Origin of the sequence: Streptomyces kronopolitis, from assembly GCF_050953795.1 — a bacterium.
Taxonomy (GTDB): Bacteria; Actinomycetota; Actinomycetes; order Streptomycetales; family Streptomycetaceae; genus Streptomyces; species Streptomyces kronopolitis_A.
In genome coordinates, this window is sequence record NZ_CP191850.1 from 5,299,153 (window position 1) to 5,525,312 (window position 226,160).

204 protein-coding genes, 3 tRNA genes, 1 pseudogene and 1 riboswitch (2 of these 209 only partly in view) are annotated in these 226,160 nt (G+C 72.1%); of the genes and pseudogenes, 104 read left to right on the plus strand and 104 right to left on the minus strand.

The genetic code is table 11. The features are described from left to right. From ACQP17_RS23555 to ACQP17_RS23570, 4 genes are all read right to left on the minus strand, one after another. Positions 1–448, minus strand: the 5' portion of a protein-coding gene (locus ACQP17_RS23555; RefSeq protein ID WP_364875079.1) for a succinate dehydrogenase/fumarate reductase iron-sulfur subunit. The gene continues 350 nt to the left of window position 1, outside the view; only the first 448 of its 798 coding nucleotides appear in the window; it begins with the start codon at positions 446–448; its stop codon lies off the left edge, out of view. Further along, positions 445–2,427 carry a fumarate reductase/succinate dehydrogenase flavoprotein subunit gene (locus ACQP17_RS23560; protein WP_433858069.1) on the minus strand — a complete coding sequence of 661 codons (1,983 nt, stop codon included), beginning with the start codon at positions 2,425–2,427 and terminating at the stop codon, positions 445–447. The genes ACQP17_RS23555 and ACQP17_RS23560 overlap by 4 nt, the downstream gene beginning before the upstream one ends. A 73-nt stretch (positions 2,428–2,500) precedes the next feature. Continuing rightward, positions 2,501–3,328, minus strand: coding sequence for a hypothetical protein (locus tag ACQP17_RS23565; RefSeq protein WP_433858070.1), 828 nt, complete (start codon positions 3,326–3,328; stop codon positions 2,501–2,503). Between the two features lie 104 nt (positions 3,329–3,432). Continuing rightward, positions 3,433–3,732, minus strand: coding sequence for a hypothetical protein (locus tag ACQP17_RS23570; RefSeq protein ID WP_364875084.1), 300 nt, complete (start codon positions 3,730–3,732; stop codon positions 3,433–3,435). 407 nt (positions 3,733–4,139) lie between these two features. Between ACQP17_RS23570 and ACQP17_RS23575 the strand changes: the two genes are divergently transcribed. The 8 genes from ACQP17_RS23575 to ACQP17_RS23610 all read left to right on the plus strand — a co-directional run bounded on the left by ACQP17_RS23575 (position 4,140) and on the right by ACQP17_RS23610 (position 15,073). Further along, positions 4,140–6,503: an ABC transporter family substrate-binding protein gene (locus ACQP17_RS23575; RefSeq protein WP_433859990.1), complete on the plus strand. Its 2,364-nt coding sequence runs from the start codon at positions 4,140–4,142 to the stop codon at positions 6,501–6,503. 207 nt (positions 6,504–6,710) lie between these two features. Next, the gene (gene typA / locus ACQP17_RS23580; protein ID WP_433858071.1) at positions 6,711–8,615 is read left to right on the plus strand and encodes a translational GTPase TypA; all 1,905 of its coding nucleotides are present in this window, start codon (positions 6,711–6,713) and stop codon (positions 8,613–8,615) included. 215 nt (positions 8,616–8,830) lie between these two features. Then, a complete protein-coding gene (locus ACQP17_RS23585) occupies positions 8,831–9,178 on the plus strand; it encodes a putative quinol monooxygenase (RefSeq protein WP_433858072.1) in 348 nt (115 codons plus the stop codon). Positions 9,179–9,354: 176 nt separating this feature from the next. Beyond that, on the plus strand, positions 9,355–10,971 hold the full coding sequence (locus tag ACQP17_RS23590; RefSeq protein WP_433858073.1) for a peptide ABC transporter substrate-binding protein: 1,617 nt from the start codon (positions 9,355–9,357) through the stop codon (positions 10,969–10,971). A gap of 27 nt (positions 10,972–10,998) precedes the next feature. Next, entirely contained in the window at positions 10,999–11,922 is a 924-nt protein-coding gene (locus tag ACQP17_RS23595) for an ABC transporter permease (RefSeq protein WP_433858074.1), read from the plus strand. Continuing rightward, positions 11,915–12,907 (plus strand): ABC transporter permease, encoded by a 993-nt coding sequence (locus tag ACQP17_RS23600; protein ID WP_364875094.1) that lies wholly within the window; start codon positions 11,915–11,917, stop codon positions 12,905–12,907. Before ACQP17_RS23595 ends, ACQP17_RS23600 begins: the two co-directional genes overlap by 8 nt. Before the next feature lie 11 nt (positions 12,908–12,918). Beyond that, positions 12,919–13,959, plus strand: a complete 1,041-nt coding sequence (locus tag ACQP17_RS23605) for an ABC transporter ATP-binding protein (RefSeq protein WP_433858075.1) — start codon at positions 12,919–12,921, stop codon at positions 13,957–13,959. Continuing rightward, the gene (locus ACQP17_RS23610) at positions 13,946–15,073 is read left to right on the plus strand and encodes an ABC transporter ATP-binding protein (protein ID WP_433858076.1); all 1,128 of its coding nucleotides are present in this window, start codon (positions 13,946–13,948) and stop codon (positions 15,071–15,073) included. Before ACQP17_RS23605 ends, ACQP17_RS23610 begins: the two co-directional genes overlap by 14 nt. Positions 15,074–15,168: 95 nt before the next feature. Here the strand turns inward: ACQP17_RS23610 and ACQP17_RS23615 are convergent, their stop codons facing one another. The 5 genes from ACQP17_RS23615 to ACQP17_RS23635 all read right to left on the minus strand — a co-directional run bounded on the left by ACQP17_RS23615 (position 15,169) and on the right by ACQP17_RS23635 (position 21,444). Beyond that, complete coding sequence (locus tag ACQP17_RS23615; protein ID WP_433858077.1) at positions 15,169–16,317, minus strand: ABC transporter ATP-binding protein; 1,149 nt, start codon at positions 16,315–16,317, stop codon at positions 15,169–15,171. Between the two features lie 12 nt (positions 16,318–16,329). Beyond that, complete coding sequence (locus ACQP17_RS23620) at positions 16,330–17,391, minus strand: ABC transporter ATP-binding protein (protein ID WP_189097340.1); 1,062 nt, start codon at positions 17,389–17,391, stop codon at positions 16,330–16,332. An 11-nt stretch (positions 17,392–17,402) separates the two neighbouring features. Further along, entirely contained in the window at positions 17,403–18,374 is a 972-nt protein-coding gene (locus tag ACQP17_RS23625; RefSeq protein ID WP_433858078.1) for an ABC transporter permease, read from the minus strand. A 131-nt stretch (positions 18,375–18,505) separates the two neighbouring features. Then, positions 18,506–20,305: an ABC transporter substrate-binding protein gene (locus ACQP17_RS23630; protein WP_433858079.1), complete on the minus strand. Its 1,800-nt coding sequence runs from the start codon at positions 20,303–20,305 to the stop codon at positions 18,506–18,508. A gap of 104 nt (positions 20,306–20,409) precedes the next feature. Further along, positions 20,410–21,444 carry an ABC transporter permease gene (locus tag ACQP17_RS23635; RefSeq protein ID WP_433858080.1) on the minus strand — a complete coding sequence of 345 codons (1,035 nt, stop codon included), beginning with the start codon at positions 21,442–21,444 and terminating at the stop codon, positions 20,410–20,412. Positions 21,445–21,929: 485 nt separating this feature from the next. On the opposite strand from ACQP17_RS23635, the gene ACQP17_RS23640 reads away from it, so the two are divergent. Then, complete coding sequence (locus ACQP17_RS23640; protein WP_433858081.1) at positions 21,930–23,057, plus strand: hypothetical protein; 1,128 nt, start codon at positions 21,930–21,932, stop codon at positions 23,055–23,057. Between the two features lie 44 nt (positions 23,058–23,101). Here ACQP17_RS23640 and ACQP17_RS23645 read toward each other — a convergent pair whose 3' ends face one another. Beyond that, positions 23,102–25,294, minus strand: coding sequence for a prolyl oligopeptidase family serine peptidase (locus ACQP17_RS23645; protein ID WP_433858082.1), 2,193 nt, complete (start codon positions 25,292–25,294; stop codon positions 23,102–23,104). A 224-nt stretch (positions 25,295–25,518) separates the two neighbouring features. On the opposite strand from ACQP17_RS23645, the gene ACQP17_RS23650 reads away from it, so the two are divergent. The 9 genes from ACQP17_RS23650 (at position 25,519) to ACQP17_RS23690 (ending at position 34,689) form a co-directional block, all read left to right on the plus strand. Further along, complete coding sequence (locus ACQP17_RS23650) at positions 25,519–25,713, plus strand: hypothetical protein (RefSeq protein ID WP_129248201.1); 195 nt, start codon at positions 25,519–25,521, stop codon at positions 25,711–25,713. A gap of 110 nt (positions 25,714–25,823) precedes the next feature. Further along, on the plus strand, positions 25,824–26,813 hold the full coding sequence (mshB, locus tag ACQP17_RS23655) for an N-acetyl-1-D-myo-inositol-2-amino-2-deoxy-alpha-D-glucopyranoside deacetylase (RefSeq protein WP_433858083.1): 990 nt from the start codon (positions 25,824–25,826) through the stop codon (positions 26,811–26,813). Next, positions 26,810–27,316 carry a DUF6113 family protein gene (locus ACQP17_RS23660; RefSeq protein WP_433858084.1) on the plus strand — a complete coding sequence of 169 codons (507 nt, stop codon included), beginning with the start codon at positions 26,810–26,812 and terminating at the stop codon, positions 27,314–27,316. The genes mshB and ACQP17_RS23660 overlap by 4 nt, the downstream gene beginning before the upstream one ends. Before the next feature lie 215 nt (positions 27,317–27,531). Continuing rightward, positions 27,532–29,655, plus strand: a complete 2,124-nt coding sequence (locus ACQP17_RS23665) for a hypothetical protein (RefSeq protein WP_433858085.1) — start codon at positions 27,532–27,534, stop codon at positions 29,653–29,655. 156 nt (positions 29,656–29,811) lie between these two features. Beyond that, the gene (locus tag ACQP17_RS23670; RefSeq protein ID WP_433858086.1) at positions 29,812–30,795 is read left to right on the plus strand and encodes an ABC transporter ATP-binding protein; all 984 of its coding nucleotides are present in this window, start codon (positions 29,812–29,814) and stop codon (positions 30,793–30,795) included. Continuing rightward, complete coding sequence (locus ACQP17_RS23675) at positions 30,792–31,529, plus strand: ABC transporter permease (protein WP_364875123.1); 738 nt, start codon at positions 30,792–30,794, stop codon at positions 31,527–31,529. Before ACQP17_RS23670 ends, ACQP17_RS23675 begins: the two co-directional genes overlap by 4 nt. A gap of 10 nt (positions 31,530–31,539) precedes the next feature. Further along, complete coding sequence (locus ACQP17_RS23680) at positions 31,540–32,829, plus strand: sensor histidine kinase (RefSeq protein ID WP_433858087.1); 1,290 nt, start codon at positions 31,540–31,542, stop codon at positions 32,827–32,829. A gap of 43 nt (positions 32,830–32,872) precedes the next feature. Further along, entirely contained in the window at positions 32,873–33,478 is a 606-nt protein-coding gene (locus ACQP17_RS23685; RefSeq protein WP_433858088.1) for a response regulator, read from the plus strand. 83 nt (positions 33,479–33,561) lie between these two features. Next, the gene (locus ACQP17_RS23690) at positions 33,562–34,689 is read left to right on the plus strand and encodes a PP2C family protein-serine/threonine phosphatase (RefSeq protein ID WP_433858089.1); all 1,128 of its coding nucleotides are present in this window, start codon (positions 33,562–33,564) and stop codon (positions 34,687–34,689) included. Here ACQP17_RS23690 and ACQP17_RS23695 read toward each other — a convergent pair. Beyond that, positions 34,656–35,516, minus strand: coding sequence for a transglutaminase-like domain-containing protein (locus ACQP17_RS23695; RefSeq protein ID WP_433858090.1), 861 nt, complete (start codon positions 35,514–35,516; stop codon positions 34,656–34,658). The two genes, ACQP17_RS23690 and ACQP17_RS23695, sit on opposite strands and share 34 nt — an antisense overlap. A 14-nt stretch (positions 35,517–35,530) precedes the next feature. Continuing rightward, a complete protein-coding gene (locus ACQP17_RS23700; RefSeq protein WP_433858091.1) occupies positions 35,531–36,574 on the minus strand; it encodes a GNAT family N-acetyltransferase in 1,044 nt (347 codons plus the stop codon). Between the two features lie 140 nt (positions 36,575–36,714). Between ACQP17_RS23700 and fdxA the strand changes: the two genes are divergently transcribed. Next, positions 36,715–37,035: a ferredoxin gene (gene fdxA / locus ACQP17_RS23705; RefSeq protein ID WP_018089397.1), complete on the plus strand. Its 321-nt coding sequence runs from the start codon at positions 36,715–36,717 to the stop codon at positions 37,033–37,035. A 148-nt stretch (positions 37,036–37,183) separates the two neighbouring features. Beyond that, complete coding sequence (dapC, locus tag ACQP17_RS23710) at positions 37,184–38,326, plus strand: succinyldiaminopimelate transaminase (protein ID WP_433858092.1); 1,143 nt, start codon at positions 37,184–37,186, stop codon at positions 38,324–38,326. An 83-nt stretch (positions 38,327–38,409) separates the two neighbouring features. Here the strand turns inward: dapC and ACQP17_RS23715 are convergent, their stop codons facing one another. Together ACQP17_RS23715 and ACQP17_RS23720 are read right to left on the minus strand one after the other, a co-directional pair. Beyond that, positions 38,410–38,874, minus strand: a complete 465-nt coding sequence (locus tag ACQP17_RS23715; RefSeq protein ID WP_433858093.1) for an ATP-binding protein — start codon at positions 38,872–38,874, stop codon at positions 38,410–38,412. 302 nt (positions 38,875–39,176) lie between these two features. After that, positions 39,177–40,103 carry a heavy metal transporter gene (locus tag ACQP17_RS23720; RefSeq protein ID WP_433858094.1) on the minus strand — a complete coding sequence of 309 codons (927 nt, stop codon included), beginning with the start codon at positions 40,101–40,103 and terminating at the stop codon, positions 39,177–39,179. 40 nt (positions 40,104–40,143) lie between these two features. Between ACQP17_RS23720 and dapE the strand changes: the two genes are divergently transcribed. Further along, complete coding sequence (dapE, locus tag ACQP17_RS23725) at positions 40,144–41,235, plus strand: succinyl-diaminopimelate desuccinylase (protein WP_433858095.1); 1,092 nt, start codon at positions 40,144–40,146, stop codon at positions 41,233–41,235. Positions 41,236–41,347: 112 nt separating this feature from the next. Further along, positions 41,348–42,097, plus strand: coding sequence for a TIGR00730 family Rossman fold protein (locus ACQP17_RS23730; RefSeq protein WP_364875142.1), 750 nt, complete (start codon positions 41,348–41,350; stop codon positions 42,095–42,097). A gap of 15 nt (positions 42,098–42,112) precedes the next feature. Here the strand turns inward: ACQP17_RS23730 and folP are convergent, their stop codons facing one another. Beyond that, a complete protein-coding gene (gene folP / locus ACQP17_RS23735; protein WP_364875144.1) occupies positions 42,113–42,973 on the minus strand; it encodes a dihydropteroate synthase in 861 nt (286 codons plus the stop codon). Between the two features lie 92 nt (positions 42,974–43,065). Here folP and ACQP17_RS23740 point away from each other — a divergent pair, with 92 nt between their 5' ends. After that, on the plus strand, positions 43,066–43,506 hold the full coding sequence (locus ACQP17_RS23740) for a DivIVA domain-containing protein (RefSeq protein WP_433858096.1): 441 nt from the start codon (positions 43,066–43,068) through the stop codon (positions 43,504–43,506). Next, on the plus strand, positions 43,503–44,108 hold the full coding sequence (locus tag ACQP17_RS23745; protein ID WP_364875148.1) for a DNA-3-methyladenine glycosylase I: 606 nt from the start codon (positions 43,503–43,505) through the stop codon (positions 44,106–44,108). The genes ACQP17_RS23740 and ACQP17_RS23745 overlap by 4 nt, the downstream gene beginning before the upstream one ends. Positions 44,109–44,202: 94 nt before the next feature. Here ACQP17_RS23745 and ACQP17_RS23750 read toward each other — a convergent pair whose 3' ends face one another. Next, positions 44,203–45,003, minus strand: a complete 801-nt coding sequence (locus tag ACQP17_RS23750) for an enoyl-CoA hydratase/isomerase family protein (RefSeq protein ID WP_433858097.1) — start codon at positions 45,001–45,003, stop codon at positions 44,203–44,205. Between the two features lie 322 nt (positions 45,004–45,325). Here ACQP17_RS23750 and ACQP17_RS23755 point away from each other — a divergent pair, with 322 nt between their 5' ends. Continuing rightward, positions 45,326–45,493 (plus strand): DUF3117 domain-containing protein, encoded by a 168-nt coding sequence (locus tag ACQP17_RS23755; RefSeq protein ID WP_006603288.1) that lies wholly within the window; start codon positions 45,326–45,328, stop codon positions 45,491–45,493. Between the two features lie 186 nt (positions 45,494–45,679). Here the strand turns inward: ACQP17_RS23755 and ACQP17_RS23760 are convergent, their stop codons facing one another. After that, positions 45,680–46,363, minus strand: a complete 684-nt coding sequence (locus ACQP17_RS23760) for an O-methyltransferase (RefSeq protein ID WP_433859991.1) — start codon at positions 46,361–46,363, stop codon at positions 45,680–45,682. Positions 46,364–46,649: 286 nt separating this feature from the next. Between ACQP17_RS23760 and sigE the strand changes: the two genes are divergently transcribed. From sigE to ACQP17_RS23785, 5 genes are all read left to right on the plus strand, one after another. Further along, complete coding sequence (gene sigE, locus ACQP17_RS23765) at positions 46,650–47,345, plus strand: RNA polymerase sigma factor SigE (RefSeq protein WP_364875152.1); 696 nt, start codon at positions 46,650–46,652, stop codon at positions 47,343–47,345. After that, on the plus strand, positions 47,342–48,298 hold the full coding sequence (locus ACQP17_RS23770; protein ID WP_433858098.1) for a zf-HC2 domain-containing protein: 957 nt from the start codon (positions 47,342–47,344) through the stop codon (positions 48,296–48,298). Before sigE ends, ACQP17_RS23770 begins: the two co-directional genes overlap by 4 nt. Before the next feature lie 123 nt (positions 48,299–48,421). Continuing rightward, positions 48,422–50,548, plus strand: coding sequence for a trypsin-like peptidase domain-containing protein (locus tag ACQP17_RS23775; RefSeq protein ID WP_433858099.1), 2,127 nt, complete (start codon positions 48,422–48,424; stop codon positions 50,546–50,548). Positions 50,549–50,664: 116 nt separating this feature from the next. Continuing rightward, positions 50,665–51,150, plus strand: a complete 486-nt coding sequence (locus ACQP17_RS23780) for a sec-independent translocase (RefSeq protein ID WP_433858100.1) — start codon at positions 50,665–50,667, stop codon at positions 51,148–51,150. A 120-nt stretch (positions 51,151–51,270) separates the two neighbouring features. After that, positions 51,271–51,915: a hypothetical protein gene (locus tag ACQP17_RS23785; RefSeq protein WP_433858101.1), complete on the plus strand. Its 645-nt coding sequence runs from the start codon at positions 51,271–51,273 to the stop codon at positions 51,913–51,915. 111 nt (positions 51,916–52,026) lie between these two features. Here ACQP17_RS23785 and ACQP17_RS23790 read toward each other — a convergent pair whose 3' ends face one another. Genes ACQP17_RS23790 through ACQP17_RS23800 form a run of 3 tightly spaced genes read right to left on the minus strand, consistent with a single transcriptional unit; the run spans position 52,027 to position 55,177 of the window. Then, the gene (locus ACQP17_RS23790; protein ID WP_433858102.1) at positions 52,027–53,214 is read right to left on the minus strand and encodes an Mrp/NBP35 family ATP-binding protein; all 1,188 of its coding nucleotides are present in this window, start codon (positions 53,212–53,214) and stop codon (positions 52,027–52,029) included. Between the two features lie 42 nt (positions 53,215–53,256). After that, positions 53,257–53,838, minus strand: a complete 582-nt coding sequence (locus ACQP17_RS23795; RefSeq protein ID WP_433858103.1) for a DUF1003 domain-containing protein — start codon at positions 53,836–53,838, stop codon at positions 53,257–53,259. After that, positions 53,828–55,177 (minus strand): magnesium transporter MgtE N-terminal domain-containing protein, encoded by a 1,350-nt coding sequence (locus tag ACQP17_RS23800; protein ID WP_433858104.1) that lies wholly within the window; start codon positions 55,175–55,177, stop codon positions 53,828–53,830. Before ACQP17_RS23800 ends, ACQP17_RS23795 begins: the two co-directional genes overlap by 11 nt. Before the next feature lie 197 nt (positions 55,178–55,374). On the opposite strand from ACQP17_RS23800, the gene ACQP17_RS23805 reads away from it, so the two are divergent. Next, the gene (locus ACQP17_RS23805; RefSeq protein WP_433858105.1) at positions 55,375–56,142 is read left to right on the plus strand and encodes a hypothetical protein; all 768 of its coding nucleotides are present in this window, start codon (positions 55,375–55,377) and stop codon (positions 56,140–56,142) included. 19 nt (positions 56,143–56,161) lie between these two features. Here the strand turns inward: ACQP17_RS23805 and ACQP17_RS23810 are convergent, their stop codons facing one another. Further along, positions 56,162–56,701, minus strand: a complete 540-nt coding sequence (locus ACQP17_RS23810) for a hypothetical protein (protein ID WP_433858106.1) — start codon at positions 56,699–56,701, stop codon at positions 56,162–56,164. Between the two features lie 81 nt (positions 56,702–56,782). Beyond that, positions 56,783–57,910: a magnesium and cobalt transport protein CorA gene (locus tag ACQP17_RS23815; RefSeq protein ID WP_433858107.1), complete on the minus strand. Its 1,128-nt coding sequence runs from the start codon at positions 57,908–57,910 to the stop codon at positions 56,783–56,785. A 502-nt stretch (positions 57,911–58,412) separates the two neighbouring features. Between ACQP17_RS23815 and ACQP17_RS23820 the strand changes: the two genes are divergently transcribed. The 4 genes from ACQP17_RS23820 to ACQP17_RS23835 all read left to right on the plus strand — a co-directional run bounded on the left by ACQP17_RS23820 (position 58,413) and on the right by ACQP17_RS23835 (position 62,014). After that, positions 58,413–58,997: a suppressor of fused domain protein gene (locus ACQP17_RS23820; RefSeq protein ID WP_189104592.1), complete on the plus strand. Its 585-nt coding sequence runs from the start codon at positions 58,413–58,415 to the stop codon at positions 58,995–58,997. Between the two features lie 583 nt (positions 58,998–59,580). After that, positions 59,581–60,219: a DUF6758 family protein gene (locus ACQP17_RS23825; protein ID WP_364875173.1), complete on the plus strand. Its 639-nt coding sequence runs from the start codon at positions 59,581–59,583 to the stop codon at positions 60,217–60,219. A 148-nt stretch (positions 60,220–60,367) separates the two neighbouring features. Then, the gene (locus tag ACQP17_RS23830; protein WP_433859992.1) at positions 60,368–61,222 is read left to right on the plus strand and encodes a PHP domain-containing protein; all 855 of its coding nucleotides are present in this window, start codon (positions 60,368–60,370) and stop codon (positions 61,220–61,222) included. A 186-nt stretch (positions 61,223–61,408) separates the two neighbouring features. Then, the gene (locus tag ACQP17_RS23835; protein WP_364875251.1) at positions 61,409–62,014 is read left to right on the plus strand and encodes a MarC family protein; all 606 of its coding nucleotides are present in this window, start codon (positions 61,409–61,411) and stop codon (positions 62,012–62,014) included. Positions 62,015–62,158: 144 nt separating this feature from the next. Here the strand turns inward: ACQP17_RS23835 and ACQP17_RS23840 are convergent, their stop codons facing one another. Then, the gene (locus ACQP17_RS23840; protein WP_329146695.1) at positions 62,159–62,311 is read right to left on the minus strand and encodes a hypothetical protein; all 153 of its coding nucleotides are present in this window, start codon (positions 62,309–62,311) and stop codon (positions 62,159–62,161) included. Positions 62,312–62,517: 206 nt separating this feature from the next. Here ACQP17_RS23840 and ACQP17_RS23845 point away from each other — a divergent pair, with 206 nt between their 5' ends. Next, a complete protein-coding gene (locus tag ACQP17_RS23845) occupies positions 62,518–63,444 on the plus strand; it encodes an NYN domain-containing protein (protein WP_433858108.1) in 927 nt (308 codons plus the stop codon). 56 nt (positions 63,445–63,500) lie between these two features. Here ACQP17_RS23845 and ACQP17_RS23850 read toward each other — a convergent pair whose 3' ends face one another. The 3 genes from ACQP17_RS23850 to ACQP17_RS23860 all read right to left on the minus strand — a co-directional run bounded on the left by ACQP17_RS23850 (position 63,501) and on the right by ACQP17_RS23860 (position 67,325). Beyond that, positions 63,501–63,980, minus strand: coding sequence for an SRPBCC family protein (locus ACQP17_RS23850; RefSeq protein ID WP_364875177.1), 480 nt, complete (start codon positions 63,978–63,980; stop codon positions 63,501–63,503). Positions 63,981–64,104: 124 nt separating this feature from the next. After that, positions 64,105–64,971, minus strand: a complete 867-nt coding sequence (locus tag ACQP17_RS23855) for an alpha/beta fold hydrolase (RefSeq protein WP_433858109.1) — start codon at positions 64,969–64,971, stop codon at positions 64,105–64,107. 116 nt (positions 64,972–65,087) lie between these two features. Then, positions 65,088–67,325, minus strand: a complete 2,238-nt coding sequence (locus tag ACQP17_RS23860) for a DEAD/DEAH box helicase (RefSeq protein ID WP_433859993.1) — start codon at positions 67,323–67,325, stop codon at positions 65,088–65,090. A gap of 326 nt (positions 67,326–67,651) precedes the next feature. Here ACQP17_RS23860 and ACQP17_RS23865 point away from each other — a divergent pair, with 326 nt between their 5' ends. Next, positions 67,652–68,389 carry a ferritin-like fold-containing protein gene (locus tag ACQP17_RS23865; RefSeq protein WP_329146686.1) on the plus strand — a complete coding sequence of 246 codons (738 nt, stop codon included), beginning with the start codon at positions 67,652–67,654 and terminating at the stop codon, positions 68,387–68,389. Positions 68,390–68,412: 23 nt separating this feature from the next. On the opposite strand, the gene ACQP17_RS23870 is transcribed toward ACQP17_RS23865, so the two are convergent. From ACQP17_RS23870 to ACQP17_RS23885, 4 genes are all read right to left on the minus strand, one after another. Next, the gene (locus ACQP17_RS23870) at positions 68,413–68,703 is read right to left on the minus strand and encodes a hypothetical protein (RefSeq protein ID WP_364875181.1); all 291 of its coding nucleotides are present in this window, start codon (positions 68,701–68,703) and stop codon (positions 68,413–68,415) included. A 258-nt stretch (positions 68,704–68,961) separates the two neighbouring features. Further along, positions 68,962–69,189 carry a DUF3107 domain-containing protein gene (locus tag ACQP17_RS23875; protein ID WP_189104738.1) on the minus strand — a complete coding sequence of 76 codons (228 nt, stop codon included), beginning with the start codon at positions 69,187–69,189 and terminating at the stop codon, positions 68,962–68,964. Between the two features lie 117 nt (positions 69,190–69,306). Further along, positions 69,307–69,948, minus strand: coding sequence for a TetR/AcrR family transcriptional regulator (locus tag ACQP17_RS23880; RefSeq protein WP_433858110.1), 642 nt, complete (start codon positions 69,946–69,948; stop codon positions 69,307–69,309). A gap of 148 nt (positions 69,949–70,096) precedes the next feature. Next, entirely contained in the window at positions 70,097–70,315 is a 219-nt protein-coding gene (locus ACQP17_RS23885) for a hypothetical protein (RefSeq protein WP_433858111.1), read from the minus strand. 187 nt (positions 70,316–70,502) lie between these two features. Between ACQP17_RS23885 and ACQP17_RS23890 the strand changes: the two genes are divergently transcribed. The 7 genes from ACQP17_RS23890 to moeZ all read left to right on the plus strand — a co-directional run bounded on the left by ACQP17_RS23890 (position 70,503) and on the right by moeZ (position 79,763). After that, complete coding sequence (locus ACQP17_RS23890) at positions 70,503–71,528, plus strand: alpha/beta fold hydrolase (RefSeq protein ID WP_433858112.1); 1,026 nt, start codon at positions 70,503–70,505, stop codon at positions 71,526–71,528. Between the two features lie 8 nt (positions 71,529–71,536). Continuing rightward, positions 71,537–72,976: a DUF3152 domain-containing protein gene (locus ACQP17_RS23895; protein ID WP_433858113.1), complete on the plus strand. Its 1,440-nt coding sequence runs from the start codon at positions 71,537–71,539 to the stop codon at positions 72,974–72,976. A 195-nt stretch (positions 72,977–73,171) separates the two neighbouring features. Next, on the plus strand, positions 73,172–75,073 hold the full coding sequence (locus ACQP17_RS23900) for a DUF3492 domain-containing protein (RefSeq protein WP_433858114.1): 1,902 nt from the start codon (positions 73,172–73,174) through the stop codon (positions 75,071–75,073). 211 nt (positions 75,074–75,284) lie between these two features. Continuing rightward, a complete protein-coding gene (locus ACQP17_RS23905) occupies positions 75,285–76,478 on the plus strand; it encodes a hypothetical protein (RefSeq protein ID WP_433858115.1) in 1,194 nt (397 codons plus the stop codon). Positions 76,479–76,731: 253 nt separating this feature from the next. Beyond that, positions 76,732–77,688: an NAD-dependent epimerase/dehydratase family protein gene (locus ACQP17_RS23910; RefSeq protein WP_189104227.1), complete on the plus strand. Its 957-nt coding sequence runs from the start codon at positions 76,732–76,734 to the stop codon at positions 77,686–77,688. Continuing rightward, positions 77,676–78,488: a spherulation-specific family 4 protein gene (locus tag ACQP17_RS23915; RefSeq protein WP_433858116.1), complete on the plus strand. Its 813-nt coding sequence runs from the start codon at positions 77,676–77,678 to the stop codon at positions 78,486–78,488. Before ACQP17_RS23910 ends, ACQP17_RS23915 begins: the two co-directional genes overlap by 13 nt. 96 nt (positions 78,489–78,584) lie before the next feature. Continuing rightward, a complete protein-coding gene (gene moeZ / locus ACQP17_RS23920; RefSeq protein ID WP_433858117.1) occupies positions 78,585–79,763 on the plus strand; it encodes an adenylyltransferase/sulfurtransferase MoeZ in 1,179 nt (392 codons plus the stop codon). 166 nt (positions 79,764–79,929) lie between these two features. On the opposite strand, the gene ACQP17_RS23925 is transcribed toward moeZ, so the two are convergent. Further along, positions 79,930–82,959, minus strand: coding sequence for a lysylphosphatidylglycerol synthase domain-containing protein (locus tag ACQP17_RS23925; RefSeq protein WP_433858118.1), 3,030 nt, complete (start codon positions 82,957–82,959; stop codon positions 79,930–79,932). Between the two features lie 188 nt (positions 82,960–83,147). Here ACQP17_RS23925 and ACQP17_RS23930 point away from each other — a divergent pair, with 188 nt between their 5' ends. The 5 genes from ACQP17_RS23930 to nudC all read left to right on the plus strand — a co-directional run bounded on the left by ACQP17_RS23930 (position 83,148) and on the right by nudC (position 93,807). Beyond that, positions 83,148–83,552, plus strand: a complete 405-nt coding sequence (locus ACQP17_RS23930; protein WP_433858119.1) for an MGMT family protein — start codon at positions 83,148–83,150, stop codon at positions 83,550–83,552. Between the two features lie 208 nt (positions 83,553–83,760). Then, positions 83,761–87,198, plus strand: a complete 3,438-nt coding sequence (locus tag ACQP17_RS23935) for an ATP-dependent helicase (protein ID WP_433858120.1) — start codon at positions 83,761–83,763, stop codon at positions 87,196–87,198. 589 nt (positions 87,199–87,787) lie between these two features. Next, positions 87,788–91,384, plus strand: a complete 3,597-nt coding sequence (locus tag ACQP17_RS23940; protein ID WP_433858121.1) for a UvrD-helicase domain-containing protein — start codon at positions 87,788–87,790, stop codon at positions 91,382–91,384. Between the two features lie 10 nt (positions 91,385–91,394). Continuing rightward, complete coding sequence (locus ACQP17_RS23945) at positions 91,395–92,795, plus strand: dipeptidase (protein WP_433858122.1); 1,401 nt, start codon at positions 91,395–91,397, stop codon at positions 92,793–92,795. Positions 92,796–92,871: 76 nt separating this feature from the next. Further along, positions 92,872–93,807, plus strand: coding sequence for an NAD(+) diphosphatase (gene nudC, locus ACQP17_RS23950; RefSeq protein WP_433858123.1), 936 nt, complete (start codon positions 92,872–92,874; stop codon positions 93,805–93,807). A gap of 208 nt (positions 93,808–94,015) precedes the next feature. Here nudC and ACQP17_RS23955 read toward each other — a convergent pair whose 3' ends face one another. Continuing rightward, the gene (locus ACQP17_RS23955) at positions 94,016–94,258 is read right to left on the minus strand and encodes a mycoredoxin (protein WP_189104245.1); all 243 of its coding nucleotides are present in this window, start codon (positions 94,256–94,258) and stop codon (positions 94,016–94,018) included. A 520-nt stretch (positions 94,259–94,778) separates the two neighbouring features. Here ACQP17_RS23955 and ACQP17_RS23960 point away from each other — a divergent pair. From ACQP17_RS23960 to ACQP17_RS23980, 5 genes are all read left to right on the plus strand, one after another. Beyond that, positions 94,779–97,079: an ATP-dependent DNA helicase UvrD2 gene (locus tag ACQP17_RS23960; protein ID WP_433858124.1), complete on the plus strand. Its 2,301-nt coding sequence runs from the start codon at positions 94,779–94,781 to the stop codon at positions 97,077–97,079. A 145-nt stretch (positions 97,080–97,224) separates the two neighbouring features. Continuing rightward, positions 97,225–97,548, plus strand: coding sequence for a hypothetical protein (locus ACQP17_RS23965; RefSeq protein ID WP_433858125.1), 324 nt, complete (start codon positions 97,225–97,227; stop codon positions 97,546–97,548). 119 nt (positions 97,549–97,667) lie between these two features. Beyond that, positions 97,668–98,021 (plus strand): WhiB family transcriptional regulator, encoded by a 354-nt coding sequence (locus tag ACQP17_RS23970; RefSeq protein ID WP_189104249.1) that lies wholly within the window; start codon positions 97,668–97,670, stop codon positions 98,019–98,021. Continuing rightward, the gene (locus ACQP17_RS23975; RefSeq protein ID WP_433858126.1) at positions 98,018–98,335 is read left to right on the plus strand and encodes a hypothetical protein; all 318 of its coding nucleotides are present in this window, start codon (positions 98,018–98,020) and stop codon (positions 98,333–98,335) included. Before ACQP17_RS23970 ends, ACQP17_RS23975 begins: the two co-directional genes overlap by 4 nt. 103 nt (positions 98,336–98,438) lie before the next feature. After that, positions 98,439–98,636, plus strand: coding sequence for a hypothetical protein (locus ACQP17_RS23980; RefSeq protein WP_433858127.1), 198 nt, complete (start codon positions 98,439–98,441; stop codon positions 98,634–98,636). 179 nt (positions 98,637–98,815) lie between these two features. On the opposite strand, the gene ACQP17_RS23985 is transcribed toward ACQP17_RS23980, so the two are convergent. Next, complete coding sequence (locus tag ACQP17_RS23985; protein ID WP_433858128.1) at positions 98,816–100,306, minus strand: ABC1 kinase family protein; 1,491 nt, start codon at positions 100,304–100,306, stop codon at positions 98,816–98,818. Between the two features lie 56 nt (positions 100,307–100,362). Further along, positions 100,363–101,490 carry a ThiF family adenylyltransferase gene (locus ACQP17_RS23990; protein ID WP_433858129.1) on the minus strand — a complete coding sequence of 376 codons (1,128 nt, stop codon included), beginning with the start codon at positions 101,488–101,490 and terminating at the stop codon, positions 100,363–100,365. Positions 101,491–101,668: 178 nt separating this feature from the next. On the opposite strand from ACQP17_RS23990, the gene ACQP17_RS23995 reads away from it, so the two are divergent. The 4 genes from ACQP17_RS23995 to ACQP17_RS24010 all read left to right on the plus strand — a co-directional run bounded on the left by ACQP17_RS23995 (position 101,669) and on the right by ACQP17_RS24010 (position 105,566). After that, positions 101,669–102,295, plus strand: coding sequence for a M48 metallopeptidase family protein (locus ACQP17_RS23995; RefSeq protein WP_433858130.1), 627 nt, complete (start codon positions 101,669–101,671; stop codon positions 102,293–102,295). 112 nt (positions 102,296–102,407) lie between these two features. Beyond that, the gene (locus ACQP17_RS24000; RefSeq protein ID WP_433858131.1) at positions 102,408–104,093 is read left to right on the plus strand and encodes a TerD family protein; all 1,686 of its coding nucleotides are present in this window, start codon (positions 102,408–102,410) and stop codon (positions 104,091–104,093) included. A gap of 11 nt (positions 104,094–104,104) precedes the next feature. Further along, a complete protein-coding gene (locus tag ACQP17_RS24005) occupies positions 104,105–104,788 on the plus strand; it encodes an AIM24 family protein (protein ID WP_364883631.1) in 684 nt (227 codons plus the stop codon). Between the two features lie 19 nt (positions 104,789–104,807). Next, the gene (locus ACQP17_RS24010; protein ID WP_433858132.1) at positions 104,808–105,566 is read left to right on the plus strand and encodes an AIM24 family protein; all 759 of its coding nucleotides are present in this window, start codon (positions 104,808–104,810) and stop codon (positions 105,564–105,566) included. A gap of 81 nt (positions 105,567–105,647) precedes the next feature. On the opposite strand, the gene ACQP17_RS24015 is transcribed toward ACQP17_RS24010, so the two are convergent. Next, complete coding sequence (locus ACQP17_RS24015; RefSeq protein ID WP_433858133.1) at positions 105,648–106,178, minus strand: NUDIX hydrolase; 531 nt, start codon at positions 106,176–106,178, stop codon at positions 105,648–105,650. After that, positions 106,175–107,656: a zinc-dependent metalloprotease gene (locus ACQP17_RS24020; RefSeq protein WP_433858134.1), complete on the minus strand. Its 1,482-nt coding sequence runs from the start codon at positions 107,654–107,656 to the stop codon at positions 106,175–106,177. The genes ACQP17_RS24015 and ACQP17_RS24020 overlap by 4 nt, the downstream gene beginning before the upstream one ends. Before the next feature lie 192 nt (positions 107,657–107,848). On the opposite strand from ACQP17_RS24020, the gene ACQP17_RS24025 reads away from it, so the two are divergent. The 4 genes from ACQP17_RS24025 (at position 107,849) to ACQP17_RS24040 (ending at position 111,259) form a co-directional block, all read left to right on the plus strand. Further along, the gene (locus tag ACQP17_RS24025; protein ID WP_433858135.1) at positions 107,849–109,000 is read left to right on the plus strand and encodes an SDR family oxidoreductase; all 1,152 of its coding nucleotides are present in this window, start codon (positions 107,849–107,851) and stop codon (positions 108,998–109,000) included. Positions 109,001–109,104: 104 nt separating this feature from the next. Next, the gene (locus ACQP17_RS24030; RefSeq protein WP_433858136.1) at positions 109,105–109,584 is read left to right on the plus strand and encodes a molybdenum cofactor biosynthesis protein MoaE; all 480 of its coding nucleotides are present in this window, start codon (positions 109,105–109,107) and stop codon (positions 109,582–109,584) included. A gap of 271 nt (positions 109,585–109,855) precedes the next feature. Further along, a complete protein-coding gene (locus tag ACQP17_RS24035) occupies positions 109,856–110,038 on the plus strand; it encodes a hypothetical protein (RefSeq protein ID WP_006603228.1) in 183 nt (60 codons plus the stop codon). A 120-nt stretch (positions 110,039–110,158) separates the two neighbouring features. Beyond that, positions 110,159–111,259: a YlbL family protein gene (locus ACQP17_RS24040; protein ID WP_433858137.1), complete on the plus strand. Its 1,101-nt coding sequence runs from the start codon at positions 110,159–110,161 to the stop codon at positions 111,257–111,259. Between the two features lie 42 nt (positions 111,260–111,301). On the opposite strand, the gene ACQP17_RS24045 is transcribed toward ACQP17_RS24040, so the two are convergent. After that, positions 111,302–111,856: a PPA1309 family protein gene (locus tag ACQP17_RS24045; RefSeq protein ID WP_433858138.1), complete on the minus strand. Its 555-nt coding sequence runs from the start codon at positions 111,854–111,856 to the stop codon at positions 111,302–111,304. A gap of 214 nt (positions 111,857–112,070) precedes the next feature. On the opposite strand from ACQP17_RS24045, the gene ACQP17_RS24050 reads away from it, so the two are divergent. The 4 genes from ACQP17_RS24050 (at position 112,071) to ACQP17_RS24065 (ending at position 117,312) form a co-directional block, all read left to right on the plus strand. Further along, complete coding sequence (locus ACQP17_RS24050) at positions 112,071–114,878, plus strand: UPF0182 family membrane protein (RefSeq protein ID WP_433858139.1); 2,808 nt, start codon at positions 112,071–112,073, stop codon at positions 114,876–114,878. A 109-nt stretch (positions 114,879–114,987) separates the two neighbouring features. After that, positions 114,988–115,061, plus strand: a tRNA-Met gene (locus ACQP17_RS24055). 209 nt (positions 115,062–115,270) lie between these two features. Next, the gene (locus ACQP17_RS24060; RefSeq protein ID WP_433858140.1) at positions 115,271–117,121 is read left to right on the plus strand and encodes a sel1 repeat family protein; all 1,851 of its coding nucleotides are present in this window, start codon (positions 115,271–115,273) and stop codon (positions 117,119–117,121) included. Between the two features lie 117 nt (positions 117,122–117,238). Further along, a tRNA-Met gene (locus ACQP17_RS24065) sits at positions 117,239–117,312 on the plus strand. Between the two features lie 358 nt (positions 117,313–117,670). On the opposite strand, the gene ACQP17_RS24070 is transcribed toward ACQP17_RS24065, so the two are convergent. Then, positions 117,671–118,090: a Fur family transcriptional regulator gene (locus ACQP17_RS24070; protein ID WP_364883609.1), complete on the minus strand. Its 420-nt coding sequence runs from the start codon at positions 118,088–118,090 to the stop codon at positions 117,671–117,673. 160 nt (positions 118,091–118,250) lie between these two features. Here ACQP17_RS24070 and ACQP17_RS24075 point away from each other — a divergent pair, with 160 nt between their 5' ends. Continuing rightward, positions 118,251–119,714 carry a catalase gene (locus tag ACQP17_RS24075; protein WP_433858141.1) on the plus strand — a complete coding sequence of 488 codons (1,464 nt, stop codon included), beginning with the start codon at positions 118,251–118,253 and terminating at the stop codon, positions 119,712–119,714. Positions 119,715–119,902: 188 nt separating this feature from the next. Here ACQP17_RS24075 and ACQP17_RS24080 read toward each other — a convergent pair whose 3' ends face one another. Together ACQP17_RS24080 and hisN are read right to left on the minus strand one after the other, a co-directional pair. Further along, positions 119,903–120,304, minus strand: coding sequence for a CBS domain-containing protein (locus ACQP17_RS24080; protein ID WP_189104572.1), 402 nt, complete (start codon positions 120,302–120,304; stop codon positions 119,903–119,905). 152 nt (positions 120,305–120,456) lie between these two features. Then, positions 120,457–121,260, minus strand: coding sequence for a histidinol-phosphatase (gene hisN, locus ACQP17_RS24085; protein WP_433858142.1), 804 nt, complete (start codon positions 121,258–121,260; stop codon positions 120,457–120,459). 177 nt (positions 121,261–121,437) lie between these two features. Between hisN and ACQP17_RS24090 the strand changes: the two genes are divergently transcribed. Then, on the plus strand, positions 121,438–122,169 hold the full coding sequence (locus ACQP17_RS24090; protein WP_433858143.1) for a TetR/AcrR family transcriptional regulator: 732 nt from the start codon (positions 121,438–121,440) through the stop codon (positions 122,167–122,169). A 37-nt stretch (positions 122,170–122,206) separates the two neighbouring features. On the opposite strand, the gene ACQP17_RS24095 is transcribed toward ACQP17_RS24090, so the two are convergent. The 4 genes from ACQP17_RS24095 to ACQP17_RS24110 form a co-directional block, all read right to left on the minus strand. Further along, the gene (locus ACQP17_RS24095; RefSeq protein WP_189104712.1) at positions 122,207–122,530 is read right to left on the minus strand and encodes a DMT family transporter; all 324 of its coding nucleotides are present in this window, start codon (positions 122,528–122,530) and stop codon (positions 122,207–122,209) included. A 151-nt stretch (positions 122,531–122,681) separates the two neighbouring features. After that, positions 122,682–123,689, minus strand: coding sequence for a ribosome small subunit-dependent GTPase A (rsgA, locus tag ACQP17_RS24100; RefSeq protein WP_433858144.1), 1,008 nt, complete (start codon positions 123,687–123,689; stop codon positions 122,682–122,684). Positions 123,690–123,701: 12 nt separating this feature from the next. Then, positions 123,702–125,066: a 3-phosphoshikimate 1-carboxyvinyltransferase gene (gene aroA / locus ACQP17_RS24105; protein ID WP_433858145.1), complete on the minus strand. Its 1,365-nt coding sequence runs from the start codon at positions 125,064–125,066 to the stop codon at positions 123,702–123,704. Positions 125,067–125,231: 165 nt separating this feature from the next. Continuing rightward, positions 125,232–125,945, minus strand: coding sequence for a M50 family metallopeptidase (locus tag ACQP17_RS24110; protein WP_433858146.1), 714 nt, complete (start codon positions 125,943–125,945; stop codon positions 125,232–125,234). 35 nt (positions 125,946–125,980) lie between these two features. Here ACQP17_RS24110 and ACQP17_RS24115 point away from each other — a divergent pair, with 35 nt between their 5' ends. Together ACQP17_RS24115 and ACQP17_RS24120 are read left to right on the plus strand one after the other, a co-directional pair. Then, the gene (locus tag ACQP17_RS24115) at positions 125,981–126,823 is read left to right on the plus strand and encodes an SOS response-associated peptidase (RefSeq protein WP_433858147.1); all 843 of its coding nucleotides are present in this window, start codon (positions 125,981–125,983) and stop codon (positions 126,821–126,823) included. Between the two features lie 136 nt (positions 126,824–126,959). Next, positions 126,960–127,607 carry an alpha/beta hydrolase family protein gene (locus tag ACQP17_RS24120; RefSeq protein ID WP_433858148.1) on the plus strand — a complete coding sequence of 216 codons (648 nt, stop codon included), beginning with the start codon at positions 126,960–126,962 and terminating at the stop codon, positions 127,605–127,607. A 23-nt stretch (positions 127,608–127,630) separates the two neighbouring features. Here the strand turns inward: ACQP17_RS24120 and ACQP17_RS24125 are convergent, their stop codons facing one another. Further along, complete coding sequence (locus ACQP17_RS24125) at positions 127,631–128,221, minus strand: helix-turn-helix domain-containing protein (protein ID WP_433858149.1); 591 nt, start codon at positions 128,219–128,221, stop codon at positions 127,631–127,633. Positions 128,222–128,611: 390 nt separating this feature from the next. Here ACQP17_RS24125 and ACQP17_RS24130 point away from each other — a divergent pair, with 390 nt between their 5' ends. The 6 genes from ACQP17_RS24130 to def all read left to right on the plus strand — a co-directional run bounded on the left by ACQP17_RS24130 (position 128,612) and on the right by def (position 134,819). Then, positions 128,612–129,307, plus strand: coding sequence for a sigma-70 family RNA polymerase sigma factor (locus tag ACQP17_RS24130; RefSeq protein ID WP_433859994.1), 696 nt, complete (start codon positions 128,612–128,614; stop codon positions 129,305–129,307). Beyond that, on the plus strand, positions 129,304–129,702 hold the full coding sequence (gene rsrA, locus ACQP17_RS24135; protein ID WP_433858150.1) for a mycothiol system anti-sigma-R factor: 399 nt from the start codon (positions 129,304–129,306) through the stop codon (positions 129,700–129,702). The genes ACQP17_RS24130 and rsrA overlap by 4 nt, the downstream gene beginning before the upstream one ends. Positions 129,703–129,891: 189 nt before the next feature. Next, positions 129,892–131,325, plus strand: coding sequence for an HD-GYP domain-containing protein (locus ACQP17_RS24140; protein ID WP_433858151.1), 1,434 nt, complete (start codon positions 129,892–129,894; stop codon positions 131,323–131,325). Further along, on the plus strand, positions 131,322–132,677 hold the full coding sequence (locus tag ACQP17_RS24145) for an HD-GYP domain-containing protein (RefSeq protein ID WP_433858152.1): 1,356 nt from the start codon (positions 131,322–131,324) through the stop codon (positions 132,675–132,677). The genes ACQP17_RS24140 and ACQP17_RS24145 overlap by 4 nt, the downstream gene beginning before the upstream one ends. Before the next feature lie 430 nt (positions 132,678–133,107). Continuing rightward, on the plus strand, positions 133,108–134,106 hold the full coding sequence (locus tag ACQP17_RS24150) for a tetratricopeptide repeat protein (RefSeq protein WP_433858153.1): 999 nt from the start codon (positions 133,108–133,110) through the stop codon (positions 134,104–134,106). A 68-nt stretch (positions 134,107–134,174) separates the two neighbouring features. Further along, positions 134,175–134,819, plus strand: a complete 645-nt coding sequence (gene def, locus ACQP17_RS24155) for a peptide deformylase (RefSeq protein WP_433858154.1) — start codon at positions 134,175–134,177, stop codon at positions 134,817–134,819. Positions 134,820–134,903: 84 nt separating this feature from the next. Here the strand turns inward: def and ACQP17_RS24160 are convergent, their stop codons facing one another. From ACQP17_RS24160 to ACQP17_RS24185, 6 genes are all read right to left on the minus strand, one after another. Next, on the minus strand, positions 134,904–136,892 hold the full coding sequence (locus ACQP17_RS24160) for a transglycosylase domain-containing protein (RefSeq protein WP_433858155.1): 1,989 nt from the start codon (positions 136,890–136,892) through the stop codon (positions 134,904–134,906). Between the two features lie 165 nt (positions 136,893–137,057). Then, the gene (locus ACQP17_RS24165; RefSeq protein WP_433858156.1) at positions 137,058–138,113 is read right to left on the minus strand and encodes a ribonucleotide-diphosphate reductase subunit beta; all 1,056 of its coding nucleotides are present in this window, start codon (positions 138,111–138,113) and stop codon (positions 137,058–137,060) included. After that, a complete protein-coding gene (locus tag ACQP17_RS24170; protein ID WP_433858157.1) occupies positions 138,113–140,557 on the minus strand; it encodes a ribonucleoside-diphosphate reductase subunit alpha in 2,445 nt (814 codons plus the stop codon). The genes ACQP17_RS24165 and ACQP17_RS24170 overlap by 1 nt, the downstream gene beginning before the upstream one ends. 190 nt (positions 140,558–140,747) lie before the next feature. Beyond that, positions 140,748–140,838, minus strand: a riboswitch (cobalamin riboswitch). 351 nt (positions 140,839–141,189) lie between these two features. Next, positions 141,190–142,869 carry a monocarboxylate uptake permease MctP gene (gene mctP, locus ACQP17_RS24175; protein WP_433859995.1) on the minus strand — a complete coding sequence of 560 codons (1,680 nt, stop codon included), beginning with the start codon at positions 142,867–142,869 and terminating at the stop codon, positions 141,190–141,192. Positions 142,870–142,874: 5 nt separating this feature from the next. Beyond that, positions 142,875–143,135 (minus strand): DUF3311 domain-containing protein, encoded by a 261-nt coding sequence (locus tag ACQP17_RS24180; protein WP_433858158.1) that lies wholly within the window; start codon positions 143,133–143,135, stop codon positions 142,875–142,877. A gap of 153 nt (positions 143,136–143,288) precedes the next feature. Beyond that, positions 143,289–144,044, minus strand: coding sequence for a GntR family transcriptional regulator (locus tag ACQP17_RS24185; RefSeq protein ID WP_433859996.1), 756 nt, complete (start codon positions 144,042–144,044; stop codon positions 143,289–143,291). A 382-nt stretch (positions 144,045–144,426) separates the two neighbouring features. On the opposite strand from ACQP17_RS24185, the gene ACQP17_RS24190 reads away from it, so the two are divergent. Continuing rightward, positions 144,427–145,980: a glycoside hydrolase family 3 protein gene (locus tag ACQP17_RS24190; RefSeq protein WP_433858159.1), complete on the plus strand. Its 1,554-nt coding sequence runs from the start codon at positions 144,427–144,429 to the stop codon at positions 145,978–145,980. Positions 145,981–146,007: 27 nt separating this feature from the next. On the opposite strand, the gene ACQP17_RS24195 is transcribed toward ACQP17_RS24190, so the two are convergent. Beyond that, positions 146,008–146,790, minus strand: a complete 783-nt coding sequence (locus ACQP17_RS24195; RefSeq protein ID WP_433858160.1) for a glucosamine-6-phosphate deaminase — start codon at positions 146,788–146,790, stop codon at positions 146,008–146,010. Positions 146,791–147,404: 614 nt separating this feature from the next. Here ACQP17_RS24195 and ACQP17_RS24200 point away from each other — a divergent pair. After that, entirely contained in the window at positions 147,405–148,877 is a 1,473-nt protein-coding gene (locus ACQP17_RS24200) for a sensor histidine kinase (RefSeq protein WP_433858161.1), read from the plus strand. A gap of 175 nt (positions 148,878–149,052) precedes the next feature. Here ACQP17_RS24200 and ACQP17_RS24205 read toward each other — a convergent pair whose 3' ends face one another. After that, complete coding sequence (locus ACQP17_RS24205; RefSeq protein ID WP_003983230.1) at positions 149,053–149,310, minus strand: WhiB family transcriptional regulator; 258 nt, start codon at positions 149,308–149,310, stop codon at positions 149,053–149,055. Positions 149,311–149,631: 321 nt separating this feature from the next. After that, positions 149,632–150,615 (minus strand): diacylglycerol/lipid kinase family protein, encoded by a 984-nt coding sequence (locus ACQP17_RS24210; RefSeq protein ID WP_433858162.1) that lies wholly within the window; start codon positions 150,613–150,615, stop codon positions 149,632–149,634. A gap of 96 nt (positions 150,616–150,711) precedes the next feature. Between ACQP17_RS24210 and ACQP17_RS24215 the strand changes: the two genes are divergently transcribed. Then, the gene (locus tag ACQP17_RS24215; RefSeq protein ID WP_433858163.1) at positions 150,712–151,173 is read left to right on the plus strand and encodes a hypothetical protein; all 462 of its coding nucleotides are present in this window, start codon (positions 150,712–150,714) and stop codon (positions 151,171–151,173) included. 102 nt (positions 151,174–151,275) lie between these two features. Here ACQP17_RS24215 and ACQP17_RS24220 read toward each other — a convergent pair whose 3' ends face one another. From ACQP17_RS24220 to ACQP17_RS24235, 4 genes are all read right to left on the minus strand, one after another. After that, a complete protein-coding gene (locus ACQP17_RS24220; protein ID WP_364883656.1) occupies positions 151,276–152,235 on the minus strand; it encodes an RNA polymerase sigma factor SigF in 960 nt (319 codons plus the stop codon). A gap of 43 nt (positions 152,236–152,278) precedes the next feature. Continuing rightward, positions 152,279–152,692 carry an anti-sigma regulatory factor gene (locus ACQP17_RS24225; RefSeq protein WP_006603191.1) on the minus strand — a complete coding sequence of 138 codons (414 nt, stop codon included), beginning with the start codon at positions 152,690–152,692 and terminating at the stop codon, positions 152,279–152,281. 292 nt (positions 152,693–152,984) lie between these two features. After that, positions 152,985–153,473: an N-acetyltransferase family protein gene (locus tag ACQP17_RS24230; RefSeq protein WP_433858164.1), complete on the minus strand. Its 489-nt coding sequence runs from the start codon at positions 153,471–153,473 to the stop codon at positions 152,985–152,987. A 31-nt stretch (positions 153,474–153,504) separates the two neighbouring features. Next, positions 153,505–153,765, minus strand: coding sequence for a UBP-type zinc finger domain-containing protein (locus ACQP17_RS24235; RefSeq protein WP_129244515.1), 261 nt, complete (start codon positions 153,763–153,765; stop codon positions 153,505–153,507). A gap of 59 nt (positions 153,766–153,824) precedes the next feature. Here ACQP17_RS24235 and ACQP17_RS24240 point away from each other — a divergent pair, with 59 nt between their 5' ends. Then, entirely contained in the window at positions 153,825–155,423 is a 1,599-nt protein-coding gene (locus tag ACQP17_RS24240; RefSeq protein ID WP_433858165.1) for a Na+/H+ antiporter, read from the plus strand. Here the strand turns inward: ACQP17_RS24240 and ACQP17_RS24245 are convergent. From ACQP17_RS24245 to ACQP17_RS24255, 3 genes are all read right to left on the minus strand, one after another. Then, on the minus strand, positions 155,420–156,373 hold the full coding sequence (locus tag ACQP17_RS24245) for a 1-aminocyclopropane-1-carboxylate deaminase/D-cysteine desulfhydrase (protein WP_433858166.1): 954 nt from the start codon (positions 156,371–156,373) through the stop codon (positions 155,420–155,422). The two genes, ACQP17_RS24240 and ACQP17_RS24245, sit on opposite strands and share 4 nt — an antisense overlap. A gap of 46 nt (positions 156,374–156,419) precedes the next feature. Continuing rightward, positions 156,420–157,010, minus strand: a complete 591-nt coding sequence (locus tag ACQP17_RS24250) for an N-acetylmuramoyl-L-alanine amidase (protein ID WP_433858167.1) — start codon at positions 157,008–157,010, stop codon at positions 156,420–156,422. Positions 157,011–157,185: 175 nt separating this feature from the next. Continuing rightward, complete coding sequence (locus tag ACQP17_RS24255) at positions 157,186–157,419, minus strand: hypothetical protein (protein ID WP_364877300.1); 234 nt, start codon at positions 157,417–157,419, stop codon at positions 157,186–157,188. A gap of 220 nt (positions 157,420–157,639) precedes the next feature. On the opposite strand from ACQP17_RS24255, the gene ACQP17_RS24260 reads away from it, so the two are divergent. Together ACQP17_RS24260 and ACQP17_RS24265 are read left to right on the plus strand one after the other, a co-directional pair. Beyond that, a complete protein-coding gene (locus tag ACQP17_RS24260; RefSeq protein ID WP_364877302.1) occupies positions 157,640–158,566 on the plus strand; it encodes a glutaminase in 927 nt (308 codons plus the stop codon). A gap of 81 nt (positions 158,567–158,647) precedes the next feature. After that, positions 158,648–158,881 (plus strand): hypothetical protein, encoded by a 234-nt coding sequence (locus ACQP17_RS24265; RefSeq protein WP_433858168.1) that lies wholly within the window; start codon positions 158,648–158,650, stop codon positions 158,879–158,881. A gap of 19 nt (positions 158,882–158,900) precedes the next feature. Here ACQP17_RS24265 and ACQP17_RS24270 read toward each other — a convergent pair whose 3' ends face one another. Both ACQP17_RS24270 and ACQP17_RS24275 read right to left on the minus strand, forming a co-directional pair. Continuing rightward, on the minus strand, positions 158,901–159,839 hold the full coding sequence (locus tag ACQP17_RS24270) for a beta-ketoacyl-ACP synthase III (RefSeq protein WP_433858169.1): 939 nt from the start codon (positions 159,837–159,839) through the stop codon (positions 158,901–158,903). Between the two features lie 342 nt (positions 159,840–160,181). Next, positions 160,182–162,476 (minus strand): heavy metal translocating P-type ATPase, encoded by a 2,295-nt coding sequence (locus ACQP17_RS24275; RefSeq protein ID WP_433858170.1) that lies wholly within the window; start codon positions 162,474–162,476, stop codon positions 160,182–160,184. A gap of 308 nt (positions 162,477–162,784) precedes the next feature. Between ACQP17_RS24275 and ACQP17_RS24280 the strand changes: the two genes are divergently transcribed. Together ACQP17_RS24280 and ACQP17_RS24285 are read left to right on the plus strand one after the other, a co-directional pair. Continuing rightward, positions 162,785–163,870, plus strand: coding sequence for a magnesium and cobalt transport protein CorA (locus ACQP17_RS24280; protein ID WP_433859997.1), 1,086 nt, complete (start codon positions 162,785–162,787; stop codon positions 163,868–163,870). 209 nt (positions 163,871–164,079) lie between these two features. Then, positions 164,080–165,012 (plus strand): isocitrate lyase/PEP mutase family protein, encoded by a 933-nt coding sequence (locus ACQP17_RS24285; RefSeq protein WP_433858171.1) that lies wholly within the window; start codon positions 164,080–164,082, stop codon positions 165,010–165,012. A gap of 252 nt (positions 165,013–165,264) precedes the next feature. On the opposite strand, the gene snpA is transcribed toward ACQP17_RS24285, so the two are convergent. Further along, a complete protein-coding gene (gene snpA / locus ACQP17_RS24290; protein WP_433858172.1) occupies positions 165,265–165,933 on the minus strand; it encodes a snapalysin in 669 nt (222 codons plus the stop codon). A 218-nt stretch (positions 165,934–166,151) separates the two neighbouring features. On the opposite strand from snpA, the gene ACQP17_RS24295 reads away from it, so the two are divergent. From ACQP17_RS24295 to ACQP17_RS24305, 3 genes are all read left to right on the plus strand, one after another. Then, positions 166,152–167,111 carry a LysR family transcriptional regulator gene (locus tag ACQP17_RS24295; RefSeq protein WP_433858173.1) on the plus strand — a complete coding sequence of 320 codons (960 nt, stop codon included), beginning with the start codon at positions 166,152–166,154 and terminating at the stop codon, positions 167,109–167,111. A 175-nt stretch (positions 167,112–167,286) separates the two neighbouring features. Continuing rightward, entirely contained in the window at positions 167,287–168,579 is a 1,293-nt protein-coding gene (locus ACQP17_RS24300; protein WP_433858174.1) for a cation:proton antiporter, read from the plus strand. Between the two features lie 296 nt (positions 168,580–168,875). Further along, positions 168,876–169,457: an HAD family acid phosphatase gene (locus ACQP17_RS24305; protein ID WP_433858175.1), complete on the plus strand. Its 582-nt coding sequence runs from the start codon at positions 168,876–168,878 to the stop codon at positions 169,455–169,457. 181 nt (positions 169,458–169,638) lie between these two features. On the opposite strand, the gene sodN is transcribed toward ACQP17_RS24305, so the two are convergent. Beyond that, positions 169,639–170,034 (minus strand): superoxide dismutase, Ni, encoded by a 396-nt coding sequence (gene sodN / locus ACQP17_RS24310; protein WP_129244482.1) that lies wholly within the window; start codon positions 170,032–170,034, stop codon positions 169,639–169,641. A gap of 157 nt (positions 170,035–170,191) precedes the next feature. Here sodN and sodX point away from each other — a divergent pair, with 157 nt between their 5' ends. Then, a complete protein-coding gene (sodX, locus tag ACQP17_RS24315; protein ID WP_433858176.1) occupies positions 170,192–170,662 on the plus strand; it encodes a nickel-type superoxide dismutase maturation protease in 471 nt (156 codons plus the stop codon). Here sodX and ACQP17_RS24320 read toward each other — a convergent pair. Beyond that, complete coding sequence (locus ACQP17_RS24320; protein ID WP_433858177.1) at positions 170,566–171,198, minus strand: CGNR zinc finger domain-containing protein; 633 nt, start codon at positions 171,196–171,198, stop codon at positions 170,566–170,568. The two genes, sodX and ACQP17_RS24320, sit on opposite strands and share 97 nt — an antisense overlap. A gap of 94 nt (positions 171,199–171,292) precedes the next feature. On the opposite strand from ACQP17_RS24320, the gene ACQP17_RS24325 reads away from it, so the two are divergent. Next, a complete protein-coding gene (locus tag ACQP17_RS24325) occupies positions 171,293–172,054 on the plus strand; it encodes a class I SAM-dependent methyltransferase (protein WP_433858178.1) in 762 nt (253 codons plus the stop codon). A gap of 114 nt (positions 172,055–172,168) precedes the next feature. Here the strand turns inward: ACQP17_RS24325 and ACQP17_RS24330 are convergent, their stop codons facing one another. The 3 genes from ACQP17_RS24330 to ACQP17_RS24340 form a co-directional block, all read right to left on the minus strand. Then, complete coding sequence (locus tag ACQP17_RS24330; protein ID WP_433859998.1) at positions 172,169–172,921, minus strand: amino acid ABC transporter ATP-binding protein; 753 nt, start codon at positions 172,919–172,921, stop codon at positions 172,169–172,171. Positions 172,922–172,968: 47 nt separating this feature from the next. Further along, on the minus strand, positions 172,969–173,913 hold the full coding sequence (locus ACQP17_RS24335) for an amino acid ABC transporter permease (RefSeq protein WP_189099045.1): 945 nt from the start codon (positions 173,911–173,913) through the stop codon (positions 172,969–172,971). A gap of 62 nt (positions 173,914–173,975) precedes the next feature. Continuing rightward, entirely contained in the window at positions 173,976–174,950 is a 975-nt protein-coding gene (locus ACQP17_RS24340; RefSeq protein WP_433858179.1) for an ABC transporter substrate-binding protein, read from the minus strand. Positions 174,951–175,497: 547 nt separating this feature from the next. Between ACQP17_RS24340 and ACQP17_RS24345 the strand changes: the two genes are divergently transcribed. The 5 genes from ACQP17_RS24345 (at position 175,498) to ACQP17_RS24365 (ending at position 179,442) form a co-directional block, all read left to right on the plus strand. Next, positions 175,498–176,721 (plus strand): NAD(P)-dependent malic enzyme, encoded by a 1,224-nt coding sequence (locus tag ACQP17_RS24345; RefSeq protein ID WP_433858180.1) that lies wholly within the window; start codon positions 175,498–175,500, stop codon positions 176,719–176,721. A 136-nt stretch (positions 176,722–176,857) separates the two neighbouring features. Further along, positions 176,858–177,820 (plus strand): zinc-binding dehydrogenase, encoded by a 963-nt coding sequence (locus tag ACQP17_RS24350; protein WP_433858181.1) that lies wholly within the window; start codon positions 176,858–176,860, stop codon positions 177,818–177,820. A 65-nt stretch (positions 177,821–177,885) separates the two neighbouring features. Beyond that, positions 177,886–178,539, plus strand: coding sequence for a HutD/Ves family protein (locus tag ACQP17_RS24355; protein ID WP_433858182.1), 654 nt, complete (start codon positions 177,886–177,888; stop codon positions 178,537–178,539). A gap of 133 nt (positions 178,540–178,672) precedes the next feature. Then, a complete protein-coding gene (locus ACQP17_RS24360; protein WP_189099035.1) occupies positions 178,673–178,882 on the plus strand; it encodes a helix-turn-helix domain-containing protein in 210 nt (69 codons plus the stop codon). Then, entirely contained in the window at positions 178,882–179,442 is a 561-nt protein-coding gene (locus ACQP17_RS24365; RefSeq protein WP_433858183.1) for a Clp protease N-terminal domain-containing protein, read from the plus strand. The genes ACQP17_RS24360 and ACQP17_RS24365 overlap by 1 nt, the downstream gene beginning before the upstream one ends. A 77-nt stretch (positions 179,443–179,519) precedes the next feature. Here the strand turns inward: ACQP17_RS24365 and ACQP17_RS24370 are convergent, their stop codons facing one another. From ACQP17_RS24370 to ACQP17_RS24385, 4 genes are all read right to left on the minus strand, one after another. Further along, positions 179,520–180,401, minus strand: coding sequence for an SCO6745 family protein (locus ACQP17_RS24370; RefSeq protein WP_433858184.1), 882 nt, complete (start codon positions 180,399–180,401; stop codon positions 179,520–179,522). A 651-nt stretch (positions 180,402–181,052) separates the two neighbouring features. Beyond that, on the minus strand, positions 181,053–182,207 hold the full coding sequence (locus ACQP17_RS24375; protein ID WP_433858185.1) for a helix-turn-helix transcriptional regulator: 1,155 nt from the start codon (positions 182,205–182,207) through the stop codon (positions 181,053–181,055). A 2-nt stretch (positions 182,208–182,209) separates the two neighbouring features. Next, entirely contained in the window at positions 182,210–183,142 is a 933-nt protein-coding gene (locus ACQP17_RS24380) for a DUF4097 family beta strand repeat-containing protein (protein WP_433858186.1), read from the minus strand. 346 nt (positions 183,143–183,488) lie between these two features. Continuing rightward, on the minus strand, positions 183,489–183,671 hold the full coding sequence (locus tag ACQP17_RS24385) for a DUF6104 family protein (protein ID WP_433858187.1): 183 nt from the start codon (positions 183,669–183,671) through the stop codon (positions 183,489–183,491). 153 nt (positions 183,672–183,824) lie between these two features. Between ACQP17_RS24385 and ACQP17_RS24390 the strand changes: the two genes are divergently transcribed. From ACQP17_RS24390 to fxsT, 7 genes are all read left to right on the plus strand, one after another. After that, entirely contained in the window at positions 183,825–184,235 is a 411-nt protein-coding gene (locus tag ACQP17_RS24390; RefSeq protein ID WP_433858188.1) for a CU044_2847 family protein, read from the plus strand. After that, complete coding sequence (locus tag ACQP17_RS24395) at positions 184,235–186,382, plus strand: trypsin-like peptidase domain-containing protein (protein WP_433858189.1); 2,148 nt, start codon at positions 184,235–184,237, stop codon at positions 186,380–186,382. Before ACQP17_RS24390 ends, ACQP17_RS24395 begins: the two co-directional genes overlap by 1 nt. 346 nt (positions 186,383–186,728) lie before the next feature. Beyond that, complete coding sequence (locus ACQP17_RS24400; protein WP_433858190.1) at positions 186,729–187,784, plus strand: AAA family ATPase; 1,056 nt, start codon at positions 186,729–186,731, stop codon at positions 187,782–187,784. Between the two features lie 5 nt (positions 187,785–187,789). Further along, complete coding sequence (locus tag ACQP17_RS24405; protein WP_433858191.1) at positions 187,790–191,176, plus strand: SAV_2336 N-terminal domain-related protein; 3,387 nt, start codon at positions 187,790–187,792, stop codon at positions 191,174–191,176. A gap of 108 nt (positions 191,177–191,284) precedes the next feature. Further along, positions 191,285–191,503: a YxD-tail cyclophane-containing RiPP peptide gene (locus tag ACQP17_RS24410; RefSeq protein WP_433858192.1), complete on the plus strand. Its 219-nt coding sequence runs from the start codon at positions 191,285–191,287 to the stop codon at positions 191,501–191,503. Positions 191,504–191,680: 177 nt separating this feature from the next. Beyond that, positions 191,681–192,847: an FxsB family cyclophane-forming radical SAM/SPASM peptide maturase gene (locus tag ACQP17_RS24415; protein ID WP_433858193.1), complete on the plus strand. Its 1,167-nt coding sequence runs from the start codon at positions 191,681–191,683 to the stop codon at positions 192,845–192,847. A 112-nt stretch (positions 192,848–192,959) separates the two neighbouring features. Next, the gene (gene fxsT / locus ACQP17_RS24420; RefSeq protein ID WP_433858194.1) at positions 192,960–196,043 is read left to right on the plus strand and encodes an FxSxx-COOH system tetratricopeptide repeat protein; all 3,084 of its coding nucleotides are present in this window, start codon (positions 192,960–192,962) and stop codon (positions 196,041–196,043) included. Between the two features lie 102 nt (positions 196,044–196,145). Here fxsT and ACQP17_RS24425 read toward each other — a convergent pair whose 3' ends face one another. The 4 genes from ACQP17_RS24425 to ACQP17_RS24440 form a co-directional block, all read right to left on the minus strand. After that, a complete protein-coding gene (locus tag ACQP17_RS24425; RefSeq protein ID WP_433858195.1) occupies positions 196,146–199,946 on the minus strand; it encodes a multifunctional oxoglutarate decarboxylase/oxoglutarate dehydrogenase thiamine pyrophosphate-binding subunit/dihydrolipoyllysine-residue succinyltransferase subunit in 3,801 nt (1,266 codons plus the stop codon). Between the two features lie 237 nt (positions 199,947–200,183). Beyond that, the gene (locus ACQP17_RS24430; protein WP_433858196.1) at positions 200,184–201,308 is read right to left on the minus strand and encodes an ATP-binding protein; all 1,125 of its coding nucleotides are present in this window, start codon (positions 201,306–201,308) and stop codon (positions 200,184–200,186) included. After that, complete coding sequence (locus ACQP17_RS24435; protein ID WP_364877366.1) at positions 201,305–202,045, minus strand: response regulator transcription factor; 741 nt, start codon at positions 202,043–202,045, stop codon at positions 201,305–201,307. Before ACQP17_RS24435 ends, ACQP17_RS24430 begins: the two co-directional genes overlap by 4 nt. A 74-nt stretch (positions 202,046–202,119) precedes the next feature. After that, positions 202,120–202,884: a spermidine synthase gene (locus ACQP17_RS24440; protein ID WP_433858197.1), complete on the minus strand. Its 765-nt coding sequence runs from the start codon at positions 202,882–202,884 to the stop codon at positions 202,120–202,122. 242 nt (positions 202,885–203,126) lie between these two features. On the opposite strand from ACQP17_RS24440, the gene ACQP17_RS24445 reads away from it, so the two are divergent. Beyond that, positions 203,127–204,029, plus strand: coding sequence for a rhomboid-like protein (locus ACQP17_RS24445; RefSeq protein WP_433858198.1), 903 nt, complete (start codon positions 203,127–203,129; stop codon positions 204,027–204,029). A gap of 76 nt (positions 204,030–204,105) precedes the next feature. Here the strand turns inward: ACQP17_RS24445 and ACQP17_RS24450 are convergent, their stop codons facing one another. Further along, complete coding sequence (locus tag ACQP17_RS24450; protein ID WP_433858199.1) at positions 204,106–204,660, minus strand: hypothetical protein; 555 nt, start codon at positions 204,658–204,660, stop codon at positions 204,106–204,108. A gap of 84 nt (positions 204,661–204,744) precedes the next feature. Continuing rightward, complete coding sequence (locus tag ACQP17_RS24455; RefSeq protein WP_433858200.1) at positions 204,745–205,248, minus strand: YfbM family protein; 504 nt, start codon at positions 205,246–205,248, stop codon at positions 204,745–204,747. A 193-nt stretch (positions 205,249–205,441) separates the two neighbouring features. Here ACQP17_RS24455 and ACQP17_RS24460 point away from each other — a divergent pair, with 193 nt between their 5' ends. Together ACQP17_RS24460 and ACQP17_RS24465 are read left to right on the plus strand one after the other, a co-directional pair. After that, on the plus strand, positions 205,442–206,275 hold the full coding sequence (locus ACQP17_RS24460; protein WP_433858201.1) for a pentapeptide repeat-containing protein: 834 nt from the start codon (positions 205,442–205,444) through the stop codon (positions 206,273–206,275). A 135-nt stretch (positions 206,276–206,410) separates the two neighbouring features. Beyond that, positions 206,411–207,568, plus strand: a pseudogene (locus ACQP17_RS24465) (LON peptidase substrate-binding domain-containing protein); the annotation flags it as partial. Between the two features lie 60 nt (positions 207,569–207,628). On the opposite strand, the gene ACQP17_RS24470 reads toward ACQP17_RS24465, so the two are convergent. From ACQP17_RS24470 to ACQP17_RS24590, 25 genes are all read right to left on the minus strand, one after another. Further along, a complete protein-coding gene (locus ACQP17_RS24470; protein WP_433858202.1) occupies positions 207,629–207,886 on the minus strand; it encodes a hypothetical protein in 258 nt (85 codons plus the stop codon). 615 nt (positions 207,887–208,501) lie between these two features. Beyond that, on the minus strand, positions 208,502–208,708 hold the full coding sequence (locus ACQP17_RS24475; protein WP_433858203.1) for a hypothetical protein: 207 nt from the start codon (positions 208,706–208,708) through the stop codon (positions 208,502–208,504). A 201-nt stretch (positions 208,709–208,909) separates the two neighbouring features. Next, positions 208,910–209,179, minus strand: coding sequence for a hypothetical protein (locus ACQP17_RS24480; protein WP_433858204.1), 270 nt, complete (start codon positions 209,177–209,179; stop codon positions 208,910–208,912). An 83-nt stretch (positions 209,180–209,262) separates the two neighbouring features. Next, positions 209,263–210,006, minus strand: a complete 744-nt coding sequence (locus ACQP17_RS24485) for a hypothetical protein (RefSeq protein ID WP_433858205.1) — start codon at positions 210,004–210,006, stop codon at positions 209,263–209,265. Positions 210,007–210,076: 70 nt separating this feature from the next. Further along, entirely contained in the window at positions 210,077–210,904 is an 828-nt protein-coding gene (locus ACQP17_RS24490) for a hypothetical protein (RefSeq protein ID WP_433858206.1), read from the minus strand. A 912-nt stretch (positions 210,905–211,816) separates the two neighbouring features. Next, positions 211,817–212,302 carry a deoxycytidylate deaminase gene (locus ACQP17_RS24495; RefSeq protein ID WP_433858207.1) on the minus strand — a complete coding sequence of 162 codons (486 nt, stop codon included), beginning with the start codon at positions 212,300–212,302 and terminating at the stop codon, positions 211,817–211,819. Positions 212,303–212,349: 47 nt separating this feature from the next. Continuing rightward, positions 212,350–212,508 carry a hypothetical protein gene (locus ACQP17_RS24500; protein WP_433858208.1) on the minus strand — a complete coding sequence of 53 codons (159 nt, stop codon included), beginning with the start codon at positions 212,506–212,508 and terminating at the stop codon, positions 212,350–212,352. 65 nt (positions 212,509–212,573) lie between these two features. Beyond that, entirely contained in the window at positions 212,574–212,849 is a 276-nt protein-coding gene (locus tag ACQP17_RS24505) for a hypothetical protein (protein WP_433858209.1), read from the minus strand. 193 nt (positions 212,850–213,042) lie between these two features. After that, the gene (locus ACQP17_RS24510) at positions 213,043–213,261 is read right to left on the minus strand and encodes a hypothetical protein (RefSeq protein WP_433858210.1); all 219 of its coding nucleotides are present in this window, start codon (positions 213,259–213,261) and stop codon (positions 213,043–213,045) included. A 375-nt stretch (positions 213,262–213,636) separates the two neighbouring features. Beyond that, the gene (locus ACQP17_RS24515; RefSeq protein WP_433858211.1) at positions 213,637–213,945 is read right to left on the minus strand and encodes a hypothetical protein; all 309 of its coding nucleotides are present in this window, start codon (positions 213,943–213,945) and stop codon (positions 213,637–213,639) included. A gap of 80 nt (positions 213,946–214,025) precedes the next feature. Continuing rightward, positions 214,026–214,421 carry a hypothetical protein gene (locus tag ACQP17_RS24520; protein ID WP_433858212.1) on the minus strand — a complete coding sequence of 132 codons (396 nt, stop codon included), beginning with the start codon at positions 214,419–214,421 and terminating at the stop codon, positions 214,026–214,028. 35 nt (positions 214,422–214,456) lie between these two features. Further along, positions 214,457–214,544: transfer RNA gene (locus ACQP17_RS24525), tRNA-OTHER, on the minus strand. Positions 214,545–214,659: 115 nt separating this feature from the next. After that, positions 214,660–214,824, minus strand: coding sequence for a hypothetical protein (locus ACQP17_RS24530; RefSeq protein WP_433858213.1), 165 nt, complete (start codon positions 214,822–214,824; stop codon positions 214,660–214,662). A 90-nt stretch (positions 214,825–214,914) separates the two neighbouring features. Next, positions 214,915–216,090 (minus strand): sigma-70 family RNA polymerase sigma factor, encoded by a 1,176-nt coding sequence (locus tag ACQP17_RS24535; protein ID WP_433858214.1) that lies wholly within the window; start codon positions 216,088–216,090, stop codon positions 214,915–214,917. A 471-nt stretch (positions 216,091–216,561) separates the two neighbouring features. Beyond that, positions 216,562–218,436: a DNA polymerase gene (locus tag ACQP17_RS24540; protein ID WP_433858215.1), complete on the minus strand. Its 1,875-nt coding sequence runs from the start codon at positions 218,434–218,436 to the stop codon at positions 216,562–216,564. 51 nt (positions 218,437–218,487) lie between these two features. Continuing rightward, positions 218,488–218,964 (minus strand): DNA (cytosine-5-)-methyltransferase, encoded by a 477-nt coding sequence (locus ACQP17_RS24545; protein ID WP_433858216.1) that lies wholly within the window; start codon positions 218,962–218,964, stop codon positions 218,488–218,490. A 70-nt stretch (positions 218,965–219,034) separates the two neighbouring features. Next, the gene (locus ACQP17_RS24550) at positions 219,035–219,535 is read right to left on the minus strand and encodes a DNA cytosine methyltransferase (RefSeq protein ID WP_433858217.1); all 501 of its coding nucleotides are present in this window, start codon (positions 219,533–219,535) and stop codon (positions 219,035–219,037) included. Between the two features lie 95 nt (positions 219,536–219,630). Next, positions 219,631–222,060, minus strand: a complete 2,430-nt coding sequence (locus ACQP17_RS24555) for a phage/plasmid primase, P4 family (protein ID WP_433858218.1) — start codon at positions 222,058–222,060, stop codon at positions 219,631–219,633. Between the two features lie 49 nt (positions 222,061–222,109). Next, the gene (locus tag ACQP17_RS24560) at positions 222,110–222,529 is read right to left on the minus strand and encodes an HNH endonuclease (RefSeq protein WP_433858219.1); all 420 of its coding nucleotides are present in this window, start codon (positions 222,527–222,529) and stop codon (positions 222,110–222,112) included. Between the two features lie 200 nt (positions 222,530–222,729). Continuing rightward, positions 222,730–223,020 (minus strand): hypothetical protein, encoded by a 291-nt coding sequence (locus ACQP17_RS24565; protein ID WP_433858220.1) that lies wholly within the window; start codon positions 223,018–223,020, stop codon positions 222,730–222,732. Then, positions 223,021–223,203 (minus strand): hypothetical protein, encoded by a 183-nt coding sequence (locus ACQP17_RS24570; RefSeq protein WP_433858221.1) that lies wholly within the window; start codon positions 223,201–223,203, stop codon positions 223,021–223,023. It abuts the gene before it with no gap. Beyond that, positions 223,200–223,934, minus strand: coding sequence for a hypothetical protein (locus ACQP17_RS24575; RefSeq protein ID WP_433858222.1), 735 nt, complete (start codon positions 223,932–223,934; stop codon positions 223,200–223,202). Before ACQP17_RS24575 ends, ACQP17_RS24570 begins: the two co-directional genes overlap by 4 nt. A 181-nt stretch (positions 223,935–224,115) precedes the next feature. Beyond that, the gene (locus tag ACQP17_RS24580; protein ID WP_433858223.1) at positions 224,116–224,334 is read right to left on the minus strand and encodes a hypothetical protein; all 219 of its coding nucleotides are present in this window, start codon (positions 224,332–224,334) and stop codon (positions 224,116–224,118) included. A gap of 56 nt (positions 224,335–224,390) precedes the next feature. Continuing rightward, entirely contained in the window at positions 224,391–225,236 is an 846-nt protein-coding gene (locus tag ACQP17_RS24585; protein ID WP_433858224.1) for a hypothetical protein, read from the minus strand. A gap of 443 nt (positions 225,237–225,679) precedes the next feature. Further along, positions 225,680–226,160, minus strand: partial view of a hypothetical protein gene (locus ACQP17_RS24590; RefSeq protein ID WP_433858225.1) — the 3' portion only. The gene runs 1,253 nt beyond the window's last position; the window shows 481 of its 1,734 coding nt (coding positions 1,254–1,734); the start codon falls outside the window, past its right edge — the gene reads right to left on this strand; it ends in the stop codon at positions 225,680–225,682.

Sequence of the window (226,160 nt, forward strand, 5' to 3'; positions counted from 1 at the left end):
CCTGGGAGCGTCCCACGTCCTCCTGCTGCATGCGGTACTCGCCGGGGGCCAGCTCCGCGGGCGGGACGAACGCCGGGATCTCCCGGGCCTTGGTGTAGTTGAAGGACACGTCCGTGACCAGGTCGCGGACGACCGGGAAGGCCCGCATCGGCGTGATGGTGACCGTCTCCGTGCGGTCGAAGACCGACATCCGCGTCATGCACATCAGCCGCGGCCGGCCGTTGATCTCCGCGCTGCACGAACCGCACTTGCCCGCCTTGCAGTTCCAGCGCACCGCGAGGTCGGGGGCCTGGGTCGCCTGGAGGCGGTGGACGATGTCGAGCACCACCTCGCCGTCGTGCACCTCGACCGTGAAGTCCGCCAGGTCGCCGGCGTGCTCATCGCCCCGCCACACCCTGAAGTGCGCCTGGTAGACGCCCGACTTCTGCTCTTCCTGCGACACGCTCACCGGCTCAGCTCCTCGTCCGTCAGATACTTCGCCAGCTCGTCCTTCTCGAACAACTCCAGCAGATCGCGGCGGATCGGCGGGGTCTCGCGCCGGGAGAGCCGGATCTGGCCCAGCGCCGGGTCCGCGGCGCGCGCCTCACCTTGCGGGTGGGCGACCTCGCAGACCAGATTGATGTTGCGCCAGCCCCGGTCCATCGCCGGGTGGTCGTCGCGGGTGTGCCCGCCGCGGCTCTCCTCGCGCTCCAGCGCCGCCCGGGCCACGCACTCGCTGACCAGCAGCATGTTCCGCAGGTCGAGGGAGAGGTGCCAGCCCGGGTTGTACTGCCGGTGGCCCTCCACGCCGGCCCGGCGGGCCCGCACCCGCAGATCGGCCAGCCGCTTGAGCGCCTCGAACATCTCGCTCTCCTTGCGGATGATGCCGACCAGGTCGTTCATCGCCTGCTGGAGTTCCTGGTGCAGGGTGTACGGGTTCTCCGCCGGGCCCGTCTCACGGCCGTCCTCCCCGCGCCCCCCGTCGGCGTCCTGCCCGCCCTCGGCGCTGAAGGGGCGCAGCGCCTCCGCCTCCGCCGCGTCGATCTGGAGCGGGTCGATCTCCGGCCGCCGGCCGAGGGAGGCCGCGTACTCGGCCGCGTGCAGCCCCGCGCGGCGGCCGAAGACCAGCAGGTCGGACAGCGAGTTGCCGCCCAGGCGGTTGGAGCCGTGCATGCCGCCGGCCACCTCACCGGCCGCGAACAGCCCCGGGACGCCGGTCGCCGCCGCGGTGTCCGGGTCGACCTCCACCCCGCCCATCACGTAGTGGCAGGTCGGGCCGACCTCCATCGGTTCGGCCGTGATGTCCACATCCGCCAGCTCCTTGAACTGGTGGTGCATCGAGGGCAGCCGGCGCTCGATGACCTCGGCCGGCATCCGGGTGGAGACGTCCAGGTAGACGCCGCCGTGCGGGGAGCCGCGGCCCGCCTTGACCTCGGCGTTGATGGCGCGGGCGACCTCGTCGCGGGGGAGGAGTTCGGGTGGGCGGCGGTGGCGTTCGGGATCCTCGTACCAGCCGTCGCCCTCCTCCTCGGTCTCCGCGTACTTCTCCTTGAAGACGTCCGGGACGTAGTCGAACATGAAGCGCTTGCCGTCGCTGTTGCGCAGCACCCCGCCGTCGCCGCGGACCGACTCGGTGACGAGGATGCCCTTGACCGACGGCGGCCAGACCATGCCGGTGGGGTGGAACTGCACGAACTCCATGTTGATCAGCGGCGCCCCGGCCAGCAGCGCCAGCGCGTGGCCGTCACCGGTGTACTCCCAGGAGTTCGAGGTCACCTTGAACGACTTGCCGATGCCGCCGGTGGCCAGCACCACCGCCGGGGCCTCCAGTACGAAGAAGCGGCCGGACTCCCGCTCGTAGCAGAACGCGCCGGCGACCTGGCCGGAGCCCGCGCCCGGACCGGCCGGCTCCTTGAGGATCCGGGTGACCGTGCATTCCTGAAAGACCTTCAGCCGGGCGTCGTACGCGCCCAGTTCCCGCTCGTCCTCCTGCTGGAGCGCCACGATCTTCTGCTGGAGGGTACGGATCAGCTCCAGCCCCGTACGGTCGCCGACGTGCGCCAGCCGCGGGTACTCGTGGCCGCCGAAGTTCCGCTGGGAGATGCGGCCGTCCGCGGTGCGGTCGAAGAGCGCGCCCCAGGTCTCCAGCTCCCAGACCCGGTCCGGGGCCTCCCGGGCGTGGAGTTCGGCCATCCGCCAGTGGTTGAGGAACTTGCCGCCGCGCATGGTGTCCCGGAAGTGAACCTGCCAGTTGTCGTGCGCGTTGGCGTTTCCCATGCTGGCCGCGATGCCGCCCTCGGCCATCACCGTATGGGCCTTGCCGAAAAGGGACTTGCAGATCACGGCCGTGCGCATGCCGGCCTCGCGGGCCTCGATGGCGGCGCGCAGTCCGGCGCCGCCCGCGCCCACCACGACCACGTCCCATGCCTGCCGGTCCACATGCGCCATCGCGGGGCACACCTTTCCGTAGAAGAAGTGTCAAAGGAGTTGCTGTTGCGGGAGGGGAAGAAGGGGCCTGCCGTCAGAAGAAGCGCGGATCGGTGATCGCGCCGCTGGCCAGCAGGAAGACGTAGAAGTCCGCGACGGCCACGCTGATCAGCGAGGACCACGCCAGCAGCATGTGCCGCGCGTTGAGCTTGCCGATCCAGCCCCACAGCCGGTAGCGCACCGGGTGCTTGGAGAAGTGCCGCAGCCGGCCGCCGACGATGTGCCGACAGGAGTGGCAGGAGAGGGTGTACGCCCAGATCAGCACGATGTTGGCGAGGAAGATCAGGGTGCCCAGGCCCATGTGGCCCCAGGCGTAGTTCTCGTCGCGGAAGGTCAGTGCCGTGTCGTAGGTCAGCACGCAGGCGACCAGCACCGCGAAGTAGAAGAAGTAGCGGTGGATGTTCTGCAGGATCAGCGGGAAGCGGGTCTCACCGGTGTACTTCGTGTGCGGCTCGGCGACCGCGCAGGCCGGCGGCGACGCCCAGAAGCCGCGGTAGTAGGCCTTGCGGTAGTAGTAGCAGGTCAGCCGGAAGCCCAGCGGGAAGATCAGGATGAGCAGCGCGGGGGACAGGCCCCACCAGCTGCCGAACAGCTCCCAGTTGGGGCCGCCGCGCATGGTGTGGCAGTTCTCCGCCAGGCACGGCGAGTAGAACGGCGAGACATAGGGCGCGTGGTAGTAGTCGGCGTTCGCGAACGCCCGCCAGGTCGAGTAGACGATGAACGCGAGCAGCCCGGCGGCGGTGCAGGCCGGGGCCAGCCACCAGCGGTCGGTGCGCAGATGGCGGGCGGGGATGGCGGCGCGCGAGGCGGAGTGCACGCCGGTCGCGTCGGTGTGCGAGGAGGGTTCGGTGCCAGTGGCCAACGTCGGTCTCCGTGAAGGGCGCTCCGTCCGGGCGGCGGATCGAGGCGCGCGGCCGGGCGGGGCGGGACGGGATGAGGGGCGGACGGTGGGGCTCGTGCCACGGCTCAGGGCGCGTGGCCGTTCCTGGAGCCCAGGCCCTCGTCCTCCGCGTCGGTCCACAGTGCGGAGTTGTAGGGGGCGTCGGAGATCGTCACCATCTCGACGGTGGCCGCGCCCTGGCGCCGGGGCCCGCCGGCCGCCGCGCTCAGCTTGAGCAGGCCGAGACTCTCGCGCAGATGGTCCGTGTCGCTGCGGACCCGGCGGATGTCCAGGCCGGCGCCGAGTTGCGCCTCCAGTTTCCCCACCGACCGGGCGAGATGGTCCAGGCTGCGTTCAACCGCCGTCAGATCATCCTTAAGGGACATATGACGTGCCCTCACTTCTGAAGGTGTGGTGGGCGATCTCATGCGCCCGAGAGTGTCGCGCGTCACAGTAGGGGTTGGGAAGGGGGTGCGCGTGATTACGACTCGAACCGGTGCGTTTCGGCAACGGCGCGCCCCGGCACCCCTCGAACGCCGATACGAGCCCGGGCGCGCCGCGCGCTGCTGAGGTCCGCCGCGCGGTGCCCCCGTGACCCCGCCGGGGCCCGGGATGTTGGGCCGGGCGGGTGGCCTTGGGGCGGTGGCCGTCGTGTCGGGCGGCCGGTCCGGGCGCGGTCGCCTTCAGTGGGGGTGCCATAGATGTGATGAGCCGCAAACTCGGCCGAACGTGGTGCGCCGGTCAGGCCCAGGCGGTGCTCGGCGCGGCGCGGGTGAGCCCGGAGGTAACCGTCATGACCGACCACGACCACCCCCTCTCAGGCCGCCGCGCGGCGGACCGCAGACGCCGTTGCGCCGCGCTCATCGCGGCGGGGGCGCTGCTCCCGCTGCCGGCCCTGACCGGATGCAGCAGCGATGAACGGGAGGCGTCGGTCTCGGCGTCCCAGGACATCGCCCCGGCGCCGCGCGGCGAGCTGAAGGACGGCGGCACCCTGCGCTGGGCCATCGACGCGATGCCCGGCACCCTCAACGCCTTCCAGTCCGACGCCGACGCGACCACCGCCCGGATCGCCGGCGCGGTGCTGCCCAGCATGTTCACCCTCGACGCGAACGGCCGGCCGCAGCGCAACGCCGACTATCTCGACGCCGCGGACGTCAGCGCCCGCGACCCCAAGCAGGTCGTCACGTACAAGATCAACCCCAAGGCGCGGTGGAGCGACGGATCGGCGATCACCGCCGCCGACTTCGTCGCCCAGTGGAACGCGCTGCGCGGCAAGAACAACGCGTTCTGGACCGCCCGCAACGCCGGCTACGACCGGATCGGCAAGGTCGAACAGGGCGCGGACTCCCGCGAGGTGAAGGTCACCTTCGCCCGGCCCTACGCCGACTGGCGGTCGCTGTTCACCCCGCTCTACCCCAAGAGCGTGATGGGCAACGCCGACGCCTTCAACGAGGGCGCACGCGAGCAACTCAAGGTCGGCGCGGGCCCGTTCCGCGTCCAGCAGCGGGACACCGCGGAGGGGCGCGTCGTCCTCGTCCGCAACCCGAAGTGGTGGGGCGACCGGGCCCGGCTCAAGAAGATCGTGCTGGAGTCGCTGCCCGGGGACAAGCGGGCAGCGGCGCTGGCCGACGGGAGCGTCGACGTCGCCGCGGTCGACCAGATCGCCGCGAAGCGGGTCGCCTCCGCCCGGCGCGCACCGTCCCACAAGCCCGGCGACGGCAACGCGGGACCGCAGGGCGACGGGGCCAGGGCCGACGCCAAGGCCGTCGCCGCGCAGAACACGGTGCTGCGCGGCTACACCGTCCGCAAGGCGCTGGAGCCCGCCTACACCCAGCTCGCCCTCAACGGCAGCAGCGGCCCGCTGGCCGATGACCGGGTGCGCCGGGCGGTGGCCCGCGCCCTCGACCGGCAGGTGCTCGCCGACACCGTCCTCAAGCCGCTCGACCTGCCCTCCCGGCCGCTCGGCAGCCATCTGCTGATGGCCGGGCAGAGCGGCTACGAGGACCACAGCGACGCCCTCGGCGGCCAGGACACCGGAGCCGCCAAGGCGCTGCTCGCGGACGCCGGCTGGAAGAGCGACGGCAGCGACCGGCAGCAGGCCGGCCAGAACGCGGGCGCACCCGCGCCCGGCTCCGAGGACCGCTACGACGGCGACCCCTACGGGGACGAGTCCGTGGGGGACGGGGCCGACGACCGGAGCGGATACGACGACGGTGCCGACGACCGCAACCCGGCACGCTCCCACCGCGGCCACACGGCCGTCCTGGGCGAGCACGGCGCGGACGCCCGGCCCGCCGCCGCCGAGGCCCCGCTCTCCTTCACCGGCGCGGTCGGCTCGGAGGTCCAGCAGTCCGCCCTGCTGCGGCAGAGCGCCTCGTTCTACAAGCAGGCGGCCGCCGGGGAGAAGGCGGCGGCGGGCGGCGACACCGAGTCGTCGGCGTACGCCAAGTACCGGCGCTACAAGAAGCGCGCGGCGCGGGCACTGGGCGCCGCCGAGATGATCGAGACCGGTCAGGCCCCGCACCTGCCGGGCTCCGGCGGGCACCCCGGTGCCCGGCACGCCGCGGCCGAGCGGTCCGCCGCCGCGCCGCAGCCGGCCGGTGAGCGGGCGGGCCACGTCGCCGCCGTCAAGAAGAACGGCAGGCCGCTGACCCTGCGCTTCGTGGTGCCCGACGGCGCCGCCTCCGCGCAGCTGCGGACCGTCGGCCGGCGGATCTCCGAGATGCTCGCCAAGATCGGCGTGCTGACCTCCGTCCAGCGGGTCTCCGACGCCAGCTACTTCCAGGACCACATCGCCTCCGGCGACTACGACCTGGCGCTGTACTCCTGGCCCGGCACCGCCTACCCGGCGACCGACGCCCGCCCGATCTACGCCAAGCCGCAGCCCGCGCCCGACGGCTCGCTGACCGTCGAGCAGAACTACACCCGGGTCGGCACCGACCACATCGACCAGCTCTTCGACCAGGCCTCCTCCGAGCTGGACGAGAGCTCGGCGCGCACCCTGGTCGCGCAGGCCGACGCCCGGATCTGGGCGGCCGCCGGGTCGATTCCGCTCTACCAGCGGCCCGAGCTGGTGGCTACGAAGAAGACGCTCGCCAACGTCGGCGCCTTCGGCTTCGCCACCCCCCGTTTCCAGGACATCGGCTACACGAGGTAAGGGCCCCAGGAGACCTCGCCGGAACCTCTCCGGAGCCCCAAAAGGGAAGGAAAACGCAGGCCAGGGATGGTATGGACGGGCTGCGGCGGCCGGTGCCGCCGCAGCCACGTACCATGGGGTGAGGCCGTGGCGTGCTGAGATGCCCGGCGGGCGCGCGTACCGGATGGACGCGTCGCCATCCACGATTCCGGGAGAAGCGCCGCCAGTATGCCCACCCGTCACGACATTCGTAACGTAGCCATCGTCGCCCACGTCGACCACGGAAAGACCACCCTCGTCGACGGCATGCTCAAGCAGGCCGGTTCGTTCGCCGAGCACGCCGCCGAGAAGCTCGACGACCGGATGATGGACTCCAACGACCTGGAGCGTGAGAAGGGCATCACGATCCTCGCCAAGAACACGGCGGTGAAGTATCACCCCAAGGACGGCGGGGACCCGATCACGATCAACATCATCGACACCCCCGGCCACGCCGACTTCGGTGGCGAGGTCGAGCGCGGTCTGTCGATGGTCGACGCGGTCGTCCTGCTGGTCGACGCCTCCGAGGGCCCGCTGCCGCAGACCCGCTTCGTGCTCCGCAAGGCCCTCGCGGCCCGGATGCCGGTCATCCTGTGCATCAACAAGACCGACCGTCCCGACTCCCGGATCGACGAGGTCGTCAACGAGACCTACGACCTGTTCCTGGACCTGGACGCGGACGAGGACCAGATCGAGTTCCCGATCGTCTACGCCTGCGCCCGTGACGGCGTCGCCTCGCTGACCAAGCCGGAGGACGGCACGGTCCCGAGCGACAGCACCAACCTGGAGCCGTTCTTCAGCACGCTGCTGGAGCACGTCCCGGCGCCCGAGTACGACGAGGCCGCCCCGCTGCAGGCGCACGTCACCAACCTCGACGCGGACAACTTCCTCGGCCGTATCGCGCTGCTCCGGGTCGAGCAGGGCGAGCTCCAGAAGGGGCAGACCGTCGCCTGGATCAAGCGCGACGGCACCACCTCCAGCGTCCGCATCACCGAACTGATGATGACCGAGGCGCTCACCCGCAAGCCCGCCGAGAAGGCCGGCCCGGGCGACATCTGCGCGGTCGCGGGTATCCCCGACATCATGATCGGCGAGACTCTGGCCGACCCGGAGAACCCGATCGCGCTGCCGCTGATCACGGTCGACGAGCCCGCGATCTCGATGACCATCGGCACCAACACCTCCCCGCTGGTCGGCCGCGGCGGCACCGGCAAGGGCGCGGACGCCAAGTCCGCGGTCAAGGACCGCAAGGTCACCGCCCGCCAGGTCAAGGACCGCCTGGAGCGCGAGCTGATCGGTAACGTCTCGCTGCGCGTGCTGGAGACCGAGCGCCCCGACGCCTGGGAGGTGCAGGGCCGCGGTGAGCTGGCGCTGGCCATCCTGGTCGAGCAGATGCGCCGCGAGGGCTTCGAGATGACCATCGGCAAGCCGCAGGTGGTCACCAAGCAGGTCGACGGCAAGACCTACGAGCCGATCGAGCGCATCACCATCGATGTGCCCGAGGAGCACATGGGCGCCGTCACCCAGCTCATGGGCACCCGCAAGGGCCGGATGGACAACATGTCCAACCACGGCTCCGGCTGGGTCCGCATGGAGTTCATCGTCCCCTCCCGCGGTCTGATCGGGTTCCGTACCGAGTTCCTGACCAACACCCGCGGCACCGGTATCGCGCACTCCATCCACGAGGGCCACGAGCCGTGGTTCGGCGAGCTGAAGACCCGTAACAACGGTTCGCTGGTCGCCGACCGCACCGGCGCGGTCACCGCCTTCGCGATGACCAACCTCCAGGAGCGCGGTGTCCTCTTCACCGACCCGGGCACCGAGGTGTACGAGGGCATGATCGTCGGCGAGAACTCCCGCGCCGACGACATGGACGTCAACATCACCAAGGAGAAGAAGCTCACCAACATGCGCTCCTCCTCGGCCGACTCCTTCGAGGCGATCGTCCCGCCGCGCAAGCTCTCCCTGGAGCAGTCCCTGGAGTTCTGCCGCGACGACGAGTGCGTCGAGGTCACCCCGGAGGCCGTGCGCATCCGCAAGGTCGTCCTGGACCAGAAGGAGCGCGGCCGCACGGCTTCCCGCGCGAAGCGCTAAGGACCGCGCCGAGCGGCAAGGACCGCGCCGAGCGGTCACGACGCCGCCGCCGGGTTTCCGGAACGCGCCGAAGGGGCGCCCCTCCACGTGAGGGGCGCCCCTTCGCCGTTGCTGTGGCGTCGTTTCGCGTCCTGGTGCGGAGGCCCGGTGCCGCTCGCCGGCGGCCCGTCCCGCCGGCCGGCGGCGTTGTCAGTGGTCGGCGGCAGACTGGGGGCATGACGCAGACGACGAGGATCGAAGCCGGTCGCGGGATCGCGACGCTGATCAATGTGTTCACCGTGCGGCCCGAGCGGCAGGCGGAACTGGTGGCGCTGCTGAGCCGCGCCACCGAGGAGACCATGCGGGATCGTCCCGGGTTCCTCTCGGCGAACCTCCACGCCAGTACGGACGGCGAACGGGTCGTCAACTATGCCCAGTGGGAGAGCGAGGCGCACTTCCGGGCGATGCTGGCCGATCCGGCGGCCCAGGAGCACATGACGCAGGCCGCCGCGCTGGCGGAGTCCTTCGACCCGCGGATATGCACGGTGGAAGCCGTCCACCACCCCTCGGGCGCCGCTTCCTGATCCACCCCCGCCGCCCCACCACCGCCGCGGGGGCGGCGGCGCGCGGCCGGGCCGATCGGGCATACGGGGGTTTTCTCGGGTCCGCGGAGCAGTGGCGGTCGCCGCCGAAGTGCGATACCTCCCGCTTTGCGATCTTATGTGGGCTGGGCACAGGCGTCCGGACCTGAGGAGGCATCATGCGGGGAGCCACCCTGGCGAAGTGGGCCCTGTGCGCCGTCGCCACCGGTCTGACGGCCACCGCGTGCGGGGGCGGCGGCGGGTCGAGCGCCGGAGTGGTCAGCGCCTCCTGGGGCGATCCGCAGAATCCACTGGAGCCCGCCAACACCAATGAGGTCCAGGGCGGCAAGGTCCTGGAAATGCTCTTCCGCGGCCTGAAGCGGTACAACCCGAAAACCGGCGCCGCGGAGAATGTGATCGCGGACCGCATCGAGACGACGGACTCCCGGCACTTCACCGTCACCCTGAAGGACGGCTGGACCTTCAGCAACGGCGAGAAGGTCACTGCCCGCTCCTTCGTGGACGCCTGGAATTACGGGGCGCTGCTGACCCACGAGCAGAAGAACGCGCCGTTCTTCCAGTACATCGACGGCTTCGCGAAGGTCCACCCCAACAGCGGGAGTCCCACGGCCAAGACGCTGTCGGGGCTGGTGGTGAAGGACGACAAGACCTTCACCGTGACGCTCAACCAGAAATTCTCCAGCTGGCCGGACACCCTGGGCTATTCGGCCTTCATGCCGCTGCCCCGGGCGTTCTACAAGGACCATTCCGGGTGGCTGCGCAAGCCCGTCGGCAACGGGCCGTACCGCGTGGACTCCTACGAGAAGGGGTCCGTGCTGCGGATGCGCAAATGGGGGAAGTACCCGGGGTCCGATCCGGCGCGGAACTCCGGCATCGATCTGCGGGTCTACACCGACAACAACACCGCCTACACCGATCTCCAGGCCGGCAACCTCGATCTCGTCGACGATGTGCCGGCCTCGCAGCTCAAGAGCGTGAAATCGGACCTCGGCAGCCGGTACATCAACCAGCCGGCCGGGATCATCCAGACGCTCACCTTCCCCATGTACGACAAGGCGTGGGGCGCGCCGGGCAAGGAGAAGGTCCGGCGCGGGCTGTCGATGGCGATCGACCGGGCCCAGATCACCCGGGAGATCTTCCAGCGGACGCGGACACCCGCCACGGACTGGACCTCACCGGTGCTGGGCGCGGACGGCGGCTACAAGGCGGGGCTCTGCGGCGAGGCCTGTGTGTTCAACCCCGGACGGGCCCGCCAGCTGATCAAGCAGGGCGGCGGACTGCCCGGCGGCCACATGACCGTCACGTACAACGCCGACACCGGCTCCCACAAGGACTGGATCGATGCCCTCTGCAACAGCATCAACACCTCGCTGGGCAGCGACAACGCCTGCACCGGGGCGCCGGTCGGGACCTTCGGCGACTTCCGGAACAAGATCGCGGCGAAGCGGATGAGCGGCCCCTTCCGGGCCGGCTGGCAGATGGACTACCCCCTGATCCAGAACTTCCTCCAGCCGCTCTACTACACCAACGGCTCCGCGAACGACGGGAAGTTCAGCAACCACGGCTTCGACACCCTGGTGGACAAGGCCAACGCGCAGACCGACACCGGTCAGGCCGTGGCGACCTTCCAGGACGCCGAGAAGGTCCTCGCCGCCCAGATGCCGTCCATCCCGCTCTGGTACCAGAACGGCAGCGGCGGCTACTCGGAACGGATCAGCAATGTCTCGCTGAACCCGTTCAGCGTGCCGGTCTACAACGAGATCAAGGTCAACTGACCGTGGTGTGAGGGAGGTGGACGCTTCATGGGACGGTATGTGATCCGGCGGCTGCTCCAGATGATCCCGGTGTTCATCGGCAGCACCTTCCTGATCTTCTTCATGGTCTACGCACTGGGCGACCCGGTGGCAGCCATGTTCGGCGAGCGCGCCCCCGACCCCGCCACCGCCGCGCAGATCCGCCGCGAGCTCTACCTCGACGCCCCGCTGTGGAAGCAGTACCTGCACTACATGGGGCAGATCTTCCAGGGGAACTTCGGCACCGCGTTCAACGGACAGTCGGTCACCGAGCTGATGGCCTCCGCCTTTCCCGTCACCCTGCGGCTGACGGTGGTCGCCATCGTGATCGAGATGGTGGTGGGCATCGTGCTGGGGGTCTTCAGCGGGCTGCGGCGCGGCCGCGGCATCGACACCTCGGTCCTGCTCCTCACCCTCGTCGTGGTCTCCATCCCGACCTTCGTCAGCGGCTATCTGCTGCAGTTCCTGTTCGGGGTGCAGTGGGGCTGGGCCGCGCCGTCGGTCTCCCCGGAGGTGCCGCTGAACGAACTCCTGCTGCCCGGGCTGGTGCTGGCGCTGGTCTCGCTCGCCTATGTGACCCGGCTGACCCGCACCTCGATCGCGGAGAACGTCCGCGCCGACTACGTCCGTACGGCCCTCGCCAAGGGCCTGCCGCGCCGCCGGGTCATCAGCCGCCATCTGCTGCGCAATTCGCTGATCCCGGTCGTCACCTTCATCGGCACCGACATCGGCGCCCTGATGGGCGGCGCGATCGTCACCGAGCGCATCTTCAACATCCACGGCGTGGGATACCAGCTCTACCAGGGCATCCTGCGGCAGAACTCGCCGACGGTCGTGGGCTTCGTGACGATCCTGGTGCTGGTCTTCCTCCTCGCGAACCTCCTCGTCGACCTGCTGTACGCCGTCCTCGACCCGAGGATCCGCTATGCCTGAGCCCTCAGTTCCCAAGGAAGCCATCGGCCACGGCGACGGCGGCTCCGCCGCGCTGGCCCTCGGCGAGGCGGAGTCGCTGGAGCGCCGTCCCGGCGCGGCCCCGCCCGGCGCCGGTCCGCCCGGCGGGGTGCCCGCCGGCAAACCCCGCAGCCTGTGGAGCGACGCCTGGCACGATCTGCGCCGCAACCCCGTCTTCGTGGTGTCCGCGCTGGTCATCGTCTTCCTGGTGCTCATCGCGATCTGGCCGCAGCTGATCGCCACCGGCAACCCCTACCGCGCCGACCTCGCCAAGGCGCAGCAGGGCTCCCAGCCCGGCCACCCCTTCGGCTTCGATACCCAGGGCCGGGACGTCTACACCCGGGTGGTCTACGGGGCCCGCGCCTCCATCACCGTCGGGGTCTGCGCCACGACCGGCGCGGCGCTCCTGGGCAGCCTGCTGGGCGGGCTGGCCGGCTTCTTCGGCGGCTGGTCTGACACCCTGCTGTCCCGGATCGCCGACATCTTCTTCGGCATCCCGGTGATCCTCGGCGGGCTGGTCTTCCTCTCGATGGTCGCGAGCACCACGGTCTGGCCGGTGGTCGGCTTCATCGTGCTGCTCGGCTGGCCGCAGGTCTCCCGGATCGCCCGCGGTTCGGTGGTCACCGCCAAGCAGAACGACTACGTCCAGGCCGCGCGGGCGCTGGGCGCCGGCAACGGGCGGATGCTGCTGCGGCACATCGCCCCGAACGCCGTCGCGCCGGTCATCGTCGTCGCCACCATCGCGCTCGGCACGTTCATCGCGCTGGAGGCGACGCTCTCCTACCTGGGCGCGGGGCTGAAGCCGCCCACCATCTCCTGGGGCATCGACATCTCCACCGCCTCCCCGTACATCCGCAGCGCGCCGCACATGCTGCTGTGGCCGGCGGGCGCGCTGAGCCTCACGGTGCTGGCGTTCATCATGCTCGGCGACGCGGTACGCGACGCCCTCGACCCCAAGTTGCGCTGAGGAGCGGGAAGATGACGCACCAGGAAGCCGCCCCGGAGCCCGCGGGCAGCGCGGCGGCCGTGGCCGAGCCGCCGCTGCTGGACGTCCGCGATCTGCGGGTGGAGTTCCGTACCCGCGACGGGGTGGCCAAGGCCGTCAACGGCGTCAGCTACCGCGTGGCACGGGGGCAGACGCTGGCGGTGCTGGGGGAGTCCGGCTCCGGCAAGTCCGTGACCGCACAGGCCGTGATGGGCATCCTCGACTCCCCGCCGGGGTTCGTCACCGGCGGCGAGGTGCTCTTCCAGGGGCGCGATCTGCTGACCCTGCGCCGGGAGGAGCGGCGCAGGATCCGCGGCGCGAAGATGGCGATGATCTTCCAGGACGCGCTGTCCTCGCTGAACCCGGTCCTCAGCGTCGGGGCCCAGCTCGGGGAGATGTTCCAGGTCCACGAGGGGATGTCCCGCAAGGAGGCGCGCGCTCGGGCCGTGGAGCTGATGGAGCGGGTCAAGATCCCCGCGGCCCGGGAGCGGGTCGGCGACTATCCGCACCAGTTCTCCGGGGGGATGCGCCAGCGGATCATGATCGCGATGGCGCTGGCCCTGGGCCCTGACCTGATCATCGCGGACGAGCCGACCACGGCGCTGGACGTCACCGTCCAGGCGCAGGTGATGGACCTGTTGGCGGAGCTGCAGCGCGAGCTGACCATGGGACTGATCCTGATCACCCACGACCTGGGGGTGGTCGCGGACGTCGCCGACACCATCGCGGTGATGTACGCGGGCCGGATCGTCGAGACCGCCCCCGTCCACCAGCTCTACAAGGCGCCCGCGCACCCCTACACCCGCGGGCTGCTGGACTCCATCCCGCGGCTGGACCAGAAGGGCCGCCGGCTGTACGCGATCAAGGGCATGCCGCCGAATCTGACGGCCATTCCGCCCGGCTGCCCCTTCCACCCCCGCTGCCCGCTGGTCCGGGACGTGTGCCGCACCGACCCGCCGCCGCTGTACGAGGCCGGACCCGGCCGGGCCAGCGCCTGCCACTTCTGGAAGGAGACTCTCGATGGCGCACGGTGACAGCGGGGAACCGGCCCCCGGGGACACCCCCGCTTCCGGCACTCCGGACCCCGGTACCCCGGCCCCCGCCACCCCGGCGGCAGACGTCCCCGAGCCGGTTCTGGAGGTCCGCGACCTCGCCAAGCACTTCCCGCTCACCCGGGGCATTCTGGTGCAGAAGCGGATCGGTGCGGTCCAGGCCGTCGACGGGGTCTCGTTCGACCTGCACCGGGGTGAAACCCTCGGCATCGTGGGCGAATCGGGGTGCGGCAAGTCCACCGTCGCCAAGCTGCTGGTCGGCCTCGAACGCCCCACGGCCGGCCGGATCCGCTACCGCGGCGAGGACATCAGCACCCTGTCCGGCCGGGCGCTGAAGGCGGTACGGCGCAACATCCAGATGGTCTTCCAGGACCCCTACACCTCCCTGAACCCCCGGATGACCGTCGGCGACATCATCGGCGAGCCCTACGAGATCCACCCCGAGGCGGCCCCCAAGGGCGAGCGCCGGCGGAAGGTCCAGGAACTCCTGGAAGTGGTCGGGCTCGACCCCGATTACGTCAACCGCTATCCGCACCAGTTCTCCGGCGGCCAGCGCCAGCGCATCGGGATCGCCCGCGGTCTGGCGCTGCGCCCGGAGATCATCGTCGCCGACGAGCCGGTCTCCGCGCTGGACGTCTCCGTGCAGTCCCAAGTGGTCAATCTGCTGGAGCAGTTGCAGGACGAGTTCGGGCTGTCGTACGTCTTCATCGCCCACGATCTGTCCGTCGTGCGGCACATCTGCGACCGCGTCGCGGTGATGTACCTGGGCCGGCTCGCCGAACTCGGCACCGACGAGCAGATCTACGAGCACCCGACCCACCCGTACACCCAGGCCCTGCTGTCCGCCGTGCCCGTGCCCGACCCGGAGGCCCGCGCCCACCGCGACCGCATCCTGCTCGCCGGCGACGTCCCCTCACCCGCGAAACCGCCCTCCGGCTGCCGCTTCCGCACCCGCTGCTGGAAGGCCCGGGACCGGTGCGCCGAGATCTCCCCGCCGCTGGAGGTCCCCCCGGAGTTCCGGCGCATGCCGGGGCCCGTACGGCACCCGTCGGCGTGCCACTTCGCGGAGGAGCGCACGGTGGTGCCGAGCGGGTAGCCCGGCGGCCGCCCCACGCGGCGCGGACCGGGCAACACACGGCGGAGCCCGCCTCCCCGTCGGGGGAAGCGGGCTCCGGCGGCGTACGGGCCCGGTCAGCCGGCGGTGCCGGTCTCCTCGGCGGGGCCGGCCGGTGCGATGTCCTCGATCGCGGCCAGCGCCGGGTCGAGGATGATGTCCTCGTCCCGCGCCGCGGTCGTGGGCTCCTCGGGGAAGTGGCATGCCGTCAGGTGGCCGCCGGCGTTGCCGCCGATCTGCACCAGCGGCGGCTCCTGGCTCGCGCACTTGTCCTGCGCCTTCCAGCAGCGCGTACGGAACCGGCAGCCGGAGGGCGGGTTGACGGGGGAGGGCACGTCACCGGCGAGCCGGATGCGCTCGCGGTCCTCCTCCTCGCTCTCCACCAGCTTGGCCTCGGGCACCGCGGAGAGCAGCGCGTGCGTGTACGGGTGCCGCGGCCGGTTGTAGATCTCGTCGCGGGAGCCGACCTCGACGATCTTGCCGAGGTACATCACCGCGACACGCTCGCTGAAGTGCCGCACGATCGCCAGGTCGTGGGCGATGAACAGGAACGCGATGCCCAGCTCGCGCTGGAGCTTTTGGAGCAGGTTGACGACCTGCGCCTGGATCGAGACGTCGAGCGCGGAGACCGGCTCGTCCGCGATGATCAGCTTCGGCTCCAGGGCGAGCGCGCGGGCCACCCCGATGCGCTGGCGCTGACCGCCGGAGAACTCGTGCGGGAAGCGGTTGTAGTGCTCCGGGTTGAGGCCCACGGTCTCCAGGAGCTCGCGGATCCGCTTCTCCCGGCCGCCGGGCGGGTTGATCCCGTTGATCTCCATCGGGCCGCCGATGATGGTGCCCACCGTCTGCCGCGGGTTCAGCGAGGCGTACGGGTCCTGGAAGATCATCTGGATCTCGGAGCGGACCGGCGCCAGCTCCTTGCGGCCCGCGTGCGTGATGTCCTGGCCCGCGTACGTGATCTTGCCGGAGGTCGGCTCCATCAGGCGGGTCAGCAGCCGGCCGGTGGTGGACTTGCCGCAGCCCGACTCACCGACCAGGCCGAAGCTCTCGCCGGCGTGCACGGTCAGGTCGACGCCGTCGACCGCCTGCACCGCGCCGACCTTCCGCTTGAACGGAAAGCCGCCGTAGATCGGGAAGTGCTTGGTCAGGCCCTCGGCGGTGAGCAGCGGCTCGCCCGGCGTGGGCGCGGCGCCGCGCGGCGCCGGGAGGGTGACGTTGTCTGTCATGGTGGTCGCTCCCTAGCCCAGCCGGGGCTTGATCTGCTCGGTGAAGAGGGTCTGCTTCTGCTCGGCGCTCAGGTGGCACGCGGCGGCGCGCCCGGCCTCCAGCAGCGGCCGCTCGTCGGTGCAACGCGCCCCGCCGACCTCGGCGGTGAAGCCGCAGCGCGGGTGGAAGGCGCAGCCCGAGGGCGGGGTGAGCAGGCTCGGCGGGGAACCCGGGATCGGGTGCAGCGCCTCGCTGACGTCCGAGGACAGCCGCGGCATCGAGCTGAGCAGGCCCCAGGTGTAGGGGTGGCGGGGCTGGGTGAGGATCTCCTTGACCGAGCCCCGCTCCACGGCCCGGCCCGCGTACATCACCAGCAGCTTGTCCGCCGTGTTGGCGACCACGCCGAGGTCGTGGGTGATCAGGATGATCGCGGAGCCGAACTCCTGCTGCAGGTCCTTGAGCAGGTCGAGGATCTGCGCCTGGACGGTGACGTCCAGCGCGGTGGTCGGCTCGTCGGCGATCAGCAGCTGGGGGTTGCAGACCAGCGCCATGGCGATCATCGCGCGCTGGCGCATGCCGCCGGAGAACTGGTGCGGGTAGTCGTCCACCCGCAGGCTCGGCTGCGGGATGCCGACCTTGGTCAGCATCTCGATGGCGCGCTGGCGGCCCTCGCGCTTGCTCGCGCCGGTGTGCTTCATGAACGGCTCGGCGATCTGCCGGCCGACCGTGTAGTACGGCGACAGGGCGGTCAGCGCGTCCTGGAAGATCATCGCCATCTTGTTGCCGCGGAGCTTTTCCAGGGTCTTCTCGCGGGCCCCGGTCAGCTCGTCCCCGTCCAGGACGATCTCGCCGCCGATCTCGGTGGCCTTCGGGTTGTGCAGCCCCAGGATCGCGAGGTTGGTCACCGACTTGCCGGAGCCCGATTCACCGACGATGCCGAGCGTCTCGCCGCGTTCCAGGTCGAAGGAGAGACCGTCGACCGCCTTGACGATGCCGTCCTCGGTGGAGAACCGCACCTGCAGGTCGCGGACGGACAGGAAGGGGTCGGACCCGGCCGGCACCGCGGTGCCTTCGGTCTTGGTGAGTGTGGTCACTTCAGGCTCTCCTAGGACAGGCGCACGCGCGGGTCGATGAAGGCGTACGTCGCATCCACGATGATGTTGAACACCAGGATCAGGGCGGCGCTGAAGATCAGCACGCCCATGACCATGGGCAGATCGAGGGTGGTGACGGAGTCGATCGCCAGGCGGCCGATGCCGGCCAGCTGGAAGGTGAACTCGGTGATCATCGCGCCGCCGAACAGCGAGCTGAGGTCCATGCCGAGGATGGTCACGATCGGGATCAGCGACCCGCGCCAGGCGTAGCGCAGGAAGACGTACGAGCTGGACATGCCCTTGGCCTTGGCCGTCCGGACGTGTTCCTCCTGCAGCTGCTCGATCATCGTCGAGCGGGACATACGGGTGTACTGCGCGGTGAAGATCGTCGACATCACGAGCCAGGGGAGCAGCAAGCCCATGAACCAGCCCGCGGGGTCCGAGGTGAAGTCCACGTACTTGGGGGACTCCATGATGCCGCTGTAGACGAACAGGCCGAGCGCGATCGGACCGAGGATGTAGATCTGCGCCGAACTCAGCACCATCGAGACCGAGGTGAGGACCTTGTCCAGGGCCGAGCCGCGCTTGTAGGCGGCCAGCAGGCCGGTGCCCAGGCCCACGGTCAGGAACACCGCGGCGCCGCCGATGGCCAGCGAGGCGGTGGTGGGCAGGCGGTCCATCATCGTCGACCAGACGTCCTGCTTGGTCGCGAAGGAGTAGCCGAAGCACGGGGCGCTGCAGTGGCCGATGGAGTAGTCGCGGCCGGAGAAGATGCCGACGAGGAAGTCCCAGAACTGGGTCGTCAGGGGCTTGTCGAGGCCGAGGTTCTGGTGGATCAGCGCGATGTTGTCCGCGGTGCAGTTCTTGCCGCAGGACATCGCGGCCGGGTCACCGGCACCGAAGAACACGAAGAAGGTGAAGGCACTGAGCAGAACAAGGATGACAACAGCGCCGAACGTCCGGCGAAGTAGGAATTGAAGCATGGCAGTTCGCTGCTCTCAGGACGGCGGCGGCAGTGGGTGTGAGGGGTGGCTGGGAAGGCCCCGGAGGGCGCGCGTTCCGCCGTGTGCGCGCTCTCCGGAGTACCTTCGTCAGACGAGGTGGTGCGCTCTCGTCACTTCTTGAGGAACAGCGTGTTCGGGTCGATGTAGCTGACGTCCTCGTTGTAGCGGGCGCCGCCGATGTTCGAGCCGTACAGCTGGAGCATCTTGGTGTAGAAGACCGGCGCGGCCGGGTTGACCTTCTCCACGATGTACTGGTGCAGCTTCTGCCACTCGGCGGTGGCCTTGGCCACGTCCGTGATCTTGGTGATGCGGGCGATCTCGGCGTTCACGTGCTTGTCGTTGATGTGCGAGTAGTTCGACGAGCCGTCCTGGATGGTGGTGCCGTCGTAGGACGGCGGGATGACGGTCGAGGCGTCCGCCCAGTCCTGGCCCCAGCCGGTCATGTAGATGTCGAAGCCGTTCTTGACCTTGCCCATCTGCTCGTACCAGGAGGCGGCGTCGACCTCCTTCTTCTGCACGTTGAAGCCGGCCTTGGTCAGCGCGTCCTCGATGACGACGGCTTCCTTCTGGCGCACCTCGGTGTTGGAGTAGGCGTAGACCAGCTTCATGCCGGTCTTGCCGGCCTCCTTGAGGAGCTTCTTGGCCTTCTCCGGCTCACCGTTGGGGTGCGAGATCTTGCCGTAGGGGTCGTAGCCCTTCTTGTAGCCCGCGACGGTCGGGGCGAGCAGACCGCCCGCGATCTCGCCGCCGTAGCTGCCGCCGTTGACCCGGACGATCTGCTGGTTCGGCAGGGCGTAGGTGATCGCGTCGCGGATCTTCTTGTCCTTGATGCGGTCCATGTTGAAGTTCATCTGCCAGACGTAGGGCTGGTAGCCCTGGATCAGGCGCTTGCTGGCGTCGGCGTTGTCCAGCACGTTCTTGGTCAGCGTCGGGTCGACCGCGTTGGTGAAGCTGATCGCGTTCTTGGCCTCACCCTGGTCGGCCATCAGGCGCTTGGTGGAGTCCGAGGCCTGGTGGTTGAAGGTGATGTTGTACCCGTCGGGGTACTGGTGGCGCATCGGGTCCGTCTTCGGGTCCCAGTTCTTGTTCCGGACCAGCTGCATGGCCTTGCCGGACTTGAACGAGGCGATCTTGTACGGACCGGAGGACACCGGGGCGACGTCGTAGGCGTCCTTGGTGTCCTTCGCGCTGTCCGGGACGGCGCTGTAGCCCGGCATTGTCAGCGCGTAGGGCAGCTGCGAGTTCGGCTGCTTGAAGTGGAAGATGATGGTCTTCGCGTCCGGGGTGTCCAGCACGTTCTTGGGCAGGTGGTCGCCCTTGTACGGACCGTCCGGCAGCGCCTTGCGGTAGGTGGTGCCGCCGCCCGACAGCCACTGCTGCACGTAGGTCGGACCGTCGGTGATGAACTTGGCGTACAGCCGCTCGATGCTGTGGCGGATGTCCTTCGAGGTGATCGGCGTGCCGTCCTCGAACTTGATGCCGTCCTTGAGCGTGTACTTCCAGGTCTTGCCGCCGTCGGACATCTGGCCGGCGTCGGTGGCGAGGTCGCCCACGACCTTGGCGTTGCCCTTGTCGTCCTGCTTGAAGCTGGTCAGGCCGCGGAAGATCAGCTGCGACAGCGCCTTCATGTCGCTGACGTACATCTGGCCCGGGTCCAGGTGGTTGTAGCTGTCACGCTGGTAGACCCGGATGGTGCCACCGGAGTGGGCGCCCTTGACGGCGACGGCCGGGCCGACGGAGTCGGAGGCGGTGCCCATCGGGATCGCCTTGGCCTGGGACGCGGCGTCCGCGTCGGTCTGCGACTTGTCCTTGTTGGAGCCGCTGCCGCCGCTGCAACCGGTGAGCGCGAGCGATCCGGCCGCGAGGGCCACTATCGCCGCGCGTGCTCTGCGCGTAGAAAGTGCGTTCATGGGATTCCAAGCACCTGCCTGTCAGTTGGTGACGAGATGTGCTGTCTGACGCATCCCGGGCAGGCCCGGCAGGGGTGACAGCAAGCCCCCCTTCAAGTGGACGATCAGCGCCCGGACTTGGGATCGAAGGCGTCGCGTACCGAGTCTCCGAGGAGGTTGAAGCACAGCACGAAGATCAGCATGGCTACGGCGGGGAAGAGCAAGAAGGTGGGGTCGTTCTCGTAGTAGTGCGCGCCCGCCTGGAAGAGGCGGCCCCAGTCGGGGGTCGGCTCCACGATGCCGACGCCCAGGAAGGACAGTCCCGCCTCGGAGGTCACGAACAGGGGCAGCATGTAGGTGCTCTGCACCAGCACCGGGGTGACGACGTTCGGCAGCAGCTCCTTGCGGATGATCCGCCAGGGCGAGGCGCCGGTGATCTTGGCCGCCTCGACGAACTCTCGCTCGCGCAGAGAGAGCACCTGACCACGCAGCAGGCGCGCCAGACCCATCCAGCCCAGGAACCACTGGACGATGATCAGGGCGCAGACCCGCACATAGGTGGGCGTCTCGTCGCTGGGCGGCACGAAGAGCGCCACCACGACCGGCATGAACGCCACGAACGTCAGCTGGCTGGGGAACGCCAGCAGGAAGTCGATCAACCGGCTGAGGAAGTAGTCGGTGCGGCCGCCGACGTAGCCGGCCGTGACGCCGATCAGGATGCCGGTGATCACGGTCAGCAGGGTCACCGCGACGGAGATGCCCAGCGACATCCGCATGCCGTAGACGAGCTGCATGAACACATCGCGGCCCAGGGACGGCTCGACACCGAACCAGTGGGCGGGGGAGATGCCGCCGTTGGCGCCGGAGGGGTAGCCGAACTCGTCGAGGAGGTTGGGGTCGTTGTTCCCGTAGAGCGTGTACGGGTCCTTGCCGTACACCGCGCTGATCACGGGGGCCAGCGCCGCGATGAGGAAGAAGGCCACCACGACGATCGCGCAGATCACTCCCGTGCGGTCGCGCTTGAAGCGCATCCACATCAATTGGCCGGGGGAACGGCCGACGAGCTCACCGCCCTTGCCCTTCTTTTCCTTCTTCAGACCTTCGGGCCCAAGTCCTGGGGTATCGGACTCTGCAGCCGCGGTCTGGGATGGACTAGTCATCGCGAAGTGCCCCCGCGCCGAGTTCTCTTGGAACGTGAAGCGGCACCGATTCGCACCGCTGGATGAGCGGACTTTCGCAAGTTATTTACGGCGGAGTCAAGGGGATCGGGTGTGCTCATGCGCAGGTCGTCTGCTTCTTGAGCGAAGATTGCGCATATCGACGCCCGGGCGTGCTTGACAGCTGGGCGCCATGTGCGGCATGAGTGGACATATCGGATCAAACCGCTTTAACATGCTGGCAACTTCCCTGTCGCAACTCCGATATACGGACGCGCCATGATGAACAACGTACGGCCGTGCGGGTGCCGTAGACCGGCCGGGACGCCAGGTGGCGTCCCGGCCGGTCGTCGTTTGTGCGGGTTTTGTCCGTTGCTCCATTCGGGTCGGTTGTCCCCGCGCCGGGACTGCAGTAGACCTGCGGTGGACACCCCCGCCGCGGGGGTGCCGTGACGAACCGAGAACACGACGTGGACAGGGGGCAGGCCGTGTCCACAGTGCGGGACGGCGTTCTCACCCGTGGTGCACGCGGCGCCGGCGCCCTGGTCTGCCTGCTGCTCGCGCTGCTCGCCGCGGGATGGATCATCCGGGATCTGGCCGTCGCCGAGCACCCCGTGGATGTGGGGTGGGCCTGGCTGGGCGAGACCCGCAGGCCACGGGAGTTCACCGCTTGGGCCACCTCCGCGCTCGACCCGCTGCTGCTGCTCGGCGCGCTCGTCGCCGCGGTGGCCCAGGTGCGCCGGGCGGTCCCCTCGTCCGTGGCCGCGGGGGCGCTGCTCTCCCTGGCGGCCGCCGTCGCGCTGCTGCGGATCCCGCTGGTGTGGGTGCTGGACGCGGGCTGGCTCCAGGGACTGGACAGCCGGCTCACCCTGTGGGCACGGCTGACCGTCTACGCCCAACTCGCCCTGGCGGCCGTGCTGATCATGATCGTGGCGGCCGGTCGGCGGCGGCCGGACGCCAGGGCGGGGCGGCACACGGCGGGCGGCGCACCCGGGCCGGCCGGGGCGGCGGCAGGGGTCTACGGCGTGGTCCGGGCGGTGCCCTCGGGCATCGCCGCCGGCCGCCCCGGCAGCCCGTACCGGGGGTCGGCCGCCACCACCGGCGTCCTCCTGGCCGCCGCCGGACTCGTCCTCGCCGGCTGGGAGATCCACTGGTGCCGGCAGCTCGGCTGGTCCCTCTACCGCAAGGGACTGCTGGGGGACGCCTCCGTCTTCCGCGCCCTGCTCCAGCCCCCGGTGCACTGGCAGGGGGCGGCGCTCGCCGTGCTGGCCCTGGCGGCCGCGGGCGCGGCGCTGTGCCGCGCCCCCTGGAGCCGGCCCGCCGCGCTGACGGCCGCGGCGCTGCTGCTGGCGTACGGCGCCGTGGCGCTCGTCCATGCCGTCCGCACCGGGGAGTTCGGCCGCCTGGCCGGGCTGTCCGTGCACGCGCAACTGGGGGTGGGTACCGTCGTGCTCGTCTCGGCCGGGGGCCTCGCCGCGCTGTGCGCCGCGGCCCGGCCCGGCCTGCCGGACACCGCCCGGGACGCCGGGGCCGTAAGGGCCTACGGCTCCGCCCCGGGCGAGCTGCGGCCGCCGCACGCCCCGCCCCCGCCGTCGACGCTCCCGCCCGGCTGGTGACCCGCCTCCCGGCTCCCGCCGCACGGCGGGAGCCGGGAGCCGGCTCAGACCGACATCCCCAACGACCGCTTGAGGAAGTCGACTTGGAGCAGGAGCAGATTTTCGGCCACCTGCTCCTGCGAGGCCATGTGGGTCACCCCGGTCAGCGGCAGCATCTCGTGCGGCCGGCCCGCGGCCAGCAGCGCCGCGGACAGCCGCAGCGCGTGGGCCACGACCACGTTGTCGTCCGCGAGGCCGTGCACGATCAGCATCGGGCGGTGCGGCTCCACGGCGCCGACCAGGCCCTCGTCCGTGACCAGCGAGTTCGCCGCGTAGACCGCCGGCTCCTCGTCCGGGTGGCCCAGATACCGCTCCTGGTAGTGGGTGTCGTACAGCCGCAGATCGGTCACCGGCGCGCCCACCACCGCCGCGTGGAAGACATCGGGCCGGCGCAGCGCCGCCAGCCCCGCGAGATAGCCGCCGAAGGACCAGCCGCGGATCGCCACCCGCGCCAGATCGAGGGGGAAGGATCCGGCCAGCGCGTGCAGGGCGTGGACCTGGTCGGCCAGGGCGACGTCCGCGAGATCGCGGAACATCGCCTTCTCCCACGCGGGGGAGCGGCCCGGGGTGCCCCGGCCGTCCGCGACGATCACCGCGAACCCCTGGTCGGCGAACCACTGCGAGGTCAGATACGCGTGGTGCGCGGCGACCACCCGCTGGCCGTGCGGACCGCCGTAGGGGTCCATCAGCACCGGAAGCGGTCCCTGCTCCTCCGTATATCCGGTGGGCAGCAGCACCGCGCACGGAATCTCCCGCTCCCCGGCCGTGACCAGCCGGGGCCGGGCGGTCAGCACCGGCTCCTCGGCGCAGGAGCCGATCGTGGCGAGACTCTTCTCCCCGCCGTCCGGATCCAGCCGCACCACCTCCACCCGGGTGCCGGGCCACTCCAGCGACGTCTGGGACAGCACGGTCAGCGCCCCGCCGCGCACCGCGGAGGACACCGTCGGATGCGGCCGGGCGCCCACCCGCTCCCAGCCGCCCTGGTCGCCGCTGCCGCGGAACCAGGCGCGGTAGACCCCGATGTCGTGCATGTCGGCGCCGCTCGCGGAGAACAGGACGTCGTCCTCGCCGATGTCCAGGACGGCCCGGACGTGCAGCGGCGCCCCGGTCAGCGGGCGGGCGCCGACGAACAGCTTGCGCGCGCCGCCCTCGTCGGCGATCCGCACCAGCCGGCCGTCCGGCGTCCAGGCCGGCACCCCGGGGAACGGCTCGACCCAGGACTCGTCCTCGTCGTCGTGCACCGTCCGGGTCTCGCCGGTCGTGGTGTCGACGGTCAGATAGCGCTGGTCGCGCTGGTCGCGGGCCTGGACGAGCAGCAGCGGCGGCCCGGCGGCGGACCAGTGGACGCGCGCGAGATAGGGGTAGCGCCCGGTGTCCCAGAGGACGTCGGTGCGCGTGCCGTCCAGCCCCAGGAGCGTCAGGGTGACCCCGGCGTTGTCGGTCCCGGCCGCCGGGTACGCGATCCGGGTGGGTTCCTGGTCCGGGTGGGCGGGGTCGGAGATCCACCAGCGCCGCACGGGCGCCTCGTCGACCCGCGCGGCCAGCACCGCGTCGCTGTCCGGCGACCACCAGAAGCCGCGGTAGCGGCCCATCTCCTCGGCCGCGATGAACTCCGCGAGCCCCCAGGTCACCTCGGGCCCGTCGGGCTCCGCCAGCACCCGGTCCGCCGCCCCGGGGGCTGCCGCGCCGCCGGTGTCGCCGGCGTCCGAGGTCGTGGCTCCGTCCACGGCTACCACCCGCAGCCGGCCGTCCGCGACGAAGGCCACCCAGCGGCCGTCCGGCGACGGGCGGGGGTCCACCACCGGCCCCTCGACCGGGAGTTCGCGGGTGGTGCCGGCCCGCAGCTCGGAGACGAACAGCCGGCCGGACAGGGTGAACGCGGCCAACTCGACGGCGGCGTCCGTGGCGTAGCCGACGATGCCCGCCGAACTCTCCCGGCTGCGCTCGCGACGGGCCCGCTCCTGGGGCGGCAACCGCTCCTCGCCGCCGGCCAGCAGGGCGTCGGGGTCGGCGGCCGTGAACTCCCTTCCCTGCTCCAGGTCGAGCACCCACAACCGCTGCCGGCGGTCGGTGCCCGAGGGGGAGCGCAGGAAGACGGCGCGTGCACCGTCGGGGGAGAGCGTGAAGCCGCGCGGGGCGCCCAGAGTGAAGCGCTGCGTACGGGCGTATTGCCGCGGGAACGAAGGCTGTCCGGTCATGGTGGTGAGCCTACGGGCTCACCGCGGTCGCGCTCGTGAAGATCATGTGCGCCCCCGCTCTGCTTCCGTGCTCCGATTTATGCGCTAGCGCGGAAAGTTATGATCCCTTGCGCGTAGTGGGTTCGGGGTAAAGAGCCCTTGGCATACCCCGGTGCGCGGACCGTGCGGACGGTCCGGGCGCCGGTAACCCGGTCCGGATCACGACTACTTGGAGGTGAGCCGCCGTGGCACTCTCGATTTCGGCGGTGGTGCTGCTGGCGATCATCGTCTTCTTGCTCGTCAAGAAGTCCGGACTGAAGGCCGCGCATGCGTTCGTCTGCATGCTGCTGGGCTTCTATCTCGCCGGCTCGTCCATCGCCCCGACGATCAAGCAGCTGACGACGAACGTCGCCGGCATGCTCGGCAACATCAAGTTCTGACCCCCTCGGGACCCGGCCCGTCCGTCCCGTGCGCGCCCCCGGCGGGGCCGTACGGGCGGCGGCCGGGCTCGCCTGCGAACGGCGGACCGGGCGGCTCGTAGGCTGTCGGCATGACCGACCGGCCAGCCCCCTCCACGCCACCGTCCGCCACGGGCGCCGCCCCGCGCCCCGTCCCGTCGCGCCGGCTGCTGCTGGTGCACGCGCACCCCGACGACGAGTCGATCAACAACGGTGTCACCATGGCCCGGTACGCGGCCGAGGGCGCCCACGTCACGCTGGTGACCTGCACGCGCGGCGAGGAGGGCGAGGTCATCCCGCCCGGGCTCGCCCACCTCGCGCCGGACCGTGACGACGCCCTGGGGCCGTACCGCGTCGGCGAGCTGGCCGACGCGATGGCCGCCCTGGGCGTCGGCGACCACCGCTTCCTCGGCGGACCGGGCCGCTACCGCGACTCCGGGATGATGGGCGCCCCGCAGAACGAGCGGCCCGACTGCTTCTGGCAGGCCCCGCTGGACGAGGCGGCCGGTGAGCTGGTCGCCGTGATCCGGGAGGTCCGGCCGCAGGTGCTGGTCACCTATGACCCGAACGGCGGGTACGGCCACCCCGACCACATCCAGGCGCACCGGGTGGCGATGCGCGGCGCGGAGCTGGCCGCGGACGCCGGCTTCCGGCCCGAGCTGGGCGGCGCGCACGAGATCGCCAAGATTTACTGGAACTGCAACCCCCGTTCCGTGGTGGAGGAGGGATTCGAGCGGCTGCGCGCGGCCGCTCACCCCTTCCCCGGCATCGCCTCCGCCGACGACGTGCCCGGAGTGGTGCCGGACGCCGAGGTCACGGCGTCCGTCACCGGCGGCCGCGCCGCCGCGGAGGCCAAGACCGCGGCGATGCGCGCGCACCACACCCAGATCGCGGTCGACGGACCGTTCTTCGCGCTCTCCAACGACCTGGGCCAGCCGCTGTTCGCCGTCGAGCACTACCGGCTGGTGCACGGCGTGGCGGGCGCGGCGGACGGTGCGCGCGAGGACGATCTCTTCGCCGGCACCGGCGAAACGGCGGGCGGCGGACAGCACGGCAACCGGATCGAGGAGGCGGCGCGATGAGCGGCGAGAGCGACGGCAAGGCCGCCGGCAGGGGGAACGGCGCGGCGGGCGCCGGCAAGGGAGCGCGCTCCCGGGCGGGCTCGGGCGCGTCCGCGGTGGCGGCCCCGGTGCCGGACGCCGGCGTCCCCCCGCTCACCGGCGGCCGGGCGGGCACCTACGCGCTGCTGCTGGTCACCGGAGTCCTGGTCGCGCTCGCCGGCACGCTGGTGCAAGCGGCCTGGTTCCCCGGCGGGTTGCTGCTGGCGCTCGGCGGGGTCGGCGCGCTGTTCTACGGGGGCGGCCGGGCGACCGGTACCCCGGCGGGCGTGCTGGTGCCCGGCGCGGCCTGGCTGGTGACGGTGTTCCTGCTGCTCAGCGATGTCCGGCCGGAAGGCGACTTCCTCTTCGGCGCCGGGCTCGGTTCGTACCTCTTCCTGCTGGGCGGGATCCTGGCCGCTGTGATCTGCGCCACCGCCGCCCAGATGCGGGTGGCGGGCGTCCGGCACGGCCGAGTTGGCGGATGACGTGGTGGATACCGGGACGGATGCCACGCCCGGCGGGGTGAACACACCGGGTACCGGGGGTCCGCCCGTGGTGGCGGTGTTCGTACGCTCCCCGGGTGGCCGCCCGCGGCGGACAGTATGGTGGTGCGCGCCGTCGCGCCGCCCTGGGGGCACCTCCCGGCCTGTGGCCGGGGATCATCTCTGACGAGCGGCGGAGCCAACCGGGAGAACCTGCTTTGAGTCGTGAATCTGACAGTTCGTCCTCCGGCCCCCAGGGCCGTGGCGGAGCCGCGTACCCGTCAGGGACGCCGCCGTACGGCTCGCCCAGGGGAGACGCCGACGAGGCGCCGGCGCCCGGTGCCCCGGACCGGCCGGAGGAGCCCAAGACCGAGACCACGCTGACGACGCGGATCAAGATCAATATTCCGGGGTCACGCCCCATCCCGCCGGTCGTCGTGCGCAAGCCCGTCGGTGAGGAGTCCGGCATGAACGGATCGGCTGGATCCGGCGGTTCCGCCGGCTCCCGGGGAACGCCCCGCCCCGCGCGCGGCGCCGAGCGCGACGCGGAGCGGACGGCGAACACCCCGCGTCCCGAGGCTCCGGCTGAGGAGGCCCCCGCGGCCGGCCGGCCCGAGAAGACCAGCGACTGGTTCGCGCCGCGCAAGCCGCAGGCCGGCTCCGGCGGCCAGTCCTCGACGACCGGCTCCCACCCGGCGCCGCCCGCCCCGGGCGGTGCGACCCCGCCGCACGGCACGCCGGGCGCCACCCCGCAGCAGCGCCCCGACCTGCCGTACTTCTCCGACGGTCCGGCCCCGCAGGACGGCCCGGCGCCGGAGGGCGCCCCGCCGTTCGACGGCGGCGCCCGCACCGGCGGCGGCGCCCCGTTCGAGGGCGGCCGGCCGGGCGGCGCCTCGCCGTTCGACGGCGCGTCCGGCGGCGGCTCGCCCTTCGACACCCCCGCGGGCCCCGCCCGTGACCACACCCCGTTCGACGCCCCGGGCGGCCCCAGCGGGCCGACGACCGGTCCGGCGCGCGGCAGTTCCTCGCTGAACCTGCCGCCCGGCTTCAGCGACCCGGGCACCGGCGGCACGCCCCGGATCGACGACACCGCCGAACTCACCCCGCAGCCGCCGGCACCGCTCGCCGGTCCGGGCAGCGGCCTCGGCGGCGGCATCACCGGCGGACTGCCCGGCGGCCCCACGGACCGGCGCGGCGGGAGCGGCCCGCAGGCCGGCACGTCCGGCGGCCACGACCGGGTCTCCGGTGACACGCTGGTCAGCGGCATCCCGAAGACCCCCGGCGCGGACGGCCCGTCGTCCCCGTCGCCGTTCCCGGCCGGTCCGGCCGGTGAGGGCGACAGTGCGGCGCCCAAGCCGCGGCCCAAGATCCCCGAGCCGATCAACCCGCCCAAGAAGGGCCGCAGCAAGCTCGTTCTGCTGGGTGTCGCCGTCGTGGTCCTGGCCGGTGTCGCCTACGGCGCGGGCCTGCTGCTCGACCACGCCGACGTGCCCAACGGCACCACCGCGCTCGGCGTGGACATCGGCGGCACCAGCAAGGAAGACGCGGTGAAGAAGCTGGAGGCGGAGCTGAAGGGCCGCCGCAGCCAGCCGATCGAACTCACCGTCGACGGCAAGTCCGAGACCCTCCAGCCCGCCCGGGCCGGTCTGGACATCGACCCGCAGGCCACGGTCCGCAGGGCGGCCGGCCGGGACTACAACCCGGTCTCCGTCATCGGCTCGCTGTTCGGCGTGCACCGCACCGCCGAGCCGGCCGTGCTCGTCGACGACGAGAAGCTGCAGATCGCGCTGGAGAACGCCGCCGGTCCCGGGGGAGCCGCCGCGGACGGCGGGATCACCTTCGAGAACGGCAAGGCGGTGCCGCACTACGGTGTGGCGCACAAGGCCATCGATGTGAAGGCGTCCAAGAAGAAGGTCGCCGACGCCTACCGCCGGCGCGCCACGACCGGCACCGACGCCCCGGTGGTGCTGGCCGCCGGCACCCAGCGGCCGCAGGTCACCAAGGCGGCGGTGGACCGGGCGCTGAAGCAGTTCGCCGAGCCCGCGATGTCCGGTCTGGTGACGGTCCGTACGGACGCCGCGCACACGGTCTCCTTCAGCCCGCAGAAGTCGATCCCGAAGTTCCTGTCCTTCAAGATCGTCAACGGTGCTCTGGTCCCGTACTACGACCGTCCGGCGCTCAAGGCCCTCTACGGCGACACCTTCAACGGCGTCGAGGTGACCAAGGGCGACGGCTCCCAGCACCCGGTCAGCGTCGAGGAGGTGGCGAGCGCGGTCGGCAGGGCGCTGCTCGGCACCACCCCGTCCGAGCGGATCCAGACCATCGCCACCGACGGCAGCTGACCGCGCGGCGACGGACCGCAGGCACGAGGCCCCCCAGGGCGCGCTCCCGGCTCACCGGGAACGTCCCCCAGGGGGCCTCCCCCATGACAGATGTCACGCCACAGTGCGGACACCCGGCACTGCCGGGCGCGGCGCGCGTCCCGGAAGCTGGGGGGTATGACGACCACAGCGACCACCACAGCCGCCACCGCGCAGGGCGCGGAGCGGTCCCCCGTGGTCAGCTTCCGGCAGGTCACCAAGAGCTATGGCGCGGTGCGCGCGGTGGCCGACCTCGATCTGGAGCTGTACCCGGGCGAGACCGTCGCCCTCCTCGGGCCCAACGGCGCGGGCAAGTCCTCCACGCTCGACCTGCTCCTGGGGCTGCGCACCCCCGACGCCGGCGGCGTCACCCTCTTCGGCACGAGCCCGCAGCGCGCCATCGAGCAGGGCAGGGTCGGCGCGATGCTCCAGAGCGGCGGCCTGATGGAGGGCGTCAAGGTCAGGGAACTGGTCAAGCTCGCCCGCGACCTGCACCCGCGCGGCTACCCGCTCGACGAGATCCTGACCGCGGCCGGCATCACCGACATCGCCGACCGCATGGTCGACAAGCTCTCCGGCGGCCAGGAGCAGCGGGTGCGCTTCGCGCTGGCCACCGCCGGCGCGGGCGACCTGATCGTGCTGGACGAGCCGACCACCGGCATGGACGTCTCCGCCCGGCAGGCCTTCTGGGGCGCCATGCGCGGCCAGGCCCGGCAGGGCCGCACGGTCCTCTTCGCGACCCACTACCTCGAAGAGGCCGACGAGGTCGCCGACCGGGTGATCGTGCTGCACCGCGGCCGGGTGCTGGCCGACGGCACCGCCGCCGAGATCAAGGCCCGGGCCGGCGCCCGCCGGATCGCCTTCGACCTCGATGAGTCGGTCGACCGCGAGGCGCTCGGGGCCCTGCCGTCCCTGACCTCGCTGGAGATCTCGGGCCGCACGGTCCGCATCCAGTCCCGGGACGCCGACGCCACCGTCCACGCCCTCTACGGCCTCGGCTGCTACCCCCACAACCTCGAAGTCTCCGGCCTCGGCCTGGAGCAGGCATTCATCGCCCTCACCACGGCGTCCGACGCGGGCACCACCGGCCCGGCCGGACAGGAAGGCAGGGCCGGCCGATGACCACCCTGATCAAGCTGGAGATCATCCGCGCCCTGCGCAACAAGAAGTTCATGTTCTTCTCGGTGATCTACCCGCCGGTGCTCTACCTGATCATCGCGGGCGGCGCGGACAGCAAGCCGATCCCCGGCATGCAGCTGAACATGGGGCTCTACTTCATGGTGTCCATGGCAGCATTCGGTGCCATGACCGCCGTCCTGCTGGGCAACAGCGAGCGCATCGCCAAGGAGCGCGAGAACGGCTGGGTGCGCCAGCTGCGGCTGACGGCGCTGCCCGGACGCGGCTACGTGGCCGCCAAGATGGCTGCCGCCGCGACCGTCAGCCTGCCGTCGATCCTGCTGGTCCTGCTGGTCGCCGCGGTGGTCAAGGGCGTGCGGCTGGAGGCCTGGCAGTGGTTCGCCATCGCGGCCGGCACCTGGCTCGGCAGCTTCGTCTTCGCCGCCCTGGGCGTGGCCATCGGCTACCTGGCCACCGGCGACGCGGTGCGCCCGATCGCGATGCTGTGCTACTTCGGCCTGGCGTTCCTGGGTGGCCTGTGGATGCCGCTGACGTTCCTGCCGCAGTGGGCGCAGAATGTCGCGGAGTGGCTGCCGACGCACGCGTACGCGGCGCTGGGCACCGCCGTCGAGGCCGGCGGCGCCCCGCACCTGAAGGACATGGCCATCCTGGCGGGCTATCTGCTGGTCTTCGCCGGCGGCGCGGCCTGGCTGTACCGCAAGGACACCCGGAAGGCATGAGACGCGGACGATGAAGAGTGAGCCCTGGGCCCAGAACCCCATGATGATGGGGCAGGCCGCCCGCACCCGCCGCCAGGCGATCGGCAAGACGGCCTGGGTCGGCATCTGGCTGCTGTATCTCGCCGGGCCGGTCGGCGAGACGCTGCGGCCCGGCGCCCCGCTGTCCGAGCAGGTCTGGGGCGGCCTGGGGCTCACGCTCTTCGTGCTCAGCTACCTCCTGCTGATCTTCCGGCACATGTGGCGCAGGACCACCCGCCCACTGGTCTACGGCCTGCTGGGCGTCATGCTGGGGCTGTCGGCCGGACTGTCCTGGGCGCTGGACGGCTCGTGGCTGGTGCTGTTCATCTTCACCAGCGTCAGCTCGGCGGTGGTGCTGCCCTGGAAGCAGTCCCGGTGGACGATCCCGCTGCTGACCGTGCTGCTGCTGCTCATCGGCGCGCGCTATCCGGAGCTGCACGGCTACTACCTCTTCGCCTACGGCCTGCCCGCGCTGGGCAGCGGCTTCATGATGGTCGGGGTGCAGCACCTGATCCACACCACCGCGGAGCTGCGCCTGGCCCGCCAGGAGGTGGCCCGCCTGGCCGCCAACGACGAGCGGCTGCGGCTCGCCCGCGATCTGCACGACCTGCTGGGCCACTCCCTCTCGCTGATCACGCTCAAGAGCGAACTGGCCGGCCGGATGCTGCCCGCCCGGCCCGAGGACGCCGCCCGGCAGGTCGCCGACATCGAGCAGGTCAGCCGGCAGGCGCTGGTCGATGTGCGCGAGGCGGTCACCGGCTACCGCAAGCCCCGGCTCGCCGTCGAGCTGGCCGCCGCCCGGGCCGCGCTGCGCACCGCGGGGATCGAGCTGAGCGCCGACCCGGCGCTGGAGGGCGAGTACCGCGGGCTCGCCGCCGACGAGGAGGGCGCGCTGGCCTGGGCGCTGCGCGAGGCCACCACCAACGTCCTGCGGCACAGCGGGGCACGCCGCTGCGAGCTGCTGCTCTCCGAGGAGTGGGAGGCCGACGAGCGCCGCTACCTGCGCCTGACGGTGCTCGACGACGGCGCGGGCCCGCCCCGCGCCCAGCACGACGGCAACGGGCTCAGCGGCCTGCGCGAGCGCATCGCGCTGGCCGGCGGCCGGCTGGAGACCGGCCCCGCCCCGCGCGGAGGCGGCTTCGCGCTGCGCGCCTGCGTCCCGCTGGGCACCCCCGCCGCCCGCCCCGGCGTCCCGGCCCCCGCCGCCGCATCGAAGCCCGTGACCGGCCCCGCCGCCGACGGCCCGGTGCCCGGCCCGGTCGCGCCGTCTCCCCGCGCGTAACCGGCGCCGCGGTCCCCCACCCGTACGGCTTAAGGTGGCCCGCATGATCCGACTGCTGCTGGCGGAGGACCAGTCGATGGTCCGCGAGGCGCTGGCCGCGCTGCTGTCCCTGGAGGACGATCTCGACGTCGTCGCCCAGGCGGCCCGCGGGGACGAGGTGGTCCCGGCAGCGCGGGAGCACTCCGTGGACGTCGCCCTCCTGGACATCGAGATGCCCGGCCTCAGCGGACTGGACGCCGCGGCCGCGCTGCGCAGCGCCTGCCCCGGCGTCAAGATCGTCATCCTGACCACCTTCGGCCGCCCCGGCTATCTGCGCCGCGCCATGGAGGCAGGCGCCGACGCCTTCCTCGTCAAGGACGCCCCCGCGGCCCGGCTCGCCGAGGCGGTACGGCGCGTGCTGCGCGGCGAGCGGGTCATCGACCCGGTGCTGGCGGCGGCCGCGCTCGCCGACGGGGCCAGCCCGCTGACCGAACGGGAGCGGGAGGTCCTGGGGGCCGCCGCCGACGGCGTCACCAACGCCGAGATCGCCGACGCGCTCCACCTCTCCCAGGGCACGGTCCGCAACTACCTGTCCCTGGCCATCCAGAAGACCGGTGCCCGCAACCGCGCCGAGGCCGTCCGCACCGCCCGCGACAAGGGCTGGCTGTAGGAGGGTTCCGCCCCGGGGCCGGCGGACGCCCGCCCCGCCGTCCCGGTGCGCGGGCGGGCGGCGTATCGCAGGCTGGAAGTGTTATGCCAGCCGACCGAGGCACGGACAGCAGCCGCTGGACCGTCGTGTTCATGATCCTTGTGATCGTCGTCGTCACCACCCTGGATGCGACGACCGGCCCGGAGCTGCACATCTCAGCCTTCGTGGGCATCGTCCCGCTGTACGCCGCGCTGCGCTGCTCGTTTCGCCGGACGCTGCTGGTGGCCACCGTCTTCGTGGTGTGCCTGACGTTCGTCGACATCTTCACCGTGCCCGACTGGATACCGGCCACCCGCGTGGTGGGCGTCTTCGGCTCCTTCCTGGTCGCCCTGTTCTCCCTGGTGCTGTGCCGCACCCGGCTCCAGCGGGAGGCGCTGCACGCCCGGACGTCCCTGGTGGCCGACACCGTGCAGCGGGCGATGCTGCGCGAGCTGCCGCTCAGCGCGGGCCCGGTCGAGGCGTACGGCTTCTACGTCTCCGCCCAGGAGGGGGCCCGGGTCGGCGGCGACATCTACGAGGCCATCGACACCCCGCACGGGCTGCGGCTGATGATCGGCGACGTCCAGGGCAAGGGCATGCCGGCGATCGGCGCGGGCATCGAGGTGCTGGCGTCCTTCCGCGAGGCCGCGCAGTACCTGGACTCGCTGGAGTCGGTCGCCGGACGGATGGAGCAGGCGCTGGCCCGCTACAACGCCCGCTCGGCCGAGCAGGGCGCCGACGAGCGCTTCGTCACCGCGCTGCTGATGGAGGTGCGCAGCGTGCCCGGCCGGATCCAGGGCCGGGTGCTCTCCTGCGGCCACATCCCGTACTACCTGGTGCGCCACGGCGAGGTCCACGAGCGCCGCGACGGCGAGGGCGGCCTGCCGCTGGGCCTGGGCACGCTCGGCCACGAGCCGCGCCACGGCGTGCGGATCCACCCCGACCCCGACGACTGGATCGTGCTGTGCACCGACGGGGTGACCGAGGCGCGCGGCGAGGACGGCGAGTTCTACCCGCTGGAGGAGCGGCTGGCCGGGTGGACGCATCTGGAGCCGGCCGAACTGGCCCGCACGCTCCGCGCCGACCTGGAGTCCTTCACCCACGGCGACCTCAAGGACGACGCCACGGTCCTGGTCGTCCGCCGTACCCCCACAGCCGCTCAGTTGAGCATGGCGCGCGCCGCCGCGGCCTGACGCCGGATCGCCTTCGCCCCGGCGGGCTCGACGGCCTCCACGACCCGCGCGTACTCCTCCAGCTCGGCCGCGCCCGCGAGGAACTCCCCGCGCTCGACGAGCAGTTGGGCCCGCTCGTGGCGCAGCCGCGCCGGATGGCTCGGCAGCAGCAGCGACAGCTCCAGCGCCCACAGCTGCACCGCGCCGTGCTCCGGCCGGGCCCGGGCCCAGGCCCGGATGTTGTTGAGCACCCGCAGCACGATCTCCAGGGGCCCGGCGGGCGCCGTCATCCGCCGGCTCAGCCGCTCCCCGGTCGCGCCCGCGACCAGCAGCGCGGTGTCCTCCTCGGTCAGCGGCCGGCCGCCCCCGAACGGATCGGCCAGCACATGCGCGCCCAGGGGGTCGCCGAAGCCGACGACGAAGTGGCCGGGCAGCGCCACCCCGTACACGGGCGCGCCGGCCCGCCGGGCGACCTCCATCCACACCACCGACAGCAGGATCGGCAGCCCGCGGCGGCGCCGCAGCACCTCGTGCAGCAGCGAGGACTCCAGCCGTCGGTAGTCGGCGGGCGAGCCGCCGAAGCCGTGCCGGGTGCCCAGCAGCTGCGCGAGGTTGCGGGCCCAGGCCTCCGGCCCGCCGACGGGCGCGTACGGGAGCAGCCCGGCCAGCCGGTCCAGTTCGATCTGGGCCTCGTCGATGCCCGCCTCGTCCAGCGCGGGGTCGGCCTCGGCGGCGATCAGCAGGCACAGCAGGGCCAGATCGGGCCGCTCGGCGCGCGCGGCCTGGGCGAACTGCCGCCGCCGCGCCGCGCGGGCGCCGTCCGCGTCGGGCCGGGGTTCCTGGGGCACGGGAGGGCCGCCCTTCAGCGCGCGGCGCCCGGCAGCGCCCGCCGGTAGTGGTAGCCGTGGTGGTCGGTGAAGCCGAGCCGGTCGTAGAACCCGAGGGCGCCGGTGTTGTCCGCCTCGACCTGGAGGTACGCGGCCGAGGCGCCCTCGGCGAGGGCCCGTTCGGCGAGCGCCGCCATCACCAGGGTGGCCAGCCCCTGCCGCCGGGCGTCCGGCGCCACCTCGACCGCGGAGAAGCCCGCCCAGCGCCCGTCGACGGCCAGCCGCCCGATCGCCGCCGGCCGGCCGTCCGGGCCGTGCGCCGTCGCGCACCACACCGAGGGGCCGCCGGTCAGCACCCGCAGCACGTCCCCGGCCACCCGGCCGCCGGGGCCGTCCTCGCCGGTCCGGTTGTACAGGGCCAGCCAGTCCGCGTCCGGCTCCCGGGACAGGGTGACGGCGGCGGGCGCGTTCCCGGCGGGGGCCGGGGGAGCGTCGGCGAGCGGGGCCAGCGGCGCGATCCGCATCCTGGTGTGCCGCTCCTGGGCCCAGCCGCGCTCCACGAGCCGCGCGGTCAGCTCCGCGTCGGCCTCCGCACGCCCGGTGGCGACCGTGATCGCCGGCGACAGTCCGCGGGCGCCGTACCAATCGGCGATCCGCTCCAGCGCCGTCTCCAGCGGGACGCCGGGGGCGCCGAGCGGCAGCACGGAATTGGCGCGGCGGGTGAAGCCCCCCGAGGCGCGCAGCGTCCACTCCCCGAGACGTTCGGTCTCGACGGCGGGCCAGCCGCGGGCCGCGACCTCCTGGAGTTCCCGGGCGGTGGCCGCGGGCGTCCGGCGGCGGGCCGGGGCGGCGGGCACCACCTTGGCCGCGACCAGGGAGGACTCCGCGATCCGGGCGCACTCGCCGCTGCGCCGTGTGATGCTCAGCACACCTTCGTTCCAGGATGTGAGCACCCCGACCGCGTCGGTGTACCTCTGCGCCCCCTCCCCGTCCCCGGTCAGACGCCGGACGGATACCCTTTTGCCCACGTCAGCACGGGTGATGCGCACCTCCCCGCGGCCACCGGCCAGGAATTCCATCGCTCAAACCGCCCCTCTTGTTCGTCTCGCGCCCGGGAACGGAGATACTAGATGGCGGGCATCGACGACGCCGCGCTCCCGCGCGCCCAGCGGCGGTACTGCCAATCGGTCCGCCGGCCCTACCGAGGAGGAACGACAGCGTGACCTACGTCATCGCGCAGCCTTGTGTCGACGTCAAGGACAAGGCGTGCATCGAGGAGTGCCCGGTCGACTGCATCTACGAGGGCTCCCGGTCCTTGTACATCCACCCGGACGAATGCGTCGACTGTGGCGCCTGTGAGCCGGTGTGCCCGGTCGAGGCGATCTTCTACGAGGACGACACTCCCGAGGAGTGGAAGGACTACTACAAGGCGAATGTGGAGTTCTTCGACGAGCTCGGCTCGCCCGGTGGCGCCAGCAAGCTCGGCCTGATCGAGCGCGACCACCCCTTCATCGCGGCCCTGCCGCCGCAGAACCAGTAACGAATCCAGGGCCAAGGGGGAGCCGCCCGCTCCCTCTTGCTTCCCGGTTCGTCAGCGGTCGCACGGCGCCGCCCGGTCCCGTACGGCCCGTTCCGTACGGGACCGTGGCATGTCCGCCGGGTCCGAGCACCACCAGAAAGAGAGCACCGTGGGCGCACCCTCCACTCCCCGGCCCGTCTCCCACCACCCTTCCGGGGAGTCGCTCCGCGAACGGCTCCCGGCCTTCCCCTGGGACCGGCTGGAGCCGTACAAGGCCACCGCCGCCGCGCACGCCGACGGCATCGTCGACCTCTCCGTCGGCACCCCGGTCGACCCGGTCCCCGCGCTGGTGCAGCAGGCGCTGACCGCGGCGGCCGACAGCCCGGGCTACCCCACCGTGTGGGGCACCGCCGCGCTGCGCGACGCGCTCACCGGCTGGGCCGCGGACCGCCTCGGCGCCACGGGGCTGGACCACACCCATGTGCTGCCCGTCGTCGGCTCCAAGGAGCTGGTGGCCTGGCTGCCCACCCATCTGGGCCTGGGCCCCGGCGACAAGGTCGGCTACCCCCGCCTGGCCTATCCGACGTACGAGGTCGGGGCCCGCCTGGCCGGCGCCGAACCGGTCGTCTACGACGACCCCTGCGCCCTCGACCCCGACGGCCTGAAGCTGCTCTGGCTGAACTCGCCGTCCAACCCCACCGGCCGGGTGCTCGGCGCCGACGAGCTGCGCCGCACCGTCGCCTGGGCACGCGAGCACGGCGTCCTGGTCGTCAGCGACGAGTGCTACCTCGAACTGGGCTGGGAGGCCGACCCGGTCTCCGTGCTGCACCCGGACGTCTGCGGCGGCTCCACCGACGGCCTGGTCGCGGTGCACTCGCTGTCCAAGCGCTCCAACCTCGCCGGCTACCGCTCCGCCTTCCTCGTCGGCGATCCCGCGGTCCTCGGCGATCTGCTCCAGATCCGCAAGCACGGCGGCATGATGATCGCCGCGCCGGTCCAGGCCGCCACCGTCGCCGCGCTGGGCGACACCGCCCACGTCGACGAGCAGCGCGCCCGCTACGCCCGCCGCCGGGCCGCGCTGCGCGGCGCGTTCGAGGCCGCGGGCTTCCGCATCGAGCACAGCGAGGCCTCGCTCTACCTGTGGGCCACCCGTGACGAGCCCTGCTGGGACACCGTCGCCGCGCTCGCCGACCGCGGCATCCTCGTCGCCCCCGGCGAGTTCTACGGCACCGCGGGGGAGCGCTTCGTACGGATCGCCTTCACCGCCACCGATGAGCGGGTGGACGCCGCGGTGCGCCGCCTGGCGCCGTGAGCCGCCGGCGCGCATGACCACGCGCAGGGGCCCGGGGAGCGTCAACTCCCCGGGCCCCTGCGCGTGCCGCGGGCCGATCGCGGTCAGCGGCCGCCGAGCGGCAGACCGCCGAGCAGGCCCTGGGCGGGGCCGAGCAGGCCGCGGGACGAGCCGATCAGGCCCTTGGCCGCGTCGAGCGGCAGCGAGTTGGTGGAGACGCCGTGCGCGGCGATCGGGCGGACCAGGGCCTCGGCCTTGTCCGCGGCGCCCTGGGTGAGCGGCATGGCCTTCTTCACGGCCGGTGCGGCGGTCTCGACGAGCGCCGGGGCGAGCTTGGTGGCCGCCTTGCTGCCGGCCTCGTTGACCAGGCCGACACCGTGGTGCGCGGTGCGGTCGAGGGTGGCGCTGGTGTTCTTGGACTCCAGGGGCGCCGTCAGCCCGCCCAGGTCGGGCGTCTTGGCGGGCAGTTCCACGGCGCTCGCGGAACCGGCCGCAGCGACCACGGGAGCGGCACCCGCTGCAACGAGCAGGGCGGCTCGGGCGATCCGACGCGTAACGGGGAGGGACATGGTGCTCCTTTTACGGAGAAGGACTCGGACTTCTGACAGATGTGCCATGTCCGCCGGGCGGACGCACTGACTACCGCTTCAGAACCCCGAAGGTTGCGGTGAACTCCGGTAAAGAGTTGGTAACGCGTCACATAATCGGCCCTGGATAAAGGCGGGCAATATGTGCACGGACAAAGGCTCCGCGGAAACGTCACGGCCCTTTGGGTGCAAGGCAATTGACGGCACTCGGGAAAGGGTTCTCGCCAACTTCCGTGCACACAAAGGGAATTGACGTCGGTACCCCTTTCGGGGGACCGGGCAAACTATTGCGCGGTGATGATACGAACGTCGTGTGCCGCCGCCGGGGAGACCGCCGGCTTCACCTGCCAGCCCTTCCCGGAATCGGCCGCACGCCACGTCCGGCCGGCGTAAGAGATCTGTTCGATGCGCAGCTCGGCGGAGTGCGCCATGGCCCACGTCGCCAGCTCCCAGCCGCGCCGCGGGGCCTCGCCCGCTCCCGGCCCGGACTGCCGCACCGGTATCGTCACCCCGCGCCCCTGACCGGCCGCCCCGCCGGCGGTCGCGGCCGCCCCCGGGAGTACCTCCCGGCCGAACTCCCGCACCAGCTTCTCGCGTACCTGTGCGGCGCCGCCCGCCTGCGCGTTCACCGGCCCGCTCTCGGTGCAGGTCATGGCGTCCCGATAACGCCCCGTGAGTGCCCCGGTCAGCCGCGCGGCATTCGCCTCGTGCTTGGCGTAGGCCTGCGGAAAGCCGCTGTGCTGCACCTTCTGGGCGGCGACGGTCAGCGGCAGCCGGGAATACCCGGGCACCTTCTCCAGATGCCGGTAGAACTCCCCGGCCGCGTACACCGGATCCATGATCTGCTGCACGGTGCCCCAGTCCTGCGAGGGCCGCTGCTGGAAGAGTCCGACCGAGTCCCGGTCGCCGAATTCGATGTTGCGCAGCCCCGACTCCTGCATCGCGGTCGCCAGCGCGATGGTCACCGCCCGCTCCGGCAGCCCGCGCGAGGACGCCACCGCCGAGATCGTCGCGGCGTTCGCTGCCTGCTCGGGCGACAGCTCGTAGTCGTCGGAGCCGTCCTCGGCGCGCACCGTGCAGTGCGGCGCCCCCGGGCCGCCGGTGACGTACTGCACCACGAGATAGCCGACCAGCCCCAGCAGCACGGCCACGGCTGCGGCGATGCGCCACCTGCGGGCACGGAACGGCGAGGACGAGGGCGAGGCGGACACGGGCCCACCGTACTGGAGTGCTCCGGATAGGGTCGGATCCATGGAGCACACCGGACAGCATCCCGCCCTCGACCTGTCGCTCGACGCCGCCGAGCTCACCGCGCGGCTGGTCGACTTCCCCTCCGAGAGCGGCAACGAGAAGGACCTGGCCGACGCCGTCGAGCACGCCCTGCGCGCCCTGCCGCACCTGACCGTCGACCGGTTCGGCAACAACATCGTGGCCCGCACCCGGCTCGGCCGCGACGAGCGGGTGGTGCTCGCCGGACACCTCGACACCGTGCCCATCGCCGGCAACGTGCCCTCCCGGCTCGACGAGGACGGCTTCCTGTGGGGCTGCGGGACCAGCGACATGAAGTCCGGCGTCGCCGTCCAGCTGCGGGTGGCCGCCACGGTCCCCGCGCCCAACCGCGACCTGACCTTCGTCTTCTACGACAACGAGGAGGTCGCCGCCCACCTCAACGGCCTCGGCCACGTCGCGAAGGCCCACCCCGACTGGCTCGCCGGTGACTTCGCCGTCCTCCTGGAGTCCTCCGACGGCGAGGTGGAGGGCGGCTGCCAGGGCACCCTGCGCGTCCTGCTGCGCACCACCGGTGAGCGCGCCCACTCCGCCCGCGGCTGGATGGGCGCCAACGCAATCCACGCCGCCGCCCCGATCCTGGCGAAGCTCGCCGCGTACGAGCCGCGCCACCCGGTCATCGACGGCCTGGAGTACCGCGAGGGCCTCAACGCCGTGCGCGTCGAGGGCGGCGTCGCCAACAACGTCATCCCGGACGCCTGCACGGTCACCGTGAACTTCCGCTACGCCCCGGACCGCACCCCCGAGGAGGCGGTGGCCCATGTGCGGGAGGTCTTCGCGGACTGTCCCGTGGACGAGTTCGTCATCGACGACCACTCCCCGGGCGCGCTGCCCGGACTGTCCCACCCGGCGGCCAAGGCGTTCATGGAGGCCGTCGGCGGCAGCGCCCGCCCCAAGTTCGGCTGGACCGACGTCTCCCGCTTCAGCGCGCTGGGAGTCCCGGCCGTCAACTACGGCCCCGGCAACCCGCTGCTCGCGCACAAGAGGGACGAGCGGGTCGCCACCGAGCGCATCCTGCACTGCGAGGAGCGGCTGCGCGCCTGGCTGACCGCCTGACCTCGGCGGGCCGGGCCGCCGACCGTTCCCCTCCGCCCCGAATTCCCCTGCACTTCACCTCGGCGGATCTAGGCTGAAACGGCACACGTACTGCCAGCGGAGGGAGCACGACATGGCCAGTCCCGAGGGAGCACCGGTCCCCGAGGAGCAGCGGCTGGGCCCCGTACTGCGCCGCCAGGAGCAGGTGCAGGCCGGCACCACCGACCAGCGGCTGCTGGACTCCGAAGGCCCGTCCGAGTGGGTGCACACCGACCCCTGGCGCGTGATGCGCATCCAGTCGGAGTTCGTCGAGGGCTTCGGCGCGCTGGCCGAGCTGGGCCCGGCCGTCAGCGTCTTCGGCTCGGCCCGCACCCCGCGGGACGCCAAGGAGTACGACGCCGGGGTCCGGCTCGGGCGGGCCCTGGTGGAGGCCGGGTTCGCGGTGATCACCGGCGGTGGCCCGGGCGCCATGGAGGCCGCCAACAAGGGCGCCAACGAGGCCGGTGGCACCTCCGTCGGGCTGGGCATCGAGCTGCCCTTCGAGCAGGGCATGAACGACTATGTGAACCTCGGCGTCGACTTCCGGTACTTCTTCGTCCGCAAGACGTGTTTTGTGAAGTACGCCCGCGGGTTCGTGGTGCTGCCCGGCGGGCTGGGCACCCTCGACGAACTCTTCGAGGCGCTCACCCTCGTCCAGACCCGCAAGGTCACCCGCTTCCCGATCGTGCTGTTCGGCACGGCCTACTGGGGCGGGCTGGTCGACTGGCTGCGCGACACCCTCATCGCCCAGGGCAAGGCGTCGATGCACGATCTGGAGCTCTTCCACCTCAGCGACGACGTGGACGAGACGGTCTCGCTGGTGACCAAGGAGGTCGGCATCTAGGGGGTGTCGTCCGGATCAGGCCAGGCCCCGGCGGGCGACCGCCGGGGGCCGGTGGCCGGCGATCGAGGCCACCATGTCCAGCACCTGACGGGTCTCGGCGACCTCGTGGACGCGGTAGACCCGCGCGCCCAGCCAGGCCGAGACGGCGGTCGTCGCCAGGGTGCCGAGCACCCGCTCCTTGACCGGCCGGTCGAGGGTCTCGCCGACGAAGTCCTTGTTGGACAACGACACCAGCACCGGCCAGCCGGTCTCCGTCATCTCGCCCAGCCGCCGGGTCGCCTCCAGGCTGTGCCGGGTGTTCTTGCCGAAGTCGTGCCCCGGGTCGATCATGACCGCGTCCCGCCGGACACCCAACGCGACGGCCCGTTCGGCCAGTTCACACGTCACCCGCAGGATGTCCGCCATCACGTCGTCATAGGTGACGCGGTGCGGGCGGGTACGCGGCTCGGCGCCGCCCGCGTGCGTGCACACCAGGCCCGCACCGTGGCGCGCCGCCACCTCCGCGAGCTTCGGATCGACGCCGCCCCAGGCGTCGTTGAGCAGATCCGCGCCGGCCTCGCAGACCGCCTCGCCGACCTCGTGGCGCCAGGTGTCGACGCTGATCACCACGTCCGGGAAGCGCTTGCGCACCTCGGCCACGAACCCGACCGTGCGGCGGGCCTCCTCCTCGGCGGTGACCTCCTCGCCGGGACCGGCCTTGACCCCGCCGATGTCGATGATCGCGGCGCCGTCGGCCACGGCCTGCTCCACGCGGGCCAGCGCGGGCTCGTCACGGAACGTGGCGCCCTGGTCGTAGAACGAGTCCGGCGTCCGGTTGACGATGGCCATGATCACCGGCTCGTGCGCCCCGAACTCGCGATTCCCCAGCCGCAGCATTCCCTGACTCCCTCTCCGTGGTCCGGGGGCGACCCTAACTGTCACACCCGCATGGCACGATCAGTGCAGGCACATAGTCCGGGGAGTTGGTCGTGTTCTGGTTCTTGCTGATCGCGATGGTCGTGGTGGTGGGCGCGGTCACGCTCGTGGTCGTCGGCGGGGGTGACGGCGGCGGGCTGCGGGATGCCGAGCCGGACCGGCTGCACGACCCGCTGCCGCAGGACCGCCCGCTGGGCCGCGCCGATGTGGAGGCCGTCCGCTTCCCGGTGACCGTGCGTGGCTATGTGATGAACGACGTCGACGACGCCCTGGACCGCCTGGGCGCCGAGCTGGCCGAGCGCGACGCCCGGATCGCCGAGCTGGAGGCGGCGCTCGCCGGGGCGCACGCCTCCGCGATGGGCGGCCCGGGGCTGATACAGGACGGCCCGCCCGTCCTGGGACCGGAGCAGGCGCCGCGGGAGGACACCGGCGGCGGGAAGGCCGTGGACGGGCCCGGCGCCCCCGCGGCCCCGGAAGGCGAGGAGCGGACATGAGCGGAGTGGTGCGCGAACCGGACGGCGTGCCGCGCTGCCCGTGGGGCATGGAGTCGCCGCAGATGGCCGACTACCGTGACTATCACGACACCGAATGGGGCCGCCCGGTCCACGGCGACGACGCCCTCTTCGAGCGGATGACCCTGGAGGCGTTCCAGTCCGGGCTCTCGTGGCTGACGATCCTGCGCCGCCGCACCGGCTTCCGCGCCGCGTTCGCCGGCTTCCGCATCCCGGAGGTCGCGCGGTTCACGGACGCCGACGCCGAGCGGCTGCTCGCCGACCCCGGCATCATCCGCAATCGCGCCAAGATCGCCGCGACGCTCGCCAACGCCAAGGTCGCCGCCGCACTGGCCCCCGGCGAACTCGACGGCCTGATCTGGTCCTACGCCCCCGACCGGGCCGCCCGGCCGGTGCCGCGCACCGTCGCCGAGGTGCCGCCGGTGACCCCGGAGTCGACGGCGCTCGCCAAGGACCTCAAGAAGCGCGGCTTCCGCTTCGTCGGCCCCACCACCGCGTACGCGATGATGCAGGCGTGCGGCCTGGTCAACGACCATCTGGCGGACTGCCATGTCCGCCGGGCCGTGGAGACCGCGGCCCGCTGACCGGGGCCCGGCGGGCGGCGCCGGGCCGGGCACCGCGGAGCCGGGACCGGCCGGCGGGGGGAGCGGCCGGGAGCCGCCCCGGCGGCGGCCGGGGTCAGCGCCCCAGGAAGACCGGCTTCTCCTTGTTCACGAAGGCCTCGACCGCGATCCGGTGGTCCTCCGACGCCCCGGCGCGGCCCTGCAGCTCGTCCTCCTTGGCGAGCGTCTCGGTGAGCGAGTGCCCCGCCCCGTAGGCCAGCGACTCCTTCAGCGCCGCATAGGCCGCGGTCGGGCCCTGCGCCAGCCGCCGGGCGACGGCCGCGGCCTGCTCGGCCAGCTCCGCGGCCGGCACGACCCGGTTGGCGATGCCCAGGTCCAAGGCCTCCTGGGCGCTGATGTTGCGGGGGAAGAGCAGCAGGTCGACAGCCCGGCCCTGGCCGATCAGCCGGGGCAGCGTCCAGGACATCCCGGAGTCGGCGGTCAGCGCGACGCCCGCGAAGGAGGTGTTGAACGACGCCGAGTCGGCGACGACGCGGTAGTCCGCGGCCATCGCGAAGCCCGCACCGGCACCCGCCGCGACCCCGTTCACGCCCGCGACCACGGGCTTGGGCATCCCGGCCAGCGCCGTCACGATGGGGTTGTAGTGCTCACGCACGGTGTTCATGGTGGCGCCGGAGCCGGTGGCCCGGTCCTCGGCCAGCAGGCCGATGTGCTCCTTGAGGTCCTGCCCGACACAGAAGGCGCGCCCGGTGGCGGTCAGCAGAACGGCCCGGACGGCCGGATCGGCGGCGGCCTCCTCCAGGGTGTCCCGCAGCAGGACCTTCGCCTCGATGTTCAGCGCGTTCATCGCGTCGGGGCGGTTGAGCGTGATCGTCGCCAGCCCGTCGGTCACGTCATAGAGCACGGTGTCGGCCATAGTGGGAGTCCCCTCCGTCGCGGCTCGGACTGCGCGGCAGCGGCAGTCAGCGCTCAGGATGCCGGAGATCATCGGGCCCCGGCATGTGACGTACATCAAAGAATGCGGGCGCGCCGGGGGACGGCGGTCGGCGAAGTATCGCAGCCCGCTCACCGAATTGAGGGGGTTTGAGGAGTGCGTTGCCGAAGGGATGCTGTCCGATGTTGGTCATCGGGTCGTTCGATGCGGGATAATGGCCTGGAAGCAATGTGTTCGATGCCGGTGACACGCGCCTATCCGGGCCGTCGGCTGAGATGAGCTGGTTTCAGGAAGGGGAACGAGCATGGCGGCCATGAAGCCGCGGACGGGCGACGGCCCGCTCGAGGTGACCAAGGAGGGGCGGGGCATCGTCATGCGCGTTCCGCTCGAAGGCGGCGGGCGGCTCGTCGTCGAGCTGACCCCCGACGAAGCCAAGGCCCTGGGTGAGGCCCTGGACAAGGTCACCGTCTGACAAGGGCGGCGCAACCGGCGGTTTCCCGGGGCTGACCCCGGTATCCCCAGCCGACAAACCCCGGCCCCGGCATGCGGCGCGCACATTCTGCGCGCCGCATGCCGGGGCCGTTTGCGTCTCCCGTGCTCCTCGGATTCCGTGCCCGCCCCGCGTCCCGGGACTTTTCACCCCACGGGGGTGACGGCGTCAGCCGCGTTTGACCGCGCAGAGCAGTCCGTCGCCCACCGGCAGCAGCGCCGGCACCAGCGCCGCGCTCTCCCGGACGGCCCGCAGCAGCTCCCGCAGCCGCAGCACCTCCGCGGGCTGCACCGCCGAGTCGACCGTACGGCCGTCCGCGAAGACGCCCTCGAAGCAGACCAGGCCCCCGGGGCGCAGCAGACGCAACGATTCAGCGAGGTACTCCAGGTACTCCAGCAGGTCGCCGTCGCAGAAGACGAGGTCGTAGCCGCCGTCCGCGAGGCGGGGCAGGACGTCCAGGGCGCGGCCGGGGATGAAGCGGGCGCGGTTGCCGGCGAAGCCCGCGGCGCGGAACGCCTGCTTGGCGCACGCCTGCCGCTCGGGTTCGAGGTCCACGGTGGTCAGCACCCCGTCGGGGCGCATGCCGTGCAGCAGATGGATGCCCGACACGCCCGTGCCGGTGCCGATCTCGGCGACGGCCTTGGCGTCCGCGGCGGCGGCGAGCAGGCGCAGGGCCGCGCCGGTGCCGCTGGTCACCGTACGGATGCCGGCCTCCTGCGCACGGTCACGTGCCCAGGTCAGGGCGGCCTCGGCGGCCTCGTCGATGGTCCCGGCGCCGTACGCCTCGGCGAATGCCAAGATCGTCTGCCGGTTGCCGGTAATGGCCCTCTCCTGTCCCCGTAGTTGACGCAACCGTGACTGTATCCGCTGCATGCGGGAACTCGCAGATGGGACCGGGCGTTGAAGAGGGGTGGACGGAGGACGGGGGGACGCACCGGTGAAGACCGCGCGAGACACGGGGCAAGGCCAGAAGCAGGACCAAATGCAGGTCAAAACTGCTTATCCGGAGCTAACGGGCGAGGTGGATATGGTAGGGGCTCTACTGGACACCACCAGAGCCACCAGGGGAGGTGCGGCTGCGACGGGGGACCGTCGAGTGCTGAGGCGCTTGAAAAGGTCGTTCGCCGAGCCGAAATCCGTGACCAACACCGCTGACCGTTTCCTCCCCCACTCTCGACTCCGCTCGAGTGGGGGGACCCCCATCGCCGACTCCGCAACGACCGCGACCTTCGCCGCAGACGCGGATGCGCAGGCGTGGACTCCGCCCAGCTGGGAGGAGATCGTCAGCACCCACAGTGCACGGGTCTACCGCCTCGCCTACCGCCTCACCGGCAATCAGCACGACGCCGAGGACCTCACCCAGGAGGTGTTCGTCCGCGTCTTCCGCTCGCTGTCGACGTACACCCCCGGCACGTTCGAGGGCTGGCTGCACCGCATCACGACCAACCTCTTCCTGGACATGGTCCGCCGCCGCCAGCGCATCCGCTTCGACGCGCTCGGTGACGACGCCGCCGAGCGGCTCCCCAGCCGCGAGCCCTCCCCGCAGCAGCACTTCAACGACACCCACTTCGACGCCGATGTGCAGCAGGCGCTGGACACCCTCGCGCCCGAGTTCCGCGCCGCCGTGGTGCTGTGCGACATCGAGGGCCTGTCGTACGAGGAGATCGCCGCGACGCTCGGCGTCAAGCTCGGCACGGTCCGCAGCCGGATCCACCGCGGCCGCTCCCATCTGCGCAAGTCCCTCAAGCACCGGGCCCCGGCCACCCGCGCCGAAGAGCGTGAGCAGCGGCGGTCGCTGGCCGTGGTGCCCACGGGGGAGGTCGGAATCGCGTGAGCGGCAGCGGCGGTCCGTCCCCCGCCGAGCAGCATCTCGGCGACCGCCTCGCGGCCCTGGTCGACGGCGAGTTGAAGCACGACGCGCGCGAGCGGGTGCTCGCGCACCTGGCGACCTGCGGCAAATGCAAGGCGGAGGCCGACGCCCAGCGTCGGCTCAAGAGTGTCTTCGCGCAGACCGCGCCCCCCGACCCCTCCGAGGGGCTGCTGGCGCGGCTGCAGCAACTGCCCGGCGGTGACCCGGGCGGCCCCGGCAGCCGGCTCGACGGCGGCAGCTTCGGCCGCGGCGAATTCGCCCGCGACAGCGGCGCGTTCTCCTACGTCGCCTCCCGGAACCACTCCGGCCACGCCCTGGCCGGCATCGCCCCCCAGCCCCGCTCCCGTGGCTTCCGCGTCCACGAGGCCGAACGACCCGGTCAGCGGCGCCGGTTCGCCTTCGCGGCGGCCGGTGCGGTCTCCCTCGCGGCGATCGCGCTGGGCGGCGCCTTCCCGCTGGAGGCGACCGGCGATCTTCCCGGCGCACGCACCGACGGCAACGGCACGACCGTCACCCCGCTCACCGTCAGTCCCGCGGCCGACAGCGAGGTGCTGCTGCGCGGTGACCCGTTCCCCACCGGCCGTTCCGGGACGGGCGTCCGGCAGCCGTCCGGCGGCCCGACCCTGGCCCCGGCCGCCGGCGCCATGACCCTCTACGGCCCCGGTGCGGCCTCCCCCTCCCCGTCGTACACCCCGCCCGCGGTCGCGCCGGCCGGGCGCTTCGGACTGTCGCCGCAGACCTCCCCGAACGGTCCGGCCGTCGCCTACGGCCTCCCGTCCCTGACGGCGGCGACCGGCGGCCCTCCCGCGCGCAAGAATCCGCCGCCGCTGCCCCCGCTGGAGCCCATGCGCCCGCTGACCGGTCCCGCCGCCCCGGCCGGCCCGTCCGCACATGGCTCAACCCCCGCCCAGCGCTGACCGTCCCCTGCGCGGCCCCGCGCGGAACTGGTTGAATCCCCCTGGGCGGCGCACCCCTGAGCGGGCGCATGCCGCGAGGTGGTGGTGGCCCGCGCAGGACCGCGGGCGAAGTCTGGGGAGAGCATGGACGACGGTAAGGCCGCCGGGCCGAAGCTGAAGTGGTGGAGCCGCCCGGGGGGCACCGCGCGTACGGAGCCCTCCACCGGGGCCGAGGCGTCCGGGCCGCAGTCGGCCGAGGACTGGCTCATGCGTCCCCCGGAGCCGCGCGACGGCGCGGGGGAGCGAGGGCTGCCCGGCCCGTCCGAGGGTGCGATTCCGGCCGAAATGGCCGAGCAGACCGCCGAGTTGGCGAGGACCCCGGAGGGCACGGCGAGCCCTGCCACGGCACCGGCCACGCCCCCCGTCACCACGGCATCGGACGCCACCGCCCCGTACGCCCCCGGGACCCCGGAGGACGGCGCCGGCGACGCGCGCCCGGAGCCGTCGACCGTGACGCTCGGCAAGGTGCCCGGCGGCGTGCCGGGGACGGCGGCGGACGGCCCGCGGACCGCGGAGGCCGCCGCGACCGCTCCGTTGTCCGCCGACCCCTCGCCCCTCGCCGGGGTGACGGCCGGCGGCCCGGCCGCGGCGCCGGCACGCCAGCGTCCGCTGCACCCCGAGGACCCCTACGGCACCCCTCCCTACGGCGGCCCCGGCCCGTGGGCGCCCGCGCCGCCCGTACAGCGGCCGGTGGCCACGCCCGCCCACGGCACCGTGCTCCCGCCGGCCCCTGCGGCGCCGCCTCCGTACGGCGCGGGCCACCCCGGCCCGCCCCCGCCCCCGTCCCCGCCGTCCGCGGGGCACCCGGCCGCCCCGGGGACGGCCGTCGACGACCGACCGCCCGCCCCCGGCACCGCACCGCGCCCCCCGGCCGCCGAAGCCCTCACGGCCCCGCAGCCCGCCCCCGGCAGCGTCCCCGGGCCCCACGACCCCGCCGCCGCGCACCCCGCCCCCCTGGACCCCGCCCCGCAGCCGTACGCCGCCGCGCCCGGCGACCCCGCGCCGGTCGCCGGCCACCCCGGCGGACCGCACGGCGCCTGGCAGCAGTACGACCCCTGGAGCGCGCCGCTGCAGGGCGGGCCCGTCGTGCCGGCTCCTCCGCGCCGCCGGGGGCCGCTGGTCGCCGGAGGCGTGGCGCTCGCGCTGCTGGCGGGCGGTGTCGGCGGCGGCGTGGGCGCCTACGTCGAGCGCTACGGCGGCATCAACGACATCCAGCTGTCGCAGGCCGGCGGGGACGAGGGCGGCCGCAAGCCCGACTCCGTCGCCGGGATCGCGCAGGCCGCGCTGCCCGGCGTGGTCACGATCCACGTCCGCGGCAGCGCCGAACAGGGCACCGGCACCGGCTTCGTCCTCGACCACCAGGGACACATCCTCACCAACAACCACGTCGTCGAGCCGGCCGCCGACGGCGGGGAGATCTCGGTGACCTTCAGCGGCGGCCAGACGGCCAAGGCCCGCGTGGTCGGCCGGGACGGCGGCTACGACCTCGCGGTCGTCCAGGTGGAGGGCGTCACGGGGCTGCGGCCGCTGCCCCTGGGCAACTCCGACGCGGTGCGCGTCGGCGACCCCGTCGTGGCGATCGGCGCACCGTTCGACCTCGCCAACACCGTCACCTCCGGGATCATCAGCGCCAAGCAGCGCCCGATCACCGCGGGCGGCGCGAAGGGCGACGGCAGCGATGTGTCGTACGTGGACGCGCTGCAGACCGACGCCCCCATCAACCCCGGCAACTCCGGCGGCCCGCTGGTCGACACCCGGGCCCGGGTGATCGGCATCAACAGCGCCATCCGCGCGGCGGACAGCGGCAGCGGCCTGGCGGGCGGCGCCCAGGGCGGCAGCATAGGGCTGGGCTTCGCCATCCCGGTCAACCAGGCCAAGCGGGTGGCCGAGGAGCTGATCAACACCGGCCGGGCGACCCACCCGGTGATCGGCGTGACGCTGGAGATGGAGTACGCCGGTGACGGGGCGCGGGTCAGCGCGCACAGCAAGGACGGCAAGCAGCCGGTGGCCCACGACGGCCCCGCCGACAAGGCCGGGATCAAGGCCGGCGACGTGATCACCGGGGTGGACGGCGCCCCCGTGCACAGCGGCCAGGAGCTGATCGTCAAGATCCGCAGCCACCGGCCCGGGGACACGCTGGCGCTGACCGTCCAAAGGGGCGGAAAGGAGCGGTCCGTTCGGCTCAGTCTGGGGTCTTCCAGCACCGGCTGATCGTTTGCACGGTGTTGGCACGGGTGACTCCCGTCCGACGTGCGGGGCCAGGTACCGTGAGAGGCGGCCTGGCCCAAAGGCCTATGAAGGCCGCGGATAACCCAAGGAGCTGCACGGTGTTCTTCGACATAGGACCCCTCGAGCTGGTCGCGCTCGTGATCCTTGCCGTGCTCATCTTCGGCCCGGACAAGCTCCCCAAGGTCATCCAGGACGTCATGACCTTCATCCGCAAGGTGCGGGCGTTCTCCGACAGCGCCAAGGAGGACATCCGCAGCGAGCTCGGCCCGGACTTCAAGGACTTCGAGTTCGAAGACCTCAAGCCCAAGAACTTCGTGCGCAAGCACGTCCTGGAGAAGGACGAGTACGGCCTCAAGGACCTTCAGGAGATCCGTAACGGTTTCGACCTGAAGAAGGAGATGGCCGAGGTCACCGACGCCGTCAACGGCCATGACGGCGCGTCGTCCGCCACGCCCTCGAACGGCGCAGGTCCCAGCCTGTCCAAGGGGTCCCCGGCAGCCTCCGCCGGCGGCCCTGACCTGGGAAAGAAGCCTCTGGGCACGGAGAGCGGCGAGCGTCCGCCGTTCGACGCGGACGCCACCTGACCACATGATATGACCGGCTGTGTTGACGCCTATGGCTATGCTCCGGGTGTCCGGGGTTCGGTCGCCTGATGAGGGGGGCGGGCCGCCCACGACGCAGGGCAACAAGGAGGCTCCGCGCAGATGGAGACGACGAGTCCGTCAGCGACAGACGAGGCGGCCGCCGAAGCCGGCCGGAAGGTCGACGGATATCTGCTGGCCGCATTCCCGTGGTACGGCCTCGACGAGGCGTTCACCGGTCCGCGGTGGCTGATGAGGGTCGGGGCGGCCGCCGACGGCACCGTCGAGCACGGTGCCACGGGGCACGGCGAGGAGCCCACGATCAAGGCGGAGCCGCCGCAGGACGAGCGGTTCGCGGTGGTGGTGACGGTCGCCAGCCGCCCGGTACGGCGCAGCGGTGACGGCACCGGCGTCCTGGAGGCCACCTCGGTCTCCACGGCCGCCTGGCTCGCCGGGTCGGGTCTGCTGGCCCAGACCTGGCCGACCCAGATGGACCGGACGCTGCGCCAGGACTGGCTCGACCAGCAGACGATGCTCGCCTGGGAGCTGGCCGACGATCTCGGCGGCGGGAGCTGGAGCGAGCTGATGCTGCCGGTGGACGGCGTGCCCACCTCGTTCGCCTACCGCGAGTCCGAGTACGGCTGGGTGCTGGCGGGTTCGGCGAGCGAGGGTCCCGAGGGGGTCCACATCGGCGCCTACGGGCGCGGGATGAGCGCCTACGGGCTGGGCTTCTCGGTGATCAAGGACCTCACCACGTACGAGGGCTGAGCGGCAGGCCGCACGGACACGAAGGGGCGGGCCCGTACGGGCCCGCCCCTTCGCCGTCCCCGGGAGCCGCCGCCGGGCCCGGTCACCCGTCCCGCGGCGGCTCGCGGCGCGTCAGAACTTGTTGCGCGGGGTGATCCCCAGCGACATGCCGGACAGGCCCCGCTGCCGGTCACCCAGCTTCCCGGCGATCGCGCGGATCGCCGCGCCCGCGGGGGAGTCGGGATCGCTCAGCACGACCGGCTTGCCCTCGTCGCCGCCCTCGCGCAGCCGGACGTCGATCGGGATGGCGCCGAGCACCGGCACCTGCGCGCCGGTCGTCCTCGTCAGCCCCTCGGCGACCCGCTCGCCGCCGCCGGTGCCGAAGACGTCGACCATCTCGTCACAGTGCGGGCAGGGCAGCCCGGACATGTTCTCCACCACGCCGACGATCTTCTGGTGGGTCTGCACGGCGATCGAGCCGGCCCGCTCGGCGACCTCGGCGGCGGCCTGCTGCGGGGTGGTGACCACCAGGATCTCGGCGTTCGGCACCAGCTGCGCCACCGAGATGGCGATGTCGCCGGTGCCCGGGGGCAGGTCCAGCAGGAGGACGTCCAGGTCGCCCCAGTAGACGTCGGCGAGGAACTGCTGGAGGGCGCGGTGCAGCATCGGGCCGCGCCAGACGACGGGGGCGTTGCCCGGGGTGAACATGCCGATGGAGATGACCTTCACGCCGTGCGCCGACGGCGGCATGATCATGTTCTCGACCTGGGTGGGCTTGCCGTCGGCGCCCAGCATCCGGGGCACCGAGTGGCCGTAGATGTCGGCGTCCACGACACCGACCTTCAGCCCGTCGGCCGCCATCGCCGCGGCGAGGTTGACCGTCACCGACGACTTGCCGACGCCGCCCTTGCCGGAGGCGACCGCGTAGACCCGGGTCAGCGAACCGGGCTGGGCGAACGGCACCTCGCGCTCGGCGGTGCCGCCGCGCAGCGACGCCGCCAGCTCCTTGCGCTGCTCGTCGCTCATCACGTCCAGCTCGACGGCGACGGAGGTGACGCCCTCGACCCGCTCGACGGCCTCCCGCACATTGCTGGTGATCGTCTCGCGCATCGGGCAGCCGGAGACGGTGAGGTAGACCACGACCGCCACCGCGCCGTCCGCCGCGATGTCCACCGATTTGACCATCCCCAATTCGGTGATGGGGCGGTGGATCTCGGGGTCGTTCACCGTCGCGAGCGCGTCGCGGATCGCGTCCTCGCTCGGCGCGGCGTCTGCGGGGGGTACCACCCGGGCGGAGTCCGGTGGGGTGTCGGTAGCCATGACCCGATGGTACGGCGCGTGAGGGTGCCTCCGGAAAGCCCGTCAGCGGTCGCGTTCGTCACTCTGCGCGTCGGCCGGCTGCCGCAGCTCCAGATCCCGCTGCAGGTCCTCCAGCTCGGAGCGGATCCAGTCGCGGGTGGCGACCTCGCCCAGGCCCAGCCGCAGCGCCGCGATCTCCCGGGTCAGGTACTCGGTGTCGGCGATGGAGCGCTCGTTCTGCTTGCGGTCCTGCTCGTGGGTGACCCGGTCGCGGTCGTCCTGGCGGTTCTGGGCCAGCAGGATCAGCGGCGCCGCGTACGACGCCTGCAGCGACAGCGCCAGCGTCAGGAAGATGAACGGGTAGCGGTCGAACCGCAGCGCGCTGGGCACGGTGGTGTTCCAGAGGACCCACAGGATGATCGTGACCGTCATCCAGACGATGAAGCGGCCGGTCCCCAGGAAGCGGGCGATCTTCTCCGAGAGCCGCCCGAACGCCTCCGGGTCGTACTCCGGCAGGAACGTGCGGCGCGGCGCGCGCGGCTGGTCGAGCCGCACCCGCGGCCGGTCCGGGGCGCCCCGGCGCAGCGCCGAGGCGCCGTTCGCCCGCGACCGTTCCCTGCCCGCGTCCCGCTCCTCAGCGCCCATCCGCGCCCCTCCCCGGCCGCACGCCGCCGCTCAGGCCGGCCGCCGCGGAGCCGTGCAGCCCGTCCTCGCGCCAGTCGTCCGGCAGCAGATGGTCCAGCACGTCGTCGACGGTGACCGCGCCCAGCAGCGCCCCGCTCTCGTCGACGACGGGCGCGGCGACCATGTTGTACGCGGCCAGATAGCTGGTCACCTCCGGCAGCGGGGTGTCCGGCGGCAGCGCCGGCAGATCGGTGTCGGCGATCGAGCTGACGAGGGTGAACGGCGGGTCGCGCAGCAGCCGTTGGAAGTGCACCAGACCCAGGTACTTGCCGGTTGGGGTCTCGTCCGGCGGCCGGCAGACGTAGACCTGGGCGGCCAGCGCGGGGGACAGGTCCGGGTCACGCACCCGGGCCAGCGCGTCGGCGACGGTCGCGTCCGGGCGCAGCACGATCGGCTCGGTGGTCATCAGGCCGCCCGCGGTCCGCTCCTCGTACGCCATCAGCCGCCGCACGTCCGCGGCCTCCTCCGGCCGCATCAGCGCCAGCAGCCGCTCCTTCTCCTCCTCCGGCAGCTCGGAGAGCAGGTCGGCGGCGTCGTCGGGGTCCATCGCCTCCAGGACGTCGGCGGCCCGCTCGTCCTTCAGCTTGCCGAGGATCTCGACCTGGTCGTCCTCCGGCAGCTCCTCCAGGACGTCGGCGAGCCGGTCGTCGTCGAGCGCCGCGGCGACCTCGGCCCGCCGCTTGGGGGAGAGGTGGTGCAGCACGCCCGCCAGATCGGCCGGGCGCAGCTGCTCGAACGTGGCCAGCAGGCTCTCCGCCCCCTGCCCGTGCTCCTCCAGCGAGAAGCCGGTCACCGCCGACCACTCCACGGTCAGCGCCTCGCCCCGTCCGCCGCCCTTCCCGGGCGCCGCTCCGCGCCCCAGGATCTTCTGGCGCAGCCCCGCGCCCCTGCCCTTGCGCACGAAGACCTTCTCGACCTCCCAGTCGCGGCGGGCGGGCAGCTGGGTGATGCCGATGTCCAGGACGGTGACCTCCTCGCCGGTCTCCACCAGCTGCACCCGCCGGTCCAGCAGTTCGCCCAGCACCAGCGTCTCGGACGTCCGCTGCTCGAAGCGCCGCATGTTGACCACGCCGGTGATGACGAGCTGGCCGGTGTCCACCCCGCTCACCCGGGTCATGGGAACGAAGATCCGGCGCCGGCTGATCACCTCGACGACCACCCCGAGCAGCCGCGGCGGGCGCTCGCCGACCCGGAGCAGCGCGACGAGATCCCGCAGCCGCCCGACCTGGTCGCCGTTGGGGTCGAAGACGGGGGTGCCGGCGAGATGGGAGACGAAGACCCGGGGAGTCACCACTGCCATGCGCAGCGCCGCCCTTTCTCCCGTTCGGTCCGGAAACACGGCATGAATGCGGGTTCAGGCTAACGCGCCCGGGTCGCGGCCGCCCCGGTGGAAGAGGCCGTAGGGTGACCGCCACGCACCCCGCCGACGCGCCGGCGCATGCCAGGTACGCTGCCGTACTGCTGTCGAGGTCACCCGCATCAGGAGGCACAGCCCACGTGAGCGCAATCCCCCCGGGCGCCGGCCCCCGATCCTCCTGCGGATCCCGTCGTACGGGCCGGTCGGCGCTGGTCGCGGCCCTCTGCGCGGCACTGGCCGCGGCGCTGGCGGGCTGCGGCGGCGAGGACCCGGACGCGGGCACCAACGGGGTGGGGAAGCTGCCCGCCGCGAAGATCCAGTCCAAGGCGCGGGCCGCGGCCCAGCGCGCCGGGACGGTGCACCTGTCCGGCAACGTCGTCAGCCAGGGCCGCACCTACAAGCTCGACATGAGCCTGGCGAAGGACGGCGCCAAGGGCGAGCTGACCACGAAGGCGGCCGCCTTCCAGCTGCTGCGGGTCGGCGACGCGCTCTACCTGAAGGCGGACGCGGCCTTCTGGGCCGGCGAGAAGGGCGGCGCCTCGGGCTCCTCGGGCGGGGCGGCGACCAAGCTCGACGGCAAATACGTCAAGGTGCCCGCCGCGGACCCGGTCTACAAGCGTTTCAGCGGTTTCACCGACAAGGACACCCTGCTCGCCGGCCTGCTCGCGCTGCACGGCAGCCTGACGGCCGGTGACCGCAGCGACATCGGCGGGGTGCGCACCGTGCGGCTGACCGCCGGCTCCGGCGCCGGCGGCACCCTGGACGTCTCGCTGGAGGGCACGCCCTACCCGCTGCGGCTGCAGCGCGCCGGCGGTGCGGGCGTGCTCCGGCTCGACGACTGGGGCAAGCGCGTGGATCTACGGGCACCGGCCAAGGGGCAGGTCGTGGACTACGGCAGCAAGATCTGACCGGACGGCGAGGGGTGCCTCAGCCCTTCCGCCCCCGGCGCAGCAGCTTCGGCAGCGCGGCCGGGACGGGCCGCCGGGTGATCGCGGACGTGGCCAGCGGCGGCGCCGCGTGCGACTCCTCGGGCATCGCGCCGGGGCGCTGCCCGGCCTGACCGGTCGGCTCCAGGCGCAGCACCCGGCACTCCCGCGCCCAGCGCTCGGTGAGGGTGTCCGCGTCCGGCGCGTTGAGCCGCTTGCCCTTGAGCTCGTCGACCGCGGCCTGCCAGGCCTCGCTCTGCGGCACCGTCTCGACGACCCGGGCCTGCCAGGCGATCAGCCGGCCGCCCTTCTCCTTGCTGCGGACGGTCACCGTCGCCGGGCCGCCGTCGGTGAGCCCGAGGTCGGCCAGCGGCTGTTCGCCGGGGCCGTCCCCGACGAGACAGGCGGCGCCGTCGAGCCACAGGTGCCACAGCGCCCGGGACGGGCCCGCGCTCCCCCGCACCCAGATGAGGCCGGACTTCTTCGTGGCCTCTTCGATGAGCGCCCGATCCTGCAGGGCCTGCGACACGGTCTCCGTCATACGGGCCAGCCTAATGGCCCCGCCCCGCGCCGGGCGGAGCCGCCCGGACGGCGAGATGCCGGTGCGCGGCCGCCCTACGGGTCACAGCCAGCCGTTGCGCTTGAACCCGCGGCGGATGCCGAAACAGATCGCCACCGTCGCCAGCAGCACGGCCGGGTAGCCGAACTTCCAGTGCAGCTCGGGCATGTAGTCGAAGTTCATGCCGTAGACCCCGGCGATCATCGTCGGGACGGCGAAGATCGCCGCCCATGCGGTGATCTTGCGCATGTCCTCGTTCTGCGCGACGGCCGCCTGCGCGAGGTTGGCCTGGAGGATGGAGTTGAGCAGGTCGTCGAAGGACAGCACCTGCTCGTTGACCCGTGCCAGGTGGTCGGCGACGTCCCGGAAGTACTTCTGGATGTCGGTGTCCACCAGCCGCATCGGACGCTCGCTCAGCAGCTGCATCGGCCGCAGCAGCGGCGACACCGCGCGCTTGAACTCCAGTACCTCGCGCTTGAGTTGGTAGATCCGCCCGGCGTCGCCGCCCTTGGGGGAGCCCTTGACGCCGGCGCCCTTGCCGTTGGTGCCCGAGCTGAAGACGTCGATCTCCACCTCGTCGATGTCGTCCTGCACCGCGCCGGCCACCGCCATGTAGCCGTCCACGACCTGGTCGGCGATGGCGTGCAGCACCGCGGACGGGCCCTTGGCCAGCAGCTCCGGGTCGTCCTGGAGCCGGTGGCGCAGCGCGCGCAGCGAGCCCTGGCCGCCGTGCCGCACGGTCACGATGAAGTCCCGCCCGGTGAAGCACATCACCTCGCCGGTCTCCACGACCTCGCTGGTGGCGGTCAGCTCGGTGTGCTCGACGTAGTGGACCGTCTTGAAGACCGTGAACAGGGTCTCGTCGTACCGCTCCAGCTTGGGCCGCTGGTGGGCGTGCACGGCGTCCTCGACGGCGAGCGGGTGCAGCCCGAACTCCTGGGCGATACCGGCGAATTCGCCTTCGGTGGGCTCGTGCAGCCCGATCCAGGCGAAGCCGCCCTCGGACCGCACCGAGGCCATCGCCTCGGCGGGGGAGACGTGGTCACTGACCCGGCGGCCCTCGCGGTACACGCCGCAGTCCACGATGGCGCTGTTGGCACAGCCCTTCGCGGACCCGTCGTAGGGGTACGGGGAGTCGTCGCGGCGCCGGGCGGGACGGACGGCGGCACGCAGGTCACGGATCATCGACATGGCAGGCTCCTTCACGGGCCGGCCGTCAGCTGCGGGCGCGGGGCGCAACGCTGCCCGGAACGTGGACGTACGAGGCGTCATCGGCCGTACGTCCGCAAAGCGGGCGGCGCTCCGTGCGGGGGTACTGACGGCAGTTCGCAGAAAACACGGAACAAAGAGTCGAAGGCGCTCTTCCGTCATCTACTTCCGGCGCAAAGGTGCTTCCCTGGTTTCGCCGCTGGACGGCGGGGTACGGAAGCTCTCGGATCAGGAGATTCGCTGCGCGAGGGGGATGACAGGAGAACTATCGGTACTGCACGGTCGACTCGGATCCACCGCAGCCCCACCTCCTCCGGCCGGTCCCCGTTGGGGGACGACGTCATTCCCTGACCAGACGGCAAGGCTATCAGCCGCCTGCTGCGCTGCCGCGCCGCTTTGCCTGTTCCATACGAAGAACGGGAGCGCCGCGGAGCACCTCGTGGACGGGCGCCGACAGTCCGGGCGAGCGGCCTATGCTCACGGCATGTCTGACGTTCTTGAGCTGGTCGAAGCCCGTTTGCGCACGACTCTGGGCGAGCCGGACGCACGCGCCGCCGTCACGTTTCTCGGGACCGACCGTATCGAGGTCCTCCGCTTCGCGGACAGCGGGGTCGTGCGTTACGCCACGCTGGGGATGTCCGCACAGCCGATGGCCGATCCGACGGCCGTCCTGGCCGACCCGCTGCGCGGACCGCGCGCCGAACTCCTGCTGTCCGTGCGCGCCGGCCGCGCGGAGACCGACAAGGTGCTCCGGCCGCTCGCCGTGCTCGCCGCGTCCCCCCAGGTGGAAGGGGTCGTCGTGGCGCCCGGTGCCTCGCTCGACGTGGGCGAGCCGCTGTGGCCGGGGGCGGCCTTCACCTCCGTCCTGGTCGCCTCGTCCGGCGGGCTCGTCGAGGACCTCGCGCTCGACGAGCCGAGGGAGCCGGTCCGCTTCCTGCCGCTGCTGCCGATGACGCCCAACGAGGCCGCCTGGAAGCGGGTCCACGGCGCGGAGGCCCTGGAGAAGCGCTGGCTGGAGCACGGCACGGACCTGCGGGACCCGCAGCGGGCGGGCGTGGCCCTCGACTGACCCGTGTGCCGGTGACCGTGCGCCGGTGCGCCCGTCCGTCCCCGGCGAGGGCGGATGGAGCGTCAGTTTCCTTACCGGACGCGGTGCGCGGGGTCCGGCCCGGTGCAGCCGGCGAGCGCCGTGACGCCGTCCTCCGTGGCGTGCTGCGGTGCCGGCTTCCGCGCCCCGGTGGCGGTCGGCGATCGTCGGTGAAGGCCACGACCGAGGCGCCCGCCGTGGCCCAGACGGCCTTCGGCCGGCGCAGGAGCGAGGCGCCGCCCCGCCCGGACGGCCCGTCCGGACCGCGATGGCCGCCGCTCTTCGTGCCGCACATGACGCGGTCCCGTCGCCGGTCGCCGGGTGCCGGGGCGTTGCCGGTCGCGTGCTCCGGGGCCGGGGCCGCGTGCGGCTGCCCGCCCGAGAGCGGTGACGTTTATGCGCAATAAGTTAGGCGCACTAAAGGGTGTAAGGGTCAGCTACTCCTCGGGTGGGCCGGGGTGCGCCGGAGCGAACGGTCAAATGCACGGCGCGGCAGGTGATTCGGGCACACCGGTGGGGTGATCGTCCTTGACGCGGCGGCGGGGCTGGAGGACCGTGGATCCCTATGAGGGGCGAACCCAGTTGCCCGAAGTGCGGAGGCCGGGTGAGGACGCCCGGTCTCTTCTCCGACACCTGGCAGTGCGAGAAGCACGGGGCCGTGCATCCGCTCCAGCCGGTCGTCCCGCCGAGCGTCGAGGCGCTCGGCGTCGTCGTGCACCGCGCGCAGGTGCCCGTCTGGATGCCCTGGCCGCTGCCGGTCGGCTGGCTGTTCACCGGCGTGGCCTGCGCCGGCGACGAGCGCAGCGGCGGCCGCGCCACGGCGGTGGCCTGCTCGGGCCCCGGCCCGCTCGGCGGCCCCGGTGAACTGCTCCTGATCGCCGAGGAACTGGGCGTCGGACTCGGCGCGCGCTACGCCGGGATCGACGGCCCCGACCCGGGCCCCCAGATGTGTGTGGACACCGCCCCGCACGGCAAGGTGCTCGCCGCCGGCCGGCCGACCCCGCTGTGGCACGTCGACCACGCGCCGCCGGACCGCGCGGTCTTCGCGGGCGAGGCGCGCGGACTGTGGCTCTGGGCGATCGCCTGGCCCGAGCAGTCGGGGCTGCTGATGTACGACGAACTGGTGCTGACGGATCTGCGCGAGGCCGGCGCCGAGGTGGATCTGCTGCCGTGCGGGGCGCTCTCCCCGCGGATCCTGGGCTGATCGAAGGCCACCGCGCACGGCGCCGGCGCACCGTCCGGGCGCCGTCCGGCCGCCCGGTATCCTTCAGGGGTCCCCTACGGTGTACCCGTGCCCGATGTCCCCCGGGCCCCGTCCCGTGCCCGTCCCGCAGCAGTCTGGAGTCCGCGTCGTGCGCATCGATCTGCACACCCACTCCACGGCGTCCGACGGCACGGACACCCCCGCCGAGCTGGTGCGCAATGCCGCCGCCGCGGGGCTGGACGTCGTCGCGCTGACCGACCACGACACCGTCGGCGGGCATGCCGAGGCACGTGCCGCGCTGCCCGAGGGGCTGACGCTGGTCACCGGCGCCGAACTCTCCTGCCGGATCGACGGCGTGAGCCTGCACCTCCTCGCCTACCTCTTCGACCCCCAGGAGCCGGAACTCGCCCGCGAGCGGGAGCTGGTGCGCGACGACCGGGTGCCGCGGGCCCAGGGCATGGTCGCCAAGCTGCGCGACCTCGGGGTGCCGGTCACCTGGGAGCAGGTCGCCCGGATCGCCGGCGACGGCGCCGTGGGCCGACCGCACCTCGCCACCGCCCTCGTCGACCTGGGCGTGGTCCCCACCGTCTCCGACGCCTTCACCTCCGAATGGCTCGCCAACGACGGCCGGGCCTACGTGGACAAGCACGAACTCGACCCGTTCGAGGCGATCCGGCTGGTCAAGGCCGCCGGCGGGGTCACCGTCTTCGCGCACCCGCTGGCCGTCAAGCGCGGCAGCTGCGTCCCGGAGAGCGTGCTGGCCGAACTCGCCGCGTCCGGACTCGACGGCATCGAGGCCGACCACATGGACCACGACGCGCCCACCCGCGCCCGGCTGCACGCCATGGCCGCCGACCTCGGCCTGCTGGCCACCGGCTCCAGCGACTACCACGGCAGCCGTAAGACCTGCCGCCTCGGCGAGTACACCACCGACCCGGAGATCTACGGCGAGATCGTGCGCCGTGCCACCGGAGCGTTCCCCGTCCCCGGCACCGGCGGCTGAGCCCACCGCGGACCACTCGGCGGCGCGCCCCGCGCGCCCGTCCTCACCGGCCCGGCAGCGCGCCGTGCGCCCCGCCTCCCTCTCCTTCCCCCTCCACTTCTTCCGTTTCAGTGCTTCTCACGGATGCGCGCGCCGCGCCCTGCCCGTGAGCGCTCGTCCCGTACCACCTCTCGCAAGGCCTTCACCGTGTTCGACGTCGCCGTCTTCAGTACCCTGTTCGTCACCCTCTTCGTGATCATGGACCCGCCCGGGATCACGCCGATCTTCCTGGCCCTGACCTCCGGCCGCCCGGCCAAGGTGCAGCGCCGGATGGCCTGGCAGGCGGCCGCCGTCGCCTTCTGCGTCATCGCCGTCTTCGGTCTCTTCGGCCGCCAGATCCTGGGCCGGCTGCACATCTCGACGCCCGCGCTGATGATCGCGGGCGGGCTGCTGCTCCTGCTGGTCGCGCTGGATCTGCTGACCGGGAAGTCGGAGGAGCCGACCCAGACCAAGGACGTCAATGTCGCGCTGGTCCCGCTGGGCATGCCGCTGCTGGCCGGGCCCGGTGCGATCGTGTCGGTGATCCTGGCCGTGCAGCACGCGCACGGCGCCGCCGCCCAGCTCTCCGTGTGGACGGCGATCGCGGCCATCCACGTGGTGCTCTACCTGGTGATGCGGTTCTCACTGGTGATCATCCGGGTGATCAAGGACGGCGGTGTGGTCCTGGTGACGAGGCTGGCGGGCATGATGCTCTCCGCGCTCGCCGTGCAGCAGATCATCAACGGCGTGCTCCAGGTGATCCAGTCGGCCTGACGCCCCGCCGTGCGGGCTCCGCCGCACGGGCCGGACAGCACGACGCCCCCGTACACACCGTTGCGTACGGGGGCGCTGGGCTGTCCGCGCGCGGCCGATCGGGCACGGCCGGCGGATCCGCCGCGTCGGGCGGCGGGGCAGGTATCAGCGGGCGGCGGTGTCGGCCGGGCGGATGTAGATGCGCTGGCCGGTGGCGGCGGCCTGCTGCACTATCCGGTTGACGGAGGCGGCGTCCACGACGGTGCTGTCCACGGCGGAGCCGTTGGCATCGTCCAGGCGCATGATCTCGAAGCGCACAGTGCTTCTCCCTTCGTCTGATCCTCCTGTGGAGAACTCCTGAGTACGGGAGCCGCGCGGCGTCGCTGCCGTGCGCTCCCGATACGTATAACGACCTGCCCAGTGCAATCATTCCCTACGCTAAGGAAAAATTTCGACCGTCTAAATACGGCCACCGGGGGACGCGGTTGTGCCCGCAGAGTGACCGCCCGGACAATGGGTCCCGTATGAACGACGTCCGGCCCACGGGCCCCCTCGACCTCTCCACGCTCGCCGCCGGGATCGAGCGCACCAACGAGCTGCTCACCCGGGTGCTCGCCGAGGTCGCCACCACCCCCTCCACCCACGCGGCCTTCGTGGACGCCGGCTACGTCTATGCCGCGGCGGGACGGCTGGTCGCCGGCACGGAGGACCGCAAGGCCTTCGAGCTGGACGCCGAGGGCATGATCGAGGCGTTCATCGACCGGGCCCGGATGATCTTCCCGGACAGTCGGCTGCTGCGCGTCTACTGGTACGACGGTGCCCGCCGTCGCATCCACACCCAGGAGCAGCAGCGGATCGCCGAGCTGCCCGACGTCAAGGTCCGGCTCGGCAACCTCAACGCCAACAATCAGCAGAAGGGCGTCGACTCCCTGATCCGCTCGGACCTGGAGTCGCTGGCCCGGCACCGCGCGATCACCGACGCCGTGCTCATCGGCGGCGACGAGGACCTGGTCTCCGCGGTGGAGGCGGCGCAGGGCTACGGCGCGCGGGTGCACCTGTGGGGCATCGAGGCCTCCGGCGGCCGCAATCAGGCCGAACCGCTGCTGTGGGAGGTCGACAGCGCCCGCACCTTCGACCTGGAGTTCTGCAAGCCGTACGTCAGTCGCCGGGTCGGAGCCGAGTACGGCGAGACGGCGGTGGGCGAGGGGCCCGCGCCGCAGCGCGAGGACGTCCGCTTCGTCGGCGCGCAGATCGCCGCGCAGTGGCTGGCCGAGCGCGGCCGGGGCTGGCTCGCCGAGCTGCTGCCCGGACACCCCTATCTCCCCGGCGCGGTCGACCAGGAGCTGCTGACCACCGCGGAGGCCCTGCTGCGGCACTCCCTGCGCGGCCACGCCGATCTGCGGCGGGTGCTGCGCGACGGCTTCTGGGAGCACGTCCAGGCGCAGTGCTGACCGCGCGGGCCGTCCGGGCCTGACCCGACGCCCGTTCCGGCCGGCCCGCCGCCGGGTCAGGCCCGGGCGAGAAGCTCCCGCAGGCGGTCGAAGAAGCCCGCCCAGCCCGCCTCCGCCTGCCGGTACTGCTCGGCCGTGAGATGCCCGCCGAGCTGCCGGAACGCCATTTCGGTACGCCCCTGGAGATCGGTCAGGGTGACCCGGACGATCTCGCCCTCGGCACCGTCCGGCGCGGCCGAGTCCCGGACCGTGAACTCCAGCCGCTCCGGGGCGGCGACCTCGCGGTAGACACCGGAGAACGGCAGCTCACCGCCGTCCGGGGTGCGCATCACCAGGCTCCAGACGCCACCCGGCCGGGCGTCCATCGTCACCCGGTCGGCGGGGACCTCCAGCTCCCCGCCGAACCAGTACGCGAAGTGCTCGGGCCTCGTCCAGGCCTCGAAGACCAGCTCGCGGCGGGCGTCGAAGGTCCGGTTGAGGGCGATGCCGTGCGGGCCGCCGTCGTCGGCCGGGGGAGTCGCCGGGTTCTCGGTCATGGTCGGGCCCTTCCTGTGCAGCCGGTGGCGGCCGGGCGCCGGTGCCCTTCCGTCTCCTTCGATGCTCGCCGAACCGCCCGGAGCTGTCCTGGTGACGCGACCCGCCCGGCCCCGCGGCCCGCGCTCAGCCCACCCCGCTCCAGAACCCGGCGAGCGCCTCGGCCGTCTTCTCCGGCCGCTCGGCGTTGGGGGAGTGCTCGGCGCCCTCGATGACGGTGCGCCGGGCGTGCAGCCGCTCGGCCATCTCGTCCATCGACGGCACCGGCCAGGCGTAGTCGACGGTGCCGGAGACGACATGGGTGGCCAGCCCCGTACCCGCCAGCTCCGCCACCCGGTCGGGCTCCGCCAGCATCTGACGGCCGGTCGCGATCAGCTGCTCGGGGACGGTGTTCAGCCAGCGGCGGTGCAGGAACGCGCCGAGCTCCGGGGGCGTCGCCGCGTCCGCCGCCTCCGGGGGGTCCAGCGCGCGCATCGCCCGCCACACGCTCTCCATGTCCAGCCTGCCGAGCGCGTCGATCAGCATCCGCACCCGGGCCTGCTGCGACTCCGCGATGGCGGCGGGCCCGGAGCTGAGGACGGTGAGCGACCGGAACGGGGCCGCGTCCCGCAGCACCGCGGCCCGGGTCACCAGCCCGCCCAGGGAGTGCCCCAGCAGATGCACCGGCCCGCTGTCCGGCTCCCGCAGGGCCCGCGTCTGGGCCAGCACATCGAGCGCCAACTCCCCTTGTGCGTAAGCCTGTTCCTCGCGCGGGCCGGGGGACTCGTGCTGGCCGCGGCCGTCCACCGCCACCGCCCGGAACCCGGCCGCGGCCAGCGGCGCCAGCAGCGCGAGGAAGTCCTCCTTGCTGCCGGTGAACCCGGGCACCAGCAGGGCCGTCCCGATCGGCGCGGCGTCGGGCCGGGCGTCGTGCACGGCGAACGGGCCGCGCGCGGTGTCGAGTCGGTACGCGCGGGCGCACGGGGGCAGCGTGAGGAAGGGCGGCCTGCTCATGAGCCGAGATTATCCGGGTGGGACGGGGAACCGGGCCAGGACGCCGAACGACCCGGCCCCGCGGAAGGCGGGACCGGGTCGTTCGGCGTGCGTGCCGGCGGTCGGCCGGCCGGGCGTCAGCTCTCGGCCGGCGCCTCGGCGACGGCGGCCTTGGCCCGGGTGCGGCGGCGCACCGGCTTGGCCTCGGCGGCCTCCGCGGCCTCGGGCGCCTCCGCGGCCGGCTTGGCGGCGGCCTTACGGGTGCGCTTGGGCTTGGCGGGTGCCTCGACGACGGCCTCGGCGGTGTCCACCGCGGCCTCGGCGGCCTTGGCGGCGGCGGTCTTGCGCGTCCGCTTGGGCTTGGCGGGTGCCTCGACGACGGCCTCGGCGGTGTCCACCGCGGCCTCGGCGGCCTTGGCGGCGGCCGTCTTGCGGGTGCGCTTCGGCTTGGCCGGAGCGGCCTCCGCCTCGGCGGCGGCCCCGGTCACGGGCTCCGTCACCGCTGCGGGCGCGGTCGCGGCGGCGGCCTTGGTGGCGCTCCGGGTGCGGCGGCGCGGCGCTGCCGGCGCCTCGGCCGGCTCGCTCACGGCGGTGGCGACCGCGACGGCCTCGGCGGTGTCGACCGCGGTCGCGGCGGCCTCGCCGGCCTCCGGGCGGGCGGCGCGGGTACGGCGGCGGCGCGGCTTGGCGGGCGCCTCGGCGGCCGGTGCGGGCGCGGCGGCCTCGGCCACCGCCTCCGCGGCGGCCGGAGCGGGCACTGCGGCGGACTGACCGCCACGGGTGCGGCGGCGCCGGCGCGGCTGCCGCGGCTCGGCGGCCTCCGTGCTCACGTCGTCCGCGCCGGCCGGCTGCGTCCCGGCGGCGGGGGAGTCGGCCTGCGCCGTGCCGCCACGGGTGCGGCGGCGCTGCCGCGGGGTGCGGGTGCGCGCGGGGCGCTCCTCCTCGGCGACGCTGCCCCGGCGGGGCCCGCGGCCGCGGCCGCCGGTCTCGCCCAGGTCCTCGACCTCTTCGGCGGCCAGCCCCGCACGGGTCCGCTCGGCGCGCGGCAGCACGCCCTTGGTACCCGCGGGGATGCTCAGCTGCTCGTAGAGGTGTGCCGAGGTGGAGTAGGTCTCCTCCGGCTCGTCGAACGCCAGGTCCAGCGCCTTGTTGATCAGCTTCCAGCGCGGGATGTCGTCCCAGTCGACGAGGGTGACCGCGGTGCCCTTGGCGCCCGCGCGGCCCGTACGGCCGATGCGGTGCAGGTAGGTCTTCTCGTCCTCGGGGGACTGGTAGTTGATGACATGCGTCACACCCTCGACGTCGATGCCGCGGGCGGCGACGTCGGTGCAGACCAGGACGTCGACCTTGCCGTTGCGGAAGGCGCGCAGCGCCTGCTCACGGGCGCCCTGGCCGAGGTCGCCGTGGACCGCGCCGGAGGCGAAGCCGCGGCGCGCGAGCTGGTCGGCGATGTCGGCGGCGGTCCGCTTGGTACGGCAGAACACCATCGCCAGGCCCCGGCCCTCGGCCTGGAGGATGCGGGCGACCATCTCCGGCTTGTCCATGGAGTGGGCCCGGAAGACGTGCTGGGCGGTGTTGGCGACGGTCTGGCCCTCGTCGTCCGGCGCGGTGGCGCGGATGTGCGTGGGCTGCGACATGTAGCGGCGGGCCAGGGAGATGACCTGGCCGGGCATGGTCGCGGAGAACAGCATGGTCTGGCGCTTGGCCGGCAGCAGCTGGATGATCTTCTCGACGTCGGGCAGGAAGCCCAGGTCGAGCATCTCGTCGGCCTCGTCCAGGACCAGGCTCTTGACCTGGGAGAGGTCAAGCTTGCGCTGGCCCGCGAGGTCGAGCAGCCGGCCGGGCGTGCCGACGACGACGTCGACGCCCTTCTTCAGCGCCTCGACCTGCGGCTCGTAGGCCCGGCCGCCGTAGATGGCCAGCACCCGGACGTTGCGCACCTTGCCGGCGGTCAGCAGATCGTTGGTGACCTGCTGGCACAGCTCGCGGGTGGGCACGACCACCAGGGCCTGCGGCGCCTCGGTCAGCTGATCGGGCTGCGCCCGGCCGACCTCGACGTCCACGGGGACCGTGACGCGCTCCAGCAGCGGCAGGCCGAAGCCCAGCGTCTTGCCCGTGCCGGTCTTGGCCTGGCCGATGACGTCGTTGCCGGAGAGGGCGACGGGGAGCGTCAGCTCCTGGATGGGAAAGGGGGAGATGATGCCGACGGCTTCAAGGGCCTCGGCCGTCTCGGGGAAAATCCCGAGGTCTCGGAACGTAGACAGAATCTTGCCTCTTCTGTGAGACGCGGCGTGAGGCGGCGAAGGGGGTCGTACCGCACCGTCGTACGGGTTCGTACGGGGCCGGCCTTGAATCGGCCGGTGGGGCGGGACCACTGCCAACGCTCAGGCACTCCTGCCGCGAGCGGTGTCCCTCCTGCGCTGCGCACCATTCGTACGCGTCACAGCAGAGGGCGGTCGGGTTGGAGCCGATCGGGCCACCGACCGGGCATCCGCTTCGTGGAACGACCCACCGATACTCGGCAGGTCTGCATACCACTGTACCCCGGATATGGCGCGTCCATCCGAAGGCTTGTATGAGTGAGGAAAACATCACGGCCCGGCGGGGCCGGGGAACCGGTGGCGGCCGTCGTTCGTACGGGGGAACGGCCGTGGCCGACCGGCCCCTTCCCCCGGCCGCCGAGCGGGCTATTGTGCCGGTCATGGGAACGCCTGACAACGCCGCGGCTGACGCGCAAGAACACACCGGGATCGCCGCCCAGGACTGGGCGAAGGCCTCCGTCGACCCGCAGTACCGGGCCGCCGTGATCGATCTGCTCGGCGCGCTCGCCTACGGCGAGCTGTCCGCCTTCGAGCGTCTGGCGGAGGACGCGAAGCTCGCGCCGACGATGGACGACAAGGCCGAACTCGCCAAGATGGCCTCGGCGGAGTTCCACCACTTCGAGCGGCTGCGCGAGCGGCTCGCGCAGATCGAGGCGGAGCCGAACGAGGCGATGGAGCCGTTCGCCGCCGCCCTCGACGAGTTCCACCGCCAGACCGCCCCCTCCGACTGGCTGGAGGGCCTGGTCAAGGCCTATGTCGGCGACTCGATCGCCAGTGACTTCTACCGCGAGGTCGCGGCCCGGCTGGACTCCGACACCCGCGACCTGGTGCTGGCCGTGCTGGACGACACCGGACACGCGTCGTTCGCCGTGGAGAAGGTGCGCGCCGCCATCGAGGCCGAGCCGCGGGTCGGCGGACGGCTGGCGCTGTGGGCCCGCCGGCTGATGGGCGAGGCGCTCTCGCAGGCGCAGCGGGTCGTCGCGGACCGTGACGCGCTCTCCACGATGCTGGTGGGCGGCGTGGCCGACGGCTTCGACCTGGCCGAGGTCGGCCGGATGTTCTCGCGGATCACCGAGGCGCACACCAAGCGGATGGCGGCCCTGGGCCTCGCGGCCTGACGCCGGGGGCGGCGCCGGGCGGCTCAGGCCGTCCGGTGCCCCTTCAGGGGGGCGGCGGGCCGCCGGAGACGGCGGTGCGGCGGGCGGGCCAGGACCGACAGCAGGGCCGCGCCGACGGCGCACGCGGCGATCATCACCTGAACGGGATGGCCGGGGCCGAGGATCGAGCGGGTCAGCACCGCACCGAGCAGCGCCGCGACCGGGCCCGTGGCGAGCGTGAGGGTGCGCGCGGGGAAGCGGTCCGACAGCCAGTGCGTCGCGGACAGGGCGATGGCGAAGCCGATGAGCACGGCGCCGAGCGCTTCGAAGATCATGCTGTTCCCTCCCGCGAGACGAGACCGACCGTTGAACAAATCGGTCGTTGCGGTCGTACCCAAGGGGCGCCGGCAGCAACCCTCTCCGCGCCGGTCCCCTGCCCGATCAGCTCAGCGGTACCGACTCGAACGGCCTGATCTGCGCAAAGTCGGCGCGGCGGGCCCCGGAGCGGACCGGAAAAAGGGGCGGCGGCCCGGAGTCAATCCCCGGGCCGCCGCCCCTGCTGCCTCCGGCTGACGCCTTCGGCACGTGCTGCTTCAGAGCGTGCCGAAACCGACCTTGCGGGCGGTCGGCTCGCCGAGCTCCACATAGGCCAGCCGGTCCGCCGGGACCAGCACCTTGCGACCGTGGTCGTCCACCAGGGTCAGCAACTGAGACGTGCCGCTCAGCGCCTCGGACACCGCGCTCTCCACCTCTTCGGCAGACTGCCCGCTCTCCAGAATGATCTCGCGGGGCGCGTGCTGCACGCCGATCTTGACCTCCACGGCTTTTGTCCCTCCGACGGTCACTTGGGTGCGCGGCCATCCGCGCCGTACGCAGCACACATTAGCCCGGTACGGGGAACCGCAGGGCGCCATGGAGCACGCCCGCAGCGAACAGGGTCAGTGCGCGTCGCTGCCGTGGAGCGGGAAGCCGGCGATGCCCTTCCAGGCGAGCGAGGTCAGCAGCCCCACCGCGGTGTCGCGCGGAACCTTGCTCTGCGACGACAGCCAGTAGCGCGCCACCACCTGCGAGACGCCGCCCAGACCCACCGCGAGCAGCATCGACTCGTCCCGCGACAGCCCGGTGTCCTCGGCGATCACCGCGCTTATGGCCTCGGCGCACTCCAGGGAGACCTTGTCGACCCGCTCGCGGACCGCCGGCTCGTTGGTGAGGTCCGACTCGAACACCAGCCGGAAGGCGCCGCCCGGGTCCTCCACGTACGCGAAGTAGGCGTCCATCGTCGCCGCGACCCGCTGCTTGTTGTCGGTCGTCGACGCCAGCGCCGAACGCACGGAGTGCAGCAGCGCCTCGCAGTGCTGGTCCAGCAGGGCGAGGTAGAGGTCGAGCTTGCCCGGGAAGTGCTGGTAGAGGACGGGCTTGCTGACGCCCGCCCGCTCGGCGATGTCATCCATCGCGGCCGCGTGGTAGCCCTGCGCGACGAAGACTTCCTGGGCGGCGCCCAGAAGCTGGTTGCGCCGGGCTCGACGTGGCAGGCGTGTGCCCCGCGGGCGCGTCGCCTCGGTCTGCTCGATGGCGCTCACGCTGCCTCCCAGAGATTGGTTCGTACGCGGTCCGTACAAGGTGGTGCACCGCGCCCGCCATCGTACTTTTGGGTAACCCGGCTGTGCGCGGTCCCGGTCGGTTTTTTCTGCCCGACCCCCGCACCGGAAGCCGACATAACGTCCCAGGTCATCGGTATTCGTCTTCGTTGAGCTCCACGACCCGGGCCTGTTCGGCACGGTCCGCCTCGTTCGCCTCGTCCGGGCCGGGGCCGGTCAGCGGTTCGTCGCGCCCCGGTGTGAGGTCGGCGTACTGCTCGGCCGCGTCCGCCTCCGGTGCTTCGTCGTCGAGGCCGGTGGCGTCGCTCTCGTCCACGAAGGTCTCCGGATCTGTCGGGTCGACGCGCATGGTGGCTCCCTTTCCGCGAGCGCGCTGCTGCCGCGTGCTCGTTTCCGTCGGCTGACGTCTGGCATGAAAGCAGGGGCCGGGGCGGCTGCCCTCGCCTACGAGCGTAGGAGAGTGGCCGCGGCAGCGCGATGCGGTGTGTGACTGCGGACACACGATCGGGGGCGTGATCGTCTCGTAACATCGACGCATGTCTTCGACCGAGTCGCCGGACACCGCGACCGCCGCCCTCCCGGTACCCCCGGCCGGCGCCGGCCGGCGCGGGGCGGAGACGGTGCGCACCGTGACCCTGCCCGGTCTGACGCTGGCCCTGCGCGCCCCGGACGGACACCCCGCGGAGCGCGCCGCCCCGGGCGCGGCGGACGACGGCGCCACCCGCCCGCGCGAGCCCGCCCTCTACGTCCACGGCCTCGGCGGGTCCTCGCAGAACTGGTCGGACCTGATGCCGCTGCTCGCCGACCGGCTCGACGGCGAGGCGATCGACCTGCCCGGCTTCGGACTGTCGCCGCCGCCGGACGACGGCAACTACTCCGTCTCCGCGCAGGCCCGCGCCCTCATCCGCCACCTCGACGCGGCCGGGCGCGGCCCCGCCCACCTCCTCGGCAACTCCATGGGCGGCGCGGCCGCGACCCGGGTGGCGGCGGTGCGCCCCGATCTCGTGCGCACCCTGACGCTGGTCTCCCCGGCACTGCCCGAACTGCGGCCGCAGCGCACGGCGGTGCCCACCGCGCTGCTCGCGGTCCCCGGCATCGCCCGTCTGTTCAGCCGGCTCACCCATGACTGGACGCCCGAGCGCCGCACCCGCGAGGTGCTGGCGCTGTGTTACGGCGACCCCGGCCGGGTCAGCCCCGAAGGGTTCAACTCCGCGGCCGACGAATACGCCCGGCGCCTGGAACTCCCCTATTTCTGGGAGGTGATGGAGCGCTCGGCCCGCGGGCTGGTGAACGCCTACACGCTGGGCGGGCAGCATAATTTGTGGCGTCAGGCGGAGCGCGTACTCGCCCCCACGCTTCTCGTCTACGGTGGTCGCGACCGTCTGGTGTCCTTCCGGATGGCGCGGCGGGCGGCCGCGGCGTTCCGCGGATCGCGGATGCTGACGCTTCCGGAGGCGGGGCATGTGGCGATGATGGAGTACCCGGAGGCGGTGGCGCGCGCCGTGCGCGACCTGCTGGACAGTGAAGAAACCGAAGCGACCGCAGTTGCGGGCAGGAGCTGACACGCCGCGTGGGACGTCATAGCCGCCGAGCCCGGCCCGAGACCGCTGCGGACAGCGCACCGACGGCCGGTCCGCCCGGCAAGAGCCCCACGGGGGGCGACTCCTCCGTACCCGGCCCCGGACGCCGCCGGCGCGAGTCGCTCCAGGGCGACCCGGTGCGCGGCGGCCACCCCGAACAGCACGAGCCGGGCGGCGGCTGGGGCGCGCTCCCCGGTCCGGCGCCGTCCGCGCCGGGGACCGCACAGGGCACCCCGAGGATTCCCCGGCCGCGCACGGAGCGGCCCGGGCCGTCGACGACCGCGCCGGGGGACGGCCCGGGACCGCGGCGCGACTACGTGGAGGCCTTCGACGCCCGCTCCTTCCCGGACGCCCCCGGCGCGGTCGCCGACCCCGACGACGACGTGTTCCGGGCCGGCGCGCCGCGCCCGACGGGCCCGACGGCCGGCGGCCAGGGCTCCGGCCCGGGCGGGATGCCCGGCGGCGGCCGGTTCACCGGACGGTCGGTGGTCTTCGAGCGGGAGGCGGCCGAGCGGGCACCGGAGCGGGACGAGGACGGCACGGACGGCTCCGGTCCGCACGGCCCCCACGACGGGGAGCCGGGCGGCGAGGGCGAGCCGGAGGAGTCCCGGCACGGTGTCCGTAAGGGCGGCAAGGGCCGGACGTTCACAGGCGCCGCGGCCGCGGCCGTGACCACCGTGCTCGCCGTGGTCATCGCCGGACAGGTCGCCCAGCAGCACAAGGCCGGCGCCGGTCCGCAGCCGCGCAGCGGGCCCGACCGCGGCGACGACACCGGCGACGAGGCCTCCCGCTCCCGTGCCCGCGTCACCCAGGACGCCAAGCACGTCGGCTACGACGCACAGATGGCGAAGGCCTTCCCGCTGGCCGCGGATCTGACCGCCGGCGGGAAGTTCACCCCGGTCCCCGGCGCCGCCAAGGCCCCCGGGCACGGCAAGCTGCTGCGCTACCGCGTGGACATCGAGCAGGGGCTGCCGCTGGACGGCGCGCTCTTCGCCGAGGCGGTGCACAAGACCCTGAACGACGACCGGAGCTGGGCGCACGGCGGGAAGATGACCTTCGAGCGGGTCTCCTCCGGCCACGCGGACTTCGTGATCACGCTGGCGAGCCCGGGGACCACCTCGGCCTGGTGCGCCAAGTCCGGTCTGGACACCCGCGAGGAGAACGTCTCCTGCGACTCGGCGGCGACCGACCGTGTCATGATCAACGCCTATCGGTGGGCGCAGGGTTCCCGGACCTACGGCCACGACAAGATGCTGACCTACCGTCAGATGCTCATCAACCACGAGGTCGGCCACCGCCTCGGGCACAACCACGAGGCCTGCCCCCGGCAGGGCGCCCCGGCCCCCGTGATGATGCAGCAGACCAAGTTCCTGACGACGGACGGCGTGACCTGCCGCCCCAACCCCTGGCCGTTCCCCGCCCAGCACTGACCCGGCGGAGCCGGGGACCGCATAGCGCGTCGAAACGCCCTCGCGGGCGGAAAGTTACGTGGTTTCACCCCTTCCGGTGGCGCGATGGACAACCGTCCATCGCGCCACCCGCCGTTCTGCATAGCTTCTTCCTGCAGGTGGCGGCCGTGCCGCTGGGACACCAGGGCGCCGATATGGGAGGACGGGGGTGCGCTCGTGCGAATTGGATTGCTCACCGAGGGTGGTTATCCGTATGCGCAGGGCGAGTCGCACACATGGTGCGACCGGCTCGTGCGCGGACTCACCGGTCACGACTTCGAGGTCTACGCCCTGCACACCGACGCCCGCCAGGAGGCGCGGCACCCGGAGGGGCTCCCCGGACACGTACGGCTGGTGCGCAGCGCGCCGCTGTGGGGCGATTTCCCCGCCGGACACCGCCGGGCCGCCGAACGGCGCCGGGGCCGCGGCCCGGGCCGCCGCGAACGGCGCCGCTTCGCCGGGCACTTCGGTGACCTGGTGGCCGCCTTCGCCACCACGCCCCCCGGCACAGAGCCGGCCGCGGCCGCGCCGGCCGGGGGCGGCGAGGCTCCCGATCCGTCGGTGACCAGCAAGGCGGACCGTTTCGCCACCAGCCTCTACGGGCTCGCCGAACTCGCCGCGGACCACGGCGGACTGCCCGCCCTGCTGCGCTCCGAGGAGGCCGTACGCCTCCTGGAGGCCGCCTGCCACGACCCCCGCGCCCTGCCCGCCGCCCACGGCGCCCAGGTCAAGGACCTGCTCGCGGTCACCACCCGGCTCGAACGCGCCCTGCGGCCGCTGTCCCTCGACTGGTACGGCGACCGGCGCTCACCCGGGCTCGGCGCGGTGGACCTGTGCCACGCCACCTCCGCCGGCGCGGCCGCCCTCCCCGGACTGCTGGCCGGCCACTTCTTCGGCACCCCGCTGCTGGTCACCGAGTACGGCGTCCGGCTGCGCGAGCACTACCTCGCGGGCGCCGCGTCGCCGCTGAGCGCCCCGGTGCGCGCGCTGCTGGCCGCCTTCCAGGGCGCCCTGGCCGCCGAGGTCTACGCCCGCGCCGCGCTGATCACCCCCGGCAACACCCACGCCCGGCGCTGGCAGGAGCGCTGCGGCGCCGACCGGGCCCGGCTGCGCACGGTCTACCCGGGCATGGACGCAGGCCCCTTCGGCGCCGTCGCGGACGCCCCGGCCGACGACTCCAAGACGCTGGTGTGGGTCGGCGCCGTCGAGCCCGCCAAGGACCTCGTCGCGCTGCTGCACGCCTTCGCCGGGATCCGCCGGAGCGAACCGCGGGCCACCCTGCGCATCATCGGCGGGCCCGGCCGCGACCCGCAGGCACCCAACTACCTCGCGCACTGCCGGGCGCTGGCCGCCCAGCTCTTCCCCGACGAGGCCGCCGACGCCCGCACCGTCGGCGAGAACCCGGTCACCTTCGAGGAGATCGGCAGCCCCGAGGTGCCGACCCTCCAGGACGCCTACGCCTGCGGCGCGGTCGTGGTGCTCTCCAGCGTCGTCGAGGGCTTTCCGCGCTCCCTGGTGGAGGCGATGTTCTGCGGCCGCGCCACGGTGTCGACGGAGGTCGGCGCGGTCTGCGAAGTCATCGGCGGCACCGGGCTGGTGGTCCCGCCGCGCAACCCCCGGGCCCTCGCCGAGGCCTGCGGGGCGCTGCTCGTCGACCCGGACCGCAGGGCCAGGCTGGGCGCGGCCGCGCGGGCCAGGGCGCTGGAGCTGTTCACCGTCGAGCAGAACGTCGCGGCATTTCGTGGCATCTACCTGGAGCTGATCTCGCACGCCCCGGCCCGTCCCGCCGCCGGGCGCGCCCGCGACGCCCGCGGCCTCCCGCAGCCCTTCGCCCGCCCCGCCGAGTCCCATGTCCCGGGCCGCTGGGCGGTGACCGGCGCCGCCGCCCGCGCGGCCGCGCCGGCCGGCCGCACGCCGAGCTGGGCGGTGCCCGACGGGGAGCGCCCCGCCGCGGCGCCGGTGGCGGCCGCCGGCTGCGGCGGGGGAGGGGCCACCGCCCGAGGAATGAGACAGCCGGTGAGACGGGACGACCCCGTCACCGGACAGCCCCGGCCGACGCGAGGGAGCGGGCAATGGTGACGGGTGTGCTCGATGTGCTGTGCGCGCTGTGCGCGATGGGTGCGGCGCTGGTGACCGCCAGGGCGCAGCGGGAGCGCGGCGCCCGCCCGGGCAGCCCGGTACCCGTCCGGCACCCCTCCCCGGACGGCCGCGGACGTCCGCCCCGGCGGCACCCCGGCCCCGGCCCCGGTCATGGCTGCCCCGCGCGGAGCCGGGATCGGGGGCCCCGGACATGAGCACCCCCGAGGGCGCCGTCCCCCACGCCGTCGCACCGCCCGGGGACCGGCCCGCCGAGCGGCCCGCGCCGCCGCGCCGCGGCCCCGCCGACCCCGTCCGGTCCCTGATGCACCGCCACCAGGAGCTGTGCGCCCGCGCCGTCGACGCGCTGGAGATCGCCGCCGGACTGGAGGCGCACGGCGTCACCGACCGCACGGCCGCACGCTTCCGGCACCGTGACGTCTTCTCCCTGGCCGAGGAGCTCTACGCCCGGGTGCCGCGCGCCGACCGGGACACCACCGCAGCGGACGGCCGCCCGCCCGCCCCCGCCCGGCGCTCCCGCGGCGTGCGCGCGGCGCTCCAGCTGCTGCCCGGCGCCGTCTGCGTCGCGACCGTCGCCGCCCTGGCCGCGGCGGATCCGGCACCTCCCGCCGTCCGCGGGGCCGTCGGCGCCGCGGGCACGGTCCTGCTCGCGCTCGCCGTCCGGCTCGCCCTGCGCTCCGGGCCACTGCGGCGGCGCCAGGGCGGCGGACCGCGCACCACCGTCCTGTGGGTCTGCTGGACGGCCGGATACGCGGTCTGGGGCGACTGGCTGCTGGCCCAGCTGCTGACCGGCGGCCCCGACCTGCCGCACACCGCACCCCGGGCCGCCGTCGCCCCCGCCGTCGCACTGAGCTGCGCCCTGGCCCCCGCGGCCGGCTGCGCCCACTGGTACGCCCGGCGCGCCCGGCACCGCCTGGCCACCAGCCGCGGCCTGGAGGAACTCGCCGCCCGGGTCCGGCCGTTGCTGCCGGCCGCCACCCTGCTCTTCCTGGCCGCCCTGGCGGGCCTGCTCCTCGGCGCGGACGCGGCGTTCGGCGCGGCGGGCCCGGCGGTGCCGGTCGCGGCGGCGGCCCTGGGCGTGCTGCTCTTCCTGGCCCGGCTGCTGACCGTGCACGGCTTCCCGGAGGCGGCCTCGGCCGGCCTGGCCTCGGCCGCCGCAGTGGAGTACCTCGCCCTGACCCTGGTACTGATCGCCCGGCTCCCCGGCGTGCCGCCGCTCGACGCCCCCGTCGAGGCGCTCACCACGGCCGCCGGCACCGCCGCGGTGCCCGCCCTGGCATGCACCGCCGCCGCCCTCGGCCTGCTCGGCTACGGCCTGCGGGCGCTCACCGGGGCCTGCGCGCACTCGCCCGCCCCCGCCGGACCGGCGGAGGGACACCGGCCGTGACCCACCGGACGACCACCGGCCCCCGCCGCCCCGCACCCCCGCCCGGACCTCCCCACCACACACCCCTCCCGGCACGGCACCCCGAAACGGCCGCGCCGGCCCCCGCGCCGCGGACCCCACCCCCCACGGGGAACCCGTCACCCCGGCGGGCCCCGGCCCCGCGGCCGACGACGCACTTGACTCGACCCGTCTTAGGAGCACGACACATGAACGTCCAGCCGACCACACGCCGCGCGGACCGGGGGGTTGCACGATGAGGGTCCTGCTCATCGGCGCCAACGGCTACCTGGGCCGCTATGTCGCCGACCGGCTGCTCGCCGACCCGGCCGTCCAGCTCACCGCCCTGGGCCGCGGTGACGACGCCGACGTCCGCTTCGACCTGGCCTCCGGCAGCCCCGGGGCGCTCACCCGCTTCCTCGACGCGGTCCACCCCGGAGTCGTCGTCAACTGCGCCGGTGCCACCCGCGGCGGCGCCCGCGAACTGACCCGCCACAACACCGTCGCGGTCGCCACCGTCTGCGAGTCGCTGCGCCGCAGCAGCTGCGGCGCCCGGCTGGTCCACCTCGGCTGTGCCTCCGAGTACGGGCCCTCCCAGCCCGGCTCGTCCACCGCCGAGGACGCGGTGCCCCGCCCCGGCGGCCCGTACGGCGTCAGCAAACTCGCCGCCACCGAACTCGTCCTGGGCTCCGACCTCGACGCGGTCGTGCTGCGGATCTTCTCGCCGGTCGGCCCGGGCACCCCGGCGGGATCGCCGCTGGGCCGGCTCGCCGAGGCGATGCGCCGCGCCATGCAGTCCGGCGACAGCGAACTCAAGCTCGGCGGACTCGGCGTGCAGCGGGACTTCGTCGACGTGCGCGACGTGGCCCGCGCGGTGCACGCCGCCTCGCTGTCCGCCGCGCAGGGCGTCGTCAACATCGGGACCGGCCGCGCCGTGCGGCTGCGCGAGGCCGCGTCCGTGCTCGCCCGGGTCGCCGGCTTCGGCGGCGCGCTCCACGAGATCGACTCCCCGCCCGCCCGGCTCGTGATCCCCGGCCCGTCCCCCGAGCACCCGGTCGGCTCGCCGCCCGCCACCTACCCGTATCCGGACGGCTGCGGCACCTGGCAGCAGGCCGATGTGCGCACCGCCCGCGACCGGCTCGGCTGGCGCCCCCGGATCGGGCTGGAGGAGTCCCTCGCGGACATCTGGATGGAGGCGGCATGTCGCATCTGACCACCTCCGCAGGCGGCAGCCGCGCCCCGACCGGGGCCCTGGGGGCCGGCATCGGCGTACCGGGCTTCGCCCATCCGCTGCTGGCCCCCACCGAGTGGGCCGAACTCCCGCGCTGCGCGGCCGGCTTCCTGCCGCCCGCGCAGCAGGGCGACGGCCCGGTGCCGGGGGCGGGCGCGGTGCACTGGGCGGTGCTCAACGTGTCCAACGGGCCCGGGGCCCGCCCCGACCCGCACTGCCTGCCGGCCGCGGCCCGGGTCCGTGAGACGGGCGTGCGGATACTGGGCCACCTCGACCTGGGGCGCGGTACGCGCCCCTTCGGGGAGCTGCTCACCGACGCCCGCCGCTATCTGGAGTGGTACCGGGCCGACGGCTTCTGGCTGGACCGCTGTCCCACCGACCGGACCCAGCTGCCCGCGACCCGGCGCCTGGCCACCACCCTGCGGGCGCTGAGCGGCGGCCACCTCGTCTTCGGGCACGGCGCCCACCCCTACCCCGGCTACGCCGAGTCCGCCGACCAGCTCGTCACCTTCGCCGGCTCCTGGGACGACTACCGCTGGTCCCAGGTGGCCGAGTGGACCGCCGACTACCCTCCGGAGCGGTTCTGCCACCTCGTCCACGGCGTCCCGCGCAGCCATCTCGACGAGGCGCTGCGGATCGCCCGCTGGCAGGGTGCGGGCACCGTCTACCTCACCGACCGCCGGGCCGCGGGGACCGCGGGCGGCGCGGGCGACGCCTGGGCGTCACTGCCCGGCTACTGGGACGATTTCGTCTCGCGCATCGGAACGGGTGTCTCGGAATGAAGAAGGGCGTGGCAGTGTTACCGGGAGAGCAAGCTCCCCCGCTCTCGGCTGGGCCCGTGCGGGGGAACCCCATCTGAACCGACCAACGGAGTTCCCGTGTCGCTGCCACCCCTGGTCGAGCCCGCTTCCGAGCTCACCGTCGATGAGGTCCGCAGGTACTCCCGCCACCTGATCATCCCCGATGTCGGGATGGACGGGCAGAAGCGGCTGAAGAACGCCAAGGTGCTGTGCGTGGGCGCCGGCGGCCTGGGCTCGCCCGCGCTGATGTATCTGGCCGCGGCCGGCGTCGGCACGCTCGGCATCGTGGAGTTCGACGAGGTCGACGAGTCGAACCTGCAGCGCCAGATCATCCACAGCCAGGCGGACATCGGCCGCTCCAAGGCGGCTTCCGCCAAGGACACGGTGCTGGGCATCAACCCGTACGTCACCGTCAACCTCCACGAAGAGCGCCTGGACTCCACGAACGTCATGGAGCTGTTCGCGCAGTACGACCTGATCGTGGACGGCACCGACAACTTCGCCACCCGCTATCTGGTCAACGACGCCTGCGTGCTGCTGAACAAGCCGTACGTCTGGGGTTCGATCTACCGTTTCGACGGCCAGGCGTCGGTGTTCTGGAGCGAGCACGGCCCCTGCTACCGCTGCCTGTACCCGGAGCCCCCGCCGCCCGGCATGGTGCCCTCCTGCGCCGAGGGCGGTGTCCTGGGCGTGCTGTGCGCCTCCATCGGCTCCATCCAGGTCAACGAGGCCATCAAGCTGCTCGCCGGCATCGGTGAACCGCTCCTCGGCCGGCTGATGATCTACGACGCGCTGGAGATGACCTACCGCCAGGTCAAGGTCCGCAAGGACCCCGACTGCGCGATCTGCGGGGACAACCCCACCGTCACCGAGCTGATCGACTACGAGGCGTTCTGCGGTGTGGTCTCCGAGGAGGCCCAGGAGGCGGCCGCCGGCTCGACGATCACTCCCCGCCAGCTCAAGGAGTGGATCGACGGCGACGAGAAGATCGAGATCATCGACGTCCGCGAGCCGAACGAGTTCGAGATCGTCTCGATCCCCGGCGCCCGGCTGATCCCGAAGAACGAGTTCCTCATGGGCACCGCCCTCCAGGACCTCCCGCAGGACCGGAAGATCGTCCTGCACTGCAAGACGGGCGTCCGCTCGGCGGAGGTGCTGGCCGTGCTGAAGTCCGCGGGCTTCGCCGACGCCGTGCACGTCGGCGGCGGCGTCATCGGCTGGGTCAACACGGTCGAGCCGGAGAAGCCGATCTACTGAGCCTGCCTCCGGCGGCCGCGGCACGCGTGTCGCCGCCCGCCGGAGACCGCCGGATACGGGAGATGCCCGCCATGATCATGGCGGGCATCTCCCGTATCGGGGCTCCCCGGCGCCGGTCCCCGACGAGGGCCCACGGCGCGGCCCGGTGTGCACCGGCCGGGTCCGCTCAGATCTCGCCCTTGCGGGTCAGATAGTTGAACGCCAGCCAGCCCGGCAGCACCGGCAGCCAGAAGACCAGCAGCCGGAACAGCAGCACCGCCGGCAGCGCCGTGCCGGCCGGGAGCCCGGCCAGGGTCAGCCCGGTGATCAGCGCACCTTCGACGGCGCCCACACCGCCGGGCGTCGGCGCGGCCGAGCCCAGCGCGTTACCGGCGAGGAAGGCGACCGCGATCCCCGCGTAGGTGATCTTGTCGCCGCCGCCGAAGGCCCGGATCGAGGCGTCCAGGCACATCACGTTCGCCGCCGTCAGCAGCAGCATCCCGCCGATGCCGGTGACCAGCTTCCCGGGCCGCTGGAGGATGTCCAGCATCCGCGGGACGACGCCCGCGAACAGCGAGCGCACCCGCCGCGAGACGAACTTGCGCAGCGCCGGCACCGCCGTGACGACCAGGACCAGGACGGCCACGGTCAGCAGCCCGGCGATGACCGTACGGGACGGCGTGATCGAGGGGGCCTGCTCCTGGGTGCCGGTGACATAGCCGAAGACCAGCAGCAGCAGGATGTGGCTGCCCAGCCCGAACAGCTGGGACGCGCCGACACTCGCCACCGCCAGACCGGGCCGGACCCCGGCGCGCTGCAGGAAGCGGGTGTTGAGCGCCACCCCGCCGATCGCCGCGGGCGCCACCAGCTTCACGAAGTTGCCCGCGATCTGCGCGATGACCGTCCGGACGAACGACACCCGCTCGGTGACGAACCCCAGCAGGCTCATCGCCGCCGCGATGTACGTCAGCGCCGAGAAGAACATCGCGACCAGGACCCACACCCACCCGGCCTTGCTGACCACGTCGCCGAGGTTGACGTGGGTGAGCTGGGTCAGCAGCAGATACACCGCGAAGGCGCCGGCGATCCAGCTGATCAGGATGCGCGGGCTGAGCCGCTCCAGCTTCGCGGGCTGGACCACCGCCGTCGGGCGGATCAGCAGCACCTGCCGGCGGATCTGCGCGAGCAGGTCCTCCTCGCGGGCCTCCTCCGAGGCCTCGTCCAGGGCGCGCTTCTCGGCGTTCTTCTCCGCGTGCCGCTCGGCCCGCAGCGTCTTGCGGTCCTTGGCGCTCTCCGCCTCGCGCGCCTCCCGCGCCTCCTTGGCGGCCTGCGACGCCGCCAGCACCGCGTCGCGCTCCCGCTGGGAGCGCTCGCGGGCCAGATGACGCAGTGTGGCGCGGGTGGTGCGGCTGAGCGCGATCGGCTGCAGCAGCGGCAGGCTGTCGGCGACCGCGTCCGGGCCGAGCACCTCGACGGCCGCGGCCACCGCCCGCTCGGCCCCGACCCGCAGTCCGCAGGTGGCCAGCAGCTGGGCGATGTCCATCCGCAGCACGAGGTCACCGGCCGCGATCTCACCGCCGCGCAGCTCGGTCAGGACGATGTTGCCGGAACGATCCACCAGCAGCGCGTCACCGACCAGCCGCCGGTGCGCGATCCGCCGCGACTGCAGCGCCTCGACCTGCCGCCAGGCGCTGTGCATCAGCGTGTCGGTGATCTCCTCGTCGGCCAGCGTGTCGAAGCTGCGGCCGTCGATGTGCTCGTAGACCAGCATCACCGCGTCCGGGCCGAGCTCCGAGGTCGCGATCAGCTTCGGGGCGTTCGCGCCGGCCGCGATGGCGGCGTACGCCAGCAGCGCCTCCTGCTCCAGCGCCTGGCGCAGCGACTGCAGGCTGCGGCGCTGATTGATGCCGCGCAGCGACAGTCGGCGCCACACCCGGTAGAAGAAGCCCTGCGCCTGCTGCTCGCGGTCGACGACGGTGACATCGATCGGCGGGCCGTCCTCCCGCGTCACCAGATAGCGGCGGCCGCGGTCGGTGTGCTCGGGGTGGTCCGGGCCGATGTCCTCCGCCCGCAGCGCGGAGACCGGACGGAAGCCGACCCGGCGCAGCCCCGCGAGGAGGTTCTGGCCGGTGGGGCGGACATTGGGGGAGCCGACGGCGTAGAGGGTGCCGTAGGCGACGGTCCAGCCGATCAGCACCGTCGTGATGATCGCGAACGGGGTGGTGTACCGCCCGACCAGCACCGCGAACGCGTCCAGCAGCAGCACGCACCACATCACGACCCGCCAGCGGGGCCGCCGGTACATGCCCACCGCCGTCATATAGGCGATCACGGGCGCCAGATAGCTGTGCACCGGGGCGGTCAGCGACCCGTTGTCCAGGGTCTGGGTCAGCGCGTCCCGGATGGAGGCGGGGGCGGCGTCGGCCACCCACAGGTCGGTGGCCAGCGACACCCCGTGGGCCAGGACGGCGGCGAGCACGCCGTCCGCGATCCGCAGCCCGTCCCGCTTGATCAGCCGCTCGACGGCGAACGCCACCGGCACGATCAGCACTGCGACGCTGGACGTCAGCCCCGCCAGGGTGATCAGCAGCTGGGGCGCCGCCTTGGCGCCGCTGCCGATGTCGTTCTCCAGGCCCTGGGTGGTGCCCTGCGCGAACGTGGTGAGCCCGAGGACGAGCGCGATCCCGGCCATGCCGAGCAGCAGCCGCAGCAGGTCGGAGGGCCGGTGCACCCGGGCGGGCAGCAGCGGCTCGTCGCCGGAGACCCGGTCGACGTGGAATTCGCCGTGTTCGTCCGCGGTCAGGTCGGAGCGGTGCGCGCCCGTGCGGGCCCTGCTCCGGGCCGCACCCGGCGCCGCCTTCTCACCGCTGCCGGGCCCGGCCCCGTCGTCCGTGCCCCGGTCCGGCCGGTCCTCGTCCTGCTCCTCCTGCTGCTGCCGCTCGGGTTCCTCGGGCTCCTCGGGCCCCTGTGGCCTCTCGGACGCCCCTGGTCTCTCGGCCTTCTCGATCGTGCTCGCCTTTTCGGTAGCGGAGACCGTGGCCGGCCTCCGTTGGTGCTTCCCCTGTGGTGCCGCCCGCTGCCGCTCCGGCAGCCCGGCCGCCGGGGCCGGTCCGGGCGCGGTGCCGGCGGTGGTGACGGACAGCGCCGCAGGGGCGCCCACCTCCCGTGGAGGCGCTGCGCCCTGCTGCCCGGCCGTCTCTTCTTGATCTCGTATCACCAGTCACCGTCCGGAAGATGGTGGCACGGCCGACCGGTGGTGGAGGGCATCAGGGTGCATTTCGGGGGCGCGGGAAGCGGAACCGCCGCCGCCGACCGGGGCCGGCGACGCCGTCCCGGAGAGCCGCCCGGCGGTGCGCAACCGTGTGTCCGCTCCCATTGTCGGTGCCGTGCGGCAGGATGGACCGAATGAGTGGGACCGGAGATTCGACGGCGGGGGAACTCCCCGCGTACGCGGAGCGGGTCCTCGCCGTCGCCGAGCTGATCCCGGCGGGCCGGGTGATGACCTACGGCGACATCGCCGAATGGCTCGACGAGGGAGGACCGCGGCAGGTCGGCAGGGTGATGGCGCTCTACGGCGGCGCGGTGCCCTGGTGGCGCGTGGTGCGCGCGGACGGCCTGCTGCTGCCCGGCAGCGAACTGCGCGCGCTCGCGCACTACCGCGACGAGGGCACGCCCCTGCGCACCACCCCCACGGGGGACACCCCCGACGGGGGCGGGCGAGGCGCCGCGATGACGCGCGGACACATACCGCGCCTCGACATGCGACGCGCCCGCTGGGACGGGCGGCAGGACGGCGACGGGGAGCCGTAGCGCCGGCGCCCCGCCTCCCGGCCGACCGGGAGGCTGCCGCCGGACCCGCCGCGGGCCTGGCGTAGCGTCGGGCACCGTCGTTGCGCCCACGGTCCCGCCGCGGGCCGCGCGCCCCGGCCGGCCACCCGACCCGCTCCGCGCACCGCCGGGCGGCCCGCACCCCCTCTGCACCACGACCACGCACTCTCCTTCAGGACCGGCGATCCACGTGAGTTCCTCCTTCTCGGCCGTCCCGCCGACGCAGCCCCACCGGGCCGCGCGGCGGAACACCGCCGGCGCGTACCGCCTGGTGCGCACCGCGCCGGGTCGGGTGGATCCTCCTGCCTTGGACGCAGCCCAGCGCGCCGTGGTTGACCACCGGCACGGGCCGCTGCTGGTGCTCGCCGGGCCGGGCACCGGCAAGACCACGACGCTGGTGGAGTCGGTGGTCCGCCGGGTGCGCGCCGGGGCCGATCCCGAACGGATCCTCGTCCTCACCTTCAGCCGCAAGGCCGCCGTCGAACTCCGCGACCGGCTCGCGGCCCGGCTGGCCGGCCCGGACGCACCGCCCGGCGGGCCCGCCGGCACCGGCGCCACCCCGCGCCGGCCCGGCATCCCGCAGGCGACCACCTTCCACTCCTTCTGCTACGCCCAGGTCCGCGCCCACCAGGACGCCGAACTCTTCGCCGAACCCCTGCGGCTGCTGTCCGGGCCCGAACAGGACCTCGTGGTCCGCGAACTCCTCGAAGGCCAGGCCGAACTGGCCGGCGCGGGCCGCGCCCGGGTGCGCTGGCCGGACGAGCTGCGCGCCTGCCTGACCACCCGCGGCTTCGCCGACGAGGTCCGCGCGGTGCTCGCCCGCAGCCGCGAACTGGGCCTGGGCCCGGACGCGCTGGGCGCCTTCGCCGCCCGCACCGGACGCCCCGACTGGAGCGCCGCGGCCGGCTTCCTCGCCGAATACCTCGACGTCCTCGAAGCCCAGGGCATGCTCGACTACGCCGAACTCGTGCACCGCGCGGTCCTGCACGCCGAACACCCCGACACCGCCGCCCGGTGGGCCGCCTCCTACGACGCGGTCTACGTCGACGAGTACCAGGACACCGACGCCGCCCAGGTACGGCTGCTGCGCGCCCTCGCCGGCAACCACACCACGTCCGCCGCGGCGGGCTCCCCGGGACGCACCCTGATCGCCTTCGGCGACCCCGACCAGTCGATCTACGCCTTCCGCGGCGCCGACGTCAACGGCATCCTCGACTTCCCCGAGACCTTCCGGCGCGCCGACGGCACCCCCGCCCCGGTCGCCGTCCTCGGCACCTCCCGCCGCTCCGGCGCCGACCTGCTCGCCGCCACCCGGCAGCTGACCCGCCGGATGCCGCTCACCCGCCTGCCCGCCGCGAAGGTACGCGCCCACCGCGAGCCCCGGCCGGTACGGGACGGCGGCCGCGTCGAGGCGTACACGTACCCGACGCCCGGCGCCGAACTCGACAACGTCGCCGACATCCTGCGCCGCGCCCACCTGGAGGACGGGGTGCCCTGGCGCGAGATGGCCGTCCTCGTCCGCGCCGGGGGGCGCTCGCTGCCCGCCGTGCGCCGCGCCCTGACCTCGGCCGGCGTCCCCCTCGACATCGACGGCGACGATCTGCCGCTGCGGCACGAACCCGCGGTCGCCCCCCTGCTCACGGCGCTGCGGGTGGCGGCCCGCGCCGCCCTCGGCCCCGACCCCGACACCCCGTCCCAGGACACCGCAACCGGACCGACCACCCCGCAGGAGGACGACGGCGCCCCCCGCTGGCTCGACGCCGAAACCGCCACCGACCTGCTGGCCTCCCCCCTCGGCGGCATGGACTCCGCCGACCTGCGCCGGCTGGGCCGCGCCCTGCGCGAGGAGGAACGCCACGCCGGCCGGCCGCTGCCCCGCCCCTCCGACGAACTGATCGCCCGCGCCCTCGCCGACCCCCGCCGCCTGGTCACCCACGACCCCGGCTACGCCCGCGGCGCCCAGCGGCTCGGCCTGCTGCTGCGCACGGCCCGCACCCTCCTCGCCGACGGCGGCACCGCCGAACAGGGGCTGTGGGAACTGTGGGACGGCACCCCCTGGCCGCAGCGCCTGGAGCGGGCCGCCCACCGCGGCGGCGCCGCCGGCCGCAACGCCGACCGCGACCTGGACGCCGTCGTCGCCCTCTTCGAGACCGCCGCCCGCGCCGAGGAACGCACCGGCGGCCGCGGCGCCCTCAACTTCCTGGAGGAACTCGACGCCCAGGACATCGCCGCCGACACCCTCACCCGCCGCGCGGTGCGCCCCGACGCCGTACGCCTGATGACCGCCCACCGCGCCAAGGGCCTGGAGTGGCGGCTCGTCGTCGTCGCCGGCGTCCAGGAGGGCCTGTGGCCCGACCTGCGCCGGCGCGGCTCACTCCTGGAAGCCGACCGGATCGGCCGCGACGGCCTGGCCGAGCCGCTGCCCGCCGGCGCCCTGCTCGCCGAGGAACGCCGGCTGTTCTACGTGGCCGCCACCCGCGCCCGCGAACGGCTCGTCGTCACCGCCGTGAGGGCCGCGGCCGACGACGGCGACCAGCCGTCCCGCTTCCTGACCGAGCTGGGCATCACCCCCCAGGACGTCACCGGCCGCCCCCGCCGCCCCCTGGCGGTGGCCGCCCTCGTCGCCGAACTGCGCGCCACCACCGTCGACCCGGCCGCCACCCCCGCCCTGCGCGAGGCCGCCGCCCAGCGGCTCGCCCGGCTCGCCGCGCTCCGCGACGACGACCACCACCCCCTGGTGCCGGCCGCCCACCCCGACACCTGGTGGGGCCTGCACGAACCCACCCGCAGCAGCGTCCCGCTCCGCGACCGCGACCGGCCCGTGGTGCTCTCCGGCAGCGCCCTCGACCAGCTCGCCCACACCTGCTCCCTCCAGTGGTTCCTGGGCCGCGAGGTCAAGGCGGACACCCCCGCCACCGCCGCCCAGGGCTTCGGCAACGTGGTCCACGTCCTCGCCGACGAGGTCGCCTCCGGCCGCACCCCCGCCGACCTCGCCGTCCTCATGGAACGCCTGGACTCCGTATGGGACGCGCTCGCCTTCGACGCCCCCTGGAAGTCCCGCCAGGAGAAGGACACCGCGCGCGCCGCCCTGGAACGCTTCCTGCGCTGGCACGTCATGGAACGCGAAACCCGCGGCCGGGACACCGTCGCCACCGAACACGGCTTCGACCTCACCCTCCGGGCCGGCCCCCACGAGGTCCGCATCCGCGGCAGCATGGACCACGTCTCCCGCGACGCCCAGGGACGCGCCTACGTCGTCGACTTCAAAACGGGCAAGCAAAAACCCACCGGCCCCGAGGTCGCCCGCCACCCCCAGCTCGCCGTCTACCAGCTCGCGGTGCGCGAGGGCGCCCTCGACGACGCCTTCGACGGCCACACCCCCCACCCGGGCGGCGCCGAACTGGTACACCTGCGCCTGGGCGCGGCCCAGAAGGAAGGCGGCGACGCCCTGCCCGCCGTCCAGGCCCAGCAGCCACTGGACGGCGAGTGGGTAGGCGACCTGCTCGCCACCGCCGCGGGCCGCGTCCTGGAAGAGCGGTTCACCCCCACCACCGGCACCCACTGCACCCACTGCACCTTCCGCACTTCGTGCAGCGCCCAGCCGGAGGGGAGACACGTCGTGGAGTGAGTTTCGCTGCGGTTGGCTTTGCTTCCCACGTTTTTGTCTTTCCCGCCGTGGTGGTTTCTCGCCGTTGCGCCTGCGGCGGGCGGGTCCGCTGCGCGGGGCTGTCGGGTGCGGTGGCGGTCCTCCGGGGCCTGGTGTGTGGACTGCTTCGCTTTACGTCCACACACCAGGCCCCTCCGGCCCGCCCCCTCCCGTTGAGGGAGGGAAGGGGGCCGGTGGGGGTGGTCGCAGGTGGTGCGGTGCGCCTTGTCGGTCACGCGGAAAGGGCCTAGATGGCCCGCCCCCACTCACCGAAACTTTTCCCTCCACGGGAGGGGACGGGCCGGAGGGGTCGGTGTGTGGGACGTAAAGCGAAGCAGTCCCACACACCGACCCCGGAGGTCCGTCACCGCACCCGACACCCACCGCCCGCCGCAGGCGCAACGGCGAACAACCCCCACGGCGGGACAGCCGACAACGTGGGGGAGACGGTGAAGCGCAGCGAACCGGCCGCAGGCGCAACGCCGAGAAGACACACGGCGGGAAAGCCAAAAACGTGGGAAGGCCGCCCCAGCGGAGCGGATTGTCAGTGGTGACCGCTACCGTTTTTTCCGTGTCAGCTCGCCTCAGTGATCCCGAGCAGCTCAAGGAGCTCCTCGGCATTCCGTTCACACCGGAGCAGACGGAGTGCATCACCGCCCCGCCCGCCCCGCAGGTCATCGTGGCCGGAGCCGGTTCCGGGAAGACCACGGTGATGGCCGCCCGCGTCGTGTGGCTGGTCGGCACCGGCCAGGTCGCCCCGGAGCAGGTCCTCGGTCTGACCTTCACCAACAAGGCGGCCGGTGAGCTGGCCGAACGCGTCCGCAGTGCCCTCCTCGCCGCCGGCGTCACCGACCCGGACGCCCTCCCGCTCGACGACAGCGGCGCCGCCACCGGCCAGCCCCCCGGAGAGCCGCGGATCTCCACCTACCACGCCTTCGCCGGACAGCTCCTCAAGGACCACGGCCTGCGCATCGGCCTGGAACCCGGCGCCCACCTCCTCGCCGACGCCACCCGCTTCCAGCTCGCCGCCCGCACCCTGCGCACCGCCCCCGGCCCCTACCCCTCCCTCACCACCTCCCTGCCCTCCCTCGTGGAGGACCTCCTCGCCCTCGACGCCGAACTCTCCGAGCACCTCGTCGACCCCGCCGTACTCCGCGCCCACGACACCGAGCTGCTCGCGGCCCTCGACGGCGTCCGCCTCACCAACGCCGACCTGCGCAAAGCCCCCGAAACCGCCCGCGGCCGCCGGGAACTCCTCGACCTCGTCACCGCCTACCGCGACGAGAAGCGCCGCCGCGACCTCCTCGACTTCGGCGACCAGATCGCCCACTCCGCCACCCTCGCCACCACCCGCCCCGAGGTCGGCCGCCTCCTGCGCGACGAATTCCGCGTCGTCCTCCTCGACGAGTACCAGGACACCTCCGTCGCCCAACGACTGCTGCTCTCCGGCCTCTTCGGCGCCGCCAACGGGACCGCCACCGGGCATGCCGTGACTGCCGTCGGCGACCCCTGTCAGGCCATCTACGGCTGGCGCGGCGCCTCCGTGGCCAACCTCGACGACTTCCCCACCCACTTCCCCTTCCCCGACGGCACCCCCGCCCGCCGCCAGGCCCTCAGCGAGAACCGCCGCAGCGGCGGCCGCCTCCTCGACCTCGCCAACACCCTCGCCGCCCCCCTCCGCGCACGCCACGAAGGCGTCGAGGCACTGCGCCCCGCCCCCGGCGCCGAGCGCGACGGCCTCGTCCGCTGCGCCCTGCTGCCCACCCACGCCGAAGAACTCACCTGGCTCGCCGACTCCCTCGCCCACCTCGTCCGCACCGGCACACCCCCCGGCGAGATCGCCGTGCTCTGCCGCACCGCCGCCGACTTCGCCCACCTCCAGGGCGAACTCGTCGCCCGGGACATCCCCGTCGAGGTCGTCGGCCTCTCCGGCCTTCTGCACCTGCCCGAGATCGCCGACCTCGTCGCCGTCTGCGACGTCCTCCAGGACCCCACCGCCAACGCCGCCCTGGTCCGCCTGCTCACCGGCCCCCGCTGGCGCATCGGCCCCCGCGACCTCGCCCTCCTCGGCCGCCGCGCCCGCACCCTCGTCCACCACCCGGCCCCCTCCGACGACCCGGCACAACGCCTCGCCGAAGCCGTCGAAGGCGTCGACCCCGCCGAGACCATCTCGCTCGCCGACGCCCTCGACACCTTCCTCGTGGCCGACGGCCCCGACGACGGCCTTCCCTTCTCCGCCGAGGCCCGCGTCCGCTTCGCCCACCTCGCCACCGAACTCCGCGACCTGCGCCGCTCCCTCGGCGACCCCCTCATGGACGTCCTCCACCGGATCCTGGCCACCACCGGCCTGGAGGTCGAACTGTCCGCCTCCCCCCACGCCCTGGCCGCCCGCCGCCGCGAAACCCTCGGCACCTTCCTCGACATCGCCGCCGGATTCGCCGCCAAACAGGGCGGTGAATCCCTCGACGGCGACGCCACCCTCCTCGCCTTCCTCGGCTTCCTGCGCACCGCCGTCCAGTACGAAAAAGGCCTGGACAGCTCCCTGCCCGGCGGCGACAACACCGTCAAGGTGCTGACCGCCCACAAGTCCAAGGGCCTGGAATGGGACGTCGTCGCCGTACCCGGCCTGGTCACCAAGCAGTTCCCCAGCGAACAGGCCCGCGAGTCCTGGACCAGCCGGCCCAAGGTCCTCCCGCACACCCTGCGCGGCGACGCCGCCACCCTCCCCGACGTCACCGAATGGACCGCCCGCGGCCTGAAGGACTTCAAGGAGGCGATGAAGGACCACCAGGAAACCGAGGAACTCCGCCTCGGCTACGTCACCTTCACCCGCCCCCGCTCCCTGCTGCTCGGCTCCGGCCACTGGTGGGGCCCCCACCAGAAGCGGCCGCGTGGCCCCTCCGTCTTCCTGGAGGCCCTGCGCACCCACTGCGAAGCCGGACACGGCGAGATCGAGCACTGGGCCGCCGCCCCCGAGGACGGCGAGGAGAACCCCGCCCTCGCCGAGGCCGCCGCCGAACAGGCCTGGCCGCTGCCCCTCGACCCCACGGCCACCGCCCGCCGCCGCAGCGCCGCCGCGCTCGTCCACGCCCACCTGGCCCGCCGCACGGACGAGCCGGCCCCCTCCGCCACCCCGGACGCCCTCCCCGCCCACGACCCCGAATGGCCACCGCCTCCGCCCGACGACGAGGCATGGGGCCCCGACCCGTTCGCCGCCCCGGAAGCCGACCCGTTCGACGCTCCCGAAGCCGACCCGTTCGACGGCCCCCTCGGCGACCCCTTCGACCACGACACCACGCCCGACGACCTCCCCGACGCCGCCCCCACCCCGCCCCGCCCCCGCATCGGCGCCCAGCGCACCACGGAACCCGACCTCACCGACCCCGACACCGCCCCCCACGACCACGACACCACGCCCCACGACGAGACACCCGCCGCTCTCCTCCCCGAGGAACGCCGCACCGTCGGCTCCTGGGACCGCGACCTGGAAACGCTCGCCGCCGAGCTGCGCCGCTCCCGCGCCACCGTCCGCGAGGTCCCGCTGCCCTCCGCGCTCAGCGCCACCCAGCTGCTCCGCCTCGCCGCCGACCCCGACGCCTTCGCCCGCGAACTGGCCCGCCCCATGCCGCGCCCGCCACAACCCGGCGCCCGCCGCGGCACCCGCTTCCACGCCTGGGTCGAATCCCGCTTCGAAGAGCTGACCCTGCCCCTGCTCGGCCCCGACGAGCTACCGGGCGCCGACGAGGACGAGGACGCCCCGATCACCGACGAACACGACCTCGAAACCCTCAAGGAAGCCTTCGCCCGCACCCCCTACGCCCACCGCACCCCCTACCGCGTCGAGGCGCCCTTCCAGCTGACGCTCGCCGGACGCGTGATCCGCGGCCGCATCGACGCCGTCTACAAGGAGCCCGGCCCCCACGGCGACCGCTTCGAGATCGTCGACTGGAAAACCGGCCGCACCCACACCGCCGACCCCCTCCAGCTGGCCGTCTACCGCCTCGCCTGGGCCGAGCGCCACGGCCTGGAGCCCACCGCCGTCGACGCCGCCTTCCTCTACGTCCGCAGCGGCGAGGTGGTCAGACCCGCCCGGCTGCCCGGCCGGGCCGGACTCGAACGCATCCTGCTCGGCGAGACCGCCGACGGCCATCCCCCGGAAGGCCGATAGGCTCGGCCATATGAGCACCACCCCGGACAGCGCCGTCCGCGCGTACCTCGCCGCCCACCGCGAAGCCTTCCTCGGCGACCTCACCGAGTGGCTGCGCATCCCCTCCGTGTCCGCCGACCCGGAACGCGCCGGCGACGTACGCCGCAGCGCCGAATGGCTCGCCGCGAAGCTCACCGACACCGGCTTCACCACCAGCGAGATCTGGGAGACCGGCGGCCTGCCCGCGGTCTTCGCCGAATGGCCCTCCGGCGACCCGTCCGCGCCCACCGTGCTCGTCTACGGCCACCACGACGTCCAGCCCGCCGCCCGCGAGGACGGCTGGCACACCGACCCCTTCGTCCCCGAGACCGTCGACGGCAAGCTCTACGCCCGCGGCGCCGCCGACGACAAGGGCCAGGTCTTCTTCCACACCCTCGGCGTCCGCGCCCACCTCGCCGCCACCGGCCGCACCGCCCCCGCCGTCAACCTCAAGCTGCTCATCGAGGGCGAGGAGGAGTCCGGCTCACCGAACTTCCCCGCCCTCATCGAGAAGCACGCCGACCGCCTCGCCTGCGACACGGTGGTCGTCTCCGACACCGGCATGTGGTCCAGGGACACCCCCACCGTCTGCACCGGCATGCGCGGCCTGACGGACTGCCAGATCGACCTCCGCGGCCCCGACCAGGACATCCACTCCGGCTCCTTCGGCGGCGCGGTCCCCAACCCCGCCACCGAGGCCGCCCGGCTGGCCGCCGCCCTGCACGACGCCGACCGCCGGGTCGCCGTCCCCGGCTTCTACGACGGCGTCATCGAACTCACCGCCCGCGAGCGGGAACTCTTCGCCGAGCTGCCCTTCGACGAGGAGGAGTGGCTGCGCACCGCGCACTCCCACGCCCCCCTCGGCGAGGCCGGCAGCACCACCCTCGAACGCATCTGGGCCCGCCCCACCGCCGAGGTCAACGGCATCAGCGGCGGTTACCAGGGCCCCGGCGGCAAGACCATCGTCCCCGCCACCGCCCAGCTGAAGCTCTCCTTCCGGCTGGTCGCCGGCCAGGACGCGGACGCCGTCCAGCGGTCCGTCCGCGACTGGGTCGCAGCCCGGCTCCCGGCCGGCATCCGCCACGAGATCACCTTCTGGGGCGCCACCCGCCCCTGCCTCACCCCGCTCGACCACCCCGCCCTCCAGTCCGTCGTCCGCGCCATGGGCCGGGCGTTCGGCCAGAAGATCCGCTTCACCCGCGAAGGCGGCTCCGGGCCGGCCGCCGACCTCCAGGACGTCCTCGGCGTCCCGGTCCTCTTCCTCGGCATCTCCGTTCCCTCCGACGGCTGGCACGCCCCGAACGAAAAGGTGGAACTCGACCTGCTGATGAAGGGCGTCGAGACCACCGCCCACCTGTGGGGCGACCTGGCGGAGACCTGGCATCCCGCTTGACCGGACGCGCACCGCCGCACCGTTCCGCGCCCGCACGCAGCAATCACCCACGCCACAGGGGGAGTTGGAAACAGCAGTGACCACCTGGACCGACCACACCGCCGACCGGCCGCTCACCTTCAGCGCGCCGAGCGGGATCGACCGCTCGGCCCACCACCGTCTCGACGAGGCCTGGCTGGCGGCGGCCTGGAGCCACCCGACGACGCGCGTCTTCGTGGTGTCCGGCGGCCAGGCGCTGATCGACGACACCCCCGACGGCCGCACCGAACTGATCATGACGCCGACCTTCGAGGCGCCCCTGACCGAGGCGCACCGCTACTACCTCGGCACCGACAACGACGGCGTCAGCTACTTCGCCCTCCAGAAGGACTCGCTGCCCGGCCGCATGGACCAGTCCGCGCGCCCGGCGGGCCTGCGCGAGGCCGGCCTGCTGCTGTCCCCGCGCGACGCCGGCCTTCTCGTGCACGCCGTGGCGCTTGAGAACTGGCAGCGCCTGCACCGCTTCTGCTCCCGCTGCGGCGAACGCACCGTCATCGCCGCCGCCGGCCACATCCGCCGCTGCCCCGCCTGCGGCGCCGAGCACTACCCGCGCACCGACCCGGCCGTGATCATGCTCGTCACGGACGAGGAGGACCGTGCCCTCCTCGGCCGCCAGGTGCACTGGCCCGAGGGCCGCTTCTCCACGCTCGCGGGCTTCGTCGAGCCGGGCGAGTCCATCGAGCACTCGGTGGCCCGCGAGGTCTTCGAGGAGGCCGGAGTCGTCGTCGGCGACGTCGAATACGTCGCCAGCCAGCCCTGGCCCTTCCCCTCCAGCCTGATGCTGGGCTTCATGGCCCGCGCCACCTCGTCCGAGATCCAGGTCGACGGCGAGGAGATCGAGGAGGCCCGCTGGTTCTCCCGCGAGGACCTGCGCGCCGCCTTCGAATCCGGCGAGGTCCTCCCGCCGTACGGCATCTCCATCGCCGCCCGCCTGATCGAGCTCTGGTACGGCAAGCCCCTGCCCAAGCCGTGACCGGCGCGGAGGCCTGAAGCGGGACACGGCGCCGGCCCCGCCGCCGGACCTTCGCGCACACAGCGCCGTCACCGGCGCGCGAAAGGCCGCCGGCCGGAGCCCACGGGGACTCCGGCCGACGGCCCGGGGCCGGACAGGGCCCACTGCGCGTCGGAGATCTGGTGCGTCCGATGCCGATCCTCCGGCGTCGGACGCCGACCTTCTGGTGTCAGACGCCGACCTTCTGCTTGACCTGCGCGAGGGACGGGTTCGTCAGCGTCGAGCCGTCGGGGAACAGCACGGTCGGAACCGTCTGGTTGCCGCCGTTCGCCTTCTCCACGAACTCCGCCGACTCCGGGTCGTGCTCGATGTTGATCTCGGTGTACGCGATGCCCTCGCGGTCCATCTGGCCCTTCAGCCGACGGCAGTAACCGCACCAGGTCGTGCTGTACATCGTCACAGTGCCCGCCATGCGCCCCGTGCTCCTTCGATAAGTCGTGATCCGATACCACCCGCCGGCTTGTATTCGGCGTGGCCAAGCACCACAACGTACATCGGGGGGCGGACATTCCCGGTGGGGGAGCGGGGGGCGTGCGCGGGCTCGGGCCGTTCGTCCTTTCCTGCTTGGGGGCCCCACCCCCGCCCCTCCCCACACCCCCACCGACCGAAGCCGCCGCCCCCGAGCCGTCCTCGACCAGCCCAGGCCACCCCAGCCCAAGCCACCCCAGCCACCCGAGCCAAAGCCACTCGACCCCGAGCCCCCGCAGCCCCAAGCCACCAGAGCCCCGAACCCCGCAGCCCCGAATCACCCCAGCCCCGGTCCCAGCCCGTTCCCAGCCCTGGTCCCAACCTCGGCCCGGGCCGTCCTCCCCGAGCCTCCCGCCGCTCTCCCGCACCCCCGCCCGGCCGTACGTCGCCTCGCCTCGTCTTGTGCTGATCTCAGGAAAGCAGTCGCCGGGCCTGGGCGTCGGCGGTTGTCCACAGTGGGGGCGATGCGTATGACCGGGGGCGGCGGCTGTGGACAGGGGGCGGGGGCGCCTGGGCGGACCTGGCAGCATGGCGGGGTGACAGCAGCAACGGACTCCTCTCTTTTCCCGCAGGTGCCGGACTCGGCCGACGCGGTGCTCGACGGGCTCGACCCCGAGCAGCGCGAGGTCGCGACGGCTCTGCACGGTCCGGTGTGTGTGCTGGCGGGCGCCGGCACGGGCAAGACCCGCGCGATCACCCACCGGATCGCGTACGGCGTGCGCGCGGGGATCCTGACGCCCGCGAGTGTGCTGGCCGTCACGTTCACGGCGCGGGCGGCCGGTGAGATGCGCGGCCGGCTGCGGCAGCTCGGCGCCGGCGGTGTGCAGGCCCGGACGTTCCACTCCGCGGCCCTGCGCCAGCTCCAGTTCTTCTGGCCGAAGGCCGTCGGCGGTGAGGTCCCGCGGCTGCTGGAGCGCAAGATCCAGGTGGTCGCCGAGGCCGCCGCCCGCTGCCGCATCCGGCTGGACCGCAACGAGCTGCGGGATGTCACGGCCGAGATCGAGTGGTCGAAGGTCACCCAGACCGTGCCGGCCGACTATCCGGCCGCGGTCGTCAAGGCCGGCCGTGAGGCCCCTCGCGACCCGGCGGAGGTCGGGCAGATCTACGGGACGTACGAGGAGCTCAAGCGGGAGCGGGGCCGCATCGACTTCGAGGATGTGCTGCTGCTCACGGTGGGGGTGCTCCAGGACCGGCACGACATCGCCGAGCAGGTCCGTTCGCAGTATCAGCACTTCGTCGTGGACGAGTACCAGGACGTCAGCCCGCTCCAGCAGCGGCTGCTGGAGCTGTGGCTGGGGGACCGCGACAACCTCTGTGTGGTCGGCGACGCCAGCCAGACGATCTACAGCTTCACCGGCGCCACCCCCGACCATCTCCTCAACTTCCGTAACCGCCATCCGCAGGCGACCGTCGTCAAGCTCGTCCGCGACTACCGCTCCAGCCCGCAGGTGGTGCACCTCGCCAACGGTCTGCTCTCCCAGGCCAGGGGGCGTGCCGCCGAGCACCGGCTGGAGCTGGTCTCGCAGCGCGAGGCGGGCCCCGAGCCGGTGTACACGGAGTACGCCGACGAGCCCGCCGAGGCCGAGGGCACCGCTCGCCGGATCCGCGACCTGATCGCCTCCGGTGTGCCGGCCAGTGAGATCGCCGTGCTCTTCCGCGTCAACGCCCAGTCCGAGGTCTACGAGCAGGCGCTGGCCGATGCCGGTGTGCCGTATCAGCTGCGGGGTGCCGAGCGGTTCTTCGAGCGCCCGGAGGTGCGGGAGGCGGGCGTCAAGCTGCGGGGCGCCGCCCGTTTCGGCGGCAACGACGCGCTGCTGGACGACGCCCTGGACCTGCCGTCCGAGGTGCGGGCGGTGCTCAGCGACATGGGCTGGACCAGCCGCCCGCCGGCCGGTTCCGGCGCGGTGCGCGACCGCTGGGAGTCGCTGGCGGCCCTGGTGCGGCTCGCCGAGGACTTCGCCCGGGCGCGGCCCGCGGCCACGCTCGCCGATCTCGTCGCCGAGCTGGACGAGCGGGCCAACGCCCAGCACGCCCCGACGGTCGAGGGGGTCACGCTGGCGTCCCTGCACGCGGCCAAGGGCCTGGAGTGGGACGCGGTGTTCCTGGTCGGCCTGACCGAAGGCATGATGCCGATCACCTACGCCCGGACCGACGAGCAGGTGGAGGAGGAGCGCCGGCTGCTGTATGTCGGCGTCACCCGTGCCCGAATGCACCTGGGCCTGTCCTGGTCGCTGGCGCGTTCGCCCGGGGGGCGGGCCTCGCGCCGCGCCAGCCGGTTCCTCACCGGTCTGCGGCCCGGTTCGGGGACGGTGCCCGGCCGTCGCATGCCCGGCGCGGTCTCCGGGGGCGTCGAGCGCGGTGAGGGGGCGGCGGCGGTGGCGCGGCGTCCCCGGCACCGCAGCCCGGCGCGCTGCCGGGTCTGCAACCGGACGCTGACGGACGCGGGCGAGATGAAGCTGATGCGGTGCGAGGACTGCCCCTCGGAGCTGGACGAGGCGCTGTACGAGCGGCTGTGCGAGTGGCGGACCGAGCAGGCCGCACGGTCCCGGCAGCCCGCCTACTGCGTCTTCACCGACAAGACCCTGATGGCGATCGCGGAGGCCGTTCCGGGAACCGAGGCGGAGCTCGCGGTCATCTCAGGGGTGGGGCGGCGCAAGTTCGACCGCTACGGCAGTGACGTGCTGGCGATCTGCGCCGGTGAGGAGCGCGTGGGAGCCTCGGAAGAGGCCTCCGGAGGACCCGCGGAAAACTCGTCGGAAAAATAGTTTGCGCCCGCGGAGCGCAGCCCCATAGCCTTCGGAAGCAACGGGGACAACGGTTTCTTTCCGAGATCCGATCGATCCGTGCTGTACTTGAACGCCCTGGAACGGGATTCCCGGTCCACCGAGACGCCGAGAGGAGGCGAGCCCAGTGATCAGCTTCATTGAGACGAACAAAATGACCGATCTCCCGGTCGTCGCCGCCTGCCCGCTCGGCACCTCGCTCCTTGGCACCGGTCTGTCCGGCTTCGGCCGCCCGTCCGGTACCGAGGTCGCGCGCCCCGAGTCCCTCGCTGTGCTGACGCGCAGTGAGCGCACCGCGCGACCGACGGAGGCACCTGCGGTAGCAGCAGTGGCGGCATCGGCGAATGCCTTTGCCTCCGCGGCGGCCAATGGTGCCGAATCCCGGCAGCAGTACCAGACGCATGACATGTGGGCCTACCGCGGCCTCGAACCCTGGAGAGATCCAGCCTGATCAGCGAGATCAGGTCGGCACCTTCCAGGGCCGCGGAACCCACACCGGGATCCGCGGCCCTTTTGTTTGCCCCAGCGTCCGGCCACCAGCCGGGCCTCACAGACGAGGAACACACCACCGTGCAACTGCAGACGCACACCCCGTCCGTAGCGACCGACCTGATCCCTCCGCCTGACCCTCAGGAGAACTCCTTGCTTCCCCTCACCGAGCTCGACGACGAGATCGACCGCCTCGGCGCCGCTGTTCCGTGCCGCACCTACGACCCGGAGGTCTTCTTCGCGGAGTCCCCGGCCGACGTCGAGTACGCCAAGACCCTGTGCCAGACCTGTCCGGTGCGTGAGGCCTGCCTCGCCGGTGCCAAGGACCGGCGTGAGCCGTGGGGCGTCTGGGGCGGCGAACTCTTCGTTCAGGGCGTCGTCGTGCCCCGGAAGCGGCCGCGTGGCCGTCCGCGTAAGAACCCGGTTGTGGCATGAACGCCTTCGGCACAGGAACGATCGACCATCCCGTCACCCGGGATCCCCAGAAGCAGGACCTCACGATGAACCCCACTCTCACCGACGCCCCCGTCCCCGTGAACACCGACGCGATCGAGTCGCGTCAGAACAGGAACCTCGCGATGCAACTCATCCCAGAAGCCCTGGCTCGTGCGCATATGCACGAACGCCTGCGGGAGGCCGAATCAGAACGCAGGGCCCATCGGCTCGCCGCCGCGCGGCGTATGCAGCGGCGCGCCGAGCGCGCGTCGCTGCGGGCCCGCCGTGCGCTGGCCATGGCCGTGATGCAGTAAGACGGTGCGCTTGATGCCGCCGTTCACGGGGTCCGTCCGACAGGGCGGGCCCCGTGGTGCGTGGGATCGTGTGTGCCGCGGTGCACGGGGCTATCGTCGGACGGTGGACCAGAGGACGCATGAACAGGCGGAGCTGGCGGACGGGAACACGGAGTGTGCCGGCTGCGGCGCGGTCGCCGAGGGCACCCCACCGACCTGGACGCTCTCCGTCGAGAACGGTGAGCGCCGCTACTACTGCGACAGCTGCGCGCGGAAGAACATCCGCGCCATCGAGGGCCGCCTGGATTCGAACTGGTGGTGAGACCGGGCGCCCTCACCGGGGGAGTGCGGCCGGGGTGGACCCGGGCCGGTCCCGCCGCCGTGCGGGCATGCCGGACGGCCGCCTCGCCCGCTCCCGCCCGGGCCTGCCCGCTCCCCGTGACCGGAGCGGGCGGCAGACCCGGCGGCCCCGGTGCACGGGCAGAGGCCTGACCCGCGGGCTCAGGCCGTGGTCTCTTCGACGGCCTCCTTGCCGAGTCCCGCACCGACGACGGCCGCGCCGGTCTCCGTGTCGTGCTCCGGTTCGCGCTGCGGGCCGGGCTCCGAGCCGAGGGTGGTGGTGTCCTCGGTGACGTCCGGGCCGGGCGGCTCCTCCTCGGGGACGAAGCCGGGCAGCCAGGCCTCCAGTTCGTCACGCAGCCGCACCGTCGCCCCCAGCTGACACAGCACCCCGATCGTGCTCAGGGTCACCCGGTGGATCAGCAGATAGGCGGGCGGCAGATTCAGCTGCTTGCCCAACTGGTGGGCGGGGGAGCGCGGATCGCCGACCCGGGCCGCCTGGTGGCGCATCCAGCTCCGGGTGAAGGTGAACTCGTCCACCTGCGCCGGATCGATGATCGGCAGCAGATACTCCAGCACCGCGTCCGGTTCCAGCTCGATCGACTCCCGGACGAAGCCCTCCGCGCACAGCAGCCGGTAGACGGCGTCGGCTTCCCCGTCGAGCGTCATCCGCAGTGAGCTGCCGATCGTCGGGGGCAGCCCGTCGGGCAGCCGGTCCACGGTGCCGAAGTCCAGCACCCCCAGCCGCCACTCGTCGACCGGGCCGTCCGGGTCGTCGCCGGCCAGCAGCCGGAAGTTGCCCGGGTGCGGATCGGCGTGCAGCAGACCCGTACGGGCCGGGCCGGAGAACAGGAAGCGGGCCAGGAGCTGACCGGCGCGGTCCCGCTGCTCTTCGGTGCCGTCCGTGATCACCTCGGACAGCGGCACCCCGTCCATCCACTCCGTCACCAGTACCTGCTCGCACTGGTGCACCACGGAGGGCACCACCACGTCGGGGTCGCCGGCGAACTCCTCGGCGTGTGCCCGCTGGGCCTCGGCCTCCAGGGAGTAGTCCAGCTCCTCCGAGACCCGGTCGCGCAGCTCGGTGATCAGCGGCTTGACGTCCATGCCCGGCATCAGCGGGCCCAGCAGCCGGGCGAACCGGCTCAGCTGGGTCAGGTCCGACAGCAGCGCCTGGCCCGCGCCCGGATACTGCACCTTGACGGCCACCTCCCGGCCGTCGTGCCACACCGCACGGTGCACCTGCCCGATCGAGGCCGCCGCAGCCGGCTTGTCCTCGAACTCCTCGAACAGCTCCCGCCACTCCTCGCCGAGCTGCTCCGCCAGCACCGCGTGCACCGCGCCGGTCGGCATCGGCGGGGCCGCCTCCTGAAGCTTCGTCAGGGCGGCGCGGTAGGGGCCGGCGATCTCCTCGGGCAGCGCCGACTCGAAGACGGACAGCGCCTGCCCGAACTTCATCGCCCCGCCCTTCAGCTCCCCGAGCACCTTGAAGAGCTGTTCCGCCGTGCGCTGTTGCAGCTCGCGGCCGACGATCTCGGCGGATCTGCCGCCGATCCGCTTGCCCAGGCCCCAGGTGGCACGGCCGGCGAACCCCAGTGGCAGCGCGGCCAGCTTGGCGGTACGGGTGACCGCCTTGCGGGGAAGATCAGACATGCGCCCCTCCAACTCACACTGTCCCCCAACCGGGGTTACTCCGTCATTGTGGCGTGTCACGGCCGTGGATCCGAGGCGCCTGCCGCACACCGTGCAGCGGCGGCACCGCAGCCGCACTCCGGATGCGGCGCGACCGGCACCCTGCGCACCTCGGCACACGGTGCGGCGAGCTCCATCCGCGCCCCTGTGCACGGCGGTAGCTCACCGTCGAGGAACGTCAGCGCCTGGAGGGCGGCGACGCCCGCGACCGTTGTGGCCAGCGCGGCATCACACGCCGGCACCGCGGGCGCACCGCGTCCCGACCGCCACTGCGCGAGCAGCCGCGGCCAGGCCGGCTCCGCGTCCGTGCGGTGCAGCTCGTCGCAGCGGGCACAGGCCGAACCACCGGGCAGCACCAGCGGACCCACCACTCCCGTGCCCTCGATCACCCCCGCGTAAAGATGCGGGATGCCGGCGGTCAGCAGCGGTTCGGACAGCACGGGGTCGGGGGCGTAGGCGCCGAGGCCGTCGCGCGGGGCGAGCACCACCAGCGACAGCCCCGGCTCCCCGGACTCGCTGACCGGGCCCCGCGGGCGCGGGGTACGGCTCCAGGGAGAGGCCCGGCGCACCAGCCGCTGCGCGGCGGCGCTGCGCCGCTCGCCGGTGTGCTCGGCCGTCAGCCCGCCGGGCAGCACGTCCTCCGGCCGGACCGTGCCGCCGTCGAGCACCTCCACCCGGCCGACCCCCGAGGCCGAGAGCAGCGAAGCGATCGCGGCACCGACCCGGCCCGCCCCCTTGACCTTGACCCGGACCGCCCGGCGCGCGCCCATCCGGCCCAGGGCACCCGCGGGCTCTGGATGCCGCACCGAGAGGGCGGCCAGGTCGGGCCGCAGCCGGCCGAAGGCCGCCGGGTCGGCACGCACCGCCTCGGCCGCCGGGCCGCCCCCGGTGGGAGCCTCCAGCAGCCCGGCCGCGCCGAGCCGTTCGACCACGCCCCGTACGTGTGCGGGCGGGAGGTCCAGTAACGCCGCCTCCTCGGTCAGCTGCTGCAGGCTGCGGGTGCCGTCGAGCAGCGACAGGAAGCTTCCCGTCGCCGTGTCGACCGGGCCGACCACCTTCGCGTGGGCCGGTGCCACACCGAACCGCACGGTCTCCCTGTCCCGCCAGCCCCGCCGCAGCGCCGGCTTGAGCATCGGATGCCTCATCTGATCCCCCGTCCTTCGTCGTCCGGCCCCCAGCATGCGCCGTGCGGCGAATCGGGGCGGAAGTTATCCACAGGCGGGGGGTATCCGACGTCCACGCTGTGCACGCCATGGGGTGGTTCGGCGGCGAACCGACCGTGGGGCGGGACTTCCCGCGACGGCAGCGGGTAACGTCGGGCGCGTGCCCGCCGACCCTTCCGCCCACGGCTCAGGGGAGACACCTCTGCGCCGCGCCCCCGACACCTCGCGCCGGACCGCCCCGAGCCCCACGGCTCAGGGTGCGGGCACCAGCGCCGTCGAGGTGCGCCGCAGCTCACGACGGCGCAGGACGGTCTCCGCGTACCGCGAGGGCGACCGCACGGTGGTCCTGATCCCGGCCCGGATGTCCGAGGCCGAGGAGCGGCGCTGGGTGACCGTGATGCTGGACAAGCTCGCCGCCCAGGAGAGCAAGCGGATACTGGGCGACGGCGAGCTGGCGGCGCGCGCCGGGAGGCTGTCCGTCCAGTATCTGGAGGGCCGGGCCCGCCCGGCGTCGGTGCGCTGGGTGACCAACCAGAACACCCGCTGGGGCTCGTGCACCCCGGCGGAGGGAAGCATCCGTCTTTCGCACCGCCTCCAGGGCATGCCCGAGTACGTCATCGACTACGTCCTGCTGCACGAGCTCGCCCATCTGCTGGTCCCCGGTCACGGGCCCCGCTTCTGGCGCCTGCTGGAGTGCTACCCCCGTACGGAACGGGCCCGCGGCTACCTCGAAGGGGTGGTCGCGGCCGACCGGCTGCCCCATCTGCCCGCCGCCCGCGGCGAATGAGCCCGCGGCGCGCCCAGATCCGCCGCGCCCCGGCATCGCCCGCTGTCGGCGCCAGCGGTTAGCCTGGCCGCGCAGACGAACTCACAGCGGGAGCGGGGGACGGGCGTTACGTATGGCCAGGGAATTCCAGCGCGGCCACAAGGCCAAGATCGGTGATCTCACGGCGGGAACGGATCTGTACGTCGGCGTGCAGATCGCCGGTCCCGGCCTGACCTTCGACATCAGCTGCTTCGGTCTGGACGCCGACGAGCGGCTCTCCGACGACCGGTACTTCATCTTCTTCAACCAGCCCACCTCGCCCGAGGAGTCGATCCAGCTCCTGGGCCCGCAGGCCGGCGACAGTGAGTCCTTCCGGGTCACCCTCGACAAGATCCCGCCGCAGGTCCACAAGCTCACCTTCACCGCCGCCCTCGACGGCGCGGGCCAGGTCTCCCAGATCGGGCCCGGCTACCTCCGGATCGTGGCCGGCGGCGAAGAGGTCGCCCGCTACTCCTTCACCGGCAGCGAGTTCAGCACCGAACGCGCCGTCATGCTCGGCGACTTCTACCTCAAGGACGTGTGGCGGTTCGCCGCCGTCGGCCAGGGCTTCGACGGCGGCCTGGAGGCGCTGCTGAAGAACTTCGGCGGCGAGGTCGCCGAGGAGGAGGCGGCCGCGCCCGAGCCGCCCGCCGCGGCGCAGGGTGTGCCCGGCTTCGCGCCCCCGTCCGGACCGGCCGCCCCCGCACCGTCCTTCGGCGCGCCCGCCCCGCAGCAGCCCCCGCCCGCCGCGGCGCCCCCGGCCGCCCCGCCGCCGGCGCCCGCGCAGCCCACCGTCCCGCAGGTGCACAACGCGCCCACCATCGCCGCGCCCCTGGCACCGCCCGCCGGCCCGGTACCGCCGCCCGGTGTGCCCGGCCCGCCGCCCGCCCCCTACGGGCAGCCGGGGCCCGGCCAGGACCCGTACGGCCACCCGCAGACCGCCCCCGGCGGCTTCCCGGGGCAGCAGGCCCCGCAGGCACCGCCCTACGGGCAGCCGGCCCCGCCGCCCGGCGGATACTGCGCCCCGCAGGGCCCGCCCGCCCCCTACGGGCAGCCCGCGCCGCCGCCCGGTGCCCCGTATCCCGGCGCCCAGGCCCCGGCGGTCCCCCAGGGCGGCGGCCCCGGTCTCGATGTCGTTCTGGACAAGTACAAGGAAGCGCCCACCGGGCAGCGCTGGACCCCGCAGAACAGCAAGCTGATCCGGGTCGACCTCGGTGTCGACGGGCAGCCGGTGCTCGCCCGCCAGGGCAGCATGGTGCTCTACCAGGGCAAGGTCGACTTCGGCTACAAGGGCGCCGGCTTCCGCGGCCGGATCGTCGGCAACGCCACCGGCCAGGAAATGCAGCTGATGCGCTGCACCGGCCAGGGCCAGGTGTTCCTCGCGGAGAACAGCGCCCATGTCCACCCCATCGAGCTGCAGGGCGACGCGATCTGCGTGTCCGCCGAGAGCGTCCTCGCCTTCGACGAGTCGCTCCAGCACGAGGTCCGCCGCATCGAGGGCCACGGCATCCCCGGTGGCGCTCTGTTCACCATGCAGTTCCACGGGACCGGCACCGTCGTCGTCAAGACCCAGGGCACCCCGGTCGTGCTGCCGGTCACCCCGACCACCTTCGCCGACGCCAACGCCATCGTGGCCTGGTCCGCCGGCTCGCAGGTGATCATCTCCAGTCAGGTCAGCCTGCGCCGGCACGCCTTCCCGGGCCACTCCGGCGAGACCGTGAACCTCCAGTTCCGCGGCGCGCCCGGCAACTTCATCGTCGTCCAGCCCTACGAGGTCTGAGGGAGCCCGTCATGAACCAGCAGCAGCTGTCGGGCCACGCCCCGACTCCGCCCGCCGCCCGGATGGAGAACCACGGCAGCGCCATGGTGAAGATCGCCATGCAGAGCGGCCAGGACATCTTCGCCCGCACCGGCTCCATGATCGCCTACGAGGGTTTCGTCCAGTACGAGCCGAACCCTCCCGCCGTGCGCCAGATGGCCTCCCAGTGGCTCACCGGCGAAGGCGCGCCCCTGATGAAGTGCTCCGGCGACGGCGTGCTCTACCTCGCCGACTACGGCGCCGACGTCGTCTGCATCCACCTCGACAACGACGCCCTGTCCGTCAACGGCACCAACCTCCTCGCCTTCGACACCCAGCTCCAGTGGGGAGTCCAGCGCGTCAAGGGCATGGCGAAGTTCGCCGGCCAGGGGCTCTTCAACGTCGGGATCTCCGGCACCGGCTGGGTCGCGCTGACCTCCCGGGGCACCCCCATCGTGGTCGACTGCGGCCGCGGCGAGGACGAGACCTATGTGGACCCCGATGCCCTGGTCGCCTGGTCGACGCATCTGAAGATGAAGGGCAAGCGCAGCTTCAAGGCGTCCTCGATGATCGGCCGCGGCAGCGGCGAGGCGTACCAACTGGGCTTCTCCGGCCAGGGGTTCGTCGTCGTCCAGCCCAGCGAGGACAGCACCGACCGGCTCCGGGCCCGGGGCTGAGGGGGAGGACGAACACGCCATGCAGAGTCCGCTTTTCGCCTTCACCGAGGCACAGACCCAGGACCGCTACGCCCTGCAGAACCACCAGCTGCTGCGCGTCGCGCTCCAGGGCCACGAGGACCTCCTCGCCCGCAAGGGCGCGATGGTCGCCTACCAGGGGCTGCTCGAATTCGACGGCAACTACCAGACACCCGGCCAGCACCGGGCCCGCGCCCACTCCGGCGAGGGCCTCGACCTGATGCGTGTCTCCGGGCAGGGCACGGTCTATCTGGCCAACCTCGCCCAGCACATCCATGTCGTCGACGTCGATCACGACGGCCTCACCGTCGACAGCAGCTACGTCCTCGCGCTGGACTCCGGCCTCCACTGGGACGTCGTCGCCGTCGACAGCCAGTACGGCATCTCCGGAACCGGCAAGTACCAGCTCAACATCTCCGGGCAGGGCAAGGTCGTCCTGATGACCTCCGGCCAGCCCCTGATGCTCCAGATCACGCCGGAGAAGTACGTCAACGCCGACGCCGACGCGGTGGTCGCCTGGTCGGCCTCGCTGCGCGTCCAGATGCAGGCGCAGACGCACTCCTCCGGGGTGTGGCGCCGCCGCGGCAACACCGGTGAGGGCTGGGAACTCAGCTTCCTCGGCCAGGGCTACGCACTGGTCCAGCCCAGCGAGCTGCTGCCGCCGCAGAACGCGGTCCTGGGCGCCGGTATGGCCGCCCAGTTCGGTATGGGCCAGCAGGGCGCCCGGGGACACAACCAGGGCAACATCTTCACCAACTGACCCCCGCCGGCGCGCGGTGAGGCACGACGACGGCGCCCGCCCCGGGGAGACCGGGACGGGCGCCGCAGGGGCAGCCCGCATCTAGAGCAGGGCGCGGGTGCGCTCCACCAGCCGCACCACCGACGCGTCGGCGACGCCGGGCACCTCGTCATACGCGAACCAGCGCAGGTCCAGCGACTCGTCGCTGATCGCCGCCACCGCGCCCGCGGGCGCCAGCGCCGCGTACTGGACGTCCAGATGCACCGCGCAGGGCGTGCCATGACGATCCAGCCGCACCGGACCGCCGGGCAGCAGGGTCAGCCCCCGCGTGATCCCGGACTCCTCCCGGGCCTCGCGCAGCGCCGCCTCGGCGAGCGAGGCGTCCTGCGGTTCGCAGTGGCCGCCCATCTGCAGCCACATCTTCAGCTTGCGGTGCAGGGTGAGCAGTACCCGGCCGCCGGCCGGATCGATCACCAGCGCGCTGGCCGTGAGATGCCCCTCCTTGCAGGGCTTCCACATGCCGTCCGGACGGACGGCGAGATGGTCCAGATACGCCAGCCGCAGCTGTTCCTGTGCGGGGGACGGCGCGGGCCACTCCTTGAGCACCCGCGCCGCGTCCTCGTGCAGACTCACTTCTCGCCGTCGCCCTTGCTGTCGCCGTCTGCCTTGCCCTCGCCGGGGGCCTCGTCCGGGCCGTCGCTCTCCCGGGCGGGCTTGCCCGGATCGGGCTTGCCGCCGCTCGCGGCCTCGCCGAGCATCTTGTCCAGCTCGGAGAAGTCCGGCTGCTCGTGGTGCACGAACCCGTCCGGGTCGTCCAGGTCGGCCGCCGTCGGCAGCATGTCCGGGTGCTCCCACAGGCCGTCGCGGCCCTCCAGGCCCCGCGCGTCCGTCAGCGACGCCCACAGCCGCGAGGCGTCCCGCAGCCGGCGCGGCCGCAGCTGCAGGCCGATCAGCGTCGAGAACGTCTGCTCGGCGGGGCCACCGCTGGCCCGGCGCCGGCGCAGGGTCTCACGGAGCTTGTCCGACGACGGCAGATGCGGCTTGGCGGCGGCGTGCACCACCGCGTCCACCCAGCCCTCGACGAGCGCCAGCGCGGTCTCCAGCCGAGCCAGCGCCGCCTTCTGCTCCGGGGTGTCCTCGGGCTGGAACATGCCCTGCTGAAGGGCGTTCTGCAGCTCCTCGGGGTGCTGTGGATCGATCTGGCCGACCACGTCCTCGAGCTTGGTGGTGTCGACCTTGATGCCGCGCGCATAGCCCTCGACCGCACCGAAGAGATGCGAGCGCAGCCACGGCACATGGGCGAAGAGTCGCTGGTGGGCGGCCTCGCGCAGAGCCAGATACAGCCGCACCTCCTCCTGGGGCACGCCCAGGCCCTCGCCGAACGAGGCGATGTTGCCGGGCAGCAGCGCGGCCTTGCCGGCCGGGCCCAGCGGCAGTCCGATGTCCGTCGAACCGACGACCTCACTGGCCAGGACGCCCAGCGCCTGCCCGATCTGGGTGCCGAACATCGCGCCGCCCATGGAGCGCATCATCCCCAGCAGCGGGCCGGCCATGGCCTGCATCTCCCCGGGGAGCACATCGCCCATCGCCGCCCCGACGCGCTCGGCGAGCGGGTTGACCAGGTCCTTCCACACCGGCAGGGTCTCCTCGACCCACTCGGCGCGGCTCCAGGCCACCACTGCGGCGGAGCCCGACGGCAGCGACGTCACCCCGTCCAGCCACAGGTCCGCCAGCCGCACGGCCTCCTCGACCGCGCTGCGCTCGCCCGGCGACAGGCTCGCGTCCTTGCTGCCGTCCTCGGCGCCCTGCGCGACCGTCTGCCGCGCGATGTCCTTGGCCATGTCCCAGTTCACCGGGCCACCCTCGTAGGAGAGCATCTGGCCGAGCTTCTGGAAGGCCGCTCCCAGGTCGCCAGAGTTCATTTCGCCGCCGGGGCCGCCCATGCCGCCGAAGAGCGCCGCGAACGGATTGTCCGCGCCGCCGCTCCCGCCGCCGAACCCGAAGGGGTCCGCGGGGCCCTGGCTACCTCCCTGGCCGCCCTTCTTCTTGCCGTTGTCGCCGTCCTCCGGCTCCTCCGGCGGAAGGCCGAATCCAAATGGGGTGTCACTCACGGGGTTCCTCGGCTCGTAGGGCCGCCGACCAGGTGGCCGACGGCGGGCTGCCCACATCACCTCCAGCGTAGACACCCGGGCCGCTTCGGGGCTCGGTGCTTCGCTGTCCCGGTGGCTGCGGCAGGATGGTCGCCACCTGGTGCGCACGCGTCACCACACGTACGCACTGAAGACAACCGCTGGAGACGCCCGGTGAGTTCCCCAGATCCGACCGTTCGCGCAGCGCGAAACGCTGCGGCCCCGACCGAGAAGGCGGACGACCCCGCGGGCGGCGCCGCGGGCCGGCCACCGGGCCGGCCCGTCATCGCCGTCACCGGAGCCGCCTCCGGGGTCGGTGCCCTGCTCACCCGCGCCCTGGCCGACTCCGACGAGGTCAAGGAGGTGGTGGCCATCGACGAGCGGCGCGGTGACACCGCCGAGGCGCACTGGCACGTCCTGGACGTCCGGGACCCGGCCATCGCCGACAAGCTGCGCGGCGTGGACGTCGTCGTCCACCTCGCGCTCGATCTCGACCTGGAGACCGACGCCGCGGCCCGCACCGCCTACAACGTGCGCGGCACCCAGACCGTGCTCACCGCCGCAGCTGCCGCCGGTGTCCACCGCGTGGTGCTGTGCACCTCCGCCATGGTCTACGGGGCGCTGCCGGACAACGACGTGCCCCTGGCCGAGGACGCCGAGCTGCGCGCCACCGCGGACGCCACCGGCGTCGGCGACCTGCTGGAGATCGAGCACCTGGCGCACCGCGCCCCCCGCGCACACCCGGGCCTGAACGTCACCGTGCTGCGCCCCGCCGTCCTGGTGGGCGGCACCGACACCGCGCTGACCCGGTACTTCGAGTCGCCCCGCCTGCTGGTCGTGGCCGGCTCCCGCCCCGCCTGGCAGTTCTGCCACGTCGAGGACCTGGTCAGCGCGCTGGAGCACGCCGCGCTGGAGAAGGTCGAGGGCGAGCTGGCGGTCGGCTGCGACGGCTGGCTGGAGCAGGAGGAGGTCGAGGAGCTGTCCGGCACCCGGCGCATGGAGCTGCCGTCCTCGGTGGCCCTGGGCGCCGCGGCCCGCCTGCACCGCATCGGGCTGACGCCGTCGCCCGCCGGGGACCTCGCGTACACGATGTACCCGTGGGTGGTCAGCGGCAGCCGGCTGCACGACTCCGGCTGGCGTCCCCGGTGGACGAACGAGGAGGTGCTCGCCGAACTCCTGGAGGAGGTCGCCGGGCGGCACACCGTCGCCGGCCGCCGCCTGGGCCGCAAGGACGCCACCGCCGCCGGTGCCGCCGGCGCCACCGTCGCCCTGCTGGGCACCGCGGCCCTGGTACGGCGGGCCCGCAAGGCACGCCGCCGTATCTGAGCGCGGACCGGGCCGCCGTCCTGGAGGAGTCTCCAGACGGCGGCCCGCACCACGGGCGGAAACGGCCATTCCCGCTGCGCGCCCCGGTGCGGCACGATGGACCCATGTCTGGCACGCCCTCCGTATCGTCCCCCGGCCGCGACCACCCCGGTGAGCGGGCCGCCGCGGACCCGATCCGGCTCCTGGAGATCCGCGACACCGCGCTGTCGGTGGACGAGGTGTTCACCGCCGTCGGCGACGCCGCGGCCGGCGGCACCGCGCTGTTCGTCGGCACGGTCCGCTCGCACGACAACGGCGCCGACGTCGACGGCCTGGGCTACTCCGCGCACCCCAGTGCTGAGGCGGAGCTGCGCCGGATCGCCGAGAAGGTGATCGCCGACTACCCGGTGCGCGCGCTGGCCGCCGTCCACCGGGTGGGCGACCTGCGCATCGGTGATCTCGCCGTGGTCGTCGCGGTGTCCTGCCCGCACCGGGGCGAGGCCTTCGAGGCCTGCCGCAGGCTGATCGACGATCTCAAGCACGAGGTGCCGATCTGGAAGCACCAGACGTTCTCGGACGGCACGGAGGAATGGGTGGGGGCCTGAACGTCTCCACGGGGCGGCGGGTTTCCGGGGAAAGCGGGGGCCGGTTCCCCGGGGATCCGGGGGCGTGGCGAGGCGTTCGCGGGGCAGGAGGGATCACAGACGGGGCGGGCGCGGCTCGCGCCGGCGCGAGGCCTCCGGCCTGCGCGGACGGGGCGAACCGGTGCGTTGTGTTCCAGTTGCGTAACCCGCCCCCTGGCGTGAGCGTTGACCCAGCAGATGGTTAATCTGCTTATTCGTCGATCTCGTCGAACTAGGGGTAGGGAGGTCGTTGATGGGTGCACTCCTGTGGCTGCTGATTCCGGTCGGTGCCGGACTGATCGCCGCGGTGTGGAGCAGCTGGGCCCTGCGGAACCGCAAGACCGGTGACGTGGCCGAGCTCGCGGGCTATGCCCGTTTCCGTGACGCCATGGAGAAGGAGCACTCCGTCCCCGACCCCGCCTCGGACCCGGCCTGAGCACCTGCGTCCGCACGCACCGCGAGGAGCCCCGGCAACTGCCCCGCGCGGGCCGCTGAAGGGCCCTCGGACGGACGGCCCCGCGGGCCGGTTGTCATACCCGTCCCGTACTGTCGTTCCATGCCACGCCGCACCGCGACGCTGCTCGCCTCGACCCTGATGCTGATCGCGCTGCTCTGCGCGGGAGTGCTGATCCCCGTGCCGTACTCCGAGATGTCGCCGGGGCCCACGGTCAACACCCTCGGTGATCACGACGGCGAGCCGGTGCTGGCGATCTCCGGGCGCAAGACGTACCCGACGACCGGGCATCTCAACATGACCACGGTCCGCGTCACCGGCCCCGACTACACCATGAACCTCTTCGAGGCGGTGTACGGCTGGCTCGATCACGACAACGCCGTGGTGCCCCACAAGACGCTCTACCCCGAGGGGCAGACGGCCGAGCAGGCCGACCAGGAGAACGCCGAGGAGTTCAGCCAGTCCCAGGAGAGCGCCAAGGCCGCCGCTCTCGGCCAGCTGCACATCCCGGTGGCCGGCCAGACCGTGGTCGGCTCCGTCCTCAAGGGCAAGCCGGCCGACGGACGGCTGCACGCCGGCGACGTGATCAAGGCGGTGGACGGCACGGCGGTCAAGCAGACCGGCGATGTCGCCAAGCTCGTCACCCGGCACAAGCCCGGCCAGCCGGTGGTGTTCACGATCATCCCCGCCAAGGACGCCGCCGCGGCCGAGAAGAAGGGCAAGAAGCCCGGCACCGCCGGGCAGAAGCAGGTCACGATCACCACGCAGAAGGCGGACGACGGCCGCGCCGTCGTCGGCATCCAGGCCGCGGCCGATCACATCTTCCCGTTCCCCATCGACGTCAAGCTGGCCGATGTCGGCGGCCCGAGCGCCGGGCTGATGTTCGCCCTGGGCATCGTCGACAAGCTCACGCCCGGGGACATGACCGGCGGCAAGTTCGTGGCCGGCACGGGGACGATCGACGACAAGGGCAAGGTCGGCCCCATCGGCGGCATTTCGATGAAGACGGTCGGCGCGCGCGACAAGGGCGCGGAGTTCTTCCTGACGCCCAAGGACAACTGCGCCACCGCCGCCAAGGACACCCCGAGCGGGCTCCGGCTGGTGAAGGTCGACACCATCGGGGGCGCCGTCAAGGCGCTGGAGAAGATACGCAAGGGCGATCTGGCCGGCCTGCCCGGCTGCGGCACGGCGGGCAAGTCCTAGCGGGCGGGCCGCGGGCCGGGCACCGAGGCCCGGCCCGGCCGGTCAGCCCTCGAAGGTGGTGGCCAGCGCGTCCGCGAGGCCCGGTACCAGCGCCGCGCCGGTGAGCACCTCGGACGTGGAGTCCTTCTCGCGCAGCCGCAGCGCCGATTCGCGGCGGCCGTCGCGCAGCACGGCCACCGTCATCCGGACCTCCTGGCGGTCCGGGTGCTCGGCGACCCAGGTGGCGAGCTGCGCCTCGTTCATGCCCGCCGGCTCGGAATCCTCCGCCGAGGGCGGCAGCATCAGCCGCTCCACGGTCAGTGCGCAGCCGCTCACGGCGTCCGGCCAGGCGATGGTGGCCAGGAACTCGTCCAGCGGGACGCCCGCCGGGATCTCGTCCTGCTCCACGGGGGTCAGGGAAGCGGTGGTGGAGTCGTCGATGCCGAGCTGAGCGGCGAGCGAGGGCTCCTGTGCGCGCAGCTTGGCGGTGTCGACGAGGGCGAACAGTCGGGCGGGCTGGTCCCAGCCGAGCCCGGCGCTGTACTCGTCGATTTCGAGCACCGCGCGGGTCAGGGGGTCGGCGGCGAGGGGGGTGCCGTCAACGGGGAGGTTGGTCATGCTGCACATCGTGCCTTGTATCCCCCCGAAATCGGGAACCGGGTAAAGCCTTCGTAAGTTGCATCAGTGGGTCCTACTATCGCCGGGCCTGCTCCACACGACAGCGAACTTCGAGGTGCGCACCTTGGCTTTCCAGATGCCGGACCGCGGCGGAGGCCCGACAGGGCCACGGATCAGAGTCGGCCGACCATCGCGGCGGATCCGGACCCTGCTCATGACGTTGGGTGTGCTGGCCGTCCTGGCCATGCTCTTCGTGATGTTTGCGGGGTTTTGGACGGATTGGCTCTGGTATCGATCGGTCAAGTACTCCTCGGTCTTCACCACGACCCTGTGGACCAAGATCGGACTGTTCTTCTCGTTCGGCGTCGTGATGGCCGCGGCCGTCGGCGTCAACATCTGGCTGGCGCACCGGCTGCGGCCGCCGCTGAGTGCGATGTCCATGGAGCAGCAGAGCCTGGACCGCTACCGGATGGGCATCGCGCCGTTCAAGAAGTGGGCGCTGATCGGGATCACCGCGGCGATCGGCCTGATCGCCGGCGCCTCGGCCTCCGGCGAGTGGCGCACCTGGCTCCAGTGGGTCAACGGCGTGCCGTTCGGCAAGACGGACCCGCAGTTCGGCAAGGACATCTCCTTCTGGACCTTCGATCTGCCCTGGTACCGCTTCCTGTTGAGCTTCGGCTTCGCCTGCGCGGTGCTGTGCCTGGTCGCCGCGGCGCTGACCCACTACCTCTACGGCGGACTGCGGCTGACCAGTCCCGGCTCGCGGGCGACGGCGGCGGCGACCGGCCATCTGTCGGTGCTGCTGGGCATCTTCGTCTCGCTCAAGGCGATCGCCTACTGGCTCGACCGGTACGGCCTCGCGGTCAAGTCCAGCGGCCTGAAGTCGGCCGACAACTGGACCGGCCTGCGCTACGTCGACGCCAACGCCTACCTCCCGGCGAAGACCATCCTGTTCTTCATCGCGGCGATCTGCGCGGTGCTGTTCTTCGCGACGCTGTGGCGGCGCACCTGGCAGCTGCCGGTGATCGGCTTCGGGCTGATGGTGCTCTCGGCGGTCCTGATCGGCGGGCTCTACCCGGCGATCGTGCAGAAGTTCCAGGTCCAGCCGAACGAGCAGGCCAAGGAAGCGCCGTACATCAAGCAGAACATCAAGGCGACCCGGGACGCCTACGGCATCCAGAATTCCGAGGTCACCCCGTACAAGGGCAACTACAAGCCCGCCGACAAGGCGGACAGCCAGCGGCTGCGCGACGACGCCGACACCACCGCCAGCCTGCGGCTGCTCGACCCGAACGTGGTCTCGCCGGCCTTCCAGCAACAGCAGCAGGTGCGCGGGTACTACCAGTTCCCCTCCACCCTCGACGTCGACCGCTACAAGGACAAGGACGGTGCCGAACAGGACACCGTCATCGGTCTGCGTGAGCTGAACATCGCCGGCATCCCCGAGCGCAACTGGATCAACGACCACTTCAAGTACACCCACGGCTACGGCGCGGTCGCCGCCAAGGGGACCGAGGCCGCCGACGGCGGCGGCCCGAAGTACACCGAGTCGGACCTGCCCGCCAAGGGCCAGCTCGGCTCGTACCAGCAGCGGGTCTACTACGGTGAGAAGACCACCCAGTACTCCATCGTCGGCGGTCCGCAAAAGGAGCTGGACTACTCCGACGACAGCGGCGAGAAGAGCTACAGCTACCGGGGCACCAGCGGCGTCAGTCTCGCCAACCCGGTCAACCGCGCCGCCTACGCTGTGGCGTTCGGCGAGCCGCAGATCCTCTACTCCGGCGCGATCGGCGACGGCTCACGGATCCTGTACAACCGCACGCCCAAGGAGCGCGTGGAGTCCGTCGCCCCCTGGCTGACCATCGACGGCGACGCCTATCCGGCGGTCATCGACGGCCGGATCAAGTGGATCGTGGACGCCTACACCACCAGCAACGGCTACCCGTACGCCTCGCGCACCACGCTCGGGGACAGCACGGCCGATTCGCTCACCGACGGCCAGCGTGCGGTGGTGGCCCAGCAGAACCAGGTCAACTACATCCGCAACTCCGTCAAGGCGACGGTGGACGCCTACGACGGCTCGGTCAAGCTCTACCAGTGGGACGACAAGGACCCCGTCCTCAAGACGTGGATGAAGTCCTTCCCCGGCACGGTCAAGAAGAAGAGCGCCATCAGCCCGTCGCTGCGGGAACACCTGCGCTATCCGCAGGACCTCTTCAAGGTGCAGCGCCAGCTGCTCACGACCTACCACGTCACGGACCCCGGCACCTTCTACACCGGATCCGAGCGCTGGCAGATCCCGAACGACCCGACCACCAAGTCGGGCAACGCCGTACCGCCGTACTACCTGAGCATGAAGATGCCGGACCAGAAGGACCGGACCTTCTCGCTGACGACGACCTTCACGCCCAACAAGCGGGACAACCTCGGGGCGTTCATGGCCGTCGACGCCAATGCGAAGAGTCCGGACTACGGCAAAATCAGACTGCTGAAACTCCCCTCGCAGACACCGGTGCCCGGACCACAGCTGGTGCAGTCGAAGTTCAACTCCGATCCGAACATCGCCAATGAGCTGAACATCCTCAAGAAGCTCGGCGACTCGGAGATCGAGTACGGCAATCTGCTGACCGTGCCCCTGGACGGCGGTCTGCTCTACGTCGAACCGGTCTATCTGCGCGGCGCCAACACCAACTACCCGCTGCTGAAGAAGGTGTTGGTCAGCTACGGCGACAACAAGCCCGTCCTGGAGGACTCCCTCAAGGACGCGCTGGACGTGGTCTTCGGCAAGAAGGCGCCCAGTACGGGCACCGAGAAGCCGCCGGGCGGCAGCGACACCGGGCAGCAGCCCTCGGGCCAGACGGTGCAGCAGGCCCTGTCCGATGCCGAGAAGGCCTATGAAGAGGCTGAGAAGGCACGCGCCGCGGGCGACTGGGCCGGTTACGGCGAGGCCCAGAAGAAGCTCAAGGCCGCGCTGGACCGGGCGGCGAAGGCGTCCGAGAAGGGCGGCAAGCCGGGCGGCTGAGCAGCCCCGCACGACCTCCCGGGCCCCGTGCCGCCGGTTCGCGCCGGCGGCACGGGGCCGCGCCGGTCCGGGGGCGGGCCGGTGCCGTGATACCTTGTGGACACAACGACGCGGGGTGGAGCAGCTCGGTAGCTCGCTGGGCTCATAACCCAGAGGTCGCAGGTTCAAATCCTGTCCCCGCTACTGAATGGCCAAGGCCCGGATCCCTCAAGGGATCCGGGCCTTCGTCGTGTGTTCCGGACGATATCGGTCAAGGCCGGGTCGTGCGGCCGATGTGGGGTAGGTGTGTGCTTGAGTTTGCCAAGTCGTCGTGTCGGGAAGTCGACAAACCGCTGTAGTGACCTCACTTGCTGCGGTATACCAGGTGTACGCGGGTAACGGGTGATGCGACGATGGGTCTTATGGGGGACAAGGCAAGGTTGTTGGAGACAGACCGGTTTGTGCATGCGCCCGGCGACGGGCGCGAATCCGAAGTGCCGATGGACGCGATGGAGGCGGCGGAAGCCGCCGAGGCGTCCGAGGCGGTGACCGAGTCCGGCCACCGCCGGGCCGCCGAGGCGGGCGACACCGCCGCGATGAGCGCGCTGGGCGCGCTGCTGCTGCGCCGCGGTGACCTCGACGGCGCCGAGCCGCACCTGCGCTCCGCGGCCGCCGCCGGTGACCGCGCCGCGGCCAACAATCTGGGGGTCCTGCTGCATCAGCGGGGCTACGCGGACGAGGCGGGCGGCTGGTGGCGGATCGCCGCCGTCGCCGGTTCCGCCGCCGCGGCGCACGCCCTGGGGCGCCACTACCGCGAGCGCGGTGACGAGCCGGCCGCCGAGTACTGGCTGCGCCAGTCCGCCGAGTCCGGCCACTGCCTGGGGGCCTACGCGCTGGCCGACCTCCTGGAGCACCGCGGCGACATCGGCGCCGGACGCTGGTTCCGTACGGCCGCCGAGCGCGGCCACCGCGAGGCCGCGTACCGCCTCGCCCGGCTCATCGAGGACGGCGGCGACGCGGACCACCGCGCGATGCCCGCGTACGGCGAGCTGAGCCGGCAGGAGGAGGCCGAGCAGTGGTACCGCCAGGCCGCCGCGCGCGGCCACCGGCGGGCCGCGCTGCAGCTGGGCGCGCTCCTGGAGGACCGCGGGGACGTCCAGGAGGCGGGCCGCTGGTATCTGTCCGCCGCCAAGGACGGCGAGGCCCGCGCCGCCTGCGCGCTGGGCTTCCTGCTGCGGGACGCCGGGGACGAGGAGAGCGCGGCCGAGTGGTGGCGGCGCGCCGCCCAGGACGGTGACGGCAACGCCGCCAACGCGCTGGGCGCCCTGCACGCCGACCGCGGCGAACTGCAGACCGCCGAGCGCTGGTATCGCGCCGCCCTGGACGCCGGGGACGTCAACGGCGCCTACAACATCGGCCTGCTGTGCGCCGCGCAGGGCCGGGAGGGGCGGGGCGAGCAGTGGTACCGCCGCGCCGCCTACGCCGGGCACCGCGAGGCCGCCAACGCGCTGGCCATCCTGCTGCTCCAGCGCGGCGACGCCTCGGGCGCCGAGCCGTGGTTCTCCAAGGCGGCCGAGGCGGGCAGCGTGGACGCCGCGTTCAACCTCGGCATCCTGCACGCCGGCCGGGGTGCCGAGCGTACGGCGCACGCCTGGTACGAGCGGGCGGCCGCGGCCGGGCACACGGACGCGGCGCTCCAGGTCGCCATCGTGCAGCTGCGGGAGGGCGAACTCCAGGAGGCGGAGCGCAATCTGCGCTGCGCGGCCGGCGGGGGCAGCCCCGAGGCGGCCTTCCGGCTCGCGGACCTCCTCGACCGCCAGGCGTCGGCAGCCGGCGAGGGGCTCGCGGACGGCGAGCGCCCGGCGGACGACGAGAGCATGCAGTGGTACGAGCGGGCCGCGGCCCAGGGGCACCGCCGTGCCCAGGTCCGTATGGGCATGTTCGCCGCGGCGCGCGGGGACGTGGTCGAGGCCGCGGACCGCTACCGCGCGGCGGCCGAGGCGGGCAGCCGCAACGGTGCCTTCAACCTCGGGCTGCTGCTGGCCCGCGAGGGCAGCCTCCCCGAGGCCGCCCTGTGGTGGCAGCGTGCCGCCGAGGGCGGGCACGGCCGGGCGGCCCTGCGGCTGGCGCTGCTCGCCGCCCGGCGCGGGGCGCTGGCGGAGGCGCAGAGCTGGTGCGCCCGGGCCGTGGAGCTGGGGCCGCCGGAGGTGGCCGAGCGCGCGGCACGGCTGCGGACGGCGCTCCAGGAGGAGCTGAGCGCCTGAAGCCCGGGGCCGGGTCCACGGGGCCCGGTCCGGGGCCGCGCCCTGTGGCGGCCCCCGGGGCGTGCGGAAGGGATTTGCGCTGGTCGTCGGGCCGGGGTTAGAGTAAAGACACAACGGCGCGGGGTGGAGCAGCTCGGTAGCTCGCTGGGCTCATAACCCAGAGGTCGCAGGTTCAAATCCTGTCCCCGCTACTGAAGACGAAGGCCCGGATTCCATGGGAGTCCGGGCCTTCGTCATGTCGCCCTCCGGGTGCGGTGCCAACTGCCTTCGGCCGGCTGTCCTCCGCTGGGCGGACCGGCCCTGGCGCGGTGCGCACGGTGGCCGGAAAGTGTCGTGCTCCGGCGGTGCGGCGTCCTGCCGGATTCGGCCGGGCGGTGTGTGGGCAGGGGTGCCCGTGTGCGGACGCGTGGGCGGGTGACGACAGCGGTGGGACCGGCGGGCGGGCCGGGCACGCGAAGGAGCCCGCGGCCGGGTGGGCGCGGGCTCGGCGGGTCGTACCGCATGTGGTGCGACGGGGGCGGCCCGGGAGCGAGCCGGTGCCCCACGGGGTCAGGACGGGCCGCTGCACGTGGGGCAGATGCCCCGGTAGGTGACGGTGACCTCGGAGACCTGGAAGCCGTAGCGCTCCGGCTCGGGCAGCGCGGAGAGCGGGTCGCCCTGGACGTGGACGTCACGGATCGTGCCGCACCGCGAGCAGACGAGGTGCTGGTGGTCGTGGTGCGCGTTGGGGTCGTAGCGCTTGGCCCGGCCGTCGGTGCTCACCTCGAGCACCTCACCGAGCGAGACCAGCTCGCCCAGGGTGTTGTAGACCGTGGCGCGGGAGATCTCGGGGAGCCGGTCGGAGGCCCGCGCGTGCACCTCGTCGGCCGTGTAGTGGACGTGGTCCCCGTCGAGGACCTCGGCGACGACGCGTCGCTGCGCGGTCAGCCGCCAGCCGCGTCCCCGGAGCCGTTCCAGCAGGTCACTCATGCCATTCACCCATCAGTCAGATAAAGCCAGGGTAGCAGTGGTAGGTCCATCACCGGATCGAGTACCGATTTCGCATTCTTCTTGACTTAGACATTGTCCAATGTAGGATCGTGATCGGCGGAAGCCAAGGCAGGTGGAGAAGACTTTTCAGGAGGCGCACGTGTCGGTAGAGAGCACCACCGGACCGCTGACCACGGAGTCCGGGGCTCCGGTCGGGGACAACCAGAACAGTGAGACCGCCGGCGCCGGCGGTCCCGGCCTCATCCAGGACCAGCTCCTGATCGAAAAGCTCGCGCACTTCAACCGTGAGCGCATCCCGGAGCGCATCGTGCACGCGCGGGGCGCCGCCGCCTACGGCACGTTCACCGTGACCGCGGATGTGACCAGGTACACCCGCGCCCACTTCCTGTCCGAGGTGGGCAAGCAGACGGAGACGTTCCTGCGCTTCTCCACCGTCGCGGGCAACCTCGGCTCGGCCGACGCGGTGCGTGACCCGCGCGGTTTCGCGCTGAAGTTCTACACCGAAGAGGGCAATTACGACCTCGTCGGCAACAACACCCCGGTGTTCTTCATCAAGGACGCCATTAAGTTCCCGGACTTCATCCACACCCAGAAGCGCGACCCGTACACCGGCTCGCAGGAGGCGGACAACGTCTGGGACTTCTGGGGTCTGTCGCCCGAGTCCACCCACCAGGTGACCTGGCTGTTCGGCGACCGCGGCATCCCCGCCTCGTACCGCCACATGAACGGCTACGGCTCGCACACCTTCCAGTGGAACAACGAGGCCGGCGAGGTCTTCTGGGTCAAGTACCACTTCAAGACCGACCAGGGCATCAAGAACCTCACCACCTCCGAGGCCGCCGAGACCTCCGGGCTCGACCCGGACAGTCACCAGCGGGACCTGCGGGAGTCCATCGAGCGGGGCGAGTTCCCGTCCTGGACGGTGCAGGTGCAGATCATGCCCGCGGACGAGGCGGCCTCCTACCGCTTCAACCCGTTCGACCTGACCAAGGTCTGGCCGCACGAGGACTACCCGCCGATCGAGATCGGGAAGCTGGAGCTCAACCGCAACCCGGAGAACATCTTCGCCGAGGTCGAGCAGTCGATCTTCTCCCCGCACCACTTCGTGCCGGGCATCGGCCCGTCCCCCGACAAGATGCTGCAGGGGCGCCTGTTCGCGTACGGCGACGCCCACCGCTACCGCGTCGGCATCAACGCCGACCACCTGCCGGTGAACCGCCCGCACGCCGCCGAGGCGCGCACCCACGGCCGTGACGGCGTGCTCTACGACGGCCGTCACGCGGGCCGCAAGAACTACGAGCCCAACAGCTTCGGCGGCCCGGCCGAGACCGGCCGTCCGCTGTGGCAGCCGGCCACCGTGGCCGGTCCCACCGGCGAGCAGGAGGCGCCCTCGCACGCCGAGGACACCGATTTCGTGCAGGCCGGTGACCTCTACCGCCTGATGTCGGAGGACGAGAAGTCGCGTCTGATCGACAACCTCGCGGGCTTCATCTCGCAGGTCTCCCGCGACGACATCGCGCAGCGGGCGATCGAGAACTTCCGCAAGGCGGACGCGGACTACGGCAAGCGGCTGGAGGCCGCGGTCCAGGCGCTGCGCGGCTGAGCGGTCCCCTTCCGCGGCGGGTGCCTCCCGGTTTGACGCCGGGAGGCACCCCCGGTCCCCCGGTCGTCGCCGGGGTGGTCGCGCGTCGCGGGGCTCGCTCAACTGCCGCTTGCCGTCACAGCCGAAGAGGCCGGATGCCATGGGGCTCCGGCCTCTTCGTGTGCCCGGCCGAGGGGACGCGCGGCCCTTCAGGCGGGCACGGCGCGGGCCCGCTCCGTGGTGGTCGACCAGATGCGGATGATGTCGCGCACGGACACCACGCCGACCGGTTCCTGGTCATTGAGCACGATCAGGTGGCGGAAGCCGCCGCGCACCATGGCCTCCGCGGCGTCCTCCAGGGTCCAGTCCGGGGCGGCGAAGACCACGTCCGGGGTGGTGTGCGTCTGGGCGGTCTCCCGGTCGGGATTCTCGCCCGCGCCGAGCGAGTTGAGGATGTCGCGTTCGGTGAGGATGCCGATGCCGCTGGTGTCGCTGTCGAGGACCACGGCCGCGCCGATGCGGCGGGCCGCCATCAGCTGTGCCGCCTGACGGAGGGTGTGAGCGGGCCCGATGGTGAGGACCACCGTGCTCATGGCGTCTTTGACGTGCATGGGCATGGAAGGGAGCCACCTCCTTGGTGAATGTGTCTTGCGAAGAGATTCACAAGTTCACAAAGTGGGGGATTCTCATGTTCACATGCCTCGGGTGCGGCAACAAGGGGTAAGTGCTGGATGAATGTCCGAATAGCGGCTGTTTGTGCAGGTCAGTGGGTGGAGTCGCCGAGATAACTCAGCAGATCCTCGTGCAGCAGACCGTTGGAGGCCGCCGCGTTGCCGCTGTGCGGACCCGGCTTCCCGTCGAGGCCGGAGAACCGCCCGCCGGCCTCGCTGACGACCACCGCGCAGGCCGCCATGTCCCACAGCGACAGCTCCGGCTCCGCGCAGATGTCCACCGAACCCTCGGCGATCATCATGTACGGCCAGAAGTCGCCGTAGCCGCGGGTTCGCCAGCAGTCCCGGCTCAGGTCGAGGAAGCCGGGCAGTTTGCCGCGCTCCTCCCAGCCGGTCAGCGAGGAGTACGCGAACGACGCGTCCTGGATGCGGCCGACCTTCGAGACCTGCAGCCGGCTCGCGGAGGTGAGGCTGCGGCCGGTGAAGGCGCCCAGGCCCTCGGCGGCCCACCAGCGGCGGTTGAGCGCCGGTGCGGAGACGATGCCGACCACCGGGCGGTCGCCGCCCTCACCGCGCTCCATCAGCGCGATCAGCGTGGCCCAGACCGGCACCCCGCGGACGTAGTTCTTGGTGCCGTCGATCGGGTCGATGATCCAGCGGCGCGATCCCGTGCCCTCGCTGCCGAACTCCTCGCCGAGCACCGCGTCCCGTGGCCGGGCCCGCTGGAGCTGGCTGCGGATCAGCTCCTCGGCGCCCTTGTCCGCCTCGCTCACCGGCGTCATGTCCGGTTTCGTCTCGACCTTGAGGTCGAGGGCCTTGAAGCGCTCCATGGTGGCGGCGTCCGCGGCGTCCGCGAGGACATGGCCGAGGCGAAGATCATCGTGATAGTCGGGCATGTGCGAACAGTATCCACTGGTATGGGCGGGAGCCACACGGCCATGCGCCGCCGGGCGTGTGACGCGCCGGGCCCGGCCGCCGGGGAGCGGCCGCGGCGACCCTTGACAGCATCTGGCGCCCCGTCAATTCTGTGCGCACACCGGCCGGCCGGGCCGGTCGGCCCGGGGAGGCGACGGATGCCCGCAGCGCGTGAATCCTTGCTGGACGCCGCGTACACGGCGCTGACGGACCGGCCCTGGACGGCCGTGCGGATGGTCGAGGTCGCGGCCGCCGCCGGGGTCTCCCGACAGACCCTCTACAACGAGTTCGGCAGCAAGGAGGGGCTGGCCCGCGCCCTCGTCCGCCGTGAGACCGACAACTGCCTGGCCGGGGTGGCGCGGGCGCTCTCGCGGCGCGCCCCGGCGGGCGGTGGGCGGGGTGACGCGGCGGGCCGGGTGGTGGCCGCGGCCGCCTGGACGCTGCGCACCGCACGCGCCAACCCGCTGGTCAGAGCCGCCCTGACCGGCTGCTGGGAGGACCGGCTGCCGTCCGTCCCGACGGCGCCCGCGGGCCCTCGCCCGGACGGGGCGCCCCGTCCCGGCGTGCCCGCGCCGCGCGCCGCGACGCCCGGCGAGGGGCCGCTTCCCGGGCCCGCCGAGTTCGTCGGCCGCTTCTGTGACCAGGCCGTCGCGGCGCTGCGGCCCGGCTGGCCCGAGGAGGAGCTGCCCGCCCTGGACAGCGCCTGCGAGGCCGCGGCGCGGCTGACCCTGTCCTGCGTGCTCGCCCCGCCGGCCACGGGGGCCCCGGCGGCACCGGGGCGCGTACCGCGGCGGTCGCGCCGGGAGCCGGACACCGAGGCGGTGTCCCATCTCGTACGGAGCGCCTTCCTCCGGATGACGGCCGGCGGGCGTCCGGGCGACGGGGGATGACGAGGCGTCAGGGAGAGGGGTGGGGCGGGGCGCCGGCTCAGTGCGCCGAGCCCGACAGCTGCAGTCCGATCACGCCGATGATGACCAGGCTGATGGAGACGAGCTTCAGGGTCGAGACCAGGTCGCCGAGGAAGACCATGCCGTAGATCGCCGTGCCGGCCGCGCCGATCCCGGTCCACACCGCGTACGCCGGGCCGACGTCGAGCTTGCGCAGCGCCAGGGTCAGCAGACCGAAGCTGCCGAGGGCGAAGGCCGCGAAGGCGATGGTGGGGAACAGGCGGGTGAAGCCGTGCGACAGCTTGAGGCACACGGCGAAGCCGGTCTCCAGGATCCCCGCCACCACGACCAGCAGCCACGCCATGTCCGCATGCCTCCGTCAGTTGGGTGGGCGGCGACGGAACGTCGGAATCACTCGTTCGGGTCCCGTCGGGCGCTCGGGCCTGAACGGCCCCTGCGCCGGCCTCGGTGTGATTATGCCTTTACCGTGCGCGGCCGGCGGCAAACGTCGGCGGTCAGTCGCCCTCGCGTCGCTCCCGGGTGGCCAGCAGACGCCGCAGGGAGTAAAGCCGGGCCGGGTCGGCATGGCCGTCGGTGACCCACTCGTCCAGGGCGCAGTCCGGCTCGTCGTGGCTGCAGGCACGCGGGCAGCCGGCGGTGCCGGGCTCCAGGTCCGGGAAGGCGTGGATGACCCGGGACGGGTCGACGTGGTGCAGTCCGAAGGACCGTACGCCCGGGGTGTCGATGACCCAGCCCGAGCCGCCGGGCAGCGGGAGCGCCAGCGCGGAGGTGGTGGTGTGCCGGCCGCGGCCGGTGACCGCGTTGACATGGCCGGTGGCCCGGCGGTGCTCCGGGACCAGGGCGTTGACCAGGGTGGTCTTGCCCACGCCGGAGTGTCCGACGAATGCCGTCATCCGGCCCGCCAGACCGGCCCGTACCCGGTCGGCGGCGCTGCCGTCGGCGAGTTCGTCGCGGTTGGTGACGATGTAGGGGACACCGAGGGCGCCGTAGGACTCCAGCAGGCCGTCGGCGGACGCCAGATCGGACTTGGTCAGCACCAGCAGCGGGTCGAGGCCCGCGTCGTAGGCGGCGACCAGGCAGCGGTCGATCAGCCGGGGGCGCGGCTCGGGGTCGGCGAGCGCGGTGACGATGGCGAGCTGGTCGGCGTTGGCGACCACGACCCGCTCGAACGGGTCGTCATCGTCGGCCGTACGGCGCAGCGTCGAGGTGCGCGGCTCGACCCGCACGATCCGGGCGAGGGTGTCCTTGGCGCCGGTCAGATCGCCGACTACGGCGACCCGGTCGCCGACCACCGCGCTCTTGCGGCCCAGTTCGCGGGCCTTCATCGCGGTGACCGTGCGGCCGTCGATGAGGCAGGTCAGCCGGCCGCGGTCGACGGTGAGGACCAGGCCCTCGCCGGCGTCCGCGTGCTTGGGACGGATGTTGGTGCGGGGACGGTTGCCCTTGGGGTTGGGCCGGACGCGGATGTCGTCCTCGTCGGGGTTCTTGCCGTAGCGGCGCATGGCGGCCGGACCTCAGACTCTCCGGGCGGGGACGGCCGCCGGATCGAGCATGTCCGTCCACATCGCGGGGAAGTCCGGCAGGGTCTTGGCGGTGGTGGCGACGTTCTCCACCTCCACGCCCTCGACGGCCAGTCCGAGGATCGCCGCGGCGGTGGCCAGCCGGTGGTCCTCGTAGGTGTGGAAGATCCCGCCGTGCAGGGGGCGGGGCCGGATGTGCAGGCCGTCCGCGGTCTCGGTGACATCGCCGCCGAGCTCGTTGAGCTCCTTGGTGAGCGCGGCCAGCCGGTCGGTCTCGTGCAGCCGCAGATGGGCCACCCCGCGCAGCGTGGAGGGGGAGTCGGCCAGCGCGGCGACCGCGGCGATGCCCGGGGTCAGCTCGCCGACCTCGCTCAGGTCGACGTCGATGCCGTGGATCCGGCCGCTGCCGGTGAAGGTCAGCCCCCGGTCGGTCAGTTCGCAGGAGCCGCCCATGGTGGTGAAGATCTCGCGCAGCGCGTCACCGGGCTGGGTGGTGTGCGCGGGCCAGTCCGGGACGGTGACCCGGCCGCCGGTGACCAGCGCCGCGGCCAGGAACGGCTGGGCGTTGGACAGATCCGGCTCGACGACCAGATCGCGGCCGAGCAGGGCGCCGGGGGTGACCCGCCAGACGTTCGGCTCGCCGCCCGCCTCCGGGGTGTCCACCTGGGCGCCGACGCTGCGCAGCATGTCGACGGTCATCCGGATGTGCGGCATGGACGGCAGCGCCGCGCCCACGTGCCGGACCTCGACGCCCTGGTTGAAGCGCGGCGCGGACAGCAGCAGGGCGCTGACGAACTGCGAGGACGAGGACGCGTCGATCTCGACCGGGCCGCCCTCCAGGGCGCCGCCGCCGAAGACCGTCATCGGCAGCGCGCCGCGGTTGTCGTCGTCGATCCGGGCGCCCAGGGTGCGCAGCGCCTCGATCACGCCGCCGAGCGGGCGCTCGTAGGAGCGCGGATCGCCGTCGAAACGGATCGGGCCGTCGGCGAGCGCGGCGACCGGGGGCAGGAAGCGCATGACCGTGCCGGCGTTGCCCACGTCGACGGTGGCCGGGCCGTGCAGCCCGGCGGGGATGACCCGCCAGGCCTCACCGCCGCCGGGCCCGCCCGCGGCGCCGGTGGAGCTGGAGGACGCGGTCTCCTCGATGCCGACGCCGAGGGTGCGCAGCGCCTCGGCCATCAGCAGGGTGTCGCGGGAGCGCAGCGGGCGGCGCAGCCAGCCGGGCTCGGAGGAGAGGGCGGCCAGCACCAGGCCGCGGTTGGTGACCGATTTGGAGCCGGGCACGGTGACGGTGGCGTCGACGGCACCGGATGCGAGGGGGGCGGGCCACAGGGCGGGGTGTGCGGGGCTCTCGGTCATGCCTTTACTTTAATGGCTGGGCAGGGGTGCCGATCTTGATCAAAAGCGGCGCAACCCCTGCGAAACACGGCACTGGTAATGCGGCCGTCCACAGGGTGGGACGGGGGCCGCCGGATCGCCCGGCGGCGTGGGTGCCGGCCGGTTGCCGGTCACCCGCCGCAGGGGTCACAGGCCCAGCAGCCAGCGCCCGCCCCCGATCAGGGAGCACAGCGTCACCACGTGGAAGAGGCCGAGCCAGACGGCGGCCGGGACGTGCGTCAGGCGCGCCAGCTGATCGGGGTCGGAGTCCGGCGCGCCGCCCCGGCGCCGCTTGCCCATCAGCTCGAACGGCGGCCGCACCCCGCCCAGCAGCAGGAACCACACCACCACGTAGGCGAACGCCGCCTGCACCTGGGGCGTCGTCAGCCAGGAGACCAGTACGAACGCGGCGCCGGCCAGGACGACGGTGAGGACGCCGTAGGCGTTACGGATCATGACCAGCATCGCCAGCAGCAGCAGGGTGGCGCCCCACAGCAGCGCCGTGATGTGCCCGGCGGCGAGCAGCGCGGCGCCGGCCAGGCCCAGCAGGGAGGGGGCGATGTAGCCGGCCGCGGCGGTGAGCACCATGCCCAGGCCGGTGGGCTTGCCCCGGGAGACGGTCAGACCCGAGGTGTCCGAGTGCAGCCGGATGCCGTCGAGGCGGCGGCCGGTCAGCAGTGCGATCAGCCCGTGCCCGCCCTCGTGCGCGATGGTGACGGCGTTGCGCGCGAGCCGCCAGGCGGTGTGCGGGACGACCGCGCCCAGCGCCAGCACCGCCGTGATGATCACGAGCCAGAGGGAGGGGGCGGGCTGGGTCCCGAAGATCCGGCTCCATATGTCGGTGAGGTGGTCGGTGTCCATGTCTCCCCTTCGTGTGGCATGGCAGTGTGGCATGCATGTGCGGTAGGTATGCGGCGAGCCGTCGCCCCGAGGACCTGGTGGGAATATTCGGCGTCCAGCAGTGGGAGCCGACGGAGACCCTGGCGCCCAGCTGGAACGTGGCACCGACGGACCCGGTGCACGCGGTGCTGGAACGTCCCCTCAAGGGCCCGGCGGCCGAGGCGTTCTCCTCGGGTCCCCAGGGCGGGCCGGTGCGCCAGCTGCGGGCGCTGAAGTGGGGCCTGGTGCCGTCGTGGTCGACATCACCCGCGGGCGCCGCGAAGATGATCAATGCCCGGGCCGAGACGGTGCACGAGAAGCCGTCGTTCCGGCAGGCCTTCACGGCCCGCCGCTGCCTGCTCCCCGGCGACGGCTACTTCGAGTGGGTCACCGACCCCGCGGAGCGGCAGCTGGAGGAGCAGGGCAAGAAGAAGCGGCCCCGCAAGCAGCCGTACTTCGTGACCCCGGCGGACGGCTCGGTGATGGCACTGGCCGGTCTGTACGAGTTCTGGCGGGACGCCACCCTGCCCGGCGACCACCCGCTGGCCTGGTGGGTGACCTGCACGGTCGTCACCACCGAGGCCGAGACCACCCCGCTGGCCGGGGCGGACGGTGGCGAGGGGCCGCAGGCGCTGGCCGACATCCACCCCCGGATGCCGCTGGTGCTGACCCCGGACCGCTGGGACGCCTGGCTCGACCCCGCCCGGACCGACCCCGACGAGCTGCGGACGCTGCTGGCGCCGCCGCCGGCCGGGCTGATGCGGGCCTACCCGGTGCCGACCGAGGTCAGCAACGTCCGCAACAACGGGCCCGAGCTGGTCACCGAGCTGGACGGCCCGGAGGTCGGCACGCTGTTCTGAGGCGCAGGCGGGCGTGCTGCGGTGCCGTCCGGGCCGGGGCGCGGGCAGGATGGGCGGTGAGCGGCGCGGCGCCCGGGACCCCGGTCGCACGGTGCGCGCCGGGTGACGGCGAGGTCCAGTGAAGCGAGGTTCCGGCATGAGCACAGCGGCGAGGGAGACCGAGACGGTCGGGACACCGGCGGGCGACGCCCGGATCACCTGGCACCGCGAGGCGGAGCCGGCCCGGGCCGTGGTGGCGGTGAGTCACGGGGCCGGCGGCGGCATCGAGGCGCGCGACCTGCGGGCCCTGGCGGCCGCGCTGCCGGCCCGCGGCTACACCGTGGCGCTGGTCGAGCAGCCGTGGCGGGTGGCGGGCCGGAAGGTGGCGCCCGCGCCGAAGACCCTCGATGCCGCGTGGACCGCGCTGTGGCCGGCGCTGGAGAAGCCGGGGCTGCCGGTGGTCGCCGGCGGCCGCAGCGCCGGGGCCCGGGTGGCCTGCCGGACGGCACGGGAACTGGGCGCCCAGGCCGTCCTGGCGCTGAGCTTCCCGCTGCACCCTCCGGGCAAGCCGGAGAAGTCGCGGGCGCAGGAGCTGACCGGTGCCGGGGTGCCGACGCTGGTCGTCCAGGGCGGCCGGGACCCGTTCGGACGGCCCGAGGAGTTCCCGCCGGGCACGGAGCTGACCGAGATCGCCCACGGGGACCACGGTTTCGCGGTCCCGAAGAAGGCGGGCGTCGGCGAGGCGGAGTCGATGGACCGGCTCACGGACGCGGTGGCCTCCTGGCTGGACGGCATGTTCGGCTGACGCACGTGCCGCCGCCGGGCGGGTCAGTCCCCGCCACGCCCGCGCGGACGGGCCCGGATGTGCATCCGCTCGCCCTGACTGCCGAACAGGCTCAGCAACTCCACGGGCGCGCCGCCCGCGGGCCCGAACCAGTGCGGCAGCCGGGTGTCGAACTCCGCCGCCTCCCCGGCCCGCAGCTCCACCTCGCGGTCGGCCAGCAGCAGCCGCAGCCGCCCGGACAGCACGTACAGCCACTCGTACCCCTCGTGCGTGCGCTGCTCGGGCGGGCCGGTGACCGGGTCCATGACCAGCTTGAACGCCTGGAGTCCGCCCGGCTGGCGGGTCAGCGGCACCGCGGTCAGGTGCGCCCGCCGCAGCGGTGCCGCGCGCACCCGCGGATCGCCCACCTCCGGCGCCCCCACTAGCTCGTCCAGCGGCACCTGATGGGCCTGCGCCAGGGGCAGCAGCAGTTCGAGGGTGGCCTTGCGGCCGCCGGACTCCAGACGCGACAGGGTGCTCACCGAGATGCCGGTCGCCTGGGACAGCGCGGTCAGGGTCACCCCGCGCTCCTGCCGCAGCCGCCGCAGCCGGGGGCCCACCGCCGCGAGCACATGCGCGTACGCGTCATCGGTCACCTCTCCATTGCCGAAGCGGCAAGCCGGTTTGTCAAGCCCTGGGGCGCGGGCAGGAGGGCGCCGGGTGTGCCCGTGGGGGCGTCCGGCCGGCCCGGGAAGGCAGCGGGACAGGTGCGGGACAGGCGCGGGAAAGCGGTGCCGGCGGAGCGGGAATGCCGCGGCGGGCAGGGCTGTTGTGCCTGTCGTAGCCCGAGTACGTCCGGTCCAGCACGAGGAATGGGAGTTCGCCGCATGGGAATCGCTTGCCCGGCCCGCCCGGCCGCCGATCTGTCGTGGTCGCAGACGCAGGTGAGCCGGCCCGCCCTTGCCCGAGCGGCGGCGGCACCGGATCGTCGTCTATTCTCCGAATCGGGTGGGTCCGCATCCGGAACCACGACGGTGTTGGAGGAGGTGGGTCCGGTCACCGGTACCGACGAGGGGACCGACGGCACGGCAGAGGAGAGGGCTCAGGAGAGCCCCGCCGAGCGCAACGCGCGCTTCGAGCGGGACGCGCTGACCTTCCTGGACCAGATGTACTCCGCCGCGCTGCGGATGACCCGTAACCCGGCCGACGCCGAGGACCTGGTGCAGGAGACGTATGCCAAGGCGTACGCGTCCTTCCACCAGTTCCGTGAGGGCACCAATCTCAAGGCCTGGCTGTACCGCATCCTGACCAACACCTTCATCAACTCCTATCGCAAGAAGCAGCGCGAGCCGCAGCGCAGCGCCGCCGAGGAGATCGAGGACTGGCAGCTGGCGCGCGCCGAGTCGCACATGTCGACGGGGCTGCGCTCGGCCGAGTCGCAGGCGCTGGACCACCTCCCCGACTCCGATGTGAAGGCCGCCCTCCAGGCCATCCCCGAGGAGTTCCGCATCGCGGTCTACCTCGCGGATGTCGAGGGGTTTGCCTACAAGGAGATCGCGGACATCATGGGGACACCCATCGGCACGGTGATGTCCCGACTGCACCGCGGCCGCCGCCAACTGCGCGGCATGCTGGAGGATTACGCCCGTGAGCGCGGGCTGGTCCCGGCCGGGGCGGGGGCTGCGGACCCGCAGGCCGCGCGGACGTCGGAGTCGCACGACCGGAAAGGCTCGGGATCATGAGCTGCGGAGAGCCGCACGAGAAGGACTGCTCCGAGGTCCTCGATCACCTCTACGAGTATCTCGACCGGGAGATGCCGGAGGGGGAGTGCGCAGATTTCCAGGTGCACCTCGACGAGTGCTCGCCGTGCCTGGAGAAGTACGGCCTGGAGCAGGCCGTCAAGAAGCTCGTCAAGCGCTGCTGCGGCCATGACGACGTGCCCACCGATCTGCGGTCCAAGGTGATGGGCCGGATCGACCTCATCCGGGCCGGGGAGACCGTGCCCGAGGTGAGCGTGCTCGAACAGGCCAAGCGGGAACAGGCGCAGCGCGAGCAGGCGGACGCCGGGGCCGGCGGCGCCGGTTCCGCCGAGGCCGGTCCGGCAGATGCACGGACCGAGGCCGCGCGCAGCGAATAACCGCAGCACGTCACCCTAAGGGGTGAGGGGCGGGGCGATTCGTCCCGCTCGATTTCCCGATGCCCCTTCCGGGGCCCTCCAGCCCGTCTATTCTCACCGACCCGAGCGCACCGCCGAGGCGGCGCGCACGGACCGTCCCGGCTCCTCCGGAGCGCGGGCGCCAGCGGTGGGTTCGACGAGGAGGGCGCGATGCGGGGACTTCCGGCGGCCGCGCGAGGCTATATCGGCGCCGTCGCACTGGCCGCGGCGCTGTGTGCCGCCCCCGCGATACGCCTCGGCGCCGGCGCCCCCTGGAGCAGCACCCTGGCCCTGGCCCTGGTGTACGCGCTGTGCGAACAGGCGCGCCGCTGCCCGCCGGTGGGCGGCCGGGCGCCGTCCGCCGCGGGGCCCGCGAGCTTTCCGGCCGGCTGGGCCAGCCCGGTCCTGCTGGCCGGAGTCTGTCTGCTGCCGCCGCCGCTGGCCGCGCTGACCGCCGTCCCCGGGGCGCTGACCGGACCGGTCGAGGACCGCCCGGCCGGCGCCCGCAGGCTCTGGCACGCCGCCGCACTCGCACCGGCGTGCTGGTCGGCCGCCCAGGTCTTCCGGCTCACCGGCGGCCACCCTCCGCTGTCCGCACCGCAGTTCCCCCTCCTGCTGCTGCCTGCCGCGGCCGCCGCGGCGGCCTTCTGCGCGGTGCTGGCGGTGCTCGACGGCGGGGTGCTGGTCGCCGCCGAGCGGCACCCCGTGCGCACCGCCTGGCGCGGGCTGCTGACCCGTTCCCTGGGGCCGCATCTGGTGCACGGGCTGGCCGGGTTGATGATGGCGGTGCTGTGGCGCAGCTCGTACGGGCCGCCGGCGGCGCTGCTGGTGCTGCTGCCGATGTGCCTGTCCTGCTGGGTCTTCGCCCGGTGCCACCGCGAACGCGCCGCCCATCAGGCCACCCTGCGCGCCCTCGTGCAGGCCGTCGACATCAAGGACCGCTACACCCGCGGCCACAGCGAACGGGTCGGGCGCGCCTCGGTGATGATCGCCCGCGAGCTGGGCATGGCGGAGGACCGCGTGGAGGTGCTGCGGTTCGCCGGGATCCTGCACGACGTCGGCAAACTCGGCGTCCCCACCCGGCTGTTGCGCAAGGAGGGCCCACTGACGCCGCAGGAGCGCCGGGTCATCGAGCTGCACCCCGAATACGGGCACGAGATCGTGCGCGGCATCGGCTTCCTGGGCGAGGCGCGGTCGGCCATCCTGCACCACCACGAGCGGCTGGACGGCCGCGGCTACCCGTACGGACTGAGAGGGCATCAGATTCCGGAGTACGCACGGGTGGTGGCGGTCGCCGACGCCTTCGACGCGATGACGTCGACCCGTTCCTACCGGCGGGCCCGGCCGGTGCCGGCGGCCGTCGAGGAGCTGCGCAGGTGCGCCGGGGCGCAGTTCGACCCGCGGATGGTCCGGGCGCTGGCGGCCTCCCTGGACCGGCACGGCTGGCACCCGGAGCTGGTGACGGCGGCCGGGGCGGAGCCCGGCGCCCCGCGGGACGGCGACGGCGTACCGCGCGGCGGCGAGGAGCCGGCCGGCGGCGGCCGGCACGCGATGGTGCCGCCCGGGCCGCGGCCCGAAGAGGCCGGACGGGACGGCGCCCGGTGAGTGGCGCCCGGGGCGACCCCCGGCGCCGCGGGCCCGGCGTGCGCCCGGCGGCGGACGGCCCGCCCGGCGGTGCGCCGCGCGCCGGGGCGCCGTCCTGCGGCGCCCGCGCCGTCGTCGCCGCGGTCTACGTCCCGGCCGCCGCCCTGGCGGGCTGGTCGCTCGGCCACACCCTGTGGGGCGGCCTGCACCAGCCCGGGATCGCGCTGGCCTTCGGGGTGCTGATCGCGGTGGGGGAGCTGGTGGGCTCCGGGAGCGCGGCCGGGGCCGGGCGGTCGCCGGGGGAGCGGGAGGGCGCCCCGCTCGGTGCGGCCGGGGCCCTGGCCTACGCGCTGCTCGGCGCGGTCGGCGGCCGGCCCACGACGCACGGCGTCGCGCAGGTCGTGGCCGTGGTCCTGGCGGCCGGGCTGGTCGGGCTCGTGCGGCAGCTGGCGCGCGGGGCGGGGCCGGGGCCGGACCATCTCGCCCGCCGGGTGCTGAGCATCGGCTTCGCCGCCACCTGCTTCCAGCCCCTCTACAACACCGGGACGCTGCACACCTGGGTGGCCTCCGGGCCGTTCTACCCGCTCTTCATGATCGCCCTGATGGCGCTGACCGCGCTGTGCGACGCGGTGCTGGCGGCGGCGCTGGCCCGGGCCCGTACCGGCTGGCCGTACGGGCCGCTGCTGCGTGACGAGTTGCGGGCGCTGCCCGGGATCGGCTCGGCGATCTGCGCCACCGGCGTGGTGATCGCGCTGGCCACCGCGGTCGTCGGGCTGTGGGCGCTGCCGGTCTTCTGTCTGCCGCTGCTGCTGACCCAGTTCGCCTTCCGGCGCTACGCCGCGGTGCGCGCCACCTACCGCCAGACCCTCGCCTCGCTGGCCCGCTCCACCGAGATCGCCGGCTACACCCCGCACGGCCACGCCCGCCGGGTGGCCGCGCTCAGCCGCGCCGTGGGCCGGGAAATGGGGCTGCACGGCCCGGACTTGGACGTGCTCGAACACGCCGCCCTGCTGCACGACATCGGTCAGCTCTCGCTGGTGGACCCGGTCCCGGACGGGGCGACCGCCCCGCTGCCGCCCGAACGGCAGCGCCGGATCGCGCTGCTGGGCGGTGCCGTTGTCCGGCAGACCGGGGCGCCCGCGGAGGTCGCGGTGATCGTCGAGCGGCAGGCGGATCCGTTCCGGGACCAGCCGGTCACGGCGCGTATCGTCCGCACCGTCAACGCCTACGACGACCTGTCGGGCGGCTCCGCGGGGCCGGGCGGCGCGCTGCACGCCCTGGAGCGGCTGCGGCTGGCCACCGCGCGGGATCACGAACCCCGGGTCGTCGAGGCGCTGGCGCGGGTCCTGGCGTGCGAGGGCCGCGCGGTGTGAGATGGCCGACTGCGGCGGGCCGCACCGGAGGGCCCGCACCCGCTCCGTGGCCGGTGGAGGGCCGTTTCGCCGCGCGCCGCCCTTCGCGGGGGCCCACGGGCCGCGGACCGCCCGGGGACGGGCTCCGGCGGGCCCCGGACGCCGCCCCGCCGCCCCTTCCCCGCCCCCGGTCGGGCGCCGTGCGCCCGAGGTTCGGGAACCCATGGGTAATGAGCGGCCGCCGAGATGGGCATGGTTGGATGCGAAGGAAGCCCCTTCCAGGGGGATTCAGGGGGTCCGCGAAGGGCAAGGAGCCGCAGGGGAGCGGCAAACCGGGCTGAGCCCGGCGGCAATCTGTGGCAGGTTGTCGAGTAGGCCCCCCGGAAGGCCCCGGGCGCCGCCCGGGGAGACCTCCCCGGCGGCAATCAAGAGCAACCAGCAGGCGGGAATCGTGAGGATCTTCGGCAAGGTACGGCACCGGCCCTCCGCCTCGTGGCGGCAGGCGACCGACCGCGCTTTCACGCTGATCGGCGACGGCCGTTACGAGGACGCGGGGGCGCTGCTGACGCGCGCCGCGGACATGGAGCCGTGGCTTTCGGAGTCCTGGTTCAATCTCGCCCTCCTGCACAAGTTCCGGCACGACTGGGAGCAGGCCCGGGCGGCCGGTCTGCGCGCGGTGGCGCTGCTGGACCGCGAGTCCGGGGCGCCCGACTGGTGGAACGTGGGCATCGCCGCCACGGCCCTGCAGGACTGGCCGCTGGCCCGCCGGGCCTGGCAGGCGTACGGCCTGAAGGTGCCCGGCGACGGCTCCCCGTCCGGCGAACCGCTCGGTATGGCGCTGGGCAGCGCCGCCGTCCGGCTCTCCCCGGAGGGCGAGGCCGAGGTCGTCTGGGGCCGCCGGCTGGACCCGGCCCGTATCGAGGTGCTGTCGATCCCGCTGCCGTCCTCCGGGCGCCGCTGGGGCGAGGTGGTGCTGCACGACGGCGTCCCGCACGGCGAGCGGACCACCGTCAGCGCCGACGGCGCCACCCGGGCCTATCCGGTCTTCGACGAGATCGAGCTGTGGGCGCCCTCCCCGGTCCCCACCTGGGTGGTGCTCCTGGAGGCCGCCTCGGAGGCCGACCGGGACGCCCTGGAGCGGCTGGCGGCCGACGCGGGCTTCGCCGCCGAGGACTGGTCGTCCTCGGTACGGCTGCTGTGCCGTACGTGCTCGGAGAGCCGGATGCCCAGCGACGAGGGCGACGGCGAGCATCTGGACCCGCACGACCACAGCGAGCCCGGCCACCCCGGGCCGCTGGGGCACCGCACCGCGGGCTCGGGCTCCCTGTGGGTGCCGGAGCGCGAATGCGGCATCGCGGCGCCGTCCGCCCTGGTGCGCGGGCTGCTGGACGGCTGGGTCGCGGACAGCCCGGACACCCGGGAATGGCGGGATCTGGAAGAGGTCTGCTGAGAGCCGGGCGGGCTCCCCGTAGGCTGTAGGGCGACTAACCAGGGTTTTCAGGAAGGCGTACGGCGGAGATGGCCCAGCAGCCTGTGTTCGATCAAGAAGGTGACCAGCGCGTGGACGAGGCGTTCATCGACGACGTCACCGATGCCGGGGAGCGGGAGGAGGCCCACCGTGAGCGGGGCACCTCGCGGCCGATCACGGTCGTCGGCAACCCGGTGCTCCACAAGGAGTGCAAGGACGTCACGGCGTTCGACGAGGAGCTCGGCCGGCTCATCGACGACATGTTCGCCAGCCAGCGCACCGCCGAGGGGGTGGGCCTGGCCGCGAACCAGATCGGTGTGGACCTGAAGGTCTTCGTCTACGACTGCCTGGACGACGAGGGCGTCCGGCACGTCGGCGCGGTCTGCAACCCCGTCGTGGACGAGCTGCCGGCCGAGCGCCGCGTCCTGGACGACTCCAACGAGGGCTGCCTGTCCGTGCCCGGTGCCTACGCCGAGCTGGCCCGCCCCGACTACGCCGTGGTCCGCGGGCAGGACGCCAAGGGCCGGCCGGTCGTGATCCGGGGCACCGGCTACTTCGCGCGCTGCCTCCAGCACGAGACCGACCACCTCAACGGCTATCTCTACATCGACCGCCTCAGCAAGCGGGAGCGCAAGGACGCGCTCCAGCAGATGGCCGAGCGGGAGCCCCGCTACCCCGTCGTCGCCAACGACTGACGGCTGCCGCCTGACGGTCACGACCGTCGGCCGACGACGCGGACGCACGGGCGCCCGGCTCACCGGCCGGGCGCCCGCCGCCGTTCACGGCGCCTGCCGGTAGGCGCTCCAGATCTTCGGCGGGATGGCCGTGCCCAGCTCACTGTCCGCGCCGCCGACGCCCTGCATCGGCAGCAGGTCGGGGGCGCCCGGCTTGTTGCGGAACATGGTGACGGCGGTGGTCGGCTCGTCGCGGTCGGCGGCGGTGGGCACCCGGCCGGGCCGGAAGCGGTCCTCGCCGCCCGCCCCGGTGCCGGGGTCCTTGCCGAGGTCCGGGACACCGGCCGGCGGTCCGCCGATGAACCACGCCGACTTCATCCGGTCGCCCGGCTCGGTGCGACCGGCCGCGACCGGCCGCTTCGCCGCGGTGTCGTCGTCCGTTCCCAGCGCCCGCAGGCCCACCTCCTCCAGGGCCCCGGACACCTGCTGGGCGACCCCGGCGTCCAGGACCTGGTGCGGCGCGGGGCGGTGCGGCGCGGGGACCGGGCGTCCGTGGTGGGTGAGGGAGGTCACCGCGTAGGGGTCGGTGTGCCGCCCGCCGTTGGCGAAGGTGGTGTAGGCGCTCGCCATCCGGACCGCGCTGGGGGCCGAGGTGCCCAGCGGGAAGGTCTGTTCCAGGCGCGCCATGCTCTCCTTGCGCAGGCCGGAGGCCACCGCCAGATCCCGGATCGGCTTCAGTCCCAGCTCCTTGCCGGCCTGGACGAACGGCGGGTTCTTGCCCTTCAGCAGCGCCCGGCGCAGCACCAGCGGCAGGGCCCGGTCGGTGTCCGCGGGGGCCGGGCCGGTGGCCGGTGCCGTGGTGGCCGAGGCCTCGGGCGCCGGCTCGTCGGTCTGCCGCTGGAGCGCCGCCGCCAGCACGAACGGCTTGAAGGCGGATCCGGCCGGGACGGCGGTGGTGTCCGCGTTGTTGCTGAAGTGCCGGGTGGCGTCCGTGCCCCCGTAGAGCGCGACGATCGCGCCGTCCTCGGGGCGGACCGACGCGGCGCCGAATTCCACGAAGGCGTCCTCGGCGCGCCGTTTCGGGTCGAGGGTGCTGCGGCGCACGTCGGTGACGGCCTTTTCCAGACGGCGGGTGCGCTGTTTGTCGAAGGTGGTGTGGATGCGGTATCCGCCGCGTGCCAGGTCCTTGTCGGTCAGACCGGTGTCGGCCTTGATGAACTTGTTGGCGATATCGACGAGATAACCGGTCTGGCCGGCCTGGCTGGTGGGTTTGGTCAGTGCGCGGGGTTCGGGGAAGGTTTTGTATGTCGCGCGTTCCCGGGCGCTCATCTTCCCGGTGGCGACCTGCCGGTCGAGTATCCACTTCCAGCGGGCCACCGCCCGCGCGTGATTGGCCTTGCCCATCCCCGGGTCGTACTGCTCGGAGCCCTTCAGCAGGGCCGCCAGCAGCGCACTCTGGCTGGGGTTCAGCTGCTTGACGTCGATGCCGTAATACGCGTGGGCGGCCGCCTGGATGCCGTAGGAACCGCGGCCGAACCAGCTGGTGTTGAGGTATCCGCGCAGAATGTCCTGCTTGGACTTCTGGTTGCTCACCTTCAGCGAGATGACGAATTCCTTCACCTTGCGGGTGATCGTCTGGTCCTGCGAGAGATAGGTGTTCTTCACGTACTGCTGGGTGATGGTGGAGCCGCCCTGGGTGTCCCCGCCCGACACCATCGCGACGAGTGCCCGGCCGATGCCCTGGAGCGAAATGCCGGAGTCGCTGTAGAAGCTGGCGTTCTCCGCCGAGATCACGGAATTCTCGACGGAGTCGGGCACCTTGTCGAGGGTGACATTCTGCCGGTTGACGGCGCCCACGCTCACCATCTGACTGCCGTCCGCCCAGTAATAGACGGAGGCCTCCTGACCGGCGAGCGCGTTCTCGCCCGGTATGTCGACCTTTGCGTAGACCACGGCGAACAACCCCGCCAGGCAGCCCACGCCGAGCGCGACGGCGCTCAGCCACTGTCTCCATGACGGCAGCCACCGGCGTGGACCTTCGCGTCCCTGACGCGGATAGTCGATGAACCGACGACGCCCCTTCGTGCCCTTCATATCCGCGTAGATGTGGTGGCCCCGGCGCACGTTGCCGAGGTAACAGAACGCTCACACAAGGCGCGGGGGCGGGGCGAAGAGGCGTCATGGCACGTCTTAAAGAATTCGCCCTCCGGACACCGCTGTCGGGAGCGGTCGTCCGGAGGGCGTCTTTTGGAGGTGCTGCTAGAAGTCGTCGTCGAAGGAGACCGAGCCCTCGACCGCGACCTGGTAGGCCGAGGCGCGGCGCTCGAAGAAGTTGGTCAGCTCCTGGACGTTCTGCAGCTCCATGAAGGAGAACGGGTTCTCCGAGCCGAAGACCGGCGCGAAGCCCAGCCGCTGCAGCCGCTGGTCGGCGACGCACTGGAGGTACTCGCGCATCGACGCGGTGTTCATGCCCGGCAGGCCCTCACCGCACAGGTCGCGGCCGAACTGCAGCTCCGCCTCGACGGCTTCCTTCAGCATGTCGGTGACCTGCTGCTCCAGCGCGTCGTCGAAGAGGTCGGGCTCCTCCTCGCGGACGGTGTCCACCACCGAGAACGCGAACTCCATGTGCATGGACTCGTCGCGGAAGACCCAGTTGGTGCCGGTGGCCAGCCCGTGCAGCAGGCCCCGCGAGCGGAACCAGTACACGTAGGCGAAGGCGCCGTAGAAGAACAGGCCCTCGATGCACGCCGCGAAGCAGATCAGGTTCAGCAGGAAGCGGCGCCGGTCGGCCTTGGACTCCAGCCGGTCGATCTTCTCGACCGAGTCCATCCACGTGAAGCAGAACTGGGCCTTCTCCCGGATGGACGGGATGTTCTCCACGGCCGCGAAGGCGGCGGCGCGGTCGTCCGGGTCGGGGAGGTAGGTGTCCAGCAGCGTCAGGTAGAACTGGACGTGCACGGCCTCCTCGAAGAGCTGACGGCTCAGGTACAGCCGCGCCTCGGGGGAGTTGATGTGCTTGTAGAGCGTCAGCACCAGGTTGTTGGAGACGATCGAGTCGCCGGTCGCGAAGAACGCGACCAGCCGGCCGATCATGTGCTGCTCGCCCGGCGAGAGCTTGGCGAGGTCGGCGACGTCGGAGTGGAGGTCGACCTCCTCCACGGTCCAGGTGTTCTTGATCGCGTCGCGGTAGCGGTCGTAGAAATCCGGGTACCGCATGGGGCGCAGCGTCAGCTCGAAGCCCGGGTCCAGGAGGTTCTTGGTGCCGGTGGTGGTGGTGTGGGCCGCGGAGGCGTTCTTCTCGGGTGCGGTGGTCATTACTGGCAGGCCTCGCAGGACTCGGGGTTTTCCAGGGAGCAGGCGACGGCCTCGGGGTCGGTGGCCTGCTGCGGCACGGGCGCGGTCGCGGCGGCGCCGCCGCGGGCGGACTGGGCGATCCGGGTCGCCGGCCGCGAACGCAGGTAGTACGTCGTCTTGATGCCGCGCTTCCAGGCGTAGGCGTACATCGAGCTGAGCTTGCCGATGGTCGGCGACGCCATGAAGAGGTTCAGCGACTGGCTCTGGTCGAGGTACGGCGTACGGGCCGCGGCCATGTCGATCAGCGAGCGCTGCGGGATCTCCCAGGCGGTGCGGTACAGCGCCCGGACCTCCTCGGGGATCCAGGTGACGTCCTGCACCGAGCCGTTGGCCTCGCGCAGCGCGTCGCGGGTCCGTGCGTCCCACAGCCCCAGCGCCTTGAGCTCCTCGATGAGGTAGGCGTTGACCTGGAGGAACTCCCCGGAGAGCGTCTCGCGCTTGAAGAGGTTGGAGACCTGCGGCTCGATGCACTCGTACACGCCCGCGATGGAGGCGATGGTCGCGGTCGGCGCGATCGCCAGCAGCAGCGAGTTGCGCATACCGGTCGACGCGATCCGGGTGCGCAGCGCCGCCCAGCGGTCGGCCCAGCGCGGCTCGGCGTTCGGGTAGTGGTCCGGGTGCAGCACGCCGCGGGCGGTGCGGGTCGCGGACCAGGCCGGGTGCGGGCTGTGCCGCTCGGCGAGGTCGGCGGACGCCTCGTACGCGGCGAGCATGATCCGCTCGGAGATCCGGGTGGACAGCTCCCGCGCCTCGGGCGAGTCGAAGGGCAGCCGCAGCCGGAAGAAGACGTCCTGCAGGCCCATCAGGCCCAGCCCCACCGGGCGCCAGCGGGAGTTGGAGGCCCCGGCCTGCTCGGTCGGGTAGAAGTTGATGTCCACCACGCGGTCGAGGAAGGTGACGGCGGTGCGGACCGTGGCGTCCAGCCGCTCCCAGTCCATCGCCTCCTCCCAGCCGGCGGTCTCGTCGCCCAGGTGCGCCGAGAGGTTGACCGACCCCAGGTTGCAGACCGCGGTCTCCCCGTCGTCCGTCACCTCCAGGATCTCGGTGCACAGGTTGGAGGAGTGCACCACGTGGCCGGGCTCGGCGGTCTGGTTGGCGGTGCGGTTGGCGGCGTCCTTGAACGTCATCCAGCCGTTGCCGGTCTGCGCCAGGGTGCGCATCATCCGGGAGTACAGCACCCGCGCCGGGATCTGCTTGGCCGCCCGGCCCTCGGCCTCGGCCTTGCGGTAGGCGGCGTCGAACTCCGCGCCCCACAGGTCCACCAGCTCGGGGGCGTCCGCGGGCGAGAACAGCGACCAGTCGGCGTCCGCCTCGACCCGGCGCATGAACTCGTCCGGGATCCAGTGGGCGATGTTCAGGTTGTGGGTGCGGCGGGCCTCCTCACCGGTGTTGTCGCGCAGCTCCAGGAACTCCTCGATGTCCGCGTGCCAGGTCTCCAGGTAGACGCAGGCGGCGCCCTTGCGCCGGCCGCCCTGGTTCACGGCGGCCACCGAGGCGTCCAGGGTGCGCAGGAACGGCACGATGCCGTTGGAGTGCCCGTTGGTGCCGCGGATCAGCGAACCGCGGGCGCGGATACGGGAGTACGACAGCCCGATGCCGCCGGCGTGCTTGGACAGCCGCGCGACCTGGTGGTAGCGGTCGTAGATCGAGTCCAGCTCGTCCAGCGGGGAGTCCAGCAGGTAGCAGGACGACATCTGCGGGTGGCGGGTGCCGGAGTTGAAGAGGGTGGGGGAGGAGGGCAGGTAGGACAGCGTGCTGGTGAGGCGGTACAGCTCGGCGACGTCGTCCAGCGCGCGCTCGCTGTGGTCCTCCGCCAGGCCGCAGGCCACCCGGAGCAGGAAGTGCTGCGGGGTCTCGATGACCTGACGGGTGGTGGGGTGGCGCAGCAGGTAGCGCGAGTGCAGGGTGCGCAGCCCGAAGTAGCCGAAGCGGTCGTCGGCGCCGTCGGCCAGCGCCCGCTCGACCAGCGCGTCCAGCCGGTCCGCGTGGCGCGCCACGAACTGCGCGGTCTCGTCGGCGATCAGCCCCTCACGGTGGCCGGTCGCGACGGAGGCGGAGAACGAGACGGCGCCCTGTCCGGCGGCCTCCTCGGCGACGGCGAGGGTGAGCAGGCGCGCGGCGAGCTTGGAGTACTGCGGCTCGTCACCGATCAGACCGGCCGCGGCATCGGTGGCCAGCGACCGCAGTTCGGCCTCGTCCGAGCCCGCGTGCCGGCCGCGCAGGGCGGCGGCGGCCACCTTGCCGGGGTCGGTCGCGGTGAGGTCCGCGGTCAGCTCGGTCAGGGTGCGCAGCAGGGCGACTCCCGGGCCGTCCTCGCCCGGACCGCCGTCGGCACCGGCGGACACGGCCACCGCAGGCGGCACGACCTCGGCGTCTGACGCGGGCTCCGTTGGCGCGATGGTCACGTGATGCTCTCCCTCACTCGGCGGGGGCCGTGCGGGGCGGGGCGCGACGGGCGCACGCGGGCATGCGGCACCCCGACACGGTCAGGGGTGCGCGGGCGCACCACGCGGCGTCCACCGGCCCAGCCCTCGGGGCCCGGACGTATCGACGTCCGCACCCATGGCGGTGCGGACGTACCGTCGGCAGGTCCTCGGACTCCGGGCGCGCGACGGGGCCGATTTCCGGCCGTGGAAGCGCGCTCCTGCACCGTTGCGGGACAGTTCCGGATTCCCACCGGATTCCCCTGCGGCGACAGCGAGGACGAGCATACATCTTGTGCTGCCGCCCGCACGCACCCCCACATCTTGTGTCGCTGTGTCATACCACTCCGGCGGGGTGCCCACCGCCGGCGGCTCGCCGGAGCCCGCGACGGGCCCTCAGAACCCCTGCGGGAAGGGCCGGGAGCCGCCCTCTTCAGGCCGCGCGCGGGGGCCGCCTGACGGCCGTCCGTGCGCCCTGCCGGGCCCGTGCGGAAGGCCCGCCGTCCAGTGTGCCGGGCGCGCGGGGACGATGCGAACGGGGTGACGCGGAAAGGGCCGCCGCGCCCCCCGGCGGGGGACGCGGCGGCCCTTTGGCCGTGCGCGGGCGAGCGGTCTCAGTGGCCGGCCGGCGCGCCCGCCGTGGCGGGCGGCAGGTCGACGACGACGCCCCGGTCCCCGGCGTCCGCCGTGTAGTCCGCGGGGCTGGTCTCGTCGATGCCGTCGGGAGCCTTGGCGGCCTTCAGGGCGAAGGTCAGCACGACCGTCACCACGACGTTCAGGACGAAGGCGGTCAGACCGATGTAGCCGATCTCACCGATGCCGGGGATCTCCTTGCTGGAGCCGCCGAAGTGCGCCTGGGTCGGGCTGGCCACGCCGTACGCCGCGAGCGTGCCGTAGAGCATGCCGACCGCCCAGCCGGTCAGCAGCGCCCAGCGGTGGAACCAGCGGGTGAACAGGCCGCCGACCAGCGACGGCATGGTCTGCAGGATCCAGATCCCGCCCAGCAGCTGGAAGTTGATCGCGACGGTCTTGTCCATGGTCAGGACGAAGACCAGCGCGCCGACCTTCACCAGCAGCGAGACCAGCTTGGCGACCTTGTGCTCCTGCGCGGGCGTGGCGTCCGGCTTGAGGAAGTCCTTGTAGACGTTGCGGGTGAACAGGTTGGCCGCGGCGATCGACATGATGGCCGCCGGCACCAGCGCGCCGATGCCGATCGCGGCGAACGCCACGCCGGTGAACCAGCTCGGGAACATGTCCTCGAAGAGCTGCGGGATGGCCAGCTGGGGATTGCCCTGGATGTCCGTGCCGGCCTTGATCGCCATGAAGCCCAGCAGCGCCAGCAGCCCGAGCATCAGGGAGTACAGCGGCAGGATCGTGGTGTTGCGGCGGATCACGTTGCGGCTGCGCGAGGACAGCGTCGCGGTGATCGAGTGCGGGTACATGAACAGCGCCAGCGCCGAGCCGAGCGCCAGGGTCGCGTACGCCCACTGGGCGTTGGGCCCGCTGACCAGCTCACCGCGCGGTTTGCCGGGGACGGCGCCGGGCTGGGAGAGGGCCTTGCCGGCCGAGTGGAAGATCGCGTCGAAGCCGCCGAGCTTGATCGGGATGTAGATGATCGCCACGGTGATGACGAGATAGATCAGCCCGTCCTTGACGAACGCGATCAGCGCCGGCGCCCGCAGCCCCGAGGAGTAGGTGTACGCGGCCAGCACGGCGAACGCGATCAGCAGCGGCAGGTCCTTGACGAACCAGTTGGTGTTCTCGCCGCCGCCGATGCCCAGCACGTCCAGGACGGCCTGGATGCCGACCAGCTGGAGCGCGATGTAGGGCATCGTGGCGAGGATGCCGGTGAGCGCCACGGCCAGCGACAGGCCCTTGGAGCCGAAGCGGCCGCGCACGAAGTCGGAGGTGGTGACGTAGCCGTGCTTGTGCGAGACCGACCACAGGCGCGGCAGGAAGGTGAAGATGAGCGGGTAGACCAGGATCGTGTACGGCACGGCGAAGAAGCCCGCCGCGCCCGCCGCGTAGATCGCCGCCGGCACGGCCACGAAGGTGTACGCGGTGTAGAGGTCGCCGCCCAGCAGGAACCACGTCACCCAGGTGCCGAAGCTGCGGCCGCCCAGCCCCCATTCGTCGAGGCTGGCGGACTCGTCGGCCTTGCGCCAGCGGGCGGCCAGGAAGCCCATGACCGTCACGGCGAGGAAGAAGAAGACGAAGACGGCGAGGGCCACGCCGTTGACGCCCTTGGTCGCGGAGCCGGCCAGCACGGTGGCGGCCTGCGGCGCGGTCGTGATCGGGTTCACTGCGACCCACCGCCCTTGCGCGCCCGCTGCTCACGCTGCACGAGCTTGTACGCGATCATGGTGAGCGCGGTCGAGAGCAGCACCCAGGCCATCTGGTACCAGTAGAAGAACGGGATCCCGATGAGCGTCGGCTCGACCCGCGCGTACGAGCTGACCCACAGCATGGCGACGAACGGAGCGAGCAGGCAGACTCCGGCGATCACCCGCGTGGGCGTGACGACCGGTCTGCGATCCGGTGGTGCAGCTGACTGTGTCATGACCGTTGCTCCGTCCCCTGGCGGTCTCCTGTGCGATCGGCTGGAAATCTATGGCAGGGGCGTGGCGCGCGTCACTAGCTGTCCGCATATCGGTATCAAGAATCCACCTTGCGCCCGGCCCGGCCGCCGGACGCCCGGCCCGCGGGGCGGCGGTCAGTCCGTGGGGCGGCGCAGATTGGCCACGAACTTGTAGCGGTCGCCGCGGTAGACCGAGCGCACCCACTCCACCGGCTGCCCCTGGGCGTCGAGCGAGTGCCGGGAGAGCATCAGCATCGGCAGTCCGACGTCCGTGCCCAGCAGCCCGGCCTCGCGCGGGGTGGCCAGGGAGGTCTCGATGGTCTCCTCGGCCTCGGCCAGCCGGACGTCGTAGACCTCGGCCAGCGCGGTGTACAGGGACGTGTACTTGACGAGGTTGCGGCGCAGCGCGGGGAAGCGCTTGGCCGACAGATGGGTGATCTCGATGGCCATCGGCTCACCGCTGGCCAGCCGGAGCCGTTCGATGCGCAGCACCCGGCCGCCGGTGGCGATGTCCAGCAGCCCGGCGAGCCGGTCGTCGGCGGTGACGTACCCGATGTCCAGCAGCTGCGAGGCCGGCTCCAGGCCCTGCGCCCGCATGTCCTCCGTGTAGGAAGTCAGTTGCAGCGCCTGGGAGACCTTGGGCTTGGCGACGAAGGTGCCCTTGCCCTGGATGCGCTCCAGCCGGCCCTCGACGACCAGTTCCTGCAGCGCCTGGCGCACCGTGGTGCGCGAGGTGTCGAACTCCGTGGCGAGGGTGCGCTCGGGCGGGACCGGGGTGCCGGGCGGCAGGGTCTCGGTGATGTCCAGCAAGTGCCTCTTGAGCCGGTAGTACTTGGGCACCCGCGCGGTCCGTGCGCCGCTGTCGGCGGTGCCGCCCCCGTCCGTCTCCATGACCTGCCTCTCCGACCCCTGTCGTGCTGCCGTCACCGGCTCCTCCGTACGTAGCGGCTCACATCGTGGCACGGGAGTGTTCCCCGTGCGCGGTCGCCGGTCCCGGCCCGTTGGATGTCGGCCGGGTGCCGGACCTGGCAGCGACTCTTATACACCTCTTGACACCCCGAAAGGTCTGGGCCAGGCTGCGAAACTGGTCTAAACCATTAAAGACCACACCGGGTCCCGGGGGGAGAATGCGGGGACGCACGGGTGCGGGCGCGGCGGACCGGCAGCCGGACCGAGGCCGCCACGCTTCCTCCCGGCTCCGCTCCTTCCCCTGTTCCCGCCACGCAAGGCGGTCGGCGGCCCCCTCCGGCGCAGTGAAGGGATGACACAGTCCATGACCCCTCCCATCCGCGCGGTACGCCCCGCCGACACCCTCACCCGTGACGCCCTCGCCGTCCTCCAGCCGGGCTTCACCGGCACCACTGCCCCCGACTGGCTGCTGCGCCGGCTCGGTGAGGGCCTGACCTCGGTCGGCCTCTTCGGCCGCAATGTCACCGACCCCGCGCAACTCGCCGCCCTCACCGCCCGGTTGCGCGCCGAACGCGAGGACCTACTGGTCGCCCTCGACGAGGAGGGCGGCGACGTCACCCGCCTCGAAGTGCGCGGCGGCTCCTCCTTCCCCGGCAACCACGCGCTCGGCGCCGTCGACGACACCGCCCTGACCCGCGACGTCGCCCGGGAACTCGGCCGGCGGCTGGCCGACTGCGGGATCACCCTCAACTGGGCGCCCTGCGCCGACGTCAACTCCGACCCCGCCAACCCGGTCATCGGCGTCCGCTCCTTCGGCGACGATCCGCGGCTGGTCGCCCGGCACACCGCCGCCTACGTCGAGGGGCTGCAGTCCGCCGGCGTCGCCGCCTGCACCAAGCACTTCCCCGGCCACGGGGACACCGCCGTCGACTCCCACCACGACCTGCCGCGGATCACCGCCGGCCTGGCCACCCTCCAGGAACGCGAACTGGTCCCGTTCCGGGCCGCCGTCGCCGCCGGCACCCGCGCCGTGATGAGCGCGCACCTCCTGCTGCCCGCCCTCGACCCCGAGCGCCCCGCCACGCTCAGCCCGGCCGCGCTGGGCGGTCTGCTGCGCGGCCCCGTCGGGGAGGGCGGGCTCGGCTTCGACGGGCTGATCGTCACCGACGGGCTGGAGATGCGGGCCCTCTCCGCCGCCTACGGTCTCGAACGGGGCGGCGTGCTGGCCGTCGCGGCCGGCGCGGACGCGCTCTGTGTGGGCGGCGGCCTGGCGGACGAGGACACCGTGCTGCGGCTGCGCGACGCGCTGGTGCGGGCGGTGCGGACCGGCGAACTGCCCGAAGCGCGGCTGGCCGACGCCGCGGCACGGGTACGTGCCCTGGCGCGCTGGACCCGGCGCACCGGACCGGGGCGGGGCGCCGCGCCGGCCCCCGGGATCGGCCTGACCGCCGCCCGGCGCGCCGTGCGCGCCACCGCCGCCGGCCCGTTCGCCCCGCTGACCGGGCCCGTCTGCGTCGCGGCCTTCACGCCGCTGGCCAACATCGCCGTGGGTGACGAGACCCCCTGGGGCGTCGCCGCCGAACTGACCCGGGAGCTCCCCGGCACCACCACGATCACCTGCACCGAGGAGTCCGCCACCGCGGCCGGTACCCCCGCGCTGCTCGACGGGCTGCTCACGGCGGCCGCCGGGCGCCGCCCGGTCGCCGTGGTCCGCGACGTGCACCGCCACCCCTGGATGGCCGCGGCCCTCGACGCCTTGCTCGCTGCCCGCCCCGAGACCGTGGTCGTCGAGATGGGCGTCCCGCAGGCCCCGCCCCGGGGCGCACTGCACCTCGCCACCCACGGCGCCGCCCGCGTCTGCGGCCTGGCCGCAGCCGAGGTCCTCACCGGGCGTCGCCCCCTCCCCGGCGGGGACTGAGCGCCCCGCCCGGGAGCCCCGGGACCGTCAGAGGCCCTGCCAGTGCGGCTTCGCGGCGTAGGTGGCGCGGAAGTAGTCGGCGAGCGTCAGCTTCGCGGCGGCGGCCTCGTCCACGACGACCGTCGCGTGCGGGTGGAGCTGGAGGGCCGAGGCCGGGACCAGCGCGGTGAGGGGCCCCTCGACGGCCCGCGCCACGGCGTCGGCCTTGCCCGCTCCGGTGGCGAGCAGCACCAGGTGACGGGCCTCCAGGATGGTGCCGATGCCCTGGGTGATGACGTGGTGCGGCACCTCCTCGGGACTGTCGAAGAACCGGGCGTTGTCCTCGCGGGTCTGCCGGGTCAGCGTCTTGATCCGGGTCCGCGAAGCGAGCGACGAACAGGGCTCGTTGAAGCCGATGTGCCCGTCGGTGCCGATGCCCAGCAACTGGAGGTCCACCCCGCCTGCCGCGCGCAGTGCGGCGTCGTACGCCACGCAGGCGGCCTGCACGTCCTCGGCCGTGCCGTCGGGCCCCATGAAGGAGTCCGCGTCGAGACCGAGCGGCTCGACCACCTCGCGCAGCACCACCGAACGGTAGGACTCGGGGTGCCCGGCGGGCAGGCCCACGTACTCGTCGAGCTGGCAGATGCGCGCCCGTGAGGCGTCCACCGACCCGGCCCGCACCCGTGCGGCCAGGGCCTCGTAGACGGGCAGCGGGGTGGAGCCGGTGGCCACACCGAGCAGGGCGTCGGGCGTGCGGCGCAGCAGGGCCGCGAGGGCCTCCGCGATCAGCTCGCCGCCCGCCATGGCATCCGGAACGATGACAACTTCCACGCTTGGCCTGCCGTTCTGGAGAATCTCGTGTGGTATAGACCAATCTAGCAGAGCGGGGTCACCGGGGCAGGGCGGCGCCGCCGGGCCGGGGCCGTGATTTGCGGTCACGCGCGGGCCGGTGGAGGTGGGTCACGGCGAGGCACGGACCGAAGGGGCAGGGCGATGCCCGGGACGGCCGGCGGCGCGACGGTGAACTCGCTGTCGCGAGCGGCGGGATGGGGGAGAGGGCACCTTCTCGGGGCGGGGTGCGCGGACGGCCCGGCAGCGGTTGCGCCCGATCCGGCAACGGCCCCGGAAACACCCGCGGGCCGCGGCGCCGGGACAGGACCCTCAACCTGTCCGGCACCGCAGCCCGGAGCTGACATCGGCCGGCTCCCTCTTGCGGGCGGGAGACACCCCTGTGTGCGGTAGGGGTGCGGGTCCCGTCCGGGAACCGGTCGATCGGAGGCCTCGGCGCAGTCAGGGCAGAGAGCGCCTGCGGCCTCGTTCCGTTCTCCTGTGCGGGGAGAACGGAGGCCTTTGCCGCATTCTGGACTAGACCATTCTCACTTGTCCATGCCCATGCAGACACCTCGACTACAGCGTACGCCGGTAGGCTCCGTGACGTGCCCTCCATGAACGATCTCGTACGCCAGCACACCGCTCTGAGCGACACCGACCTCGAGTGGCTCCATCTGCTGGTCTCGGAGTGGCAGCTGCTCTCCGACCTCTCCTTCGCCGATCTGGTGCTGTGGGTGCCCACCCTCGACGGCACCCGCTATGTCTCGGTCGCCCAGATGCGGCCCAATACGGGTCCCACCTCGTACCAGGACGACATGGTCGGCCATCTCGTCCCCCGCGGCCGGCGCCCGATGCTGGACTCCGCCCTGGACGAGGGCCGCATCGTGCGCGAGGGCGACCCGGAGTGGCGCGAGGAGGTGCCGGTGCGCGTCGAGTCCATTCCCGTGCGCCGCGAGGGCCGGGTACTCGGGGTGATCGCCCGCAACACCAACCTGCTGACCGTGCGCACCCCCAGCCGCCTGGAGCTGACCTACCTCCAGAGCGCCTCCGACCTGGCCCAGATGATCGCCGCGGGCACTTTCCCCTTCCCCGGCCAGCAGGTCGACATGGACGCCTCGCCGCGCGCCGGCGACGGACTGATCCGGCTCGACGGGGAGGGCGTCGTCCAGTACGCCAGCCCCAACGCCCTGTCCGCCTACCACCGCCTCGGTCTCGCCGCCGACCTGGTGGGCCACCACCTCGGCCGGGCCACCGCCGAACTCGCCCCCGCCCGCGGCCCGGTGGACGAGGCACTGGTCAAGCTCGCCAGCGGCTGGGCCCCCCGGGAATTCGAGGTGGAGGGAAATGAAGGCGTCATCCAATTGCGCGCTATTCCCCTCAAACCCAAGGGAACTCACATCGGTTCGCTGGTTTTGTTGCGCGATGTGACCGAACTGCGACGCCGCGAACGGGAACTGATCACCAAGGACGCCACCATCCGGGAAATCCACCACCGGGTGAAGAACAATTTGCAGACAGTAGCCGCGCTGTTGCGGCTCCAGTCCCGCCGGATGGATTCCGCACAGGGCCGCGAGGCGCTCAACGAGGCCGTCCGCAGGGTCGGTTCGATCGCGATCGTGCACGAGACGCTGTCCCAGACCCACGACGAGCGGGTCGAGTTCGACGAGATCGCGGACCGGGTGCTGGCCATGGTGGCGGAGATCTCCCCGGGCAAGGTGACCACCCGCCGCACCGGACGCTTCGGCATCCTGGACGCCGAGGTGGCCACCCCGCTGTCGATGGTGCTCACCGAGGTCCTGCAGAACGCCCTGGAGCACGCCTTCGGTCCGGCCGAGCACGGGACGGTCGAGGTGGGCGCGGTGCGCGGCGGCAGCCGGACCGAACAGCGGCTGCTGGTCACCATCCAGGACAACGGCCGCGGCCTGCCCGAGAACTTCGATCCGCAGCGGGCCGGCAACCTCGGGCTGCAGATCGTACGGACCCTGGTGGAGGGGGAGTTGGGCGGCACGTTCGACATGGTGCCGGCCCCCGAGCGCGGTACCCGGGTGGTCCTCGACGTACCCGTGGAGGCCGAGAAGCAGCACTGAGCGCGGCACGTTGCCCGCGCGCCGGGCCCGCACCCGCCCCCGAACAGCAGCAAGCCCCGGACCCATCCGGTCCGGGGCTCAAAGCTCTGAGATGCGATAACCGGGCTGATCAGCTCCGGAAGTGCATCGTCGGGGGTACTGCGCGCTGCGGCTCGGGGGCCACGGGGCTACTGGCTCAGGCGCTGGCGTTGCGCGCCCGGTTGCGAGCTGCACGGCGCTTCATCGCGCGGCGCTCGTCCTCGCTCAGACCACCCCAGACGCCGGAGTCCTGGCCGGACTCGAGCGCCCACTGCAGGCACTGCTCCATGACGGGGCAGCGGCGGCAGACGGCCTTGGCTTCCTCGATCTGCAGGAGCGCAGGACCGGTGTTGCCGATGGGGAAGAAGAGCTCGGGGTCTTCCTCGCGGCAAACGGCGCGGTGACGCCAGTCCATGGCTGCTCCATCTCCTCGTGATGACGGGATCGTTGCTTGTGAATGTGAACGCTTTCACGAATCCCCCCGCAAGGGAAGGGCCGAACTCCAGCGGAGAGCTGGTGTGGTCCTGTGGAATGAGGGAGAGGATTCGGGCTCTCAAGGGGGCCGGTGAAGCGGCCGTCCCGATCGCCAGGAAGAGACTCGCAAACCTCGGCTGCGGATACAACCCCTTCCGGAAACTTTTTTTTGAATCCTTGGTGTCGCCTAGCTCACAGCCGTCATTCCAGGGGGTGGAAACCAGTCTAAACGTTCGAGTGAAAGGACTTTGGGCTCTACTGCTCACACAATCACACGCAGTGCACGGCGAACGCCTGTGAACGTCACACTCGTGCGCAGCCCCAGGTGGTCACCGTCCATCTGGAAGGGCAGTGGAACCTGCGAATGCAAGGTGAAGTTCGTGAGGTCGTGATGTGAGAGTGCGTGCTTGCCGTGGGGCCCGCGCTCGGGTGTTGACGCCAGTAGCTGGGTGGCGTAACGGGCCACCGCGGCCGGCGAGAGCTTGCTCAGTGCGAACACATCCAGGGCCGTGTCGAACGAGGCGTCCGGGGACGGATAGATCGGCCGATTGCCCAGGTAGGACCACGGAGCGGTGTTGCAGATTATGGCCAGCGCGAGGTTCTCGACCAGCTCGGCCGCGCCCTCGGTGCCGCCCGGGCGTTCGAGGGTGATCACGCCCCGCCGGCGGTTCGCCTCGCCCAGGAACTGTCGTACGACCTGTCGCACGTACAGGGCGTGCGTCGAACGCTTGCCGCGTTCGCGCTGCTGCTCGACGCGGCCGACGACACCGGCGTCGAAACCGAAGCCCGCGCAGAAGGTGAACCAGCGTTCCGGTACGCCCTCGTCCTCGGTGCCGGGGGTGCCGGCGGCCAGGCCCAGGCCGATGGTGCGCTCGCTGCCGTCGCGCAGGGCGTCCAGCAGGGCGCCGGTCGCCTCCACCACGTCGTTGGGCAGCCCCAGGGCGCGGGCGAAGACATTGGTGGAGCCGCCGGGGACGACGGCCAGCCGGGGGTGGGAGTCCGGGTCGGGGCCGTTCGCCAGGAGGCCGTTGACGACCTCGTTGACCGTGCCGTCACCGCCGAGCGCCACGACCAGATCGGTCTGCCCGCCCTCGGTGGCCTCGCGGGCGAGATCACGCGCGTGTCCGCGGTACCGCGTCTCTGCGACCTCCAGTTTGAGGTCGCTGGCGAGCGCGTGGGTGAGCACTTCACGGGTGCGGGCACTGGTGGTGGTGGCGGCGGGATTGACCACGAGGAGTGCGCGCATATGGAGCAGCGTACCTACCTGCTGGTACCCGACTCACGCCCTGTCCGCCTCCGGGGCACCCCCGGCGGCGGTGCCCGCCGGCGCTACCCTGCTGGGGTGAGCAGTCAGCAGAAGCAGTCCGTGTCCCGAGCCGCCGACGCCCCCGCCGCCCACGAGCCGGCCGGACCGCGGCCCGCGCGGCTGAGCGCCGCCGCGGCGCTCACCGCGGCCGAGGGGCTGGCGCTGGCCGCCCTCGGCGCGTACATGCTGATCATGGGGCTGGCCGGTGCGCCGGACAGCGCGCAGCAGGCGGAGATGGGCGGGCTGACCGTGCTCGCGCTCGCGGTGCTGCCGCTGGTGGCCGCGCGCGGGCTGTGGCTGCGCCGGCGCTGGAGCCGGGGCCCCTCGCTGATCACCCAGATCGTGGCGCTGCCGGTGGCCTGGACGTTGGTGCACGGCGGCGGGGCGCTGATCGTGGCCGGCATCGCACTGGCCGTGGCCGCGCTGGTCGTCCTCGTCCTGCTGGTCAATCCGACCGCCACCGAGGCCCTGGGCATCGGGCCGCGGGAAGCTCCCTGACGGAGCCCGGGCCGAAGCGGACGAAGGGGCGGGATCCTCACCGGGATCCCGCCCCTGCTCCGTTCTCACGCCCCGCCGCCCGGCTTCGCTTGCCGGGTCCGGTCACTCCTCGACGAGCAGCTTGTCGCGCAGCTGGGCGAGGGTGCGGGCCAGGAGCCGGGAGACGTGCATCTGGGAGATGCCGACCTCCTGGGCGATCTGCGACTGGGTCATGTTGCCGAAGAACCGCAGCAGCAGGATCTTCTTCTCCCGCGGCGGGAGGTCCTCCAGCAGCGGCTTGAGGGATTCGCGGTACTCGACCCCCTCCAACGCCTCGTCCTCGGCGCCGAGGGTGTCGGCGACCGCGGGGGACTCGTCGTCCGTGTCCGGGACGTCCAGGGAGAGCGTGCTGTACGCGTTGGCGGACTCCAGGCCCTCCAGGACCTCCTCCTCGGAGATCGCCAGATGCTCGGCCAGCTCGTGGACGGTGGGGGCACGGCCGTGCCGCTGGGACAGCTCGGCGGTCGCGGTGGTCAGCGACAGCCGCAGCTCCTGGAGGCGGCGCGGGACGCGGACCGCCCAGCCCTTGTCACGGAAGTGCCGTTTGATCTCGCCGACGACGGTGGGGGTGGCGTAGGTGGAGAACTCCACGCCGCGGTCCGGGTCGAAGCGGTCCACGGATTTGATCAGACCGATGGTGGCGACCTGGGTCAGATCGTCCAGCGGCTCCCCGCGGTTGCGGAACCGCCGGGCCAGATGCTCGACGAGCGGCAGATGCATCCGCACGAGGGCGTTGCGCAGCTCCGCGCGCTGCGGGGAGCCGTCGGGCAGTCCGCGCAGTTCGTAGAACATCGCCCGTGCGCCGCTGCGGTCGTGCGGCTCCTGGGAATGCTGGTGATCCCGCGGCTGGTGTGCGGGGGCCGGGGCGTCGTGCTGATGCTCCTGCTGTCCCGGCTGCTCGCTCTGCTCCATGTGGTCCGCCCGCTCTGCCTGCTCCGCCGCATTCAACCGGCCGCCGTGGTGGGGCACGCCCACCGGATGCGGCCGGGCCTGCTGCCCGGGGATGGTGGCACCGGCCGCCATCCGCCCGCCGCGTTCGAGATCTTTCACGGGGCCCCCTGTTCGGTCATGACGGTCCGGGACCGGCGCCGCGCTCCTTGTACAGACTGATGGTGACCGTCTGGTCCTCGGCGACGGTGGAATCGACCTTGCCGGCCAGCGCGGAGAGCACCGTCCAGGCGAAGGTGTCGCGCTCCGGGGCGCGGCCGTCGGTCGTCGGGGCCGACACCGTGACCTGGAGCGCGTCGTCGATCAGACGGAAGACGCAGCTCAGCACACTGCCGGGGACGGCCTGTTGCAGAAGGATCGCGCAGGCCTCGTCGACCGCGATGCGCAGATCCTCGATCTCGTCGAGGGTGAAGTCCAAGCGGGCTGCGAGACCGGCCGTGGCCGTACGCAGCACGGACAGGTAGGCACCCGCAGCGGGCAGACGGACTTCCACGAAGTCCTGAGTCCCGGGCTCGCCTGCGATCTGGGACACCCTCACCTCCAAGGTGGCACAAGCTGGTTGAGCTGGAAATGCGCGATATTCGCGTTGTTCGGGATGGGCGCCGGCCCCTTTTCTCCCCTCGGGTGAAAGGAGAACGATCAGGCGCGACGCATGGTTCGGCTGTGACGCTATCGCGATCTGCGGGCCGGTGTCGCCCGGAAGAAGGACGACTGCCGTCCCGGGGCGATCCGGCCCCGGTTCTTCCGACGCCACCGCTGTCACTGATTGTAAATCGACGGGTACGGAAAGTGGCTAGGGGTGTGCACTGTCAAATCGATGCCGATTACGCTCCGTTGACGCGCGCGGTGGCCGCGAGGTCGTGCAGTGCCTCCCCAGTGAGCCGGAAGACCGTCCATCCGTCCATGGGGCGGGCACCGATCGACCGGTAAAGGCCGATGGACGGTTCATTCCAATCCAGGACCGACCACTCGAAACGCTCGTATCCGCGGGCCACGCAGATCTCCGCGAGGGCCGCGAGCAGTGCCTTGCCGTGGCCGCCCCCGCGGGCCTCGGGGCGGACGTAGAGGTCCTCCAGGTAGACACCGTGCGTGCCCGTCCACGTCGAGAAGTTCCGGAACCACAGGGCGAAGCCGACCGGGGCGCCGCCGGCCTCCGCGATCAGCGCGAAGGCGGCCGGCTGCGGGCCGAAGAGGGCCTCCTGGAGCTGCGGCCCGGTGGCCCGGGCGGCCTGCGGCTCGCGCTCGTACGCGGCCAGCTCGCCGATCATGGCCAGGAGGACGGGGACGTCGTCGGGGGTCGCTCGGCGGATCATGTCCGAAGGCTAAACCGACCCCGCCCGGCCTTCACACCAGCTGCTGGTCGACGAAGCACCAGCGCCAGGAGTCACCCGGCTCGAAGGTCCGCATCACGGGATGGCCGGTCTCCTCGAAGTGCCCGGTGGCGTGCCGGAACGGCGACGAATCGCAGCAGCCGACATGGCCGCAGACCAGGCACAGCCGCAGCTGTACGGGGTGACTGCCGACGGCCAGGCACTCCAGGCAGGTGGCGCTCAGCGGGGCCGGCTCGGCGCGCGGCAGTCCGGGAACGTGCGTGCACTCGCTCATGATGGCCAGGTTAGATCGCCGGGCCGGCCGGCACAGGACACGGGGACGGGACGGGACCGATGGCTGTCATGCCGCTGTTGTTGCTGGTCGCGGGGAGCGCGGCGGTCGCCGGACTGGCGCGCCGCACGCCCGTCCCCGCGCCGCTGCTGCTGGTCGCCGCGGGGCTCGCGGCCTCCACCGTCCCCGGCCTGCCCGACTACACCCTCGATCCGCACATCGTGCTGCCGCTGGTGCTGCCGCCCCTGCTGCACACCGCGGCGCTGGACAGCTCGTATCTGGACCTGCGGGCCAATCTGCGGCCGGTGGCGCTGCTGTCGGTCGGCTACGTCCTGTTCGCCACGGTGGCGGTGGGCTATGCGGCCTACCTCGTCATCCCGGACCTGCCGCTGACCGCCGCGCTCGTCCTGGGCGCGGTGATCGCCCCGCCGGACGCCGTCGCGGCCACCGCCATCGCCCGCCGGCTCGGGCTGCCGCACCGGATCACCACGATTCTCCAGGGCGAGTCGCTGGTCAACGACGCCACCGCGATCACCGCGTACAAGGTCGCGCTGGCCGCCGCTCTCGGTGCGGCCACCACCTGGGGGGAGGGCGTCAGGGAGTTCGCCGTCGCGTCCCTGGGCGGCATCGGCATCGGTGTCGTGCTGATGGTGCCGCTGCACTGGCTGCGGGTGCGGCTGTGCGAATCGGCGCTGCTGGAGAACACCCTCTCGCTGCTCATCCCGTTCGTCGCCTACGCGACGGCCGAGCAGTTCGGGGCCTCCGGGGTGCTGGCCGTGGTCGTGGTCGGCCTCTACCTGGGCCACCGGTCCTGGCAGGTCGACTTCGAGACCCGGCTCCAGGAGGAGGCGGTGTGGAAGGTGGTCTCCTTCATCCTGGAGTCCGCCGTCTTCGCGCTGATCGGGCTCCAGCTGCCGGTGGTGCTGCGCGGCCTGGGACGGTTCGGCGGGCCGCAGGCCCTGGGGTACGCGGTGGTGCTGTTCCTGATCGTGGTCCTGGCGCGCTTCGTGTGGGTCTTTCCGGGCACCTATCTGCCGCGCGTCCTGTCGGCCCGGATCCGCGCCCGCGAACCGGGGGTCAACTGGACCTCACCGGTCATCATCGGCTGGGCCGGGATGCGCGGGGTGGTGTCGCTGGCCATCGCGTTCTCCATCCCGGAGGGGCACGGCTCGGCCGCCTTCCCGGCCCGCAACCTCGTGCTCTTCCTGGCCTTCACCACCGTCATCGCCACCCTCGTCGTCCAGGGGCTGACGCTGCCGCCGCTGATCCGCCTGCTGAAGCTGCCCGGCCGGGACACCCAGGCCCAGACGCTGGCCGAGGCGCAGGCGCAGAACGAGGCCTCGCGGGCCGCCGAGGAGCGGCTGGCGGAGCTGCTGCGGGACGACCGCAACGCCCTGCCCGGGCCGCTCGCCGACCGGCTGCGCACGATCATGGAACGGCGCCGCAACTCCGTCTGGGAGCGGCTCGGCGCGGTCAACGAGGAGACCGGGGAGTCCGCCGACGAGACCTACCGGCGGCTGGCCCGCGAGATGATCGCCACCGAACGGCAGGTCTTCGTCCAGCTGCGGGACGCCCGGCGGATCGACGACGAGATGCTGCGCACCCTGCTGCGCCGGCTGGACCTGGAGGAGGCGACGGCCTACCGGGAGGTGGCGTCCTAGGCGGCGGGGCCGGGTGTGCCGGGTGTGCCGGTGATCACGGCGGCGACCGTGCTGCCGGGGGCGAAGGCGCCCTCGCGGGCCAGCGTCGTCAGCCCGTACAGCAGCTTGGCGACGTAGAGCCGCTCCAGCGGCAGCCCGTGCCGGTCCTCGAAGGCGTCCGCGAACGCGTCCAGCTCGGGGGTGCTGCGGGCGTAGCCGCCGCAGTGGAAGCGGTCCTCCAGCCGCCAGGCGCCGCGCGGGCCGCCGAACGCGGCGGTCTGCAGCGTCCCGATCGCCTGCTGGAGGAAGTGCGGGCGGCCGCCCTTGAGGACGGGGAAGCCCAGGGCGCGCTGCCGCGGGCCCAGCCCGGCGGCGAGCCCGGCCAGGGTGCCGCCGGTGCCGCAGGCCACCGCGACCGTGTCCGCCACCCCGTGCAGCTCCCGGCCCAGCCGCGTGCAGCCCCGGGCGGCGAGCGCGTTGCTGCCGCCCTCGGGTATCACGCGGAACGCGCCGAAGCGGTCGTGCAGGGCGGCGAGGACGTCCGGGTCGCCGGCGCGGCGGTAGCGGGTCCGGTCCAGGAAGTGCAGCCGCATCCCGTCGGCGGCGCAGCGGGCCAGCGACGGATTGAGCGGCCGCCCGGCCAGCTCGTCGCCGCGGACCACGCCGATGGTGGTGAAGCCCAGCAGCCGGCCGGCCGCGGCGGTGGCCCGCAGGTGGTTGGAGTAGGCGCCGCCGAAGGTCAGCAGCGCGCGGTCGCCGGCCGCGGCGGCGGCCCGCAGATTCGGCTCCAGCTTCCGCCACTTGTTGCCCGGCAGGTCCGGGTGGATCAGGTCGTCCCGCTTGAGCAGCAGCCGCACCCCGCGGCGCGCGAACGGCCCGTCGGTGAGCTCCTGGACGGGCGAGGGCAGGCGCGGGCGCAGGGTGTGGGGGTCCGGCTGCGGGCCGGGGACGGTGCGGGTCACCCGGCCCATTGTCGCCGGTGCCGGCGCGGCGGGCCGGTCCCGTACCGCGGCGTGCTCATTTCAGCCGGTCGCCGATCCGCTCGCGCAGCCAGTCCATGGTGTAGCCGCGCGGGTCGATCTTGCCGGGCTGCCACTCCAGATGCCCGATCACCGAGCGCTCGGTCCAGCCGTGCGCCCGGCACAGCGCCGCGGCGGCCTTCTCCACGGCCTCCAGCTGCGCCGGTGGCCAGGGGTCCTTGCCGTCGCCGAGGTTCTCGCACTCGAAGCCGTAGAAGCAGGGGTTGCCGTCGGTGTCGGCCTCGTCGTCCGGCGGCAGCCGCTTCTCGGCGATCACCGCGCGCAGGACGTCGCCGTCGCCGAGGCCGGCGTGATTGGCGCGGCCGTAGCCGACCAGATGCACCGTGCCGTCCTTGGTGATCACGCCGTGGCACAGCGGCCCCGGCAGGTCCGGGCGGCCGTCCCAGCAGAGCTGGACGGTGCTGTCGGCGCCGGACGTGCCGGTGTGATGCACCATCACCCCGTGCACCGGGCCCCAGGGCCCCTTGCTGTTGCGGTTGTGCGTCTCCCAGCCGGTGACCTCGGCGAGCCGCAGGCCCTCGGCGGTGAGCGCCTGGCGGAACCGGGCGGCGGACAGTGGTTGGGACATGTCCCACTCCGTTGCGGACACGGCGGCCGCCGACGCGCACCGCCTCCTGTCTCGCTTGTACGGGACAAGGCCGCGCCGCGGGAGGGGAACGGACAAAAGCGGGCCGGCCGTTCGGAGGATGAGCGAGCGATTCCGGCCCCGCCCGCCGCCTCGGGCCGTACCCGCCCCGGTCCGGCTATCCGTGCAGAAAGGCGTCGCCGTGGGCGTTGACGTGCGCTTCCAGGGCGTTGAGGGCGTCCTGGGTCGCCTCGGGTGAGCCGCTGCCCCGCCGTTCGGCGAAGTACGCGGTGCCGAGTCTCTTCAGCAGGTCGTTGCCGGCCCGTTGCTGCTGGACCTCGTCGACCTTCTGCTTGCCTGCCTCCAGCCCCTGCCGTGCCTGCTCCTTGGCGCGGTCGAGAAACCCTGACATGTGCCACCTCCGTGAGGTCCGTGTCGTAAGGGATCAACGGCGCGGACCGCCGTGGGGTTCCCGTGCCAGGCTCGGCGATACGGGCACGGGGCGCGAGACGGATGAGCCACCCGGCGTAGCCGGCGCGGGCGGCGCGGGCGGGCGGCACCCCTGCCGTGGGGCGGTGTCACTCACGGGGGCTCCCCTGGGGGCGCAGGTCACGGCGGGTTAGCGTGTGCGCATGGACTACCAGGCCGTTCTCGAAGAGGTAGCGGCCTACGCCCGGCCGCTGGTGCGCCAGGGGCGCGTCGCCGACTACATACCGGCGCTCGAACGCGTCTCCGCGGACCGTTTCGGGATCGCGGTGGCCGACATCCACGGTGCGGTGTACGGCGTCGGCGACTGGGAGGTGCCGTTCTCCGTCCAGTCCATCTCCAAGACCTTCTCGCTGGCGCTGGTGATGGCCCAGAGCCCCGGCAGCCACGGTGAGGACGGCATCTGGAAGCGGGTGGGCCGCGAGCCGTCGGGCACGCCGTTCAACTCCCTGGTCCAGCTGGAGGCGGAGAACGGCATCCCGCGCAACCCGTTCATCAACGCGGGCGCGCTGGTGGTCACCGACCGGCTGCAGACCCTGACCGGCGACGCCAGCACCTCGATGCTGCACTTCCTGCGGGAGGAGAGCGGCAACCCGGACCTCGCCTTCGACCAGGTGGTGGCCGACTCCGAGGCCGGGCACGGCGACCGCAACGCCGCGCTGGCCCACTTCATGGCGTCCTTCGGCAACCTGGAGAACCCGGTCCCCAGCGTCATCGAGCACTACTTCTGGCAGTGCTCGATCGAGATGAGCTGCCGGGACCTGGCCGTGGCCGGCGGGTTCCTGGCCCGCCACGGGCTGCGCGCCGACGGCAGCCGGCTGCTGGAGGCCCGCGAGGCCAAGCGGATCAACGCGGTGATGCTCACCTGCGGGACGTACGACGCGGCCGGGGAGTTCGCCTACCGGGTCGGGCTGCCCGCCAAGAGCGGGGTCGGCGGCGGCATCATCGCCGTGATCCCGGGCCGGTGCACCCTGTGCGTGTGGAGCCCCGGCCTGGACGCCCGCGGCAACTCCGTGGCGGGCGCCGCGGCGCTGGACCACTTCACTACGCTCACCGGCTGGTCGGTGTTCTGACCCGGCGCGGGCGGGCGGCCCGGCTGGCGTTGTGGCCCCCGGCCCGCTGGCGCATCGTGGGCGTAAGGAGGTGCAGCGCCCATGGAGCACGAGATGCGCGCCGAGTACGAGGAGGGCGTCCTGCCGCACGCGGACACCCCGGTGAAGATCTGGCACATGGTGCGGCTGGAGGGCACCACCGCGATGTGCGGACGGGAGCTCCCCCCGGCGTCCGCCACCCAATCGGCCCAGGTCTGGGGCACGCGCCAGGGGGAGCCGTTCTGCCACTCCTGCGGCGCGCTGTACCTGCGCGAGCACCCGGGGGACATCGGCTAGCCGCCCGGTCAGGTGCGTGTCAGGGGCAGCGGATGACCTGGCCCGCGTACGAGAGGTTGCCGCCGAAGGCGAACAGCAGCACCGGGTCGCCGGAGGCGATCTCGCGCCGTTCGACCAGCTTGGACAGCGCCAGCGGCACCGAGGCCGCGGAGGTGTTCCCGGAGTCGACGACGTCCTTGGCGACCACCGCGTTGACCGCGCCGAGCCGCTCCGCGACCGGCTCGATGATCCGCAGGTTGGCCTGGTGGAGCACCACCCCGGCGAGGTCGGCGGGGGTGATGCCGGAGCGTTCGCACACCTGGCGGGCGATGGCCGGCAGCTGGGTGGTCGCCCAGCGGTAGACGGTCTGGCCCTCCTGGGAGAACCGGGCCGGCTCGCCCTCGATACGGACCGCGCCGCCCATCTGCGGCACCGAGCCCCACAGCACCGGCCCGATCCGCGGCTCGGGCGCGGCGCTCACCACGGCGGCGCCCGCCCCGTCGCCGACCAGCACACACGTCGAGCGGTCGGTCCAGTCGACGACGTCGGTGAACTTCTCCGCGCCGATCACCAGCGCGTTCGTCGTGGAACCGGCGCGGATGGCGTGGTCGGCGGTGGCCAGCGCGTGGGTGAAGCCGGAGCAGACGACGTTGAGGTCCATCGTGGCCGGGGCGCCGAGGCCGAGCCGGGCGGCGACCCGGGCGGCGGCGTTGGGGCTGCGGTCGGCGGCCGTGCAGGTGGCGACCAGCACCAGGTCGATGTCCTCGGGGGCCAGTCCGCTCGCGGCCAGCGCCTTGGCCGCGGCGGCGGCCGCCATCGAGTCCACGGTCTCGTCCGGGGCGGCGACATGGCGGGTGCGGATACCGACCCGGCTGCGGATCCAGGCGTCGTCGGTGTCGACGATCCGTGCCAGGTCCTCGTTGGTGAGCACGCGGGAGGGCTGGTAATGGCCGAGGGCCAGGATGCGTGACCCGGTCATGAGTTCCCCTGTACGTCGTGGGCGGTATGTCACCAGTCTCACCCCTCGCCCCCGGCCGGTGGCTGCGTGAACTGCCAAGGTTCCGCCATCAGAACTGGAGACAGTGGTCAGAACCGGAGGCCCGCTCTCCGCCGCGCCGGCCCCGTGGGCGCCCGTACGGCGCGGGCGGCCCACGGGCGGCGACGCGGGATCGCGCAGGGGCAGCAGCCCGCCCGATCCAACGGCAGCGCGGCGGCCCGCGGGGGGTATTGCTCCGCCCGCGGGCGCGTCCCCGGGCCGGGGCGCGTCCCCCGGCCGGGCGTGTCTCCCGGATCGCCGCGGGGACGCCCGCAAAGGCACGCCCTACCCGGCGAGCGCCCGGAAGCGGCGCAGCCGCAGGCTGTTGCCGACCACGAAGACCGACGAGAAGGCCATCGCGGCACCGGCGATCATCGGGTTGAGCAGCCCGGCCGCGGCCAGCGGCAGCGCGGCCACGTTGTAGCCGAAGGCCCAGAACAGATTGGTCCGGATGGTGCCGAGGGTGGCGCGGGCCAGCCGGATGGCGTCCGCCGCGGCCCGCAGGTCGCCCCGCACGAGGGTGAGGTCACCGGCCTCGATGGCGGCGTCAGTGCCGGTGCCCATCGCCAGCCCCAGGTCGGCGGTGGCCAGCGCGGCCGCGTCGTTGACGCCGTCGCCGACCATGGCCACCGAGCGGCCCTCGGACCGCAGCCGCTCCACCACCGCCACCTTGTCCTCGGGCAGGACCTCGGCGATCACCTCGTCGATCCCGACCTCGGCCGCGACCGACTCCGCGACCGCCCGGTTGTCGCCGGTCAGCAGCACCGGGGTCAGCCCCAGCGCGCGCAGCCGGCGCACCGCCTCGGCGCTGGTGGGCTTCACCGCGTCGGACACCACCAGCACCGCGCGCGCCGCGCCGTCCCAGCCGACCGCCACCGTGGTACGGCCCCGGGCCTCGGCCTCCGCCCGGGCCGTCGCCAGCGCGGGCGGCAGCGGCTGCTCCCACCGCTCCAGCAGCCGGGCGCGGCCCACCACCACGGCGTGCCCCTCGACCTCGCCGGTCACGCCCAGGCCCGGCACGTTCGCGAATCCGGCGGGGGCCGGCAGGGTGCCGGTGCGGGCCGCGGCCTCGGTGGCGACGGCTCGGGCGACGGGGTGCTCGGAGGCGTGCTCCAGCGCGCCGGCCAGCCGCAGCACCTCGGCCTCGGTGACGCCCTCGGCGAGGTGGATGCCGGTCAGCGCCATCACGCCGGTGGTGACCGTGCCGGTCTTGTCCAGGACCACGGTGTCCACCCGGCGGGTCGACTCCAGCACCTCGGGCCCCTTGAGCAGGATGCCGAGCTGGGCGCCGCGTCCGGTGCCGGCCATCAGCGCGGTGGGGGTGGCCAGTCCCAGCGCGCACGGGCAGGCGATGATCAGGACCGCGACGGCCGCGGTGAAGGCGGCCGCCGCGCCCGCGCCGGTGGCCAGCCAGTAGCCGAGCGTGCCCAGGGCGAGCGCGATCACGACCGGGACGAAGACCGCGGAGATCCGGTCGGCCAGCCGCTGCGCCGCGGCCTTCCCGTTCTGCGCCTCCTCGACCAGCCGCCCCATGCGGGCGAGCTGGGTGTCGGCGCCGACCCGGGTGGCCTCGACGACCAGCCGGCCGCCCGCGTTGACGGTGGCGCCGGTGACCGTGTCGCCGGGGGAGACCTCGACCGGTACGGACTCGCCGGTGAGCATCGAGGCGTCGACGGCCGAGGAGCCCTCCAGCACCGTTCCGTCGGTGGCGATCTTCTCCCCGGGGCGCACGGTGAAGCGGTCCCCGAGGCGCAGCTCGGCGGTCGGCACCCGGATCTCGCGGCCGTCACGCACCACCGTGACGTCCTTCGCGCCCAGCTCCAGCAGCGCCCGCAGCGCCGCGCCCGCCGTCCGCTTGGCGCGGGCCTCGGCGTAGCGGCCGGCCAGGATGAAGGTCGTGACCCCGGCCGCGGCCTCCAGGTAGAGGGCGCTGCCGCCGTCGGTGCGGGTGAGGGTCAGCTCGAAGGGGTGGGTCATCCCGGGCATCCCGGCGGTGCCGAAGAACAGCGCCCACAGCGACCAGCCCATGGCGGCGAGGGTGCCCATCGAGATCAGGGTGTCCATCGTGGCGGCGCCGTGCCGCAGATTCGTCCAGGCCGCCCGGTGGAAGGGCCAGGCGCCGTACGCCACCACAGGCGCGGCCAGCGTCAGCGACAGCCACTGCCAGTAGGTGAACTGCAGCGGCGGCACCATCGCCAGCAGCACCACCGGGACGGAGAGCGCGAGCGAGATCAGCAGCCGCCGGCGGAGCGGGGCGAGCGGGTCGGTGGCACCGCCGGACGGGCCGGCCGCTCCGGCCCCGTCGTCGGCCACGCCGCGGGACGGTTCCGCGGGCGCCGCGGCCGGGGGGCGGGGGAGCACGGCGGTGTAGCCGGTCTTCTCCACGGTGGCGATCAGATCCGCGGTGTCGACGCCGCTGCCTTCGGCGAGGGTCACCTTCGCCCGCTCGGTGGCGTAGTTGACGGTGGCGGTGACGCCCTCCATCCGGTTGAGCTTCTTCTCGATGCGGGCGGCGCACGAGGCGCAGGTCATCCCGCCGATCTGCAACTCGACGCCGTGCTCTCCGATCGCGGTGGCCATGGCTGCTCCTCGGTGTGCTGCGGGTCCCTGTCCCCCGGGAGAACCATATACCCCCACGGGGTATTCCGCCCGTGCCACCCCTCACTCTCCGTGCCGTTCGCCCGGGCGGCCCGCCGGGACCGCCCCGCCGGAACCCGTGAAACCCCGCCGGGATCCCCCGAGTTGGGCCCCGTCGGGCGGTGCACGGGCCGGCGGTCGGCCCCGACCGCGCGTCGCCACCGTGGGTCCACGCGCCGCCACGCCGCGTGAAAACGGGCGCTTCGCCGTACCGCTCCCGGGGCCTCGCGGGCCATACTGGCCCGGTGTCGATGATCAGCAACCTCCGTAAGGCCGTCCGGCTGCCGCAGCCGCGCACCCGGGGAGTCGACCTCAGCCACCCGGCCCGCTCACCGCTCGGCACCGCGGTGGTGAACTGCGCGGTCTACGTGGACGGGGTGCGACAGAAGGGCGACCACCCGGCCGATGTGGCGATCCGGCGGGTCCGCAGGTCCGGCAACGGATTCGTCTGGATCGGCCTGCACGAGCCGTCCGAGGCGGAATTCGCCGGAATCGTCGAGCTGTTCGGGCTGCATCCGCTCGCCGTCGAGGACGCGGTCCAGGCCCATCAGCGGCCCAAGCTGGAGCACTACGACGACTCGCTGTTCACCGTCTTCAAGACCGTCCGCTATGTCGAGCACGACCGGCTCACCGACAGCAGTGAAGTCGTCGAGACCGGCGAGATCATGGTCTTCGCCGGCACCGACTTCGTGATCACCGTGCGGCACGGCGGGCACGGCTCGCTGGGCCCGCTGCGCGAGCAACTGGAGTCCGTGCCCGAGCAGTTGGCGCTCGGCCCGTCCGCCGTGCTGCACGCCGTCGCCGACCTCGTCGTGGACGACTACCTCGATGTCACGGCCGACGTGCAGATCGACATCGACGACGTCGAGAGCGAGGTCTTCTCGGTCCGCGGCAGCGGCGGCGCCGGCCGGATCTACCAGCTCAAGCGCGAACTGCTGGAACTGCGGCGCGCGGTGGCCCCCCTGGACGGGCCGATGCAGGAGCTGGCGACGCGGCCCATGCGGGAGGTCGACCCCCGGATCACCACGTACTTCCGGGACGTCGCCGACCACCTCGACCGGGTCACCGAGCAGATCACCGCCTTCGACGAACTGCTCAACTCCATACTCCAGGCCCATCTCGCCCAGGTCACCGTCGCCCAGAACGAGGACATGCGGCGGATCAGCGCGTGGGTCGCGATCCTGGCCGTGCCGACCATGGTCTGCGGCGTGTACGGCATGAATTTCGACCATATGCCGGAAAAGCACTGGACGTTCGGGTATCCGCTGGTGATGACGCTGATAGTCGCCGCCTGCTGGGTGATCCACCGCGGCTTCAAGCGGAACGGCTGGCTGTAGCCACCCGCTCCATGTGAGAGCGGTAAGAGCGGTAAGAAGTGAGAAAGTGCCGCCCGGCCGCGGCGTGTGACGACGCCCCGGGCGGTGCGCTGGACCACCATGCCCCTGACCCGTTCTCCGGTGCCGGGCCCGCGCGCCGTCCCGCGCTCCCGGGCACGCCCCGGCCACCGGACCGGCCCTGGCTGCCGGTTCTGCTAAGGAGCACCACATTGCGGTACGGACCAGCGCTGCGCGACGAGATCGCGGCCGAGGGGACGACGCCACTGATCGGCGTCCACGACATGTACTCGGCCTCGATCGCCGCCGGCCACTACGACGGCTTCTTCGTGTCCGGCTTCGGCTTCGCCGCCTCCTACTACGGGCTTCCCGACATCGGGTTCATCGCCTGGCCCGACATGGCCGCCTTCGTGGAGCGGCTGCGCGGCGCCTTCCCCCGCCACCATCTGCTGGTGGACATCGACGACGGCTACGTCGACCCCGAGGTGGCCTGCCACGTGGTGCGGCGCCTGGAGCGCAGCGGCGCGAGCGGGGTGATCCTGGAGGACCAGAAGCGGCCGCGGCGGTGCGGGCACGCGGACGGCAAGCTGGTGCTGCCGCTGGAGGAGTATCTGGAGAAGCTGCACCAGGTCCTCGCCGCCCGCAGCGATCTGGTCGTCGTGGCCCGTACGGACGCCACGGAGGAGGACGACATCCTGCGGCGGGCCGCGGCGCTGGCCGCCACCGACGCGGACGTGGTGCTGGTGGACGGGGTGCGCAGCGTCGAGTGGATCCGCCGGATCCGTACCGTCACCGGCGACAAGCCGCTGCTGTTCAACCAGATCGCGGGCGGGAAGTCGCCGCGGCTCTCGCTGTCCGAACTGACCGCGCTCGGCGTCGACGTGGCCATCTACAGCACCCCGTGCCTGTTCGCCGCGCACCGGGCGATGGAGGCCGCCATGGCCGAACTGGCCCGCGCGGACGGGCGGCTGCCGGCCGCGGGGGAGCCCGGTGGGGAGATCGGGGTCAAGGAGGCCACCGAGCTGCTGGCCCGCAACCTCGCCCGACCGCAGCCCGTACCGGCGCCCCCGGCGGTGCGGCCCGCCCGGCCCGCGGCGGGAGCGGCCGCCCCGTGTGCGGCCGGCGCGCAGGCGCTCCGGGGCTGAGGCCCGGCGGGGCCGACCGGGCCGGTCGCGGACGCACGAAAGCGGTGGGGCTCGTCGGTGACGAGCCCCACCGCACGGGCGGCGCGTGGAAGCGAGGACTGGTGGGGTTGCGAGCGCCGTCCGCCAGGTACCGGTACTCGCGTCAGTCCCAGGCCCTACGCGGTCCGGCCGGCATCAGCCGGGCCGGGCCACCGCCGGGCCACCGCCGGGCCACCGCCGGGCTCCGTCGTGCGCGGAGGGTCCGCGGGCGGGTCAGGAGGCCGAGCCGAGGCGGATGCCCGCCAGGCCGTTGGCCCAGAGCTGGTCCACCTTGGCGCGTTCGTTGGCGTCCGGCTGGGTGTTCTGGCAGGACGTGCCGGGGCCGCCGCCGGACATCAGCTCGCTGCACGGGCCCTCGTAGTGGTCCGGCAGGCCCAGTACGTGACCGGTCTCGTGCGCGGCCACGCGGGTGGAGTTGTACTCCTGGTTCTGCTTGTGGTCCAGGAAGACGTAGCCCTTGCCGTGGCCGTCGGTGCTGGCGTACGAACCGCGCGGATCGTCGCCCTCCTTGTACTGGAAGTCGCCGCCGCTGCCTTCCTGGAGCTTGACGTTCTGCACCGCGCCGTTCCATATGGAGGCGCTCTCGGCTATCTGGCTCTTGTACGTGGGTGCCGCACTCGCGTCGTAGGTGACGGTGACCGAGGCCGCGCCCGGGTGGGCCTTCCTCTTGGCCAGGGCCGACTTGATCACGGCTTCGAAGAAGGCCTTGGTGTCGGCCTTCTCGGCCGCCGAACCTTGGTAGGCGGCGATCGAAGCGGGGCTGCTGTGGTGGGAGTTGGCGGGGGAGGAGGGGGAGGCTGCCGACACCGGCGCCGCGGCGGAGAGCGCGGCGACGAGGCCCAGGCCCAGCGCTGCCGACAGCGCTGTCTTGGGAGATCTCATGTGGGGGGCTCCTTAATCTCCGAGGGCCGTACGGTCGCCGTGTGGGGCGGCGACCGGGGCCCTGCGGATTTCTTGGTGCCGTTGAGTCTGGACGCAGTTCGCCCGCCGGGCGGAGATGCCAGGTGGCGATAGCGCAGGCCAATACCCCGGAAAAAAGGGGAGTTCAGGCAGGTTTGAGAGTCTGGTGTGACCTGTACCGACCTCGTTATGCTCCGGACGTGGAGCTAGAGGTCAGGCATCTTCGCGCAGTGTGCGCCATCGCCGACACCGGCAGCGTACGCAAGGCGGCGCGGCAGCTCGGCATGACCCAGCCCTCCCTGACGACCCAGCTCCACCGCATCGAGAAGGCCCTCGGTGGCCAGCTGTTCTTCCGGGAGCCGACCGGCAGCCGGCCCACCCCGCTGGGGCATTCGGTGCTGTGCCGGGCCCGTCCGATCGTGGCCGAAATGCGCGCACTTATCGACGAAGTCGCATCGGCCTCGCACCACGAACGCGGCGCACGGCTGCACATCGGCAGCACCAACAGCCCCGCCGTCGCGGGCTGGCTGCGGCGGCTGCGGGTGCGGCTGCCGGAGACGGACACGACGATACGGGCCGATGTGTCCGCCAACGCACTGCTGCACATGGTCGCGACGGGCCAGCTCGACGCCGCCTTCGTGCACGAGGTCGAGGGCGCGCCGCTGCGGGTCCCGGACGGCCTGACCGAGCGGGAACTCGTCGTCAGGGAACCGCAGTTCATCGCCCTGGCCGACAGCCATCCGGCGGCCGCCTCGCCGGTGGTGCGGGTGGCGGATCTCGCCGACGACCAGTGGATGGTCGACCCGACCGTGGACGGCGAGTGGGCCGGACTGCGCCGCATCTGGGGCGCGGCCGGCATCGCGCCCCGGGTCGTGCACGGCGACTACCTCACCGCGGTCGACCTCGTCACCGCCGGCGAGGTGGTCACCCCCTGCCAGCCGACGGCCCGCTCCCGCCACGGGATGGCGATCCGCCCCCTGTACGGCGACCCGCTGGCCGTCCGCCTCTTCATGGCCTGCCGCCAGGACGGCACCCCGGCCGCGTCCGCGGACGACCTGTTCGCCGATCTGACCGCCTCCTACATGGAGATCGCCTGGGCGAGCGAGGCGTACCGCGCATGGCTGGTGCGCCACGACGGGCTGCTGTCGGTGGGGATCTAGCCACCCGCCGAGCGGTGCCTCCCGTGGCGGGCGTGGCCGGTCCCGCGGCGCCTCGGCCTTCGGCCAACAGCGTGAAAGGCGGCGCCGCGGGCCGCCGCGCACCGTCCCGTGCCGGGTGCGATGTCCGAGAGTGGGATGCCCGAAGGCCGACGAGGCCGAGCCCTGGAGAGCCCCCGTGGACGGCACCCTTTCCCTGGTCTTGCTCCTGCTGTTCCTGTGGTGCCTGTGTTCACGGCGGATGGAGCGCTTCGCACTCACCGCGCCGGCCGCCTTCGTCCTGCTGGGCCTGCTGCTCGGCGAGGGCACCGGGACCCTCCACCTCGCGCTGCCGCACGAGACGGTCAAGGCGCTGGCCGAGGTCACCCTGGTCTGGGTGCTCTTCACCGACGCCGCCCGGCTCTCCTTCCGCGCCCTGCGCCCCGAACTCGGCCTCTACATCAGGCTGCTGGGCATCGGCCTGCCGCTGTGCACGGCCCTGGGCGCGCTGCTGGCGGCGGTCCTGCTCCCCGGTGTCTCGGGCTGGGCCGCGCTGTACGTCGGGGCCGCGCTCGCGCCGACGGATGCCGCGCTCGGCGCCACGATGATGGTCAACCCCGAGGTGCCGGTGCGGATTCGCCGGGTCATCAATGTGGAGAGCGGCCTCAACGACGGCATCGCCACCCCGCTGGTGGTGCTCGCCCTGGCCGGGATGTCCGCGGCCGAGGGGGCCGCCGGACCGGGGGCCTCCGGCCACGCCCTGGTGGAACTCGTGGTGGGCGCGGCGTACGGGGCGGTGGCCGGACTGGCCGCCGGATGGCTGCTGAGAACGGCGCTGCGCAGCGGCTGGGCGGCCGAGGACTTCGCCGGCGCGGGCGTCCTGGCCCTGGCCCTGCTCGGCTACACCTCCGCGCTCGCCGTCGGCGGCAACGGCTTCGTCGCCGCCTTCGTCACCGGGCTGGCCTTCGGCACGGTGCACGGGGCGCCCCGGCGGGTGCTGTTGTACGTCGAGCAGTCCGCGGCGCTGCTGTCGGTGCTGGTGTGGCTGGTCTTCGGCGCTCTTCTCCTCCCGGAGCTGGCCGCCCACCTCACCTGGCAGGCCGTGCTCTACGCCGCCCTGAGCCTGACGGTGATCCGCATGGTGCCGGTGGCGCTGTGCCTGGCCGGCAGCGGTCTGGACGCCCGGACGGTGCTGTTCGTCGGCTGGTTCGGTCCCCGCGGACTGGCCTCGGTCATCTTCGGCCTGCTGGCGGTCGAGGAACTCGGCCCGGCCGGGGCGCAGCCGGTGCTCCCGGTGATCGCCTGCACGGTCCTGCTCAGCGTCCTCGCCCACGGCCTCAGCTCCGCCCCGCTCGCCCGGCGCTACGGCAGGGCGGCCCGGGGCAGCGGCCCGGCCGGCGCCCCGGCGGACGAACTGCCCGTGCGGGGCATGGCGGCCGGCGGACTGCACCTGCACCCGCCGAGGCGGCGGCGCGGCCCGGCCGCGTCGTGAACGCCGCCCCGGCCCGGCCTCGCCGTGAACGCCACCCCGGCCCGGCCGTGGACGGCGGATCCGTGCGCGATTTCCGGACACCGGCCGTTCGGCACGCGTTCCCGCCGCTGTCCGCCCATGGCACTCATGGCACTCATGGCGTCCGCATTTCACCCGGCGTTCAACCCGCGCGGGCACCATGGCCGCCGTCCGACGAACTGCCCCTGAAACAAGGCGAGATGGCCGCTCACCGCTTCCCGCTCACGGCCGTTCCGCCACCCCTGCGTCCCGATGACACCGCGAAGGAGAAACGCACCATGTCCCGAGGAACGAAGGCCGCTCTGATAGCCGGTACGGTGCTGTGCACCCTGGCCACGCTTCCCACGGCGGCACAGGCCGCGCCCGCCGCGGACTCGCCGCCCTCGAAGAGCCGCTGGCTGCGGGACGTCGCGCCGGTGGCCGCCGATCTGCACCACTACCTGGAACAGCGCCTGGCACAGGTCCGCAGCGGCGAGAAGCCCGCCGTCGTCCTGGACATCGACAACACGTCGCTGGCCACTCACTACGACGAGGGAAACCCCGTCGAGGCGGTCCTCGACGCCGCGGAGTACGCCCACGCGCACGGCGCGGCGGTGCTCTTCGCCTCCTACCGCGACGCCGACTCACGCCGTGCCACCACCGGCCAGCTCACCTCGGCCGGGTACACCGTCGACGGCCTCTGCCTCAAGCCCGGTGGACACAGCCCCGGCAAGGCCCAGGTGAAGCTCGGCTGCCGCAAGCAGTACGAGGGGAAGGGCTACACCCTCATCGCGAACGTCGGCAACCGCAGCACCGACTTCGAGGGCGGCCACTACGAAAAGGGCTTCAAGCTGCCGGACTACGACGGCGCCCTGAGCTGAGCTGCCGCGCGCGGAAGAACGCGGAGGAACGCGGCAGGAAGCGGCAGGAAACGGAAAGAAGCCGACAAAGAAGACCGCACCCGCTCCGTCAGCCACGCCGTGGGCGGCGTGCTGCGGACCGGGTGCGGACAGGTGGCCGGGGCGGCCTGCCAGGGCGCAGGTCAGGCCGGCCGGACCGGGGTCAGGCCTTCTTGGTCTCCCAGAAGATCCGGTCGATCTCGGCGATGAGTTCCAGCGCCTTCTCGCCCGTCTTCGGGTCGTTAGAACCCTTGGCGGCGCTGAGCGCCTTGAGGGTGTCGTTCACCAGCTGGTGGAGCTGGGGGTACTTCTCGAAGTGCGGGGGCTTGAAGTAGTCGCTCCACAGCACCGAGACGTGGTGCTTGGCCAGCTCGGCGCGCTGCTCCTTGATCAGAACGGCGCGGGTGCGGAAGTCCGCGTCCTCGTTGGCCTGGTACTTCTCCTGGACGGCCTTGACCGACTCGGCCTCGATGCGGGCCTGGGCCGGGTCGTACACGCCGCAGGGCAGGTCGCAGTGGGCGCTGACCTTCACCTTGGGGGCGAACAGGCGCGAAAGCATGTTCAATCCTTCCTCGTGATCGTCTTCTCAGGTGCGAGATTACTCGGTGCGGGAAGGCTTTTCTCGGGCGGCCCGGGGGTCTTAGGGCAAAAGTCCGGTGTCACACCGGGACTGTTGGAGGATGGGCCGGTAAGTGGGTCGGACCGGGAGGTATGGGATGCCGGAGCAGGTGCACGCGCGCGGCGCCGGGCAGGGCGAGGGTGCGGAAGCGGGACGTGGGCGGGGCCGGCTGCTGCGGGCGTTCGGGCTGGCCGAGGTGTACAACCCGTCGATGGTGCCGACGCTGCAGCCCGGTGACCAGCTGGTGGTGCAGTACGGGGCGGCGGTGCGGCCCGGCGCCGTGGTCGTGCTGCGTCATCCGTTCCGGCAGGACCTGCTGATCGTCAAGCGGGCCGTGCGGCGGCTGGACGGCGGCTGGTGGGTCCAGGGTGACAACCCGTTCGTCGAGAACGACAGCCGGGAATTCGGGGTGGTTCCGGACGAACTGGTCCTCGCCCGCGCCTGGGTCAGGGTGCGGCCGCCGCGCGGGGTTCAGCGCTCGGTGGCCGGGGTGCTGTCCTGGGCGGCCTCGGCGGTGCGGCCGGTGCGCGCCGAGCGCTCGCTCTCCAGCCGCTTGCGGGCGCGGTAGGCGGCGACGTTGGCGCGGGTGGCGCAGCGGTCCGAGCAGTAGCGCCGGGAGCGGTTGGTCGAGGTGTCCAGGTAGACGTTGCGGCAGGGGCGCGCCTGGCAGATGCCGAGGCGGTCCACGCCGAGTTCGGTGAGGTGGAAGGCCAGGCCCATGCAGGCGGTGGCGGTGTAGCCGGCGGTGGCGTTGGCCGCCTGCTCGGCGATGTGCATGTGCCAGTCGGGGCGGCCCTCCGCGTCGTCGCGCTGCTCGTGGCCGGAGATCTGCGGGCTGACCGGGAACTCCATCATCAGGGCGTTGAGCAGGTCCACGGCCAGCACCTCGTCGCCGCCGTCGGCGGCCTCGAAGACGGCGCGCAGCCGGGAGCGGACCGTGCGCAGGCGGGTGACGTCACTGTCGGTCGCGCGCCGGGCCGCCTGCTGGGCGGGGCCGAAGAGTTCCCGTACCACCTCGACCGAGGTGAGGCTGTCGGTGCCGCGTTCGGGCTGCTCGGTGTTGACCAGTCGCACGGCATAGTCCGAGTAATAGGCCAGTTCCACTTGTAGTCCTTACGGGCGGGAGTTAAGGTACCGAGTGCTGGATGAAGTAATGGGTGATATGGCTACCAGGGTATTACACCTCGAAGGGGGAGCGATGACCGAAACCGTCGCGGGCGCCGACTGGCAGGCGTGGCAGAACAGTTGGGACCGCCAGCAGGAGTGGTACCTCCCCGACCGCGAGGAGCGGTTCCGGGTGATGCTGGACATGGTCGAGGCGCTGGTGGGCCCCGCGCCCCGGGTCCTGGACCTCGCCTGCGGCACGGGCAGTATCTCCGACCGGCTGCTGAAGCGTTTCCCCGGGGCCGAGAGTGTGGGCGTCGACCTGGATCCCGCGCTGCTGGCCATCGCGGAAGGGTACTTCGCCGACGAGCCCCGGGTCCGCTTCGTGCGGGCCGATCTCAAGGACCCGCAGTGGACGGCGGCCCTGCCGCACACGTCCTACGACGCGGTTCTCACCGCCACCGCCCTGCACTGGCTGCACAGCGGGGAGCTGCGCGGGCTCTACGGGCAGCTCGGCGCTCTGGTGCGCGACGGCGGCGTCTTCCTGAACGCCGACCGGATGCCCGACGAGGCCACTCCCCGGATCAACGCCGCCGACCGTGCCCTGCGGCACGCGCGCCAGGACACGGCGAAGGCGGCCGGCGCCGTCGACTGGGCCCAGTGGTGGCAACTGGCCGCCGCCGACCCGCTGCTGGCCGCCCCGACCGCCGAGCGCTTCGAGATCTTCGGCGAGCACGCGGACGGGGACACGCCCTCGGCGGCCTGGCACGCCCAGGTGCTGCGCGAGTCCGGGTTCGAGGAGGCGCGGACGGTGTGGTCCTCGCCCACGGACGCGCTGGTGCTGGGCCTGAAGTAGGCCCGGCAGCGGGGAGCCGGGCCGCGGGGGAGTACCCCACCGCCGGGCGGCGCGCCCCGGCCGGCGGTGCCCCGTGCGGACGCCGTCGCACCGGGCACCCCGCGGGGACGGGCGCTACAGCACCTTCGACAGGAAGGACTTCGTCCGGTCGTGCCGGGGGTTGCCCAGCACCTCGCGCGGATGGCCGGACTCGACGACGACGCCGTCGTCCATGAAGACCAGCGAGTCGCCGACCTCACGGGCGAAGCCCATCTCATGGGTGACGACGATCATCGTCATCCCGTCCGCGGCCAGGTCCTTCATGACGTCCAGGACGTCACCGACCAGCTCCGGGTCGAGCGCCGAGGTCGGCTCGTCGAAGAGCATCAGCTTCGGCTCCATCGCCAGCGCACGGGCGATGGCCACGCGCTGCTGCTGGCCGCCGGAGAGCTGCGAGGGGTAGTTCGCGGCCTTGTCGGACAGCCCGACGCGGTCCAGGAGCTTGACCGCCCGCTCCCGCGCGGCGGACTTCGACTCGCCCTTGACCTGGATCGGCGCCTCCATGATGTTCTCCACCGCGGTCATGTGCGGGAAGAGGTTGAAGCGCTGGAAGACCATGCCGATGTCGCGGCGGCGGGCGGCGACCTCCTTGTCACGCAGCTCGTAGAGCTTGCCGTGGTGCTCGCGGTAGCCGACCAGTTCGCCGTCGACGGACAGCCGGCCGGCGTTGACCTTCTCCAGGTGGTTGATGCAGCGCAGGAACGTCGACTTGCCGGAGCCGGACGGGCCGATCAGGCAGAAGACCTCCCGCGGCGCCACCTCCAGGTCGATGCCCTTGAGGATGTGGGCCGCGCCGAAGGACTTGTGGACGCCCTCGGCCTTGACCATCGGGCCGCCGCTGGTGCCCGCGGCCTTGTTCGTCGTCATCTTGGTGGTCATGCCGCACCTCCGGCGGAGCGGTGGAAGCCGCCGGACAGCTTCGCCTTGGCGCGCTGGAGCGGGGTGGGCGGGAGCTGGCGGCTGGAACCGCGGGCGTAGTAGCGCTCCAGGTAGTACTGGCCGATGCTCAGCACCGTGGTGGCGATGAGGTACCAGGCGGCGGCGAGGATCAGCATCTCCACCACGACGCCCGAGTCCCGGCCGACGTTCTGGGCGGCCTGCAGCAGGTCGTAATACTGCACGGCGATGACCAGCGAGGAGGTCTTCAGCATGTTGATGACCTCGTTGCCGGTCGGCGGCACGATCACCCGCATCGCCTGCGGCACGATGATCCGGCGCAGCGTCTTGGCGTGACTCATGCCCAGCGCGTGCGCCGCCTCGGTCTGGCCCTCGTCGACGGCGTTCAGGCCCGCCCGGCAGATCTCCGCCATGTACGCGGCCTCGTTGAGCCCGAGGCCCAGCAGCGCGCACAGGAACGGGGTCATGAAGTCCGACCACTCGTCCTTGTAGATCGGCATGATGTCGATGTACTGGAAGACCAGGCCCAGGTTGAACCAGAGGAACAGCTGGACGTAGACCGGCGTCCCGCGGAAGAACCAGACGTAGAACCAGGCGACCGTCGAGGTCACCGGGTTCTTGGACTGGCGCATCACGGCCAGGATCACCCCGAGGACGATGCCGATGATCATCGACAGCACGGTGATGATCAGGGTGTTGCGCAGGCCCTTGAGGATGTCCGCGTTGAACATGTACTGGGGGATGGCGTCCCAGTTGACGTTCCCGGAGGCGAAGGCCCGGCCGAGCAGGGCGACCAGTCCGAGGACGACGACCGCCGCCACCCAGCGCCCGTAATGGCGGACCGGGATGGCCTTGAGGGGCTCGGGCTGGGGCGGCGGAGCGTCCGCCGGCGGCTGGGCCGACTTGTCGACGTCAACTGACACGGGTGTTGCCTTTCAGCATTCGGCGGGAGGTGCGCGGAGCGGACGGGAGGGCTGCCGGCGGCTCAGGAGCCGCCATTGATCTGCACGTCCTTGACCGCGGCATCCTTGACGTCCCACTTGTCCAGGACCTTGGCGTACGAGCCGTTCTTGATCGCGAGTTCCATCGCGGCCTTGAGCGCGTCACGCAGCTGCTGCTTGCCCTTGGGCACCGCGATGCCGTACGGGGCGGCCTTGAGCGGGGCCCCGCCGACCATCTGGAAATCCTTGCCGTGGCCGGAGACCTTCACCGCGTACGCCGCGACCGGGTAGTCGCTGGAGACGGCGTCCACGCCGCCGGTACGCAGCCGGGTCTGGGCCTCGGAGTCGTTGTCGAACGCCTCGATGGAGATGGCCTGCTCGCCGTTCTTCTCACAGGCCTTCGACTTGTCCTTGGCCAGGTCGTCCGAGACCGTGCCGCGCTGCACCGCGATCGTCTTGCCGCACAGCGTCTCCCAGCCGTCGACGCCCTTGGTCTTGCCCTTCTGGGTGTAGAGCGAGACGCCGACGTTGAGGTAGTCGATGAAATCGACGCCCTGGCCGATCTTCTTGCCGGTGTTGCTGTCGATGCCCTGCTGGCGTTCCCTGGTGTCCGTCATCGCGGACATCGCGATGTCGTAGCGCTTGGACTTCAGGCCGCCCATGAGGGTGTCGAAGGTGGCGTTGTTGAAGTTGAGCTTGATGCCCAGCTCCTTGCTCATCGCCTCCGCGAGGTCCGGGTCGATGCCCTCGACCGCGCCGTTGGAGCGGAATTCCACCGGCTTGTAGGTGATGTCCGAGCCGACCTGGAGCAGCGCCTTCTCCTGGACGTCCTTGGGCAGCATCTTGAACAGCGGCGCGTGCTCGTTGCGGTTCTTCTTCGCCTCACGCTTGGCGATCGCCGCGTCCGTCTGGTCACCGCAGGCGCTGAGCAGCAGCAGCGAGGCCGCCACCGCGGCCGCCGTGGCCACGGCTGTACGAGACCTGCCGAGGGCCGGGCGACGGGTGGTGCGTGCGGTCATGCTGATCCTCCTGCGGATGGAGAAGCCGACGTGACAAAGGCCGGGGTACACACCCTGGAGCGCCGTGACCTCGGTTGGTGACGGGAATCCTGCCACCCGGACTCCGGTATTCGGACTGTCGCACAGGTCAAAATCGCATAACGGACGACGGCGGCCGGGTGCCGGCCGTGTCACGCGAGGGGGCCGTCCCGGCGGCGGGATGCGAAGGATGTCCTGCTCGACGGGGGCGTCTCGGGATACGGACCGTGCGGAGCGCCGCTCTTGAGTTTTATGTGCGCTTCACGGTTTTCCTGTGCTTCGAGGTTATTGTCTGGTCTCTGAAGCCGAGGGTAAGGAATCTGACTCGTCGGGGCCCGCGCCCGTCGGGTAGAAAGGTTCGTTACACCCCTCATCCGGGGCTCAGGGCGCGTGTGCGGCGCGCCCGGCGTCCGATCCTCCCCCCGTACGGCGGCCATCTGCCGTACCGGGTCCGGACGCGGTGCCCGCCCACCCCTCAACCAGGGAGTGGCCACCCTCAAGCAGATTTACGATAAAAGGGGTAAGACAAGTGGCAGCGGAGATCGTCAATCCTCGCAGCGACAGCAAGACAGGCGCGGGCGCGGGCAGTGCGCCCGACGACGCCTTCGATCCGGCCTTCGCCCTGCATCGCGGCGGCAAGATGGCCATCGAGGCGACCGTGCCGGTCCGGAACAAGGACGACCTGTCCCTCGCGTACACGCCGGGCGTCGCCAAGGTGTGCAGCGCCATCGCCGAGCAGCCCGAGCTCGTGGACGACTACACCTGGAAGTCCCACGTCGTCGCCGTCGTCACGGACGGCACCGCGGTGCTGGGCCTGGGCGACATCGGCCCGGAGGCCTCCCTCCCGGTGATGGAGGGCAAGGCCATCCTCTTCAAGCAGTTCGGCGGCGTCGACGCGGTGCCGATCGCGCTCGGCACCACCGACACCGACGAGATCATCGAGACCGTCGTCCGGATGGCGCCCTCCTTCGGCGGGGTCAACCTGGAGGACATCTCGGCGCCGCGGTGCTTCGAGATCGAGCGCCGGCTCCAGGAGCGGCTGGACATCCCGGTCTTCCACGACGACCAGCACGGCACCGCCGTGGTCACGCTGGCCGCGCTGCGCAACGCCGCCAAGCTCACCGACCGGTCGCTGGGCCAGCTGCGCGCGGTCATCTCGGGCGCCGGCGCGGCCGGTGTCGCCATCGCCAAGATCCTCATCGAGGCGGGCATCGGCGATGTCGCGGTGTGCGACCGCAAGGGCATCGTCTCCGCGAACCGCAGCGACCTCACGGACGTCAAGCGCGAGGTCGCCGGCTTCACGAACAAGGGCGGGCTGACCGGCTCCCTGGAGGACGCGCTGGACGGCGCCGACGTCTTCATCGGGGTCTCCGGCGGCACGGTGGCGGAGGAGGCGGTGGCGAAGATGGCGAAGGAGTCGATGATCTTCGCGATGGCCAACCCCACCCCGGAGATCCACCCGGACGTCGCGCACCGGTACGCGGCCGTGGTCGCCACCGGACGCAGCGACTACCCCAACCAGATCAACAACGTGCTGGCCTTCCCCGGCATCTTCGCCGGCGCCATGCAGGTGCGGGCCTCGCGCATCACGGAGGGCATGAAGCTCGCCGCCGCCGAGGCGCTGGCCGCCGTCGTCGCCGACGAGCTCAGCGCCGACCGGGTCATCCCCTCGCCGTTCGACGAGCGGGTCGCTCCGGCCGTCACCGCGGCGGTCGCGGCCGCCGCCCGCGCCGAGGGCGTGGCCCGCCGCTGACGCCACGGCAGATCCAGCCACGGGCCGGGCCCGCACCCTCACAGGTGCGGGCCCGGCCCGTTGTCGTGGCCGTGCGCGGTGCGTGTCACACCCCTGCGCGGTACCGCGGCGCCCCCGCGCGGCCTACGTTGGGATCATGTTTGCTGCCTATGCCGCCCGCATCGACCGTGACCAGCCGCTGAGCGGCCTCGAATTGGGGGAGCGCCCGGCCCCCGAGACCCGCCCCGGCTGGACGACCGTCCACGTCAAGGCCGCCTCCCTCAACCACCACGACCTGTGGTCGCTGCGCGGGGTGGGCATCACCGAGGACGCCCTGCCGATGATCCTCGGCTGTGACGCCGCCGGGATCGACGCGGACGGCAACGAGGTCGTGCTGCACTCCGTCATCGGCCAGACCGGCCACGGCGTCGGCCCGAAGGAGAAGCCCTCCATCCTCACCGAGCGCTACCAGGGCACCTTCGCCGAGCAGGTCACCGTGCCCGCGTGGAATGTGCTGCCCAAGCCGAAGGAGCTGTCCTTCGCGGAGGCGGCCTGTCTGCCGACCGCCTGGCTGACCGCGTACCGGATGCTGTTCACCAACGGGGGCGTGCGGCCGGGCGACAGCGTGCTGGTGCAGGGGGCGGGCGGCGGCGTGGCCACCGCCGCCATCGTGCTGGGCGCCGCCGCGGGGCTGCGGGTCTTCGCCACCAGCCGGGACGAGGCCAAGCGCAAGCGGGCGCTGGAGCTGGGCGCCGAGGCGGTGTTCGCGAGCGGGGAGCGGCTGCCGCAGCGGGTGGACGCCGTGATCGAGACGGTCGGCGCCGCCACCTGGTCGCACTCCGTCAAGTCGCTCAAGCCCGGCGGCACGCTGGTGATTTCCGGCGCCACCAGCGGCTACACCCCCCAGAGCGGCGAACTCAACCGGATCTTCTTCCTGGAGCTGAAGGTCGTCGGCTCCACCATGGGCAGCAAGGAGGAGCTGGCGTCGCTGCTGAGCTTCTGCGCCGCCAAGGGCATCCGCCCGGTCATCGACTCCACGCTGCCGCTGGACCGGGCCCGGGAGGGCTTCGCGAAGATGGCGGAGGGCGAGCTGTTCGGCAAGGTCGTACTGACGGTCTGACGCCCGCACGGGCGGCCGGGGCCGCGGACCGGCGGCCCGTCATCTCCCCGGAAGGGACCGGAGACATGCGGATCCTGCGGGCGCGCGGGCGTACCGCCGCGCCGTGGAGCAACGGTGGCGGGGTGACCCGCGAGGTCGCCGCCCATCCGCAGGGCGCGGGCTGGGACGGCTTCGCCTGGCGGGTCAGCCTGGCGGACGTCACCCGCGACGGGCCGTACTCCCCGCTGCCCGGCGTCCGGCGGATCCTCACCGTCGTCGACGGCGCCGGGCTGGAGCTGACGGTGGACGGCACCGCGCGGCTGCTGCCCGGCGGCCACCGCCCGTTCGCGTTCCCCGGCGGGGCCGCCACCGCCTCCCGGCTCCTGGACGGACCCGTCGTCAACCTCAATGTGATGCTGCGGGAGGGGCGCGCGGCGGCGACGGTGGAGATCGTGCGCGGGACGTGGGCGCCGGGGCCACCGCCGTCGCCTGTGCCCTCGCCCGTGCCCTCGCCGGAGAGCGGGCCGGACCCTGTGGGCGGGCTGCTCGTCGTGGCGCTGGAGGGGGACACCCGCCTCGCGGCCCTCGGGGATCCGGGGGAGCCCGAGAAGGCAGTGGTGCGGCTGGAGCGGTTCGACGCGGTGCTGTGGCCGGGGCCGGACGCGCCGCCGGGCGGGCTGCGGGCGGACGGCACCGTGGCCGTCGTCCGGCTGGCCGGCCCGCCCCTCCACGTCACCTGACGTCTTCGCACCCCGGACGCGCCCGGGGCGCTCCCGTCAGGGAAGCCCGACTGCCAATGAAGAACGACTGTCACTGAAGGACGACTGTCAATGAGGGTTGACACACCCTTGCGCGTCAACCTAAATTGACATCATGAGCGAAGCAACGGATCTCGCCGAGCGGGCGGGGGACCGCGACCCCAGGGTCGGACTCCGTGCCGTGGCCGCGCTGCGCCGGCTGCTGGAGCAGCTCGAAGCCGTGCAGGTGCGCAGCGCCCGGGCGAAGGGCTGGTCGTGGCAGGAGATCGCGGCGGAGCTGGGGATCAGCAGGCAGGCGGTCCACAAGAAGCACGGGAGGCGCTGATGTTCGAGAGGTTCACGGCCGAGGCCCGCGCCGTGGTGAGCGGCGCCGCACAGCAGGCGGACCGCACGGGCAGCGACACGATCGGCGAGCCGGAGCTGCTGCTCGCCCTGCTGGACCGGACGAACTCCCCGGCCGCCGGGGCGCTCGCCGCGCTCGGCCTCCCCGGCCGGCGCGCCTCGGTGACGGACGCCCTGGCGCAGGTGCGACGGCGCGGCGGGGTCTCGGCGGCCGACGCGGCGGCGCTGGCCGGCCTCGGCATCGACGTCGACGCGATCGTGGCGAACGTCGAGCGGGAGCACGGGGTGGGCGCGCTGGCGGGCGGGGCGCCCGGGCGGCGTCGCGGGATGCGCCGCCGGTTCACCACGGAGGCGAAGTCCGTGCTGGAGCGGGCCCTGCGGATGGCGGTCGCCCGCGGCGAACGGGCCCTCGGCGACGAGCATCTGCTGCTCGCGCTGACCTGCGGCCGCGGGCCGGCGGCGGTGGTGCTCGCCGACCACGGGGTGACCCATGAGGCGGTGCTGCGGGTGCTCGACGCCGACGGCGCCCGCCGCGCCGGCTGAGCCCGTCGGGTGGTGGGCGCCGGGTCCGCCCGGGTGCGGTGCGGGAGCGCCGGACGGTGCGTCGGCGCCCCGCACGGTCACGGGTAGGCGACCTTGACCGTGCCGATGCCCAGCGTGCTGTGCCGCGGCAGATATCCGGCCTCGAAGACCGCGCCCAGGACCGGCGTGAGCAACTGCGCCAGCCGTTCGGCGCGCGAGTGGCCCAGGGCGCGCCACGGACCGGCCGCCAGCCGGTCCGTGGTCCGCTCGATCGCCTCGCGTTCCGTGCGGGCGCGCTCGGTCGCGGAGCCGTCGGGTGCGATCCAGCCGCGGGCGGCGAGGCGGTGCCGGGCGTCGCTCCACTCCTGGGCGCTCCAGCCGCGCCCCACGAAGTCGGCGGCCGGCGCGGCACCGATCGCGGCGAACGACACCAGGGCCTCACACGGATCGAGTCCGCAGGTCAGCAGGGCCGCCAGATGGCCGTCGCCGCGGTGCTCGCGGAGTATCGTCGCGGCCTGCCAGAGCGTCAGGTGCGGGGCGTCCGGCCAGGGCAGATCGCGGTTGGCGGCGGCCAGCGGGCGGGCGGCCGCACCGGCGTTCTCGGCGGCCTGACGGGCGAGCCGGGCCGCCTCGGCGAGCTGCGCGGCGCTCAGCCGGCCGCCGATCAGGCCCCTCAGCGCACGGTCCGCGGCCAGCAGTCGCGCGTCCAGCACCCTGGCGGGTTCCGCGGCGGTCCAGATCCGCGGGAGGTAGCGGGCGATCATCCGCGGACTGAAGGTGTAGTAGGTCGCGGCCACCAGCTCGGGACCGGCGGCGCCCAGCGGAGCCGTGCGCCAGGCGAAGTAGCGGGGCCAGCGGGACGCGACGTCAAGGCCGAGACCGGCCGCGACCCGGCGGGCCTCGGGGGCGAAGTACAGCGTGGCGTGCAGGGGTTCCAGCAGGTGCCACATCCGGCGGGCGACCGAAAGGTATTCCGACATCGCTTTACCTCATGGCCTTCACGACGCGTGCGCAGACAGGAGGGTGGAGCGGGGGTCCGGGGCACGGCCCGCCGGCCCGCGGAGTCGGGCGGCCGGAGTCCGGTGCCGGACGAAAAGCCGTGCGAAGTAGTGACTTCCCCGATTACGCCGCGTGAATCCAGAAGCGTCAATGGCAACTGTCGGTAATGGGGCGGGTGTCGGGGCGCGTCCGGATCCGGCCGCCGCGGTCCGCCCGGTGGGGAACGGCCGACGAGGGCTGCGGAGCCGTCGCGGACGCCTTCGCCCGGAACTTCTCCGAGGGCGGTGAACTCGGCGCCGCCGTCCCGGTGTTCGCGAACGGGCGTGGTCGGGGCTGCCGGACTTCGGCGCCCGCTGGGCGGCCGGTTCGCCATCGGTGACGACGAGTCGGCGTCGGCTTTGCCCGTACCGCTCCCTGATGGGCGGAAGTGGCGACGTGCGGTGCGAACGGCTCATCGCCGCGCTGCGGACGCGCCTCGGTGCTCCGGAGCCCCGGCCCCTGGGATGATCCCGGGCCGATGCCTGGGCTGCTCCGTGGATCGAGCGGACGGCCGGGGACGGGAAGGGGCGGGGGCGGGCGCATCCCTTGCGTCCGCCCCCGCCCGTCGGGGCTGCCACGCCCGGTCCGCGGGCTCAGGCGTCCGGGTCCGTCCCGGAGGAAGGCCGCCGCGGCGTGCGCAGCAGCGCCCCGACGTGGGCGGCGGTCTCCGAGAGCCGGCGGCGGGACTCCTTCACCTGCTCGGCGGTGACGCCGTGATCGCGGGCCGCGTCCCGCAGATCATCACGGAAGCGGTCCAGCAGGCGGTCGAAGTCGCGGGCCGGGTCGTCACCGGCCGGCTCCGTCGCCCACTCCGGGGAGGGCGGGGCGTCGGCCGCATCCCGCCCGTCCGGCTTGCCGAGGTCGACGCGCTCGACCGTCACCCGGGCCTCGCCGTCCCGCCCGGTGTCGCTCCGGCCGGCATCGCTCTGCCCGGAGTCCTCCCGGCCCGCGCCGGACGCGCCGCCGGTGAAGCGCCCGACCTCGCGGGACATCTCGGCCAGCGCCTCGCGCACCGCCCCCGACCAGTCGCCGGACCGCACCGCCCCCTGGGCCTGCTCCTGTACGCGCCGGATGACCCGCTGGACCTCGTCGCGCGCGAACTCCTGCGCGTCCCGAGCCTGCTTACGGGCCCGCTGGGCGTCCTGCCGGGCCCGCCGGCTCTCCTCCTTGGCCCGCCGGGCCTGTTCCTTCCACTCGTCCTTGGCGCGCCGGAACTCCTCCTTCGCCTGCCGCCACGACTCCGCGTCGCCGAACACGCCGTCGAAATAGTCCCCGGCGTCGGGACCGGGCCGCCCGGCGCCGTCCTGCCCGGCGTCCGGCTTCGCGCCGGTCCGTCCGGCCTTCCCGCGTCCCGCGTCCTGACGGGCCTGCTGGGCGGCCTCCTGTATCTCGCGGCGCAGATCCCGTGCCGATCCGCTGACGTCCTCGCGGATGTCCGAGGCGAGGGCGGCGACCGACTCCCGGATCTGCAGCTCCAGATCCGCCAACTCGCCTCCCCTGTCGGCGAGTTCGGCCCGGCCGGCGTCGGTGATCGAGTAGACCTTGCGGCCACCCTCGGTCGTGTGCGTCACCAGGCCCTCGGCCTCCAGCTTGGCCAGCCGGGGGTAGACCGTGCCGGCGGACGGGGCGTAGAGGCCCTGGAAGCGCTCCTCCAGGAGGCGGATGATCTCGTAGCCGTGCCGCGGCGCCTCGTCCAGCAGCTTGAGGAGGTAGAGGCGCAGGCGGCCGTGGGCGAAGACGGGGGGCATGGTCAGCGCACCTTCTTCCCGGTGGTGGGGGCGGTGGGGGAGTCCTCGTGCGGGCCGCCGTCGTGGCCGGCGCCGGGATCGCCCGGCCCGTGGTCCTCGTGCTCGGAGGCGGGACGGCGCAGCAGGGCCAGCCCGCCGGAGAGGGTGGTGGCCTTGAGCGTGCCGGTGCCCGCGCCCAGGGATCCGGTGATCCGCTTGGTGCCCCACTGGCCGCTGACCCGCAGATCGTCGAAGGCGTTGGTGAGCGTGCCGGACGTGGTGTTGGCCTCCACCCGGGCGTCGGCCGGGTCGGGCAGCCGGATGGCGACCTCCCCGGAGACCGTCGTCAGGGCGATGTCGGCGCCCTTGCCGGGCGTCAGGTCGAGGACCATGTCGCCGCTGACGGAGTCCGCGTGCACCCCGCCGCCCGCACCGTCGATGACGGTCAGGTTGCCCGAGACGGAGTGGAAGCGCAGATCGCCGGTGAGCGACTGCACCTCGACGTCGCCCGAGACGGTCTCGGCCAGCACCTCGCCGGTCAGGCCGACCAGGGTGCTGTCGCCGGAGACGCCGCGCACCTCGGTCCGTCCCGAGATGCCCGAGACCACCGCGCCGGCGCGGATCACGCCGACCTCGACGCGGGTGCCGGCCGGTACCGTCACCGAGACCACCGCGCTGCGGTTCCAGGCCCGGCGGTCGAGGAACTTCAGGAAGCCCCGCCAGGGGAGGTCCTCGTAGACGACCGACAGGACGCCGTCGCGGTGCGCGACGGTCAGCGGTGAGCCGTCCAGCTCGCTGATCTCCACCCGCGCGGGGCCGCCGTCCGTGGTGCCGACGACGTTGACCGTGCCGCCGTACACCCGCACGGTGAGCGCCTCGACGGGGTCGGTGACCTCCAGCGTGCGTGGTGCGGACACCTGCATCGGATTCTGCGACCATCCGGTCCCGGCTGACATCACTGGCCTCCCCTGTGAGCAATGTGAGCACTGCAACGCAACATATCGCGTCCTCGCTGAACACGATATATCGCGGATCGGGGAAGTCAAGCAGTACGTCGCGAGAGGGGTGGGCCGTGCGGCGGGCGGGCCGCGGCGGGGGCCGCCGGGGTGGGGTCGGTGGTGCGGGTGAGGTCGTGGCGCGTGGCGGAAAGGGGGTGAACACGCGCCGACGTCAACGGAGTTGGTGTCGCTGACGGTGTGCGGGGCGGCCGGCGGGCGGGGCCGTATCGCGCGCTCCGGAACACGGCGGCGGCCCGCCGGTCCACCCCCGCCCGGCGGGCCGCCGCCCCCTCCTCGTCGTCGCCTACTCGTCCTCGTCCTCGTCGTCGAGCCGGGCCAGCCAGGTGGCCAGCCGCTCCACCGGTACCTCGAAGTCCGGGTTCAGGTCCACGAACGTCCGCAGCTGGTCGGCCAGCCAGCCGAGGCTGACCTCCTCCTCGCCGCGCCGGCTCTCCAGTTCCTCGATGCCACGGTCAGTGAAATACACGCGCTCTCCACCAGCAGTCATGGGTCATTCCCAGCCAGGATAGGCAGGCTCATGGACCTCTCGCGCCACAGACGGCCGGGGGCTAGCCTGATCACCTGTCAACGGTCCGGCGGCGGTGGGGACATCGCCGCCCACGGGGAGCAGGAGGCCGTGATGCAAGAGCGCGCACAGCGCATCGAGCTGCCGGACGGCACGGAGGTCTGGGCCCGGGTCTCCCGGCTCGACGCCCCCGGGCTCGACGCGCCGGATGCCCTGGACGACCCGGACGCCGCGGACGGGGAATTCGAGGACGTCGGGGTCTGGGACGCGCTCGGCGCCCGGGTCGAGGGGCTCCGCGAGGTGATCGGCGGGGTCGCGACCAGCGTCCGCCGGGCCGCGGCCTCGGTCGCGCCGCACGAGACCAGCGTGACCTTCGGCGTGGAGCTGTCGGCCAAGCCGGGCAAGGCCGTCGCCCTGCTCGCGGACGGCGAGGCGAAGTCGAACCTCTCCATCACGCTCACCTGGCGGCGCGAGGACCGGGCGCATACGGGCGACCGCCGGGAGCCGGACGAACCGAGCCGCTGATGGCCACCGGGGGCCGGCCCACCGGCGGCGGCGACCGCGCCCGTTACGCACAGCTCCTCGACCACGCCGGACGCGCCACCGTCGGGCTGCGTCCCGCACCGGGCGCGGCCGCCCCCCGGATGTGGGGCAGCGGGGTGTTCGTCGCCCCGGGATGGGTGCTGACCTGCGCCCATGTGCTGGCGGCCGGTGACGGGCGGCGCCGTGAGACGGGTCCGGACGGGGTCGTCGGGGTCGCGTTCGGCGGCCGGGTGGCGGCCGCGCGGCCCACGTACGACCTGAGCCGGCCCGCCCCGGAGGCCCCTTCCGGCGCCGCCCGCGCCGACCTCGCCCTGCTCCGGCTGCTCGACCCGGAACCCCGTCACCCCTGCGCCTGGCTCAGCGACCAGCCGGCGACCCTCCTGGAGGACGCCTACATCTTCCGCGGTCACGACCGGTCGGGCGGCGACCCGGCCGCGGAGGGGGGCGAAGAGGGGCACGGGGGCGCGTCCCGGCTCGGCGCGCGCGCCGACCGGGACGCGCCCGCCTCCCCGGTGGACCCCTTCATCGCGGTCCGCTTCGGCGCCCGGGACGCCCGCGGCCTGCAGTTCGGCAGCGATGTCCGGGTGACACCGGGCGCCTCCGGCGGGCCGCTGATCGACTGCGACCGGGGCGAGGTGGTCGGCATCGTCAAGGGCCGCCACCTCCAGGACCACGTCGGGCTCGCGGTGCCCGTCACCGCGCTGCGCGGACTGGGCCCGGAGCATCTGGTGGCCGGCGCCGAGGGGCTCGGGCCCGACCCGTACCACGCGCTGATGAGCCTGCACGACCGCTGGCACTGGGCCGGTCAGGAGCTGGGCCGCGCCACCGGACCCACCTGGTTCGACGCCCAGCACGCGATCATGGCGGGCCGCGGCCGGCTGTGGGGCGTCCAGGAGCGGCTGCAGGCGCTGGACCTGCTCGCCCGGCTGCCCGCGCCGCGCGATCCGCTGGCGGTGGAGGCCGCCGTGGGGGAGGCGCTGGAGCGCGGCGAGCGGCCCGCGGCCTGGTCGCTGCGTACCTGGCGGGACGGGCACGGCGCGCTCTACCAGGGCAGCGACCCGTACACCGAGCTGCGCACCTTCGTGCACTATCTGCGGATCGTCGCGCAGCTGACCGCCGACGGGGTCCGCGACGAGCCGGGGGAGGAGGCCGCCGCGGTCCGCGCGCAGGCGGTCCGCCTCGCGGAGTTCGTCCAGGCCAAGGCGGTGGTGCTGCAGCCGCAGGACCGGCGCCGGATAGGGCCGGTGCGCCGGCGGCCGCGCTCCGTCCTCGTCGAGTTCGAGCCGCTGTTCTACGACGAGGGCGCGGCCGAGCTGTTCAACTGGTCGGTCAGCGAGGGCTACGGCCAGGGGCAGTGGCTGCGGGTGGACGTGCAGGAGTCGGCCGGCGGGGTGCCGTTCGAACAGGCGCGGGAACAGGTGCTGCGGCAGCTCGGCGGGCGGCTGCTGCGGGCCGACGGCGCCGCCGGGCCGGGCGCCCGCGTACGCCTGGAGGTCGCCGTCCCCGAAGGGCGGTGGCACACCGCCGCCGGCCGGTGGGAGGTCGCGGCCTCGGCCCGGCGCACCGCGCACCTGCGGCCGGTGGGCCCCGGCCGCGCGGTGATCCTGCGGGACCAGGGGCGGCGCGAACAGGTCGACCCCGCCTGGCTGCGGCGCTGGCAGGGCCTGCACGCGGCCCCCGCCCTCCAGGCACTGCGGGTCGGGCCGCGCCGGGGCGCCGGCGCGCGCCCCGGTACCTGCGCCGAGTCGGTCTGGCGGCTGCTGGAGACGGCCGGCGAGGGCGCGCTGCCCGCGCTGTGTCACACCGTCGCCGACGGATTCGGACGGGACGCGGTCGGCGTCGCCCTGGACACCGGGTTCCCGGCCGGGCTGTGGCCGGCCCGCGGCCACGGCGAGGAGCGGGGCTGCGACGCCGGCTGCGAGGAATTCCACCGTGGGGTGCGGGAGTTGCTGGAGGGATCGGGCGGGGTGGCCCGGCTGCCGGAGCTGGTGCGGCAGCTGCGGGCGAAGGCCGCCGAGGCCGCTGAGGAGGGCACGCACTGGGCCCGTGACCTGGTGCTTCTCTACGACGACCCGGAGGACCCGATTCCGCCGCTGTTCACGGACCGGCCCCAGGTGTCGCCCCGATGAGCGCCACCGGAGCCGCCCCCGGGTGGGCCGGGGCGCCGTGTACGCCCCGTACGCCCCCCCGTGCGCCCGGGGCCCGGGGCGGTCGCATCCGCCCCTCGTGCGGCAAGTGGCGCCCCGGACAGGGCACTTGAGCCCCCTGAACGGGTGCACGGGAGACCGGAAACCGCCCCGTGTGCTTCCGCGGGCGTGAGTACTGTCATAGCGTCGTGGAAGACTTGTTCGTGAGGACCTGATGGCGCGAGGCGGGTGGCGACGCGGGGGAGGCGGAGCGGATGCCGAGGACTGCGGCGATGGGCCATGACCATCGCTCCTGACCGATGCCTGGCCGGCGACGAGGAGTTCCGACGTGAGCGACTGGCTCATCTACCGTGGTGCGGGGGCACCGCACGACGGAATTGAGCATCTTCCGCCACCCCCGCCCTGGCGCGATTTCGACGGTGGCCCCCTCGTGGCGCCGCCCGCCGCCCTCGACCCGTCCTCCGAACGCCGGCTCGGGGTGCAGCACCGCGAGGCCAGCCACCACCGCCCCGGCGAGACCGAGCGCGAGCTGGTCAACGCCGCCCTGTATCTGCGCCGCCCGCTGCTGGTGACCGGCGCGCCGGGCAGCGGCAAGAGCACCCTGGCGCACTCGGTGGCCTATGAACTCGGCCTGGGCCGGGTGCTCGGCTGGCCCGTCGTCAGCCGCAGCACGCTGCGCGAGGGCCTCTACGACTACGACGCCATCGGCCGTCTCCAGGACCTCCAGATCGCCCGCGCCACCCCGGCCGGCGCGCAGAGCGCGACACCACCCGGCGACGACCCCACCGACGAGCCGGGCGGCGGCATCGGCCGCTACATCCGCCTCGGCCCGCTGGGCACCGCCCTGCTGCCGTCCGCCCGCCCCCGGGTGCTGCTCGTCGACGAGCTCGACAAGAGCGACATCGATCTGCCCAACGACCTCCTCAATGTGCTGGAGGAAGGGGAGTTCCGGATTCCGGAGCTGGAGCGGCTGGCCGGCTCCGCCCCCGAGGTGGAGGTGCTCAGCGACGACGGCGCGCAGGTGGCGGTGCGCGACGGCCGGGTGCGCTGCCACGCCTTCCCCTTCATCGTCCTGACCAGCAACGGCGAACGCGACTTCCCGGCGCCCCTGTTGCGCCGCTGCATCCACCTCCACATCCCGGTCCCCGACAAGGAACGGCTCGCCGCCATGGTGCGGGCGCATTTCGGCGAGGGCGCCGCCGAGCGCTACGACGCGGTGATCGACCGGTTCCTGGACCGCGAGCCCGGCGACGTCCGCGCCGTCGACCAGCTCTTCAACGCCATCCACCTCACCCAGAAGGCCGGCTGGACGGACGAGGACGAGGAGGAGACCCGGCGGCGTCTGACGGCGGAGCTGATGCGTCCTCTTGATCGGACGAGGTGAGTGCGGTGCCCCCCGGGGAGCCCGGCCCGGGCCCCCTCGACGAACTCGTCGCCCGGCTGACGGCGGCGGGGCTGCCGGCCGACGCCCGCGGGATGGCCGACGCCCTCTGGCTCGCCCAGTGGATCACCCCGGACGCGCCGGCCGACGGCGCCGGGGACCCCGCGCCCCCGGAGGCGGACCCGCCCCGCCACGGGGACCCGGCCGCCTTCCAGGTGGGGCCGGCCACCACCCCGCACGCCGACGGTGCCGCGCCGCCCGGCCGTGAGGACGGCTCCCGGGACGGCCCGGGGGAGGAGCGCAACTCCCCCTCCACTCTGCGGGACGGCGCCCGGCGCCGGGTCGCGGAGCTGCTGCCCGCCCAGGACGAGCGGACCGCCGACCGGGACCGCCGGCTGCTCGGCGACATCGCGGTCCCCGCCGCCTCCGCGTTCCCCGGACTGCTGCCGCTCCAGCGGGCCCTGCGGCCCATCCAGCGCTACCGCCCGCCGGTCGCCCCGGTCCGCCGGAAGCTGGACGAGCCCGCCACCGCCGAACTCTCCGCCCACGCCGAAATGATCATCCCGGTGCTGCGCGGGGTGCACCGACGGGCCGCCGCGCTGCGGCTGTTGATGGACGGCTCGTCCTCGATGGCCGTCTGGGAGCAGATGCTGCACGACCTGCGCAAGGTCTGCGAGCGGGTGGGCGCCTTCCGCGACGTCACGGTGCACTACCTCCATCCGCACGGCCCGGACGTCGGGATCGCCGCGGCCCCCGGCCCCGGCCGCCCGCTGCGCCCCGCCGACCAGCTGCACGACCCGACCGGCCACCACCTCACCCTCGTCGTCAGCGACTGCGCGGGCCCCCTCTGGCGGGACGGCCGGATGCAGCGGCTGCTCTACCGCTGGGCCGCCGACGCCCCGCTCGCCGTCGTCCAGCCGCTGCCGCAGCGGATGTGGGCGCGCACCCTGCTGCCCGCCGTCGCCGGCACCCTCGTCCGGCGCCAGGGCTCCTACCAGGCCCTCGACTTCCGCCCGGCCCGCCGCCGGCGGCCCCCCGCGGCGCCCGGCGCCGCCACGCCCCGTGCACGCGCCGTCCCGGTCCTCTCCGCCACCCCCTCCGCCCTCGGCTCCTGGGCCCGGCTCGCCGCCGCCGACGCCGGGCTCGCCCTGCGCGGCGCCGCCTGCGTCGTACGGGCCGACCACGGCGCCGGACTCCCCGCCGGCCCGCCGCCCCCCGCCGGGAGCGCCGCACCGGCCCGGATGGTCCGCGAGTTCGACCAGCAGGCCTCGCCCGCGGCCCGGCTGCTGGCCGTGCACCTGTCGGCCGTGCCGCTCGCGCTGCCGGTCATCCAGCTGGTCCAGCGGGCGATGCTGCCGCAGACCGGCCCGGCCGAGCTGGCCGAGGTGCTGCTCAGCGGCCTGGTCACGCAACTCCCGCCACAGGAGGGCCAGTCGGGGGAACAGGCCGGGATGAGCGGCCCGTGGTACGACTTCGCGCCCGGCGTGCGCGACGAACTCCTCGGCCGGCTCAGCGCGGGCGAGGCCGCCCTGGTCCTCAAGCACTGCTCGCTCTACATCGAGCGCACCTTCGGCCGCAGCGCCCGCAACTTCCCGGCCGTCGCCGTCGCCATGCTCTCCGGCAGCGGACGCGAACCCGAGACCGGCCGCCGCGCGGTGCCCGAACCCTTCGCCCGCGTCTCCGAACGGGTGCTGCGCCGCTTCGAGCCCGCGCTGCGCCCGCCCGCCCCCAGCCCGTACGCCGGCGACGGCCCCGCCGCGCAAGGCGCCGCCCTCCTGGAGCGCTACGAACAGGACCGCACCGTCCGGGACCTGATCGAGGCAGTCCGGCTGCTGCGCGCCGCCGCCGCGCGGCTGCCCGAGGCCGGTACGGACCTCGCCCGCGCCCTGCTGCACGCCTGGGCGAGATGGGGCCAGCCGGACGCCCTGGAGGAGGCCGAACGGGCGGTGCGTGCCGCGGAACGGGCCACGTCCGGCGAGGCGTCGGCGGGTGACGAGGAGTCCGTCACCGCCGGCCGGGAGGCCGAGCGCACCCGGGCGCTGATCGTGCTGGGCCGGGTCGGCCACGCCCGCGCCCGGGAGCGCCGGGCCGACGGCACACCCGAGGAGGAGCGCGGCGCGCTCGCCGACGCCGCCCGCCATCTGCACGCCGCCTGCGGGCTGATGAGCCTGCTCGACCCCCGCGTCCTGGAGAGCATGGTGCTGCGCACCGAGGTGCTGCGCCGGCTGGCCGCCCTGCCCGCACCGGACCCCGCGCCCGGCGCCGCCGCGGAGCCGGCCGCCGCACCGGACCCCGACCCCCTCGACGAGGCGGAGTGCGCCCTGACCACCCTCCTCGACCGGTGGCCCAGCGGCGAGCAGGTGCCCGGCGAGGTCTACGCGGCGCGCGGCGGCGTCCTGCTCGACCGGGCCCGCCGGGCCGCCCGCGCACCGGGCGCGGCCCCCCGCGCCGCCGAGGCGCTCGCCCTGCGCGCCGCCGGCGACCTCGATGCCGCCGTCGTCCTGCTGCGCCGCCGCGGCAGCTCCGCCGACCGGCTGGTGTGCGGCACGCTGCTCGACCTGGCGGCGGCCCGCCAGGTGCACGGCGGCGCGGAGGCACCGGCCGTCCTGCCGACCCTCGAACGCGCCCTGGCGATGGCCCGTTCCCTCGGCGACCGGGCCCTGGAGGCGGACAGCCTGCGCCGGACCGCCGCCGCCCAGCGCGCGGTGCACACCCGCACCGGCGCCCTGCCGGCCCTGGACGCCGCCATCGCCGCGCTGGCCGCCGCGCTGCGGCTGGCCACCCCCGATTCGCCCGAGCACAGCGCGCTGCTCGCCGAGCGCGGCGCGGCGCTGCTGCTGCGGGCCCGGCTGGAGCCGGCCGACGGGCCGGGCAAGCGGCTGGCCAACGAGGCGGTGCACGTGCTGCGCGAGGTGCTGGGCCGGGCCGCGCCGCAGGACCCCGACCTCGGCAGCCACCGCCTGCTGTTCGGCCGCGCCCTGCGACTGCGCCACGAGCGCCGGCCCTCGCTCGCCGATCTGCACGAGGCCGACTGGATCCTGGAGCTGGCCGCCCGCGGCGCGGACGTGCCCCCGGCGGTCTCCGCCGAGGCCTGGCTCGAAGTGGGCGACGTGCAGCTGCTGCTGGACCGCCGCTTCGACTCCCGGGAGCGCCACGACCGCGCCGCCGCCTGCTACCGCCGGGCCGCCGCGGCCGCCCGGCGGGCCGGCAGCGCCCTGCTGGCCGCCCGCGCCCACCACCGCCGCGGCGAGGTGCTGGAGGTCACCGCGGGCTCCCGTTCCGCGCTGCACGCCTACCGCGAGAGCTGGGAGCAGTGGCAGCGGGCCGGGGAGGACACCGGCCCCGAGGCCCAGCGCACCCGCGCCCGGATGCGTGCCCTCGAATCCGCCGCCTGACCGCACCCCGCGGCCCGTCGGAGGCGGCCCGACCGTCCCCCGGGGCATGTGTTTCTGCGGACGGGAGTCCGGGAACACCCCCGTCCAGCCGGCCCAGAGGAGAACAGCGTGGCGACAATCCCCCGCACAAAACCGGCGGTGGCCGCCCCGCCGGGGCCCTCGGCCGAGCGGCTGCCGGACTTCGCCGGGGTTGACGTGGGCGTTCTGGCCGCGCGGACGGACCACGCGGTGCTGGCGGAGGTGGCGGCGCTGCTGCTGCGCAACTGGCCGTCGGCGCAGGACGCCGTGGCGTACTACGAGGACGGCCCGGAGATCGCCGTGCATTGACGATCAGAGACGGTTGTTTTTGGGCAAACGTGCAAGGGAACCGGCCAGTTGCCGGGGGCACCCGGTTCCTCGATCCGGGGCGGAGCCATGTATCAGTCGACGGGCGGGAGTGGCGCGGGCGGCCCGCTGGTCAGGGAGGCAGCCCGTTGATCGGGGACGAGGGCAGGGGGCGACGCCGTGGCGGGGGAGACGACCGGCCGGACCACCGTGGTGCCCTTCCGGCAGTTCGTCCTGAAGGTCCACAGCCGCTGCAACCTCGCCTGCACCTACTGCTACATCTACGCCGGCCCCGACCGCAGCTGGCGCACCCGCCCGCCGGCCGCCCCTGCGGCGACCGTCCGGCAGACCGCCCGCCGCATCGCCGAACACGCCCGCACCCACCGGCTGCGCGCGGTCCGGATCGATCTGCACGGCGGTGAGCCGCTGCTCACCGGCCCCGGCCCGCTGCTGGCGCAGGCCGCCGCGATCCGCGCCGCGCTGCCCGCCGGCTGCGCCGCCGACTTCGGCGTCCAGACCAACGGCACCCTGCTGACCCCGGAGGTCCTCGACACCCTCGGCGCCGCCGGCTTCCGGCTCGGCCTCAGCCTCGACGGCGGCACCCCCGCCCTCAACCACCGCCGGGTCGACCACGCGGGAAGGCCCTCCTGGCCCGCGGTCTCCCGCGCCGCGCGCCTGCTCCACGACCGTCCCGGGGTGTTCGCCGGCATCCTGTGCACCATCGACGTCAGCGCCGACCCCGCCGAGGTCTACGGCTCGCTGCGCGCCCTGGACCCCCCGATGCTCGACTTCCTCCTGCCGCACGCCAACTGGTCCAGCCCGCCCCCCGCCGCCGCCGGCCGCACCCCGTACGGCGACTGGCTGTGCGCCGTCTTCGACCTGTGGTGGGACGGCGGCCCCGGCCCCCGGGTGCGGGTCTTCACCGAGATCCTCGGCCTGCTCCTGGGCCGTCCCGGCTCCAGTGAGGCGGTCGGCCTCTCCCCGGTCGTCGCCGTGATCGTCGACACCGACGGCGCCATCGAGCAGGTGGACTCGCTCAAATCCGCCTACGAGGGCGCCGCGGCCACCGGCCTCGACGTCTTCCACCACACCTTCGACCAGGCCCTGGCCCACCCCGGCATGGCCGCCCGCCGCACGGGGCGCGACGGCCTGGGCGCCCAGTGCCGCACCTGCGCCCTGGTGGAGGTCTGCGGCGGCGGCAACTACGCCCACCGCTACCGCGCGGACGGCAGCGGATTCACCAACCCCTCCGTCTACTGTGCCGACCTGGAACGCCTCATCCGGCACATCGCGGCCCGTCTGAAGACCGCGATCACCCCCAACTGGCGCCACCCCCATATGACCTGACGCCCTGTCGCCACCAGGGGGGACACTTGGGCTATCGTGCCAAAAAGCCACGGCGTGCCCGGGGAAACAGCCTGCGCACGCGCGCACCCCCGCATCCCAGGGAGACGGTCGCATGGTCGGTCAGGCCCCTTCTTCCGGTTCTTCCGGTTCTTCCGGTTCTTCCGGTGCCTTCGGGTCTTCGGGTGTCCCCGGCGCCCCGGGCTCCTCCGGTCCTGACGGCTCCCGCGCGCACATCACCATCAGCTACGCCGGGTTCACCCGGCCCTGGGCCGCGTGGATCTCCCACCAGCTGGAACAGCAGGGCCACGGCACCACCCTGCTGCGCTGGGACCCGCGCGCCGACACCGCGCTGGTGGCCGAGCTGTCCGGGCTGCTGGCGGCCGAGGGCCGGCTGCTGATGGTGCTGGACGACTGGTACTTCCGGCTGGGCCCCAAGACACCGGAGGAGTGGACGGCCGCGCTGCGCGAGGTGGTGGCCCCACACGCCGACCGGTTCGCCGCGGTGAGCGTGGCCACCCAGAGCCTGCCCGCCACGGCCGCCCTGCTGCGCCCCGCCGACCTGCGCGATCTGGACGCGCGCGAGGCCAACCGCCGGGTGCTCCAGCGCCTGGGCATCGGGGCGCCGCACCGCCCCGTGCACGAGGACGAGCCCGGCGCCCCCCGCTTCCCGAACAACCCGCCCGAGGTGTGGAACATCCCCCGCCGCAACAACCGCTTCACCGGCCGCGACGGCGTGCTGGAGGAGCTGCACGCCAAGCTGGCCGGCTCCCAGACCGACGCGGGCCCGCCGCTGGAGACCCGGCTCGCGCTGTACGGCACCTCCGGCGTCGGCAAGAGCCAGATCGCCGCCGAGTACGCCCACCGCTTCGGCAACGACTACGACGTGGTGTGGTGGATCAGCGCCACCAACCGCGGCGCCGCCCGCGAACAGCTCGCCGAACTCGCCACCCGCCTCGGCCTCCCCGTCGGCCGGGAGCTGGGCGACCGCATCCGCGCCGTCCACGAGGCGCTCCGCGTCGGCCGCCCCTACCGCCGCTGGCTGCTGATCTTCGACAGCGCCGACGACATGGAGCAGATCGAGGACCTGGTCCCCGACGGCCGCGGACACGTCCTGATCACCACCCTCACCCGCGACTGGTCGGGCTCCGGCAGCGCCCAGGAGACCGAGGTGCTGCCCTTCGACCGCGCCGAGAGCGTCGCCTACGCCCGGCGGCGCGCACCACGCCTGACCCCGATGGAAGCCGATCTGCTCGCCGACGCCGTCCAGGACCTGCCGCTGCTGCTCGCCCAGACCGCCGCCTGGCTCGACGCCAACCCGATGTCCCCCAAGGAGTACATCGAGCTGATCCGCCGCGGCGAGCCCAGCCTCGTCGGCATCCGCATCTCCTCCGACTACCCCATGGCCTTCCAGACCAGCTGGGCCATAACCCTCAACACGCTGCGCGAGCGCAGCCCCGCGGCGGTCGAACTCCTCAAGCTCTTCGCGTTCTTCGCCCCGGACACCATCCCCGTCCCGATGCTCGCCCAGGCCCGCCGCGGCGACCTGCCCGAACACCTCGCCGATCTGGCCGCCGAACCGATCAGCTGGAACACCGCGCTGCGCCGGCTGACCGAGTCCACCGCCGTACGCCTGGACTACCAGGTCTCCGAGGACGCCGACCCGGCCGTCGAGACCGCGCTGATGCACCGGCTCTACCACCGCTTCCTGCGCAGCGACATGTCCGAGGACGAGCGCGACCAGATGTCCGCGACGGCCTGCCGGGTGCTGGTCACCGCCGACCCGCAAAACCCCGCCGACACCCGCTGCTGGGAGCGCTACGCCGAGCTGATCCCGCATCTGGAGCCGGCCGGCGTGCTCGACAGCCCCGAACCGGCCGTCCAGCAGCTGCTGCTCAACTGCGTGGAGTACCTGCGGGTCCGTGGCGAATACCGGATGGGCCTGCGGCTGTGCGAACAGTTCATGTCCCGCTGGCGCACCCGGCTGGCCGCCACCCAGCGCACCATGCTCGTGCTGACCCACCAGCACGCCAACATGCTGCGCAGGCTCGGCCGCTACCGCGAGGCGGAGGCCGTCGGCAGCGCCGTCGTCGACCAGCTCGGCACCGAACGCGGCCCCTCCGACGCCGATCTGCTGCGGGCCCAGGACGGCCTGGCCGGCACGCTGATGGCGCTGGGCTCCTACGCGCAGGCCTACGACCTCTTCGACGCCGTCTGGCGGGCCTACACCGAACTCCTCGGCCCCGAGGCCCCCCGCACCCTCTCCTCACGGCACAACCTCGGCAACGTCCTCGCCCTGCTCGGCCGGTACGAGGCGGCGCTGGTCACCCACCGCGAGGTGCTCGCCTTCCGGGAGCGGGAACTGCGCGCCCGCCACCACCTGACGCTCAACGCGGGCACCGCGCACGCCCGCACCCTGCGGCTGCTCGGCCGCTACCGCGACGCGGCCTCCGGCCAGGAACTCAACGCCCGGCTGCACCTCCAGGTGATGGGCCCGCACACGCCGCAGACGCTGCGCGCCGAGCACAACCTCGCGCTGTGCCTGCGCCGCTCCGGCGAGATCACCCGCGCCGCCACCCTCCTCGCCGACCTCGTCGAACGCTCCCGCCGGGTGCAGGGGCCCCGCCACCCCGAGACGCTGATGGTGCGCGCCGACCACGCCACCTTCCTGCGCGAGCACGGCGATCTGGGGCACGCCCGCGACCTCGCCGAGGAGGTCGCCGAGCGCTATCGCGCACTGGCCGGCGAGCGCCACCCCTACACCGTCGGCACCCTGGGCAACGTCGGGCTGGTCCGCGGCGAGTTCGGGGACCAGGCCGGGGCGCTGGAGCTCGCGGAGGCCGCCCTCGGCGGGATGACCGAGGCGATGGGCCCCGACCACCCCTGGACGCTGGGCTGCGCGCTGAACGCCGGCGCGGCCCGCAACCGGACGGACGACGAGGAGGGCGCGGTGGAGCTGGGCCGGGACACCCTGCTGCGCGCCAAGGCGACGCTGGGGGACGCCCATCCGCTGACGCTGTCCGCGAAGACGGCGCTGGCCGAGGACCTGCGGGCGCTGCGCCGCGGCCAGGAGGCGGCCAAGCTGGAGGCGGAGGCCATCGGTCAGCTCTCCGAGACGCTGGGCGACGAGCACCCGCACACCCTCTCCGCCCGGCGCCGCCGCCGCCCGTACTGGGACTTCGAACCGCAGCCCGTCTGACGGACGCCGCGCCGGAGTCCCGCCCCGGGCACGCGGAAGGGCCCGCCCCCAGGGGGACGGGCCCTTCCGCTGTTCCACCGGTCACCCCGGCGGCCTGCCGACTCAGGCGTCGAAGGCCTCCGCGACCAGCTGTGCCTGCTCCGCCTGGTGGCGCTTGGCGGAACCGACGGCCGGCGACGAGGAGTGCGGCCGGGAGATCCGGCGCAGCCGCTCGCCGTGCGGCACATCGGCACCGACGGCCAGGTCGAGGTGGTCGATCAGGTTGAGGCCGAGGAACGGCCACGCACCCTGGTTCGCCGGCTCCTCCTGGGTCCACAGGTACTTCTCGGCGTTCGGGAACTTGGCGATCTCCGCCTGGAGCTCCTTGCCGGGAAGCGGGTAGAGCCGCTCGATGCGGACGATCGCCGTGTCGGTCGCGCCGCGCTTGTCCCGCTCGGCCTCCAGGTCGTAGTAGACCTTGCCGGAGCAGAAGATGACCTTGCGGACGTCCTCGGCCTTGACGTTGTCGTCGCCGATGACCGGACGGAAGCCGCCCGTGGTGAACTCCTCCGCCTTCGACGCCGCGGCCTTCAGACGCAGCATCGACTTCGGGGTGAAGACGACCAGCGGCTTGTGGTGCGGGTTGTGGACCTGCCAGCGCAGCAGGTGGAAGTAGTTCGACGGCAGCGTCGGCGCGGCGACCGTCATGTTGTTCTGCGCGCACAGCTGGAGGAAGCGCTCGATCCGGGCCGAGGAGTGGTCCGGGCCCTGGCCCTCGTAGCCGTGCGGCAGCAGCAGGGTGACGCCGGAGGTCTGGCCCCACTTCTGCTCCGCCGAGGAGATGAACTCGTCGACGACCGTCTGGGCGCCGTTGACGAAGTCACCGAACTGCGCCTCCCACATGACCAGCGCCTCCGGGCGGGCCAGGGAGTAGCCGTACTCGAAGCCCATCGCCGCGTACTCGCTCAGCAGCGAGTCGTAGACGTTGAAGCGGGCCTGGTCCTCGGAGAGGTAGAGCAGCGGCGTGTAGTCGTCGCCGGTCGCGCGGTCGATCAGCACCGCGTGGCGCTGGCCGAAGGTGCCGCGGCGGGAGTCCTGGCCGGCGAGCCGGACCGGGGTGCCCTCCATCAGCAGCGAGCCGATGGCGAGGGTCTCGCCCATGCCCCAGTCGATGGTGTCGTCCTCGACCTGGGCCGCGCGGCGCTGCAGCTGGGGCAGCAGACGCGGGTGGACGGTGACCCGCTCGGGGATGTTGACCTGCGACTCGGCGATCCGCTTGACGACCTCCTGGGAGATCGCGGTGTCGACGTAGACCGGGAACTCCGCCTTGGGCTGCGGCACCTCGGGGGCGGCCGGCGTCGTGGTGGCGTCGCGGACCTCGGTGAAGACCTTCTCCAGCTGGCCCTGGAAGTCCTGCAGCGCCTGCTCGGCCTCTTCCAGCGTGATGTCGCCGCGACCGATGAGGGACTCGGTGTAGAGCTTGCGCACCGAGCGCTTCTTGTCGATCAGGTCGTACATCAGCGGCTGCGTGAAGGCCGGGTTGTCCGACTCGTTGTGACCACGGCGGCGGTAGCAGATGAGGTCGATGACCACGTCCTTGTTGAACGCCTGGCGGAACTCGAAGGCCAGCCGGGCCACGCGGACGACGGCCTCGGGGTCGTCACCGTTGACGTGGAAGATCGGCGCCTCGATCATGCGGGCCACGTCGGTGGCGTACATGGACGAACGCGACGACTCCGGGGCGGCGGTGAAGCCGACCTGGTTGTTGATGACCACGTGCACCGTGCCGCCGGTGCGGTAGCCGCGCAGCTGGGACATGTTCAGCGTCTCGGCGACCACACCCTGGCCGGCGAACGCCGCGTCACCGTGCAGCTGGATCGGCAGGACGGTGAAGTCCGTGCCGCCCTTGTTGATGAGGTCCTGCTTGGCGCGCGCGATGCCCTCGACGATGGGGTCGACGGCCTCCAGGTGGGAGGGGTTCGCGGCCAGCGAGACCTTGATCTGCTCGCCGTCCAGACCGGTGAAGACGCCCTCCTGGCCCAGGTGGTACTTCACGTCCCCGGAACCGTGCATCGACTTCGGGTCGAGGTTGCCCTCGAACTCCCGGAAGATCTGCGCGTAGGACTTGCCGACGATGTTGGCGAGGACGTTCAGCCGGCCGCGGTGGGCCATGCCGATGACGACCTCGTCCAGGCGCGACTCGGCCGCGGAGTCGATGACCGCGTCCAGCAGCGGGATAACGGACTCGCCGCCCTCCAGCGAGAAGCGCTTCTGGCCGACGTACTTCGTCTGCAGGAACGTCTCGAACGCCTCGGCGGAGTTCAGCCGGCGCAGGATGCGCAGCTGCTCCTCGCGCTCGGGCGACTTGTGCGAACGCTCGACCCGGTCCTGGATCCACTTGCGCTGCTTGGGGTCCTGGATGTGCATGAACTCGATGCCGGTGGTGCGGCAGTACGAGTCGCGCAGCACGCCCAGGATGTCGCGCAGCTTCATCATGGACTTGCCGGAGAAGCCGCCGACCGCGAACTCGCGCTCCAGGTCCCACAGGGTGAGACCGTGCTCGGTGATGTCGAGGTCGGGGTGCTTGCGCTGGTGGTACTCCAGCGGGTCGGTGTCGGCCATGACGTGGCCGCGGACCCGGTAGGAGTGGATCAGCTCGAAGACCCGCGCGGCCTTGGTGACGTCGTCGTCGTGCGAGGCGTCGATGTCCTTGAGCCAGCGGACCGGCTCGTAGGGGATCCGCAGCGACTTGAAGATGTCGTCGAAGAAGTCCTTCTCGCCCAGCAGCAGCTGGTTCATGATCCGCAGGAACTCGCCGGAGGCGGCGCCCTGGATCACGCGGTGGTCATAGGTGCTGGTCAGCGTCATGACCTTGGCGACACCCAGCTTGTTCAGGGCGTCCTGCGAGGTGCCCTGGAACTCCGCCGGGTAGTCCATCGAGCCGACGCCCATGATCATGGACTGGCCGGGCATCAGGCGCGGCACGGAGTGGACCGTGCCGATGCCGCCCGGGTTCGTCAGCGACGCGGTGACCCCGGTGAAGTCGTCCATCGTCAGCTTGTTGTCGCGGGCCCGGCGGACGATGTCCTCGTAGGCCTGCCAGAACTCGAAGAAGGTCAGCGTCTCGGCCTTCTTGATGGCGGCGACGACGAGCTGGCGGTCACCGTTCGGCTTCACCAGGTCGATGGCCAGACCGAGGTTGACGTGCTCGGGCTTGACCAGCGTCGGCTTGCCGTCCTTCAGCGCGAAGGAGTGGTTCATCGACGGCATGGCCTTGAGGGCCTGCACCATCGCGTACCCGATGAGGTGGGTGAAGGAGACCTTCCCGCCCCGGGCGCGCTTGAGGTGGTTGTTGATCACGATGCGGTTGTCGAAGAGCAGCTTCACCGGGATCGCGCGGACGGACGTGGCCGTCGGCAGCTCCAGGGAGGCGTTCATGTTCTTCGCAACGGCGGCCGAGGGGCCGCGCAGCGTGACGAACTCGGGACCTTCCGTGGCCTCGGCGGCCGGCTTCGCGGCCGGCTTGGCCGGCGCGCTCTTGGCCGGCGCCGGAGCGCTCGCGGCGGGCTTCGCCGGGGTGGCCGGCGCGGCGGCGGGCTTCGGCGCGGCGGCGGCGGGCGCTGCCGGGGCCGACGGAGCCGGGGCGGCCGGCGCGGCGGGCTGTGCGGCGTCAGCCGCTCCCGCGGAGCCGGAGCCCGCACCGGGAGAACCCTCCGCCGGCTGGCCCGGCGCGGTGGCGCCGCCCGGCTTGTAGTCGGCGAAGAAGTCCCACCAGGCTCGGTCTACCGAGTTCGGGTCCTGGAGGTACTGCTGGTAGATCTCGTCGACGAGCCACTCATTGGGACCGAACGCGGCGGCAGGGTTCTTTCCCTGCCCCTCGTGGTCGGTCGAGATGCTCGAGCTGTTGGGGGACTGTAGCGACACGGCGGCAACCGCCCTCTTCCGCTTCCTAAGGTGGTGGACAGCGGGAATAAAGGCTACGCCTGTTGTGACCCCGGATGCAGGCTGGGAGGGGCACTCGTCGCGTACGTCACATTCCCGGACGGGTTTCGTGGCAGGACTTGGCGGGAAACACACGGGGTTTGCCTGTGTGCGGGTAGGCGGCATCGCCGCAGCACCCCTGAAGGAGCGCTTCCACCACCGACCCTACGTCAGCGGCCGTCAGCCTCGAGCTGACTCCAGCCCCGGAAGAGTGACCCGGATCCGGCAACCACGTGGTGATTCGGCCACGCGGATGCGCCCGCCGTGCAGATCCACCGCCCAGCGCGCGATGGCCAGGCCCAGGCCCGTACCGCCGTCGGAGCCGGGCCCCGAGGGGGCCGGACCGCCGCGGTTGAAGCGCTCGAAGACCCGGTAGCGCTCCGACTCGGGGATGCCGGGCCCCTCGTCCTGCACGTCCAGCTCCAGGCTCTCGGGCCCCTCCCCGCGCCGCGCGTGCACCGTGACCCGGCCGTGCCGGGGGCTGTGCTTGATCGCGTTGTCGATGAGATTGGCCACTACCTGGTGCAGCCGCTCGGCGTCCGCGTGCGCGGTCAGCTCCGGGGGCGAGACGTCGAGGTGGAGGTGGACGTCCGTACGGGTGTGGGTGCCCGAGCCGGCCGTCCCGGAGAGCGTGGAGGCGCCGCGGCTCATGTTGGCCTCCTTGAGCACCCCGGACAGATACGGCCAGACCTCGAAGCGCCGGGCGTGCAGCGGCACCACGCCGTTGTCCAGCCGGGAGAGGTCCAGGAGGTGCTCGACCAGGCGGCCCAGCCGCTCGGTCTGCTGCAGGGCCGTGCGCATGGTCTCGGGGTCGGGCTCGCTGACCCCGTCGACGACGTTCTCCAGGACGGCGCGCAGCGCGGCGATGGGGGTGCGCAGCTCGTGGGAGACATTGGCCACCAGTTCCTTGCGGTGGGTGTCCACCGCCTCCAGGTCGGCCGCCATCCGGTTGAAGGCGTCGGCGAGGTCGCCGAACTCGTCACGGCGCTCGGAGCGGACCCGGCGGCTGTAGTTGCCGTGCGCCATCGAGCGGGTGACATCCGTCATCTCGTCGAGCGGCGCGGTCAGGCTGTTGGCCACGAACTGGGTGATCAGCAGCGAGGCGATGATCGAGAAGATCGTGATCACCCGCAGCTCGGTCGCGGAGTGCATCGCGACGAACACCAGCAGCGTGGTGATGATCACCGAGACGCTCACCAGCGCCCCGAGCGCGGCCTTGACGGAGCGGTACGGGTCGAGCGGGCGCAGCCCCTCCCAGACGCGCTGCCACAGCCGGCTCAGGGGCGTTCGCCACCGCCGCGTCATGCGGCCGGGGTCTCCAGGGCGTAACCGACGCCGTGGACCGTGCGGATCCGCTCGGCGCCGATCTTGCGGCGCAGCGCCTTGATGTGGCTGTCGACCGTGCGGGTCCCGGAGGCGTCCGCCCAGTCCCACACCTCGGCCAGCAGCTGCTCACGGGAGAGCACCGCGCGCGGGGTGTTCGCCAGGCAGACCAGCAGATCGAACTCGGTGGGCGTCAGATGGACGTCCGCGCCGCGCACCCGGACCCGGCGCTGGGCGTGGTCGACCTCCAGCTCGCCCAGCCGCAGGATGCCGCTGCGCGGGGTGTGCGCGGCCAGCGCGGCGCGCTCGACCCGGCGCAGCAGGACGTGCACCCGGGCGGCCAGCTCGCGCATCGAGAAGGGCTTGGTCATGTAGTCGTCGGCGCCGACGCCGAGGCCGACCAGCATGTCGGTCTCGTCGTCCCGGGCCGTGAGCATCATCACCGGCACCGGGCGCTGGGCCTGGACCCGGCGGCAGACCTCCAGGCCGTCGAAGCCCGGCAGCATCACGTCGAGGACCAGCAGATCGGGCTGCCAGGCCTCGGCGGTGTCCACCGCGGCGGGGCCGTCGGTGGCCGTCTGGACCTGGAAGCCCTCGGCGCGCAGCCGGGCCGCGATGGCCTCGACGATCGTGGGGTCGTCCTCCACGACCAGCACCCGGCGCTGGGCACCGGGCGTGGCGGCGGTGGCGCCGCCCTGCGTTGTCTGACTCTGGTCCATCGCCCGCCCCTGCATTGCCCCTGCGTGGTCGCGTCTTGCTGGGCAGCAGCGTACGGGCATGGTGTGACTGTCGGCTACGCGCCCTTGCACGCAAGATGGACCACGTCGGGGACGCCTCGGACAACGGGGATCTCTTCCGTATGTACCCCGGTGAATCCGGCATTTCGTAGGGCTTCCTCGAATGCCGGGGAGGGCTGCGCGGACCAGACGGCGAGCACTCCGCCGGGGGTCAGGCAGTCGCGGCAGGCGGCCAGTCCGGCGGGGGAGTAGAGGCTCCCGTTGTCCTCGGTGACGGTCCAGTCGGGGCCGTTGTCGATGTCCAAACACACAGCGTCATAGGTGTTTTGGGCCGCTCCGCCGCGCAGATGGGCGACGAGGTCGGTGTGCAGGATCTCGGTGCGCGGGTCGGCCAGCGCGTCCGCCGAGACGGCCGACAGCGGGCCGGTGCGGTGCCAGTCGATGACCGCCTCCTCGCGCTCGGCCACCACGATCCGGCCCCAGCGCGGCCGGCCGGCCGCGCGCGCCAGGGAGAAGCCGACGCCGAGGCCGCCGATCAGCACGGCGGGACGGGGGCGCCCGGCCGGCAGCGCGGCCAGCGCGGCGTCGACCAGCAGCCGTTCGGAGCGGCCGTCGGAGGTGTCCATCAGGAAGCAGCCGTTGGCGATGATTTCGTAGACCACCGGCTCAACGGGTGCCGCGGGCCCGCCCGTTCCCGGATCGGCGGGGGGCGTGCCGCGCCGCCGCAGCACCACCTCTCCGTAGGGGCCTAAGCGGCGGTCGAGGGTGAGCGGGACCGCGGAGTGACCGTCGGGGGTCGGCGCGGCAGTAACGGGAACCATGACGACATGGTGGCCAAAAGGGGCGGGGCCGGTCCATCGCTTTGCGGGGCGGGTCGCCATGATCGGCGCGGACGCGGGGTCCGCGGCGACGGTTGCCTCACGTGAGGGATCTCACTCGCACAGCTTCCTCATGGGTTGAGCGTGCACGCTGGTCATGAACGTTGAGCAGGGCAGAGGGATCACGGCCGGGCGACACGGACGTGCCTCACCGCAAGCGCCATGGACGGAAGGGGCCTCGGACCGTGAGCTGGCTGGGAACCGCCGACAGAACGCGCGCCGGGCGCGCGCCCGCCGACGCCCCGGGACGCCCCCCGGAACCGGACACCGTCCCGGACGCGGGGCCGGGCCTGCTGACGGGGATCCCCCGGCAGCGCGGCGGCCGGGCGGCCGTGGACGGGGACGCCGCGGCGCAGGGGGACACGGCGCAGGAGGCCGCGGCCCGTCGGCGCGGGACGGTGCCCGGCCTGCGGTGGCGGCCCTGGCGGCTGCTGCCCACCCCCGCCGGCACCCCCTTCACCTTCGGCTACGCCGTGCTGCTCGTGGTCACCTCGCTGGTCACCGAATACGGCGACCCGGGGCTGGTCTCCGATCTGCTCCAGGGCTCCAGTACGGACGTCGCCCACCTCGCGCGCTCCCCGCTGATGGTGCTGGTCGCCAGCGCCCTGTGGATCGCGGGCGGGATGACCTCCGCCTACGCCCTCGGTTTCCTCTTCGTCCTGACGGCGCTGGAGCGGCGGCTGGGCGGACTGCGCACCGCCGCCGTCTTCTTCGGCGGGCACGCGGTGGCCACCCTCGCCACCGAACTGCCGGTCGCCTTCTCGGTCGCCGCCGGCCGACTGCCGGAGAGCTCCCTGCACCGCCTCGACTACGGCATCAGCTTCGGCGTGATGACCTGCATAGGGGCCCTGGCGGGTCTGCTGCCGGCCTGGCTGCGCTGGCCGCTGCTGGCCGGCGTCGGCTACCTGGCCGTGACCGACCTGCTCGCCTACGCCGATCCGATGACCGCGTGGGGCCATCTGCTCTCGCTCACCCTGGGCGTGGCCGCCTGGCCGCTGCTGCGCCACTGGCGCGCCCACCGCACCCGGCCCGCCCCGCTCCTCGGCGACCTGGGCCGGCCGGCTCTGCAGGGCGCCGGCCCGACCTGAACCGCAACGGGCCGGGCGGCGCCAGGGCCTGAAGGCCTCACGGCGTCACGGCCTCGCGGCCTCGCGGCCTCGCGGCTCACGGCCGCACCGCCGACCGGTACGTCTGGGCGATCGCGTAGGCGCAGCCGCCCAGCAGCGCCACGCCCGACAGCACGCCGCTGACGAACGGCACCCACACCACGGCGGAGGTCGCCGCCATGCCCAGCCCGGTCACCCCCAGCGCGGTCAGCGCGGCGCCGGGGACGGCGATGCTGCGCCGCTTCCAGACCGCGGTCAGCGCGAGGAAATGCAGACCGACGATCAGTGCGATCCAGGCCACGGCGGTCTCCTGGGGCGCGCCACCCTCCCGCAGCGCGAGATTCCCGCCGAGCAGCAGCGCCGCCTCGGCCCCCACGACGAACGCGAACTTCCCCCGGAACCAGTCCGCCCGCGGCAGCTCGGGGCCCTCGGCCACGGCCGGCGCGAGGCGCCCGGCCCGCACGGCGAGCGCCAGCAGCCCGGCGAAGGTGAGCACCGCGAGCACCCGCAGGGCGATGCCGAGCACCGGATTCAGCGGGGCGTGCGCATTGGCGACCACGAAGACCGTCCCGAAGAATGCGCCGATGAAGACTCCGGACATCCGCTGCACCATGCCGCGAAGGTAGCAGTCATGACGGGGCGTGAGGCAGGACGCGTCGGGGCGTCGCCCGGCCTGCCGCCCGAGTGGACCGCGCCGCTATCCCCGCCACATGAGCACCCCGTCCCCCTGCTCCGCGGCCGCGCACAGGAACGGCCGCAACAGCGCGTAGTACTCGCGGACATAGTCCAGTGGCTCGCCCCGTTCCCAGACGATCGTCGGGTACACCTCCGCCGCGGCGAGGTCGGCCGGGCCGACACCGGCCGTCAGCCCGTCGCCGGTTATCCCCGCCAGCGCCGCGGCGGCCTCTCGCACCCGCTCGGGGGTGAGGTAGCGGGGCGGGCCGTAGCCCCAGTCGTCGGCGCCGGGGACGGGCTCCTCGCCGTGGACGATGTCCACCGGGAAGCCCAGGCGGCGCAGCAGGAATCCGAGCGCGTCCCAGGCCTTGTCCACGTCCAGGCAGCGCGCCGACGCCGGCGGCGGGCACGTGTCGGCCTCCGCCTCCCGCCGGGCGTCGACCAGCGTCAGCGCCCACTCGGGGTCGTCGAGGGCGCGGTCGAGTTCGGCCGGTGTGACACGTGCGTACTCTCCGATCATGCTCATGGGACGAGGCTAGGGGCGACCACTGACAACGCCTCCCGCGCGGCGGGCCGTTGCCCGGCCCCGGACCGCCACCGGCCGCCGCGGCACCCGCCGATCGGCCGCCCGTCGCGCACCCGTGACGGCTGGGAGAATGGGCGTCCCTTTCCGCGCACGGCCCCGGGCCGTGCCCGCCGACCGCAGGAGCGCACGCGCCATGTCCTCTCCCCACGAGTCCCCGGTCCCGGACACCGTCGATCCCGCTCTGCGGTCCGACTGCGCCAGCTGCTTCGGGCTGTGCTGTGTCGCGCTGCCGTTCGCGGCCTCGGCGGACTTCGCCCTCGACAAGGACGCCGGCACGCCCTGCCCGAACCTCCGCACGGACTTCCGGTGCGGCATTCACACCCGGCTGCGGGAGCGCGGCTTCAGCGGCTGCACCGTCTTCGACTGCTTCGGCGCCGGACAGAAGGTCTCCCAGGTCACCTTCGGCGGACGGGACTGGCGAAGCGCCCCCGGGACCGCCCGGCAGATGTTCGAGGTCTTCCCCGTCATGCGGCAGTTGCACGAGCTGCTGTGGTACCTGTCCGAGGCGCTGACCCGGCCGGCGGCCCGCCCGGTGCACGCCGCGCTGCGGGCCGCGCGGGAGAAGACCGAAGCCCTGACCCGCGGCGGCGCCCGGGAGCTGGCCGCGCTGGACGTGCCGGCCCACCGGGACGAGGTCAACGCCCTGCTGCTGCGCACCAGCGAACTGGTCCGGGCCACGGTCCCGGGCCGCAAGAAGCAGCGGCGGGGCGCCGATCTGATGGGGGCCCGCCTCAAGGGGGCCGACCTGCGCGGCGCCTGCCTGCGGAGGGCCTGCCTGATCGCCGCCGACCTCACGGGCGCCGATCTGCGCACCGCGGACCTGATCGGCGCCGATCTGCGGGACGCCCGGCTCGCCGGCGCCGACCTGACCGGTGCCCTCTTCCTCACCCAGGCGCAGATCGACGCGGCCCGGGGCGACGCCGCCACCACGCTGCCGCCGTCCCTGACCCGCCCCGCCCACTGGTAGCCGCGGGCCCGCGGCTAGGCGGCGCGCGACCGGCCGCCGTCCCTGATCGCTCACAGCGAACGCCCCCGGGGGAACATCTCCGGGCTCCCCGGCATTGAGCGGTAAAAGCTCAACTTGCTTGCCGAAGGGGAGATCATGGCTTCGACGTCCACCTCGCTCACTCTGCCCGTGCTGCCCCTCGACGACGAGGTCGTGCTCCCCGGCATGGTGGTGCCCCTGGACCTGTCCGACGCGGAGGTCCGCGCCGCGGTGGAGGCCGCGCAGGCCGCCGCCTCCTCGGGCAACAAACCGCGGGTGCTGCTCGTTCCCCGCGTCGACGGGACGTACGCGGGCATCGGAACCCTCGGCCGGATCGAGCAGGTCGGCCGGCTGTCCGACGGCGACCCCGGGGCCCTGATCCGGGGCCTGGGCCGGGTGCGGATCGGCTCCGGCACGACCGGGCCCGGCGCCGCCCTCTGGGTGGAGGGCACGACCGTCGAGGAGACGGCCCCCGACGTCCTGCCCGGCGCGGTGGCCGAACTCGTCACGGAATACAAGGCGCTGGCCACCAGCTGGCTGCGCAAGCGCGGCGCCTGGCAGGTCGTCGACCGCGTCCAGCAGATCGAGGACGTGTCGGCGCTGGCCGACAACTCCGGCTACTCGCCGTTCCTGACCACCGAACAGAAGGTCCGGCTGCTGGAGACCACCGACCCGGTCGCCCGCCTCAAGCTCGCCACCGAGCTGCTGCGCGAGCACCTCGCCGAGCAGGATGTCGCCGAGTCCATCGCCAAGGACGTCCAGGAGGGCGTCGACAAGCAGCAGCGGGAGTTCCTGCTGCGGCGGCAGCTGGAGGCGGTCCGCAAGGAACTCGCCGGGCTCAACGGCGATCCGGAGGACGAGGGCGACGACTACCGCGCCCGCGTCGAGGCCGCCGACCTGCCCGGGGACGTCCGCAAGGCCGCCCTCAAGGAGGTCGACAAGCTGGAGCGGTCCAGCGACCAGAGCCCCGACGGCTCCTGGATCCGCACCTGGCTCGACACCGTCCTCGAACTCCCCTGGAACACCCGCACCGAGGACGCCTACGACATCGCCGGAGCCAGGGAGGTCCTGGACGCCGACCACGCGGGCCTGGAGGACGTCAAGGAGCGGATCACCGAATACCTGGCCGTCCGCAAGCGCCGGGCCGAGCGCGGGCTCGGCCCGGTCGGGGGGCCGTCGAAGGGGGCGGCGCGCGGCGGGGCGGGCACGGGCGGTGGCGGGCGACGGGCGGGCGGCGCCGTGCTGGCGCTCGTCGGGCCGCCCGGCGTCGGCAAAGCATACCCCAGTTGGGGGGTACGAGGATATAGGGCCTCTGACCTGGGAAAACGTCGCATCCTACGGGTTGAGCGTCACGCCTACCGGGCCTTCCTGGGCTGACCAGACTTCGCCGTTGCTCGCCACTGACCAACCCTCATTGATCAGCCGGCTTCGCAGCGGAGTGACGAAGTGCAACATGACGTGAGCGCCAACCGTCGTGTTCATATCGCTGTACATCTGCGCAACGCCGCTCACCATTTCGTCAGCGGCAGCGTCCGCCGTTTTAGCTTCGGCGCTTTGCTCGCCCCGGTCTTCAGCCGTCCATGTGATTCGCACGGGCCCAGGGTAGTCACGCCGAAGCCCCGTCCGCGCGTCACGGGGGGAGACGCTACGAACGGGGCTTCTCTCACCTCACAGTCGACCGGTGCAGGGTCAGCCGTGAGGGGTCTAGGCGGACGCCCCACGGGCCACGATGAAGGCCACGGTGAGCACCCAGGCGACCCAGGCGACGTATGCGATTACCCACTTCATACGCGCTCGATCAGGGACGGGGACAGTTGCCGTTCCCCCTGCCCGTCGAACCTCACCCAGGCTTGAGCGAGTGTTCGGCGTTCGTACGGGGGTGAAGACGGGTCCACCCATTTCAGGTCAAGGTCTTTCAGCACGCCGGACCTTTCTCCGTCCGTGACGCGCCTACCGATGTCTTTCCGGGTCACCATCACGCCACCTGCCTTCGGTCGCACGTGACGCACGGCGGGAAGACGTATGGCGGCTTCGGGCTTCCTGGGGGCAGATAGACGACGCCCGACTTCACGTCGAGCGCTCCGCCGTACTCCGTCCACCAACCGTCAGGAGAGTTGGCGTACGGGCCGTGCGGGTCGTCTATGAGGCTGACTAGCTCCGGCTCAGGTAAGGCGCTTGTACGGGCGCTCAGCCGTTTTGCCGGGGCGGTCATGCGGCCGGAGCCCCGACCGACAGCCCTTCGGCTTTCCACTTCCTGACACGGGAAAGCTTCGGCTCTTCGTGCGGGTGGTTGTTGATCTCAAACAGAACGTCACGGTCAAGCATGTCGTCCCACTGTTTGGCCAACGCCGCGCACACGTCACAGCCTTCGGTCACGGTTGCCGTGATCGTCGGCTGTCGGTGCGATTCGATCACTCGGGGCTCTGTCGGCACGGTTGCCACCCTCTTTCGCTCAAGAGGCGGGGAAGGGTGGCGACGAGACGGGGGAATAGTCGTCCCCATCTCGTACAGCGACCTTCCCCGCGTCTTCACGCGGTCCGCTGTGGTCATCTTGATTTGTCCTCACTCCGGGCTGAGTTGATCATCCGTCAGGAGTGGTGCAATTGCAGAGTACGCCTACGAAACGGGTTCGTCTGCGTTTTCGTCACGGGTCGTCGTCTCATCGTCGCTCAAGTAGTACGTCGTTCGACCTACCGTCACCGCCGTCGCGCCTTCCCTGATCCGTTGGGCGGCACGCTCGAAGTCCTCCGCACGTTCCTTGTTGTCCCGTGCCACCCGTTCCCACATGGCGGCACGACCTTCGAGCTTGGCCAAGATCGCTTGCACGTTCGGGAAGGGCTTCGTCTTCGGCCCGATGGGGCCCATCATCAGTTCGTCGTCATCCATGGCCATGAGGGTACGGGCGGAGCGCCAACGCAAAGAAGCCCCGTACCAACCGCCCAGGTAGGCAGTCAGTACGGGGCTTCAGGTCACACGGTCAGTTCGGCGTCGAGCTGGGCAAACTTCTTGCGCACGGTCGCAGGATGACGACCCGCAGCGGCAGCAACCTCAACCGGGTTCAGCTTGTGTCGCCAACCTTCTTCAATGATCTTGTTCGCCTCAGCGTTCGGCAGGCGCGCGCCGTGATCGTTGGCCGGCTCAGGCTCAGGCATGTCGAGCACCTGATGATTGAACACGGCTTCGCGGTCCGGCTCCGGGGCAGGCTCAGGGGCCGTGTCCGGGGCGCTGAGGTAGTCGAAGAACTCCGCTTCGTCCATGAACACCCGTGAAGGCTCCGGGGCCGTCTGAGGGGCGCTCAGGGCTTCCCGCTCAGCGTCGGCAAGCGCCTTCATGTACACGGGCCCGACTTCAGCGAGAAGCATCACAAGGGCGGGTGCGATCAGGTGCACGGCCACGCCGACCCAGTCATGTGCTGACACGCTCAGCCACACGTTCAGGAAGACCGACGACAGGCCCGTGACCCAGCGGAACGCCCCAGGCCACGCACCCAGCTTCGTCACGCCGTACTTCGCAAGCGTGCTTTCGGCGCTCAGGGCCATGATGAAGGCGGCGTCAACGATGAGCCCCAGGACCCAGCCCGACCATGCCCACTGACTGTGAGCGCTGACGAAGGGCGTCGTCGTCATGGTCGAGTAGAAGACAAGCCCCAGGATGAGAAACCAGCGTCCGCCCACAAGCACGCGGCGCGTTCTCTTGATTGCCTTCGTGTCCAACTCCCGTACTCCTTCAGCAAGTTGATCAGTTGATCTTCTTCTGAAGGTCAGTAAGGGAGTCGGTGACTAGCTAGAAGAACTTCGGGCGCGTGCCCGGCGTAAGCCCCGTGTTGCGCGGCGGCGTCGTTACCTCAACGGGCGTGTCCACAACGGGAGTTGAGGCAACCGGCTCTTCCGGAAGGGCGGCCGGCTCAGGCTCTTCGTGGGGCGCTTCGGTCACGCCGGTCGGGAAGTGAAACCAGGGCTTGTCAGGGTCCGTGACCACGTTCGCGCCCGACACGACGTCGTCAGCGCTGAAGCCCGACTTCGCTGCCTTGTCGGCGTCGCCCTGGGTCTCAATCGTCACAGGGGGTGCCGTCGGCTTGCCCGTGTACCCAGGGCCGGGGAACGGCAACAACTGATCGGGGACGTGCACGGGGACGTTCAGCCCCGGCAAGACCGACTTCACGACGTCGTCAAGGTGCTTGCCGTCGTTCTGGGAGTCCGCGAACGGGCCCTTGCTACCTGCCGCCGTCTTCGGCTTCGTGGTCGCCTTCGGCTTCGCGTGCTTCGCTGTCGACGGCTTCGTGACGACCCTCTCAGACCCCGTGTACGTCTTCGCGTGCTTCCCGGAGCTGGGCGACGTCGCCGGAGCCTTAGAAGCCGACATGGGCGCGTCGTCGGCAGCGTCCTGGGCGTCAGTGTCAGCCACGTCGGGCGCTGTGCTCACGGACGGCTTCGCCTGGGTCTGTGCGGCGTCGGCTGGGGCGTCGGTACCGGCGAACATCAACGCGCCCAGCCCGAAGGCAACGGCAGCGGAAGCGAGGGTTGAGACGGGAAGAACGATCTTGCTGTGTTGCACTGTGACCCCGAATTGATCTTGTTTCGTGTTCAACGTCTTACCTGCGAATCGTTGCATGGCACATGTGTTGCGGAACACATGATTCCGTAACGCCTATGCAACAAGTTGTTGATCATGCGGGTGGACGTATTCACAAGCCGTCCACGTGACCGGAAACGCCACAAGTGCCCCGGTTTCGCGGCTTCGTACCCACTCGACGGACCCAGCGATAGCGTCCGTGTCTTTACACCTGCCAAGCACCCGGAAGCCGTCATACCGGGGTGCAGCCGGCGCGCTGAGCAGTCGGGCAATGAGCTTGCCGTGAGCCCTGAAGACGCCCTTCAACTCACCACAGGATTGGATGAGTTCATCTGTAAGTGTCCCGCCCAGCGCCGTGCACAGACGCCATGAGCCCTTCGGGCCAGACGGCACCCAGACGGACAGCGAGACTTCGAACGGTACGACGTGCAGCATGGGCCCCCCAGGCGGAATGTGTGCTTCCTAGTTTCGGGTGCGAATGGTTGAAGTTTGATCCTTCTCAGGTCGAGTTGTGAAACAACCGTGTAGGTGCACAACCGCTCATCCGTCAGGATGACGCGCACCCATAGGGCGTCATCCGTTCGAACGGCTGTGCGAAGCGATACGGAGGAGACTACTCCCAGCCACTGACATATGCCAGGAAGTAAGTAACTGACGAACCGTCAGGTAAACGAAAGAAGCCCCAGACTACTCACGTGAGTAGTCTGGGGCTTTCGTGTGGTGCCTAGACCCATCGGAAGATGTGAGCCTTCTTCGGGTTGCCGTTGCACGACTCGCCGTGTGCCACGCACCGAAGTTCGCGGCTGAAGATGTGAGCCTTCTTCGGGTTTCCGTCGCACTCGATACCGTGAGTCGTGCACTTCATTTCGCTGCCTCCCTGTCGTTCAGCTTGTACCTGAATCATAGCAGGTGACTACTCACGTGAGTAGTCACCTGGGCCAACCAATCTACTCACGTGAGTAGGCTGGATTCAGGCCACACGACACGACGGATACCGGCGGCGCGTATGAGCGTCCAGCAAGCCGGGCACGGCTCACGCGTTGTGTATAGGGTCGAGCCGGGAAGCTCAGCGGCAGGCGCGTGACGTATCGCGTTGCGCTCAGCGTGGTCAGCAACACAGTTCGCATAGTCGGAGTTCGGCGCGCACTGTTCAGCGCTCAGCCGGCCACGTGGGCACGCTCCGGCAGTCGCGCACCCAGGCACCCCGGAAGGCGCACCGTTGTACCCAGTGCCGCGCACTTCGTGATTCGCGTTCACAAGGATCGCGCCCACCTTGGAACGTGTGCAGTCGGCACGTGTCGCCACCCAGGCAGCGCCGTCGAGAAAGTACGTGTCCCAGTCTGGGCGCTGGGGCTTCGCGCACCCGCATTCCGATTCGCAGCGTCCGGGGCACGCGCAAAAGTGGGTACAGAAGTCGTCGCGCAAGCGTTCTCCCAACGCAAAAACCCCCCGGTTTCCCAGGGGGCTTCGCTGTGCTGTGTCTGTCAGGCGTCGTCGCCGTGACGTCGAGCGTGTATCAGATCAACGCCGCCTTCGGGGCAGGTGGGGCAGGGGACGAAGTTCAGCGTCCGCCACTGTTCCGGCGTCACCTTCACGTCGCAGGAAGCCCAACCGCACTGCATGATGATCACGTGGTCTGTCATTTCGTTTCCCCTTCGCTGTGCTTACGAAGGGAACATTAGCCTACTCACGTGAGTAGGCACAACACCTAGACAAGGGCAATGCCACGTTCGAGAAGTGCCGTCACTTCGTCCGCCGTGAACGCGCCCCGATGCTCCGCTAGCGGCTCCCCGTACGGGTCGGCGTCGTCGTACACGTACAGCGTCGGTACCGTCTCAACTTGGCCGGCGCGGCAGTCATACGACGTCACGTCGACAAACTCAGGTTCAACGTCGAGCGCCCAACACGCTTCGTTGAATACTGCCTTGATGCGCCGGACACGCGCGTTGTGCTCCGGCAAGTCCACAAGAACGGCAAGGATCACTTCGCGTCTCCCGTCGGCTCGACATACCGCGCACAGAAGGTGTCGGTGACCATGTGGGTTGTCACCTTCCCGTTCACGCCGACGGACGTCACAAGGTGTGTTCTCGTGTCCCAGTCGGCACACTCCGGGCCTGGGTCACATGCACTGAGCGCCCCCACAAGGGCAACACCCGCAACCGCTACAGCGACACGCTTCACGTTTCGTCCGTCTCTACGTCGGCGTATCCGACGCGTGCCTTGTGTGCTTCCCGTACCTGGGTGTATATGAGCGACAGCGCGTCAGTCTTCTTCGGCCCGTACCCGAATCCGCCGTTCAGTTGGCCGTGCCGCTCAAGGTCAAGCCACTCGTTAACCATGTCGTCAAGCACGTCGATTGCCGCAGCGTCGAGCGACAGGAAGGGGTTAGTCGTCATCTTCGTCTCTCTCCTCATTGCGCCACGACTTCAGCCATGCGCGCTCTTCACGCCGCCGCTGAGTGCCCCGGTCATGGTGCTTCGGGTCGTGCCCCTTGCAACAGACTTCGGCGCGCTGTGCGCGTGCCATCATTCGCCGGATCACGCTTCTCCAAACGGGCCAACCTACTCACGTGAGTAGGTTGGGCCCCAGGTCGTCAGTCGGTATCGGCGGCAAGCCACTGCGCTAGGGCAAGAACGTCGTACGGCGTCAGCCCTTCCGCCCAGTCGTTGTCACCCTTCGAGAGAAGCCCGCGCGCAATGCCCCAAGCTTCATGTCGGTCAGCCATGCGTTCGGTTCGTCGCTGAGAAGCCGTCTTGCGTGGCGTCTTCGGCTCAGTAGGCACGGCGGAAACCGCCCACACGATCCGTGTTCAGTGCCGCGCGAATCTCGGCCTGTCGCTTCGCCTCAGCCTGTCGCCAACCCTCAGCCGTTCGCGCGTCGGTCGTCAGCACCCGTCCGCCCTTGTCCGCCTCTTCGACAAGCCACGCAGCAAGGGCGCGCGCCTGAGCCGGAGTCATCACGGCACGATCGGCCGGAACGGCAAGGCTGATCTTTCCCGGCTCCGACGACTTGACGAAGCCGACGACCCGACCCGTCTCCGTCTTCAGCTCAGCCTTCGTCTCGTTCGTGACACGCAGCATTCTGTTTCTCTCCTCTTGAAATGCCTGGGCAACGAAAAGGGCGCACCATGAAAGGGGCCCCGGTATTCCGTCCGTGATCATTAGAAAAGCGTCAGGTCTTCGACCTTGAAGAGCTGTCGCGTCCGCTCGAAGGCTTCGAAGTTGTTGAAGACGACTTGCCCGTTTCGGCCTACGCGTGCCGCCCAGTCGGGCACGTCGTATTCCCAGACGATGAATCCGGCGGCGTCGAGCCGGCTTTCCCAGCCCTCAAACCACGTGTCGAGCGCTTCGCGTGAATCGAAGCCGCAACGCTCGAAGGGCTCAATACCCTTCAAGAGCGGGTCAGCGAACGGGCTGGGATGCGAGCCGTTCGTGTGATCGCCGGCCATTCCCCAAAGTGCAACAACGTGTTCGGGGTCGAGCCCTTCGCACGTGTAGGGGCCGGACGGAAAGCCCGCATCGAGCGCTGTTCTGTGCCCTACTCGGTAGACCCTCACGCCGTTCTCTCCTTCGTCGTGTACTGGGTAATGCGTGCCCTAGGCCGGATTCGAACCGACGTCATTCCCTTGCGCCCTTTACAGGCCCCGGGTCGGGAAGCTCTTCCGTTGAGCTACTAAGGCTTAGGGCCGAAGCCCCTTCGTGCTATCGGTTCCGGATCACTGCGCCGATGGCAAGGCAGATGATCGAAAAGTTCTGAAGCATGTCGGTAACGAACTGCACTGGGCTTCTCCTAGGTCAGCGGGTGCGGCAGGCAAGCGACTTGATGAGCGGTACGGACTCAGCGAAGGAGTGGCGCACAGTGCTGATCACGCCGCCTTCCGGGTTGCTGGTCACAAACTCGACGTCGTTGCCGACGCGCTGAGTGGTCACCTTGTGTCCGCTGCGAAGGTTGAAGGTCACTGTGTTTCTCCATCCGTGTGTCTGTCTCATTGGCCAGTAAGGGAGTCGGTGACTAGGGGCGGAACCGGTCGTTGGCTCCGCCCCAGGTGGCTACTTGCGACCGGCGTTCTTGTGCAGTTCGACGGCGGCAACTTCGAGCGCATCGGCAAGGGCGGCATCGTTCAGCCGGATCACGGCGGCATAGCGCTTCGCGAACGCCTTACGGCCCTTCGAGCGGTTACCGACGACGTTCTGATGAGTCATGCCGAGTGCCGCACCGATACCGGCCATGTCGCACCCGTCGCCCCAGCCGTAGTCAGTCACGCCCTTGACGCCGAAGGAGTGCTTGAGAACGTCGCGCTGAGCGGCACCCATCGAGTCAAGGACGTCGTTCACACGTCCGTGCTTCTCGGCGCTGTCCGCCATGCGGTCTTCACGGACGTCACGAAGGTCTTCGGTCAGCGCGCCTTCCGTTGCCGTCGAGACAGCGGAGCGAAGTACGGCCATGGCGTCGAGCACGTAACGACGCTCCGTCGGGTCCTGGGGGACCTTCACGGCGTCTTCGAGAACGTCAACGTCAGCCGGAGTCGTGAAGCCCTGGGCGGCAAGCTCAAGAGCGTCACAGAAGGCTTCACGGGTCTCAGGGTCAGCCGGCATGGGCACGTACCGGGCAAGCACCTGAGCGGCTTCGATGGCAGCGCCCCGACCAACCTTCGGGCGAATCTCGCCGTCCGGCTCTTCGTCAAGGTGAACAAGGACGTCCCCAAGGGAACCGTCAGCGTCAGAGTTGTTGTCCGACGTCGTGACCTTGTCGAGCGAAACGGCACCCTGCCACGCCATGCGGGCGGCTTCGGCGCGGGCGGCACTGAGGCGCTTGCCCTTCGGGGGAATGGTCTGTGCAAGCTTCGCGGCTTCGTACACGTCGCCTTCGGCGGCTTCGAGCATCGCAGCGAAGACCTTCACGGCGTTCTCGTCTGCCCCAGCGTTCCCGTTGCGCTCCGCCCGGACGGCATCCTTCAGCTTGTTCTCAATGGTCGTGTAGGCAAGCCGCTCGAACGCGTCAACCGTCGTGTCCGTGAAGCGGGGGAGAAGGTCCCACACGGCCACGCGGCCCACCTGGGCGAACTCATCGGCCCAGTCATGGAACCGGGGCCCACCGTGCGGAGCCATGCGGTTAGCGGCCTTGCGGGCAAGGACGGCTATTCGGGACTCAGTGGCTTCGATCACCTCAGCAACGGCGGCAAGGTCGTTGTTCTGAGCGGCGTGAATGGTGTCGATGGACAGCACGGGGTGACTCCCTAGGTCGTTTGATTCCGCTGAAGGGAGTCGGTGACCTAGGGGCGGCAAGACTGGGTGTCAGCGCGCTCGACAAGGGTTCCGCATGTGTTCGAACATGCGGGGGCAACCAATCAAGGTCACCGACTCTTGCCGACGGGGGCTGATCACTTCCGGTCCGTCGAACACCATGAACGTAACAGGTGACTACTCACGTGAGTAGTCACCTGCCTTGTCCCTGGCACCCGTAGAGACTGTGTTGATCTTGGTAGGGATGTAGCTAAATCGAAGGCGTGACGCCGTCTCATCCTTAAGATGTACGGGTCTGGCATATTCAGACGGCCCCGTTACCTTCGCGATACAGGCAACGGGGCTTAGGTACTCCGTCAGATGTAGGCGCTGCCTACTCACGTGAGTAGGCTCGAATCGTGACCGTGCCGTGACCGTAGATGTTCGAACACGGGGCAGGCGGAAGGGTTCCGCTTAGAAGTCAGCGCCGTACAGGGAGCCCCAGGAACGGCCCCCTAGATCAGCCTCAGCCGTGACCGGCACGCCGAAGAGATCCATGGTCATGCACTTCTCGAACTCACGCGCAATGTCCCTTGCGTCTTCCTTCGGGGCGCTGAACACGATTTCGTCGTGAATCGGCAACTTCATGTAGTCGAGAAGCCCAGCGTCACGCATGTTGAGCATGGCTTGCCCCAGGACGTCACGCGCTGCCGACTGACACTGATAGTTCACAACCGCGTACGTACGGTGTCGGTCGAGCGGGAGCCGGCGACCGGTTACGGAGACAGTGACAAGCCCCGTGTTGCGCGCTTCCCGCTGCCAACGGCTCGACGCCCGTTTGATCTCAGGGAACACGCGGTCATACTCGGCAACCGCGCGGGCAATCTCCGCTTCGGTCGCTCCGGTCTGCCGCGAAATCGTCTGGATTCCTCCGCCGTAGACCTTGCCGAAGCCCGCCCCTTTGAATACCTTTCGGTCGCGCTTGCTGGCAGCGGCACCCTTGATGAGCCGCGCCGTGTACATGTGAATGTCGAAGCCGTCCGGGTAAATCTCCGGGTCCGGGTCCGGGTCACAGAAGCCGGCCTTCATGCGCTTCACGTCAGCGAGTGCCGCCAACACGCGCATTTCGATTGCCTGAAAGTCGACGGAACCAACGATGTGGTTCTCTTCGTCGCCCAGGATTGCGCGCCGAATCATCCAATCCGAAGACGGCAGCGTTTGAGCCGCGAAATCTCCGGAAATCGACATGCGACCCGTGCGCGCCTGAAGCGGATTTATCGTTCCGTGTATGCGCCCATTGGCGTCGTGATTGTTCGCGAACTTGTCCGCGTAACCCGTGACCCATTTACCGGCACGCTTCGCACGAAGGACGGATTCAGCAAGGGGATTCGGCTCACGCGCCCCGATGCGCTCCCAGTCCCGGTCAAGGTCTGCCAACGGCAACAAGACAGCCTTGTCAACCTTCAGCGCTCCGCCGTCGGTCGTCTGGGTCAGCGTCTCGCCCATGGCAAGCAACGCTTCCGACACCTGGGCACCGGAGTTGACGGAGTTGACGCCCCAACTCGCCGCAATGTATGCGTACTTCTCTTCTTCTTCGCGGAGCATCCGACGAAGGGTGTCGACGTATTCAAGGTCGAGCACAAGGCCGGCGCGCTGCATGTACGCGCACATATAGGCAATCTCGTGTTCGTACTCAAGCAACGTCGGGCGAATGCTGAGGCGCACGTGTTCGGCATCAAGCGCCGGATTCAGTCGCGCTGTGTAGATCACGTCAAGACCGGCGTACAAGTTGTAAGTCGGGTGCCGAAGGTCGATACCGGCGAAGCCCGTTGCCTTCGTGAGCCCCAAGCTCCGGAACACGGCCGTTAGGTCGCCCTGAGTGTCCGGGGCTGTCGGGTCAACGTAGAAGGCGCTGAGCGGCTTGAGGCCGGTCCCAATGCCGCCTTCCTGGGGCTGACGCGGGTCAATCAGCGTCGCCTTAATCTTCGTGTCGATTGTGCGCGGCGCGAGAGATTCAAGGGACACGTCAGCGTGCGCGTCCAACACAAGCCAGTCGAACGACGCGTTGTGAATCAGGAAGCGCGGGCAGTGCTTCAGTACGTAATCGGCGGCTTCCTTGAAGCGTCCGCGCAATTCGTAATGGATGACCCAGGCTTCATGCGTTGTGCCGAACTGAACAGTCCTGAGCCGGTACCCAGGGGCGTAAATGTCGAGCCCCGTTGTCTCCGTATCAAGGGCAAGTTCCGGCTTGTTGCGCGCCCAGTGCATGAACTCACGAAGGTCAGCGTCCGTCTCCGGCACGAAGACCGTAATGACGTCGCCGTTCACATTGTGGCGGTACTCAATCACTGTCCGACTCCCTTCCTAGCTTCATGTGCCAGGAAGGGAGTCGGTGACGTGCTAGCCGTTCCGTGCGTCCAACACAGTCTTCAGCTCACGGAAGGCGTAGAAGGCTTGATGCGGAACGACACCGTTGCCGATGCGCTCAAGCTTCTCTTTGTGCGTCAGCCCAGGCACGTTCGTGACCCAGCCCGGTTCAAGCCCCATCAACCACTCTGCGAACTCCGGAGACAGCTTCACGCCGCCCCTGGGGCCACGGATGACGGGAACGGGTGCCGCCGTCTGCCGGATCGTCTCCCAGCGGTACACGGCGCGTGCGAAGGGGCCCCACCACTCCGCCGGAGAGTGCGGCCCAGCGTCGGGCAACTCATCTTCCGGCGTGACGTTCAGGAGAAAGCACACTTCATCTTCGAGCGTCGGGCCGTGTCCGCCGGCCTTTCTCTTGTCCGGGTGCTGTGCGCTGCCGTTGCTGCCCAGGTTCGCCGTCGGCGTCTTGAAGAGCGTGTCAGCCTTGTCGCGCGGGAAGAGCTTTGCCACTGCGGTTACAAGGTCGTCGCCACCTGCCCCAGGTCGAGCGGCCTTAGCGAAGTCGGGCCCACGGTCGGCGTCAGATACCGTCGGCGTCGGCAAGAGTGGCAACGCAGAACCAACGGAGCCTTTCGTGTGGGGCTCCGATTTCACTAGCTCGAATAGCCGTCCACGCAGCGTCATACCCGATTTCGGAAAGCGAACTGAGCACTGAGCTTTGTCCCCGATTTCGGATCGCTCCGACGTTCTCCAAGTACACGTATCGGGGTCGAATGATCCGAATTCCTTCAGCGATGTTGAACCAAATCCCGGAGCGCTCACCCTTGATACCTGCCCTCTTGCCCGCATTGGAAATGTCTTGGCAGGGGAAGCCCGCCGTGATCGTGTCGACTTCGCCCTGAAGGTCTTCCCATGGGGCGTACTGGACGTCACCGATGTTCGGGGCGTCCGGGAAGCGGTACTTCATCACTTCGCACGCCGCCTTGTGTACCTCAGCGACGACCGTGACCTTGTCACCCGTGAGCGCTTCAACGGCTAGGCCAAGCCCGCCGTATCCCGCGCACAGTTCTAGGATTGCCACCTTGTTTCCCTTCTTTGTCTGCCTAGAAGGGAGTCGGTGACTAGGTACGCGAGAAGGCCCCAACCTACTCACGTGAGTAGGTTGGGGCCCCTGGGTCAGTCCTTGCCGAAGATGCCCGGACCGGTAGCGGCAACGGGTGCGTCGGCAACCTTCACGCCAACAAGCGCAATGCCCTTGTTGGTCTTCTTCTTCGACACGTTGCGCTCTTCCATGGCACCGTAAAACGCCTTGCGCGACCAAACTTCAGTCGACTTCAGCCCTTCGGCTTCGCACCAATCGCGGTAAGCATTGTAGGCGTCAGCGCCCGGAAGAACGGTGTCTTCGTCTGCCGCTTCGAGCACTCCGGGGAAGAAGCCGGCCAACGCGTCGGACGTCGCCCGATACTCCCTTGTCGCTGTCGAGATTGACTCAGGGTCCTTCAGTCCCTTCGCGTACCAATCGACAGCGCCACGCACGGCCCATGCCACGATTCCGGCGGCTTCGGCTCGAAGCTTCCTGTCAAGGTCGTAATCACGCTCTTCGGGCGCGAAGTACCGAGAGAAGGGAATGAGCTTCACTCGACGCCAAAGCCCTTCGTCCTGGGAGCGGAACTTAGGCTTGTGGTTGGTCGCAAGCATGATCAGGAAGGTAGGCGCGAACGTGAAAAACTCTTGCCTCAAGAACCTAGCCGTGACCTTGTCCTTGCCCGTCACGCGCTTCAGTACGGCTTCCGACATGGGCTTGCCCGACTCGCCTTCGGATGCCATGACAAGCCGTGCGCCACGAAGGGCGGCAAGGTCGTTCGGGATGCCCCCGCCACTGCCCTTGTCCTCAAACGTGGCAAAGGGCGTCGTCTTCGTGATCCGGCCGAACACGTCCGTCAGCGTCTCCGTGAAGACCGATTTTCCGTTGGCACCCTTGCCCCAAAGAACGGCAAAACACTGCTCACTCGTGTTGCCCGTAATGCCGTAGCCGACAAGCCGCTGAACGTAGTCCACAAGATCGGCGTTGTTCGGGAAAATCTCCGTTATGAACTGTTCCCACCTGGGAGCCTGGGCGTTCGGGTCATACTCGACCGGCAACGACACAGTCAACATGTCGCCCTTGTCGTGCGCCCGGAGCCTGCCCGTGCGAAGGTCAACGACGCCGTTCGTGAAGCTGAGAAGGAACGGCTTCGCGTCGAACTCTTCAGCGTCGACATGCACACTCGGCACGCTGCGAAGCTCCGTCATCAACGCGTCAATGCGCGTCGTCATGGTGAAACCGCGCGACTCAGGGAGACAGCCGGCCAAGACAAGGGCGGCACCCATTGCGTGGATTTCCTGCCGCACGCGGGTAGCCGACTTGACCCAGGTCACGCCGTCCCACACGAAGTAACCCAGCCCCGACGCGTACTTGATACGCCCGTCCGTCCATGCGACAAGGGCGTGTGCGTTCATGGCGTCCGACTCGCCATAGGTCGAGACAAGCTCACCCAGGATGCGCGCCGCTTCGGTGCCCTGATCGCTCGACACCTGAACGGCCCCGGTACGGTGCGCGACTTCGGCTTTACGGTGCTCCGCCTCAACCTGGGCACGGTCGCGAACCGGTCGAGCCGCCTTCACGGCGCGATGAAGCTTCGCCGCAAACAGCGTGTCACCTTCGCGTGCGCGCCAATCCGTAAGGTCGTCGCCGTCGTGCGGCATGGTGAGCGCGTACACGTCGATACCGTGCCCGGCAAGCCCCTCAGAAAGCCGGAGCGTGAAACCCTGCCCCGCAGTGTCGTTGTCCCCGCAAACGATCACCTGATAGCCGCGCAGACCTTCGGCCAACTCCGCGACAAGCTCAGGAGAGTTGACCAAAGAAGCGCCCCGGACGGCAACGGCGTCGTACCCGACCGAAACCGCTGTGAGCGCGTCTCCGGGCCCCTCAGTTACCAGGATGACGCCATACCCGCTGTCACCCCTGAAAACGCCGTACGGGGCCCAGCGCTGCCCGTCCGGATTGCTCAGGGAAAGCCAACGCCCAGGGCACTGCCCCGAAAGGTCTCGACCCTGAGCACCACGGGTCACGCCGTCGAAACCGTTCAGCGGCACGACAAGCCGGGGGAACCGAAGGAAGCTGGGCGACAGGAAGTCGGGGAAGTTGCCGTCAACGCGCGTCGGGTTGCCGGGACTTGCCTTCAGCCCCAGCCGCTCAGCCGTGTCGACGTCGATACCGAACCGGGCGGCAGCGTACGCGGCAGCATCCTGGGTCAGCGAACGACCGTTCAGCCACATACGGAGTGCCGCAACCGGCCCGGTACCAACCATCTTCGGGCGTTCCTTGGCAACGGTCATGCCTTCGCCGGTCACGTCGAACAAGTCAGCCCAGGCCAACCCGGCGGCTTCCTTCACACGCTCCGTCTTGCACCCGGCACGGCAGGAAAGGCGAACCTTGTCGTCTTCGCCACGCCAGATACGGAGCGACGGACGCGAGTCGTTGTGTGCGGGACACACGGCAAGGTAACCGCCGTCCGGCTCTTCGCTGACGTCCTTGAAGCGGCCCAGCAAGCTCACGAAGTCCACGGAAGACCCTTTCTGTTTGTCTCTCGTGAACCCGTAAGGGAGTCGGTGACTAGCTAGCCGGCCCGAAGGTCAGCGCCCAGTCGGCAAGCGTCTTCGCACCCTTCGACAGGTTGCAGGGAGCGCACGCGGGCAACATGTTGTGTTCGGCGTCGGCTCCGCCCTTGCTCAGCGGGTGCACGTGGTCAAGGTGCGTGGCCTTCGCGTCGCAGTAGGCGCAGCGGTACGACCAACGGCGCATAACCTCAGTGCGCGAATACTCGGCGTGCTCGACCCCGTACGCCGTTGCCCGACGCTTCTGACTCAGGGTGTGCCGCTTGTCCTTCGGAAGCTTCCGGTAATAGTCCTTGATGTACGACTTCCGGCGCTTGTTCCGGCACGGCTGACAAGAGCACTTCGGTTCATGCGCCACGACGCACCACCCAGTGAACGTCAGCGCCACGACCGACGGCATGACGTACAGCGTCCACATAGCGGCACCACTCAGCGCGCTCACGCATCGGCCGTTCAATCACAAGCCGGTCGCCTTCCCCTGCCTGCCGCACGTCACCCGGAGCCGGAGCGCTGCCGGGCACAATGATGATGTCCATTCCTTACCTACTCACGTGAGTAGGCTGAACGACGAAAAGCCCCGGTACGAAGCGCAGTGCTCCATACCGGGGCTTGGCCGTGTCAGCCGTTCCGTTCGCCCGTCACATCGCTTCTCAGGAGCCGTACGTGATCGGTGCCTATCCATTCCTTGCGCAGTGACTTGCGCACTTCCAACCCGCTGCGAGACTCAACGCCCGTCGGCTGAATCTTCAGGAAGGGGATTCGCTTGCCGTACGCATAGCGAATCTCGATTTCCCGAATGATCGCGTCCGACGAACGTGAGCCATTCCCGCAACGGGTCGAGTAGTTGATGAGATCACCGACGTAGAGCGCTTCGCCGGCATAGTCGGTGACCGTTCCGCGCTGCCCCACCTAGTGATACTCCGGGTCGAAGTCGTCTGCCGTCGGGATGCCGAACCGGGCGCGACGCTCATGAAGGACGGCAAGACGCGCTTCCGGCGGGAACTCCCACAGGGGAAGCTTTACCGTGTCGTCGTCTGTGTCCCGCAGTGCGCGCGCCCAGTTGTACGGCTCCGCAGCATCGAGCTTGCTCACTCGGCAATCGCGTCGTCGTACGCCTTCACGACGTTGATGACGGGCTTGTAATACGAAACAAGCTTGTTCCGCATCGGGCCCTTCTTCGGCGTGTACTCCACAAGCTCAAGTTCAAGATAGGCGAGCACGCTGCCACCCTTGCCGATGCGCTCAACGTCGTCTTCGGCTTCGTGAATCACCTTGAAGAGCGTCCAAGACCCAGTCTGAAACTTGAACTTGCCAAGCTCCGGGTCGTCAGCAAGGGAGAAGGTCACCACCTGAGCCGGGTTCGGCGCGTCACCCTCCTTCGCCGCTGCCTTCCGCTCATCGAAAAGGGTCGGGCAACCGCACGGCTGGCCAATCGCGTCTTCGTCCTTGTGAGACAGGAACTCAAAGCCGTCACAGTGGTGCTTCAGCTTCCCGTTCCACCAAAGCTTCATGTCCCAGAAAACGCCGTCAGCCTCAATGACGACAGGGATACGATCCTTCGATGTGAAGACGTCAATGAAGTTCTCAGACGTCGATTCCTCGTTCTCGACCGGAGTGCCGCCGAAGAGCTGGGCAACAGCGTCAGCCACGGTCTTCTCACCCGTGGAAAAGCGCCACTCACTCAGCGCCACGGGCACCATGTTGCCCTTCTCGTTCTTCTCGGAGTAGCCGGAGTGCAGCCGGCCCACGGTGTCATCCGAGTAAGTCTCACGCTTCTTCGGCTTGTTGTCTTCGTCGCCGGCCCAAATGGAACGCTTCGCCATGTGTGATGACTCCCTTTGAAGGCGGACGGGCAGGAACCTTGCCGCTGCCCGTCCGTCTGACTTGCTCTGTCTCTTACGGGTAAGGGAGTCGGTGACTAGGGGGCCCGGAACGCACGAAAACCCCTCAGCGCCCGTGTAAGGCACTGAGGGGTTACGTGTGGGGAGTTGGGGCCCCTGGGTGCTAGTCGCGCCGCACGGACACGCCCAGGGCCGTCAGGATGCCGACAAGGCCAACGCCGTACAGACAGTTGACGAAGCCCAGGGCCGGAATGGCGTCGTTGTAGCCGTGCCACATGCCGACGTAGATCATGACGACGAACGCCGACAGGCTGAGCCCCAGGACAGCGAGCACGAAGCCAACAAGCGCAGCAAGCCCCAGGGTCTTCAGGTCGTTCTTCAAGCGCGTCTCTCCTTCGAGCGGGGGTGTGTCTCAGGTGCCAGTAAGGGAGTCGGTGACTACCGGGCGCGTCGCTGGGTGCCGGTCACAAGCTTGCCCGCTGCCTTCTTCGCAATGGGCTTCCCGATCACCTTCCGGGAAACGTCACGGTCCCAATCGAAGGTCGAACGAAGGTGCAGGAAGTGAGCGAAGACGTCCGGCCCAGTCTCGACCGGCTTGAAGGCCCAGGTCGTGTCAGTCACGTGAAGAACGGCAGCGCCGTCAAACTCCGGCATCGGCTCACGGTTGCCGTCCGGGTCAATGATGAAGTCGGCGTTCATGTAAGCGCTCATCTGAAGCGCAACGTCCGCGTAAGTTGCCTTCGACGTTTTCCAGTCGCCCATAATCAGATGGGGCGTGCCGGACCGGTCCGGAGTCGGCTTGCCTTCGGCGTCGAGCCAAACGCGCATGACAACATCAAAAGAGCCGGCATAGCCGTACGTGTCCGACCATGCGACATCTTCAGCGCGTACAAGCTCAGGGTTGACCGCCTCAAGAAACTCGCGGAAGTGCTCGACGTAAGGCTGAAGGTCACTCCGGACCCTGCCCACGTACTCACCCCGGATAAGGCGCTCAAAAAGGTCGTGAGCTTCGCTGCCCAGGTCAGCGCGAACCTTCGTGTATCGGCGCGCTGCCCCCTTCAGGTAGTCAACGGCTCCGTCACGATCGCGACGCGCCATGTCCGACACGAAGTCAATCGAGTCAACGGCAAGTTCCGCTGCCATCTTCGCTTGCCACGGAGCAAGGAAATTTTGCTTGGCAAGCATTCCGAGAACGGACGTCACGCCTGGGTGAACGATCTCCCGGTTCTCAGGGTGGACGTAGAACCGGCTTCCGCCACGGTAGACGGTACGAATCTTGGGCACTGGGGCCCCCTTCAGCGGTAGGAGTCTCTACCTGGGTTGAAGGGAGTCGGTGACCGGTGACGCTGTGACGAAGTGGCGTCGAGCCGGGATAGCTCTTAGAGAAGTCTTAGGTGAATTTGGATTTTGGGTCACAGCGTCACAGCATCACTAAGCCATGGTCAGCGCTGTGCGCCGCTGTATGGACGTGACGAAGCCCCGTCGGTACGTGGTGACCCGACGGGGCTTCTAGGCGCTGTGAGGGGTGCTCAGTGCGGTTGCGGGCCGTGTTGGCACCGAGAGTGCCCGTCACTGCCGCACATGTTGCAGGGGGCTTGATGCTCTTCGGTTGCTTCGTCGGCGTGGTCGCTCCGACAGTTCAGGCAGTAGGGCATTCGCGCATCCTTCCTAGGGCGAAGCCCCCAGGCTGGTTACTCCCAGGGGCTTCGCTCGGTGTGACTGAATGATTACTCTTCGTCGTCGGAGGGGAGAAGGGCGCTCAGGTCAAGCCCCAGGTCGTCAGCGAAGCTACGAATCAGCGCGTACGCCTCAGTCTTGACCTTCGTCTTCTGTGCAGCGGTCTTCACCTTCTTCGCGCGCTTGCCGGCCTTCTCCATCGCTGCCTTCACGGCTTCGAGCGCTTCCGTTGCCCGCTCAGCGTCGGTCTTTTCCTTCACCGGCTCAAGGAAGGATTCGGGGATTTCCTGCTTCAGGTCAACAATCTCGTCCTCAAGCGCCATTACCTTCTGTTCGTCAGCGTTGTCAGTCTCCCTCAGCGCCTCAAGTTCCTTCGACTTTTCGCCCAGCTTCTTCACGCGTCGGTCGATACGGGCAAGCTCCGTCCGGCCGTAGCGGGGAAGCTCGATTTCATGAGCGGCGTACAGCGCGCGGATTGCGTCGGACACGGACAGCTCAGCCGGAGCTTCCTTCTCTTCCGCCTTAGCCGCT

Excerpts from the sequence above, each read along its gene's own strand:
- ACQP17_RS24390 (WP_433858188.1), top strand. The coding sequence starts at position 183,825 with ATGCAAGAGCGCGCACAGCGCATCGAGCTGCCGGACGGCACGGAGGTC.
- ACQP17_RS24360 (WP_189099035.1), top strand. The coding sequence starts at position 178,673 with ATGAGCGAAGCAACGGATCTCGCCGAGCGGGCGGGGGACCGCGACCCC.
- ACQP17_RS23800 (WP_433858104.1), bottom strand. The coding sequence starts at position 55,177 with ATGGCAGTGGTGACTCCCCGGGTCTTCGTCTCCCATCTCGCCGGCACC.
- ACQP17_RS24030 (WP_433858136.1), top strand. The coding sequence starts at position 109,105 with ATGTCTGGCACGCCCTCCGTATCGTCCCCCGGCCGCGACCACCCCGGT.
- ACQP17_RS24265 (WP_433858168.1), top strand. The coding sequence starts at position 158,648 with ATGGAGCACGAGATGCGCGCCGAGTACGAGGAGGGCGTCCTGCCGCAC.
- ACQP17_RS23625 (WP_433858078.1), bottom strand. The coding sequence starts at position 18,374 with ATGCTTCAATTCCTACTTCGCCGGACGTTCGGCGCTGTTGTCATCCTT.
- ACQP17_RS24450 (WP_433858199.1), bottom strand. The coding sequence starts at position 204,660 with ATGGTGCAGCGGATGTCCGGAGTCTTCATCGGCGCATTCTTCGGGACG.
- ACQP17_RS24050 (WP_433858139.1), top strand. The coding sequence starts at position 112,071 with ATGACGTTGGGTGTGCTGGCCGTCCTGGCCATGCTCTTCGTGATGTTT.
- ACQP17_RS24115 (WP_433858147.1), top strand. The coding sequence starts at position 125,981 with ATGTGCGGTAGGTATGCGGCGAGCCGTCGCCCCGAGGACCTGGTGGGA.
- ACQP17_RS24000 (WP_433858131.1), top strand. The coding sequence starts at position 102,408 with ATGGCCAGGGAATTCCAGCGCGGCCACAAGGCCAAGATCGGTGATCTC.
- ACQP17_RS24090 (WP_433858143.1), top strand. The coding sequence starts at position 121,438 with ATGCCCGCAGCGCGTGAATCCTTGCTGGACGCCGCGTACACGGCGCTG.
- ACQP17_RS23730 (WP_364875142.1), top strand. The coding sequence starts at position 41,348 with ATGGCCAGTCCCGAGGGAGCACCGGTCCCCGAGGAGCAGCGGCTGGGC.
- ACQP17_RS24500 (WP_433858208.1), bottom strand. The coding sequence starts at position 212,508 with ATGACAGACCACGTGATCATCATGCAGTGCGGTTGGGCTTCCTGCGAC.
- ACQP17_RS24005 (WP_364883631.1), top strand. The coding sequence starts at position 104,105 with ATGAACCAGCAGCAGCTGTCGGGCCACGCCCCGACTCCGCCCGCCGCC.
- ACQP17_RS23690 (WP_433858089.1), top strand. The coding sequence starts at position 33,562 with ATGCCAGCCGACCGAGGCACGGACAGCAGCCGCTGGACCGTCGTGTTC.
- ACQP17_RS24045 (WP_433858138.1), bottom strand. The coding sequence starts at position 111,856 with ATGACCAACCTCCCCGTTGACGGCACCCCCCTCGCCGCCGACCCCCTG.
- ACQP17_RS24060 (WP_433858140.1), top strand. The coding sequence starts at position 115,271 with ATGGGTCTTATGGGGGACAAGGCAAGGTTGTTGGAGACAGACCGGTTT.
- ACQP17_RS23975 (WP_433858126.1), top strand. The coding sequence starts at position 98,018 with ATGAACGCCTTCGGCACAGGAACGATCGACCATCCCGTCACCCGGGAT.
- ACQP17_RS24160 (WP_433858155.1), bottom strand. The coding sequence starts at position 136,892 with ATGAAGGGCACGAAGGGGCGTCGTCGGTTCATCGACTATCCGCGTCAG.
- ACQP17_RS24185 (WP_433859996.1), bottom strand. The coding sequence starts at position 144,044 with ATGGAGACGGACGGGGGCGGCACCGCCGACAGCGGCGCACGGACCGCG.
- ACQP17_RS23585 (WP_433858072.1), top strand. The coding sequence starts at position 8,831 with ATGACGCAGACGACGAGGATCGAAGCCGGTCGCGGGATCGCGACGCTG.
- ACQP17_RS23750 (WP_433858097.1), bottom strand. The coding sequence starts at position 45,003 with ATGGCCGACACCGTGCTCTATGACGTGACCGACGGGCTGGCGACGATC.
- ACQP17_RS24180 (WP_433858158.1), bottom strand. The coding sequence starts at position 143,135 with ATGACACAGTCAGCTGCACCACCGGATCGCAGACCGGTCGTCACGCCC.
- ACQP17_RS23795 (WP_433858103.1), bottom strand. The coding sequence starts at position 53,838 with ATGGGCGCTGAGGAGCGGGACGCGGGCAGGGAACGGTCGCGGGCGAAC.
- ACQP17_RS24095 (WP_189104712.1), bottom strand. The coding sequence starts at position 122,530 with ATGGCGTGGCTGCTGGTCGTGGTGGCGGGGATCCTGGAGACCGGCTTC.
- ACQP17_RS24220 (WP_364883656.1), bottom strand. The coding sequence starts at position 152,235 with ATGGCGGCCGGTGCCACCATCCCCGGGCAGCAGGCCCGGCCGCATCCG.
- ACQP17_RS23930 (WP_433858119.1), top strand. The coding sequence starts at position 83,148 with ATGAGTGGGACCGGAGATTCGACGGCGGGGGAACTCCCCGCGTACGCG.
- ACQP17_RS23850 (WP_364875177.1), bottom strand. The coding sequence starts at position 63,980 with ATGACCGAGAACCCGGCGACTCCCCCGGCCGACGACGGCGGCCCGCAC.
- ACQP17_RS23670 (WP_433858086.1), top strand. The coding sequence starts at position 29,812 with ATGACGACCACAGCGACCACCACAGCCGCCACCGCGCAGGGCGCGGAG.
- ACQP17_RS23885 (WP_433858111.1), bottom strand. The coding sequence starts at position 70,315 with ATGCGCGTCGACCCGACAGATCCGGAGACCTTCGTGGACGAGAGCGAC.
- ACQP17_RS24515 (WP_433858211.1), bottom strand. The coding sequence starts at position 213,945 with ATGCTGCGTGTCACGAACGAGACGAAGGCTGAGCTGAAGACGGAGACG.
- ACQP17_RS23570 (WP_364875084.1), bottom strand. The coding sequence starts at position 3,732 with ATGTCCCTTAAGGATGATCTGACGGCGGTTGAACGCAGCCTGGACCAT.
- ACQP17_RS23870 (WP_364875181.1), bottom strand. The coding sequence starts at position 68,703 with ATGATCTTCGAAGCGCTCGGCGCCGTGCTCATCGGCTTCGCCATCGCC.
- hisN (WP_433858142.1), bottom strand. The coding sequence starts at position 121,260 with ATGCCCGACTATCACGATGATCTTCGCCTCGGCCATGTCCTCGCGGAC.
- ACQP17_RS24260 (WP_364877302.1), top strand. The coding sequence starts at position 157,640 with ATGGACTACCAGGCCGTTCTCGAAGAGGTAGCGGCCTACGCCCGGCCG.
- ACQP17_RS23955 (WP_189104245.1), bottom strand. The coding sequence starts at position 94,258 with ATGGCGGGCACTGTGACGATGTACAGCACGACCTGGTGCGGTTACTGC.
- ACQP17_RS24070 (WP_364883609.1), bottom strand. The coding sequence starts at position 118,090 with ATGAGTGACCTGCTGGAACGGCTCCGGGGACGCGGCTGGCGGCTGACC.
- ACQP17_RS24200 (WP_433858161.1), top strand. The coding sequence starts at position 147,405 with ATGAACGATCTCGTACGCCAGCACACCGCTCTGAGCGACACCGACCTC.
- ACQP17_RS24330 (WP_433859998.1), bottom strand. The coding sequence starts at position 172,921 with ATGGTCAAGGCCGAGGGCGTCCACAAGTCCTTCGGCGCGGCCCACATC.
- typA (WP_433858071.1), top strand. The coding sequence starts at position 6,711 with ATGCCCACCCGTCACGACATTCGTAACGTAGCCATCGTCGCCCACGTC.
- ACQP17_RS24455 (WP_433858200.1), bottom strand. The coding sequence starts at position 205,248 with ATGAGCATGATCGGAGAGTACGCACGTGTCACACCGGCCGAACTCGAC.
- ACQP17_RS24240 (WP_433858165.1), top strand. The coding sequence starts at position 153,825 with ATGGCTGTCATGCCGCTGTTGTTGCTGGTCGCGGGGAGCGCGGCGGTC.
- ACQP17_RS24440 (WP_433858197.1), bottom strand. The coding sequence starts at position 202,884 with ATGGTTCCCGTTACTGCCGCGCCGACCCCCGACGGTCACTCCGCGGTC.
- ACQP17_RS23985 (WP_433858128.1), bottom strand. The coding sequence starts at position 100,306 with ATGTCTGATCTTCCCCGCAAGGCGGTCACCCGTACCGCCAAGCTGGCC.
- ACQP17_RS24365 (WP_433858183.1), top strand. The coding sequence starts at position 178,882 with ATGTTCGAGAGGTTCACGGCCGAGGCCCGCGCCGTGGTGAGCGGCGCC.
- ACQP17_RS24190 (WP_433858159.1), top strand. The coding sequence starts at position 144,427 with ATGACCCCTCCCATCCGCGCGGTACGCCCCGCCGACACCCTCACCCGT.
- ACQP17_RS24325 (WP_433858178.1), top strand. The coding sequence starts at position 171,293 with ATGACCGAAACCGTCGCGGGCGCCGACTGGCAGGCGTGGCAGAACAGT.
- ACQP17_RS24230 (WP_433858164.1), bottom strand. The coding sequence starts at position 153,473 with ATGATCCGCCGAGCGACCCCCGACGACGTCCCCGTCCTCCTGGCCATG.
- ACQP17_RS23700 (WP_433858091.1), bottom strand. The coding sequence starts at position 36,574 with ATGGAATTCCTGGCCGGTGGCCGCGGGGAGGTGCGCATCACCCGTGCT.
- ACQP17_RS24350 (WP_433858181.1), top strand. The coding sequence starts at position 176,858 with ATGTTTGCTGCCTATGCCGCCCGCATCGACCGTGACCAGCCGCTGAGC.
- ACQP17_RS24490 (WP_433858206.1), bottom strand. The coding sequence starts at position 210,904 with ATGCAACGATTCGCAGGTAAGACGTTGAACACGAAACAAGATCAATTC.
- ACQP17_RS24305 (WP_433858175.1), top strand. The coding sequence starts at position 168,876 with ATGTCCCGAGGAACGAAGGCCGCTCTGATAGCCGGTACGGTGCTGTGC.
- ACQP17_RS24205 (WP_003983230.1), bottom strand. The coding sequence starts at position 149,310 with ATGGACTGGCGTCACCGCGCCGTTTGCCGCGAGGAAGACCCCGAGCTC.
- dapE (WP_433858095.1), top strand. The coding sequence starts at position 40,144 with ATGGAGCACACCGGACAGCATCCCGCCCTCGACCTGTCGCTCGACGCC.
- rsrA (WP_433858150.1), top strand. The coding sequence starts at position 129,304 with ATGAGCTGCGGAGAGCCGCACGAGAAGGACTGCTCCGAGGTCCTCGAT.
- ACQP17_RS23855 (WP_433858109.1), bottom strand. The coding sequence starts at position 64,971 with ATGAGCAGGCCGCCCTTCCTCACGCTGCCCCCGTGCGCCCGCGCGTAC.
- ACQP17_RS24035 (WP_006603228.1), top strand. The coding sequence starts at position 109,856 with ATGGGTGCACTCCTGTGGCTGCTGATTCCGGTCGGTGCCGGACTGATC.
- ACQP17_RS23675 (WP_364875123.1), top strand. The coding sequence starts at position 30,792 with ATGACCACCCTGATCAAGCTGGAGATCATCCGCGCCCTGCGCAACAAG.
- ACQP17_RS24575 (WP_433858222.1), bottom strand. The coding sequence starts at position 223,934 with ATGGCGAAGCGTTCCATTTGGGCCGGCGACGAAGACAACAAGCCGAAG.
- ACQP17_RS23960 (WP_433858124.1), top strand. The coding sequence starts at position 94,779 with ATGCGTATGACCGGGGGCGGCGGCTGTGGACAGGGGGCGGGGGCGCCT.
- ACQP17_RS23810 (WP_433858106.1), bottom strand. The coding sequence starts at position 56,701 with ATGACGGAGACCGTGTCGCAGGCCCTGCAGGATCGGGCGCTCATCGAA.
- ACQP17_RS23990 (WP_433858129.1), bottom strand. The coding sequence starts at position 101,490 with ATGAGGCATCCGATGCTCAAGCCGGCGCTGCGGCGGGGCTGGCGGGAC.
- ACQP17_RS23590 (WP_433858073.1), top strand. The coding sequence starts at position 9,355 with ATGCGGGGAGCCACCCTGGCGAAGTGGGCCCTGTGCGCCGTCGCCACC.
- ACQP17_RS23745 (WP_364875148.1), top strand. The coding sequence starts at position 43,503 with ATGAGCGGAGTGGTGCGCGAACCGGACGGCGTGCCGCGCTGCCCGTGG.
- ACQP17_RS23600 (WP_364875094.1), top strand. The coding sequence starts at position 11,915 with ATGCCTGAGCCCTCAGTTCCCAAGGAAGCCATCGGCCACGGCGACGGC.
- ACQP17_RS24210 (WP_433858162.1), bottom strand. The coding sequence starts at position 150,615 with ATGCGCGCACTCCTCGTGGTCAATCCCGCCGCCACCACCACCAGTGCC.
- ACQP17_RS24280 (WP_433859997.1), top strand. The coding sequence starts at position 162,785 with ATGATCAGCAACCTCCGTAAGGCCGTCCGGCTGCCGCAGCCGCGCACC.
- ACQP17_RS24510 (WP_433858210.1), bottom strand. The coding sequence starts at position 213,261 with ATGACGACTAACCCCTTCCTGTCGCTCGACGCTGCGGCAATCGACGTG.
- ACQP17_RS23610 (WP_433858076.1), top strand. The coding sequence starts at position 13,946 with ATGGCGCACGGTGACAGCGGGGAACCGGCCCCCGGGGACACCCCCGCT.
- ACQP17_RS23630 (WP_433858079.1), bottom strand. The coding sequence starts at position 20,305 with ATGAACGCACTTTCTACGCGCAGAGCACGCGCGGCGATAGTGGCCCTC.
- ACQP17_RS24110 (WP_433858146.1), bottom strand. The coding sequence starts at position 125,945 with ATGGACACCGACCACCTCACCGACATATGGAGCCGGATCTTCGGGACC.
- ACQP17_RS23775 (WP_433858099.1), top strand. The coding sequence starts at position 48,422 with ATGGACGACGGTAAGGCCGCCGGGCCGAAGCTGAAGTGGTGGAGCCGC.
- ACQP17_RS23560 (WP_433858069.1), bottom strand. The coding sequence starts at position 2,427 with ATGGCGCATGTGGACCGGCAGGCATGGGACGTGGTCGTGGTGGGCGCG.
- sodN (WP_129244482.1), bottom strand. The coding sequence starts at position 170,034 with ATGCTTTCGCGCCTGTTCGCCCCCAAGGTGAAGGTCAGCGCCCACTGC.
- ACQP17_RS23715 (WP_433858093.1), bottom strand. The coding sequence starts at position 38,874 with ATGTCCCTCCCCGTTACGCGTCGGATCGCCCGAGCCGCCCTGCTCGTT.
- folP (WP_364875144.1), bottom strand. The coding sequence starts at position 42,973 with ATGCTGCGGCTGGGGAATCGCGAGTTCGGGGCGCACGAGCCGGTGATC.
- ACQP17_RS23820 (WP_189104592.1), top strand. The coding sequence starts at position 58,413 with ATGTCTGACGTTCTTGAGCTGGTCGAAGCCCGTTTGCGCACGACTCTG.
- ACQP17_RS24235 (WP_129244515.1), bottom strand. The coding sequence starts at position 153,765 with ATGAGCGAGTGCACGCACGTTCCCGGACTGCCGCGCGCCGAGCCGGCC.
- ACQP17_RS24270 (WP_433858169.1), bottom strand. The coding sequence starts at position 159,839 with ATGACCGGGTCACGCATCCTGGCCCTCGGCCATTACCAGCCCTCCCGC.
- ACQP17_RS24140 (WP_433858151.1), top strand. The coding sequence starts at position 129,892 with ATGCGGGGACTTCCGGCGGCCGCGCGAGGCTATATCGGCGCCGTCGCA.
- ACQP17_RS24430 (WP_433858196.1), bottom strand. The coding sequence starts at position 201,308 with ATGACGCGGCGGTGGCGAACGCCCCTGAGCCGGCTGTGGCAGCGCGTC.
- ACQP17_RS23845 (WP_433858108.1), top strand. The coding sequence starts at position 62,518 with ATGAACGACGTCCGGCCCACGGGCCCCCTCGACCTCTCCACGCTCGCC.
- mshB (WP_433858083.1), top strand. The coding sequence starts at position 25,824 with ATGACCGACCGGCCAGCCCCCTCCACGCCACCGTCCGCCACGGGCGCC.
- ACQP17_RS23660 (WP_433858084.1), top strand. The coding sequence starts at position 26,810 with ATGAGCGGCGAGAGCGACGGCAAGGCCGCCGGCAGGGGGAACGGCGCG.
- sodX (WP_433858176.1), top strand. The coding sequence starts at position 170,192 with ATGCCGGAGCAGGTGCACGCGCGCGGCGCCGGGCAGGGCGAGGGTGCG.
- ACQP17_RS23685 (WP_433858088.1), top strand. The coding sequence starts at position 32,873 with ATGATCCGACTGCTGCTGGCGGAGGACCAGTCGATGGTCCGCGAGGCG.
- ACQP17_RS23645 (WP_433858082.1), bottom strand. The coding sequence starts at position 25,294 with ATGACCGGACAGCCTTCGTTCCCGCGGCAATACGCCCGTACGCAGCGC.
- ACQP17_RS24370 (WP_433858184.1), bottom strand. The coding sequence starts at position 180,401 with ATGTCGGAATACCTTTCGGTCGCCCGCCGGATGTGGCACCTGCTGGAA.
- ACQP17_RS24380 (WP_433858186.1), bottom strand. The coding sequence starts at position 183,142 with ATGTCAGCCGGGACCGGATGGTCGCAGAATCCGATGCAGGTGTCCGCA.
- ACQP17_RS23890 (WP_433858112.1), top strand. The coding sequence starts at position 70,503 with ATGTCTTCGACCGAGTCGCCGGACACCGCGACCGCCGCCCTCCCGGTA.
- ACQP17_RS24080 (WP_189104572.1), bottom strand. The coding sequence starts at position 120,304 with ATGCACGTCAAAGACGCCATGAGCACGGTGGTCCTCACCATCGGGCCC.
- ACQP17_RS23910 (WP_189104227.1), top strand. The coding sequence starts at position 76,732 with ATGAGGGTCCTGCTCATCGGCGCCAACGGCTACCTGGGCCGCTATGTC.
- ACQP17_RS23575 (WP_433859990.1), top strand. The coding sequence starts at position 4,140 with ATGACCGACCACGACCACCCCCTCTCAGGCCGCCGCGCGGCGGACCGC.
- ACQP17_RS24245 (WP_433858166.1), bottom strand. The coding sequence starts at position 156,373 with ATGGGCCGGGTGACCCGCACCGTCCCCGGCCCGCAGCCGGACCCCCAC.
- ACQP17_RS23785 (WP_433858101.1), top strand. The coding sequence starts at position 51,271 with ATGGAGACGACGAGTCCGTCAGCGACAGACGAGGCGGCCGCCGAAGCC.
- ACQP17_RS24275 (WP_433858170.1), bottom strand. The coding sequence starts at position 162,476 with ATGGCCACCGCGATCGGAGAGCACGGCGTCGAGTTGCAGATCGGCGGG.
- ACQP17_RS24010 (WP_433858132.1), top strand. The coding sequence starts at position 104,808 with ATGCAGAGTCCGCTTTTCGCCTTCACCGAGGCACAGACCCAGGACCGC.
- ACQP17_RS24395 (WP_433858189.1), top strand. The coding sequence starts at position 184,235 with ATGGCCACCGGGGGCCGGCCCACCGGCGGCGGCGACCGCGCCCGTTAC.
- ACQP17_RS23680 (WP_433858087.1), top strand. The coding sequence starts at position 31,540 with ATGAAGAGTGAGCCCTGGGCCCAGAACCCCATGATGATGGGGCAGGCC.
- ACQP17_RS24250 (WP_433858167.1), bottom strand. The coding sequence starts at position 157,010 with ATGTCCCAACCACTGTCCGCCGCCCGGTTCCGCCAGGCGCTCACCGCC.
- ACQP17_RS23905 (WP_433858115.1), top strand. The coding sequence starts at position 75,285 with ATGAGCACCCCCGAGGGCGCCGTCCCCCACGCCGTCGCACCGCCCGGG.
- ACQP17_RS23595 (WP_433858074.1), top strand. The coding sequence starts at position 10,999 with ATGGGACGGTATGTGATCCGGCGGCTGCTCCAGATGATCCCGGTGTTC.
- ACQP17_RS23945 (WP_433858122.1), top strand. The coding sequence starts at position 91,395 with ATGAGCACCACCCCGGACAGCGCCGTCCGCGCGTACCTCGCCGCCCAC.
- ACQP17_RS23865 (WP_329146686.1), top strand. The coding sequence starts at position 67,652 with ATGGGAACGCCTGACAACGCCGCGGCTGACGCGCAAGAACACACCGGG.
- fxsT (WP_433858194.1), top strand. The coding sequence starts at position 192,960 with ATGGTCGGTCAGGCCCCTTCTTCCGGTTCTTCCGGTTCTTCCGGTTCT.
- ACQP17_RS24375 (WP_433858185.1), bottom strand. The coding sequence starts at position 182,207 with ATGCCCCCCGTCTTCGCCCACGGCCGCCTGCGCCTCTACCTCCTCAAG.
- ACQP17_RS23605 (WP_433858075.1), top strand. The coding sequence starts at position 12,919 with ATGACGCACCAGGAAGCCGCCCCGGAGCCCGCGGGCAGCGCGGCGGCC.
- ACQP17_RS23825 (WP_364875173.1), top strand. The coding sequence starts at position 59,581 with ATGAGGGGCGAACCCAGTTGCCCGAAGTGCGGAGGCCGGGTGAGGACG.
- ACQP17_RS23915 (WP_433858116.1), top strand. The coding sequence starts at position 77,676 with ATGTCGCATCTGACCACCTCCGCAGGCGGCAGCCGCGCCCCGACCGGG.
- ACQP17_RS24040 (WP_433858137.1), top strand. The coding sequence starts at position 110,159 with ATGCCACGCCGCACCGCGACGCTGCTCGCCTCGACCCTGATGCTGATC.
- ACQP17_RS23635 (WP_433858080.1), bottom strand. The coding sequence starts at position 21,444 with ATGACTAGTCCATCCCAGACCGCGGCTGCAGAGTCCGATACCCCAGGA.
- aroA (WP_433858145.1), bottom strand. The coding sequence starts at position 125,066 with ATGACCGAGAGCCCCGCACACCCCGCCCTGTGGCCCGCCCCCCTCGCA.
- ACQP17_RS24120 (WP_433858148.1), top strand. The coding sequence starts at position 126,960 with ATGAGCACAGCGGCGAGGGAGACCGAGACGGTCGGGACACCGGCGGGC.
- ACQP17_RS23790 (WP_433858102.1), bottom strand. The coding sequence starts at position 53,214 with ATGGCTACCGACACCCCACCGGACTCCGCCCGGGTGGTACCCCCCGCA.
- ACQP17_RS24355 (WP_433858182.1), top strand. The coding sequence starts at position 177,886 with ATGCGGATCCTGCGGGCGCGCGGGCGTACCGCCGCGCCGTGGAGCAAC.
- ACQP17_RS23615 (WP_433858077.1), bottom strand. The coding sequence starts at position 16,317 with ATGACAGACAACGTCACCCTCCCGGCGCCGCGCGGCGCCGCGCCCACG.
- ACQP17_RS23815 (WP_433858107.1), bottom strand. The coding sequence starts at position 57,910 with ATGTCGATGATCCGTGACCTGCGTGCCGCCGTCCGTCCCGCCCGGCGC.
- snpA (WP_433858172.1), bottom strand. The coding sequence starts at position 165,933 with ATGAGATCTCCCAAGACAGCGCTGTCGGCAGCGCTGGGCCTGGGCCTC.
- ACQP17_RS24255 (WP_364877300.1), bottom strand. The coding sequence starts at position 157,419 with ATGTCAGGGTTTCTCGACCGCGCCAAGGAGCAGGCACGGCAGGGGCTG.
- def (WP_433858154.1), top strand. The coding sequence starts at position 134,175 with ATGGCCCAGCAGCCTGTGTTCGATCAAGAAGGTGACCAGCGCGTGGAC.
- ACQP17_RS24340 (WP_433858179.1), bottom strand. The coding sequence starts at position 174,950 with ATGACCGCACGCACCACCCGTCGCCCGGCCCTCGGCAGGTCTCGTACA.
- ACQP17_RS24480 (WP_433858204.1), bottom strand. The coding sequence starts at position 209,179 with ATGGATGACGACGAACTGATGATGGGCCCCATCGGGCCGAAGACGAAG.
- rsgA (WP_433858144.1), bottom strand. The coding sequence starts at position 123,689 with ATGCGCCGCTACGGCAAGAACCCCGACGAGGACGACATCCGCGTCCGG.
- ACQP17_RS24460 (WP_433858201.1), top strand. The coding sequence starts at position 205,442 with ATGTCCTCTCCCCACGAGTCCCCGGTCCCGGACACCGTCGATCCCGCT.
- ACQP17_RS24165 (WP_433858156.1), bottom strand. The coding sequence starts at position 138,113 with ATGACCACCGCACCCGAGAAGAACGCCTCCGCGGCCCACACCACCACC.
- ACQP17_RS24560 (WP_433858219.1), bottom strand. The coding sequence starts at position 222,529 with ATGTGGACGCTGTACGTCATGCCGTCGGTCGTGGCGCTGACGTTCACT.
- ACQP17_RS24435 (WP_364877366.1), bottom strand. The coding sequence starts at position 202,045 with ATGGACCAGAGTCAGACAACGCAGGGCGGCGCCACCGCCGCCACGCCC.
- ACQP17_RS23755 (WP_006603288.1), top strand. The coding sequence starts at position 45,326 with ATGGCGGCCATGAAGCCGCGGACGGGCGACGGCCCGCTCGAGGTGACC.